The organism is Pseudoalteromonas sp. A22, from assembly GCF_018141345.1.
Taxonomy (GTDB): domain Bacteria; phylum Pseudomonadota; class Gammaproteobacteria; order Enterobacterales; family Alteromonadaceae; genus Pseudoalteromonas; species Pseudoalteromonas maricaloris.
The window spans coordinates 3,397,501-3,628,186 of sequence record NZ_CP047238.1; the positions used below are offsets into that span (position 1 = coordinate 3,397,501).

General features: G+C 43.3%; 209 protein-coding genes, 2 tRNA genes and 1 riboswitch. Of the genes, 82 read left to right on the top strand and 129 right to left on the bottom strand.

Going from position 1 to position 230,686, the window contains the following annotated elements:
- Positions 1-351: 351 nt before the first annotated feature.
- Positions 352-1,281, bottom strand: coding sequence for a porin (locus GSF04_RS20195; protein WP_010607243.1), 930 nt, complete (start codon positions 1,279-1,281; stop codon positions 352-354).
- A 148-nt stretch (positions 1,282-1,429) separates the two neighbouring features.
- On the bottom strand, positions 1,430-2,275 hold the full coding sequence (locus GSF04_RS20200) for a LysR family transcriptional regulator (RefSeq protein ID WP_010607242.1): 846 nt from the start codon (positions 2,273-2,275) through the stop codon (positions 1,430-1,432).
- An 87-nt stretch (positions 2,276-2,362) separates the two neighbouring features.
- Between GSF04_RS20200 and maoP the strand changes: the two genes are divergently transcribed.
- On the top strand, positions 2,363-2,734 hold the full coding sequence (gene maoP / locus GSF04_RS20205; protein ID WP_010607241.1) for a DUF413 domain-containing protein: 372 nt from the start codon (positions 2,363-2,365) through the stop codon (positions 2,732-2,734).
- 229 nt (positions 2,735-2,963) lie between these two features.
- Positions 2,964-4,199 (top strand): response regulator, encoded by a 1,236-nt coding sequence (locus GSF04_RS20210; protein ID WP_211858615.1) that lies wholly within the window; start codon positions 2,964-2,966, stop codon positions 4,197-4,199.
- Here the strand turns inward: GSF04_RS20210 and rarD are convergent.
- Positions 4,188-5,027 carry an EamA family transporter RarD gene (gene rarD / locus GSF04_RS20215; protein WP_211200999.1) on the bottom strand — a complete coding sequence of 280 codons (840 nt, stop codon included), beginning with the start codon at positions 5,025-5,027 and terminating at the stop codon, positions 4,188-4,190. The genes GSF04_RS20210 and rarD overlap by 12 nt on opposite strands.
- A 244-nt stretch (positions 5,028-5,271) precedes the next feature.
- Between rarD and recQ the strand changes: the two genes are divergently transcribed.
- From recQ to GSF04_RS20235, 4 genes are all read left to right on the top strand, one after another.
- The gene (gene recQ, locus GSF04_RS20220; protein ID WP_045988914.1) at positions 5,272-7,086 is read left to right on the top strand and encodes a DNA helicase RecQ; all 1,815 of its coding nucleotides are present in this window, start codon (positions 5,272-5,274) and stop codon (positions 7,084-7,086) included.
- Positions 7,086-7,373, top strand: a complete 288-nt coding sequence (locus tag GSF04_RS20225) for a DUF3630 family protein (RefSeq protein ID WP_039493070.1) — start codon at positions 7,086-7,088, stop codon at positions 7,371-7,373. The genes recQ and GSF04_RS20225 overlap by 1 nt, the downstream gene beginning before the upstream one ends.
- Positions 7,374-7,524: 151 nt before the next feature.
- Entirely contained in the window at positions 7,525-9,192 is a 1,668-nt protein-coding gene (locus GSF04_RS20230; RefSeq protein WP_130127004.1) for a POTRA domain-containing protein, read from the top strand.
- 58 nt (positions 9,193-9,250) lie between these two features.
- A complete protein-coding gene (locus tag GSF04_RS20235) occupies positions 9,251-9,814 on the top strand; it encodes a mechanosensitive ion channel domain-containing protein (protein WP_010378993.1) in 564 nt (187 codons plus the stop codon).
- On the opposite strand, the gene GSF04_RS20240 is transcribed toward GSF04_RS20235, so the two are convergent.
- From GSF04_RS20240 to GSF04_RS20250, 3 genes are read right to left on the bottom strand one after another with little or no spacing between them, the layout of a single operon-like run.
- Entirely contained in the window at positions 9,804-10,832 is a 1,029-nt protein-coding gene (locus GSF04_RS20240) for a succinylglutamate desuccinylase/aspartoacylase family protein (protein WP_010378992.1), read from the bottom strand. The genes GSF04_RS20235 and GSF04_RS20240 overlap by 11 nt on opposite strands.
- Positions 10,819-11,724 carry a 30S ribosomal protein S6--L-glutamate ligase gene (rimK, locus tag GSF04_RS20245; protein WP_010378991.1) on the bottom strand — a complete coding sequence of 302 codons (906 nt, stop codon included), beginning with the start codon at positions 11,722-11,724 and terminating at the stop codon, positions 10,819-10,821. The genes GSF04_RS20240 and rimK overlap by 14 nt, the downstream gene beginning before the upstream one ends.
- Positions 11,721-12,155 (bottom strand): ATP-dependent zinc protease, encoded by a 435-nt coding sequence (locus GSF04_RS20250; RefSeq protein ID WP_010378990.1) that lies wholly within the window; start codon positions 12,153-12,155, stop codon positions 11,721-11,723. Before GSF04_RS20250 ends, rimK begins: the two co-directional genes overlap by 4 nt.
- A gap of 541 nt (positions 12,156-12,696) precedes the next feature.
- Here GSF04_RS20250 and GSF04_RS20255 point away from each other — a divergent pair.
- A complete protein-coding gene (locus GSF04_RS20255; protein WP_010607232.1) occupies positions 12,697-13,662 on the top strand; it encodes a zinc transporter ZntB in 966 nt (321 codons plus the stop codon).
- Between the two features lie 14 nt (positions 13,663-13,676).
- On the opposite strand, the gene GSF04_RS20260 is transcribed toward GSF04_RS20255, so the two are convergent.
- Positions 13,677-13,751, bottom strand: a tRNA-Arg gene (locus GSF04_RS20260).
- 197 nt (positions 13,752-13,948) lie between these two features.
- Between GSF04_RS20260 and GSF04_RS20265 the strand changes: the two genes are divergently transcribed.
- Complete coding sequence (locus GSF04_RS20265; protein ID WP_010607231.1) at positions 13,949-14,131, top strand: helix-turn-helix domain-containing protein; 183 nt, start codon at positions 13,949-13,951, stop codon at positions 14,129-14,131.
- A gap of 66 nt (positions 14,132-14,197) precedes the next feature.
- Here the strand turns inward: GSF04_RS20265 and GSF04_RS20270 are convergent, their stop codons facing one another.
- The 16 genes from GSF04_RS20270 to trmJ form a co-directional block, all read right to left on the bottom strand.
- Positions 14,198-15,010 (bottom strand): phosphotransferase, encoded by an 813-nt coding sequence (locus tag GSF04_RS20270; RefSeq protein ID WP_249122421.1) that lies wholly within the window; start codon positions 15,008-15,010, stop codon positions 14,198-14,200.
- A complete protein-coding gene (gene pnuC / locus GSF04_RS20275) occupies positions 14,973-15,593 on the bottom strand; it encodes a nicotinamide riboside transporter PnuC (RefSeq protein WP_039493061.1) in 621 nt (206 codons plus the stop codon). The genes GSF04_RS20270 and pnuC overlap by 38 nt, the downstream gene beginning before the upstream one ends.
- Positions 15,593-15,859 carry a YkoF family thiamine/hydroxymethylpyrimidine-binding protein gene (locus GSF04_RS20280; RefSeq protein ID WP_010607228.1) on the bottom strand — a complete coding sequence of 89 codons (267 nt, stop codon included), beginning with the start codon at positions 15,857-15,859 and terminating at the stop codon, positions 15,593-15,595. Before GSF04_RS20280 ends, pnuC begins: the two co-directional genes overlap by 1 nt.
- Before the next feature lie 29 nt (positions 15,860-15,888).
- A complete protein-coding gene (locus GSF04_RS20285) occupies positions 15,889-16,389 on the bottom strand; it encodes a nuclear transport factor 2 family protein (RefSeq protein ID WP_249122422.1) in 501 nt (166 codons plus the stop codon).
- 80 nt (positions 16,390-16,469) lie between these two features.
- Positions 16,470-17,846: a Gfo/Idh/MocA family oxidoreductase gene (locus tag GSF04_RS20290; protein ID WP_211858617.1), complete on the bottom strand. Its 1,377-nt coding sequence runs from the start codon at positions 17,844-17,846 to the stop codon at positions 16,470-16,472.
- Positions 17,847-17,987: 141 nt separating this feature from the next.
- The gene (locus tag GSF04_RS20295; RefSeq protein WP_045988907.1) at positions 17,988-19,061 is read right to left on the bottom strand and encodes an aminoglycoside phosphotransferase family protein; all 1,074 of its coding nucleotides are present in this window, start codon (positions 19,059-19,061) and stop codon (positions 17,988-17,990) included.
- A 46-nt stretch (positions 19,062-19,107) separates the two neighbouring features.
- Positions 19,108-19,989, bottom strand: a complete 882-nt coding sequence (locus tag GSF04_RS20300; protein WP_069022632.1) for an NTP transferase domain-containing protein — start codon at positions 19,987-19,989, stop codon at positions 19,108-19,110.
- A 99-nt stretch (positions 19,990-20,088) separates the two neighbouring features.
- Positions 20,089-21,522 (bottom strand): NAD-dependent succinate-semialdehyde dehydrogenase, encoded by a 1,434-nt coding sequence (locus GSF04_RS20305; RefSeq protein WP_211858619.1) that lies wholly within the window; start codon positions 21,520-21,522, stop codon positions 20,089-20,091.
- An 89-nt stretch (positions 21,523-21,611) separates the two neighbouring features.
- Positions 21,612-21,950 carry an ISC system 2Fe-2S type ferredoxin gene (fdx, locus tag GSF04_RS20310; protein ID WP_010607222.1) on the bottom strand — a complete coding sequence of 113 codons (339 nt, stop codon included), beginning with the start codon at positions 21,948-21,950 and terminating at the stop codon, positions 21,612-21,614.
- Position 21,951: 1 nt separating this feature from the next.
- On the bottom strand, positions 21,952-23,814 hold the full coding sequence (hscA, locus tag GSF04_RS20315; protein ID WP_211858620.1) for a Fe-S protein assembly chaperone HscA: 1,863 nt from the start codon (positions 23,812-23,814) through the stop codon (positions 21,952-21,954).
- A 41-nt stretch (positions 23,815-23,855) separates the two neighbouring features.
- Positions 23,856-24,380, bottom strand: a complete 525-nt coding sequence (gene hscB, locus GSF04_RS20320; RefSeq protein WP_211858621.1) for a co-chaperone HscB — start codon at positions 24,378-24,380, stop codon at positions 23,856-23,858.
- 60 nt (positions 24,381-24,440) lie between these two features.
- Positions 24,441-24,764, bottom strand: coding sequence for an iron-sulfur cluster assembly protein IscA (gene iscA / locus GSF04_RS20325; RefSeq protein ID WP_010378967.1), 324 nt, complete (start codon positions 24,762-24,764; stop codon positions 24,441-24,443).
- A gap of 9 nt (positions 24,765-24,773) precedes the next feature.
- Positions 24,774-25,157, bottom strand: coding sequence for a Fe-S cluster assembly scaffold IscU (gene iscU / locus GSF04_RS20330; RefSeq protein WP_010607219.1), 384 nt, complete (start codon positions 25,155-25,157; stop codon positions 24,774-24,776).
- Positions 25,158-25,217: 60 nt separating this feature from the next.
- Positions 25,218-26,432 carry an IscS subfamily cysteine desulfurase gene (locus tag GSF04_RS20335; RefSeq protein WP_010378962.1) on the bottom strand — a complete coding sequence of 405 codons (1,215 nt, stop codon included), beginning with the start codon at positions 26,430-26,432 and terminating at the stop codon, positions 25,218-25,220.
- A 23-nt stretch (positions 26,433-26,455) separates the two neighbouring features.
- The gene (gene iscR / locus GSF04_RS20340) at positions 26,456-26,947 is read right to left on the bottom strand and encodes a Fe-S cluster assembly transcriptional regulator IscR (protein WP_010378960.1); all 492 of its coding nucleotides are present in this window, start codon (positions 26,945-26,947) and stop codon (positions 26,456-26,458) included.
- A gap of 291 nt (positions 26,948-27,238) precedes the next feature.
- Positions 27,239-27,967, bottom strand: coding sequence for a tRNA (cytosine(32)/uridine(32)-2'-O)-methyltransferase TrmJ (trmJ, locus tag GSF04_RS20345; RefSeq protein WP_039493041.1), 729 nt, complete (start codon positions 27,965-27,967; stop codon positions 27,239-27,241).
- Between the two features lie 215 nt (positions 27,968-28,182).
- Here trmJ and suhB point away from each other — a divergent pair, with 215 nt between their 5' ends.
- Entirely contained in the window at positions 28,183-28,986 is an 804-nt protein-coding gene (gene suhB / locus GSF04_RS20350; RefSeq protein ID WP_045988903.1) for an inositol-1-monophosphatase, read from the top strand.
- Positions 28,987-29,115: 129 nt separating this feature from the next.
- Here the strand turns inward: suhB and GSF04_RS20355 are convergent, their stop codons facing one another.
- The 4 genes from GSF04_RS20355 to GSF04_RS20370 form a co-directional block, all read right to left on the bottom strand.
- A complete protein-coding gene (locus GSF04_RS20355; protein ID WP_039493039.1) occupies positions 29,116-30,291 on the bottom strand; it encodes a mandelate racemase/muconate lactonizing enzyme family protein in 1,176 nt (391 codons plus the stop codon).
- 8 nt (positions 30,292-30,299) lie between these two features.
- On the bottom strand, positions 30,300-31,067 hold the full coding sequence (locus GSF04_RS20360) for a class II aldolase/adducin family protein (protein ID WP_211858622.1): 768 nt from the start codon (positions 31,065-31,067) through the stop codon (positions 30,300-30,302).
- A gap of 121 nt (positions 31,068-31,188) precedes the next feature.
- Positions 31,189-31,512 carry a c-type cytochrome gene (locus GSF04_RS20365; protein ID WP_039493034.1) on the bottom strand — a complete coding sequence of 108 codons (324 nt, stop codon included), beginning with the start codon at positions 31,510-31,512 and terminating at the stop codon, positions 31,189-31,191.
- Between the two features lie 72 nt (positions 31,513-31,584).
- A complete protein-coding gene (locus tag GSF04_RS20370) occupies positions 31,585-32,121 on the bottom strand; it encodes a DUF2058 domain-containing protein (RefSeq protein ID WP_010378951.1) in 537 nt (178 codons plus the stop codon).
- 188 nt (positions 32,122-32,309) lie between these two features.
- On the opposite strand from GSF04_RS20370, the gene GSF04_RS20375 reads away from it, so the two are divergent.
- A complete protein-coding gene (locus GSF04_RS20375) occupies positions 32,310-33,443 on the top strand; it encodes an MFS transporter (protein ID WP_211858624.1) in 1,134 nt (377 codons plus the stop codon).
- On the opposite strand, the gene GSF04_RS20380 is transcribed toward GSF04_RS20375, so the two are convergent.
- Both GSF04_RS20380 and GSF04_RS20385 read right to left on the bottom strand, forming a co-directional pair.
- On the bottom strand, positions 33,402-33,914 hold the full coding sequence (locus GSF04_RS20380) for a prolyl-tRNA synthetase associated domain-containing protein (protein WP_083229911.1): 513 nt from the start codon (positions 33,912-33,914) through the stop codon (positions 33,402-33,404). The genes GSF04_RS20375 and GSF04_RS20380 overlap by 42 nt on opposite strands.
- Positions 33,911-34,306, bottom strand: a complete 396-nt coding sequence (locus GSF04_RS20385; protein WP_017218483.1) for a hypothetical protein — start codon at positions 34,304-34,306, stop codon at positions 33,911-33,913. The genes GSF04_RS20380 and GSF04_RS20385 overlap by 4 nt, the downstream gene beginning before the upstream one ends.
- Before the next feature lie 129 nt (positions 34,307-34,435).
- On the opposite strand from GSF04_RS20385, the gene GSF04_RS20390 reads away from it, so the two are divergent.
- Positions 34,436-34,511, top strand: a tRNA-Ala gene (locus GSF04_RS20390).
- Positions 34,512-34,690: 179 nt separating this feature from the next.
- On the opposite strand, the gene GSF04_RS20395 is transcribed toward GSF04_RS20390, so the two are convergent.
- Positions 34,691-35,938: a glutamate-5-semialdehyde dehydrogenase gene (locus GSF04_RS20395; protein WP_211858626.1), complete on the bottom strand. Its 1,248-nt coding sequence runs from the start codon at positions 35,936-35,938 to the stop codon at positions 34,691-34,693.
- Positions 35,939-35,941: 3 nt separating this feature from the next.
- Positions 35,942-37,042: a glutamate 5-kinase gene (proB, locus tag GSF04_RS20400; protein ID WP_017218481.1), complete on the bottom strand. Its 1,101-nt coding sequence runs from the start codon at positions 37,040-37,042 to the stop codon at positions 35,942-35,944.
- A 571-nt stretch (positions 37,043-37,613) separates the two neighbouring features.
- Here proB and GSF04_RS20405 point away from each other — a divergent pair.
- Complete coding sequence (locus tag GSF04_RS20405; protein ID WP_211858627.1) at positions 37,614-39,485, top strand: sodium:proton antiporter; 1,872 nt, start codon at positions 37,614-37,616, stop codon at positions 39,483-39,485.
- Positions 39,486-39,631: 146 nt separating this feature from the next.
- Here GSF04_RS20405 and GSF04_RS20410 read toward each other — a convergent pair whose 3' ends face one another.
- The 4 genes from GSF04_RS20410 to GSF04_RS20425 all read right to left on the bottom strand — a co-directional run bounded on the left by GSF04_RS20410 (position 39,632) and on the right by GSF04_RS20425 (position 43,781).
- Positions 39,632-40,270, bottom strand: coding sequence for an SEL1-like repeat protein (locus tag GSF04_RS20410; protein ID WP_010378945.1), 639 nt, complete (start codon positions 40,268-40,270; stop codon positions 39,632-39,634).
- A 241-nt stretch (positions 40,271-40,511) separates the two neighbouring features.
- Complete coding sequence (locus GSF04_RS20415; RefSeq protein WP_211858629.1) at positions 40,512-41,828, bottom strand: adenylosuccinate synthase; 1,317 nt, start codon at positions 41,826-41,828, stop codon at positions 40,512-40,514.
- Between the two features lie 339 nt (positions 41,829-42,167).
- Positions 42,168-43,223, bottom strand: a complete 1,056-nt coding sequence (gene recA / locus GSF04_RS20420) for a recombinase RecA (protein ID WP_017218478.1) — start codon at positions 43,221-43,223, stop codon at positions 42,168-42,170.
- A gap of 66 nt (positions 43,224-43,289) precedes the next feature.
- Positions 43,290-43,781 (bottom strand): nicotinamide-nucleotide amidohydrolase family protein, encoded by a 492-nt coding sequence (locus tag GSF04_RS20425; protein ID WP_211858635.1) that lies wholly within the window; start codon positions 43,779-43,781, stop codon positions 43,290-43,292.
- A gap of 24 nt (positions 43,782-43,805) precedes the next feature.
- Here GSF04_RS20425 and mutS point away from each other — a divergent pair, with 24 nt between their 5' ends.
- Complete coding sequence (mutS, locus tag GSF04_RS20430) at positions 43,806-46,397, top strand: DNA mismatch repair protein MutS (protein ID WP_211858636.1); 2,592 nt, start codon at positions 43,806-43,808, stop codon at positions 46,395-46,397.
- A 46-nt stretch (positions 46,398-46,443) separates the two neighbouring features.
- On the opposite strand, the gene GSF04_RS20435 is transcribed toward mutS, so the two are convergent.
- On the bottom strand, positions 46,444-47,700 hold the full coding sequence (locus tag GSF04_RS20435) for an outer membrane protein transport protein (protein ID WP_211858637.1): 1,257 nt from the start codon (positions 47,698-47,700) through the stop codon (positions 46,444-46,446).
- Between the two features lie 373 nt (positions 47,701-48,073).
- Here GSF04_RS20435 and GSF04_RS20440 point away from each other — a divergent pair, with 373 nt between their 5' ends.
- Entirely contained in the window at positions 48,074-48,391 is a 318-nt protein-coding gene (locus tag GSF04_RS20440; RefSeq protein WP_211858638.1) for a hypothetical protein, read from the top strand.
- Here the strand turns inward: GSF04_RS20440 and GSF04_RS20445 are convergent.
- The 7 genes from GSF04_RS20445 to ftsY form a co-directional block, all read right to left on the bottom strand.
- A complete protein-coding gene (locus GSF04_RS20445; RefSeq protein ID WP_130164977.1) occupies positions 48,388-49,662 on the bottom strand; it encodes an HD domain-containing phosphohydrolase in 1,275 nt (424 codons plus the stop codon). The genes GSF04_RS20440 and GSF04_RS20445 overlap by 4 nt on opposite strands.
- 225 nt (positions 49,663-49,887) lie before the next feature.
- Complete coding sequence (gene rraB / locus GSF04_RS20450; protein WP_010374098.1) at positions 49,888-50,223, bottom strand: ribonuclease E inhibitor RraB; 336 nt, start codon at positions 50,221-50,223, stop codon at positions 49,888-49,890.
- The gene (locus tag GSF04_RS20455) at positions 50,223-50,936 is read right to left on the bottom strand and encodes a 1-acylglycerol-3-phosphate O-acyltransferase (protein ID WP_010374100.1); all 714 of its coding nucleotides are present in this window, start codon (positions 50,934-50,936) and stop codon (positions 50,223-50,225) included. Before GSF04_RS20455 ends, rraB begins: the two co-directional genes overlap by 1 nt.
- A gap of 194 nt (positions 50,937-51,130) precedes the next feature.
- Complete coding sequence (gene rpoH / locus GSF04_RS20460) at positions 51,131-51,988, bottom strand: RNA polymerase sigma factor RpoH (protein ID WP_039493011.1); 858 nt, start codon at positions 51,986-51,988, stop codon at positions 51,131-51,133.
- 298 nt (positions 51,989-52,286) lie between these two features.
- Complete coding sequence (ftsX, locus tag GSF04_RS20465) at positions 52,287-53,273, bottom strand: permease-like cell division protein FtsX (RefSeq protein ID WP_211858639.1); 987 nt, start codon at positions 53,271-53,273, stop codon at positions 52,287-52,289.
- Positions 53,270-53,947, bottom strand: coding sequence for a cell division ATP-binding protein FtsE (gene ftsE / locus GSF04_RS20470; protein ID WP_017218471.1), 678 nt, complete (start codon positions 53,945-53,947; stop codon positions 53,270-53,272). The genes ftsX and ftsE overlap by 4 nt, the downstream gene beginning before the upstream one ends.
- A 113-nt stretch (positions 53,948-54,060) precedes the next feature.
- The gene (ftsY, locus tag GSF04_RS20475; RefSeq protein WP_211858640.1) at positions 54,061-56,244 is read right to left on the bottom strand and encodes a signal recognition particle-docking protein FtsY; all 2,184 of its coding nucleotides are present in this window, start codon (positions 56,242-56,244) and stop codon (positions 54,061-54,063) included.
- Between the two features lie 262 nt (positions 56,245-56,506).
- On the opposite strand from ftsY, the gene rsmD reads away from it, so the two are divergent.
- From rsmD to GSF04_RS20535, 12 genes are all read left to right on the top strand, one after another.
- Complete coding sequence (gene rsmD, locus GSF04_RS20480) at positions 56,507-57,091, top strand: 16S rRNA (guanine(966)-N(2))-methyltransferase RsmD (protein WP_010607193.1); 585 nt, start codon at positions 56,507-56,509, stop codon at positions 57,089-57,091.
- Positions 57,092-57,277: 186 nt separating this feature from the next.
- A complete protein-coding gene (gene rpsU / locus GSF04_RS20485) occupies positions 57,278-57,493 on the top strand; it encodes a 30S ribosomal protein S21 (protein ID WP_010362466.1) in 216 nt (71 codons plus the stop codon).
- Between the two features lie 20 nt (positions 57,494-57,513).
- On the top strand, positions 57,514-57,960 hold the full coding sequence (locus GSF04_RS20490; RefSeq protein ID WP_010374111.1) for a GatB/YqeY domain-containing protein: 447 nt from the start codon (positions 57,514-57,516) through the stop codon (positions 57,958-57,960).
- A 177-nt stretch (positions 57,961-58,137) separates the two neighbouring features.
- Complete coding sequence (gene dnaG, locus GSF04_RS20495) at positions 58,138-59,877, top strand: DNA primase (protein ID WP_211858641.1); 1,740 nt, start codon at positions 58,138-58,140, stop codon at positions 59,875-59,877.
- Between the two features lie 121 nt (positions 59,878-59,998).
- Positions 59,999-61,849: an RNA polymerase sigma factor RpoD gene (gene rpoD, locus GSF04_RS20500; protein WP_211858642.1), complete on the top strand. Its 1,851-nt coding sequence runs from the start codon at positions 59,999-60,001 to the stop codon at positions 61,847-61,849.
- Between the two features lie 74 nt (positions 61,850-61,923).
- Entirely contained in the window at positions 61,924-62,796 is an 873-nt protein-coding gene (prmA, locus tag GSF04_RS20505; RefSeq protein WP_211858643.1) for a 50S ribosomal protein L11 methyltransferase, read from the top strand.
- A gap of 303 nt (positions 62,797-63,099) precedes the next feature.
- Entirely contained in the window at positions 63,100-64,065 is a 966-nt protein-coding gene (gene dusB / locus GSF04_RS20510) for a tRNA dihydrouridine synthase DusB (RefSeq protein WP_211858644.1), read from the top strand.
- Between the two features lie 45 nt (positions 64,066-64,110).
- Complete coding sequence (fis, locus tag GSF04_RS20515; protein ID WP_010374122.1) at positions 64,111-64,401, top strand: DNA-binding transcriptional regulator Fis; 291 nt, start codon at positions 64,111-64,113, stop codon at positions 64,399-64,401.
- Between the two features lie 211 nt (positions 64,402-64,612).
- Complete coding sequence (gene purH / locus GSF04_RS20520) at positions 64,613-66,199, top strand: bifunctional phosphoribosylaminoimidazolecarboxamide formyltransferase/IMP cyclohydrolase (RefSeq protein WP_211858645.1); 1,587 nt, start codon at positions 64,613-64,615, stop codon at positions 66,197-66,199.
- Positions 66,200-66,299: 100 nt separating this feature from the next.
- Positions 66,300-67,136, top strand: a complete 837-nt coding sequence (locus GSF04_RS20525) for a class I SAM-dependent methyltransferase (protein ID WP_211858646.1) — start codon at positions 66,300-66,302, stop codon at positions 67,134-67,136.
- 15 nt (positions 67,137-67,151) lie between these two features.
- Positions 67,152-68,435, top strand: a complete 1,284-nt coding sequence (gene purD / locus GSF04_RS20530) for a phosphoribosylamine--glycine ligase (RefSeq protein ID WP_211858647.1) — start codon at positions 67,152-67,154, stop codon at positions 68,433-68,435.
- Positions 68,436-68,549: 114 nt separating this feature from the next.
- Positions 68,550-69,371: a DUF2797 domain-containing protein gene (locus tag GSF04_RS20535; protein WP_130127015.1), complete on the top strand. Its 822-nt coding sequence runs from the start codon at positions 68,550-68,552 to the stop codon at positions 69,369-69,371.
- On the opposite strand, the gene GSF04_RS20540 is transcribed toward GSF04_RS20535, so the two are convergent.
- Entirely contained in the window at positions 69,344-71,860 is a 2,517-nt protein-coding gene (locus GSF04_RS20540) for an EAL domain-containing protein (protein WP_211858648.1), read from the bottom strand. The two genes, GSF04_RS20535 and GSF04_RS20540, sit on opposite strands and share 28 nt — an antisense overlap.
- A gap of 76 nt (positions 71,861-71,936) precedes the next feature.
- On the opposite strand from GSF04_RS20540, the gene GSF04_RS20545 reads away from it, so the two are divergent.
- Complete coding sequence (locus tag GSF04_RS20545; RefSeq protein ID WP_211858649.1) at positions 71,937-72,236, top strand: DUF4144 family protein; 300 nt, start codon at positions 71,937-71,939, stop codon at positions 72,234-72,236.
- On the opposite strand, the gene GSF04_RS20550 is transcribed toward GSF04_RS20545, so the two are convergent.
- The 5 genes from GSF04_RS20550 to GSF04_RS20570 form a co-directional block, all read right to left on the bottom strand.
- A complete protein-coding gene (locus tag GSF04_RS20550; protein ID WP_211858650.1) occupies positions 72,233-73,153 on the bottom strand; it encodes a histone deacetylase family protein in 921 nt (306 codons plus the stop codon). The two genes, GSF04_RS20545 and GSF04_RS20550, sit on opposite strands and share 4 nt — an antisense overlap.
- A gap of 104 nt (positions 73,154-73,257) precedes the next feature.
- Positions 73,258-74,820 (bottom strand): serine hydrolase, encoded by a 1,563-nt coding sequence (locus GSF04_RS20555; RefSeq protein ID WP_211858651.1) that lies wholly within the window; start codon positions 74,818-74,820, stop codon positions 73,258-73,260.
- Between the two features lie 45 nt (positions 74,821-74,865).
- Positions 74,866-75,396, bottom strand: a complete 531-nt coding sequence (locus GSF04_RS20560) for a gamma-glutamylcyclotransferase family protein (RefSeq protein ID WP_211858652.1) — start codon at positions 75,394-75,396, stop codon at positions 74,866-74,868.
- Positions 75,396-76,019, bottom strand: a complete 624-nt coding sequence (locus tag GSF04_RS20565) for a LysE family transporter (protein ID WP_211858653.1) — start codon at positions 76,017-76,019, stop codon at positions 75,396-75,398. The genes GSF04_RS20560 and GSF04_RS20565 overlap by 1 nt, the downstream gene beginning before the upstream one ends.
- Positions 76,003-76,794: a hypothetical protein gene (locus tag GSF04_RS20570; protein ID WP_211858654.1), complete on the bottom strand. Its 792-nt coding sequence runs from the start codon at positions 76,792-76,794 to the stop codon at positions 76,003-76,005. The genes GSF04_RS20565 and GSF04_RS20570 overlap by 17 nt, the downstream gene beginning before the upstream one ends.
- Before the next feature lie 81 nt (positions 76,795-76,875).
- Here GSF04_RS20570 and GSF04_RS20575 point away from each other — a divergent pair, with 81 nt between their 5' ends.
- From GSF04_RS20575 to GSF04_RS20590, 4 genes are all read left to right on the top strand, one after another.
- Positions 76,876-77,205: a 5-carboxymethyl-2-hydroxymuconate Delta-isomerase gene (locus GSF04_RS20575; protein WP_211858655.1), complete on the top strand. Its 330-nt coding sequence runs from the start codon at positions 76,876-76,878 to the stop codon at positions 77,203-77,205.
- Positions 77,206-77,228: 23 nt separating this feature from the next.
- Positions 77,229-77,939, top strand: coding sequence for a 16S rRNA pseudouridine(516) synthase RsuA (gene rsuA, locus GSF04_RS20580; RefSeq protein ID WP_039492725.1), 711 nt, complete (start codon positions 77,229-77,231; stop codon positions 77,937-77,939).
- A gap of 126 nt (positions 77,940-78,065) precedes the next feature.
- Complete coding sequence (locus GSF04_RS20585; RefSeq protein ID WP_211858656.1) at positions 78,066-79,697, top strand: methyl-accepting chemotaxis protein; 1,632 nt, start codon at positions 78,066-78,068, stop codon at positions 79,695-79,697.
- A gap of 371 nt (positions 79,698-80,068) precedes the next feature.
- On the top strand, positions 80,069-80,689 hold the full coding sequence (locus GSF04_RS20590) for a hypothetical protein (RefSeq protein WP_223193778.1): 621 nt from the start codon (positions 80,069-80,071) through the stop codon (positions 80,687-80,689).
- Here the strand turns inward: GSF04_RS20590 and GSF04_RS20595 are convergent.
- The 8 genes from GSF04_RS20595 to queA all read right to left on the bottom strand — a co-directional run bounded on the left by GSF04_RS20595 (position 80,686) and on the right by queA (position 89,715).
- Positions 80,686-81,486 carry a transporter substrate-binding domain-containing protein gene (locus GSF04_RS20595; RefSeq protein WP_211858657.1) on the bottom strand — a complete coding sequence of 267 codons (801 nt, stop codon included), beginning with the start codon at positions 81,484-81,486 and terminating at the stop codon, positions 80,686-80,688. The genes GSF04_RS20590 and GSF04_RS20595 overlap by 4 nt on opposite strands.
- A gap of 86 nt (positions 81,487-81,572) precedes the next feature.
- Positions 81,573-83,354 (bottom strand): bifunctional diguanylate cyclase/phosphodiesterase, encoded by a 1,782-nt coding sequence (locus GSF04_RS20600; protein WP_039492731.1) that lies wholly within the window; start codon positions 83,352-83,354, stop codon positions 81,573-81,575.
- 112 nt (positions 83,355-83,466) lie between these two features.
- On the bottom strand, positions 83,467-83,994 hold the full coding sequence (locus GSF04_RS20605; RefSeq protein ID WP_010374160.1) for a hypothetical protein: 528 nt from the start codon (positions 83,992-83,994) through the stop codon (positions 83,467-83,469).
- Between the two features lie 132 nt (positions 83,995-84,126).
- Complete coding sequence (gene secF, locus GSF04_RS20610) at positions 84,127-85,071, bottom strand: protein translocase subunit SecF (protein WP_095728065.1); 945 nt, start codon at positions 85,069-85,071, stop codon at positions 84,127-84,129.
- 9 nt (positions 85,072-85,080) lie between these two features.
- Positions 85,081-86,940 (bottom strand): protein translocase subunit SecD, encoded by a 1,860-nt coding sequence (secD, locus tag GSF04_RS20615; RefSeq protein ID WP_039492735.1) that lies wholly within the window; start codon positions 86,938-86,940, stop codon positions 85,081-85,083.
- Positions 86,941-86,964: 24 nt separating this feature from the next.
- A complete protein-coding gene (yajC, locus tag GSF04_RS20620) occupies positions 86,965-87,303 on the bottom strand; it encodes a preprotein translocase subunit YajC (RefSeq protein WP_010374166.1) in 339 nt (112 codons plus the stop codon).
- A 20-nt stretch (positions 87,304-87,323) separates the two neighbouring features.
- Positions 87,324-88,463 carry a tRNA guanosine(34) transglycosylase Tgt gene (gene tgt, locus GSF04_RS20625; protein WP_010374167.1) on the bottom strand — a complete coding sequence of 380 codons (1,140 nt, stop codon included), beginning with the start codon at positions 88,461-88,463 and terminating at the stop codon, positions 87,324-87,326.
- A 214-nt stretch (positions 88,464-88,677) separates the two neighbouring features.
- On the bottom strand, positions 88,678-89,715 hold the full coding sequence (gene queA, locus GSF04_RS20630; protein WP_211858658.1) for a tRNA preQ1(34) S-adenosylmethionine ribosyltransferase-isomerase QueA: 1,038 nt from the start codon (positions 89,713-89,715) through the stop codon (positions 88,678-88,680).
- 320 nt (positions 89,716-90,035) lie between these two features.
- Here queA and GSF04_RS20635 point away from each other — a divergent pair, with 320 nt between their 5' ends.
- Positions 90,036-92,543, top strand: coding sequence for an EAL domain-containing protein (locus tag GSF04_RS20635; protein WP_211858659.1), 2,508 nt, complete (start codon positions 90,036-90,038; stop codon positions 92,541-92,543).
- Between the two features lie 158 nt (positions 92,544-92,701).
- Positions 92,702-92,899, top strand: coding sequence for a hypothetical protein (locus tag GSF04_RS20640; protein WP_010607165.1), 198 nt, complete (start codon positions 92,702-92,704; stop codon positions 92,897-92,899).
- Positions 92,900-93,032: 133 nt separating this feature from the next.
- Here the strand turns inward: GSF04_RS20640 and GSF04_RS20645 are convergent, their stop codons facing one another.
- The 10 genes from GSF04_RS20645 to GSF04_RS20690 form a co-directional block, all read right to left on the bottom strand.
- Positions 93,033-93,923 carry a hypothetical protein gene (locus GSF04_RS20645; protein WP_211858660.1) on the bottom strand — a complete coding sequence of 297 codons (891 nt, stop codon included), beginning with the start codon at positions 93,921-93,923 and terminating at the stop codon, positions 93,033-93,035.
- The gene (locus GSF04_RS20650; protein ID WP_211858661.1) at positions 93,920-94,492 is read right to left on the bottom strand and encodes a hypothetical protein; all 573 of its coding nucleotides are present in this window, start codon (positions 94,490-94,492) and stop codon (positions 93,920-93,922) included. Before GSF04_RS20650 ends, GSF04_RS20645 begins: the two co-directional genes overlap by 4 nt.
- Positions 94,485-95,024: an RNA polymerase sigma factor gene (locus GSF04_RS20655; protein WP_211858662.1), complete on the bottom strand. Its 540-nt coding sequence runs from the start codon at positions 95,022-95,024 to the stop codon at positions 94,485-94,487. Before GSF04_RS20655 ends, GSF04_RS20650 begins: the two co-directional genes overlap by 8 nt.
- 115 nt (positions 95,025-95,139) lie before the next feature.
- Positions 95,140-96,054: a hydrogen peroxide-inducible genes activator gene (locus tag GSF04_RS20660; protein WP_211858663.1), complete on the bottom strand. Its 915-nt coding sequence runs from the start codon at positions 96,052-96,054 to the stop codon at positions 95,140-95,142.
- Between the two features lie 108 nt (positions 96,055-96,162).
- Positions 96,163-97,431 carry an inorganic phosphate transporter gene (locus GSF04_RS20665; protein WP_017218447.1) on the bottom strand — a complete coding sequence of 423 codons (1,269 nt, stop codon included), beginning with the start codon at positions 97,429-97,431 and terminating at the stop codon, positions 96,163-96,165.
- 36 nt (positions 97,432-97,467) lie between these two features.
- Positions 97,468-98,145 (bottom strand): TIGR00153 family protein, encoded by a 678-nt coding sequence (locus GSF04_RS20670; RefSeq protein ID WP_010607159.1) that lies wholly within the window; start codon positions 98,143-98,145, stop codon positions 97,468-97,470.
- A 142-nt stretch (positions 98,146-98,287) separates the two neighbouring features.
- Positions 98,288-98,989 carry a phosphate signaling complex protein PhoU gene (gene phoU, locus GSF04_RS20675; RefSeq protein WP_010607158.1) on the bottom strand — a complete coding sequence of 234 codons (702 nt, stop codon included), beginning with the start codon at positions 98,987-98,989 and terminating at the stop codon, positions 98,288-98,290.
- A 23-nt stretch (positions 98,990-99,012) separates the two neighbouring features.
- Positions 99,013-99,840 (bottom strand): phosphate ABC transporter ATP-binding protein PstB, encoded by an 828-nt coding sequence (gene pstB / locus GSF04_RS20680; RefSeq protein WP_010607157.1) that lies wholly within the window; start codon positions 99,838-99,840, stop codon positions 99,013-99,015.
- A 27-nt stretch (positions 99,841-99,867) separates the two neighbouring features.
- Complete coding sequence (gene pstA, locus GSF04_RS20685; RefSeq protein ID WP_039492745.1) at positions 99,868-101,517, bottom strand: phosphate ABC transporter permease PstA; 1,650 nt, start codon at positions 101,515-101,517, stop codon at positions 99,868-99,870.
- A 15-nt stretch (positions 101,518-101,532) separates the two neighbouring features.
- Positions 101,533-103,767 (bottom strand): ABC transporter permease subunit, encoded by a 2,235-nt coding sequence (locus GSF04_RS20690; RefSeq protein WP_211858664.1) that lies wholly within the window; start codon positions 103,765-103,767, stop codon positions 101,533-101,535.
- A 305-nt stretch (positions 103,768-104,072) separates the two neighbouring features.
- Between GSF04_RS20690 and GSF04_RS20695 the strand changes: the two genes are divergently transcribed.
- The 3 genes from GSF04_RS20695 to GSF04_RS20705 all read left to right on the top strand — a co-directional run bounded on the left by GSF04_RS20695 (position 104,073) and on the right by GSF04_RS20705 (position 108,297).
- Positions 104,073-104,579: an ACT domain-containing protein gene (locus tag GSF04_RS20695; RefSeq protein ID WP_069021844.1), complete on the top strand. Its 507-nt coding sequence runs from the start codon at positions 104,073-104,075 to the stop codon at positions 104,577-104,579.
- A gap of 119 nt (positions 104,580-104,698) precedes the next feature.
- Complete coding sequence (gene ppk1 / locus GSF04_RS20700; protein WP_039492751.1) at positions 104,699-106,795, top strand: polyphosphate kinase 1; 2,097 nt, start codon at positions 104,699-104,701, stop codon at positions 106,793-106,795.
- Between the two features lie 17 nt (positions 106,796-106,812).
- A complete protein-coding gene (locus tag GSF04_RS20705) occupies positions 106,813-108,297 on the top strand; it encodes an exopolyphosphatase (RefSeq protein ID WP_211858665.1) in 1,485 nt (494 codons plus the stop codon).
- A gap of 122 nt (positions 108,298-108,419) precedes the next feature.
- Here the strand turns inward: GSF04_RS20705 and GSF04_RS20710 are convergent, their stop codons facing one another.
- Positions 108,420-109,697: an HDOD domain-containing protein gene (locus tag GSF04_RS20710; RefSeq protein WP_211858666.1), complete on the bottom strand. Its 1,278-nt coding sequence runs from the start codon at positions 109,695-109,697 to the stop codon at positions 108,420-108,422.
- 209 nt (positions 109,698-109,906) lie between these two features.
- Here GSF04_RS20710 and GSF04_RS20715 point away from each other — a divergent pair, with 209 nt between their 5' ends.
- Together GSF04_RS20715 and GSF04_RS20720 are read left to right on the top strand one after the other, a co-directional pair.
- The gene (locus GSF04_RS20715; RefSeq protein ID WP_211858667.1) at positions 109,907-110,644 is read left to right on the top strand and encodes a transporter substrate-binding domain-containing protein; all 738 of its coding nucleotides are present in this window, start codon (positions 109,907-109,909) and stop codon (positions 110,642-110,644) included.
- A 107-nt stretch (positions 110,645-110,751) separates the two neighbouring features.
- Complete coding sequence (locus GSF04_RS20720; protein WP_010374208.1) at positions 110,752-111,321, top strand: alkylphosphonate utilization protein; 570 nt, start codon at positions 110,752-110,754, stop codon at positions 111,319-111,321.
- Here GSF04_RS20720 and GSF04_RS23535 read toward each other — a convergent pair.
- Positions 111,311-111,520: a hypothetical protein gene (locus tag GSF04_RS23535; RefSeq protein ID WP_312026955.1), complete on the bottom strand. Its 210-nt coding sequence runs from the start codon at positions 111,518-111,520 to the stop codon at positions 111,311-111,313. The two genes, GSF04_RS20720 and GSF04_RS23535, sit on opposite strands and share 11 nt — an antisense overlap.
- Before the next feature lie 137 nt (positions 111,521-111,657).
- The gene (rlmJ, locus tag GSF04_RS20725) at positions 111,658-112,500 is read right to left on the bottom strand and encodes a 23S rRNA (adenine(2030)-N(6))-methyltransferase RlmJ (RefSeq protein ID WP_211858668.1); all 843 of its coding nucleotides are present in this window, start codon (positions 112,498-112,500) and stop codon (positions 111,658-111,660) included.
- Positions 112,501-112,734: 234 nt separating this feature from the next.
- On the opposite strand from rlmJ, the gene GSF04_RS20730 reads away from it, so the two are divergent.
- From GSF04_RS20730 to GSF04_RS20760, 7 genes are all read left to right on the top strand, one after another.
- A complete protein-coding gene (locus GSF04_RS20730) occupies positions 112,735-112,962 on the top strand; it encodes a hypothetical protein (RefSeq protein ID WP_010374211.1) in 228 nt (75 codons plus the stop codon).
- On the top strand, positions 112,962-113,246 hold the full coding sequence (locus GSF04_RS20735) for a cell division protein ZapA (RefSeq protein ID WP_211858669.1): 285 nt from the start codon (positions 112,962-112,964) through the stop codon (positions 113,244-113,246). Before GSF04_RS20730 ends, GSF04_RS20735 begins: the two co-directional genes overlap by 1 nt.
- Entirely contained in the window at positions 113,246-114,226 is a 981-nt protein-coding gene (locus tag GSF04_RS20740; protein ID WP_211858670.1) for a hypothetical protein, read from the top strand. The genes GSF04_RS20735 and GSF04_RS20740 overlap by 1 nt, the downstream gene beginning before the upstream one ends.
- Positions 114,227-114,334: 108 nt before the next feature.
- Entirely contained in the window at positions 114,335-115,747 is a 1,413-nt protein-coding gene (locus GSF04_RS20745; protein WP_211858671.1) for a LysM peptidoglycan-binding domain-containing protein, read from the top strand.
- A 101-nt stretch (positions 115,748-115,848) separates the two neighbouring features.
- Entirely contained in the window at positions 115,849-116,337 is a 489-nt protein-coding gene (locus tag GSF04_RS20750) for a peptidylprolyl isomerase (protein WP_010607145.1), read from the top strand.
- Positions 116,338-116,339: 2 nt separating this feature from the next.
- Positions 116,340-117,068 (top strand): SDR family NAD(P)-dependent oxidoreductase, encoded by a 729-nt coding sequence (locus tag GSF04_RS20755; protein WP_211860092.1) that lies wholly within the window; start codon positions 116,340-116,342, stop codon positions 117,066-117,068.
- Positions 117,069-117,082: 14 nt separating this feature from the next.
- Positions 117,083-117,916 carry an amidohydrolase family protein gene (locus GSF04_RS20760; RefSeq protein WP_211858672.1) on the top strand — a complete coding sequence of 278 codons (834 nt, stop codon included), beginning with the start codon at positions 117,083-117,085 and terminating at the stop codon, positions 117,914-117,916.
- Here GSF04_RS20760 and GSF04_RS20765 read toward each other — a convergent pair.
- From GSF04_RS20765 to GSF04_RS20785, 5 genes are all read right to left on the bottom strand, one after another.
- Positions 117,911-118,681, bottom strand: coding sequence for a YggN family protein (locus GSF04_RS20765; RefSeq protein WP_211858673.1), 771 nt, complete (start codon positions 118,679-118,681; stop codon positions 117,911-117,913). The two genes, GSF04_RS20760 and GSF04_RS20765, sit on opposite strands and share 6 nt — an antisense overlap.
- A 177-nt stretch (positions 118,682-118,858) precedes the next feature.
- Positions 118,859-119,362, bottom strand: coding sequence for a DUF1566 domain-containing protein (locus tag GSF04_RS20770; RefSeq protein ID WP_211858674.1), 504 nt, complete (start codon positions 119,360-119,362; stop codon positions 118,859-118,861).
- A gap of 10 nt (positions 119,363-119,372) precedes the next feature.
- Positions 119,373-121,058, bottom strand: coding sequence for a DUF1566 domain-containing protein (locus tag GSF04_RS20775; RefSeq protein ID WP_211858675.1), 1,686 nt, complete (start codon positions 121,056-121,058; stop codon positions 119,373-119,375).
- 15 nt (positions 121,059-121,073) lie between these two features.
- Positions 121,074-121,406 carry a hypothetical protein gene (locus GSF04_RS20780; RefSeq protein WP_010607140.1) on the bottom strand — a complete coding sequence of 111 codons (333 nt, stop codon included), beginning with the start codon at positions 121,404-121,406 and terminating at the stop codon, positions 121,074-121,076.
- A gap of 22 nt (positions 121,407-121,428) precedes the next feature.
- The gene (locus GSF04_RS20785) at positions 121,429-122,133 is read right to left on the bottom strand and encodes a DUF2982 domain-containing protein (RefSeq protein ID WP_017218431.1); all 705 of its coding nucleotides are present in this window, start codon (positions 122,131-122,133) and stop codon (positions 121,429-121,431) included.
- A 228-nt stretch (positions 122,134-122,361) separates the two neighbouring features.
- Between GSF04_RS20785 and GSF04_RS20790 the strand changes: the two genes are divergently transcribed.
- From GSF04_RS20790 to msrA, 3 genes are read left to right on the top strand one after another with little or no spacing between them, the layout of a single operon-like run.
- On the top strand, positions 122,362-123,414 hold the full coding sequence (locus GSF04_RS20790; RefSeq protein WP_211858677.1) for an efflux RND transporter periplasmic adaptor subunit: 1,053 nt from the start codon (positions 122,362-122,364) through the stop codon (positions 123,412-123,414).
- 6 nt (positions 123,415-123,420) lie between these two features.
- Positions 123,421-126,519, top strand: a complete 3,099-nt coding sequence (locus tag GSF04_RS20795) for an efflux RND transporter permease subunit (RefSeq protein WP_211858678.1) — start codon at positions 123,421-123,423, stop codon at positions 126,517-126,519.
- Positions 126,516-127,052, top strand: coding sequence for a peptide-methionine (S)-S-oxide reductase MsrA (msrA, locus tag GSF04_RS20800; protein ID WP_211860094.1), 537 nt, complete (start codon positions 126,516-126,518; stop codon positions 127,050-127,052). Before GSF04_RS20795 ends, msrA begins: the two co-directional genes overlap by 4 nt.
- A 41-nt stretch (positions 127,053-127,093) precedes the next feature.
- On the opposite strand, the gene GSF04_RS20805 is transcribed toward msrA, so the two are convergent.
- The 3 genes from GSF04_RS20805 to GSF04_RS20815 form a co-directional block, all read right to left on the bottom strand.
- Positions 127,094-128,071 (bottom strand): hypothetical protein, encoded by a 978-nt coding sequence (locus tag GSF04_RS20805; protein WP_211858679.1) that lies wholly within the window; start codon positions 128,069-128,071, stop codon positions 127,094-127,096.
- A 160-nt stretch (positions 128,072-128,231) separates the two neighbouring features.
- The gene (locus tag GSF04_RS20810; RefSeq protein WP_211858680.1) at positions 128,232-130,094 is read right to left on the bottom strand and encodes a TonB-dependent receptor; all 1,863 of its coding nucleotides are present in this window, start codon (positions 130,092-130,094) and stop codon (positions 128,232-128,234) included.
- A 34-nt stretch (positions 130,095-130,128) separates the two neighbouring features.
- A riboswitch (cobalamin riboswitch) is annotated at positions 130,129-130,375 on the bottom strand.
- A gap of 89 nt (positions 130,376-130,464) precedes the next feature.
- A complete protein-coding gene (locus tag GSF04_RS20815; RefSeq protein ID WP_010374237.1) occupies positions 130,465-130,947 on the bottom strand; it encodes a YajQ family cyclic di-GMP-binding protein in 483 nt (160 codons plus the stop codon).
- A gap of 152 nt (positions 130,948-131,099) precedes the next feature.
- Between GSF04_RS20815 and GSF04_RS20820 the strand changes: the two genes are divergently transcribed.
- From GSF04_RS20820 to GSF04_RS20835, 4 genes are all read left to right on the top strand, one after another.
- Positions 131,100-131,450 (top strand): VanZ family protein, encoded by a 351-nt coding sequence (locus tag GSF04_RS20820; protein ID WP_249122423.1) that lies wholly within the window; start codon positions 131,100-131,102, stop codon positions 131,448-131,450.
- Entirely contained in the window at positions 131,443-132,345 is a 903-nt protein-coding gene (locus GSF04_RS20825; protein WP_211858682.1) for a 2-dehydropantoate 2-reductase, read from the top strand. The genes GSF04_RS20820 and GSF04_RS20825 overlap by 8 nt, the downstream gene beginning before the upstream one ends.
- A gap of 265 nt (positions 132,346-132,610) precedes the next feature.
- A complete protein-coding gene (locus tag GSF04_RS20830) occupies positions 132,611-133,366 on the top strand; it encodes a hypothetical protein (RefSeq protein ID WP_211858683.1) in 756 nt (251 codons plus the stop codon).
- A 51-nt stretch (positions 133,367-133,417) separates the two neighbouring features.
- Entirely contained in the window at positions 133,418-133,759 is a 342-nt protein-coding gene (locus GSF04_RS20835; RefSeq protein WP_211858684.1) for a hypothetical protein, read from the top strand.
- Positions 133,760-134,062: 303 nt separating this feature from the next.
- Here the strand turns inward: GSF04_RS20835 and GSF04_RS20840 are convergent, their stop codons facing one another.
- The 3 genes from GSF04_RS20840 to GSF04_RS20850 form a co-directional block, all read right to left on the bottom strand.
- Complete coding sequence (locus tag GSF04_RS20840; protein WP_211858685.1) at positions 134,063-134,311, bottom strand: type II toxin-antitoxin system Phd/YefM family antitoxin; 249 nt, start codon at positions 134,309-134,311, stop codon at positions 134,063-134,065.
- Between the two features lie 132 nt (positions 134,312-134,443).
- Positions 134,444-135,901 carry a tRNA uracil 4-sulfurtransferase ThiI gene (thiI, locus tag GSF04_RS20845; RefSeq protein WP_010374240.1) on the bottom strand — a complete coding sequence of 486 codons (1,458 nt, stop codon included), beginning with the start codon at positions 135,899-135,901 and terminating at the stop codon, positions 134,444-134,446.
- 218 nt (positions 135,902-136,119) lie between these two features.
- Positions 136,120-136,776 (bottom strand): TetR/AcrR family transcriptional regulator, encoded by a 657-nt coding sequence (locus GSF04_RS20850; protein WP_039492788.1) that lies wholly within the window; start codon positions 136,774-136,776, stop codon positions 136,120-136,122.
- 185 nt (positions 136,777-136,961) lie between these two features.
- On the opposite strand from GSF04_RS20850, the gene coaD reads away from it, so the two are divergent.
- Both coaD and GSF04_RS20860 read left to right on the top strand, forming a co-directional pair.
- Entirely contained in the window at positions 136,962-137,444 is a 483-nt protein-coding gene (gene coaD, locus GSF04_RS20855; protein WP_010374242.1) for a pantetheine-phosphate adenylyltransferase, read from the top strand.
- The gene (locus tag GSF04_RS20860; RefSeq protein WP_211858686.1) at positions 137,441-138,799 is read left to right on the top strand and encodes a capsule assembly Wzi family protein; all 1,359 of its coding nucleotides are present in this window, start codon (positions 137,441-137,443) and stop codon (positions 138,797-138,799) included. Before coaD ends, GSF04_RS20860 begins: the two co-directional genes overlap by 4 nt.
- 712 nt (positions 138,800-139,511) lie before the next feature.
- Here GSF04_RS20860 and GSF04_RS20865 read toward each other — a convergent pair.
- The 6 genes from GSF04_RS20865 to argC form a co-directional block, all read right to left on the bottom strand.
- The gene (locus tag GSF04_RS20865) at positions 139,512-139,670 is read right to left on the bottom strand and encodes a hypothetical protein (protein ID WP_211858687.1); all 159 of its coding nucleotides are present in this window, start codon (positions 139,668-139,670) and stop codon (positions 139,512-139,514) included.
- Between the two features lie 178 nt (positions 139,671-139,848).
- Complete coding sequence (gene argH, locus GSF04_RS20870) at positions 139,849-141,714, bottom strand: argininosuccinate lyase (RefSeq protein WP_211858688.1); 1,866 nt, start codon at positions 141,712-141,714, stop codon at positions 139,849-139,851.
- 14 nt (positions 141,715-141,728) lie between these two features.
- Entirely contained in the window at positions 141,729-142,940 is a 1,212-nt protein-coding gene (locus tag GSF04_RS20875; protein ID WP_211858689.1) for an argininosuccinate synthase, read from the bottom strand.
- An 11-nt stretch (positions 142,941-142,951) separates the two neighbouring features.
- Positions 142,952-143,872 carry an ornithine carbamoyltransferase gene (locus GSF04_RS20880; protein WP_088531881.1) on the bottom strand — a complete coding sequence of 307 codons (921 nt, stop codon included), beginning with the start codon at positions 143,870-143,872 and terminating at the stop codon, positions 142,952-142,954.
- A 9-nt stretch (positions 143,873-143,881) separates the two neighbouring features.
- Positions 143,882-144,661, bottom strand: a complete 780-nt coding sequence (gene argB / locus GSF04_RS20885; RefSeq protein WP_130165017.1) for an acetylglutamate kinase — start codon at positions 144,659-144,661, stop codon at positions 143,882-143,884.
- Positions 144,658-145,668: an N-acetyl-gamma-glutamyl-phosphate reductase gene (gene argC, locus GSF04_RS20890; RefSeq protein ID WP_211860101.1), complete on the bottom strand. Its 1,011-nt coding sequence runs from the start codon at positions 145,666-145,668 to the stop codon at positions 144,658-144,660. Before argC ends, argB begins: the two co-directional genes overlap by 4 nt.
- A 177-nt stretch (positions 145,669-145,845) precedes the next feature.
- Here argC and argE point away from each other — a divergent pair, with 177 nt between their 5' ends.
- Positions 145,846-146,994 carry an acetylornithine deacetylase gene (gene argE, locus GSF04_RS20895; RefSeq protein WP_211858690.1) on the top strand — a complete coding sequence of 383 codons (1,149 nt, stop codon included), beginning with the start codon at positions 145,846-145,848 and terminating at the stop codon, positions 146,992-146,994.
- A 221-nt stretch (positions 146,995-147,215) separates the two neighbouring features.
- Positions 147,216-148,193, top strand: coding sequence for a heme-binding protein (locus GSF04_RS20900; protein WP_010374257.1), 978 nt, complete (start codon positions 147,216-147,218; stop codon positions 148,191-148,193).
- Positions 148,194-148,238: 45 nt separating this feature from the next.
- Here GSF04_RS20900 and GSF04_RS20905 read toward each other — a convergent pair whose 3' ends face one another.
- Entirely contained in the window at positions 148,239-150,662 is a 2,424-nt protein-coding gene (locus tag GSF04_RS20905; protein WP_211858691.1) for a zinc-dependent metalloprotease, read from the bottom strand.
- Between the two features lie 154 nt (positions 150,663-150,816).
- On the opposite strand from GSF04_RS20905, the gene GSF04_RS20910 reads away from it, so the two are divergent.
- The gene (locus GSF04_RS20910) at positions 150,817-151,785 is read left to right on the top strand and encodes a class 1 fructose-bisphosphatase (RefSeq protein WP_010374260.1); all 969 of its coding nucleotides are present in this window, start codon (positions 150,817-150,819) and stop codon (positions 151,783-151,785) included.
- Between the two features lie 67 nt (positions 151,786-151,852).
- Here GSF04_RS20910 and GSF04_RS20915 read toward each other — a convergent pair whose 3' ends face one another.
- From GSF04_RS20915 to GSF04_RS20945, 7 genes are all read right to left on the bottom strand, one after another.
- On the bottom strand, positions 151,853-152,692 hold the full coding sequence (locus GSF04_RS20915; protein ID WP_211858692.1) for a sulfurtransferase: 840 nt from the start codon (positions 152,690-152,692) through the stop codon (positions 151,853-151,855).
- 4 nt (positions 152,693-152,696) lie between these two features.
- Positions 152,697-153,098 carry an adenylyltransferase/cytidyltransferase family protein gene (locus GSF04_RS20920; RefSeq protein ID WP_211858693.1) on the bottom strand — a complete coding sequence of 134 codons (402 nt, stop codon included), beginning with the start codon at positions 153,096-153,098 and terminating at the stop codon, positions 152,697-152,699.
- Positions 153,099-153,346: 248 nt separating this feature from the next.
- Complete coding sequence (locus GSF04_RS20925) at positions 153,347-153,766, bottom strand: group 1 truncated hemoglobin (protein ID WP_211858694.1); 420 nt, start codon at positions 153,764-153,766, stop codon at positions 153,347-153,349.
- Positions 153,767-154,594: a DUF3034 family protein gene (locus GSF04_RS20930; protein WP_211858695.1), complete on the bottom strand. Its 828-nt coding sequence runs from the start codon at positions 154,592-154,594 to the stop codon at positions 153,767-153,769.
- Positions 154,581-156,917 (bottom strand): EAL domain-containing protein, encoded by a 2,337-nt coding sequence (locus GSF04_RS20935; protein WP_211858696.1) that lies wholly within the window; start codon positions 156,915-156,917, stop codon positions 154,581-154,583. Before GSF04_RS20935 ends, GSF04_RS20930 begins: the two co-directional genes overlap by 14 nt.
- Entirely contained in the window at positions 156,914-157,546 is a 633-nt protein-coding gene (locus GSF04_RS20940; RefSeq protein ID WP_211858697.1) for a methylamine utilization protein, read from the bottom strand. Before GSF04_RS20940 ends, GSF04_RS20935 begins: the two co-directional genes overlap by 4 nt.
- A gap of 115 nt (positions 157,547-157,661) precedes the next feature.
- On the bottom strand, positions 157,662-158,762 hold the full coding sequence (locus GSF04_RS20945; protein ID WP_211858698.1) for a phosphoribosylaminoimidazolesuccinocarboxamide synthase: 1,101 nt from the start codon (positions 158,760-158,762) through the stop codon (positions 157,662-157,664).
- A gap of 188 nt (positions 158,763-158,950) precedes the next feature.
- On the opposite strand from GSF04_RS20945, the gene GSF04_RS20950 reads away from it, so the two are divergent.
- Genes GSF04_RS20950 through GSF04_RS20960 form a run of 3 tightly spaced genes read left to right on the top strand, consistent with a single transcriptional unit; the run spans position 158,951 to position 161,503 of the window.
- On the top strand, positions 158,951-159,643 hold the full coding sequence (locus GSF04_RS20950) for an ABC transporter ATP-binding protein (protein WP_211858699.1): 693 nt from the start codon (positions 158,951-158,953) through the stop codon (positions 159,641-159,643).
- The gene (locus GSF04_RS20955) at positions 159,637-160,986 is read left to right on the top strand and encodes an ABC transporter permease (RefSeq protein ID WP_211858700.1); all 1,350 of its coding nucleotides are present in this window, start codon (positions 159,637-159,639) and stop codon (positions 160,984-160,986) included. The genes GSF04_RS20950 and GSF04_RS20955 overlap by 7 nt, the downstream gene beginning before the upstream one ends.
- 10 nt (positions 160,987-160,996) lie before the next feature.
- Complete coding sequence (locus tag GSF04_RS20960; RefSeq protein WP_211858701.1) at positions 160,997-161,503, top strand: DUF3299 domain-containing protein; 507 nt, start codon at positions 160,997-160,999, stop codon at positions 161,501-161,503.
- Positions 161,504-161,602: 99 nt separating this feature from the next.
- On the opposite strand, the gene GSF04_RS20965 is transcribed toward GSF04_RS20960, so the two are convergent.
- Entirely contained in the window at positions 161,603-161,836 is a 234-nt protein-coding gene (locus GSF04_RS20965) for a hypothetical protein (RefSeq protein WP_211858702.1), read from the bottom strand.
- 255 nt (positions 161,837-162,091) lie between these two features.
- Between GSF04_RS20965 and GSF04_RS20970 the strand changes: the two genes are divergently transcribed.
- The 4 genes from GSF04_RS20970 (at position 162,092) to GSF04_RS20985 (ending at position 164,163) form a co-directional block, all read left to right on the top strand.
- On the top strand, positions 162,092-162,409 hold the full coding sequence (locus GSF04_RS20970; RefSeq protein WP_130127052.1) for a helix-turn-helix transcriptional regulator: 318 nt from the start codon (positions 162,092-162,094) through the stop codon (positions 162,407-162,409).
- 46 nt (positions 162,410-162,455) lie between these two features.
- A complete protein-coding gene (locus tag GSF04_RS20975; RefSeq protein ID WP_211858703.1) occupies positions 162,456-162,716 on the top strand; it encodes a hypothetical protein in 261 nt (86 codons plus the stop codon).
- Between the two features lie 494 nt (positions 162,717-163,210).
- Positions 163,211-163,894: a hypothetical protein gene (locus tag GSF04_RS20980; RefSeq protein ID WP_211858704.1), complete on the top strand. Its 684-nt coding sequence runs from the start codon at positions 163,211-163,213 to the stop codon at positions 163,892-163,894.
- Positions 163,895-163,938: 44 nt separating this feature from the next.
- Positions 163,939-164,163: a hypothetical protein gene (locus GSF04_RS20985; RefSeq protein WP_193521847.1), complete on the top strand. Its 225-nt coding sequence runs from the start codon at positions 163,939-163,941 to the stop codon at positions 164,161-164,163.
- A gap of 71 nt (positions 164,164-164,234) precedes the next feature.
- On the opposite strand, the gene GSF04_RS20990 is transcribed toward GSF04_RS20985, so the two are convergent.
- The 6 genes from GSF04_RS20990 to asnA form a co-directional block, all read right to left on the bottom strand.
- Complete coding sequence (locus tag GSF04_RS20990) at positions 164,235-164,825, bottom strand: biliverdin-producing heme oxygenase (protein WP_211858705.1); 591 nt, start codon at positions 164,823-164,825, stop codon at positions 164,235-164,237.
- A 120-nt stretch (positions 164,826-164,945) separates the two neighbouring features.
- Positions 164,946-165,338 carry a RidA family protein gene (locus GSF04_RS20995; protein ID WP_010374286.1) on the bottom strand — a complete coding sequence of 131 codons (393 nt, stop codon included), beginning with the start codon at positions 165,336-165,338 and terminating at the stop codon, positions 164,946-164,948.
- A 10-nt stretch (positions 165,339-165,348) separates the two neighbouring features.
- Positions 165,349-167,451, bottom strand: coding sequence for a bifunctional GTP diphosphokinase/guanosine-3',5'-bis pyrophosphate 3'-pyrophosphohydrolase (gene spoT / locus GSF04_RS21000; RefSeq protein ID WP_010605866.1), 2,103 nt, complete (start codon positions 167,449-167,451; stop codon positions 165,349-165,351).
- A 248-nt stretch (positions 167,452-167,699) separates the two neighbouring features.
- The gene (gene rpoZ / locus GSF04_RS21005) at positions 167,700-167,975 is read right to left on the bottom strand and encodes a DNA-directed RNA polymerase subunit omega (protein ID WP_010374289.1); all 276 of its coding nucleotides are present in this window, start codon (positions 167,973-167,975) and stop codon (positions 167,700-167,702) included.
- A gap of 102 nt (positions 167,976-168,077) precedes the next feature.
- A complete protein-coding gene (gene gmk / locus GSF04_RS21010) occupies positions 168,078-168,701 on the bottom strand; it encodes a guanylate kinase (protein WP_099030438.1) in 624 nt (207 codons plus the stop codon).
- A 490-nt stretch (positions 168,702-169,191) separates the two neighbouring features.
- Positions 169,192-170,187, bottom strand: a complete 996-nt coding sequence (asnA, locus tag GSF04_RS21015) for an aspartate--ammonia ligase (RefSeq protein ID WP_211858706.1) — start codon at positions 170,185-170,187, stop codon at positions 169,192-169,194.
- A 161-nt stretch (positions 170,188-170,348) separates the two neighbouring features.
- On the opposite strand from asnA, the gene asnC reads away from it, so the two are divergent.
- From asnC to GSF04_RS21050, 7 genes are all read left to right on the top strand, one after another.
- Positions 170,349-170,807 carry a transcriptional regulator AsnC gene (gene asnC, locus GSF04_RS21020; RefSeq protein WP_010374296.1) on the top strand — a complete coding sequence of 153 codons (459 nt, stop codon included), beginning with the start codon at positions 170,349-170,351 and terminating at the stop codon, positions 170,805-170,807.
- A 50-nt stretch (positions 170,808-170,857) separates the two neighbouring features.
- Positions 170,858-171,556 carry a tRNA (guanosine(18)-2'-O)-methyltransferase TrmH gene (gene trmH, locus GSF04_RS21025; protein WP_010605868.1) on the top strand — a complete coding sequence of 233 codons (699 nt, stop codon included), beginning with the start codon at positions 170,858-170,860 and terminating at the stop codon, positions 171,554-171,556.
- Between the two features lie 28 nt (positions 171,557-171,584).
- Positions 171,585-173,672 carry an ATP-dependent DNA helicase RecG gene (recG, locus tag GSF04_RS21030; RefSeq protein ID WP_211858707.1) on the top strand — a complete coding sequence of 696 codons (2,088 nt, stop codon included), beginning with the start codon at positions 171,585-171,587 and terminating at the stop codon, positions 173,670-173,672.
- Positions 173,673-174,189: 517 nt separating this feature from the next.
- Positions 174,190-174,852 carry an alpha/beta hydrolase gene (locus GSF04_RS21035; protein ID WP_211858708.1) on the top strand — a complete coding sequence of 221 codons (663 nt, stop codon included), beginning with the start codon at positions 174,190-174,192 and terminating at the stop codon, positions 174,850-174,852.
- Positions 174,853-175,036: 184 nt separating this feature from the next.
- Positions 175,037-175,762, top strand: a complete 726-nt coding sequence (locus GSF04_RS21040) for a TetR/AcrR family transcriptional regulator (RefSeq protein ID WP_211858709.1) — start codon at positions 175,037-175,039, stop codon at positions 175,760-175,762.
- A 15-nt stretch (positions 175,763-175,777) separates the two neighbouring features.
- On the top strand, positions 175,778-176,878 hold the full coding sequence (locus tag GSF04_RS21045) for an efflux RND transporter periplasmic adaptor subunit (protein WP_211858710.1): 1,101 nt from the start codon (positions 175,778-175,780) through the stop codon (positions 176,876-176,878).
- Positions 176,878-179,985 (top strand): efflux RND transporter permease subunit, encoded by a 3,108-nt coding sequence (locus tag GSF04_RS21050; RefSeq protein WP_211858711.1) that lies wholly within the window; start codon positions 176,878-176,880, stop codon positions 179,983-179,985. The genes GSF04_RS21045 and GSF04_RS21050 overlap by 1 nt, the downstream gene beginning before the upstream one ends.
- A gap of 124 nt (positions 179,986-180,109) precedes the next feature.
- Here the strand turns inward: GSF04_RS21050 and GSF04_RS21055 are convergent, their stop codons facing one another.
- On the bottom strand, positions 180,110-181,297 hold the full coding sequence (locus tag GSF04_RS21055) for an NAD(P)/FAD-dependent oxidoreductase (protein WP_211858712.1): 1,188 nt from the start codon (positions 181,295-181,297) through the stop codon (positions 180,110-180,112).
- A 544-nt stretch (positions 181,298-181,841) separates the two neighbouring features.
- On the opposite strand from GSF04_RS21055, the gene GSF04_RS21060 reads away from it, so the two are divergent.
- Positions 181,842-183,992, top strand: a complete 2,151-nt coding sequence (locus GSF04_RS21060; RefSeq protein ID WP_211858713.1) for a S8 family peptidase — start codon at positions 181,842-181,844, stop codon at positions 183,990-183,992.
- 548 nt (positions 183,993-184,540) lie between these two features.
- Here GSF04_RS21060 and GSF04_RS21065 read toward each other — a convergent pair.
- The 4 genes from GSF04_RS21065 to prlC all read right to left on the bottom strand — a co-directional run bounded on the left by GSF04_RS21065 (position 184,541) and on the right by prlC (position 190,773).
- Positions 184,541-186,463, bottom strand: coding sequence for a methyl-accepting chemotaxis protein (locus GSF04_RS21065; protein WP_211858714.1), 1,923 nt, complete (start codon positions 186,461-186,463; stop codon positions 184,541-184,543).
- 162 nt (positions 186,464-186,625) lie between these two features.
- Positions 186,626-187,324 (bottom strand): class I SAM-dependent methyltransferase, encoded by a 699-nt coding sequence (locus GSF04_RS21070; protein WP_249122507.1) that lies wholly within the window; start codon positions 187,322-187,324, stop codon positions 186,626-186,628.
- Between the two features lie 131 nt (positions 187,325-187,455).
- Positions 187,456-188,607, bottom strand: a complete 1,152-nt coding sequence (locus GSF04_RS21075; RefSeq protein ID WP_211858716.1) for a response regulator — start codon at positions 188,605-188,607, stop codon at positions 187,456-187,458.
- Between the two features lie 126 nt (positions 188,608-188,733).
- Positions 188,734-190,773 carry an oligopeptidase A gene (gene prlC / locus GSF04_RS21080; protein WP_211858717.1) on the bottom strand — a complete coding sequence of 680 codons (2,040 nt, stop codon included), beginning with the start codon at positions 190,771-190,773 and terminating at the stop codon, positions 188,734-188,736.
- A 177-nt stretch (positions 190,774-190,950) separates the two neighbouring features.
- On the opposite strand from prlC, the gene gorA reads away from it, so the two are divergent.
- Positions 190,951-192,309: a glutathione-disulfide reductase gene (gene gorA, locus GSF04_RS21085; protein ID WP_010376766.1), complete on the top strand. Its 1,359-nt coding sequence runs from the start codon at positions 190,951-190,953 to the stop codon at positions 192,307-192,309.
- Positions 192,310-192,841: 532 nt separating this feature from the next.
- Complete coding sequence (locus GSF04_RS21090; protein ID WP_211858718.1) at positions 192,842-195,349, top strand: hypothetical protein; 2,508 nt, start codon at positions 192,842-192,844, stop codon at positions 195,347-195,349.
- Between the two features lie 155 nt (positions 195,350-195,504).
- Here the strand turns inward: GSF04_RS21090 and GSF04_RS21095 are convergent, their stop codons facing one another.
- Complete coding sequence (locus GSF04_RS21095; protein WP_211858719.1) at positions 195,505-196,050, bottom strand: Ltp family lipoprotein; 546 nt, start codon at positions 196,048-196,050, stop codon at positions 195,505-195,507.
- 977 nt (positions 196,051-197,027) lie between these two features.
- Between GSF04_RS21095 and GSF04_RS21100 the strand changes: the two genes are divergently transcribed.
- On the top strand, positions 197,028-197,255 hold the full coding sequence (locus GSF04_RS21100) for a hypothetical protein (protein ID WP_211858720.1): 228 nt from the start codon (positions 197,028-197,030) through the stop codon (positions 197,253-197,255).
- A gap of 303 nt (positions 197,256-197,558) precedes the next feature.
- Here the strand turns inward: GSF04_RS21100 and GSF04_RS21105 are convergent, their stop codons facing one another.
- Positions 197,559-199,382 carry an alpha/beta hydrolase gene (locus tag GSF04_RS21105; RefSeq protein ID WP_211858721.1) on the bottom strand — a complete coding sequence of 608 codons (1,824 nt, stop codon included), beginning with the start codon at positions 199,380-199,382 and terminating at the stop codon, positions 197,559-197,561.
- 131 nt (positions 199,383-199,513) lie between these two features.
- Between GSF04_RS21105 and GSF04_RS21110 the strand changes: the two genes are divergently transcribed.
- Positions 199,514-201,487 (top strand): winged helix-turn-helix domain-containing protein, encoded by a 1,974-nt coding sequence (locus GSF04_RS21110; protein WP_211858722.1) that lies wholly within the window; start codon positions 199,514-199,516, stop codon positions 201,485-201,487.
- A 56-nt stretch (positions 201,488-201,543) separates the two neighbouring features.
- Here the strand turns inward: GSF04_RS21110 and rpmG are convergent, their stop codons facing one another.
- The 3 genes from rpmG to radC form a co-directional block, all read right to left on the bottom strand.
- Positions 201,544-201,699 carry a 50S ribosomal protein L33 gene (gene rpmG, locus GSF04_RS21115; RefSeq protein WP_010364212.1) on the bottom strand — a complete coding sequence of 52 codons (156 nt, stop codon included), beginning with the start codon at positions 201,697-201,699 and terminating at the stop codon, positions 201,544-201,546.
- Between the two features lie 11 nt (positions 201,700-201,710).
- Positions 201,711-201,947: a 50S ribosomal protein L28 gene (gene rpmB, locus GSF04_RS21120; protein ID WP_010376746.1), complete on the bottom strand. Its 237-nt coding sequence runs from the start codon at positions 201,945-201,947 to the stop codon at positions 201,711-201,713.
- 459 nt (positions 201,948-202,406) lie between these two features.
- Entirely contained in the window at positions 202,407-203,081 is a 675-nt protein-coding gene (radC, locus tag GSF04_RS21125) for a DNA repair protein RadC (protein WP_211858723.1), read from the bottom strand.
- 126 nt (positions 203,082-203,207) lie between these two features.
- Here radC and coaBC point away from each other — a divergent pair, with 126 nt between their 5' ends.
- From coaBC to GSF04_RS21145, 4 genes are all read left to right on the top strand, one after another.
- Positions 203,208-204,404, top strand: a complete 1,197-nt coding sequence (gene coaBC / locus GSF04_RS21130) for a bifunctional phosphopantothenoylcysteine decarboxylase/phosphopantothenate--cysteine ligase CoaBC (RefSeq protein ID WP_211858724.1) — start codon at positions 203,208-203,210, stop codon at positions 204,402-204,404.
- A 157-nt stretch (positions 204,405-204,561) separates the two neighbouring features.
- Positions 204,562-205,149, top strand: a complete 588-nt coding sequence (gene slmA / locus GSF04_RS21135) for a nucleoid occlusion factor SlmA (RefSeq protein WP_010376740.1) — start codon at positions 204,562-204,564, stop codon at positions 205,147-205,149.
- A 106-nt stretch (positions 205,150-205,255) separates the two neighbouring features.
- A complete protein-coding gene (locus tag GSF04_RS21140) occupies positions 205,256-208,027 on the top strand; it encodes a prolyl oligopeptidase family serine peptidase (protein WP_211858725.1) in 2,772 nt (923 codons plus the stop codon).
- 268 nt (positions 208,028-208,295) lie between these two features.
- A complete protein-coding gene (locus tag GSF04_RS21145) occupies positions 208,296-211,208 on the top strand; it encodes a TonB-dependent receptor (protein WP_211858726.1) in 2,913 nt (970 codons plus the stop codon).
- 737 nt (positions 211,209-211,945) lie between these two features.
- Here the strand turns inward: GSF04_RS21145 and GSF04_RS21150 are convergent.
- Both GSF04_RS21150 and GSF04_RS21155 read right to left on the bottom strand, forming a co-directional pair.
- Positions 211,946-212,206, bottom strand: coding sequence for a hypothetical protein (locus tag GSF04_RS21150; RefSeq protein WP_010376734.1), 261 nt, complete (start codon positions 212,204-212,206; stop codon positions 211,946-211,948).
- Between the two features lie 123 nt (positions 212,207-212,329).
- Entirely contained in the window at positions 212,330-214,519 is a 2,190-nt protein-coding gene (locus tag GSF04_RS21155; protein WP_039492878.1) for an EAL domain-containing protein, read from the bottom strand.
- Between the two features lie 220 nt (positions 214,520-214,739).
- On the opposite strand from GSF04_RS21155, the gene GSF04_RS21160 reads away from it, so the two are divergent.
- Positions 214,740-215,222, top strand: coding sequence for a hypothetical protein (locus tag GSF04_RS21160; RefSeq protein ID WP_211858727.1), 483 nt, complete (start codon positions 214,740-214,742; stop codon positions 215,220-215,222).
- Position 215,223: 1 nt separating this feature from the next.
- Positions 215,224-216,102 carry a TIGR03899 family protein gene (locus GSF04_RS21165; RefSeq protein ID WP_017219066.1) on the top strand — a complete coding sequence of 293 codons (879 nt, stop codon included), beginning with the start codon at positions 215,224-215,226 and terminating at the stop codon, positions 216,100-216,102.
- Positions 216,103-216,182: 80 nt separating this feature from the next.
- Here GSF04_RS21165 and GSF04_RS21170 read toward each other — a convergent pair whose 3' ends face one another.
- The 15 genes from GSF04_RS21170 to GSF04_RS21240 all read right to left on the bottom strand — a co-directional run bounded on the left by GSF04_RS21170 (position 216,183) and on the right by GSF04_RS21240 (position 230,291).
- A complete protein-coding gene (locus tag GSF04_RS21170) occupies positions 216,183-216,944 on the bottom strand; it encodes a TIGR04219 family outer membrane beta-barrel protein (protein ID WP_211858728.1) in 762 nt (253 codons plus the stop codon).
- Positions 216,945-216,948: 4 nt separating this feature from the next.
- On the bottom strand, positions 216,949-217,935 hold the full coding sequence (locus GSF04_RS21175) for a DUF2333 family protein (protein ID WP_211858729.1): 987 nt from the start codon (positions 217,933-217,935) through the stop codon (positions 216,949-216,951).
- A 17-nt stretch (positions 217,936-217,952) separates the two neighbouring features.
- On the bottom strand, positions 217,953-218,477 hold the full coding sequence (locus GSF04_RS21180) for a copper chaperone PCu(A)C (RefSeq protein ID WP_211858730.1): 525 nt from the start codon (positions 218,475-218,477) through the stop codon (positions 217,953-217,955).
- Between the two features lie 95 nt (positions 218,478-218,572).
- Positions 218,573-218,914 carry a hypothetical protein gene (locus GSF04_RS21185; RefSeq protein WP_045987624.1) on the bottom strand — a complete coding sequence of 114 codons (342 nt, stop codon included), beginning with the start codon at positions 218,912-218,914 and terminating at the stop codon, positions 218,573-218,575.
- A gap of 23 nt (positions 218,915-218,937) precedes the next feature.
- Positions 218,938-219,147, bottom strand: a complete 210-nt coding sequence (locus tag GSF04_RS21190) for a PspC domain-containing protein (protein WP_010376716.1) — start codon at positions 219,145-219,147, stop codon at positions 218,938-218,940.
- A 48-nt stretch (positions 219,148-219,195) separates the two neighbouring features.
- Positions 219,196-219,852 carry a PspA/IM30 family protein gene (locus tag GSF04_RS21195; protein ID WP_211858731.1) on the bottom strand — a complete coding sequence of 219 codons (657 nt, stop codon included), beginning with the start codon at positions 219,850-219,852 and terminating at the stop codon, positions 219,196-219,198.
- Positions 219,853-220,031: 179 nt separating this feature from the next.
- Complete coding sequence (gene dusA, locus GSF04_RS21200; RefSeq protein WP_211858732.1) at positions 220,032-221,051, bottom strand: tRNA dihydrouridine(20/20a) synthase DusA; 1,020 nt, start codon at positions 221,049-221,051, stop codon at positions 220,032-220,034.
- A 468-nt stretch (positions 221,052-221,519) separates the two neighbouring features.
- Positions 221,520-222,995 (bottom strand): serine hydrolase, encoded by a 1,476-nt coding sequence (locus GSF04_RS21205; protein ID WP_211858733.1) that lies wholly within the window; start codon positions 222,993-222,995, stop codon positions 221,520-221,522.
- A gap of 304 nt (positions 222,996-223,299) precedes the next feature.
- Entirely contained in the window at positions 223,300-223,482 is a 183-nt protein-coding gene (locus GSF04_RS21210; protein ID WP_211858734.1) for a hypothetical protein, read from the bottom strand.
- 499 nt (positions 223,483-223,981) lie between these two features.
- Positions 223,982-225,385 (bottom strand): MBL fold metallo-hydrolase, encoded by a 1,404-nt coding sequence (locus GSF04_RS21215; RefSeq protein ID WP_211858735.1) that lies wholly within the window; start codon positions 225,383-225,385, stop codon positions 223,982-223,984.
- Between the two features lie 136 nt (positions 225,386-225,521).
- The gene (locus tag GSF04_RS21220; protein ID WP_211858736.1) at positions 225,522-226,724 is read right to left on the bottom strand and encodes a hypothetical protein; all 1,203 of its coding nucleotides are present in this window, start codon (positions 226,722-226,724) and stop codon (positions 225,522-225,524) included.
- 381 nt (positions 226,725-227,105) lie between these two features.
- Positions 227,106-227,750 (bottom strand): restriction endonuclease, encoded by a 645-nt coding sequence (locus GSF04_RS21225; RefSeq protein WP_211858737.1) that lies wholly within the window; start codon positions 227,748-227,750, stop codon positions 227,106-227,108.
- Positions 227,750-229,018: a DNA (cytosine-5-)-methyltransferase gene (dcm, locus tag GSF04_RS21230; RefSeq protein ID WP_211858738.1), complete on the bottom strand. Its 1,269-nt coding sequence runs from the start codon at positions 229,016-229,018 to the stop codon at positions 227,750-227,752. The genes GSF04_RS21225 and dcm overlap by 1 nt, the downstream gene beginning before the upstream one ends.
- 134 nt (positions 229,019-229,152) lie before the next feature.
- Positions 229,153-229,947, bottom strand: coding sequence for an Eco47II family restriction endonuclease (locus GSF04_RS21235; RefSeq protein ID WP_211858739.1), 795 nt, complete (start codon positions 229,945-229,947; stop codon positions 229,153-229,155).
- Complete coding sequence (locus tag GSF04_RS21240; protein WP_211858740.1) at positions 229,944-230,291, bottom strand: hypothetical protein; 348 nt, start codon at positions 230,289-230,291, stop codon at positions 229,944-229,946. Before GSF04_RS21240 ends, GSF04_RS21235 begins: the two co-directional genes overlap by 4 nt.
- Between the last annotated feature and the right edge of the window lie 395 nt (positions 230,292-230,686).

Sequence of the window (230,686 nt, forward strand, 5' to 3'; positions counted from 1 at the left end):
TGCTTCATATTTTTAAAGAACGTTTCGAAACATTTCGTTGTTTCGAGGGATGTGCATTCTAAGCATTCCCGATTTTTTGTCAACACTTAATTTTGAATTTCTTGAGAAGAAGTTTCTAACTTAAGTTTTACTTGACGCTAACTCGTTGCTGCTTTGCTTTTCAGCGTAGCGCCCCGTGTCAGTGGGGTCGCATTATAGGGCGATCCGATTTTAGTGCAACCCTTTTTTTAAAGAAAATTGCGAAAAAACGTTTGTTCGAGCAAAAAGAAAACAATCCGAATATAGAACAAACAAAAACACCCGCATTAGGCGGGTGTTTTACTATATTTAAGCTCGGATAAAGTCTATAAATTAAAACTTATACTCGATACCTAAGCCTAGATAATCCTTTTCTACTTGGTTGTCTGCATCAAATGTTGAGTAGAAACCATAAACCTTCGCGTTTTTAGCAAGCTTGTAATCAACACCGACAGAAACACCATCTACTTTGTCACCGGCATCGAAGTCAATAACTTGATACTGCGCTTTCAATGTCGCATTGCCCAATTTGTACGCTGCATTCAGCAAGTACCCATCGGCCTCTGCACTTCCATCCACCTTTTCTTGTGTCTGGTACATTGCACCAAGTTTGAAGTCAGCTACCTTACCTTGAACAGTGAAACGAACCGTATCATAGCCATTTACTTCGCTATCTGCCGCAATCGCTGCATAGACAGCTGACTCTTTCAATCCAGCATCGCCGTATGTTAGCGCAGTAGAGAAACCGTTTTCACCTTCTTCGCTGTCTTCAGCAATAAAGCTTCCTAGTACTCTAAAGCCATTAAAGCTTGGCGACTTGTAGGAAATTGAATCACCTAAGCGGTTTTCGCCTTTAAAGAGTACCTTAATGTCACCCTCAAGGTCGTTGAACTGGTCTAACTTACCTTGAGACTGTTTTAATGCTGTGTCATTACGGCCGATAACCACTTCACCGAAGTTACCTTTTAAACCCACGTACTGATTACGTGCAGTAATATTGTCTTTATCACCTTTTGAATCAGCGTCAGAGACATCTACTTGGAACTCAAGCTTATAAATAACTTCTAAACCAGAGTCTAATTTCTCAGAACCTTTGAAACCAAAGCGAGAGGCGTTACTTTTAATTTCAGTAACTGAACCTGCACCATCGTCAGAAGATTGTACCGATACATTCGCTTTACCATAAACATCTACTTCAGCGTTTGCTTGAAAAGTGAATGCACTTAGTAATGATAGCGCTAAAGCAGTCTTAGTTAGTTTCATGTGTATTTCCTCAATATCGCAACACGTATTTTCAAAACACGCGCAGTTTGACACTGGTAAATGACAAAAATATTACACATAAAATATTTCTGAAAATAAAATGACACCCAACTTTAAGAAATGCGTCACAAAAGATTCATTATAAGAATTACTTCACCGCCCCCAGTAAATTTACGATGGTTTCTATTTGCTCTAGTTGGTCGTTGTCTTTGTGATATGCCACAAATATCTCTCTTGAGTTACTTTCTACTTCATCAACTTGAGTCAACCTTCCAGCCTCAATGGACTCTAACGCTAACGCTTCTGGCACAAATGCAGAGCCACCACACTGAAGAATAAGATCGAGTGCTATTCTGCCGGTGCTGGTTCTAAAATAAGGAGGGGTTGCGCCAGTGAACTGTTTTGCATGCCATAGAGAAAAAGCAGTTCCCCAATCAACATAAACATACTGGTTGTCAAAAAAGTCTTCCTTTGTTGCGTTATCAAAAGTGCTTACAGGAATAATAGCAAGATCGCTGATCGGCTTAACAACCAGTTCATCCACTTTTGGCGGATCGAATAGTACAGCAAGGTCCAGTGTTCGCTCTAATAATAGTCGCGTGCTTTCTTGCTGTGCTTTCACTTCAGCAACAAGCGATACTCCGGGCATAGCAGATACAATATGGTTAATCCCGAATTGTAAAAATGCGTCCCAAATATTAGCCGTGCCGCTCAATGACAATTGCTTGTGCATATTGTTTGCAAGCGCAACATCGACTTTGGCGCGCTGCATCCCAGTTAAGATCATTTTGGCGTGTGGTAACAACCTTTCACCTGGCGCAGTTAACTGAATATTGTTACGCTGGCGAATAAAAAGATTCACTCCTAAACTTTGCTCAAGCTGACGGATCCTAAAACTTACAGCTGACTGAGTGATGTATAAATTTTCTGCCGCTCGACCGAAGTGACGGGTTTTGACAACTTCGACAAAAGTTTTTAATAGATCTATGTCCATTTTTCTTCCTGACGATAAAAATTACTCGTTTAAAAAATTATAAAACTTGGTCCATACTCCAGCCAGATAATCTTAGAGGACTCAGTTATGGATCATAATTTAGCGACTTTGAAAAATGCATTTGCAAGCCCCAGAGCCTTTTATGATGACGCCAACTTCCCTAGAGGATTCGGACGCAGTGGTCACTTCACGCTACAAGAAGCCGAAATTCTTGAACGCTGTGGTGCCACATTAAGAAGCTTATACAGCAAAGCAGAAGAACCTCAAAACAGTTTCCAATCCCAGTTTGTTCAGGTAATGGAAGGGTTAATTCCTCCAACTAACGCTGTAGAAAAAGCCTGGACCAAATATTTGAAGCATACTACGTGTAAGACAAAGTTTCACACGCTATTTGGACGCTCTAAAGTTCAAAACGATGGTAGCGTGGTGATCCCGGTAGATATTGACGACGAGCTATAAGCGAAATCGTCTAAATCCTATCAAGCTTAGACGCCAACAGAGTAACCTTATTTCTGTCGTTGGTGTCTAAGCACTTCTATTATCAATCCCATTTCAATCTCGATTACCTCATCACCCCCTATCTTTCTCGTATTTTGTTCTTAGTCGTTATCTGTTTATTAGCACAAGCATTGCAATTAAGCGCAGTTAGGTTAAGAATTAGTAAAACAGGAAATGATTGGCGAAGGTTGTGTTACGGAAAATCTTAATCATTGAAGACACCCCCACCATTGCGAAGGTGCAAAAGCATATTGCAACCACTGTGGGATATCATGTAGATATTGCAGAGTCTTTGGCTGAAGCCAAAGCATTATTATCACAGCACGACTATTTTTGTGCCGTGGTAGATTTTGTGTTACCTGATGCGCCACTTGGAGAAGCTATTCCTTGCACGGTTGAAGCTGATATACCTACCATAGTGATGACTGGTAATCTTGAAAGTCAGACTCGCTCAATCGTTGAGCAATACCCCATCATCGACTATATCACCAAGGAAAATAAACAAGCCTATCATTATTTACGTCGCCAATTAGAACGCCTGCCAAGAAATGAAAATGTCAGAGTACTGGTTGTGGACGACTCTATTTCGTCGAGACACTATGTCTCAGCACTCCTCACTCGCCATAAATATCAGGTACTAGAAGCCTGTGATGGCATAGAGGCACTCGCGGTATTAAAAGACAATCCAGATATTTCAGTGATCATTACCGACAATGAAATGCCAAATATGCGAGGCGAAGAGTTATGTATCGAAATTAGGCGACTCTACACTGATGATGATAAAGCGATAATTGGTATATCTGGAGTTGAAACCGAAAATTTATCTACACGATTTTTGAAAAATGGTGCTAATGACTACCTCAGAAAACCCTTTAACGCTGAAGAGTTTTACTGCCGTCTTAGCCAGAACGTCGATATGCTAGAACATATTCAAACGATACGCCGACAAGCAAATACAGACTATCTAACCAGCTTGCCAAATCGACGCTACTTTTTCGATACCGTAAAGAAAAGCCTAAAAGCAAGACATAAAAAGGAGCTCTACGGGCTGATCGCTATGATAGATATAGATCATTTTAAGCAAGTAAATGACAAATATGGCCATGAAGGCGGCGATGCAGTGCTTGAGTCAATTGGCCAAGCGTTTGCTCAATACTTTCCCAATGATTTAGTCGCTCGATTAGGCGGCGAAGAGTTTGCGATATATTTTAAAGATACGGTGGCTGATCATTGCAAAGAAAGACTGGAGTGCTTTAGGGAATATTTAGAGCAAAGTAGTAACGAACTGACTGAACAGCAGATCTCATTTACCGTTTCAATGGGACTTGCCGCTCAGGTGACTACGGACATAGAAAGCCTGATAAAACGAGCCGATGAGCGTTTATATCAGGCGAAAGCTTCGGGAAGAAACCGCTTAGTTCACTAAGCGCTTTCTTTTATCTCGATAAGAATCAAAGCTAAACATCACCAGCGCTCCCCAAATAAAGGCAAACGTTATTGCTCGTTCTGCATCAAAGGCTTCCCCATAAAAGAGTACCGCCAATATGAACATTAAGCTCGGCCCGATATATTGAAAAAAGCCAAGTGTCGTGTAGGGTATCCGTTTTGCTGCTGCGGTAAAGCATAACAAAGGCAAAGTTGTCACCACACCCGCACTTATCAAAAGCGTGTTGGTGTACCAATCATTATTCCAAAGGTTGCTTGTGGCACTCGGCTCAACCCACCACCAATAAGCCAGTGCAATTGGGGTGAGAATAAGGGCTTCCACCAGCAATCCCGGAAGCGATTCAACCGCTAAAGTCTTACGTAACAATCCATATATCGCAAACGATCCCGCCAGTGAAAACGCAATGACAGGGAATGAGCCAAAACTAATTAACTGTAATACCACACCCACTATCGCTAATAGCACAGCAAACTTTTGCGCCGTTCTCAACCTTTCCGATAAGAACAGCATTCCCAATAGCACGTTAAGTAATGGGTTGATGTAATAACCCAAACTCGCGTCTAACATAAAGCCGTTATTCACTGACCAAATAAATAAACCCCAGTTAAAACCCAACAGCAACGCAGTGAGGGTCAACATCGCCAGCAACTTAGGATTAGCCAGTATGGCCTTAATTTTGGGCCATTGCTGTTTTGCCAGTACAATTAGTGCAATAAAAAATACAGACCACACAACGCGATGAATGAGTATCTCAATCGCGTCGACATGGACGAGTTGCTTAAAATAGATGGGTGCAAGTCCCCACATAAAAAAGGCGAGTACAGCGAGTAAGTGGCCTTTCTTTTGTTCTTCAATCACGGGCGTTTAACCTTTGGAGGGATCAACTAAGAGGTCAATCATTATACTCATTTTTACTAATCACGGCGATGAAAGTTCGATGAATTCACAATCACAAAGTTTAAAGCCTACAAGTGCTCAAAACTTATTCAAGTCTCTTAAGATTAGATAAAAAGCAAAGACAAGGTTCAAAAAAAGCTCTAAAATGACGCCGATGGATACCCTCGTAAGCACCCCAATTAACGACCCTCATTCAGTACTGAAAGATGTCTTTGGCTACAGTACGTTTAGAGATGGTCAGCTTGATATTATTCAGTCTAGCTTAGCTGGTCAGGATACGCTTGTACTACTGCCTACCGGCGGCGGTAAATCACTCTGTTACCAAGTCCCAGCAGCATTATTTGCAGGCGTGACAATTGTTATATCGCCACTTATCTCATTAATGCAAGATCAGGTCGCGCAGTTAAAAGCACAAGGCATAGCCGCTGAATATATCAACAACAGCGTCGCTTGGGAGCAGCAAAGAGATATCTATGACGCGCTTTTCCAAGGTCGTTTAAAGCTGCTTTACGTTGCACCAGAAAAGGCCTTACAACGAGACTTTATTGAACGCATATCCAACTGTAACATCAGTTTATTTGCCATTGATGAAGCTCACTGTGTATCCCACTGGGGACATGACTTTAGACCGCACTATTTTCGTTTAAAAGAATTGCGTCAACATTTTCCGTCTGTTCCGATGATGGCATTAACCGCAACGGCTGATTTAGCGACACGAAAAGATATTGTCCAGCAATTAGGTATGCAAGCACCATTTATCTATACCGGTAGCTTTGACAGACCCAATATTCGTTACACCATCGAAGAAAAGTTCAAACCCCTGTCGCAATTGATCCGCTATTTAAAAGAGCAAAAGGGGCAAAGTGGCATAATCTATTGTGGTAGCCGTAAACGTGTTGATGATATTGCCGAGAAGCTGATTGATGCCGGGTTCAATGCAGCTGGTTATCACGCAGGTCTAGATAATGATCAGCGCCAGTTTGTACAAAACCGCTTCGCCCGAGATGACATTCAAATCGTAGTTGCAACCGTTGCTTTTGGGATGGGGATCAATAAACCCAACGTGCGATTTGTGGTTCACTATGATATTCCTAAAAGTGTAGAAGCGTATTATCAAGAAACCGGCCGTGCAGGGCGAGATAGCTTAGCAGCTGAAGCCGTTATGTACTTTGATCCTGCAGATATTCCCCGCGTTAGACGCTTTTTTGAAGATATTCCAGACGAGCAACGTCGTAAGGTCGAAGAGCAGCGCTTTCAGGCGATGTCGAGTTTTGCTGAAGCGCAAACCTGTCGTCGTCAAATTTTGCTCAATTACTTCAGCGAATATCAACGTGAAGCATGCGGTAACTGTGATATTTGCCTTAATCCACCGAAACAATTTGATGGCACATTAGTTGCCCAACAAGCGTTATCGTGCGTATACCGCGCAGAACAACGCTTTGGCATTGGTTACATTGTGGATATTTTGCGTGGGGCAAATACCGCAAGGATCAGAGAACAAAATCACCATACCCTCTCAACCTATGGGATCGGGAAAGAGCACAGCAATGAATTTTGGCTGAGTATCTTACGTCAATTGATCCATCATGGTTTATTGAGTCAAGATATTACTCAAGGCGCAACGCTTAGATTAACAGAAGCCGCCCGCGCCGTACTTCGTGGCGAATATGTGCTACAACTCGCAGAACCAAGACTTGTAGCTAAGCATGTCTATCAAGATAAACTGGCTCAGTTTAATTACGATAAGAAACTATTTGCTAAGCTTCGTGCACTCAGAAAGCAGCTCGCAGATGAAGATGATGTACCGCCGTATGTTGTATTTAACGACCGAACGTTGGCTGAAATGGCACAAAGAACGCCAACAACTGATAGTGAGTTTTTGCAAGTATCTGGTGTCGGTTTTACTAAGCTCAGCAAGTACGGTGCCCCTTTCATGCAGCTCATTCGCAATTATTTGGAAAGAGAATAATGACTACACTCACTTTGGATAATTCACACGAGGTGATTATCGTCAGCTGTGAAATTACACCTCAAGACGATGAATTTGAACTTTGGGGGCAAATATTCTTACATCAAGATGAGATTCAATTAATTGAATTCTCTGCTGGCGCGGATAGACATCAGTGGCGTTTTTCATATAAAAGCTGTAATTTTAATTTAAATTTTGAACATTACAGTGAAAGTGTGTGGATAGCTCCTGATGGCGTTGATGCCTTAGAGCTCCTACCTTTCCTACGCCAACAACTTTCTCGTTAAGTCCACATAAAGCTCTTTAAGTCTATAAATATTATTACTTTTGTTGCAGAACTAAAGCAAGCTGCAACAATATAATCCATACTAAAGGAATATTAGACTTAAAGGCTCTGTGATGAATGTAAAGAGGATTTCGTGTAATAGTATTGTGCTAATGTGTAGCCTAAATGCAGCTGCGCAAGCTGAAAAAGTGCCTGCTGTTGATTTTGCTAATAGCTGTGGTAATAACCGAGTTGAAGCACAAAGCGACCAAAATCTTTCACGCCAGCTAGACAGCAAACAAGCCTATCCTGAGCCTGCAGAAGGTAAAAAGGTCGTCGCTATCACTCTAAAACAACTTAATGTTTTCGATACCGATAAACCTGAAGAAGACAATGCCCTATTCCGATTTGCCAACCGTTATCATATTCAAACCAAGCCCGAAGTATTAAAAAGCGTGCTCCTATTTCAGGAAGGGGATGCTTACAACCCAAGAAAACTCAGTGAATCCGAGCGACTCCTTCGCAATCAATCATACCTATATGATGCTCGTATCTATGCCGTGGAAAACTGTGATGGTGATATTTTAGTTACGGTTGTAACGCGGGATCTTTGGACACTATTGCCCGATTTAAGTTTTAGTCGTAGTGGTGGGGAAAATACTTCTCGAATTGGGTTTAGAGAAAGTAATTTATTTGGCTGGGGAAAGCGCCTTTCTTTTACCCACATACAAGAGGTCGACCGCTCTGGTTATCAGTTTGTCTATGATGACCCTAATATTTTAAACTCAAGATATCGTGGTCGCGTAGAATATTCAGATAATGACGATGGTGAACGCCACTATATTGATGTGAGCTATCCATTTTTTGCAACCGATACTCCATATAGTTATGGTTTTACAAGTTATTCAGACAAACGCGAAGAACCCATATATTCTGAAGGTGAAACAATCTCAGAGTTCAGTCAATCCACGGATGTCACGCAAGTCTACTTCGGACACTCAAAAGCGCTATCGGGCAGTTGGACTCGTCGTCTCATCGCAGGCGTTAGACATGAGCAACATACCTTCCGTGAGATAGCTGATACCACTTTACCCATTGCACAAGATAGAACGCTCACCTACCCTTATGTTCAAGCTCAGTGGTTTGAAGATTCCTATGTAAAGGTACGCAATTTCGACTCGATTTATCGTACAGAGGATCTTAATTTAGGTTGGAATATTAATGCTCTATTTGGCTATTCAGCCGAATCTTGGAGTGACGATACTGAGCGTCTTGTCTATTCATTTTCTGCCAATACAGCGCACTACACCTCAGATCACAGTTTATGGCGTTTTTATTTTGATGTTAGTGGCAACTGGAACAAAGACACAGATAAAACCGAAAACCTAATAGCGAAAACGACCTTTCAATACTATTTAAATACCAGCTTGTATGAGTCTTGGTTTATCAATGCAAGCTATACCTATGGAAATAACCTAACCTTTGATAATCAAATTACGTTAGGGGGGGAAACCGGGCTTCGCGGATACCCAATAAAATATCAACAAGGTAGTCGCAGTATGCTACTCAATATCGAAAAGCGCTATTACTGGGAATATGACTTACTGCGCTTATTCAAAATTGGCGGTGCGGCCTTTTTTGACGTGGGTCGCGCATACCACTCTCACCTACCGATTGAAGCTGATGAATCTGTCCTAAAAAATGTCGGCATTGGTTTACGTTTAGCACCTAGCCGAGCCAATTCAGATATCATGGTTCATATAGATTTGGCCGCGCCAATTAATGGCCCGGATAACGTCGATAGCGTACAGTGGCTATTAACGGTAAAAAATCGCTTTTAACGGTGTCGCACAACAATAAACATGATATAAAGCAGAAAAAATTTCTTAGGATACGACTTTGCATTTGTTAGATTTCGCACTCAGTCAATACAAGCTAATTGTAACTTTGGTGGCGCTATTATCCTTCCCACTATTGATGAAAGCATGTTGCAAACTCTTAGAAAAAGTAACACGCGGAAAAATAGACTCTCATCGTAAACAACGTGCCGACTTACTCGTTCGTGTACTCGTTGCCTTTGTATTCGTCTGTTTTATGCTCGTATTCTGGGGCATAGAACTTCGTGGTTTACTGGTGCTTGGTTCATCGTTATTTGCGATGCTTGGTGTTGCCATGTTTGCCGGTTGGTCATTACTTTCCAATCTGACTTCGTTTTTACTTATGTTTATTCAAAACGATTATCGCGTTGGGAATTGGGTAAGAATTGTCGACGGTGCAAACTTTGTTGAAGGCTGCATTGTAGAGATGGGACTGATGAGTGTAGTACTGCGCCATGTTGACGGCCATAAGGTCGTATATCCTAACAACTTGTTTGTTACTCGACCCGTTATGGTGCTTAGTCAGGAACCAGCTAAACCTAAACAGGTTCCAACACCAAGAAGAACATTAGGCCCTAAGAAATAGGGCCTATATCGTCAATAAAAGTTTCTAGCTGTTGTTCAACAATGCTATTTGCATGTGCAAAGTAAGCCAAATGAAAAACTGCGTCTCCTTCATTCACCAAAGGTAGCATTTGTTGGCCAATCACTATCCCACTACGAGGCGCGATAATCGCTTCTTCGCTTTGACCTAATGGACTGTCTATATAAGCCAAGATTTGACCTTTTGATACGCGTTCCCCCAAGTTAACTTGTGCTCGAACAATACCATCAACGTCTGCACGCACCCAACTTGTTGCAGCCGCGATAACTGCGTCATGACGTTGCTTCCTGCGACGTCCACGCAACATTCTGAGTTTACGCATGACATTTTCAACCCCTTGCAATCCAGCAGCAATGGCCAATGAGTCAAACCGCAACGCTTCTCCCGCCTCATAGGTGATAACAGGAATGTCCAATCCCGCCGCTTCACTTCGCAACGAGCCGTTACGCAGTCGCGCATCTATCGCAACCGGCGTACCAAACGCCATCGCCATTTCTTTGGTCATTTCGCAGGACAAGTCACCACGGATCTGCGGTAAATTAGAGCGATGAATCGCGCCGGTATGTAAATCGATAATATGGGTGCATTTTTTTACCACCAAATCGAAAAACATAGATGCCATTCGAGCCCCTAACGAGCCTTGCTCAGAACCTGGAAAACAGCGGTTTAGGTCTCGTCTATCAGGTAAATAGCGAGACTTATGAATAAAGCCAAAGATATTTACGATAGGCACCGCTATCAAGGTGCCACGTAGCGTTGCCGCATCGACTTTACTTAATAGCTGGCGCACGACCTCGACGCCATTTAATTCATCACCATGAATTGCGGCACAGACCAAAAGTACCGGTCCGGCCTCTGCGCCATTAACGACTTCAATCGGAATAGTCATTGGTGTGTGGGTGTAGAGCTTGGCCACTTCCAACTGGACAGTCTGCCTTTCAGCAACACCCACTCGTGTATCTAATAACGTAAAGGGTTGGTTGATTTTAACCTTTGCCACGTGTAGCAGTCCTTTTCGCCGCTGCATTCTTCTCGATAAAGGAGATGATCAAGCTAGCAATGTCTTTACCTGTTGCCTTTTCAATGCCCTCAAGGCCCGGAGATGAGTTCACTTCCATCACCAAAGGACCACGCTCTGAACGCAATAAATCTACACCGGCAACATTTAGGCCCATGGCTTTTGCTGCAGCAATTGCAGTGCGGCGCTCTTCCGGAGTGATTTTTACCAATGTCGCAGAACCACCTCGATGCAGATTTGAACGGAATTCGCCCTCTTGCGCTTGACGCTTCATCGCGGCAATGACACGGTCGCCGATAACGAAACAGCGAATGTCCGCACCACCAGCTTCTTTAATATACTCTTGCACCATGATGTTGGCTTTTAAGCCCATAAATGCTTCGATAACGCTTTCCGCCGCTTTTCGTGTCTCAGCTAACACCACACCAATACCTTGTGTGCCTTCTAGTAGCTTGATCACAACCGGTGTGCCGCCAACCATTTCCAGTAAGTCTTTAACGTCATCAGGCTTACTGGCAAAGCCTGTGATTGGCATGCCTACGCCTTTTCTTGACAGTAACTGTAATGAACGTAACTTATCTCTTGAGCGAGTGATTGCAACAGACTCATTCAATGGGTAAACCCCCATCATTTCAAACTGTCTGAGTACCGCACAACCATAAAACGTCACAGAGGCACCAATTCGCGGAACAATCGCATCAAAGCCGCTCAACTGCTGACCCTTAAAGTGAATTTCAGGCTCACTACTATTGATATTCATATAACAACGTAGCGCGTCAATAACCTCAACTTCATGCCCACGCTGCTCTGCCGCTTCAATTAAACGACGTGTTGAATACAAAGATTGATTCCTTGAAAGAATGCCAATTTTCATGATTTATCCGTTTTATTACTTAAGTATGACTGTTCTGGATCAACAAGGATGCGGCCTCGCATCGCCGTGCGGCCCAGTAACATTCTAAATTTCATGGTTTCTCTATTGCTTAGCGTGATTTCAATTGGCCAAGCCTGATTGCCGATAGTTAAATTTGTTTCTATTACATAACGTAGTTCTTTATGACCGCCTGAATCGGTAACAACGCGCTCATCTACTACTTTTGCTTCACTACAGACTTCATAGTCGGTATTGTCTTGTTTGGGATGGATCCAAAACCTTACCCAAAGTTCATCTTGTTCTGTTTTGAAAGGCTCAACCTTAAAGGCATGCAGACATGATGTTCTTGCTCCAGTATCTACTTTCGCTTTGATTTTTTCGATACCTAAATCAGGTAAGGAAAGCCACTCTCTCCAACCAACTGTGATCATATTATGCTCTCGTACAAAATGAGTTCGGACTTATACGCTGATTCAAGTCACTTGAAAAACAAAATAAATTTATCCTAAAGATAAAAACGCTCTGTTAAGCCAAGCACCTTAACTTACAGTAACACCACTTACACATTTTTCAAGGTAAAGCCCTATACTGAGCTAAAGTAAAATAGAGTATTCAAACAATTTATTTCATCGCCAAGATTTTAGGACCTGTTGACCTTTCAAGTTTGTTTTTGCAGCAGTTTGATTGCCATTTATACTAGGCAGAGCCTGCGTAGCATAGTTATTCTATGTAAATCAGGCGATAACACAGTAGAAATGCCAATCAAGCGCTGCCCTTTGGGTTCACCTGAGTGCGCTTTGTTCATTGTTGCTCAACTTTTGCCTAGATTACTAGGCGGCAAGTCGAGCGTCGCGATCAAAACACACTCAGGAGAACAAAAATCAAACAGCAAAGATCAACAGGTCCTAAATGAATTTGAAAATTAAATTATCTATGTCAGTCTTGGGACGAACTTTTTAATAGGAATTAGCTATGACTGGATTACTCCATGCGTTTGTGCTCGACGGTCAAGGTGGCGGTCGGCTACTTTGCGATCTGAGTGAAGTAAAATCCGTAATTCACAAGGAGCCACTTTGGCTCCATTTTGACTACAGCTTCGACGAAACGACCGAATGGCTGAAGCAACAAACGTTTTTGGATGACTGGGAAAGAGAAGCGCTAACCGCAGATGAAACTCGTCCGAGAACGGCTAATGGCGATGAAGGTTTGCTAGTGTTCTTACGTGGCGTGAACCTTAACCCCAAGCAAAGCCCTGAAGACATGGTTTCTATTCGCTGTTTTGCAAACGATAAACTACTTATCACCTGTCGTAAGCGCCATATTATGTCCGCCCAAGATATGCTGGCATCGCTTAAAAAGGGTCAAGGCGCAAAAAGTATCGGTGAGTTACTGTCTACATTGGTGATGCGACTTTCTGTGCGAATGCAAGACATCATCTGGCAAATAGAAGAACAGCTTGATGAATTTGAAGACGCGATGGAAAGCAGTGAGCAGCTGCCAAACTATCAGCAACTTTCAACATTAAGAAGGCAAACCATTGGTTTAAAACGCTATCTTAAGCCACAAAAGCTTGCTATTAGCGAACTGCTATTGGCAAAGATTGCTTGGCTAGATGAAGATCATCGACACATGATTGAAGAGGCGAGCAATGCCTTAAGTCGATATATCGAAGAATTAGAGGCAGCGATTGAGCGTGCACAAGTGATCCAAAATGCGATCACCAACCATCAAAATGAACAATTAAACCAAAGAATGTACGTGATGTCCGTCGTTGCAGCGTTATTCTTACCACTTGGATTTTTAACAGGCTTGTTAGGGGTAAATATTGGCGGTATTCCTGGCACTGAATGGGGTGGCGCATTTGCCTTTTTTGTTATTATGTTGGTGGTACTAACTGGCGGTATTGGCGTGTACTTTAAACGCAAAGGCTGGTTGTAAGTAGGAGTAAGCATTGGCGCTCTCGCTAGGGATCGAACCTAGAACTCAGCCTCCGGAGGGCTACGTGATATCCATTTCACCACGAGAGCGTCGCCAACATAATAATGCTAAGTGCAGGCAATTGCCAGACAATGTTTGCTATATGACTAATTAGTAACCTATTTTTTAAAAAAAGCTGTACTTTGGGCAAAAAACCAGTTATTCAACTATGCTTTGAAAATAATAAAATAGACTGATATTGCTGCCCGTTCAGAAATATCGCGATACATCATTGAGGATCCCAAATATGACACCGATGACAACAGAGCAAGTTGCAGAGTTTCTTGACGTAAAGGTTGAGCGCGTAAGACGCCTCGCACGAGAAAACTTGCTAGTCGCCAAAGACACTGATGCCAATGGCGAACCTATCTTTGACAAAGCCGATGTTGAAAAATACAAAGAGCTAGCACAGCGACTGGGTGGGATTTAAACTACCCAATAGTGATGGCCAGTAATGTGATCAAGGAATATCACATACTACTGGCTCAGCTTGTAGCTACAGTATCCACTGCTTCAGTAACTGCCTAAGCTTTTCGGCTTCTATCATTACGCCGCGCTGCTCGTACCATTGGATGCTAACAATCAAATAAATTTGGCAAAATACCGTCAGTTTAGCTTGAGCGTATGAAGGCATTGCTTGCCGCTTTAGAGAAAAGTAAGACTCAACTATCGTAAGTGCTGCTTCAACACCACAGCTAAAACTACACACCAGCGCTGCTAAATCAAAAAAGATGTCACTATGACAAGCATACTCAAAGTCGATTAACCGAATCCCCTCTGGGCTTTGAATAATATTGCTCATGACTAAGTCATTATGGCAAAACGCCTGATCCACAGGTAAAGAAGCTAAGCTTTCGATAAGCCATTCGATATCAACTAAGTGACGCAATTTCTCATCAATAGCCTGAACATAACCGACTAGGTCCAGCACCTCGTATACTTCAAGCTCTAAGCTATGCACCTGAATAACTTGTGCTAACAACGCAGTATTTAACTTTGGCTCAGCACACACTTCTGGCATAAAGGTGAATAGTGCCATACGAGTGCGTAGGTCGTACTGCAGTACTTTAGAAGTAATGCCTTGCTGTGCTAACTCATTCTGTGCCTTTAATGCCTCAGTAGGAATACCATGGCTATAGCATTTTAATAGGTAGCTTTCGCCCTTACTCACCATCAGGTAATTATTGTTACTCACACCCTTAGTTAGCTTTTCTAATCGCTCAGCTGAAACCTTGAATACGGTATCCACCTTTAGTTTTAATTTTTCAAGCTCAGAGTGCTGCAAGCGTCTTTCCTTGCTTAGCTTCATATTCTTCGTACCAACGCTTGTAGCCCCAACACGCCATCAAGGTGTAGAAAATAAATAGTACCAGCGTAGGATAGAAACCTTTAAGGTAATAAAGGTAGATGGAGGCTGCATCAATCACGACCCAATATAACCAGTTTTCAAGAATTTTCTTAGCCACTAAATAGGTCGTCACCACCGCAAAGCACGTGGTAAAGCTATCTAAATAGGCGAGATCTGCTGCCATATAATGCTTGGTGAAATACCCGAGCACAACGGAAACCACTGAAGTGATAACAATGATTGAAAGATGTTTTGATAACGACCAAGAAACAATATCACTGGGCTTGTTTTTGTCACCCTGACGCCACATCCACCAGCCAACAACGGCCATGACCATATAGTAAAAGTGCAGTAGTGATTCCATCACTAGTGCTCCGTTCCAGTACAGCACGGTATAGATGAAGGTGTTAATAAAGGCCACTGGCCAACACCAAATATTCTCTCGAATTGCCAGCAGTAAATAAGCTACAGCCAGCACCACAGCGATATACTCCCAACTCGACATCGCTGTGAACCCTGCAAAGGTTTCAGTAAACCAGTCCATTAATCGTAGGCACTATCAGCTGGAGATAAATCGCCTGAGATAAACTTACAAACAAAAATACATTTTCCGTAAGCTTCAAATGAGTGTTTCATTTCTTGATTCAATACTGAGGTCACTAAATCAAATTCACCAAAGACCTGAGTTGACATCGTATTTGTGATCACTTTGATCCCTTCATGCTCATTCAGCCTATCAATAAAACCTTTAATAAAAGGGATATAGTCTTGGTGCAGTGGGTATTTGCTTATTTCAACAGAAACTTGCATGGGCGCTCCTTACAAATGGCAGCCGATTATTAATGTTGCTGGTTTAGATTTTCCCCACCGGTAAAATCCGATTTTGGGGTATAGTTAATCCAATCTTGCTGATAGATAATTTTACCTTTTTCGTCAAACTTTAGCACTATCAGAAATCGCCAAGGCCCTAACTCGCGTGACGTATAATTAAAGCGATTAAAAACGCCTCTAGCAACCACAGTTCTAGTCGTGCTATCGACTATCTTATCTTCTACCACTAAGACGGGTTGTTCATCCAGCACAGCAAAATTCCCAGCAGACCAATTTAAAAAAGCCGTAATCTGATCTTTACCTTGTGCCTTATGGCCAAAAACCATATCTTCCAGCACGGCATCTTCGGCATAGAACTCGATAAACTGAGTAAAGTTCTGCCTCTGAGCATAGGTATTAAAGTAAGCATCGGCATGGCTGATGAATGTATCTTTCTTACTGATATTAACCGAGTTACTACAACCACTCAGTATTAATATAAAGAATAACAAGAACCGATAGCGCATCATAGCCACTCCAAAAGCCGTATTAATCGAGTATAAAAAAAGCGCCAGTAGCGCTTAATTCGACGATGATAAAATGTGTATTTTTATACTGTCACTATACCCAATGGTTTAGCGGTTTTCCACGCTCCACGGGTAAAGTCTGGAATACTCAATGATTCACTGCGATTAGCCACTGACTGAGCCGATAACGGAGAAATTACCGACCAAGCTGCACCGTCGTATACGTCTTGATCTAGCGCTTCACCATTGCGCAGGCAATAGATCATGCGCCAGAACATTAAAAAGTCCATACCACCATGACCACCATTGCGCTGTGCTTCTTCACCCATTTTCGTCCAAAGCGGATGGTCGTATTGTTTATACCATGAATCCATTTCGTAATCCCATTCATGGAAACTCTTAGCACCGCCTTGCTCTAACGCGATACGGTTAGGGAAACCAGCAAAGACCCCATTAGTTCCTTGAATAAGATTGTGACGAGAATAAGGCCTAGGCGTGGTCGTATCATGTTGTACCATGATACTGCGTCCTTTGATGGTCTTAATCATCGTGGTATTCATATCACCCGCAATATAATGTAGTTGATTGCGTTCATGATCTGCCGGAAATTCGCGTTTTGCATAGGCTGCACGACCTAGGGCGGGAGAACTCATAGAAGTTAAGTAATCAAAACGATCACCTCGGTTAATATTCATGTACTGAGATACTGGCCCTAAACCATGAGTTGGATATAGGTTACCATCTCGCTTAGTATGCCAGTGTGTACGCCATGAGCCGGTCTTGTGCTCAATTTCCTTCATTTGCCAACGTAGCTCATGAATATATGCAGCTTCACCATGCAATAACTCACCGAATACACCTTGGCGAACCATATTCAGTACCATCAACTCATCGCGACCGTAATTGACATTTTCCATCATCATACAGTTCTTTTGCGTGCGCTCTGCGGTGTCGACTATCTGCCACATTTCTTCAACGGTCAACGCTAAAGGCACTTCAACAAACGCGTGCTTACCACTATTCATGGTATCAATTGCCATCGGCGCGTGCCATTTCCAAGGCGTTGAAATGATAACGATGTCAATATCGTCCCGATTTAGCATTTCTTGATAAGCTAAGTCACCACCACGATACAGCGCAGGTTTCGGCAAACCTCGCTCGCGCACAAGATAGTCAGCCGATTTTTCAAGCACTTCATCATGGGTATCACAAATCGCGACAATACGTGCACCATCGATGTGACTCATGCGCTTTACATGACCATAGCCACGTTGGCCAACCCCAATAAAACCTACCCGAACCACGTCCATTTTTGGTGCTACGAGCCCAATGACAGAGCGGCCTTGTTGCTTAGGTACAATGCTATTATTTTGATTCGAGCTTGCGCACCCAGCTACTACACTCGCAGCCGCTGCCGCTCCTGCGGCTTTTAAAAAGTCGCGGCGGTTTATATTTTTCATTCTTACTCCTAAACGATACTTCTTAACAGCACTAATACTGCTCGCTATCAAGCTAACCTATCCCAATCTTAGGTTCAAAACATTGCGATAAAGCCGCAAAAAAAGCGCTTGAAGCGCTTTTTCTTAAAATATACTAAATCGTTAAATTGCTCTGATAATATTATTCAGACAATCCTCTTTTTCTAGCACACTGGAATACAACGCAAACTGGTTCTTCGCACGGTCAAGATTATGATTGGCTCTGTGGGTTGCAAAATAATTATCTCCATCTAAGTGATCTGTTAAAAATCGCAGACCTATCATGAATGGCATCACTTTGGCGCCAAGAATAAAACTGTCTTTTTCTGCTTCAGTCACACTGTCTTGTAACGGTTCAATATACCCTTGTGCCAACGCAGCAAAGATATTTTCTCTTACCTGCACATTACTCAAGTTCGTAGAGTCTTCAGCTTCTGGTGAACAGAAGGTGCGCACCATATCGCCAAAATCAAACAACCAGTTACCCGGCATACAAGTATCTAAGTCGATAACGGCTCGTGCTGCATCACTCTGTGTTGAAAACAGCATGTTGTTGATTTTGGTATCGTTGTGGCAAGCTCTAAGTGGTACTTGTTTTTGTGCCTGCTGCAATTCTTCTGCAAGTGCAAATTGCTGCTGAAAAGCGGCGATAACATCACTGCACTTTTCCGCGCGACCATGCTCATCTTTCGCTAGTACTTGGTTAAATGCGTCAATACGCATCGCCAAGTTATGAAAGTTTGGAATGACATGATGTAACTGCGCCGCATCAAAGTCATTTAGCGCATGTGCAAACTGCCCGAAGGCATTTGCAGCCGTTAATGCTTGTTGTTCGTTTGCCACTACGTCTTCGCTATAACTGCGGCCAATAAATGCAAGCGCACGCCAAACTTCGTCATTAATATCGACTAAATATTGGCCTGAACTCGTCGCTAGATGCTTAATGATAGCGAGACTATATTCACCATTTAAGGCTTTTGCTGTTAAGTGCTGTTCAATCGCTCGCGCATTTTCAACAAGGTGTAAAGGGTTTGGAAACACCGTGGTATTTAGCTTTTGTACTACCATGGTTTTGTGGTTGTCCTGCAACAGCATAGTCGTGTTGATATGACCACTACCGATCGGCTTCATTTTAGCTTCTTCACTAATGAGACCGTACTCATCAGCAAGTTGTTGCGCAACGGCTTGATACTCCATATTCACCTCAAAAGGAGTTAAGTCGGATGTAATTGTGTGGAGATGATTATCTTCCCTGACGTGCTTCATAAATCTTTCTCGCGACAATGTCTAGTTCGCTCTTATAAGTTATACCGTACCAATGTGATTTAGCTTGGTAGACCGACACGGTTTGTAGGCCCTTATTGATACTATGTTGGATACAATCCGGCAGATAATACTCTTTTTTGACACCGTTGTCATAATTCCTTAAAAACGCGTTAAACCCGACTTCTAATGAATCAAAAAGTGACGGTGTCACCCCCCAGCAGGTCATCGAAGCCAGCGCAGAGCTTGCTATCTTACACCGCTTACCTGCAATATCACCTGACAACTCGCCGTTTTCAAAGCGAATATCTAATGCCTCTTCAACCGAGTGTAGTTGTTGCGCTTGTACCTGACAAACGCCACGGTTTACTCCACCTTGATCTGATAAGGTATTTATAATTGGGTATGCGACCATCGCCATATTGCTATGATGCTGAAAATGTTCAACAAGCTGCTCAAATGCATCAGGCCCGTAATAATCATCCGCCGTAATAACTATCGCAGGCTTATCAACGTATGGTTTTGCACACAACAGTGCATGTCCTGTGCCCCATGGTTTTTCTCGCCCTGCCAAACAGTCGATAAATTCATTCGGAATATCGCTAAGCCGCTGCTGCACTAAAGTAATGTTCAGCGCCTTTGGCAATCGTGGCAATATCACATTTTCGATTAGACTTCGCACTTTATCATTGATGATCAAAATAACATCGCGCACACCAGCATGATGCGCATCAATTATGCTCAATTCCATAATGCTTTTATCGATACTTGGCAGCTCAGCAACCTGCTTATTACCACCAAAGCGGCTTCCTAATCCACCTGCCAAAATGATCAGCTTAGGGGGGTGTTCGATTCCTATCATTGAAAAAATATCAAAACTCAAATAAGCGGGTAAGTGTACTGAGCTTTTGCACAGAATAAAAGCAATTGCGAGGAAAGGCGTCCTCGCAATTAGTGTGAACTAGCTAAACTTTTGGCATAAGTATTTTATTTCTTGGTATTCAAGCAGTCCTTCCTGTGCTCCTTCTCGGCCAAGACCTGAAAACTTCACACCACCGAAAGGCGCTACAGGATTGGATATGATCCCTTCATTAATCCCAACCATGCCATACTCAAGCGCATGACTTACTCGCCTTATTTGATTGCCATCATTCGAATAAAAATAAGCAGCAAGCCCTTCTGGCACAGAGTTTGCCATTCTTACCACATCATCTTCACTCTCAAAATCAATAATGCTGACAATCGGTGCAAAAATTTCTTCATGGAAGATCCGCATGGTGCTATTTACACCCGTGATAACTACTGGTGCCATAAATTGGCCGTTTTGTTTATCGCCTTGATAAGCGATGCTCGCACCTTTAGCTAACGCATCTTCCAACAACTGCTGTGCTTTTTGTTTGGCCTCAAGTGAAATGAGTGGACCAATATCAACACCTTGCTCTAAGCCATTTCCCAAGGTGAGCGTGCTTACCTGCTGAGTGAGCGTATTGAGTAGCTCTGCCGCGATACCTTTCGCAACAAACACACGATTTGCGGCCACACAAGTTTGTCCTGCATTTCTAAACTTCGCGGCCATCAAGCCACTTACCGCTTGCTCAACATCAGCGCTGTCGAAAACAATAAATGGTGCATTACCACCAAGCTCCATTGACGTTCTTTTCACCGTATCGGCACATTGCTTCAACAACGCACTCCCCACTTGTGTTGACCCCGTAAACGTGAGTTTTCGCACCTGTGGTGACTCAGTAAGATGTGCTACTAACCCTTTAGAATCGTTAGTCACTAACACCTGAAAAGCGCCAACTTCCATTCCAGCCTGAATAGCCAGCTTTGCAAGGGCGATGGCCGCAAGAGGGGTTTTCTCAGAAGGCTTTAAAATAAAACTACAGCCTGCGGCATAAGCTGGTGCTACTTTTCTGGTGATCATCGCCAGTGGAAAATTCCACGGTGTGATCCCAAGTACAACACCAACCCCTTGCCTAATAGTCGTTAGCTCATGAGATTGAGAATGACTAGGAATAACCTGACCATAGGCGCGCTTGGCTTCTTCGCTATACCACTCAATAAATCCTGCAGCATAATCCGCCTCGGCAAGTGCCTCCTTAAGCGGTTTGCCTTGTTCCTTAGTGACGATTTCAGCCAACACCTGACGATGCTCTATTACTAATTCATACCATTTTCTAAGTACTTGACTACGGGCATGTGCTGTCGTGCTAGCGAGTTTTTCGAAGGTTTCAGCCGCTGCTTGCAGCGCTTTATCAGTTGCCTGATTATCCGCCTCCGAAACCTGAGCAAGGTGCTCTCCAGTTGCAGGATTAACCACATCGACATGCGTTTTACTATGATGTGCTTGGCCATTGATAAGTGAAAATTCGGGATTACTGATGAGTGACATAGCGTTCCTCCTAGAAAAGCAAAAAGCCGTAGTATAAGACTACGGCTTTTATTAAATTTGTCAGTAACAACCTAGGTTGTTAGCAGCTCTTAATGGTCTTCATTAACGATATTGAGATTGTACTTTGGAATTTCAACCACTAAGTCTTCATCACTAATTATCGCTTGGCAACCCAAACGAGACTCAGCTTCAAGACCCCATGCTTTATCTAGCATGTCATCTTCTAACTCATCGCTTTCTTCCAGCGAGTCAAAACCTTCACGAACAACGATATGGCACGTAGTACATGCACATGACTTTTCACAGGCATGTGGAATACTGATTCCGTTTTTCAACGCCACATCGAGTACAGTTTCACCCGTTTTCGCTTCGATTGCAGCACCTTCCGGACATAACTCTTCATGGGGTAAAAAGATAATTTGTGGCATATTACACCTCGTCTACCGACTGCCCTTGCAGTGCCTTTTTAATTGATTCATCCATACGGCGTGAAGCAAAATCACTACTCGCCTGATCGACTTCTTCGATCGCCTTTTTAATCTGCTCTGGATTGTCTGCACTTTCGCGAATTTGTGCAAGTTCAGTCATTGCACCACGCAGTGTATTGAGCTCATCTTCTGCCAACAGATGACCATCCGTTGCAAGCGATGCCTCTAACGCTTCCAACACACGCAGTGCTTCAACCTGCTGCTCTTTAAGCATACGAGCGCTCATGTCTTCTTTGGCATTGCTCATCGAATCTTTTAGCATTTGTGCTACTTGGTCATCGCTCAAACCAAACGACGGTTTTACCTGGATCTCAGCCTGCACACCTGTCGACTTTTCTTCAGCCGAAACACTCAATAGACCATCCGCGTCAACTCTAAAAGTGACTCGAATATGCGCAGCGCCTGCCGCCATTGGTGGAATGCCTTTTAGACTAAATTTAGCCAAGCTACGACAATCATCAACGAGTTCACGCTCACCTTGCAATACATGCAATGACATAGCAGTTTGACCATCTTTAAAGGTGGTAAACTCTTGTGCGCGTGCAACAGGAATAGTGGTATTACGCGGAATGATTTTTTCAACCAATCCACCCATAGTTTCTAAGCCTAAAGACAATGGCAATACATCAAGCAGTAACATGTCAGAGTCAGGCTTGTTACCCACTAAAATATCAGCTTGGATAGCAGCACCTAATGCCACTACACGGTCTGGATCGATTGATGTTAGCGGCTCTTTGGCAAAGAAACGCCCGACTTCTTCACGCACCACCGGCATACGAGTCGAACCACCCACCATTACAACCTGTAAGACTTCTTCTGCTGTGACATCGGCGTCTTTTAACGCGCGGCGACAAGAGCGCAAAGTCTTTTTAATCAATGGCATTGCCATTTCAGCAAATGTTTGACGCGTGATCGAAACTACCAATTTTTGCTCGCGAACTGGTAGCTCTACGTTTACCGTTTCATAGCTTGAAAGCGCTTCTTTACAGGCTCTTGCCTTATTGATAAACAAGCGTAGCTCTTTTGGGTTTAAATCAAATAGCTGCGTTTGCTGTTTGAAGAAATCGACCAACAATGAATCAAAGTCATCACCACCGAGGCTTGAATCACCACCGGTTGATAATACCTCAAACACTCCTTGGTTTAAGCGTAAGATAGAAATATCAAACGTACCACCACCAAGGTCATAAACCGCAATCACACCTTCTTGACCAGAGTCTAGGCCGTAAGCTACTGCAGCTGCAGTCGGCTCATTGAGAAGTCTTAATACTTTTAGACCAGCAAGCTCAGCTGCGTCTTTTGTACTTTGCCTTTGTGCATCATCAAAATACGCAGGTACAGTGATCACTGCGCCCATTACATCTTCACCAGCAAAGCTATCAATAGCACGTTGGTGTAATGTTTTTAAAATTTCAGCGGAGGCTTGCACTGGGCTTACAGCGCCAGCTACGGTTTCAATAGCAAGCGAACCGTTATTATCGACAAAGTTATAAGGCAACTGACCATAGCTTTGTTCTATTTCAGACTGCGTTTTACCTAAAAAACGTTTTACAGAAATAAGCGTATTAGTCGGGTCTTCAGCAGAAGCGGCTTGGGCTTGTTCACCAACGATAACCTCTGAGTCGGTGTACCTTACTACCGACGGCAGCATAGGTTTACCCATTAAATCGCTAAGGGTCTTCGTTTCGCCACTTTGTACTGTTGCCACAAGAGAGTTCGTGGTACCTAAGTCAATACCAATCGCTAATTTATGCTCATGAGGTGCCGCGCTCTGCCCCGGCTCAGCAATTTGCAATAATGCCATAATGCTCTTTTCACTTTAACGTTTGTTGATGCTATACATCATCAATCGAATAATTCATCTTCGATACGTGCTAATTCGTCGCGTAACTTGTAGACAAACTTTAGCTTACGAATATTGTCTGCTGCGGCTTCTAATGTGCTCATGTCATCGCTTTGAAGCTGCTCGGCAAGGGAGGCGCTAAACTCTGTATCTAACGCTTTAATCTGTGTTTCGAACTCTGCAATCGCGCCGTCAGGATCCGCCGCATCAGGCAATTCTTCTAATGCTTCGCGCAGCTCCATCTGTTGCATTAAAAACATCGGATCTTGCAACGTTTGTTGCTCCGCACGTATGTCTACCCCCTTTTCGCTTAGCATATACTCGGCGCGTTTAACTGGGTGTTTAAGTACCGCTAGCGCGTCATTGATCTCTGCGGTTTTCTGTACCGCGAGCAACTTCTCACGCTCACTTCTACCAGCAAATCTATCTGGGTGAACTGCACGCTGTAGCTCTAAATAGCCTTGATTTAGTTTGTTTAAATCAACGTGATAATCAACAGGTAAATCAAATAATTCAAAATAACGCATACGCACCTAATACAGCAAAGCCCCACCAAGGCAGGGCTTTAAGCTATTCACTGTTGCAAACTATACGGTGAAGCTTTCGCCGCAGCCACATTCGTCTTTCTGATTTGGGTTATTGAATTTAAACCCTTCATTCAGACCTTCTTTTGTGTAATCAAGCTCTGTGCCGTCGATATAAACTAAACTTTTTGCATCAACGATGATTTTGACATCTTTGTCTTCAAATACTTCATCGCCTTCATCTAAATCGTCGACAAATTCGAGAACATAAGCAAGACCTGAACAGCCCGTGGTTTTAATACCAACGCGCAGCCCTATGCCTTTTCCACGGTTACTCAAAAAGGCTAATACGCGATTAGCGGCTGCATCTGTTAACGTCACTGCCATAATAGTCTCTTACTTCGCTTGTTTACTCTTATAATCTGCAATCGCAGCTTGAATCGCATCTTCTGCCAAAATTGAGCAGTGGATTTTCACTGGTGGCAACTCAAGCTCAGCGCTGATATCAGTGTTTTTGATAGTGGAAGCTTCTTCTAACGATTTACCTTTCACCCACTCAGTCACAAGGGATGATGATGCAATCGCGCTACCACAACCATATGTCTTGAATTTCGCATCTTCGATGATGCCTTCTTTTGACACTTTAATTTGTAGTTTCATTACGTCGCCACATGCAGGTGCCCCCACCATGCCCGTTGCTACGCTTGGATCGTTCTTGTCTAAAGAACCTACGTTACGTGGATTCTCAACGTGGTCGATAACTTTATCACTGTAAGCCATAACTATTTCCTCACTACCTGCTTGCGGCTGGATAGTATCCAGCCAGCGGCTAAAACTTGCTTAATGGTGTGCCCATTCAACGCTATCTAAATCGATGCCATCTTGGTGCATTTCCCAAAGCGGTGACATCTCACGTAAGCGACCAATAGAATTCTTAAGAAGATTGACGGTGTAATCGATCTCTTCTTCTGTCGTAAAACGACCAATACTGAAACGGATTGAGCTGTGTGCTAATTCATCATTACGACCTAGAGCACGCAGTACATAAGATGGCTCTAAGCTCGCCGATGTACATGCAGAACCTGAAGAAACCGCAATGTCTTTAACTGCCATTAGTAGACTTTCACCTTCAACAAAGTTGAAGCTAATGTTTACAATGCCAGGTACTGATTGGTCGATAGCACCATTAAAATAAACTTCGTCCATATCCATTAGACCGTCCAATAGACGCTGACGAAGCGCACTGATGTGTGCATGGTCTTTTTCAAAGTCTTGCTTAGCAATTCTAAATGCAGTGCCCATACCCACGATTTGGTGAGTAGCAAGAGTACCAGAACGCATACCGCGCTCATGACCACCACCGTGCATTTGTGCTTCTAAACGTGCACGTGGCTTACGGCGCACGTACAGCGCACCGATACCTTTAGGGCCATAAACTTTGTGGCCAGAAAATGACATAAAGTCTACTTTTAATGTTTGTAGGTCGATTAGTACCTTGCCAGCACTTTGCGCCGCATCAACATGGAACATGATCTTGCGCTCACGACACATCTCACCGATAGTCGCGATATCTTGAATAACACCTAGCTCGTTATTAACGTGCATTACGCTCACTAAAACAGTGTCTTCACGCATGGTTGCTTCAAGCTTTTTCAAGTCAAGTAAGCCGTTGTCTTCAACATCCATATACGTCACTTCAAAGCCTTGACGCTCAAGCTCACGACAGGTGTCTAGTACAGCTTTGTGCTCTGTACGAACGGTGATGATGTGCTTACCTTTCTTTTTATAGAACTGTGCAGCACCTTTGATTGCAAGGTTGTTTGACTCAGTTGCACCAGATGTGAAAACGATTTCACGCGGGTCAGCGTTGATTAAATCAGCGATATCATTACGCGCCTGATCAACCAGTTCTTCTGCTTGCCAACCGAAACGGTGTGAACGAGAAGCTGGATTACCAAAGTTACCATCCATTGTCAGGCACTGCATCATCTCGTCTGCAACACGCTGATCAACCGGAGCGGTTGCTGCATAATCTAGATATATCGGTAATTTCATTTATCTCTCCGCTTGACGTCAACCTAGAGTTGACAGCTCACTTGAATATTGTCTAATTGCTCGATAACACGTTTAACGTGCTTATCTTGCCGCGTTGCTACGGATTGAACATCCGCGTCGGCGACTAACTCGGCTAGGGAAATACTGTTTAAAAATTCTTCAATTCGCACACTTAAATCAGACCACAATGAATGAGTCAGACAGCGCATACCGCTTTGGCAACCGCCGCCTTCGCCGTGACAACGTGTTGCGTCAACGGACTCGTCAACGGCATTAATCACATCACCAACGGAAATTGTGTGTGCATCACGGCCTAATAAGTAGCCGCCGCCAGGACCACGTACAGAGCTAACTAAGCCATGTTTACGTAGACGGGCAAATAATTGTTCAAGGTAAGATAGCGAAATCTCTTGTCGTTCAGAGATATCGGCTAGTGGAACAGGGCCAATACTTGCGTGTAACGCAACATCTAACATTGCTGTCACGGCGTATCTGCCTTTTGATGTCAGTTTCATGCATAACCCCCGCTAATTTACCAAGCCGCAAATTTTAATTACTTGACTAAGATAGTCAAGTATTAACCAAGCATAATAACGGCTTTAAATCTGCAACCCTCGTATGCCTACCCGAAATACCTGAGTAATTTAATCAGGTATTATGGATATTGTAATTACCTGAGTATTTTAGTCAAGTATTAGTGATGAAGATTTATGCAAGATTTCACAAAAGGAATGGTTGATATTTAGACAATAGAAGTATAACAGTATTGGCGCGCTGAGTTGGCCAATACTGTTATCGTGTTTGGTTTACTTGTTAGTAGATTTATCTATCGAACTTAGGATCCCACGTAGAATATTAAGCTCTTGATCTTCCGGTCTAGCACGGTTGAACAAACGCTTTAGCTTAGTCATTACCATGCCCGGATGCTGTTTGATGATAAAGCCGGTGTCATTCAGGGTATTTTCAAGATGTTCGTAGAATAACTCCATCTGCTTTGATGATGGGTAAATCGTTTCATCTACTTCTTCTGGCTGCTTTTCTTGCGTGTCTAGATATGTCATACGCGTTTCGTAAGCCAAAGTTTGCACTGCCATCGCAAGATTAAGCGAGCTATACTCAGGATTAGCTGGAATACACACATGATAGTTGCACAATTGCAACTCTTCATTTGTGAGGCCGCTATTCTCACGACCGAATACAAGGGCGACAGGACCATTCACCGACTCAGCAACCAATTTTTGTGCACACTCACGCGGGTCTACCATTGGCCACGACAAAGTGCGTGAGCGCGCACTCGTGCCAATAGTTAAAGCGCAATCAGCAATCGCCTCTTGAAGTGTATCGACTTTAGTCGCTGCACCCAACACGTCGGTTGCGCCAGCCGCCAATGCACTTGCATGGCTGTCCACTTCACATGCAGGGTCAACTAAATAAAGCTTAGATAACCCCATCGTCTTCATCGCTCTCGCAACAGAGCCAATATTGCCAGAGTGTGAGGTGTTCACTAATACAATTCGAATATCTTCTAAAGCCATTTACACGAGTCTCAAACAAAAATAATGGCGCAGTGTAGCATATCTGATTTGCGTTTTTCCAAGCTCCACAACCAGAAATTAAAAATCTTTACGCAGCAACGAAGTACAAAAAACAACCAGAAAAATTCACAATTGGTTATTTACTTTAGAGAAAAAACCGCTAGAATACGCCGGCTCAAAATGATCCTGTTCTTTTACAACCTAAAGGTAATGCTATGCATCCAATGTTGAACATTGCGGTACGCGCTGCGCGTAACGCAGGTAAGATTATCCTACGTGCAAGTGAAGATTTATCGCGCGTTGAAGCCACTCAAAAAGGCACTAATGATTTAGTAACTAACATCGATAAAGATGCGGAATCAATCGTTCGTGACACAATTTTAAAATCTTACCCTGATCACTCTATTGTTGGTGAAGAATTTGGTCATCACGAAGGCAAAGATGCAGACTACCTTTGGGTTATCGATCCTCTAGACGGTACAACTAACTTCGTTAAAGGTATCCCTCATTATGCTGTTTCTATCGCGCTAAGAGTTAAAGGCCGCGTAGAGCAAGCTGTTGTATACGATCCAATCCGCGACGAATTATTTACCGCTTCTCGTGGCCAAGGCGCACAGCTAAACAACAAACGTATTCGTGTATCTAAGTCTATTGAATTACAAGGCACTGTGCTTGCCACAGGTTTCCCTTTCAAGCAAAAGCACCACATGGATGCCTACCTAGAAGCGTTCAAAGCATTATTCATTCATACAGCTGATATCCGCCGCGCGGGCTCTGCAGCTTTAGACATGGCATATGTTGCAGCAGGTCGTATGGATGGCTTCTTTGAAATTGGCCTTAAGCCTTGGGATACAGCGGCCGGTGAGCTGTTGGTAAAAGAAGCAGGCGGTATGGTCACTGATTTTGCTGGCGGTGCTAACTTTAACCGTAGCGGTAACATCATCTGTGGCGCACCTAAGCTTTGCCAAGCGATTGTAAAAGAAATTCGCCCAGTATTAACTGAGTCATTGTTAAAATAATAACTCTGGCTTAGATGAAAAAACCCAAGCACTGCTTGGGTTTTTTTGTGTCTGACTCGGTCTTTTAGTAATAATAGCAAGAGCTAACTGTTACTCCAAAATCAGGTATTTAAGCTGAGCGTCGGATGTCTACTTAATTTCCACACGGGCTGAGCGCATCACGATTTCATCGTTTAACTCAATACCAAGCCCCGGTTCTTCTGACACTCTAAAGATACCGTTCTTAGGCTGCGGGTCTTGCAAGCATAGCTCTCTGTTCCACTTTTTGATTGCGTAAGTATGGTGCTCATGGATCAGGAAGTTTGGGATCGCGGTTTCCAAGTGTAATGAAGCTGCGGTTGCTACCGGGCCGCCACAGACGTGCGCCTGAATACGGATATCAAAGATATCGGCGTAATCACATACCTTCTTAGTTTCCGTAAAGCCACCACAGAGGCCAATATCTGGCTGCAGTACATCAATACTTTGATCTTCAAAATAAGGGCGAACACCCCAGCGATTATACAAACGCTCACCACCAGCGATTGGTACAGAGGTCTTGTTGGCTACCTTTGCGTGTAAAGAGTGGTTAAGATAATTCACTGGCTCTTCATAATACATACAATCAAATTCTTCAGCGATGTCTGCAATTTGAATGGCTGATGTCGCGCCTGGTAAGCTATGGCACTCAAAAATAATGTCCACTTCATCACCTACCGCTTCACGTATTGCTTTCATTCTTGCACGGTATAATTTCATTTCCGCGCGCGAGATAAGCTTAGTTCTATCGTAATAGGTGTTGCCATCTTTGTCGTACTGAATTGGGTCAACTTTAACCGCATCGTACCCTTCAGCAATGGCTTTGTGAGCCGCTTCAGCATATTCGTGTGGTTGAACTAGTGCTTTAAACTCGCTATCCCAATCAAACTGTAATTGCGAGGCATAGGTGCGAAGCTCAGGGTTCACTTTACCACCAAGCAATTGATAAACAGGTAGGTTTAAGGCTTTACCTTTAATATCCCAAAGCGCGGTATCTATTGCTGACATTGCCGCATACACCACAGGTCCACCACCTAAACCCCAAAAGCTTTCTCTCAGCATACGTGACCAGAGCAGCTCGGTTTGAAAAGGGTCATGACCAATTAAAAAAGCTTCAGCCATTTCTTTGATCATACTGGCCGCAGCGCTGTGACCTAGGTCGTATGCAAGCCCTGCTTCACCAACCCCTGAAATGCCTTCATCGGTGTGAATACGAACAAAAACGGGTGTCCAAGCAGGTCTATCTGGACAATGAATATCGAAGACTTCGACGCGATTAACTTTCATGTTGACTCCTATTGAGCAAAGCTTGGGTCTAGGCGGTAAGCTTTACGAAGCATTGCGGGCCATGCTAATTGACCACCGGTGCTACCGCTATGCACGACATTCGCTTGGTTATAAATGTTATCAATAATGGGTTGTGGTACAGGTACCACTTGCTGTCCCGTCGCTTGAATCGCAACTTGAATTTCGCATGCACGCTGTAAGTCATAAAAACGCATAAAGGCATCACCTACCGTTGGTCCAACAGTTAAACCACCGTGGTTCACCAGCAGCATATGATTGGTTGTACCTAAGTCATCTTGCAAGCGCTTTTTCTCATCCATATTCACTGCTAAGCCTTCATAGCCATGATACGATAGTGATGGTAAGGAGAACATACTATGCTGACTCAAAGGCAATAAACCACATTCTACACTCGCGACTGCGATCGTCTCTTTAGTATGAAGGTGGATAACGCAATGCGCATCTTCTCGCACCTCATGGATTGCACTGTGAATGGTGAAACCCGCGGGATTAATCTTAAATGGCGTATCATCAAGAATATTCCCTTCAAGATCGACTTTCACTAAATTAGAAGCGGTGACTTCATCAAAGGTCAGCCCAAAGGCGTTTACTAAATAATGATCCGTACCCGGCAAACGCGCCGACATATGCGTATAAATTAGATCTCCCCAACGAAAGTGCTCAACCAGTCGATAGCAAGCGGCAAGGTCAACACGCAGCTGCCATTCTTCTGCGCTTACTTTGTCTTTTAAATTTAACTGAGGTAATTCGAACATGGGGATCCCTTATTGACTCCACATTTGGATGTATAGAAGTCTAAATTAGCTTAATTATATCTTCAACTAAAAACCACCGCGAACGGTGGTTTTTTATCATCTTTGATATCTAACTTTGATGTTATTCAACTTTAGATAGATACTCTGCAATCGCATCGATTTCAGCGTCAGTGACATTAGCAACCATCGCCTTCATTGCTGCTGTCATACCGTTATTACGTTTACCTGATTTGATATCTTTCATTTGCGCCGCTAAATACTCTTTGCTTTGACCATTTAGCTTAGGATACAGAGGCATGATTGGTGCTTTACCATCTGCACCATGACAGGTTTGACACATCTTTGCTGTATATAATGCTTTACCATCTGCAGCCATTGAACTTGCTGAACCTAGTGCGCAAATTGCCACCGTAGTCCCTACTAGTAGTTTTTTCATCTTGCTCATATCATTACTCTTTTTATTGACGGTTAACGTTGTAAGTCAGTGTAGACTAAAGTTCGACCTAAAGCCTAATCACTACCACATCAAATCATCTGGGACTTCAAAGTCAGCGTAAGGGTCATCCTCATCACCTTGCTGATTGTCCTCAACATGGAAAACGATATATTTCTCGTCTACCTCTGCGATCTTTCTAGCTGGTTCATCTTGTAGTACGTAGAACTGCTCTTCTAACACACAAATCGCTAAACGCCCCTTTGATAGCGCTTTTTGTGTTTCGGAATTAACTTCTAACTCCTTCACCTTATTTTGGTATGTGAAGTTAAAGGTCACATTGCCGCGGATCTCATCTTGGTTATGATGTTCTAAGATCTGCTTCACACGAGCAATTTGTTCTTTATCTTTTAGCGTTTCTTGCTTCGCTTTATTTAGCTCTTCGGCACGCTTTTGCTGCTCAAGCTTCGTTTGCTCAATATGTTTTTGAAGATCTGTTTGGTCGCTCGTTGCGCCTTTTTTCTTTTTCTTCTGCTGTTTACGCTTTTGTGTTTTTGCAACTTTCGCCTTGTGCTCAGTTGTTAGACCTGCTTTTAGCAACTGATCTTGCAGTGAACCCATCATGCAACTCCGTAAAATAGACTTTTCACTATTTTAACTCAGCAATTTCGATTGACCAGAGAGGAATCGGTCAATCTAATGCAAAACTACCAAAATTATTGTTACGCATCGTGATTTAGCGCAAAAAATTGTCATATAGTTTGCTTTAATTTAAGCTAACTCATCGAAATAAAAAGCCTTATTGCTCAATGCCCGTCATTCATCTATTGCTTTGCTCTGTTACCATTTTTTTTGTGCTCTATGCACCGCAGCCGCTGCTGGCTGAGTTTGCAGAGCAATTTAGTGTGTCAGCGTCAGATGCGGGCATGCTGATGTCAGCAACTATGCTACCTTTGGCTATCGCGCCAATCTGCTACGGATTATTGCTGGCAAAGTCCAATCCGCTACGCATTTTAAAATGGACCATGCTGCTGTTGGCACTCAGCAGTTTAGCATTTGCTTCAATGACTTCGTTTTCAGGTCTATTGTTTACCCGGTTAATTCAAGGACTATTATTACCTGCTGCACTTACTGCGATGACAGGTTATATCGGCCAACAGTTTAGTGGCTCACAGTTGAAAAGAAACATGAGCTTGTACATCGGTAGTACCATAGCCGGAGGCTATTTTGGCCGTACGCTTGCAGCCAACTTTACTGTCTGGTTTGAGTGGCAAAGTTTCTATTACCTAAACGCATTGTTATTGATTGTGCTAGCATTTAGCATTCGGGCCAGCAAGAACAAACCACCAATAATTCACGCGACAAGGATCAGGGACTACCTGGCACCACTCAAGCAATCACGCCTAGTGAGATTATACAGCTCTGTATTTTGTATGTTTTTCTGCTTCGCGGGACTACTTAACTTTTTACCTTTTATACTCAAGTACGACTTTAATTTAACCGATCCCAGCAAAGTGGGCTGGGTCTATACAGGCTATTTAGTTGGTGCTTTAGGGTCTATCGTTACACCTTGGCTACAAAGTAAATTTCATTCTACCTGGCGATTTTTAGCTGTGATGTTCTTCATCTATGCTACAACCATTGCGCTATTACCCGTGGCGTCTGTGTTCTTTTTTGTGGTCTTATTTACGCTATTCTGCGCCTGTATGTTTGTGATCCATTCAACCGCTGCGCCATTAGCCAACAGTATTAGTCAGGCACCTGCAACCGTCACTAATGGCGCTTATGTTTCATTTTATTATTCCGGAGGCGTGCTGGGTTCTTATCTTCCGGGTTTGATTTATGAGCAAGCTGGTATCACTTGGTTTTGTGCGTCACTTTTTACCGTCTGTACAGTCGGCTTAGCTCTGAGTTTGAGAAACACAGTCAACCCAGTGAGGTGAGTGCCCAGTGACTTGCCAAAAGCGTTTCAAATCTTCGAGCGTTAACACCCAAGTTTTAGTATTCACTAGAGGGTGACACTGCCATAACTGCGCAGATTGCAGTTCACTATCAAGCCATAATTCGACTTGTTGCTCACTGTCGTTATGCAATGTGAGTGCTGATACACAGCCTTGTTCCACTCCTAAATACTTTGCTAGCCTGTCCGTCGATGCAAAGCCTAAACGCGACATCCCTTGAGATTTAGACAGCGCTTTTAGGTCGACTTGCTTATCTGCAGGAATAATAAAAAGAAAGTGTCGCTTTCCATAGTTATCTCGGAGGAAGAGATTTTTCAGTCGCGTCCCTTTTCTCTCTAACTTCAAGTTGTCAGCATCTAGACAAGTATGTAACGGTGGGTGCTCATAATTGAGATAGTTGATATCTAGCTGAGCGAGCCGCTCTGCAAGTGCACTTGGATTGTTTCTGATCACAAACACTTACCTCGTAACTGAACGCTACGCTGTCGCCAGTATACATCGGTAATTTTATGACCTGAATTACAGTAGTCCGCCTCAATCAAAGCCGGTTTTAACAAGGCGACGGCTTGCTCTTCTAACTTGAGTTTTAGAGAGGGGGAATCTTCAATACGCTCAAACTCGGCAAAACGTTTTAGCTCTCTTCTTGATATTGGCTTACTTGCATCCAGCTCCATTCGAGGTGTTGCTTGTACCGTTACAATGAAAGCAAATTCTTTATCACCAGTTGGCGAAAGACGCTTATGAAGAGATTGTTTTTCGATAATAAGTTCAGGCTCATCAGGCTGTGATGCACAACTCGCTAGCAGCCCAATAATGAGAATAGAAAAGATATGACGCAGAACCATAATTCGCTTAATTCGTTTTATTTTCAGTTCAGTGTAACAAAGACTATAAAAAAATAGCGAAATTTTTTGTCTGGGGTTGACGAGAATATAAAAAATGATTAAATTTCGCTTCGTCTACTGACGGAATGTGGGGCTATAGCTCAGCTGGGAGAGCGCCTGCCTTGCACGCAGGAGGTCAGCAGTTCGATCCTGCTTAGCTCCACCACTTTCCGCTCTTCTTACTTCTTACTTCTTACTTCTTACTTCTTACTTCTTACAAAATTAACCCTCTAAATCGAAAAGAAAAAAGCCCAAGTCTTTCGACCCGAGCTTTGCAGTTACTTATGTCATTCTGTGTATACCACTGAGTATAATTCTTCCACCTACTCAAGCAGCATCAGTTCATTATTCTCTGATTTGGCCTTCACCATTCACTAAAAACTTTTCGGTTGTTAGCGACTCTAAGCCCATAGGTCCGTAAGCGTGCAATTTGGTGGTAGCAATACCAATCTCGGCACCTAAACCTAACGCTGAACCATCACTAAAGCGTGAAGAGGCATTAACCATCACAACAGAAGCATCTACACCACGTTGAAACAAATCAGCAGCTGCTTTGTCTTCCGTACAGATAACTTCGGTATGGTGACTACCAAAGCGATCAATATGTGCAAGCGCTGCATTAAAATCAGCAACCTGACGAACCGCTATTTCAAGGCTCAAGTATTCTTCGCCAAATTCGTCATCACTTAATTCAACTGCATTATCAAAATAAGTTACGGTTTGCTTACACGCATTAATTTTCACACCCCTTTCTGCTAGTGCTGCAGCAACTTTCGGTAAAAAAGTCGGAGCGATATCTTGATGAACGATTAACCCTTCAAGCGCATTACACACACCAGTACGCTGCGTTTTACCGTTTAACAGAAGCGCCATTGCTTTATCGAGATCGGCCGCTTTGTCTATATATAAGTGACACACGCCTTTAAAATGCTGGATCACTGGCACCGTACTATTCTCAGTAACGAAATTGATTAGACCCTCACCGCCACGTGGGATGATAAGGTCAATATATTCTTTTTGCTGCATCAGCTCCATTAACAACGCGCGGTCTGGATCCGGAATAACAGAAACCAACGCGGCAGGTAGATTATGTTTTTCGAGCGCCTTATGCATCGCTTTTGCGATCTCCAAAGAACTTGCTAACGCTTCTTTACCACCACGCAAAATAACACCATTACCTGATTTAAAACACAGCGCACCGGCGTCAGCGGTGACATTGGGGCGCGCCTCATAAATCATGCAAACAACACCAAGTGGCACTCGCATCTTGCTGATTTTAATGCCATTTGGTCTTACACCCATGTCTCTACGTGCACCCACTGGATCGTCCAGTTGAATGATGGTCTCAATGCCCTCAGCCATGCTTTCAATCCGCGCTTGGTTAAGCGTTAATCTATCTATCATGGCGTCGCTAAGCTGGTTATCACGAGCAGCAGCTAAGTCAGCTTCATTGGCTTTAATAATGGCATCGCTGTTATCACGGATCCCTTTTGCCATATCTGCTAACACTGCATTTTTTTGCTCTGTAGATAATAGTGCTAACTGTTTCGCTGCTTTTGCAGCCTGTGATGAAATATCTGTGATTAAGCTCATGTCTTATGACTTCTCCAATAATGCAATATCTTGTTCTGAAATAACGGGTCCGATGCTATCTTGAATTCTTTCGCTGATCGGATTCTCTTCATGTTCAGTTAAAAAGTTCAGCAGGCAGCTACTGTAATTGGTGGTTGCTTTGGCTAAGCGCTTACCATCTTTACTCCTCACGAGTACGGTATCTCCAACAGAAAACTCACCTTTTACTTCAGTAATTTCATCGCCACTTAACTGACCCACCACTTGATTTTCGCCTGAGCCATAATCGCTATCTACGACCAGCTCACCTTGCTCTGATGCTGTGTGAGTCATCCAATGCACTGCTTCTTGCATCGGTTTATCATAGGCTGTAAATACCGTGCCTGGATTTTTTCCCGCTAACAATAATTCAAAGGTTGTTTCTTCGAAGCCGTTAACAATATAAGTATCTATACCGTGAGACGTCGCCTTTTCAGCAGCTTCAATTTTAGTCTTCATACCACCGGTGCCAACCTTACTCGTTGGACAGCCTGCCATATCGTAGATTTCTTCAGTGATCTCTGTCACTTCTGAAATCAGCTCTGCATCAGCATGTAAATTCGGGTTTTTGTTATATAAACCACTGACATCGGAGCAAATAATTAGCCCGTCGGCATCTGCAGCCCCCGCTACCATGGCAGACAAATTATCGTTATCACCCACCTTCAAATCGTCTGTGGTCACAGTGTCATTTTCATTGATAATAGGCAGTATTCCATGATCGAGTAAAGTGAATATTGTTTCACGAATACTGGTATATCGCTCCCTGTCACGTAGGTCACCGTGAGTCAGCAATATCTGCGCCGACGGGAAGTCGAAGAAACGGTCCCACGTAGCCATCATCTCGGTTTGGCCAGCTGCCGCCATCGCTTTTTTCACCGCAATGCTAGGCTGCTCTGAGTTTGGAAATAAGTGCGACCCTGCTGCGACTGAACCTGAAGAGACAAGGATCACTTCGATACCTCGGGCTCGACAACGCACGATGAATTGCGCGATGCTGAGTAAATAGCGGGATCGACACCCATCTTGCTCTGGCGCGATCAACGCACTCCCGATCTTGATTACTATACGTTTTGACTGTTTCATCGACATAAATTCCTGCATTAAATTAACCACCCACTCACGAGTTGGTACTCCAAATATCTCCTATTAGAAGACAACAGAAAGCGCAATGCATCGACCAAAAAGTCGGCAAATAGATAAAACAAACAGACGTGCGACGGCGAAGACCTTAGTCCCATCATGTCGCCACACATGCTAAACCCAGACGCAGTAACAATCGTTAACTGGCTGACATTTCACTAATAGAAGATTGATTGTGACATCAAGTACTTAACCTTTGATGTCGAGCCGTTTCCAACAGGGCCACCATGGTTTGGTGCGGCCGGAAAGGCTGTACCGCAATGAATAATTGCGTAATGAGTAGATTGTGAATGACGGCGCGATTTACCCCACGCCTTGAACGCTTATTACCTTAACGTAAGCAAGGGTAAGATTGCAACCCTATCCCATGTTAATTATTTATGACCACCATAAATCAATTTTATAATACCTTATTTTCAGTAATTTATTCACTTTACCCTCATTCGCGCTGTGTTATAACAGGATGCTAGCTATACTGATAAAAATGTTGGGATAATCCAACCGGGGAGAATCTATGTCAGCAATCTACATTGCAGGTATTGCAGTATGTTCTGTAATAGCACAATGGCTTGCTTGGGCCTTTAAGGTTCCTGCAATTTTGTTTTTACTTCTTATTGGTCTTGCTTTGGGGCCATTTAGTGGCACGCTGGATCCAGATGCCTTACTCGGGGATTTACTCTTTCCCGTCGTCTCACTTTCCGTTGCCGTTATCCTTTTTGAAGGTTCACTAACCCTGCATTTTAAAGAACTCAAAGGAATTGGTAAGGTCGTACGAAACCTTTGTTCTATCGGGATGTTAGCAACCTTTGCGGTGATAGCAACGACCGCAATTTTCGTGCTGGAGCTTAACTGGCAAGTTGCCGCCGTTTTGGGCGCAGTACTTGTCGTGACCGGTCCAACAGTTATTGCCCCGATGCTGAACGCCATGCGCCCAGACAAAGACATAGACCGTATTTTACGTTGGGAAGGTATAGTCATAGACCCTATTGGTGCACTCTTTGCGGTACTCGTATTTGAAGCCGTATCTTTAGTTGGTGGCGAAGGTATCTTCAGTCACACCTTGTGGGCGCTCGTATCAACGCTTGGTGTTGGGATAAGTATTGGTGTCGCATCAGGTTACCTAACCACATACCTAATAAGAAAAGAGTGGCTTCCCTTTGAGCTTCACAAATTCGCCATTTTAGCGCTGGTGTTGTTTAGCTTTACGCTATCTAATCATCTGAGCCATGAGTCGGGTTTACTGGCCGTGACTATCTTTGGTATTTGGCTCGCTAACCAAGATGACTTGGAAATAGACTCAGTGTTAGAGTTTAAAGAAGATCTCTCAATGATCCTGATTTCGAGCTTATTTATATTACTCGCGGCACGACTCAAGTTAGAAGATTTAATGCTGTTAGACACCGACGTCTTTATCTTTCTAGCTGTAGTATTATTTATTGCTCGACCACTGTCGATATTCTTATCGACGTTCAATACAGACTTACCGATAAAGTCTCGCATTCTGTTAAGTTGGATAGCTCCTCGAGGTATTGTTGCTGCAGCTGTAGGCTCAGTTTTTGCGTTGAGTATGACAAAATCACAAATAGCAGATGCGGATAAAATGGTGCCGCTTATTTTCACCGTCATCATTGTCACCGTGGTACTACAAAGCCTAACGGCAACGCCTTTCGCACGTCTTTTAGGAGTACGTCAACCAAAGCCCAATACCTTACTTATCATTGGTGCAAACCATGTAGCTAGAGCGGTGGCTAAAGGCTTAAAAGACCAAAATATTGATGTTTATCTCTCCGATCCCGCATGGGAAAACTGCAAGATGGCGAGAATGGACGGACTGCCTTGTTACTATGGTAACCCACAGTCGGAGCATGCAGAGCGTTACCTCCCGTTGACCAGCTTAAAGTCAGTGCTAGCGCTTTCACCTAACCGTCACCACAACGCTTTGGGTGTACAGTACTTTTCTCACTTACTTGGCGATCAATGTGTTTATTCGCTCAAATCATCCACTAACCACGCTAAGGCGAACAAAGATAGCGCCACTTTCCTTTCTCGCCAAATCTTGTTTGGCGACGAAGGTAATTACGCCAAGCTAAGTAGCATGATGGCTAAGGGCGGTAAAGTGAGCGTAACTCGGATCTCAGAAGAATTTAAATGGGAACAGTATAAAGAGGTTAACAGTGAAGCAATCCCGCTGTTTGTACTCACAGAGCAGACCAAAGATGAGGAACCCATCTTGATCCGCCCGTTTACCTCTGATATGAAGAAGCTTCCTGAAGAAGGCGACCGCGTATTGGCATTGCAGCCGCCTAAGTTAACGGTGCTTAAAGATCCAAATGCAAATAAAGAAGGCCAAATTGGTGCAAAGCTTAGCAGCCAGCAAATTACTTAACCTGAGATTTGGATAAGAAATAAGCTAGCTTTACCGGCTTTATTTAGGAACAAGCAAAGCGGCGTCACTTACGCCGCTTTTACTTTCCACTCATAATCTGCTGAAAGTAAAACCTATTGATCCAACGGAGTTAACCTAAACTTAGGTCATATAGGCAATCTCGCGCGCTTGACCACGCTATCAGGCATTTTGTTTGCCAATTGCCCTAGTGCTACCTGAATCCGCTTATGTAGCTTTTTATCTGCAACTGCGGAATGGAACAGCCATCGATAGGCGTCTTCATAATCTCTAGGACTACCATGACCTTGATTAAACACATCTACGAGCCTTAATTGAGCGTTTAAGTTGCCAAGTGCTGCGGCTTCTCTCAGATAGGTTACCGCCATCGCTTTATCTTCTTGCACTAACTGGCCAACATCATAGTAGCGACCTAATTGTTCAAGCGCCGCGGCAAGGCCCTGCTCTGCAGCCCTTTTCATATAATAAAGGCCGAGCTCAACATCTCTGTCTACACACACGGCATAAGCTAACATGTCACCATAAAGAAACTGATACGAAGGCAGCGCCATGATTTCAGCACGCGCTTCAATATCTTTAACCAGCTGGCACTCATCCGCTTTAACCCGAGCAAGGTGTTGATTTTTTTCAATGAGTGCTAGTAGCTCTTGCTGCGTATACAAAGGCACAGCTTCGATAGCCTCTTCGGCAGATACTTTGCTCTGTATACTGAGACTTAAGGAGACACTCAATGCTGAAGCTGCAAAATAACGAAGTAAGTAATTCATCGAAGACCCATCAAAGTAAAGCTGATTGTTTAACTATAGCAGGCTGCAAAGGCAAATTACTTGCTCTGCAGCAACATCGACACTCAAATTTGATTAAGCATTATTTACGCCAAAGCGAAGTCTAATTTCATCATCTGAGCAAACATTCGCTTAGTTATCGGCAGAAAGACAAAAACTTGTAGGGTAATAGACACAAAAAAAGCTGCCGTAGCAGCTTTTTCTTTATTAATCGACAGCAGAATTATTCAGCAAAAGGGTTGCGAACAATCATTGTCTCAACGCGGTCTGGGCCTGTTGAAATGATATCAATTGGCACGCCAGTGATTTCTTCTAGGCGCTTGATATAGTTGATAGCGGCTTCTGGAAGCTGCTCAACAGAAGTTGCACCAAAGGTGTTTTCGCTCCAACCAGGCATTTCTTCGTATACTGGAGTCACTTTCTCATAGCCTTCAGCAGCAAGAGGAGTCACATTAGTCACAGTGCCGTCTTCTAATTGGTAACCAGTACAGATTTTCACTTTTTCTAGACCATCAAGTACGTCTAGTTTAGTTAAGCAGAAACCACTGATGCTGTTGATTTGAACTGCACGGCGCATTGCCACTGCATCAAACCAACCGGTACGACGTAAACGACCAGTCGTTGCACCAAACTCGTTGCCTTTCTCACCTAAGTGTCTGCCAACTGGGTCTTGCTTATCTTGACCATCGTAAAGCTCTGTAGGGAAAGGACCTGAACCAACACGAGTTGTGTAAGCTTTAACAATACCTAAAACGTAATCTAAGTGAAGCGGACCAAAACCTGCACCAGTCGCAACACCACCAGCCGTCGTGTTTGATGAGGTTACGTACGGGTAAGTACCGTGGTCAATATCAAGTAATGTACCTTGCGCACCTTCAAATAGAATATGGTCGCCAGCATTACGCGCTTGATCAAGTAGTTCAGTAACGTCAACAATCATTGACTTAAGTACTTTTGCTACTTCCATTGCATCATCGTATGTCTTCTGGAAGTCTACTGGCTCTACTTTGTAGTAGTTAACCAAGGCGAAGTTGTGGAACTCTAATACTTCTTTAAGCTTCGCAGCAAATTGCTCTGGGTTGAAAAGATCGCCAACACGTAAACCACGACGTGCAACCTTATCTTCGTATGCAGGACCAATACCACGGCCAGTTGTACCAATGGCTTTTTCACCACGCGCTAGTTCACGCGCTTGGTCTAGTGCAACGTGGTAAGGCAAGATCAAAGGACATGCTTCGCTGATCAATAGACGCTCACGTACAGGAACGCCACGCGCTTCAAGCATGTGGATTTCTTTCATTAGTGCATCTGGTGCAAGTACTACACCATTACCAATTACACATTTAACGTCTTCGCGTAGTACACCTGATGGGATCAAGTGTAGTACCGTTTTCTCACCGTTAATTACTAGTGTATGGCCAGCATTGTGTCCGCCTTGATAGCGAACAACTAAAGAAGCCTTATCTGTAAGTAGGTCAACTACTTTACCTTTACCTTCGTCACCCCATTGGGTGCCTAATACAACGACGTTTTTACCCATTGCAAATTCACTTAGAAAAAATTAGGCGCAGATTTTACCAGAAAACCATAGTCGAAATCACCCCAATTTGCCTAATTTTTCTGCTTTCAATAAGATTGACGATGTAAAGCATCAAGGCAAGGTACATAACTTGTTGAAAAGGTGGATTAATAGCTGAAAATCAAACAACGCATTTTATTTTTATATCAAAATAGCTGTATTGTTCGGATTAATCGATAACTATCTCTTTGTTATCAAAAGTAAACTTTTATAAAACGTAAAAAGCCCAAAGGTTAACCTTTGGGCTTTTTAAAATATAGCTCAAGCTTGCTCGCGAGCAGTTAAGCTTGAGTGACTAGCCTATAGCTCTAAATCGTCTTCAACTTCAGCAAGACCTTTATCTTCTCCCTCTTCAGGCATAATAACCGCTTGCGCTAGGAGCATTTCTCTCAACTTGCCTTCAATTTCGTTGGCAATCTCAACATTTTCTTTTAAGAACTTAATCGAGTTTGCTTTACCCTGGCCAATCTTATTGCCGTTGTAGCTAAACCAAGCACCCGCTTTATCAACCAGTTTGTGTTTCACACCTAAATCTATCAACTCACCTTGTTTCGACGTACCTTCACCGTACATGATGATGAACTCAGCTTGCTTAAATGGTGGTGCTACTTTGTTTTTCACAACCTTAACGCGAGTTTCGTTACCAACAACCTCATCACCTTCTTTCACTGAACCGATACGACGAATATCAAGACGTACGGATGCATAGAATTTAAGTGCGTTACCACCAGTTGTGGTTTCAGGGTTGCCAAACATCACACCAATCTTCATACGAATTTGGTTGATGAAAATACATAATGTGTTCGAACGTTTGATATTAGCAGTAAGCTTACGCAATGCTTGTGACATGAGTCGAGCTTGCAAACCAACATGTGAGTCACCCATATCGCCTTCGATTTCAGCTTTAGGGGTAAGTGCTGCTACCGAGTCAATAACAACCAAATCAACCGCACCAGAACGAACTAACATGTCACAAATTTCGAGTGCTTGTTCACCGGTGTCTGGCTGTGATACTAATAGCTCATCAACATTAACGCCTAGCTTTTCAGCATAGATTGGGTCGAGTGCGTGTTCAGCATCAACGAACGCACATGTTTTACCAAGCTTCTGCGCTTCTGCAATCGCTTGTAATGTTAGCGTTGTTTTACCTGATGATTCTGGACCATAGATTTCAACAATACGACCAGTTGGTAAGCCGCCGATACCAAGTGCAATATCCAGACCTAGTGAACCAGTTGAGATGGCTTCAATATCTAGCGCCTTGTTCTCACCTAGTTTCATGATTGAGCCTTTACCAAACTGACGCTCAATTTGTGATAGTGCTGCGTCTAATGCCTTTTGCTTGTTATCGTTCATTTGCTTCTCCAATTCAGCGTAATGACACCTAGTATACTGTATGAAATTACAGTATCAAGTAGAATTTTATGATTTTACCATCGCTATAGTATTTTTTAATGCAAATTCAATAGCTTGAACTCTTATTTCAGCCCTATTTCCAGTAAATGCTTGGTGAAATGCCTGAACTTTGTCACTATTTGCAATAGCAAACCATACAGTACCTACTGGCTTATCAGCACTGCCCCCTGTTGGTCCTGCGATACCAGACACAGCAATGGCAACTTCGGCATGGGCTGCCCGCTGAGCGCCTTTGGCCATCTCCAAAACCGTTTGCTCGCTCACTGCACCAAATTGCGTTAGCGTTTGTTGTGATACTCCCAATAATTCATGCTTAGCTTGATTACTGTATGTCACAAAACAACGTTCTATATATGCAGAGCTCCCCGGCGTATCTGTTAACGCATAACTCACCCCACCACCCGTACATGACTCTGCGGTAGTGATTGTTACGCCGTTATTCGTTAGAATAGCGCCCAATTGTGCCGCATATTCGGCTATCTCTTTGTAGTGCTCCATAGGAAAACCTTTTAGGTATCAACAATGTCGTCAGATCTATATTCAGAACACACTATAAACCAACAAACCCCAATGATGCAGCAATACCTGCGAATTAAAGCTCAGCATCAAGAAATCTTGCTGTTCTATCGCATGGGCGACTTTTATGAACTCTTCTTTGACGATGCCATCAGAGCTGCGCAGCTTCTTGATATTTCTCAAACCTATCGGGGCAAAGCCGGTGGCAATCCGATTCCAATGGCAGGTGTTCCCTATCATGCAGTTGAAAACTACCTAGCTCGCTTGGTACAACTGGGTGAATCTGTTGCTATTTGTGAGCAAGTTGGCGACCCTGCGACCAGTAAAGGTCCTGTAGAACGTAAAGTTGTGCGTATTGTTACTCCAGGTACCGTCACCGACGAAGCACTATTGCAAGAACGCCAAGATAATTTACTTGCGGCGGTCTACCAACATCCAAAAAACTTAGGTTATGGCGTTGCCTATCTTGATATTAACTCGGGCCGATTTAATATCGTAGAGCTACAGACTGACGAAGCACTTAACTCTACGCTACAGCGCTTGCAACCCGCAGAATTGTTATATCCAGAATCATTTCAGAACCTTTTAGTGCTAGAAAGTATTAAGGGCAGTCGCCGCCGCCCGGACTGGGAGTTCGATTTAGACACAGCAAAGCATTTACTTTGTCAGCAGTTTGAAACCCGCGATTTAGTCGGTTTTGGTGTCGACAATGCCAATATGGGTTTAATCGCTGCGGGTTGTGTCATGCAATACGTGAAAGACACACAGCGCACGGCATTACCTCATATTCGTGCGATCACGCTCGAAAAGAATGAGCACGCGGTGATCTTAGATGCCGCGACGCGCAAAAACTTAGAGCTAACACTGAACCTCTCTGGCGGTGTTGAAAACACCTTAGCGCAGATTTTAGATAAGTCTTCAACGGCCATGGGTTCGCGCTTACTAAAACGCCGTATTCATACGCCCGTGCGCGAACGCAAAGAGCTCAATGCTCGACTCAATGCGATTGCGAGCCTTATCGAACAACAACTATGCATGGAAGTTTACGATGCACTAAAACACATTGGCGATATTGAACGAGTTGTAGCACGGTTAGCGTTGTTTACCGCTCGTCCGCGTGATCTAACGCGTTTAAGAAGTGCATTACAAGCGTTACCGCCATTGCATGATATTTTACAAGATGCGACGGATGCGAGACTTCAGTCTATCATTAGCCACTCACCGGCATTACCTAAGTTACAAGATTTGTTAGAACGAGCGGTTATCGACAATCCCCCTGTTCTCATTCGTGATGGTGGAGTGATAGCACAGGGTTACAATGCAGAGCTTGACCAGCTACGCGCATTAAGCGCAGGTGCCACGGATGTTTTAGAAAAACTTGAAGAAAGAGAGCGCGAACGCACAGGGATCTCGACATTAAAAATTGGCTATAACCGCGTTCACGGATTTTATATTGAGATCAGCCGCGCCAATTCGCACTTAGTGCCTGCAGAATACATTCGCAGACAAACACTGAAAAATAACGAACGCTATATTATTCCTGAGCTAAAAGAGCATGAAGACAAAGTGCTTGGAAGCCAATCGAAAGCACTAGCACTTGAAAAGCGCCTATATGAAGAGCTCTTTGAACTCATCGCTCCTTATATTGAACAATTGCAAGTCATGGCAGCGGCGCTTGCCGATTTGGACGTACTAAACACCTTAGCTGAACGTGCTCAGACACTAGACTATTGCAAGCCCACGCTTACCGAGGGCACTGAAATTGATTTAGTGGATGGTCGCCACCCAGTCGTAGAACAAGTAAGTAAAGAACCATTCATTGCCAACCCAGTAAAACTCAACGATGAACGTAAAATGCTCATTATTACTGGACCAAATATGGGTGGTAAATCGACCTATATGCGTCAAACCGCGTTAATCGTGTTGATGGCGCATATTGGCAGCTATGTACCGGCAAGCGCAGCTACCATCGGAATTGTCGATCGTATTTTTACTCGCATTGGTGCCAGTGATGATCTTGCCTCTGGGCGCTCAACCTTTATGGTTGAAATGACCGAAACTGCAACCATTTTAAACAATGCAACCGCCCAGTCGTTAGTGCTGATGGACGAAATTGGTCGCGGGACAAGCACCTATGACGGTTTATCACTCGCTTATGCGACAGCGGATTATCTCGCCAGCAAAATTGCAGCAAAAACACTGTTTGCAACTCATTATTTTGAGTTAACCGAATTGGCTGAGCAGCAAGCCGGCCTTGTTAATGTGCATTTGGATGCCGTTGAACATAACGATACCATTGCCTTCAAACACACCGTGATGGAAGGGGCTGCAAGTAAGAGTTTTGGTTTACAGGTAGCAAGTCTTGCCGGCGTGCCAAAAGCGGTGATTAAGTTGGCGAAACAGAAACTTGCTTTGTTAGAGCAACATCAGAGCGTCGTTGGCGATAAGCCTGTTCATGTTACAGCGCCTGTACAGCAGAGCTTAATGCTTGCCAATGAGCCTTCTGAGGTTGAAACGCTACTTGCAGATATGGATCCCGATGATTTGACACCAAAGCAAGCTCATGCTTTGCTATATCAACTTAAATCTATGCTATAGAAAGTAAAAAGCGGCTAAAAGCCGCTTTTTTAATGTTCTCTCACAATTAGAACTTGTGGTTATACTGAAGACCAAAGATCATCGCATGGCCTTTAGAGCGATAGCCCCACTCACTGAATCTGTCAGCTTCAGTGAAAGTTTGTGTTTTACCTCTTAAAACACTGATCCCGAAATCTACAGTTGCTTGGTTAGCAAGTGTATACTCCGCACCAAATGAGTACCAAGTACGGTCTGTATCAGGAATTGAGATAGACAAATGGTTTTCATCCGCTGGTGATTCATCATACGCCATACCTGCACGTAGCTTCACCGCATTACTAAGCTGATAGTCAGCACCAACTGCAAAACGTAATGAATTAGAGAAATTCTCTTCTTTAGTGAATACTGAACCTGCGTTACCAACTACAGCTTCAAGTTCATCAAAACTATTCCAGCCAGTCCAAAGTACGCTGTAGTGTAGTGAGGTTTCTTGGTTTAGTTTATGAGAACCTGAGATCTCAGCAATCGCAGGTAACGTTACATCTACTGAACCTGGTAGTGACGCGCCATTCAAGCCGCCAACCGCTGCTGGTAAGTCGTTGCTAAAGTGACCATCAAATGTGATATCTGTTTCACTACGGTAATGGAAGCCGATTAGGTTGTTTTCATCAATTTGATAAGCAACGCCTAGGTTCCAACCAAAGCCATAATCGTCACCTTCTAAATGTACTGCTTGAGTACTTGCTGGCAAACCTGTCGTTGTCGCGCCAAGGTTACGGACGATTTTAGCATCGGCATAAACTTCATTAATACCAAATGCTACGCTCCATTGCTCATCAATTTGGTAAGCAGCAGAGATACCTAAGTTAACGGTCTTAATTTCAGTTTCACCCGCGATTTGGCCAGCAACATAATCCTTATCGAATTCTGTAGATAGGCCAAACTGTGAATAGATACCTGCACCAATCGACCATTGGTCATTATATTTGTGTGTTGCATATATAGCAGGAATAATAGCACTTGGTGCGATGCTGTTGTCATTTAACGCAGATGCAGGGATACCATTGCTAGTACCTGTTCCCGTCAGGCTTACGTCCGGTTGAACATACATAGCTGCTACTGATAATTGCGTGCCTGATAGCTTACCCATCAATGCTGGGTTACGTGCAACCACTGACGCATCGTCGGCTGCAGATGCTTCACCCGCATAAGCACGACCAAGGCCAGATACGTTTTGTTCCGCAAGTTGGAAGGCGGCAGCTAGTGCTTGTGATGACGATAAAATCGCACCTGATGCGATAAGACCTAATAATACTTTGTTCATACTCTAATCCCCTGTGAACTAACCATTTCCTGAGTAATGGTTAAAAAAACCAATTCGAGTAACACTGCGTAGCCTCACTTTGACCTTGCTCACCTAGCCAATATCCAGCTATGCCACACACCCACCAAATTGGCAGAATAATAAATTCATGACACCCTACCTAAAAGTGGAGTAGAAATCTCCTTTTTTGCGACTTTTCGTTGATTAAGTGAACATATAACGAACAAATTACGCACTTTATAAACTCATCGGATGAGATAAATTATCAAATGATAATAATTACCAATATCATTGACGTACCTTCATCCCTTATATACACTCTTCAATCTGAGTATGAGTCATTCTGTGTGCTAATCGTGCCAAGGAGAACAACATGTCGATAGCATTAATCGTTTGCGCATTGGTATTTTGCGGTCTCAGCGTATATTGCCTGTGCAAAGCAAACTACTGTGCCTGTCGCCACGCAGGAGAGTGTGATAATCCGGTCAGTCAATACTGGCTAGGTGCAATTGTCGCAGCGCTGCTATCACTGCTGCTAAGCTGTGCGGCGTTACATTCGGAAAAGGGAACATTACTGTGGATATTAATGATGGCAAGCTGTATGACTGGCGCAATGCTCTCTGCTAGATGGCAAAATCTCAAAAGACGCTGTAAAAACGCTTTCTTCCCAGTCGCGCAATCCAAGCTTTAAATCAATAATTGATCTCTTAGCAATCGTGAGAGGTTAATTTGATAATCAAGCGGCCTGACACTTGCGATCACTTTGATGTCTGACTCGCTTAAATCCAAATCTTTTGCCGTAACATGGTGGAGATGTTTGGTATTGTAAAACACTCGTACAAGAGGCGCCGTGGGTGCATGTTTATTGCCTTCGAGTACCAATCCTAATCGCTCGTTGGTCAGTTTAACAATAGTTCCTACGGGGTGAACCCCCATACACTTAATAAAACGTTGCACTAAAATAGGGTCAAATTGCTTTTTACTCGACAGCAAAAAGCGTAACGCATTAATAGGCTCATCAGCCTCTTTGTGGTGCTGATCTGAGGTTATGGCGTCGTATACATCCACAATCGCCATCATTCTTGCCGCGGTGCTGAGTGCGTCGTCTTTAATCCCTCTGGGATAGCCTGTACCATCTAAGCGTTCATGATGGTTGATGATCATGTCCAGCATGATTGGCGTGATCCCAGACTCTCCTTTGCTCAACCCTAAAGACTGTGCCACATGTTTTTTGACCGCACGATACTCAAGATCGGTAAAATTGCCCGGCTTATTGATCAGCCCCTGCGGTAACTTAGCGTGACCAATGTCATGCAACATCGCCCCCATGGCTAACTGTTCAATAATGTGATGTTGCAAGCCAAGGTGTTTGGCAAATACGGTGATCAGAATGGCGCAGTTGGTCATATGACGCCAATTGTAGGCATCTTTGTCTTTGATCCGAGTTAAAATCGCCATCGCATTTGAATTACGCAGTACCGAATCGACGATGTCTTTACTCACCTCATTGATGAGGCTCATATCAACCTTCAAACCCGATGTTACATCTCCATATAGGCTTTGGATCTGACGGTTATTCTTTTCAAACTTTTGCATCGCAACCGCAAATTCTTGCTGCAAAGTTTGCTCTTTACTCACCGTTTTGGCTTTGGATTTTGGCTTGCTGCGAGCGGTGGAAAGACTGCCATCCATGCCATTTTTGGCGGCTGGTTCTTCAGGGGCTTGTGGTGCTTCAGTGACCGGTTCTGCTGGCTGCTGATATTTCTGTGGTACAGGAATATCGCTCTGCGTAAAGTCGATGGTGAGCTCCAGTACCCCTTTATCAATCAGTTTTTGAATGATAGCTTCATCTCTGACCATTCCCCGAGATTTGATCTTAATGCCCGCGTCAGACTTATGCTTGTGAACATTATCCACAAACATTCCTGGTCTAAGATCTTCAATGGGGAGGACAATCTGCATGAATCGCTTACACTACGTAGTTAGCCAATGAATATTAATACCATTGAATGAGATGAAACACCATCTATTCAGATTAAATTCACACAAAGGTATGGTGAAATTACAACCACTCAAAAACGCTTGTTATACCAATTTGCTTAATTAAGTGATCTAATTTGAGGTGTTTGTGAGGTGTTGCTGGAGGGGAAACCCAACACCGTATACATGCTGGGTTTTATACAGTTGCTATTCTTGGAAATAAGTTCCCCAGCCGTCGTATTCAACGCCAGCGTCTAGTGCAACCTTTTCTAACTTGTCTACGTCTTCCATGATAACGTCGGTATCCAGTTCGGCTTCTACTACAACATCAAAGCCCCAAATTTTACCGCCGTCTTCGAGCTCAAGCTCTGCTGGTTCTTCAACATCATAGCCCAATTTAAATGCCGCTAATGCCGCTGCTTCCAGCTTGTCAAAATCCTCGCTTACAAAGTGATGTTCTACTTCATAAAGTGTTTCAGGGTTTGAACCGTCTTCTAGCAATGAAGAAACGATGTCTTCACTTATCTCACGCCAGTTTTCCATTATTTTAATCTCGCTTTTGCATCTAGTTCAGCTATTCTTTGAGCCATTTTAGCATGGATCTGAGCAGCGTGATCCCTTGCTGGCACTTCTGGGTCTAAATATTCTGGCTCTAGTATATCGATATAGACCTTACCATTATTCCAACGATTGAGCTTTATCTGCTCATGTGTTGAACTCATACATACTGGGATAATAGGCACATTGGCGCTCATTGCAGTATGAAATGCCCCGGTTTTAAATGGCAACAAACCGCGACCATAGCTTCTGGTTCCTTCAGGGAACATCCAAACCGATAGTTTTGACTCGGTGATTTTTTTTGCTGATTTGGTCAGTGTACCTAAAGCTTTAGAGCGATTAGCTCTATCAATCAAAATGTTGCCAGATAGCCAATACATTTGCCCAAAGAACGGGATCCACTTTAAGCTTTTTTTCCCCATGCTGACGGTGTTTTTTGGCACCACGGCCGGCAGCGTAAAGAGATCATAATTATTTTGATGATTTGCAACATACATCGCAGGAACAACATGCTTGGCATTTTCATGCTGCGTGATCACCAACTCAACGCCTATCAACTTTGACATATAGCCATACCATTTGGCTATCGTGTGCACATTGTTGGCATGAAAAGGACGCACAATGCACAATAACAATCCGCAAATACCACTAACAATGATAAACACTGCTAATAAGAGAATTCGTATAATGGCAATCAATTTAACCACTCCAGAATTAAAATCTCGCGCATTATAGTAAAATAAGCGAACACTTGTAAGCTCAAAATGATGATAGTTTTGAGATTGCCAGAGGAGTCTGTAGGTATGATAGTTAAGATACTGATCTGTTTATAGAAAATAAAAATGCCGCTGAGTAGCGGCATTTGACACACGATTTATCATTTTTGCTAAATTTAGCTCATTGCGTTTTGCAGCTTTTTCATTGCTGACTTTTCTAGCTGGCGTACACGCTCTGCCGACACGCTATATTTCTCAGCTAAATCTTGTAGCGTTGCCTTTTCGTCAGCAAGCCAACGTGCACTTACGATATCTTGAGAACGCTCATCAAGCGTTTTCAGTGCTGCAAATAGGCGATTATGTGACTGCTCTTGCCACTGCTCTTGCTCAACTTCTTCAGCAAGGTCACTACTTGTGTCTGTTAAATACTGTACTGGAGAGAAGTTACCCGCTTGGCTTTCGTCATCATCAGCAGATAGGTCAAAGCCCATATCTTGGCCTGCCATACGCGATTCCATCTCGCGAACTTCTTTCTCACTTACACCAAGCTCGTTTGCAACCGTTGTCACTTCGTCTTGGTTAAACCAACCTAAACGCTTTTTATTTTTGCGCAGATTGAAGAATAATTTACGCTGCGCTTTTGTCGTCGCAACTTTAACAATACGCCAGTTCTTTAATACATATTCATGGATTTCTGCTTTAATCCAATGTACCGCAAAAGAAACAAGGCGCACACCCACGCTTGGATCAAAACGCTTTACTGCCTTCATCAATCCAATATTACCTTCTTGGATTAAGTCAGCCTGAGGTAGGCCATAGCCCGAATAACTTTTTGCGATGTGAGCAACAAATCTCAAATGAGACATAATGAGCTGCTTAGCCGCGTTAAGATCCCCTTCTTCCTGAAGACGTGTCGCAAGTTTTCTCTCTTCCTCAGCGCCAAGCATAGGTATTGTGCTTACAGATTGAAGGTAACCTTCAACACTTGCGCTCTGCTGCCCAGTTAGTGCTAATGCGTATAAATCTTTAGTCATGTTTCACCTCAGTGATAAACCGTTTCGTGTATATTTAGCACTCTAACATCTAGAGTGCTAAATGCAATCTACTTTATCTGATTTTTAAAATCAACCTTTTTAGAAGAACTTCAAAAATAAAATATAACCTACTGAATAATATTAAAAATATTGAATTAACTAGGCTTCTTTTTACGATATTATTTTTTTATGACAGTGCTAAATTTAATTAGTTCTGATTGTTTGAGTGCTAAAATTTGATAGTAATTGGCAATCGACTGCTACACTTTAGCAGTCGATTGGTGTTTGTAGCGTTAAATCATACCTTTTCAGGTTCAATCTCTTTGATATAACGGTGTACAGAAAGAAAAGAGCCTACAAACCCTAAAGTAATCGCAGTGCCAAGTAGTACTAAAAGTTCATTCCCTGCCATTCCCTGAAGCACAAAGTTGCTTTGATATACCCCAACAACTGTAGATACAGCTGACTCCAGCCACCACAACATAAGGCCAACACAGATAAAGGCAACCAAACCACCGACTATGCCATACCATACACCAGTCCAAAGAAACGGAGCCTGAATAAAGGTATTGGTCGCTCCCACCAGTTTTAGCACTTGGATTTCTTCTTTCTTGTCCATGATAGATAAGCGTATGGTATTTCCAATAATCAAGATAACGGCACTAAGCAATAGAAACCCCACGGTGATCACACTCTCTTTTAGTAACCCCAGTAGTGCATTTAGACGCTCTAGCCATTCAATATCCAGCTTACCAAACTCAACCTCTCGTTCTTTTTCGAGTTTAGTGAGAAGCTCTGTTGCGGCTTGTGGTTTTCTAAAACGACTAACAGGCGTTACCAACACAACATTAGGCAGCGGGTTTTCTTCTAAATAGTTAAGCGCCTGACCAAAGCCAGACATAGACTTAAATTCATCCAAAGCTTGGCTTTTATTAATCAGTACTACTTTTTCTATTTCTGGATAGAGTGCAAGTCGCTTCACCAGAGTTTGTGTCTGTGCCTCTGTCATTTCGTCTTTAACAAACAATGATATTTCAGATGCCTCTTTAAACCCGCTACTTACCTGCTGTACATTTTTCACTACCACATAAAGCGTCGCTGGCAATGTCAGGCTGAGTCCCAAAACTAGAATAGTCATTAAAGAGGCCATTGGCGTACGCCACATTTCCCCAAGGCTCTGTACACCTTGACGAATAATCATCAAACAAAAAAAGTAAAAATGATGAAATACCGACTTTTTACTCTGTTCAGCCTGATTTCCTCGTCCTTTAAACAGCAAACTCATAGCGTGTCCTCCGCCAGCGGATCTTGTAGCATGCGTCCTTGATTAAGCGTGAAGCTACGGTATTTCATACGTGCTATTAACCCCAAATCATGAGTAGCGATAAGAACGGATGTACCACGGCGATTAAATTCTTCAAATAGGTTCAGAATTTCCATCGATAGTTCTGGGTCTAAGTTCCCCGTAGGTTCGTCTGCAAGCAGCAAAGGCGGCGAGTTAACAATCGCTCTTGCTATGCCAACACGTTGCTGTTCACCTCCAGATAACACACTCGGATGGCACTTTGCTTTATCAAGCAAACCCACCTTGTCCAGAGCGGCATGTACTCTTTTGGTGATCTGTTTATGGTGAGTACCTTCAATAACTAAAGGTAGTGCGACGTTATCAAATACGCTGTAACGTTCGAGTAGGCGGTGGTTTTGAAAAATAATCCCAATATCTCGGCGAACGAAAGGAACCTGCCGGTTAGATACCGTATTGAGATCGACACCATTAATGTAGACACGGCCTGCTGATGGCCTTTCCATCACGCTAACCAACTTTAATAATGTACTTTTACCAGCGCCACTGTGGCCGGTTAAAAATGCGAGTTCTCCATTTGCAAGTTCAAAGCTCACTTTTTCCAGCGCTTTGTGCCCACCAGGATAAGTTTTGCTCACTTGCTCAAATTTAATCATGTTGGCCTCTTATACTTATTTTAACCATGACACTCAGTCCGTGGCATTGTAGCAATTCGGCAATCGAATAAAGCGGGCAAATTTGCCCGCTTTATTGCAACTGATGTCTCTATTTATTCTTGACTGAACAATGCCTCGATAAAGTCATCACTCTTAAAGGTGCGTAAGTCATCAATGCCTTCACCTACACCTATATATCGAATTGGTACCTTAAACTGATCCGCCACAGCAAAGATAACCCCACCTTTGGCTGTACCATCAAGCTTAGTTAACGTGATACCAGTTAAGCCAACCGCTTGATTAAACAGTTTTACCTGACTAATCGCATTCTGACCAGTTCCGGCATCAATCGTCAACATCACTTCATGTGGCGCATCAGGGTCTAACTTTTTCATTACTCGAGCTATCTTCTCAAGCTCTTGCATTAGGTTATCTTTATTTTGTAATCGACCCGCTGTATCCGCTATTAATACATCGATATTTCTCGCTTTAGCGGCTTGGAAGGCATCAAATACCACCGACGCAGAATCAGCTCCGGTGTGCTGGGCAACAACAGGGATACTGTTTCTTTCACCCCATACCTGCAACTGCTCTACCGCAGCCGCGCGGAAAGTATCGCCAGCCGCCAACATGACAGATTTACCTTCGCTTTGAAACTGTTTGGCAAGCTTACCGATTGTTGTCGTTTTACCAACGCCATTTACGCCAACCATTAAGATAACAAAAGGTTTCTTATCGGCAGGGAACTCAAGCGGTTGCTCTGCCGTATTTAAGATCTCTGACATTTCTTTTTTCATTAGATCATATAAAGCTTCACCGTCTTTTAACTGCTTTCTATCAGCAGCATCAGTCAGGTTATCTATCAGCTTCATCGTAGTTTCAACACCAATATCAGCTGTTAGCAATTGCGTTTCTAGATCTTCGAACAACTCATCATCGATTTTCTTGCCTTTGAATACCGAAGCAAAGCCTGAGCCGATATTAGCCTTGGTTTTCAACAAGCCTTTTTTAAGACGGGAGAAGAAACCTTCTTTTTTCGGCTTTTCTTGTTCTTGAGCTAATTGTGCCTGACGCTCTGCTTCTTCACGCTCGGCTTGCTCTTTAGCCAATTGTGCCTGACGTTCTGCTTCCTCACGCTCGGCTTGTTCTTGAGCTATTTTTGCTTGGCGTTCCGCTTCTTCACGCTCAGCTTGCTCTTTGGCTAACTGTTCTTGGCGTTCTGCTTCTTCACGCTCGGCTTGCTCTTTAGCCAATTGCGCCTGACGTTCCGCTTCCTCACGTTCAGCTTGTTCTTTCGCTAATTGTGCCTGACGCTCTGCCTCCTCACGCTCAGCTTGTTCTTTCGCAAGTTGTGCCTGACGTTCTGCTTCTTCACGCTCGGCTTGTTCTTTCGCTAATTGTGCCTGACGCTCTGCTTCTTCACGCTCAGCTTGTTCTTTCGCTAATTGCGCCTGACGTTCTGCTTCTTCACGCTCAGCTTGTTCTTTCGCTAGTTGTGCCTGACGTTCTGCTTCTTCACGCTCAGCTTGTTCTTTCGCAAGTTGTGCCTGATGTTCCGCTTCTTCACGCTCAGCTTGTTCTTTCGCTAATTGTGCCTGACGTTCTGCTTCTTCACGCTCAGCCTGTTCTTTCGCAAGTTGTGCCTGACGCTCAGCCTCTTCACGCTCAGCTTGTTCTTTCGCTAATTGTGCCTGACGTTCTACTTCCTCACGCTCGGCTTGTTCTTTTGCAAGTTGCGCCTGACGTTCTGCTTCCTCACGCTCGGCTTGTTCTTTCGCTAACTGTTCTTGGCGTTCTGCCTCTTCACGCTCAGCTTCTTCTTGAGCTAATTTTGCTTGGCGTTCTGCCTCTTCACGCTCAGCTTGTTCTTTCGCTAACTGTTCTTGGCGTGCTGCTTCTTCACGCTCAACTTGTTCTTTCGCTAATTGCGCCTGACGTTCTGCTTCCTCACGCTCAGCTTGTTCTTTTGCTTGTTGCGCCTGACGCTCAGCCTCTTCACGCTCAGCCTGTTCTTTAGCCAATTGTGCCTGACGTTCTGCTTCTTCACGCTCAGCTTGTTCTTTCGCTAGTTGTGCCTGACGTTCCGCTTCTTCACGCTCAGCTTGTTCTTGAGCTAATTTTTCTTGGCGTTCTGCTTCTTCACGCTCAGCTTGTTCTTTTGCAAGTTGTGCTTGACGTTCGGCTTCTTCACGCTCGGCTTGTTCTTTTGCTAACTGTTCTTGGCGTTCAGCTTCTTGTTGCTCTTTATCGGATTTACCAAAGCCCAACCAAGATAAAAATTTGTTTTTCTTTCCCATATTCACTTATGACCGTGTTAGATAAATTGCATAAACCCAAAGCAAAATGTTGATGATCTTGCTACCATACTCGAAAACGCCAATCCGCATCAGCTTATTGCTTTTACTTGGATTGATATCACACTTAATTTTGGGCTCGAAAGGCAAGCCGAGGATGGCAACCTTAGTGCTTAGACAAAATTGCGTGCAAGTGTACCATGTTCCGTAAGGATGAAAAATCCTGACACCAAGAACCTTTAATAAAGAAGCAAATTACGTCGCTATGAGAAAATCTAAGCCCAAGTCAAATACCAAACAATCTGGTTTCATCCGCCTGATCAGTGGTAAGCATAAAGGTCGCAAGTTACCTGTTCATGATGTTGTGGGATTAAGACCAACAACAGATAGAATGAAAGAAACCGTTTTTAATTGGCTCATGCAGGACGTAAGAGACGCAAAAGTACTCGATTGCTTTGCTGGTGCTGGCAGTCTAGGATTTGAGGCTATTTCGCGCTTCGCTGCAAGCGGGACCTTTATCGAACTGGATAAAACCGCGGCGACGCAGCTTAGCAATAATGCAACTTTACTCAAACTGGATAACGTTGAAATCATTAATACCGACGCGTTAACCATGCTGGCAAATAACCTTAAGCAACAGCAATATGACTTGGTTTTTATTGACCCCCCCTTTCGCAAAGGACTTGTGACTCCTTGTTGTGACTTACTTGAGTCACAATCTTGGCTCAGCGAAGACGCACTCATCTATGTTGAATTTGAACAAGAAGCACAACCTGAAACACCAGAAAATTGGCAAGTGATTAAAGAAAAGCATGCAGGACAAGTGATCTGCCGCCTTTATCAGCGCTGAAATTCCCTCACAAAGAATGAAAAAACAGCCGCTAGCGTATAACATGACAGGGCTGGTGTTTTTAGCTATAATTTAGGCTTTACATGCGGTCTTGCTTCAGATTACAATACCGCACCATTTTTGAACCAATTGGCTAGTTTTTAGCCAGATAGAGCTAAGCTCATTAATTAGGTAGGTGAATTTTTAATGCCAGTAATTAAAGTAAGAGAAAACGAGCCGTTTGACGTTGCACTACGTCGTTTCAAACGTTCATGTGAAAAAGCAGGTATCCTTTCTGAAGTTCGTCGTCGCGAGCACTACGAGAAGCCAACTGCTGAGCGTAAGCGCAAAAAAGCTGCAGCGGTTAAGCGTCACATGAAGAAGCTTTCTCGCGAAAACGCACGTCGCGTTAAATTATACTAATCAGTATTGGTCTTGTATCAATGAGCTTATTAGTTACGCTAAAAGACGCGCAAAAAGAAGCGATGAAAGCCAAAGAGAAACTTCGTCTTGGCGCGATTCGTGCGGTACTTGCTGAAATTAAACAGCGAGAAATCGACAACCAAACTACACTAGACGACGCAGGTATTACTGCGGTTTTAGTTAAGTTGGTTAAGCAGCGTCGCGATTCTTATACCCAGTATAAAGATGCAGGGCGTGAAGACTTAGCTGATATCGAAGCTAACGAAATTAGCGTACTTGAGACATTCCTTCCTAAGCCACTTAGCGAAGATGAAATTGTCGAGCTAATTGATGCCGTGATTGCACAAACTGGTGCGTCAGGCATGCAAGACATGGGCAAAGTAATGGGTGCGATTAAAGCAGAAGCTGAAGGTCGTGCTGATATGGGTAAAGTCTCTGGTTTAATTAAGCAAAGACTTACCGCTTAAGCCCACATACAATTGTATGATTGATAAGTGAACCGAGCCTAGTGCTCGGTTTCTTCGTTTTAGGCGTCATGCGCATCAATGCAGCGCTAATAAGATACCTTAATTGAATTAAGTTGATTTTTTCTCGTTGCTACTTGATATAATGCGCTCACTCACTAATACAACTTCGGAACATAAATGAAAGGCAAAATCCCTAGACAGTTTATTGATGACTTGCTCGCAAGAGCGGACATTGTCGAGCTCATAGACGGTCGTGTGGGATTAAAAAAAGCAGGAAAAGACTATCAAGCCTGCTGTCCATTTCACAATGAAAAAACGCCTTCATTTACCGTGTCACGTGATAAACAGTTTTATCATTGCTTCGGATGTGGTGCTAATGGCAACGCAATTTCCTTTTTAATGGAATACGACAAGCTTGAGTTTGTTGATGCCATTGAGGAACTAGCCGCCCTATTAAACTTAGAAGTACCACGCGAAAACGCCCCACAAGGGCCGCAGCGTTCAATGGAAGAAAAAAAGTCTGACTATGACTTAATGCTCCAAGCCGCTAAGTTTTACCAGCATCAGTTAAAACACCATAGCAATGCCACTCAAGTAATTGACTACGTAAAAGGCCGCGGCCTAAGTGGCGAAACTGTACAAAAGTTTATGATTGGTTATGCACCACCTGAGTGGGAGTCATTGTGTAATCAAATAGCCCGCAAGCCTGAGCACAAACAACAGCTACTTGATTTGAAATTAGCATCAGAAAAGTCAGCTGGCCGCCAATTTGACTTCTTCCGCGATCGCTTGATGTTCCCTATTCGTGATAAACGTGGTCGTGTCATCGCATTTGGCGGAAGGATAATGGGTGCAGATCAAGGCCCTAAATATCTAAACTCGCCTGAAACACGCATTTTCCATAAAAGTTTCGAACTTTATGGTTTTTATGAAGCTAAACAAGCACATAAGCAATTAGATAAAGTGTTGATTGTGGAAGGTTATATGGACGTCGTTGCCCTAGCAGAAAAAGGCATTGATTACGCCGTTGCCGCATTAGGCACTGCAACCACCGCTGAACACATGCAAACTTTGTTTCGTAATACCGACAGAGTGATCTGCTGCTACGACGGTGACAGAGCTGGCCGCGATGCTGCTTGGCGTGCGCTTGACCACGCTTTACCTAACTTAAAAGACGGTAAGTCTCTACAGTTTGTCTTTTTACCTGATGGTGAAGATCCAGACTCATTGGTACAGCAAGAAGGCAAAGATGCCTTTGAAGCACGGCTAGATACAGCAAGCGATTATACGCAAGTATTGTTTACCAAATTACGTGAGCAATGCGACCTTACAAATGATGCAGGCAAATCCAAGCTGCTTACCGATGCCATTCCACTGATCAGCAAAATACCCAGTGACTACTACCAAGAGAGTTTATTAACGACCTTGGCCAGGTTAATTGGTCGTACTCGTGAGCAACTTAGTGCTAAATTGGCAAGTAACAAACAGCAGAATAAAATTGAGCGCCAATTTAAAGTCACGCCGATGCGTCGAGCGATCGGTTTACTGCTCCAACATCCACAGCTTGCGCAAACGGTTGAGTATATGCCTGAACTCCGTGAAATGGCGATCCCAGGTATTCAACTGCTGCTGAGCTTACAAATGTTATGTCACGATAATCCGCAAATAAACACAGCACAGTTACTTGAACATTATCGCGATCAGGCTGAATTCGACGCCTTGAAAAAGCTTGCGGTGTGGCAACATGGCGTTGCTGAAGATAGGCTAGAAGACGAATTTAAAAATACTTTTCAATTTATTGAAGATCAGTGTTTAAATTATCGCCTAGAGACCCTATTAATAAAGGAGAAAACCGAAGGCCTAACAAATGATGAGCGGCTAGAATGCGCACTCCTTACCCAAGCGCTTAAACAGTAGAAGTTCTAGTCAATAGCAATTTTCGGTGCTATAATGTTCTATTCACTGCGTCATCAAAATTTAGCTGTTAAATAGCTGGCGCCTGTTGTATCAACTTTTCAGAGTGGAAGCAAATTTCTCTATGGATCAATCTCCTCAGTCACAACTCAAACTTCTGATTCAGAAAGGTAAAGAGCAAGGTTATTTAACTTTTGCAGAAGTTAACGATCATCTTCCACAAGACATCATAGACTCAGATCAGGTAGAAGATATCATCAGCATGATCAACGATATGGGTATTCAGGTCTCTGAAAATGCGCCTGATGCTGATGAGTTGATGATGCAAGAAACAACAACAGATGAGGATGCTGCGGAAGCAGCGGCTGCGGCTTTAGCAACAGTAGAAAAAGAAATTGGCCGCACAACTGACCCTGTTCGTATGTACATGCGTGAAATGGGTACGGTTGAACTTCTAACTCGTGAAGGCGAAATCCAAATCGCTAAGCGTATTGAAGAAGGGATCAACCAAGTACAGATTTCTGTTGCAGAATACCCTGAAGCTATTACTTACCTGCTAGAGCAATGGGACAAGTACGAAGCAGAAGAAATGCGCCTAAGCGACATTGTTTCTGGTTTCTTTGATCCTAATGCTATCGAGGAAGACGAAGCACCAATTTCAGCAACACACATCGGTTCTGAGCTAAGTGATGAAGACTTGGATGACGAAGATGATGATGAAGATGATGAAGATGATGACTCAGAAGAAGGCGATTCAGGTCCAGATCCTGAAGAAGCTCGTGAGCATTTTGAACAACTTCGTACGCTGTACAATAAAGCGCGAGAAATTTTTGAAAGTAAAGGTCGCTCGCACCCAGATGCGAAAGCTGCAATTCAGGAAATTGGCGATCACTTCCGTACTTTCAAGTTAGTTCCTAAGCAATTCGACCGCATGGTAAATAACATGCGCGACATGATGGATAAAGTGCGTGTTCAAGAACGCATCATCATGAAGCAAGCAGTTCAGATTGCTAAGGTTCCAAAAAAGGTTTTCGTTAAGCACTTTGCTAACAATGAAACCGATACCGCATGGATCGATGCTGAAATTGCATCAGGTGAAAAACACTCAGCAAAACTTGCTGAAGTAAAACCTGAAATCGAGCGTTGTGTTAACAAGCTTAAAGCGTTTGAAGATAGCACAGGTCTTAGCATTGAGCGTATTAAAGACATCAACCGTCGCATGAGTATTGGTGAAGCAAAAGCTCGCCGTGCGAAGAAAGAAATGGTTGAAGCGAACTTACGTCTTGTAATTTCAATCGCTAAAAAGTATACCAACCGTGGTCTGCAGTTCTTGGATCTGATCCAAGAAGGTAACATCGGTCTGATGAAAGCGGTTGATAAATTTGAATACCGTCGTGGTTATAAGTTTTCAACATACGCAACGTGGTGGATCCGTCAGGCGATCACGCGCTCAATTGCGGATCAGGCAAGAACTATCCGTATTCCAGTGCATATGATTGAAACAATCAATAAGCTGAATCGTATCTCTCGTCAAATGCTACAGGAAATGGGCCGTGAGCCAAGTCCTGAAGAATTGGCAGAACGTATGATGATGCCTGAAGATAAGATCCGCAAAGTGTTAAAAATCGCTAAAGAGCCAATCTCAATGGAGACGCCAATTGGTGATGATGAAGATTCACATCTTGGTGACTTTATCGAAGACACTACTATCGAGTCGCCGATTGATTCAGCAACGATGGAAAGTCTTCGTGGCGCAACCAACGAGGTACTTGCAGGTCTTACCGCTCGTGAAGCTAAAGTACTACGTATGCGTTTTGGTATCGATATGAATACAGACCACACGTTAGAAGAAGTGGGTAAACAGTTTGATGTAACACGTGAGCGTATTCGTCAGATTGAAGCTAAAGCGCTACGTAAGCTGCGCCACCCTTCTCGCTCAGATCTATTAAAGAGCTTTTTAGACGTTAAGGGCTAAAAAGTAGCAAATAAGATTAAGGCCGCTATTCAGCGGCCTTTTTTATAGTAATTGGATTAAATAGGTATACACACATGGCTTGGATCCAAATCCGAATTTATTCAGATAAAGCCGATGCCGATGCGTTAAGCGATATGCTTATGGATGTCGGTTGTCCGTCTGTCACATTCATGGATAGTAAAAACAATCCCGTTTACGAACCAAAACCTGGCGAAGTCATCTTATGGCCTGAGACAACGGTGATCGGTTTATTTGAAGCGAACCATGATATGCAAGCAGTCGTTGACTTTGTCCAGTCACAATATGACAAGCCGTTAAACTACAAGCTTGAACAGCTAGAAGACAAAGACTGGGAACGCGAGTGGATGGATAATTTCCACCCAATTAAGTTTGGCGAGAGATTATGGATTTGCCCAAGCTGGCGTGATGTGCCAGATCCCAATGCCGTCAATGTGCTACTGGATCCTGGTCTTGCATTTGGTACTGGTACTCATGCCACAACCGCACTTTGCCTGCAATGGTTAGAACAACAAGACCTCAGTGGCAAAACGGTCGTTGATTTTGGTTGTGGCTCTGGGATTTTAGGGATCGCAGCAATCAAATTAGGCGCTGAGCGTGTGATTGGTATTGATATCGATCCACAAGCGCTTATCGCAAGCCGCGATAATGCCGAGCGTAATGGCGTTGCAGATAAGCTAGAAGTGTATTTACCTGAAAATCAGCCGCAATTCAGTGCTGATATCGTTGTTGCTAATATTCTTGCACAGCCGCTGAGAGAGCTACACGAAATCATTCTCGGCTTCTTGGGCGACAAAGGTGCCATCGCCATGTCTGGTATTTTAGAAGAGCAAGCACAATCTGTTGCGGATGTTTATACACCATTTTTAAAGCTAGACAACATTGCTAAACAGGGTGAATGGACGCGCGTCAGCGGTGTGAAAAAATAAGGCTGCTAACGTAACGCTGACAAAAGTATCAGCGAGTCAATGAAAGTTAGTAAGTTTTAACTGGTAAAGCCTGTAATTAACAGGCTTTACGCATTTTTCACAGCTTAAATTTTCGGCTCAAATTGTACCTTTAAAATTGTTTTTGCATAAATTTCGTGCAAATTATCTGAGCTCTCAGGTTGTTATCAAATGTCAACCCATAAAGTTCAAAAAAAAAGCAATTATGTTCAATTTATAACCTTTGATTTTTGCGAAAAAAACCGTAAACTTAGCGCCCCTTGAGGTAAGGCGGATTAAACTGTAGTGCGTATTGGTCCATACCAACTTGAAAACAATCTTATCGTAGCACCAATGGCTGGGATCACCGACAGACCGTTTCGACAACTGTGTCGACGTCTAGGTGCTGGGCTTGCGGTATCAGAAATGTTGTCTTCAAATCCAAAAGTGTGGAAAACCGATAAGTCGCAAAATCGCATGGATCACAGCGGTGAATCGGGCATTCGCTCGGTACAAATCGCAGGAGCAGATCCTGAGTTGATGGCGCAAGCAGCACAATTTAATGTCGCAAACGGTGCGCAGATCATAGATATCAATATGGGCTGCCCCGCTAAGAAAGTGAACAAGAAGCTTGCAGGCTCAGCATTGTTGCAATATCCAGAGTTGGTTGACGAAATCGTAACCGCTGTGGTTGCTGCCGTTGACGTACCTGTGTCGTTAAAAATCCGTACAGGATGGGACACAGACAATCGTAATGGTGTTGAGATTGCTCGCATAGCTGAACGTCGAGGCATTGCTTCGCTAGCCGTGCATGGCCGTACAAGAGCATGTATGTATAAGGGCGAAGCTGAATACGCCACGATCAGAGAAATTAAACGTTCAGTATCTATTCCTGTGATAGCAAACGGTGACATTACGTCTCCTGAAAAAGCGAAACAGGTGCTGGAATACACGGGCGCAGATGCCATTATGATTGGTCGAGCCGCCCAAGGTCGTCCTTGGATTTTCCGAGAAATAGACCATTATTTGCAAACCGGTGAACATTTGCCAGAACCTGAAATAGCAGAGGTTCGAGCAATATTGATGGAGCACTTAGTAAATCTTCATCAATTCTATGGTGAGCCAATGGGAGCGCGCATCGCACGCAAGCATGTATCTTGGTATTTGCAGGCCCATGACCAAGAAGGTCAATTTAGGCGAGTATTCAATGCCTTGGAGACGCCAGAAGCGCAAATCGAGGCATTAGAAGACTATTTTGAAACATTAGGGTGAATGAATTTATTCATCCTTCAGGCTAACTAAGAAAGAGACATAACGATGTTCGAACAAAATGTGACTTCTCCATTTATTACTAACGCTCATGTTCAGTCACAAGAGAAACCGCAACCTTTGCGCGATGCAGTTAAAAAAGCTGTACATCACTACCTAAAGCAGCTTAATGGTCAAGACGTACAAGACGTTTATGAGTTAGTTCTTTCTGAGCTTGAAGCACCTCTACTTGAAGAGGTTATGACTTATACTCGTGGTAACCAAACTCGTGCAGCGATCCTTTTAGGCATTAACCGTGGCACACTTCGCAAGAAGCTAAAAAAATACGGCATGAACTAAGCACTGCTAGTAAAATTTAGTTGATAAAAAAGCACCTTCGGGTGCTTTTTTATTGTTTAAAATTCAGCATCTAGCGGACATTTATCCTTTTCATATCGCACTTTTCTCATGTTTATCTCGCCTTTTAACATCGTCATCTTAACAATAATGCGCTAAAATACCGGCTTTCTAAGCTAGCCCTTAACTAATCATTGAGGAAACCTGAACCATCATGGATATACATCGTCCAATTCGTCGCGCCCTACTAAGCGTGTCAGATAAAACCGGTATCGTTGAATTCGCCACAGCACTTGCAGCTCAAGGCGTAGAAATTTTATCAACTGGCGGTACTTGCAAACTACTTGCAGACAACGGCATTAAAGTAACAGAAGTATCTGATTACACTGGCCACCCAGAAATCATGGATGGTCGCGTTAAAACGCTTCACCCAAAAGTGCACGGCGGTATCTTAGGACGTCGCGGTCAAGACGAAGACGTCATGACTGAAAACAATATTTCTGCAATCGATATGGTAGTAGTCAACTTATACCCCTTTGCACAAACTGTTGCGAAAGCTGACTGTAGCCTAGAAGATGCAATCGAAAATATCGATATTGGTGGTCCAACTATGGTTCGTGCTGCGGCTAAGAACCACAAAGACGTGACCATTGTTGTAAATGCGAATGACTACAGCCGCGTCATTGAAGAAATGAAGTCGAACTCTGGCTCTACAACATACAAGACACGTTTCGACCTTGCTATTGCGGCCTACGAGCATACCGCTCAGTATGACGGCATGATTGCCAACTACTTCGGTAAAATGGTTCCGGATTATACGGAAGAAGCAGCAGAGGAAACCAAATTCCCTCGCACTATCAATATGCAATTCACCAAGAAGCAAGATATGCGCTACGGTGAAAACTCGCATCAAGACGCTGCTTTCTATATTGAGAACAACATTGAAGAAGCATCCGTCGCGACAGCTAAACAACTTCAAGGTAAGGCGCTGTCTTATAACAATATCGCTGATACCGATGCCGCACTTGAGTGTGTTAAAGAGTTTGATAAGCCGGCTTGTGTTATCGTAAAACACGCAAACCCTTGTGGTGTTGCGGTAGATGAAAACATTCTTGCCGCCTATGACCGCGCATTTAAGACCGACCCAACTTCTGCCTTCGGTGGTATCATCGCCTTTAACCGAGAGCTAGACGGCGACACGGCGGAAGCCATCGTAGCGCGTCAGTTTGTTGAAGTTATCATCGCACCTAGCGTATCAGAAGAAGCCGCACAAATCGTTGCTGCGAAGCAAAATGTACGTTTACTAGAATGTGGTCAGTGGTCAAACAAAACCACAGGTACTGATATTAAACGTGTTAATGGCGGTATCTTAGTACAAGATCGTGATCAAGGTATGGTTGGTTTGGACGACCTTAAGGTGGTTTCAAAACGTCAACCTACAGAGCAAGAACTAAAAGATCTACTGTTCTGCTGGAAAGTCGCTAAATTTGTTAAGTCCAACGCGATTGTTTACGCCCGTGATGGTATGACTATTGGTGTGGGCGCAGGCCAAATGAGCCGCGTATACTCTGCAAAAATCGCAGGGATCAAAGCCGCAGACGAGAACCTAGAAGTTCCGGGTTCTGTGATGGCTTCTGATGCGTTCTTCCCATTCCGTGATGGTATTGACGCCGCTGCAGCTGCGGGTATCACTGCGGTTATCCAGCCGGGTGGTTCAATGCGTGATGAAGAGGTGATTGCCGCCGCTGATGAAGCGGGAATGGCAATGGTGTTTACCGGCATGCGCCACTTCCGCCATTAATCAATAAAGCGCGAAACTTATGAGTTTCGCGCTTTTTGTTTCAGCTAATTTCCAGTATTCTGGCTACAGCATAATCATAACAGAATGAAGGAAGCTAACGATGAATCTAGGTATGAAATCTCTTATCGCTGCTGCAGTATTTACTACTTTAGTAGGCTGTAACGCGACAGAATCCAACTCCAGCCAAGCAGTACCAAGCGCGATTGCAAAAGCCGTTGCTAGCGACAATCGAGCCGAAAAAAATAGAGCCCGAGACCAATATCGCCACCCAAGTGAAACGCTTGCTTTTTTTGGCATTGAACCATCAATGACCGTGGTAGAAATTGCACCTGGTGGTGGTTGGTATAGCGAGATTTTAGCGCCGCTGGTTAAGGGTCAAGGCACCTATTATGCAGCGCACTTCCCTGCTGATTCAGATGTTGGCTACTATCAACGCTCATTAAAAGGCTACAAAGAAAAAGTAGCAACCAACCCAGACTATAGTGAAGTAAAGATCACGGAATTTGCACCAGTGACGCACAGTAATATTGCGCCACAAGGCAGTGCTGACGTGGTACTTACCTTCCGTAATGTGCATAACTGGTACATGGGTAAAGGGGATGAAGGTGTACTTAGCGCGTTCAACGCGTTTAATAAGGCACTGAAACCTGGTGGCATTTTAGGTGTGGTTGAACACCGTCTGCCTGAGCACCGCCAACTTGAGGATCAAAAGTCGTCAGGTTATATGAAGCAAAGTTATGTTATTGATATCGCTAAGCAAGCTGGGTTTGAATTAGTTGCAAGCAGCGACATTAACGCCAACCCGCTAGACAGCGCCAATCATCCAAAAGGCGTCTGGACTCTGCCACCTCGCTTAGCGCTAGGTGATGAAAAAGCAGCGCAATATAAAGCGATTGGGGAAAGCGACCGCATGACCTTAAAATTCAAAAAGCTTTAATAGGAAAATTTCGCCATGAATGTACTAGTCATTGGCAGCGGTGGACGTGAGCATGCGCTTGCGTTCAAAGCCGCACAAAACCCATCTGTAAAAACAGTTTTTGTAGCACCTGGTAACGCAGGTACTGCGCTTGAGCCTAAACTCGAAAACGTGGCTATCAGCGTTGAAGATATCGATGCCTTAGTCGTCTTTGCTAAAGAAAACAATGTGCAATTAACCATTGTTGGCCCTGAAGCGCCACTGGTTATCGGTGTAGTTGATCGTTTCCGTGAAGAAGGCTTAGCTATTTTTGGACCTACTCAAGCGGCTGCGCAGTTGGAAGGTTCAAAGTCGTTTACTAAAGACTTTTTAGCACGTCACGATATTCCAACAGCAGCTTATCAAACGTTTGAAGAGATTGAGCCTGCGCTTGCCTACTTGAAAGCACAAGGAGCACCTATCGTCGTTAAGGCTGATGGTCTTGCTGCTGGTAAAGGGGTTATCGTGGCAATGACCGAAGCGGAAGCGGAAGAAGCTATCCGCGATATGCTTGCGGGGAATGCTTTTGGCGAAGCGGGCAGCCGCGTGGTTATTGAAGAATTTTTAGAAGGTGAAGAAGCCTCTTTTATCGTCATGGTTGACGGCAAAAATGTACTTCCTTTTGCCACCAGCCAAGATCACAAACGTGCATACGATGGTGACAAAGGCCCAAATACAGGTGGTATGGGTGCATACTCTCCAGCTCCTGTAGTCACGCCAGATATTCATGACCGCATCATGGCCGAAGTGATCAATCCAACGGTTGAAGGTATGGCGAAAGAAGGTCACCCTTATACAGGTTTCCTATACGCTGGTTTGATGATCACAGCAGACGGCACACCAAAAGTTATCGAGTATAACTGCCGCTTTGGTGACCCAGAAACACAACCTATCATGTTACGCCTTCAGTCTGATTTAGTTGAGCTAATTGAAGCGGCAAACCGAGAAGAGCTTGATCAAACATCGATTGAATTCGATCCGCGAGCTGCTGTTGGTGTTGTGCTTGCAGCTAGTGGCTACCCAGGTAACTACCCTAAGGGTGATGCTATTTCAGGTCTTCAAGTGAACTACCCTGAAGGTGAAAAAGTGTTCCATGCTGGTACTAAGCAAGATGGCGAGCATGTAGTCACCGCTGGTGGTCGAGTATTATGTGCAACGGCCCTTGGCCACACGGTAACCGAAGCGCAAAAACGCGCCTACTCTCTAGTGAAAGACATTCACTGGGATGGTGTAGAGTACCGCACAGATATCGCATATCGTGCAATCGCACGCGAAAGCTAATTCACATTAAGCTTTGCAAGGCCAGCCCGACGCTGGCCTTTTTCATTTTTACACACTGCGTTTCTAAGTTTGTAATGGTATCCTACCCTTTTATGAGCATTTTTAGGGGCAAAGATGCAAGTACAAGGTACACTCAGCAAGTTAAAGTCAGCGCTTGTTGAACCTATTCAATATCAATTACCCGTGGGTGATAACTTAGTATCACTCAATGACTACTTTGGTAAATCTGTCACCCTTACCTTCACTGGCAATATATTTTGCAGTAGCTGTGGTAAAAAAACCAAAAAGAGCTATTCGCAAGGCCACTGTTTCGTGTGCATGAGAAAACTCGCGAGCTGCGACATGTGCATTATGAAGCCAGAGACCTGCCACTATGATCAAGGCACCTGTCGTGAACCCCAATGGGGCGAAGAGAACTGTATGATCCCGCACTATGTGTATTTGGCCAATACCTCAGGCCTTAAAGTTGGGATCACTCGTCATACGCAGATCCCAACACGTTGGATAGATCAAGGCGCAACGCAAGCACTGCCGATTTTTAAGGTGCAGACCCGTCACCAGTCAGGATTAGTGGAAGTGGCACTGGCTCAGTTTATTGCCGATAAGACTAACTGGCGCAATATGCTCAAAGGCATCAATCCTGAAATAGACCTCAAAGCAGAAGCTGCTAAGCTTATTCCCGAGATCCAAGCAAAGCTCGACGAACTTGCTGAACTCTTTGGTGCAACCGCCATTGAAGTGCTGGACGAAGAAGTGGTTGATCTCACTTTCCCTGTAGAGCAGCACCCGAGTAAAATCAGCTCGTTTAACTTTGATAAAGACCCTGTAGTATCAGGCGTGCTTGAAGGGATCAAAGGCCAATATCTTATTTTTGATAATGGCGTGATCAATATCCGTAAGTTTACTTCTTACGAAATTACCTTCTCTGACGAATAAAATGCATGCCAATCGTCTTCTGTAAGTGGCTTACAGAAGACGTAACCTTGGATTGTATGACAACCAAGCTTGCGCAGGTAACGTTTCTGTACAGGCTTTTCTACGCCCTCAGCTACAACTTGCAGGTTGAGCGCCTTAGCCATCGCCACAATTGCTGAAACAATTTCGCTGTTGCCATATTCATCGGGCACCTTAGCAATAAAACTAGCATCTATTTTTAGGATATCGATGGGCAGTTTAGCCAAGTAACTGAGCGCAGAATACCCTGTACCAAAGTCATCAATCGCCAGTTTTACACCCAGCTCCTTGAGTTTTTTCAAGGTGTACTTAGCCTCAAGCAGATTACCGATAAAGCTATTTTCAGTAAGCTCAAGCTCAAGATACTTGCCGTCGACGTTGTGCTTCTTTAATGCCTGCGCAACACATTGATACAGGTCACCTTGAGTGACATGTGACGCCGAGATATTAATCGCCAAGCGCCTAATCTCAACACCTGCGCGTTGCCATTTAGCCAAGTGCTGACAGGCTTTATCTATTACCCACTGATCTAAGCGAATAATAAGCCCAAGCTCCTCAGCAAGTGGAATAAATTGAGCCGGTGAGATCATCCCAAGATTTGGGTCACGCCAGCGCAGTAAACACTCAACACTGGAAATACGACTGCTGGTTAAGCACTGCAAGGGTTGAAAATGCAGTTCAAACTCATCATTTTCTAAGGCATTCTGAAAACGACTTAGCATGGATAAACGCTCAAATGAGCGTGCATTCATCGAAGCTTCGAATAACTGAAAGGAGTTGCGCCCTACTTCTTTGGAGCGATACATAGCAACATCGGCGTGTTTAAGCAATGTTTCCGTGTCATGACCATCTTCGGGATAAATAGCAGCCCCCATTGAGGCCGTTGCAGCCACCTGCATATCACCAAGTTGAAAGGGGCTCGATAGTGCCATCAACATTTGGTCAGCAAACTCAATGACCTCCGACATGCCATTCACTTCGCTCAGTAGCACAACAAATTCGTCGCCACCAAGTCGCGCTAAGGTGTCACCTTCGTTCAGAATAGACTTTATCCGCTCGCTAACCTGTACCAATAACTCATCTCCGGCGCTGTGGCCAAGAGAGTCATTCACTTCCTTAAAGCGGTCTAAATCTATAAACATCACACTGAGTTTTTGCTTGTAGCGGTGCGCTGATGCCAATGCCATAGAGAGTCTGTCGTAAAATAAGCGGCGATTAGGCAGCCCAGTCAATTCATCAAAATAGGCTAAGCGAGCAATTTTTTCTTCAGCATTTTTACGCTCCGTAATGTCACTAAAAATGGCTGCGTAGAGCATGTCGTCACTGTACGGCTCTCTGATCTCAATAATCGTAAGCCATTCAACATAAATCTCACCGCTCTTTTTACGATTGCAGATCTCGCCCTGCCACACACCTGTTTCTCTGAGCGTTTGCCACATGCTCTGATAATAGCATTCATCATGTAGCCCAGAGCTCAATATGCTTGGGTTTTTCCCTAGTACTTCGTAATCTTTGTAGCCGGTAAGCGCACTAAACGCTGGGTTGATCTGGATTATTTCACCTGAACTTTTGGTGATCATAATGCCATCGAGAGAAGCATCAATGATGCGGTTAGCTAGATAAAGATTCTTCTCCGATTTTTGCAGTGCAATATCACGTTGTACTAGGACTTTTTCCAGTTCGCTACAATACGCAGTTTCAATTTCAGTCAGAACATTTTTGAGCGCCAATAACCCTATCACTTGTTGCGAGTCTGGGGAAGTCACTACCAAATGACGAATGGAGTTTACCGTCATCAGCCGATAAGCATCGAATAGGCTGTCTTTTGGCGTCATGGAGAGCATCGGATAGCTGGCTAATTGCCAGCAAGGCTGACGCCAATCAGGATTGAGAATAATATACGCAATATCACGCTGAGTAATAATGCCATACTCATTTAATTCACGGTTATACACCAGCACAGCGGTAAGCTTAAGCTCACGCATATTATTGATAACATCAGAGACGCAGTCTTCACTGTCTAAAATCACAATGCTCGAGTCAAAGTGTTGCTCAATTGGTCTAAAATGCAAATAATGGTCGAGCCCTTGACTGCGCACAATATCGGATAAAGAGACCACACCACAAGGTAGATTATCCGAGTCCACCACGAGTAAGTGACGGATCCCTAGTTGGTGGAACTTGACCGTCGCCTCACTCAAGGTTTTATCAATTTGAATTTTTTGCACCGGTGTAGTCATCACTTCCCGGATCGACACCTGGGCAAAGTCAGGATCGTTAAAGTTGAGTTTAACGCAATCCGACTCAGTCCAGATACCAATAATGTCATCGGCACGGGTAATAAAGATCGAGCTCACTCTGCTCGCTCGCATTTGCGCAACCGCATCATATAGACTGGTTTGCTCATCGCAACATAACAAGCTATTGGTAAATACTTCTTTGATCTGTAACTGACGTGAATCACCAACCATAAGCACACTCTCGCAATATTATTCCAATTTGAAGTATACTGGGCGACACTTTTGATAACTTGACCAAGAACAAATTATGGCGATAAAAACCTATCCTTTATTGCTGGTATTAGACCAAAGTATAGAGTTTATCGAAGATGAAAAAGCACTTAGAGATGCAACACATCTGCTCGATGATGCGTCACTCAAGCGGTTAATTCTAGTATACCCAAACGATTGCTGCAGCAACGTACACGGTGCGCCCGTGCAGTGTATTGATTTGAAATATTTAACCGAATTAGTGCAACAATATCTCGTTGACGAAGGCCAGTGTTGCGTGAGCAAAATCCAACTGAGCACTACTCAGCAGGCTTTTGATTTATTAAGTCTAAGCTAACCGGCTTCAACCAACGCTTTGATATGTGTCACGGCGCTGCGGCCTAAAGAAGAAAGATCATAGCCCCCTTCTAAGTAGGAAATAATCCCCAAACAGTCCGATGAGTTTGCAAACTCAACCACTTGCTCAGTAAACCACTGGTAATCTTGTTCAACAAACTTGAGCCCACCCATATCATCCTCTAAATGACCATCAAACCCTGCACTGATAAAAATGAGCTGAGGTTTAAATGATTGCAGCTTAGGTAACCATTGCTGCTCCACCAAGGCTTTTAAGTCTGTACCGTCCGCTCCCGCACTCAAAGGGGAATTGATAAGTGTTTGATGATTCTCAATCGCGGTATTTGGATAAAAAGGGTGTTGGAATAAAGAGCAAAGTAACACGCTATGATCGTCTTTGAAAATATCTTGTGTGCCATTACCATGATGTACATCGATGTCCAATATAGCCACCCGCTCTACGCCCTTTGTCTTGGCATAAGCGGCGGCAATGGCAACATTATTAAAGACACAAAATCCCGATGAAGTACTTTGATTGGCGTGGTGCCCAGGAGGTCTAACAGAACAAAATGCAGCATCAAGTTTACCTGCAACCACTTCGTCCACCGCAAGTATTCCTGCGCCGACAGCGCGTTCAATCGCTTTCATAGAATCAGGACAAAGCCAAGTGTCGCCGTCTAACTCGGTTAACCCTTTATTAGGGATTTTATCCATTACTTCTTTGATCATGGCTTGATCATGAACCAATGCATAGTGTGAGGTATCGGCTTTCAGCGCCGTTTTGTGCTCAATGGCGATATCAAGTCCAGACGCTAGCAACCTGTCTGATATCGCATCTAACCTCGCAGGACACTCAGGATGTTCCTCGGTCATTTTATGCTTGCGGCAATATGGATGAGTAATAATTGCAGTACGCATAACGAATATACATCCTATGTTAGTTTGCGACGTGGTTGATTTAAGTAGCTATCCTTTCACTATATCAAAGCCACATAGTTGTGGCTTTGATACTTTGGTATATCCTAATGCTGGATTTCTTTCGCCTTTAAATCCAAGTTATGAAAATCGAAACTAAAGTCGGTTATTTCCGGATTAACAAATTCCATTGCAGCAGACTCAACCCGTTGTGATTTATCCATCACAAAATTGATGTAAGCATCTGCTTCAAGTAATGGCTCATCCCACCGTACCACAAAGGTGTTACCGGTTAGGTGCTCAAGCTTCCCTTTTAAGCGCTTCGTGTGCGTAAAATCAATGCGCAGTTCCTTATCGAGCTTTTCCACTACCACATCGCCATACCAAGCGCTATTTAGTGTTCCCGTGTAGTTGTTTAATGGTAAAGCGGGCTGTGGTTTTGCAACTTCGATTATCCCAGCTTTGGCATATTTTTCTTGTTGCGCCTTGAAGTAATCATCGGCGATGATCTGCACCCAGTCTTTATCTTCTAGGCCAAGCGCATCTTCAAACACTTCATTAATAATCGCGGAAAGTGCGGGGTATTTTTGTTGGTTTGATAAGACCACCACCCCCAATTTTTTCTCTGGGATCATCGCCACTTGCGACACCATACCTAAAATCCCACCGCCGTGACCTACCTTTTTATAACCAAAGTAGTCTTCTACCGCCCAGCCAAGGCCGTACCCTCTAAACTGCTGGTGGTATACTTCTGCGGCTTTTGCTGCGGGAATACGCGTAATGTGTGGATGCCACATTTGCACTTGTTGCTCTTGGCTAAATAGCTGCTCGCCAGAAGGTAAGCGACCACCTGCAAGCTGAGTTTGTAACCACTTGGTCATGTCATCCACGTTAGACGCAATAGCGCCAGCACCACGGAAATCTTCTAGGTAGTTAACAAAGAACGGTGTAAGTTTGCCATCCATCGGAATATGGCCAGTCGCCCAATTACTATTGTTAGCCGGGATCCGAGAGAATCCAGCCTTTGAGTCATCCATATCCAACTTGGTAAACATTTCCTGCTCAACAAAATCGCGCCAATCTTTACCACTAACTCGGCTTACGACTTCTCCTGCAACAACAAACATCAAATTGTTATAGGCGTAATGACTACGGAAACTTGAATCCGGTTTGAGATGTGAAATACCTGCCAGCAATTCAGTCATGGTTTTATCAGTATCAGGCCAGATCATAAGGTCACCCGCCCCAAGACCCAATCCGCTTCGATGACTTAATAAATCGCGGATCGTCATCTCTTGAGTAACATAACTATCGTAAAGCTTAAATTCTGGAATGTATTTGGTGACTTTGTCATCCCAACTCAGTTTGCCTTGATCTATCAACATCGCCAGCGCTGCTGCCGTAAATGCTTTGGTGTTAGATGCAATACCAAACAAGGTATCCGCATTGACCTTGGCTGGCTTATTTAAATGCGTCACTCCGAAGCCCTTGATCATCACAACCTTACCATCTTCTACGATACCAATTGCCAAACCTGGAATATTAAACTTTGTCATTGCACTTTTTACCGCAGCTTCAACATCCTGTTGATTTACTGCCGCGCTTGCCTGTGCACTAAGAAAACTCGCAGCAACTAGGCCTGAGGTTAATAGCCATTGTTTTATTTTCATTATTTTTCCTTGGTTTTTTGCCACAACCAATCATGATGTTACCAGTCAAGCTTTGAGATTTAACTTCGTAATATCACATTGATAGATGGCTAATTCTTGTTGTTGTCTGTCACTATTATTATCTGTAACGTGTGATTGCGCCGAAATTGCCTGTAAATAGCTGGTCGGAAACTGATGCTCCTTTGCCCCGGCCAACACATGATGTACGTACCAATCGAAAGGTAATTGATGTTCCACAAAGGTGTTAGCAATATAGCACCAGGCGTCCACCATACCGCCATCTAGCCTTTCAACTGGCAAGCAATGACAGCTGTAACGCTCCCCTTCAATGTCATCCAAACGCGCTTTTTCTTGCTCATCCAACGCATACAAAACGCCATAAACATGGCTATTTGCCTTAATGCTCGGCGTAATACTGCACTTGGCTGAACCATCGGTGCTCAACATATCAAAAGTCAGCCGATAGCCATGCAATTTTCCCACTCCAAGTAGCTTCGCTTGTGGTAAGCGAGCGAGCAGGCGTGCGGTCGACATATTTGAACCAAAACTAAAGTTAATAATGTTTTTGTCACACATTAGATCACCAATCTTACTGCAAGCAGTAACATGATCACACCGATCCCGCGATCAAACCAATGTCCTGCACGACGAAAAAATTGTCTTACCGTTGTTTTTGATAAAACTAAAGATAAAAACGAAAACCAAGCCCAGGTAGCCAACGCCATATAAACACCGTAAAACAACTGCACACTGCTTGGTGTGGTTGGCTCAATCACTAAGGTAAAAAGCGATAAGAAGAACAGCGTTGCTTTAGGATTTAAGGCATTGACCAAAAAACCTCGTTTTAATGCAGTCCAATTAGACTCAGTAACAGCGTGTTCAGTGATATTTTCTTGCTCTGAATTGGGTTTTGCATACCGCAACGCTTGGACACCAAGGTAAGTGAGGTAAAGCGCGGCTAAGTATTTTACTGCTGTGAACAAGGTTTCAGATTGAGATAGCAGTAACGCAACTCCCAATAAGCAATAACTGACATGTACTAAAATACCAAGGCCAACCCCAAAACTTGTCCAAAGGGCGTTTGCTCTACCCTGCTGTACACTTTGTTTAAGCACTATCGCAAAATCGGGACCGGGACTTGCGACAGCAAAAAAATGTGCCAGCGCAATTAAAATAAACTCATCAAGATAAACGAGCATGTGCATGCTCCTGTAAGGCCAGTAAATCACCACGCTCTGAGTTATCCATTAGAGTATTAATTTGCTTTTTCGCCTTTTTATACTGACTTACAAGATGTGACTTAAGATGCTTATGACCATCTTTCACCCCTTTAAAATGACATACTAGGGCATGCACAAAAACACTCTGCTGCTCCGTCAGTGCAGCTTTTCGGTTGGCATATTGGTTGTAGCAAGAACCACATCCTCCCCTAAAGTGATATACGGTATTAGACACCATGACCCCAAAACCAAAAAAGCTCGCCAGCACATCACAAGCCGCGTCTAATTGCGCTTCCCCACCTGGAGGTAACACGCCACGCTGTAAAATTAAAATTTTTGCCATAACACCTGCGTAACTGGCGATCAGATCTTGAGGCTGATTTATTTGATTGGGATTATAAGAAATCAAAATAGGCGCAGCCGCTTCAGCGATGACCGCTTGCTCACCGCGCCAACGCCCTGCAATGTTTAACTTAGTCATGCTGGTCGACGCGAGCATGCGTTCAGGCGCAACCAAAGTGATTGGCCACTGTTGTAATCCCGCATAGGACTTTACTCGGGAGAAAACCACTGCCGCCATCTCTTCAATACTGGATACCGGCTCAGGAAAACAACTGGGAGTCGGAGTAATGATCTGCGTTTCATTTAAAAAGTACTCGCCATCAAAATGCTCAAATGCCCAGACAAAGGTATCAATTAACCATTGGGTTTCTTCATCGCTAAGCAAAGGTGAGACTTTAAATAAGGACAGCATGCTAATAATTCACTCTTTTCTGGAATAACCCCTGATAAATAGCATAAACTCTGAGCCTAATGCAAAAACATGGAGTTTCACATGCCACACTTTATTCTCGAACACTCAGCTAATTTGCCAATTGACACCGAGGCATTAGTATCACAGGTGCAGCAATTTGCCTGTGCAAGTGGCTTGTTTGATCCAACTTCCGTCAAAACCCGTGCTGTTGCTTTTGAGCATTTTCAGTTAGGTGATGGCAAACAAGGATTTATTCACCTACAGATCCATATGATGGCTGGTAGAACATTAGAGCAAAAACAAATACTCACGGAAGGTGCTCTAAAGCTTTTGCTCGCAAAGGTCGGGGAGCATTTTGCTCTCAGTGTCCATTGCTATGATTTATTATCCGATATTTACCGCAAAAACTAATTTATTATTCGAGTTATTTAGCTATGAAATTTCCATGTAGATTGGAGAAATTTTTGAGCCACGTTGCAGAGATGCCGCGCAGCAAGGTCAAAATTAATATTAAAAAAGGTCTAGTTACCGTTAATGGCAATGTCGTCAAAAAAGGCGATATCCAAGTCACCCCAGCAGACCACATTACTTTCGATGGCAATCGCCTAGAGTATTTGGGTTTACGCTACTATATGCTAAACAAACCGCAAGGTTATGTATGTGCAAATAGTGATGAATTGCACCCTACAGTATTCGATTTAATCGAAGAACCTAACTTAAAAGATTTTCATGTTGCAGGTAGACTGGACATCGATACGACGGGTTTGGTTCTGCTCACTAACGATGGTGATTGGTCTCATCAAATCACCTCGCCGAAAAAACAAAAGTTTAAAACTTATGTACTAGAAAGTCGCGATGAACTCACTGAAGAAGCGCTAACACAGCTTGAGCAAGGCGTTGAGTTACACGGTGAAAGACAAGCAACCTTGCCAGCAAAAGCGGAGCTTATTGATAAATTTGCACTACGCTTATCTATTTGCGAGGGAAAATATCACCAAGTCAAGCGCATGCTTGCCGCAGTTGGCAACCAAGTAGTTGAACTCCATAGAGAAAACATTGCAGGAATCGAACTTGATCCAACCCTTGCTGAGGGGGAATATCGCCCGTTAACTGATGAAGAAATAAGCATAATTAATGCAAATTAGTCGTCACCCTTAGGTAGTATGAGTAAATATCATCTCAAAATAACCCGCATAGGGCATTAACCTACTTACAAACTCCCCCTAAACATGCTAAATCATGTAATGAGAGTATTTTTAGGGGGCGATCCTGTGTTTTCTAGTTTCACATTAAAAGCAAAAATAATTACCTTTGCCGCCGCAATATTTGTTTCATTACTTGCCGTTGCCTTTGTAGGTCTTCAAGCTCTACGCCATGCCAGTGAAAGCGATAATATTGCGCGTATCAACCAATTAATGAAAAGCACCGTTAATATTGTTAAACAGTTTGAGCACTTTGCAGAGCAAGGAAAACTGACTGAGCAACAAGCAAAAGAGATGGCAATTCAAGTTTTAAGAGAAAATAAATATCATGACTCTGAGTATGTGTATGTTGTTAATGATAAAATGGACTTCGTAGCAACACCTCATGACCCCCAACTACATAACACCAGCTTTAATGACTTTGAAGATGCTGACGGCAAAAGCATAGGCAGCATGGTAAAGCGTTTAGTCGGTAACCAATTTGATCGGATCATTACCTACAATTGGACCTCATTACGAAATGGAGAAGTTGTCGACCTGACCTCAGTGGTTCAAAAAACCCCAGGGTTTGGCTGGTATGTCGGCACTGGTATTAGTTATAAAGAAGTGAACGAGCGCTATTGGGACACCGCAATCTGGTTAGTTGCACTTTCTTTAGTGGTTGCCGTTGCATTAACCACCGCACTTGCGCGGTTTGGCCTGTCTTTGAATAACAAACTTGGTGCGGAAATCAATGATGTGCTCGAAATAGTAAAGCATGTTTCAAGAGGAAACCTGACTACACCAATCAATACTGCTGACTGTCAAGATTATAGTATTCTCGCAGCTATGGCCTATATGCAAGGCGGACTAAGAGGTGTAGTTGAAGGACTTAAGGAAGCAACCAAGGCGCTACAAAACCAAACATCAGACAGCGAGGTACGATCAGTAGAACTTGAGAATCTAACTCGTAGTTTAAATGCAGAAACTCAAATGGTGGCTTCAGCAATTACCGAGCTCACAGCATCAGCACAAACCGTAGTCGAACATGCCGAGCAAGCTGCAGATTCAGTTCAAGAGGCTGAAAAGCAAGGTAATGCAGCCGACAAACTGACAGCTCAAGCAGCGACTGAAATTGCATTATTAGAGCAACAAATTGACAGCGCTGGTAATAACATTCAAGTGCTAGATGAAGAAGTATCTAATATCGCCAATGTACTTACCGTAATCCAATCTATCGCCGAGCAAACCAATTTACTGGCTCTCAATGCTGCGATAGAGGCAGCACGAGCTGGAGAGCAAGGACGAGGCTTTGCTGTCGTAGCGGACGAGGTCAGACAGCTTGCTCAGCGCACTCAAAGCAGTACAGAAGAGATCCGTACCATGATCACTAAACTGCAAAGTGCGACTCAAGATGCGAAGGCTTCGGTAAGCTTGAGTATTGCAACAAGTGAAAAGACAGTAAGTATGTCGTCTAAAGCATCCCAAGCGCTTGTGCAAGTCGCCGATTCTTTAAAATCTATATCGCAAATGAGTCATCAAATAGCTCAAGCAGCCAAAGAACAGTTGGATGCAGGAGAAGATACAGCTAAACGCGTCGTTATTATTTCTGATACCGCTTCGCAAACGGCTAGCGTCTCAGAAAAAGCACATAAAGCAACCGATACGATTAAATCATTATCCGGAAATCTAGAGCTTGAGATGGCTAAATTCAAGGTGTGAAAAATTAATTTTATCTTTACTTTTCAGACCATTAGAATAGTGTAAATATATCTAAACTATTATTTTAAAATTTTCTTTAATTTTTCATTCACCTTGTGTTTATTTGGTGTTAAGTTTGTACCTGTCGGGAGTGTCGGTTGAGTAGTCTGGCACGGCTCTCCTGAAGTTGTGAGAATCACAATAAAAGATAAATCCAATACAATTTGATCACTTGGTATTCAAGTGTGTTCAATAAGGACTATGATAATGCAAAAGCTAAATTTGAAAGAATGCAAAAAAGTTTCTGGTGGCGGTATTTTTGAACCTGAATTTCCACAACAAAAAAGCCAAGAGTCTCAAAAGAAAGACTAAGTTTTAGATTGTCAAAAAAAATGAAAAAGAACTTTTCAATAAGAGATCTACTTCTTCCTTACGCTGTTATCGGAGTAGGTCTTTTTGTACTATATGATATTAGGTATCACTTCTTTTTAATTTACATTATGACGATCTCTGCAATTTTGGTGGTGGGGATTCGGCTGAAAGACATTAACATTTCCACTTTAGCTATTCTGGTTGCAATTCCTTTTTCTCTCGAAGTCATTGTTTTTTCATCCGGATTAATTAGCTTATCTTCAACCGAAAGCAGTCGCTTACTCCAAAATAGCATTATTTTTGGCGTACATTTTTTAATAAATTTATCAGTTGTCTTCCCTTTAACGCATCGAGTTGAATTAACTAAAAAGCTTTTTCCTAAGGCAAAAGTGAGATTTACCTTCGCAGATTCCATCTTACCTTGGTTGGCAATTTTAGGGGTATTTATGAGTTTTGCAGGACTTGTTGAAAACTATTTAAGACATGCTAAAGGTGTAAACAGTACTATCTTCTTCTACAGTTTTGACGTTAGTGGCTACATTATTTACGCTTCCAATTGTGGCGTCCTACTTGTTTTAACTGCCTTAACGTATAAAGAGGAATACGACTATGCGCTGCCAAGCTTACGCAAAAAGCGTTAATCTTCTGTAAAATACGGATTCACCAAGTTTATAGTTGCGCTTGTAAACTGTTTATCTAAACCATACTTTTGTTTTAAAGTTTGTAACTCTCCAGACTCTTGAAGTTTGGCAAGCCCTTCTTCCAAAGCCTTTGCCAGCGCTTGCTTGTCTTTATTTACAAAGAAGTAAAAGGCGGTTGAATACGATAGATGAAAATCAGGTACGATCATGAGGTTCTCGTTATTTTGTGCGATTAACTCTGAATTTGCCTCAATCACCGAGCGTGGAAAATAATCCGCTTTCTTATCCGCAATCAAATTAAACATAGTTTGATAATCAGAAATCGGTCTGACCTTAAGGCCGTTATAGCTTAGAATTTTGGTATCAGGCCAATCGTGCCCCTGAACTGCGGTAAAACGCTTTAATTCGTTAAGTGACCGAACTGCTTTTATGGCTGGATAAATATCTTTATGAACAATCAGCACACGTTTACCAATAAGTCCATCATACAAGGGGACCTTAATAGGAATAGCAATTTGCTCACGAGCAGGACTGGTCATCGACCAATGTAAATCAACCTTACCTCGGCTTAGTGCCATTAGCGTGCGCTGTTGATGAGGATGGATTTTGATGTGTTCAATTTGAGCTGAGTACTTAGCAGCCGCCAGCGCCTTTTCTAGTAATTCGTAAAGATAAAGATCGCGATCGTACAAGGTTCGCGCTTCTTTCGCGACATAGATTAAATCGGGGGTTTGCGCCGCTATGCAAGCACTTTGAAACACCAGAGCAGAGATAATTACACTCAACTTTAACTTCATCGCACAACCCTCTTTTAGGGGAAACAATACTACAATCAAGAGTATTTTTACGGATTGCTATTACTATTGCGTAATTAAAAATATAGTCAACCTGCATTTTCCAATCGTACAGTCGATACCGTAGGCTTGCGACGGTTACATACAAATAAATAGCTATTACGATAGCGCTTTGCTTCTTTCTTAGCATCCGTTGCTAAAGCTGCAACTTGGTGCGAATTGATACAGTGTTGTAAATCTGGTCTCACTAAACCAATCGATAAAGTGAGTAAAGGTACAAATTGCTTTTGCCCTTCACGATTTGTTGCCCAGTAACCGCCAGCACTAACATGCTCGGGAGTAAAAAAGGCTTTTGATTTAAGCTCAAACTGAGTGATGATCTCATGACACAACACTTCTGCATCATTATTATCGAACACCACCATAAAGTCGTCGCCCCCGATATGCCCAACAAAACTTGAGCTCTGTGCACATACATCAACTGTCACCTCGGCAAGTAGCTTAATCACGCTATCGCCACTGGCATATCCATATAAATCATTAAACTGCTTAAAATGATTAAGGTCGATATATGCAAGAGAAAAGTCATGATGTGAACGTAACCTTTGCTCTATTGCCTCATTTATCGCGACATTGCCCGGCAACATGGTTAATGGATTGGCATGTTGAGCATGACGAATTTTTTCTTCTGTGATGTGCTTGAGTATGTCTCTCAAGGGCGCTAAGCCAAGATAACGACCATCTCTAGTAATAATGATATGACGTCGAATATCAAATTCATGGTCGGTTATTTGCTTACTCACCGTATCAAGCTCTTGCTGCTCATCCACCACTAACGGCTGTTTATCCATCAACTTAATCACTGATTTCTTATCGAAGAGCGCATGGCCATATGGTGCCGCAAACACCTCAGTCAGTTGATCTCTGTGTAGCAGCCCAACAGGCTCTCTAGCATCATTAACCACTGCAAGGCTGGTTAGCTTGCGATCTTGTTCAAACAGCCTATGAGCATCGATACATTGCGTACATTCATGGATAGCATTGGCCTCTTTGGCAAGCCAACCGATTGCCATCGACTGCTCAAATTGATTGACACTGGAACGAACTTCCGAATGAAGGGATTTTAACAACGCCAGCTCTGTCGGTGGCTTTCGAGTTGGCTTCGCGAGCAGAAAGCCTTGAGCGTTTACAATACCGAGCTGCTCTATCAGCTTTAGCTCCTCCATCCGCTCAATTCCCTCGGCAATTACTTGAGTGCTAGTGGCTTTAGCAAGCTCGATAATAGACTTTAAAAACTCACGTTTCACCACACTTTGGTCACAATGGTCGATAAAATATCTGTCGACTTTAACGTAGTCAGGGCATAACTCCGACCACTTTCTGAGACCAGAATAACCCGCTCCCAAATCATCAATCGCAATTTGAAACCCAAGTTCTCGATAATGAGTAATTGTAGTTAGTAGCAGATTCGCGTCATCTACTTTGTCTTGCTCAGTCACTTCAATGACGACACGCTTGGGATCGAGCCCATACACTTCTGTAAGATGTCTGGTTTCGCCCTTTGGGTGGCTCGGATCAAGTAACGCTTTTGGACTAACGTTTAAAAATAACTTACCAGGAAGGTTGAGTGAGACGAACTGCTTAATAGCGGCTTCACGACAGATAATCTCGAGTTCTGACAAACGCTCCTGCTTACTCGCGATCGCAAAAAGCTTGTCTGGAGATTCCAACAATGAGCCGGACATGCCACGACTTAATGCTTCAAACCCTAAGATTTGCCGTTTCGCAAGATCGTAGATAGGCTGAAACAGAGTAAATACAGCTTTTTCTTTTATTATTGTATTAAGTACTAACGTGCGCGAAGGATCCACAGCATTAAACTCACTGTAAAAGTATAATCGCGCACGGTAGCAACAGAGTATGACAGATATATGTCAATCGGGTGAAATGTACCCAATTTGCAATTGAATGATTTTCAACCGCTTACTTCAGCGCTCGTTCTACCTGATCAAAGTGTGCAATCACTTCCACAATTTCCATCTCTGCGCTCTTATAGTCTTCAGCGCCACTAAACCCTTTCATCGCAATCGCTTGAACCGTTGCTGGATGCACTAATAAATCTTTTGCATGGTAGCAAACAGGGTCATCAAACTTGGGTAATTTGCCATCTGCGTGATAGCCAGTTTCGATCTCTTCAAGTGGTAAAGTAGGAATGATATCAGCGGCCTTATCCAAGGCATCTAGATAAGTCTGACACTGAGGATACTTGGCCACAAACTCATTAAGCAAAGTTCTAGAAAGCGTCACAAGATCGGCGGATTGTGCTTCAAGTGCAGCAGCATCTTTCTCGATACGAATATCCGCAAGTAAAGTCTCGGCTTGTGCTTTATATTGCGCCAAAGATGAGGTTGCTTCCGTGGGAGCGGACTCTGTGCGTTGTTCTAATTCAGGTTGCTTAGAACATGCGGTCATTAATGTTAATGCGCCAACCGCCATCACAAGTTTGTACATAAGTATCTCCTTTATTGATAACGATTATCATTATATACTACTGTCATTTTTTAGAAACAATAAAATGACGTTTTACAAACAACAAAAAAGCGGCCAAAAAGCCGCTTTCGATTATCACAACAACTTCTGTGATTAAGGCATAGCGTCTAGGTCTGCACCTTCTTTTTCAACTTCTACTGGGATCAAATCTTCTTTGCTAACGCCCATTGCTACTGCAACTGAACTCGCTACATAAACAGAAGAATAGGTACCGATAAATACACCGAACAGTAAGGCCGTCGCAAAACCATGAATGGTTTGACCACCCCATACAAATAGCGCGATCAACACAAGGATAGTCGTGATTGAGGTCACTAATGTACGATTAAGCGTTTGTGTCAGTGAAATGTTGATGATCTCTAAGGTGTCATCAATGCGTACTTTACGGAAATTTTCACGAATACGGTCAGACACAACGATAGTATCGTTAAGTGAGTAACCAATTACCGCCAATATTGCCGCCAAAATCGTTAAGTCAAATTCCAGACCTAAGATAGAGAACAGACCCATTGTCAGTACAACATCGTGGAAGAGTGCAAATACAGCACCTACCGCAAAGCGCCATTCAAAACGAAAAGCAACATAAATCAAGATACAGATAAGCGCGGTTAGCATCGCCAAGCCACCCTGCTCTTTGAGATCTTCACCAACACTTGGACCTACGAATTCAATGCGGCGCATCACCACACTTTCGTCTGCTTGCTTAAGTGCTGCAATAAGCTGGTTACCTAATACCTCAGCTTTCACGTCGTCCCCACGAGGGGCGAGTCGCACTAATACCTCTTGGCTTGAACCAAAAAGTTGCACAGACGCATCGGCAAAACCATTTTCGGCTAATACACTACGTACCTTTGCTAAGTCTGCTGGCTGTGAAAATCCAACTTCAACTGCCGTACCACCGGTAAAGTCCAAACCAAAGTTTAGTCCTTTCACCATAAACGAGCCGATTGAAGCCAAGATCAACAAAGCAGAGAAAGCCATGGAAAGCTTTCTTGCCGACATAAAACGGATAGTGCCTTTTAAGTTTAATAATTGCATGTCCGTCTCCTAGATTGATAGCTTAGTGATACGTCTGCCACCGATGATGGCATTAATAACTGCACGCGTACCAACGATCGCTGTAAACATCGAGGTTATGATACCGATAGCTAAGGTTACCGCGAAGCCTGCAATTGGACCTGTACCAACAGAGAATAGGATCACCGCAGCAATTAAAGTCGTGATGTTGGCATCAAAAATCGTACTAAATGCACTATCGTAACCATGGTGAACGGCTTGCTGCGGACTGCGGCCTTCCGCAATTTCTTCACGAATACGTTCAAAGATAAGTACGTTAGCGTCAACGGCCATACCGACGGTCAATACGATACCGGCAATACCTGGCAACGTCAGCGTCGCGCCTGGGATCATCGACATCACACCCACAATCATGATGAGGTTAGCCGCAAGCGCTAAGTTTGCTACCAGACCAAAGCCTTTGTAGTACAGCAGCATAAAGGCAAGAACAAAAGCAAAACCAAGGACAACCGCAGTCATACCCGCTTCGATATTCTCCTGACCAAGGCTTGGACCTACAGTACGCTCTTCAACGATTTGAATTGGCGCAACCAGTGCTCCTGCACGTAGTAGCAAGCTTAAGTTATGTGCTTCTGCTGGGCTATCAATACCAGTAATACGGAAAGAGCTATTTAAACGCGCTTGAATCGTAGCAACGTTAATCACTTCTTCCACTTTGATTGGTGGTAACGCTTTGCCGTTTTCATCTTTCTTGCCAGATGGTTTGTACTCGATAAAAACCGTCGCCATACGTTTGCCGATAGCACGTTTAGTAAAGGCATTCATTTTTGCCCCACCTTTGCTATCAAGCTTGATATTCACCTGAGGGCGCTGATATTCATCCATACCAGATTGCGCACCTGTGATATGCGTACCTTCAAGAATAACGCGTTTTTTAAGCACAACAGGATAGCCATCTTTATGTGGGATCACTTCAGTGCCAGGAGGAATGCGACCTTGTGCTGCTGCACGCACGTCGGCATTTTCGTCTACTTCACGGAACTCAAGCGTTGCAGTAGCACCGAGGATCTCTTTCGCACGAGCCGTGTCCTGAACACCTGGAAGTTGAACAATTATGCGCTCACCACCTTGACGTTGAACATTTGGTTCAGCAACACCCAGTTGGTTAATACGATTACGAATAATAGTTTCGTTTTGCTTGATAGCGTATTCACGCAGCTCTTTATATTTAAGGTCGCTAAGGCTTGAGAAGAAAGCAAGGCTATCGCTGCTATCATTGATAAAGTCGTTACCCGGGTAACGTTTTCTCAAGAAGCTCATTGCCGCGTCTTTATCTTCTTCCGAACGCATCGTTACTTGTACACGTTCACTATTAGAAACACGACGCACCGAGCGATAACGCAATTTCTCTTCACGTAAATCACTCTTGAAATCTTGCTCCATTTGCTCAAGTGCATTGTCCATCGCCGTGACCATATCCACTTCCATAGTGAAGTGAACACCACCACTTAAATCTAGACCGAGCTTCATTGGGTTTGCACCTAAGTCTTTTAACCACTCAGGTTGTGCCGGAGACATATTGATTGCTGAAATGTAATCGTCGCTTAAGCTATTACGCAAAATATCTTGTGCTTTAAGCTGATCTTCAACATTTTTGAAGCGAACAAGGATTTGACCGTCTTCTAACACAGAAGATTTTACGGCAAGGTTGTTCTTTTGTAGGGTTTCGTTAACTTGATCTAATACACTGAGCGTCGCATCAGCACCTTTTGTGCCAGACACTTGTATAGCCGGATCGCGACCATACAAGTTAGGTGTGGCATAAAGAATACCGATAGCCAACACAGCGAGAACAAGTAAGTACTTCCACATTGGATACTTGTTTAACACTGGGCTATCCCTTTATTGTTATTCTTATAGTGATTTCATTGTACCTTTAGGTAACACAGCTGAAACCGCTGACTTTTGCACTGTCACTTCAGTTTGGTCGTTTAGTGCGATTACAACAAAGTCTTTGTCATCAGCAACTTTTGTGATTTTACCCACTAGTCCACCTTGAGTTAGTACTTCATCACCCTTGCCTAATGCACCCATTAGGTCTTTGTGTTCTTTAACACGCTTGGCTTGTGGACGGTAAATTAAAAAATAAAATACCAAACCAAAAATACCTAACATGATTAGCATTTCCATGCCACCACCAGCAGGTGCTGCCGCAGCAGTGCTAGCATGCGCGTTTGAGATAAAAAAGCTCATTTCACTTCCTCGTTTATAAATTAATTATTTTCTGTCAAACCAACGTCAGCCAACTCTGGCACCGCAATGCCACGGCGCGCATAAAAGTCTTCGACAAATTCATCAAATGTGCCTTCAGATAAGGCATTTCTCATTCCTTCCATCAAACGTTGATAATAACGTAAGTTATGGATGGTATTGAGTCGAGCGCCTAGAATTTCATTACACTTATCTAGGTGATGCAAGTACGCTCGAGAGTAATTCTTACAAGTGTGGCAATCACACTCCGCATCTAGTGGACTGGTATCTGTTTTGTGTGCTGCATTACGGATTTTCACCACGCCACCGGTTACAAATAAGTGACCATTACGAGCGTTACGCGTTGGCATTACACAGTCAAACATGTCGATACCACGACGCACCGCTTCAACCAAATCTTCTGGTTTACCAACACCCATTAAATAGCGTGGCTTGTTTTCTGGCATTTTATAGGCACATTGGTCAAGAATATTGATCATGTCTTCTTTAGGCTCACCAACTGATAAACCACCAAGTGCATAACCGTCAAAGCCGATTTCTTCTAAACCCTTTTGTGACTCGGCACGAAGCTCTGGGTACATCCCCCCCTGAATAATACCGAATAGTGCAGAAGGATTGTCAGCATGTGCATCTTTGGAGCGCTTAGCCCAACGTAAGCTTAGCTCCATCGAGTCTTTTGCTTCTTTTTCTGTCGCTGGATACGGCGTACATTCGTCAAAAATCATGACGATATCTGACCCTAAGTCGCGCTGTACTTCCATCGCTTTTTCTGGAGACAACATGATTTTCTCACCATTAACTGGTGACTTGAACAACACACCTTCTTCCGAAATTTTACGCATTGCACCAAGACTAAATACTTGGAAGCCGCCTGAATCGGTCAAAATCGGTTTATCCCAGTTCATAAAGTCATGCAGATCACCGTGCTGCTTGATGATCTCAGTGCCAGGTCTTAGCATCAAGTGGAAGGTATTTCCTAGACAGATATGTGCGCCCGTTTCTTTGAGCTCATCAGGGGTCATGCCTTTTACTGTGCCGTAAGTACCAACAGGCATAAATGCAGGCGTTTCTACCACACCACGGTCAAAAATCAAGCGACCTCGGCGAGCCTTACCCTGTTTGCTATCTAATTCAAATTTCATTGTTACCTCGTTGTCGGAAAAACAGTCCAACTTTGACTAAAAAACGTGCTAAGCCAATGCTTAGGGCAGTGATCTTTCGATTCTACCAAGATTACTAGCGCAATTCTAATATTGGGATAAAAAACACAAAGTCCATATCGAGCTTGCAACTTTACAGCTATAAAACGCAAAATGCCCAGTAACACTGGGCATTTAAATAGTTGTATGGCGTGAGTTACTTATCTTGCTTTTGCAAGAACATCGCATCACCGTAACTAAAGAAGCGGTATTTCTGTTCAATGGCGGTTTGGTAGGCCTTCATAATATGTTGTTGCCCTGCAAACGCACTCACTAACATGATGAGCGTTGATTCTGGTAAGTGAAAGTTAGTCACCATTGCATCTACCACGTTAAAACGGTAGCCCGGATAAATAAAAATATCGGTATCGCCGTAAAGTGGAGCAATTTCACCGCCGTTTGCTTTAGCCGCAGACTCAAGTGAGCGCACCGACGTAGTACCTACCGCGATGACGCGTCCTCCTCTGGCTTTTGCCGCTTTGATTGCCTCCACGACTTCTGCTGAGACCTCGATATATTCTGAGTGCATAACATGCTCTTCCACCGAATCGACTCTCACTGGCTGGAACGTACCTGCGCCCACGTGCAAAGTAACAAAGGCCATCTCAACACCTTTGTCTTTTAGCTTGGCCATCAATTCATCATCAAAGTGCAGTCCAGCGGTAGGTGCGGCAACTGCGCCTGGTTTCTCACCATACACAGTCTGATAACGCTCTTTATCTTCTTCATCATCCGGTCTGTCGATATAAGGAGGCAAAGGCATATGGCCAATTTTATCTAAAATAGCCAATACACTTTCTTCGCCCTCAAATCTCAACTCAAATAATTCACCATGGCGCTGAACCATCTCTGCGTTTGCTTGGCCTTCAAGCTCAATCTTAGTACCAGGTTTTGGCGACTTGCTCGCCCTTACGTGAGCAAGCACAGTACGCTCATCTACAACGCGCTCAACCAGTACTTCGAGTTTTCCACCACTGGCTTTTTGACCAAACATACGAGCAGGAATAACTTTAGTGTTATTAAAGATGATTAAGTCTTCTGGATTAATAAGTGCCAAAATATCTCTAAATACTTTGTGTTCTATTTCACCACTATTGCCATTTAAGGTAAGAAGACGACTGCTAGAGCGTTCCTTCATTGGGTGTCTGGCAATCAACTCATCAGGAAGATCAAAACTAAAGTCTGCTACGCGCATGGAAAGGCCTCATTTCTAAAAGTGCGCCAAGTCTAGTGCGGTGTTTTGGCGAAATCAAGTGCTTGTAACCTTGCGTAAATACCTTTAACCTAGCGAGTCTAAAACGGTAATCACCATGTAAAGTTTTGTACGGTGTGCACCTTTGTTTAGTACGTTCTTTATTCTTTACGTTTAAACAATAACTTATCGCTATCGGCTATAATTTCCGAGCAAAGTTCGCGTCACTGTTTGATTATTATCAAGCGGCGGTTAAGTACGATTTGCTAACTTTAAGACAAGCCCAATGATTGTGTCGCAGTATCTGGTGAGGTTTTTTTATTGTGTCTAGACAACTAACGTTGCTCATTGTTAACGCCAGTGCTCACGAGCGTCAAACCTTGACTAAAACTCTTAGTGCATTAGATGTCTTTACTATCATTGCCAAGTCCGACTCTCAAGATGCCCTAAGCTTATTGAAGACGCAAGCTGTCGATTTAGTGATCACCGGCTTGGATGTTGGCAAAATTGACGGCTGGCGATTCTCTCGCATGATCCGCTCAGGTCTGCTGGCAACGCCCAAAAATACCCCCATTGTACTTATTCCGCCAACTTATTGTGAACGAATAGCCGAAACCACCGCCCGTAGCTACAGTATTGATGCCGTGCTGCCATTTGAGCGTCAAGACATGTTGCCGCAAATTCTGGCCAATGTGTTGTCAACGCATTTAGATAAAAGCAGCCGCCTCAACTTGCTGTTGTTAGAGCCCAACCAACAACGTGCGCAAAAAATATGTGAGCACTTATCGCACAATTTCGTTTGCACACATGTAAGCTCGGCGGCCAGCGCTTTATCACTATTTCTACAAGATCACTACGCCATTGTTTTAATGGACACTACGTCTAACTTGTCAGGTTCCGCAGAAAGCTTAGTCGAAAGTATTCTCAAACATCGTCCAAGCCAAGCCATTGTAACCATTATTGACAAACGCGATGCCGACCATGCTGAACAACTACTATTATTAGGTGTTACCGACTTTGTTCGAGCGCCATACGACATGCCCTTTTTAAGCAAGGTATGCGACCATGCGGCGCGGCGAGAAGATTTTATGGTGAGCTATGCTGAGTTTGCTAATAAAGTTGAGCAACTCAGTCGCAGTGAAAGTCGCTACAAAGATTTATTTTCTGCGCACCAAAGGATCTTACTGCACCTCAGAACTGTAGTCGTCGAGTTGGATTTGGAAGGCGCGATCCGCTTTATAAATCCAGCATGGGAATACCTCTCGGGCTTTGGTATTAAGTCGAGCCTCAATACCCAACTCAGCAACTACATTGCCAAAGATGAACTTGCAAGTTTCAACAAAGTCATTCGAGAAATTCAAAGTGGGGTAAGGCAACATGCCCAAGTCGAGCTGCAGCTCTGCCATAAAGCTGGACATCTAGTGTGGGTCGAGTGCCGCCTGCAACTTATCAAGAATACCTCAAGTTCGGTCGCAATAACTGCAACTCTCGATAACATTCACGAGCGCAAGCAAGCTGAACTACAACTCAGACACTTAGCACTGCATGATACGCTTACCGGCTTACACAACCGCTATTATTTTGACCAGCAATTAAATCAGCTGTGCAATGAAGTAAAGTCTGCAGAAGAGATAGAACACGCGCTAATTTACATCGACTTAGATCACTTTAAGATCATCAACGACAGTAAAGGCCATCAGCAAGGAGATATCGTACTCAAAGAAGTATCTGAGTTGTTTGGCGACAAAATAGGTGAAGAGCATCTCACTTTCCGTATTGGGGGAGACGAATTTGCTGTACTGCTTAAACACACCAATTTACTCGATGCTCATATGTGCGCTGAAAGCATTTGCATGGCTATCGAAGAACATAAATTTCACTTTGAAGACAATGCATACTCTCTCAGTTGTTCTATCGGATTAACGCAAATTACCAATGAAAATGCGGATCCCAGTGAGTGTTTGAAACAAGCTGACATAGCCCTTTATATTGCCAAGAATCTCGGCCGCAACTTAGTTCATTGTTATAACAAAGAAGATGAACAAAACCAGACACTGCAAACCGGTTTAGAATGGGGCCATAGTGTTAGGCAAGCGCTTCAGAACGACAGCATAGAACTCCACTATCAACCGATCTGGGATTTCAAAAAACAACAAATAGCCTATTACGAAGCACTGCTTAGATTAAAGATCAACGGTGAGACAATATACCCAAATCAGTTTATTCCTGCATTAGAGCTACTTAATGATACATTTTTGATGGATCAATGCGTGATCAGAACAGCCATTAAAGCACTGGCTGAACATGAGATCCTGAGCCAAGTGGCAATTAACTTATCCGCTCATTCATTTTTAGATGAACGACTGCAGCCACACATTCAAGCCTGCTTAAAAGAGCATCAAGTTTCAGCTAATCGCGTTATTTTTGAGATCACTGAATCTGCCAGTATTAACAATCTTAACGCAACCCAGACGATGATCAAAAACCTGAACGATCTTGGCTGCCATTTCGCTATTGATGATTTCGGGACAGGCTTCAGCACTTTTAGCTACCTAAAACAGCTACCCGCGCAGCATGTTAAGATAGATGGCTCCTTTGTTCGAGACATGCTCAACGACCCAATTGACCTGGCGCTGGTCAAAGCTGTAAACGATATTAGTCACTCATTAGATAAGTGTTCAGTTGCCGAATATGTCGAAAACAAAGAAATATTTCAACAACTTAAGGAAATAGGTGTGGACTATGGACAGGGTTACTTTATCTCAAGGCCACTCCCTATTGAACAACTAGCGAGCAGTGCAAAAACTATTTTATCTCTAAAAACAGCGTAGTAACATTTTTATACTAAAGGTTACTTTTACTTCTTGCAAAGTTCACTATAATTAAAGATACCAGTTTAAAATGTCACCAAATTTTAAGGTAACACCTTAATTTTATAGACATTCAAAGGATTGAGTTACATCTTGCTATGGACTTCAAGGGGTAAATTATGCTGTCATTATCACTATTTTTACTACTCGCAAACTTGCTCATTGCGTATCAATGTTACCGCTATGCCAACACTAAAGGATATCCGGTAAAATTGTTCACAGGGCTCGGTTTGCTACCCTACTTTAATCTAGTGGTTTGGGTTTACTTACTCTTTTTACCAAATTTAACTACTGCAAAAAATATAGAGCAGGCTTAATACAAGCAAGTGTAGTTCCTTTACAAGTGTAAGTTCCTTTATAAATAAAACAGCATGTAATCATGCTGTTTTTTGTGTCATCACTTTGCGCCCCTAACCTCAAAGAAACACTTTCACCCCAAGCTTAGATTAACTAAAAGCGATAGCTAGTTACTGTCTCGGCTAGCTCTTTAGCCGTTTTCTCACCTTTAACACATTGCTGCACTAAGGATTTTGGATAAACAAATACCTGTTTATTGTTTGGATTACTAAGCTCACTGTAAATAAAGCTTACATGCTCATTTTTAGGCAAACTTCTTAAACCCGCACCATAGTCGCATAAACTTCGGGCTAAGCTGGTTACTAGCATTTTTTCAAGCGCCTGCTGCTTTTCCGCTTTCTCTTTCGCGCGTTTGACCCGAGAGGCCTCAAGGCTCGCTTTCAGCTTATCTTTCAGGTCTTTTAATTCCGAATCCTTAAGTGAAAGCTTTTCTATGCGCTTCTCAACTTCTCTCAATGACTCCGTAAATTCTTTTACTTGATCATCACTTTCGTGCCTTTTCGCAAACTCCAGCTCCGCTTTTTGGCGTTCAAGCTCCCTCAATTGAATTCTATTCTCTCTTTCTTGCTCTACGGCTTCGCGGACCTTCTCGGCTCCTGCTCTCACTTTCTCAGCAGCATCCGAATAAGCTTGAGAGAAAGCCTCAGCTATCGGCTGTGAAATCTCGATCTCCGCGATGTCCATATCAAATTCCGGCAGTTCAAACTCCCCTATTGCAGCCACATCATCGAGATTGTCGATATGAGAGATCCACTCTAAACGGTGCCGACGTTTTAATGCCAGTTCAAATACAACTCCCTGATCTTTTAAATAATAGCCAGAAACACTACGAACTTGATCTTGTGTGTCATGCTGTAATGCACTCATTAATACCCGCTCAAAAATAGCAACCTCACGCTTTAGCGCTTCATCAACAACTTGGGCCTGAGCAAAGCTTGTAGTAATGGCTGCAACAGCGCCAAAACAAAGTGGAATTAACTTCATGGTTTACCTCGATACTGTGCTAAATTTTGTGTCGGTGTTTGCTCTACTTGCTCTGCCAATTCATTCAATTGCAGCCTAAGTAGGGCTTGATCTTGCGCTCTTTGTGCTTGGATCAGATCAACGAGATTATTCATTGCCAAACTGCGCTCTTTACGATTTTGTTCAACCACTTGCGTTGCTAACTTGGCAAGCGTCGCTTGATCTATTGGCTTAGTCTCATCAAGTTTTGCAAGCATGGCCTGCATAGCGCTTTGCTGCTGTGCCAGTTGTGTTTGTTGAACACTCAACTGCTGATGTAAGCCTAAGTTCTGTAGCCAAAGTCCTGACACACCGAGCCCAACAACCAGCCAAGCAGCAACGGCAGCCACTGGCCAAGCGCGAGTGTGGTGCTGCAAAGTGAGCGGTGAGGGTGGCGCTTGCTCTTCGAAGCTAGCAGCACGCTGTTGCCAAGTAGTGGCAGCACTCATCATTTCTCGATATTCACTATCTGCCTGAAGTTCGGCCAACTCTGCCTCAGACAGCACTTTGCCATCTAACCACTGCTCAAATAAGTGGGCTAATTTAGCCATGATTTTGCACCTCTAGTTGCCCTTTCATCTTACCTAACGCACTGTATAACCTAGCCTTCACCGTATTACTTGATAACTCAAGCTGCAGCGCAATTTCATCAAAGGTGTAATGCTGGAAAAACTTTAGCTCCACGACAATGCGCTGCTCAAATGGTAGTTGTTTCAGCGCGATATATATCTCTTCATTACTTTGTTGTTGCGCTATTTTGCTGTCAGGTCCGTGTTGCGGCGTCTCAGGTTCTTTACCTTCAATCGATTCAAACTTATGTTTTCGCATGTGATCCACTATCCTTGCATGGGTGATTTTAAATACCCAAGTCGAGAACTTAGCATCACCATTAAAGGTATGCAGATTTCGATACATACTTAAAAATACATCTTGAGCAATATCTAGCGCGTCGTGCGGATTACCAACCAGCCTCAAACATTGGTTATACACACGGCTATGATGCTGGGCGCAAAGCTTTGACCATGCTCCTTGATTACCTTGCAGTGCTCTTTTTATTAATTGTTTTTCGCTATTAAAAAACACGCAGTTCACTCATCCAATCTACTCACTAACTATTAATCGTAGCGGGCGCAAAAAAAGTTGTTCAGACAGGAAAATTTTTTGAAAAAAAAGCACCGTTAAGGTGCTTCTTTCATCATCAGTACTGCGACTGACACTGGCCACTGATGTAGCCACCAACAAAGTCGCTAAACAGTCTAAAATCTCTGATCCGCCCGGTAGTACGACGCCAGATCAAGCCAATCTCACGATATGCATGATCTTGTGGTGGCATAGCCACTAAAGGCTTACCTTCTAAAATCCCTGCATTGATCGCCATTTGAGGTAAAAAGGTTACGCCATTTTTATATTCCACCATACTTAATAGAGTATGTAGGTTTGCCGCCTCGAATGGATTGATGCACGTGCTACGGTTCAGGTGACAAGCACTAAGAGCATGCCCCGTCATACAATGCTCTTTTTCGAGTAAAAATACACTTTGCTCAGGTAACAGGTTAAAGTCCTCTATCGGCTCTGGTACGCTGTACTCCGTATGGCGAACCAAACTAAAATGATCTTTTGCAAGTACCTGTGTATGAAACTTATCGGTTCTATATGGCAGCGCTAGCATGGCCATATCAATATGCCCATGCTCTAACTTATCCAGTAAGTTATCACTGGTATCCTCAACCAGTACCAAATTAAGCGCTGCAAATTCTTTTTTGCACGCCTGATAAAGTGGCGCAGCAATAAAACTCGCAATAGTGGGAATGATCCCTAACGTCAACTTGCCAGATAATGGATTTTTATAGCTTTTAGTCAGCTCTTTAACGCTCATGGTGTCGTCGATAATTTTCCGCGCTCGTTCAACCACTTCCTCACCAATATCGGTAAACATTAGGCTGCGATTTTCGCGTTCAATTAGCTGACATCCTAATGTCTCTTCAAGGTTTTGTATCGCGCTACTTAGCGTCGATTGACCAATAAAGCATGCTTCCGCTGCACGACCAAAATGTTGGTGCTGATGCACCGCAAGCAGGTATTGTAGTTGTTTGATACTAGGTAAATTCGTCACAAGCTTTACTCTTAATTTTCAACAGCACAAATAAAAAGACCCCAACACCAAAGGTGTTGAGATCTTTTCAAGCTAAAAGTCTGTCTTTTTGAAAAGTGCGGTTTATTTTTATACGCCGAACACTAATCTCAAAATATAGAATATAACAATAGCAAGGGCAGCACCAACTGGCAATGTAATTACCCAAGAAACTACGATGTTACGAATAACACCCATGTTTAATGCCGCAATACCACGTGCCATACCCACACCCAATACCGCACCAACTAAGGTTTGAGTTGTAGAGATTGGTAGGCCTGTGCCTGATGCGATTACTACTGTTGAAGCAGCAGCAAGTTCAGCTGCGAAACCACGGCTAGGAGTAAGATGCGTGATGCCTTCACCGATAGTCTTGATAACTTTCTTACCAAGGATCGCAAGACCCGCAACAATACCTAAACCACCTAGTGGTAAGATCCACCAAGCTAGAGCCGCTTTCTTAGCAATTTCACCGTCGTTTTCAACAATGTTTACCACAGCAGCTAATGGACCAATTGCGTTAGCAACGTCATTCGAACCATGCGCGAATGCCATACAACATGCCGTTAGTACCATAAGGATAGCGAATACTTTTTCAACATTGTTGAACTGCATTTGCTTGTCTGCGTTGGGATCCATTTTCAGCTTAGAAATCGCAATCTTACCGATAATAGCTATGATAATAGCGATACCGATAGCTAGCGCAAAACCTTCGAATGTGCCGAGCTTGATGCCAATATGCTTAAGACCTTTTTTGATCGTAACCAAAGACATAACAAAGCCCGCTAGACCCATGTAAATAGGCACAAAGCGTTTGGCATTTTCTAATGGCTTGTTGGTATCAAATATGAGCTTCTGGGCGCTCATAAAGATGAGATAAGCAATAAAGCCAGAGATGGCCGGGGTGACAATCCAGCTACCAACTATGCCTGCAACTTTACCCCATTGGATTGCTTCGCTGCCTACAGCAACTAGCGCAAAACCTATGATTGCACCAATGATTGAGTGCGTCGTAGATACAGGCCAACCTAACATTGAGGCCATCAATAACCAGCTACCTGCAGCAAAAAGTGCAGAGATCATTCCCAGTATCATCAGTTCAGGAATATCGATGAAAGGAGTAGAATCTATAATCCCTTTTCGGATCGTTGATGTTACCTCACCACCAGCAAGATAAGCACCAGCGAATTCGAAGATCATAGCAATGATAATTGCTTGTTTGATGGTAAGTGCTTTTGAACCTACCGAAGTACCCATAGCATTCGCAACATCGTTTGCGCCAATACCATAAGCCATAAAGAAACCAACTGCTGCGGCAATTAAAACCAATACTGTGCCGTAGGATGCAATGATATCCATAAGAAACCTTACTTTATTTTAAAAGATCGATTTTTATTAACGAGCTAACATCAGCTCAAGACGTGAACCAACGCGCTCTGCGATATCTGCAAGCCCACCGACCCATTCGATGATCTTGTATAAGAACATCGCATCAATTGGGTTAAGCTCGCTTTCAACAGCGCGTAACTCTCGACGAATTTTAATTTGCATATCGTCGGTATCTTGCTCGATGGCATCAAGCTCAACTAGCATTTTTTCAACTAAAGTGACTTCACGGCCTCTAAAGCCGGTCTCAAGCAGTTCATCAAACTCATTAATCGCTTCTGATGCTTGTTTAGTTGCGTCCACACAACGAGTGACGTAAGCAAGAAAGTCTTTTTGAATGGATTCAGGGATGACCATTTCACGACCGATAACGCGACCTGCGATATCTTTCGCTTTGTTGGCTATCTTATCTTGGTGGGTGATAAGTTCCAGTAAGTCAGTCCGTTCTACTGGCATGAATAAACCACGAGGCAAATGTAAGCGCACTTCACGCTTTAGTTCATCTGCTTCACGCTCTAGGTTGCGGATTTCAATGCGAATTGCATCCGCTTCTGTCCACTCCCCTTTGAAGACATGGTTAAAAAATGGGATCAAAGCCGCACTGGCTTGATGGACTATTTTTATATGCTCTTCAATTGGCTTAATAGGAGATTTAGCAAATACTCCTAAAAACGCGTTACTAGGCATAACTGACCCTTAAATCATATTTGTATGCATGTGCAAAGTGTAATTTTACAGCATTGAGCGCTGTTGTGAACGGTTTAATTGCAAGTTTAGATGAACTTACTATGAAATTGCGCGCCGAAAGCGCGCAACTAATTGATAAGCATCACAAGGTTTTTGCGATATCTTCTTGAGATGTATGACGAATATCTTTGCCATTTACGAAATAAATCACATATTCCGCAATATTTTGACAACGATCGCCGATACGTTCTAATGAGCGCACAGACCAAATTAAATCCATAATTTTTGGAATCGAGCGTGGGTCTTCCATCATATAGGTCATAATTTGACGTGTTACTGCTTCGTATTCACGGTCCACTTTGGCATCAGCTTTATGCACTTCAAAGGCCTTTTGCGCGTCCATCCGGGCAAACGCATCGAGCACATCATGTAGCATTTGTGACACTTGGCGACCCATATTGTCAATATTCACCAATAGATCTTGCTGATCTTTGGTAAACGAATCCAAGGCAACTTTAGCAATACGCTCTGCTTCGTCTCCGATACGTTCAAGATCTGCAATCGTTTTTGCGATAGCAACCACCAAACGTAAGTCACTGGCTGCAGGCTGTCTTTTGGCGATGATACGTGTACATTCTTCGTCAATATTCACTTCCATCGCATTGACTTTGTAATCGTTCTGACTGACCTTTTTCGCTTTTTCAGCATCATTGTGGTTAACCGCATCAAGCGCAGTGTTTAGTTGCTGCTCTACCAGTCCACCCATACTGAGTACGTGATTTCTCACGTTTTCTAGCTCTTCATTAAAGCGGCCAGAAATGTGCTTATTAATATTGTGTTCCATTATATTCTCCTCGCAAGCTCGCCTTAACCGTAACGACCTGTAATATAGTCTTCTGTTTTCTTCTTAGACGGCGTGGTGAATAAGGTATTGGTATCTGCATACTCAATTAACTCACCCATATACATAAACGCAGTTTGATCAGATACACGCGCAGCTTGTTGCATGTTATGTGTAACGATAACCACAGTATACTTGTTTTTCAGGTCATTAATGAGCTCTTCGATAACCAATGTTGAAATCGGATCGAGTGCTGATGTTGGTTCATCAAGTAACAACACTTCTGGTTCAATCGCGATAGAGCGAGCAATCACCAAACGCTGCTGCTGACCACCAGATAAACCAAATGCACTGTCGTGAAGTCGGTCTTTTACTTCATCCCAAAGTGCGGCGCCGCGGAGTGACTTTTCAACCACTTCATCTAACTTGCGCTTATCCTTGATACCTTGCAGACGCAGACCATAAACCACATTCTCATAAATAGATTTAGGGAAAGGGTTTGGTCTTTGGAATACCATGCCTACGTTACGGCGCAGTGCCGCAACATCTACGCTCTTGTCATAAATGTTCTGTCCTTGAAGGTTGATTTCTCCTTCAATACGACAGCTATCAACCAAGTCGTTCATGCGGTTAATACAACGTAGTAACGTTGATTTACCACAACCTGATGGACCGATAAACGCGGTTACCTGCCCTTTTGGGATCAACATATTGACGTTACTAAGGGCTTGTTTATCACCATAGTAAAGATCTAGGTTTTTGATCTCTAGTGCGGTGAGTTCTGGACTTAAGTTTGCTAAATCAAGCTTGTTATTGCCGTTTGCTTGATTGACTTCTGGCGCTACTGTAATCATGTTTTTACCTATTAAAAATCTTTACTATTAATGCTCTAACGATCTGAATTTTTCGCGTAAGTGGTTACGAATACCAATCGCTGTGATATTCAGTGCAATAATCACCGTAACCAGTAGGAACGCGGTTGCATAGACCAAAGGTCTAGCAGCTTCAACATTCGGGCTTTGGAAGCCAACATCATAAATATGGAATCCTAAGTGCATAAACTTACGATCCAAGTGAATATAGGGGAAGTTTCCGTCTAGCGGTAGGGTTGGTGCCATTTTTACTACACCAACCAGCATCAGAGGAGCTACCTCACCCGCGGCACGCGCAACAGCAAGAATAAGACCCGTCATAATTGCCGGACTTGCCATTGGTACAATGATCCGCCATAGGGTTTCTGCTTGAGTCGCACCGAGCGCAAGTGAACCATGACGCACTGAGCTTGGGATCCGAGACAGACCTTCTTCAGTGGATACGATAACCACAGGCAAAGTAAGGATAGCAAGTGTAAGTGCAGACCAAATCACACCTGGTGTACCAAATACAGGACTTGGCGCAGCCTCAGGGTAGAAAAGTTCGTCAATTGACCCACCTAGCATATAAACGAAGAACCCTAAACCAAACACCCCATATACAATGGATGGAACACCTGCAAGGTTGATCACCGCGATACGGATCATCTTAGTCACAGCGTTCTTTGCTGCATATTCATGGAGATAAATCGCGGCAATAACACCGAATGGTGTCACGATCACCGCCATCAGCATAACCATAAATACCGTACCAAAGATTGCAGGGAATACCCCACCTTCGGTGTTTGCTTCACGCGGGTCATCACTCACAAACTTGCTGATTTGCACTAAGTAGTGACCTACTTTGGCAAAAAAGCCCATGTCATTTGGAAACCAAACGTCCAACACTTGGTACAGAGGCAAAGTCACTTCTTCACCACGCATATCACGCACCACAACTTGGTCACGCTTCGCCTGCTTCCTTAGCTCAAATAAACGCTTTTCGAAGACTTTGTAATCTTCACGTAACTCAGCACGGCGTGCATTTAACTCTGCTAACTTTTCCTCTGTCAGGTCATTATCAAGTTGATACGACTTTTCTTTTAAACGTAGACGTTCAAGCTCATAGTTAATGTGCCCGATTTCGCTATTTTGTAGATCAAGCGCTTCGTCATTAAGGTCAACGGCGCGTTCAACAAGCTCATGTAGCCTTTCAATCGGCTGATCAGTTACTACTTTACCGTCTTCTAAAACGCGGGCAACATAGCCATAGAAATTACCATTTTTACTACGCTCAAATACCGCTAATTCCGCTGGTGTAGACTGGCTTTTGATATCTGTTGATAATACCCAACGGAAATCAAGTTCTACATATTCACGGTTACCCGTTTTAACGAGCAAACGCTCGATTTGCTCGCTGTTGTAACCTGAAAGGTCGAATCCAGCCGCTTCAAGGCGAGATTTTGGTACCATCTCGCGGTCGTATATTTCACCAATAACGGTCTGCTTGGCAACTGAACCGTCGAGATGCATCTCAACAACTTGAGATGGCCAAAAGAAGCTCAGTCCTTTCCACGCTATCATCGCAAGTAGTCCAATTACTGAAATCAAACTAATACTGACCGCGCCACCTGTCATCCAGATCCACGGAGAACCTGACTTAAACCACTGTTTTACCATGTCATGTCACTCCAATTACATTGAGCTGTACTTTTCACGCAGCTGCTGGCGAACAAACTCAGCAACGGTGTTAAATACAAAAGTAAAAATAAACAATACAAAGGCAGCTAGGAACAGGATGCGATAGTGAGAGCTGCCAACTTCAGATTCCGGCATTTCCACCGCAATGTTTGCAGCAAGCGTACGCATACCCTGGAAGATACTCCAGTCCATGATTGGCGTGTTACCAGTTGCCATTAATACAATCATGGTTTCCCCTACGGCGCGGCCAAGACCCATCATTACCGCAGAGAAGATACCTGGACTTGCTGTTAGTAATACTACACGAACCAAAGTCTGCCACTGCGTGGCACCGAGTGCTAATGAGCCATTAGAAAGGTGCTTAGGTACGCTAAATACCGCATCTTCGGCAATAGAGAAGATAGTAGGAATAACCGCAAAGCCCATCGCGATGCCCACTACTAGTGAGTTACGCTGGTCGAATGTTAGACCTAACTCATTAGTTAGATACTGACGCACATTACCGCCAAACAGCCAAGACTCAATTCCAGCGCTCATGGCAAATGAAATCCAGCCTACGATAAGCACAACAGGGATCAGTAAGATTGAATGCCAGCCTTCAGGCACAACGTGTCTCACTTTTGCAGGTAGCTTAGTCCAGCCAAATGCCGTTGCTATCATCGCAATTGGTAATAGCACCAATAAAGCAACCACAGCGGGTAGATGCGTTTCAATTAAAGGAGCTAGCCAAAGACCCGCCAAGAAGCCCAAGATAACCGTTGGTAGTGCTTCCATTATCTCGACCGTTGGTTTCACCACGCGTCGTAATTCACTCGACATAAAATAGGCAGTGTAGATTGCTGACGCTAATGCAATAGGAACAGCAAACAACATAGCGTAAAGCGCCGCTTTAATGGTACCAAATGAAATAGGCACTAATGAAAATTTCGACTCAAAGTCATCACTCGCAGAGGTTGACTGCCAAGTATAAGCAGGCTCTGGATACCCTTCGTACCACACCTCTTGCCACAAAGCAGACCAAGTTACTTCAGGGTGCTCATTGTGAAGCTCTACTACCGTTAACGTATCATCGGCAAGTAACAAGGCGGCATTAGCACGCGGCGCTACCGCAAACTTCTGAACTGCCTTATCTGTAATTTTACCTTGCCATAAGTGCGCTTCACTGGTGGTGTAATATAGGCCTAATTGACCATTTTCGTTGGTCGTGAAGAAAGTACGACGATAATATTCACTAAATAGTTTGACCTGTTTGCTCTTTGGCGTCTCAAAAGAGCGGATTTTAGCAAACTGGCGTCCATCATCGGTATTGACTTCAAACCACTGTGAAACCTCACCATTGTCGTTAGCAAGCATTAATGAGTTGGCGCCCGCTAGCAGATTCATGTCGACCAAGTTGGCATTCTCTTCGTTTGCAGCAAGCAATTGGAATAACTCAACTTCAGAAGCATAGCGAGAATCAAAGACGTAAACTTGATTTGCTGAGCGAACAAATGTGCGCGATGTGTCTGGAGAAATAAGTAACTCATCAACACGACCATCAATATCTAGCTCGGTACGCTCAACCGCCCATTCAATCTCTCCAGTAAACATGTTTTCTTCTGCAACAAAAGAGGCAAAAATCACACGTTTATCCGCAGTCTGTGCAACAACAGCGGTTTTGTCTTCGAAGTGACTAAAGGCGAATTTACGAATTGCTTGCCCTTGTTCATCAACAATCAGTTGCTTCGCATTAAGTGGATAACTTAAGCGAGGGGTTAAAACACGTTGATTTCCCGGAAAGCTTACCGTGAACATCGGCTTCACGAGTTGTACCTGACCATTATCCAGACCAAATGCATATTGCCCTAAGAAAGGCGCACTTTCTGCAAATGCTGTGACATTACCGTCAAGTTCAACATCCAATGTATCTAGTAATTTACCGGCGCTTTCACCTTTGATCTGGTAATAATCTACCGAACCTCTGCTGCCGAGTAAGTACGCAATTTCCGTTTGTTCTTCTACCCCTACACCTAAATATGCTTTGTCTTGTGTAAGCTGAATATCCATACGCTTTTCAACCTTTGCTGATTCAAAGATTGGTTGAACGACATATAGTAAGTAGAAGAAGATAAGTAAAAGCGCGACTAATACCATTACTCCACCAGAAGTAATGCCAAATTGTGCAAACCTGTCTTTAAAGAGACGGCTTCTATCCGTTTTAAAGGATGGCTTTTGCGGATTTGAAGTCATCAATATACCCTTTGGTTTAAAAATTGGGGGCATTATATTTCATCAAGATGACAGTTGTGTTACACCTGAGACACAATTGAACTTTCTTCAATTGGCATTTACCCTCAAATTCATTATAAAAATAATGGAACTAATCGGCTCAAAAAACGCTCTGATTGTTAGCCTAGAGTAAATACATAAATTTCGTTGCATTTCTTTACATTAAGTGTATATGGGCACTGGACAAAGTAAGTTTTTAGACTAGTCTAAATCATGCGCCGAATTCGTTTTTTCGCCTACGGGCGCCACAAAAAAAGAGACATGATATGAAGCAGTTAATATTAACACTTATAGGTAAGGACCGACCGGGTCTCGTTGAGGAAATCTCTTCCACTATTCTTTCCCACCATGGCAATTGGTTAACCAGTAATTTAAGCCACCTTGCTGGACAATTCGCAGGCATAGTGCAGGTTGAGGTTGCTGAAGAACATTTGCAAGAAATACAAGATGCATTGCATAAATTGCCAGGTTTAGACGTGAGAGTTGAATCAGGCGAAAACTTGCAAGCGCAAGAAGAGCCGGACACATTAAATTTAATCATTACAGGCAACGATAGACCGGGAATTGTGCAAGAACTTGCTACGGTTATTCGCCACAAAGGCGCAAACATCACGCACCTAACTTCAAAACAACGTAGTGCTCCAAACTGGGGACTGCCTATTTTCAGCGCTTTCGCAACCGTGACTCTACCTGCTGGCACGGTCAAAGAAAACGTGATTGATGCACTCGAGTCAATCACCAGTGATTTGATCGTGGACATAGAAGAAAGCTAAAACCTACACTATACTCATGATGGTTGAATGACAAACACGACAGGCGCGTTGTGTTTGTCATAATTATGTCACACACCCTGCTTAAGCTGTAAAAATAAGCTGTACCTATGGAAAGCACCATGCAGGCCGTATCTCCAGAGCATAAAACTATCACGTACTTTGCCAAAGAATTAAGCTGGCTCTCTTTTAACGAACGCGTTTTACAAGAAGCCAAAGACCCAACCAACCCGATCATCGAGCGGATCCGCTTTCTTGGTATATTTTCCAATAATTTAGACGAGTTTTTCCAAGTTCGTGTTGCGGATGTAAAGCGCCGTATCTTATTAAATAATTTGCCTGATACCAATTTCGATGAAGATGAAGTGCTACTCGCCGACATTCAAAAGAAAGTATTGGAACTAGGTAAAAAATTTAGTGTTATTTATGACCAGATCCTCATCGATTTAAATGAGCATCATATCCATATTAAGCAACCTGATGCGCTGTCGGACTTCCACAAGAATTGGTTGGCTAACTACTTTAAAGACCAAGTGCTGCCTCACCTATTACCAATGATGATTAACGAAAGTAAGGACTATTCGGACAACATCAACGACACTATGACTCACCTATTTGTGGAGTTAAATGGCGAAAAACAGCATCATGCCTTTTTGGAAGTCCCGACTGATCGTCTAAACCGCTTTGTCCAGCTGCCACCAGAAAAAACCCGAAGGCATAAAACGATTGTATTGCTCGATGACGTTATTCGATTTTTTATTGCCGATGTGTTTAAAAGTTTCTTCAAATTTGAGCGCATTGAAGCCTATTCGATGAAGCTCACTCGAGACGCTGAGTACAACTTAGATGATGAGCTAGAAGAAGGCGTGTTAGATACCATGTCTAAAGGCCTCAAACAGCGTTTATATGCCGAGCCTGTACGTTTAGTCTACGAAGAATCTATGCCTGAAGAAATGCTCAAGTTGATGAAAAAGCGTTTAGGGGTGACAGGTCAAGATGCCATGATCCCAGGCGGGAGATATCGCAATTTCAGAGATTTTATTTCTTTTCCAAATGTTGGTCGCGGCTATCTAGAAAACAAACCATTGCCGCCGCTTAAAAGTGCGGCCTTTTCAAAGTATAGCAGCGTCTTTCGCGCGATTTCAGTTCAAGATATCTTGCTATATTACCCCTACCACACCTTTAATCACATGCTGGAATATATCCGCCAAGCGGCGTTTGATCCCAGAGTGACACAAATAAAGGTCAACATTTATCGCGTGGCAAAGCAATCTAGATTGATCGCTTCATTGATTAATGCTGCAAAGAATGGCAAAAAAGTCACCGTGATGGTTGAATTGAAAGCCCGTTTCGATGAGCAAAACAATATTGAGTGGGCAAAACTCATGAGTGAATACGGTATTAAGGTCATGATTGGCATACCAGCCCTTAAGGTCCATAGTAAGCTTTGTGTGGTTCATCGTAGAGAAAAAGGCAAAATCGTCAAATATGCACACATAGGTACGGGTAACTTTCACGAAAAAACGGCTAGGATTTATACTGATTTCAGTTTGTTTACCAAACACCCCGATATTACGGAAGAATGCGATAGCGTGTTTCGCTTTATCGAGAGTAGTTACCTGCCGTTTAAATTCGAACACCTGATGATTTCTCCCATCAATGCACGTAGTCGAATTGTAGAGTTGATCGATGAAGAGATAACTCATGCAGAGCAAGGGAGAACAGGAAAAGTAACAATTAAGATCAACAACTTAGTTGATAAGCAGCTCGTTGACAAGCTTTACGAAGCATCGCGAAAAGGCGTCAAGATCCGCCTCATTGTGCGAGGTATGTGTGCCCTTGTCCCGGGCCTTGCACAGTTTAGCGATAATATAAAAATCATTAGTATCGTCGATCGTTTCTTAGAACACCCGCGAGTGATGATTTTCGACAACAACGGCGACCCCAAGGTCTATATTTCTTCAGCTGACTGGATGACCCGTAACCTTGACCACCGTGTTGAAGTCGGCACACCTATTTATGCAGAGCATTTGAAGAAACTAATTATCGATATCATTGAACTGCAGTTTAAAGATCGCACCAAAGCCAGAGTTATTGACGCCGAACAGAAGAATCTGTACGTTCGCCGAGGTAACCGTAAAAAAATTCGCTCTCAGATCGCGATTTATGACCATTTAAAGAAATGGGAGTTACACCAATTAAATGAAGCGAAAGAATAACCGTTGAGGAAGAATATATGCGCGACTACCCTTCTATTGCCGCAGTGGACTTAGGTTCAAACAGTTTTCACCTTGTTGTAGCAAGAGAAGTAGATGGTCGCCTTCAACTCCTCCATAAAGAAAAGCAGCGTGTGTACTTGGCCGCGGGCCTTGATGATGATTTTAATTTAAGTGACGACGCGATCGCCCGAGCATTAGATACCCTCTCGCAATTTGCGACGACACTACATGATTTTCCGAGAGAGTCCGTGCAAGTAGTAGCAACCTATACGCTGCGAAACTGCAAAAACCTTAATTATTTTCTCGCGAAGGCAAAACAAGTTTTTCCATATCCAATCAATGTGATTTCAGGCCAAGAAGAAGCTCGTCTTATTTACCAAGGTGTCGCCAACCATGAACATGATAGTCATAACCGTTTGGTTATCGACATCGGTGGAGGCAGCACAGAGTTGGTTATTGGTCAGCACCTTACACACAAGCTGTTAAGTAGTCGCAATGTGGGCTGCGTGACCATGCAAAAAGCCTACTTTGCTGATGGTAAGCTATCTGCAAAGCGATTCAAAAAAGCCGAAATAAAAGCAGAACAACAAATTGAGAGTATTACCGCGAGCTACTTAAGGCTCGGCTGGAATACCGTTATCGGTACTTCTGGTACTATTAAGGCGATTGCGGCTATGGCTCACGAACTCACTCAAGCCGATGAAATTACCCTGCCTATTTTGGAGCAAATTAAGCAGTTATTTATTGATGCTGGACACATAGACAACGTCTCCTTAAAAGCACTACCTGAGGAGCGAAAAACCAGTATTGCTGGCGGCCTTGCTGTATTGATAGCACTGTTTAGACAATTAGGACTTGAGCGCATGCGCCTTAGTGAATATGCATTGCGAGAAGGCTTATTGTTTGAAATGCATCAAACCGACGAGTTTGATATTCGTACCCGCACAATTAACACGTTCAGCGATCACTATAATATTGATAAGCAACACGCCGACAATATTTGTGAAACCATTAAGCTTTTTACCACTCAACTAAAAGAGCAATGGCAACTATCCTCTTATGATGTCGAAATGTTATGTTGGGCAGCAAAACTCCACGAAGTTGGGCTCGCCATTAATTCTTCCGGCATGCATAAACACGGTGCTTATATTGTCAGGCATAGTCAACTTCCAGGCTTTACTCAAGCCCAGCAATTAAGGCTAAGTGCACTTGTACGCTTCTATCGAAAAAAGATAAAAGTGCCAGAGTTAACAGAGTTAATTGACGAAGAGCTAACCCACTTTAACCGTGTTTTGGCTGTGTTTCGTCTCAGCGTTTTAGTGAACCAAAAACGCCAACAAGACCAACTTCCCGAATTAAGTATTACAGCCGTTGATAACGCTTTGATACTTCACATTGCAACTGAGTGGCTCGAATCACACTCGCTATTTCAAGCAGATTTAGAGCAAGAACAAAACTATTTAAAAACCATAGGTATTCAATTTAACCTGAGCTTTGGGTAAGTAATACCAATAGTTGGCTATTGGACGGGAATTCAACGTCGTTAGCGCTTAAATGAGCTGTAAGAAACGCGCTAACTATCCGCAACTCCGATTACTTACCGTTTCATGTTGTCAGATGAGAACTACTGTTCATCACCTGCAACAATAGAGAGGATTTCATCGGCGTAGGCTCGACTAGAAAGCGCCATATCATAAAGATAATTGGTCGGTGTTGCCGGTCGAATGGCTTGTAAAATGAGCTCTGCTTCGCGCCAATCATTGCGCTCAATTTCAAATGCTAAACGTAGCGCTCCACCAAGCAATCCTTGATAACTTAGTAGCGCACTAGAAAGCGAATCATCGAGAGAAAATTCTGCTGCAATTACAGCAAGATCGACATCAAGGATCACGTCAAGGATAGACATGAGACCAAGCAAATAGCCAGTTTCTGCCATTTCTTCGCCTCCAGGCATCAAAAATGTTTCCACAAACTTGGCACGGGTTAACCCCATTCTCGTCAGCTCACTGGGTTTATCTGAACCCAATTCGCTCAATGCGAGTACTTTAACAAACTGCCTAATTGCGTCTTCACCTAAATACACAACGGCCTGAGAGATAGACTTAATTTCTAACCTGTCTTCACCAGCTTTCGCGTTCGCCAGTTTTAGCAATCGTGCGGTTAAACTCAGATCTTTGCTTACTCTAGTTTGTATTTCTTTGAAGCATAAAGACTTTCTGGCAGTGGCTTGTAGCAGCTGAAAGACCACCATTTTCGATGGTTCCACGTTGCCATGATTGAGCATTTCAGGTTTGGCGAAAAAGAAACCTTGGAAAAAATCAGCTCCAGAGGATTTGATGATCTCGAATTCTTCTTTTGTTTCGATACGCTCAACAATAACCTTAATATCTGGATACTGACGCTTGAGCTTTTTTACCGTCATATTGGTTTTTATAATTGGCTGCTCAACCTCAATTTTGACGAATTCCATGAGTGGTAACAACGGATCCCACTTTGACGTGCCGTCGTAGTCATCTAGCGCAAATCGATAGCCTTTCTCTGTTAACTTAGTCACTGTATTCACCAGTGAAGGGATATTTTTAGAGCGCTCAACGATTTCCACCACAATTTTCTGTGGTGCTAATAAGCTAGGTAATTCCTGCAGCAAGGATTCGTCGGATAGGTTGATAAAGGCAAGCTGTCCCGCAGCCAAACGGTCTACACCGATAAACATTAAGGAGTTAAAAAACATTCGCCCAGTCGCTTGCCCATCGCTCACCCCAATTGGGAAAGCATTGTTGTCTGAGTCTCTGTAAAGCAACTCATAGGCAAAGACTTCTTGATCTGGCCGCAAAATGGCCTGTCGTGCAATATACTGCACTGCTGATTTACGTACTTCAGTCACCGGACCACTCATTAACATTCGTATCCTTTATTAGGTAAAAGGAAACCACGTATCTCGGAGCGTATAATATGGTAACGCCCCGAGCAATAAAAAAGTTTCGCTATTTTACAACACTTATAACTAAAAGTTACCAACTTATTAAACTAAGTCCTTATAAAGAGTAGGCTTTTAATTCACAGAACGCCAGTGGCTTGCCTGTCTAAGAAAAGTTAAGCTAAGATGAGTGCATGAAGCAAGTTTTGATCGTCTGGTTATTCGCCTTTGCCGGTTTGACTAAGGCAGAACAAGTCCCCTACTTAAAGTACAGTTTAAGTGGCTCGGGAAGTTTTTACCCTTATTTTACTCACAGCGAAGATGCGCCCGGGATCCTGCCCGAAATGGTAGAAGCCATTTTGGTTAAGGCAAAGATCAGAGGCGAAAATCTGCTTCTCCCAGCGAAACGCACAAACTTTTATCTAGAAAAGCAGCACATTGATTTTGATATCATCAGTCCAGATTGGCTGAACGAACAGCAAAAGCAAGACGATAGATTTATCTATTCAGATCCTATCCTTCCAATCAAAGAGTACGTTGTTACTCTTCAGTCTCAACCACCAATACTAACCCTAGCGGGTATCGAAGTTGGCACAGTGAGAGGCTACTACTACCATGATGACCAACTATTCGAGCGGGTTGATTTCGCGTCTGAAAAGGAGCTACTGCAAGCCCTAAACTTACGTCGAATTGAGCATATTATCATTGGTGATTTACCCGCATTATATTGGTCAGAACAACTTGGTATTGCATTTAGCTTCAACCAACTACATTCAGAAGGGATGTTGCAGCTACGCCTGTTAGCAAAGCATCAAGGATTACTTAAGCGGATAAATCAAGCTATCGCACAACTTAAACTCTCTGGTGAAATCGAAAAAATAGAACAGCAGTATATTTCCCAACTACCTATACACGCAAAAGGCGGCAGATAACCTCTGCTCTGGACATAGATCAAGTTATACGCATAAATTCTTCCCATAAATTGAGCATCAATTGACGCATTTGGTATAATGGCGCTTTTACAGCTTGGGAAATCATTATGACTATCGCTGCCGCGCTTGCTGAGCGCAGTAACAATCAATGTGAGCTATGTACCTCAACGGATGGTCTCGAAGTATACGAAGTACCACCAGTCGCCGAGGCGCATTCTGACAAATGTGTTTATCTTTGTAGCCAGTGCAAACCACAGGTTGAAGGTCAACAGGATTTAGAAGCCAACCATTGGCACTGTTTAAACGATAGTATGTGGAGCCAAGTTCCTGCCGTTCAGGTTGTTGCCTACCGTATGCTTAAACGCCTCGCGCCAGATAATGGTTGGGCTCAAGATGCATTAGACATGCTGTATCTAGAAGATGAGACTCGAGCATGGGCAGATCAAGCACTTGCAGAGGATGACGACCTTGTTCACCTAGACAGTAACGGGGTGAAACTGAGCGCTGGTGACACAGTAACTTTGATTAAAGACTTGGATGTTAAAGGTAGTAGCCTAGTTGCAAAACGCGGCACTGCGGTACGTAACATTCGCCTCTCGCCTTCAAACCCAGAGCATATTGAAGGTCGTGTAGAAGGTCAAAACATCGTTATTTTAACGAAGTTTGTTAAGAAATAACTAGGCCCCAAGATAAACTGCTAAGTATCTTCAATACCTTATCGACTAGGGCCTGTTGATCTTTGCTGTTTGATTTTTGTTCTCCTGAGTGTGTTTTGGTCGCGACGCTCGACTTGCCGCCTAGTAATCTAGGCAAAAGTTGAGCAACAATGAACAAAGCGCACTCAGGTGAACCCAAAGGGCAGCACTTGATTAGCATTTCTACTGTGTTCTCGCCTGACTCACATAGAATAACTATGCTACGCAGGCTCTGCCTTGTACAAATACCAATCAAACTGCTGCAAAAACAAACTTGAAAGGTAAACAGGCCCTAGATAGCTTAGCAGTTTATTTTTACTATTCTTCTACTAATTGAATGCTGCGATAAAACGCACCATCATCTTCTGCCAATAACGAAACCAGCTCAGGCAACACTTGATCCATGGTTTTCTTTAAGGTCCAAGGCGGATTGATCACCATCATACCAGAAGCCGTCATGCCTCGTTCTTGGGTATCTGCTTGGGTGGCAAGTTCAAACACTTGGATATTACGCACTCCAGATTCAATCAGGCTCGACTCCATGGCATCAATGCGTTCACGGTCAACGACGGGATACCAGATCATATACACGCCAGAATCAAACTTCTTGTGCGCTTTTATGATGCTTTTAACCGCAACATCATAATCGGATTTGATCTCATATGGAGGATCCATCAGCACGCAGGCTCTACGTGAAGCTGGTGGTACCAATCCTAACAGCCCTTTAAAACCATCACTCCCAGTGACTCGTAGTGACTTTTTATGTGCCGTATTTTGCTTTAACAGCTCTAGATCTTTTGGATGTAGCTCAAAAAACCAGCCGTTATCCTGACGACGTAAGAAATGCTCCGCCACCTTAGGAGAGCCGGGATAATGACTTAATTTATCGCCTTCGTTAAAAGACTTGATCAGTGCCACATAATCGCTAATTGCCGACACGGATCCTGAATAATTCCACAGCTTAGCGATGCCTTGCAGATACTCCTGAGTTTTTTGTGCATCACTGCTCGCCAGCTCAAAAAATCCGGCGCCAGAGTGCGTATCCACGTAATCGTACGGCTTATCTTTTTTAGCCATGTATGACAGAGCTTCTGCCAATACTAAATGTTTGATCACATCGGCAGGGTTTCCTGCATGAAAAGAATGTCGGTAACTGAGCATAACCCCGCCTTGATAAAAATAATAACAACACAGGTGAAATAAACCTGAGCTAAATTTGAGCAATGATTCATCAATTTTTAACTTTAGACTGAATCACTTCTGAACAAAATATTCCAATATCGGCATTATCTCTTAAAAGTTGAGAAAAATCAGCAGAAAGTCGCGTAAACACTAGCATCCTTAGCCGCTTTGTTTTACATTTGCATGACAAATCACAGTCATATGAGCGCATTTATGAATAACCAAGATCTCCAAAAACTCGACCAGTTGATTGACCAACTTTTGAGCCAAAATAACCAGTTAAAATCGGAAGTTTCGGCACTAAAAGAACAAAATCAAAAACTCATCGATGAAAATGAAACCCTACAGCTTGAAATGCTAGAAAGCGAAGAAAAGCAAAAAGAATTTAGTTCATCTTTATCTGGCCTACTTGATAAGTTGCAAACTCAACAGGCTAGCTAATGTCTGAGCAGAATAACCAAGTAACAGTGACGTTACTTGGCAAGTCACATCAATTTGCATGTGCGCCAGATCAAGAAGAAGCGCTGCGTAACGCCGTAGCGCTTTTAGACCGACGTGTAGAAGAAATGCGTAAACGCTCAACCGTTCGCAATGATCACAATGCGTTATTACTCGCAGCCCTACACCTTTGTCATGATTTACAAGCATTGGAAGCAAAACAACAGCAAGACGCAGAGTTCGTTTCCACGCTCATCGACAAGTTAGTGCTGCCAGCAGGCGAATAATGCCGACATACTGGAGCAACCCTATCTTACGTAGCATCTCTCTAATTTGGGCTATCATTCTATTGGCGGCGAGTTTTAAAAGTACCGCCGCCAATGCTAATCAGTTCCATAAAGTCAATGACGCGGTTTATTTTATCCAAGGAAAAGATAGCGCTTTACAGCCCAATCAAGCTTTAGTTATCGGCAAACAGTGTGCACTGTTGGCATCCATACATGGCGATCTTGTCACCACAGAGGCCTTGATCCACGAATTAGAAAAACGCCTCACCGTTCCGCTTTGTTACGTAATCTCTTTGCATGCCGATATCAAACAAGACACCAGCATAGTGCTACTCAAGCATGCTTATCCAAATTTACAATGGCTAAGTCCAACGGCAATATCAGCCAACGCATTGACGAGGGCCTTTCACGCACAGCTTGAGCTTTTTAACCAAAGCGTCATGCTTAGTGAAAATCGTATCGCGTCTCTTGAACCGAGTGAACGGCCGAAATGGCAAGCCAAACTTGCACTGGCAAAAAGTAGAATTGCAACGTGGTCCAAGCTCGCCACACAAGCGCCATCGAGTAAAGCCATTGATCACGCGCCTAAAACCGTGGAGCTAGGAGGTATAGTGGTTGAGCTTACTCAAGTCACGGGCTTTAGCGGTCATGACATCAGTGTTTATCTGCCAAAATATCAAGGCTTGATAGCAGGTTATAGCGTCGATCAGATCCCACTTGCGCATTTACCGCATACTACACAGTGGCAACAAGCGATTATTCACTTTAATCGCTATGCACTCGATTGGATATTACCAGCAACAGGAAAACCCTACCGTCCTGAAATGCTGACCACTCCAGCACAATTTTTGGCTTTATTAGCGTTACAAGATACTCAGCAAGTGGTTGATAAAATAAGTGTTTTATATCCAGATAAACACATGCAGCAACGCGCGTTATTGCAGTGGCAGCACTTTCAGCAGCAAAGAAATTTTGAATAAAACTTAACCTCTCGGTATAGTTAAAGGATGAACAGAGTATTAATACAGCTGAGCGGGTTAATAATATTAACCATGCTTTCTGGGTGTAAAAGCAGTAGCAGTCCACAGGTGAGCAGGCAAGCCATTTTGTCGGCTCTCACTCAAGTGCCCGTAGAAAAGCCAGTCACGTCTCCTGCTATCGTTGAAGAACCTCCCAAAATCACTACCGTTAAAGCCCCCCTCAGAGACGATGATTTATGGCAACACATACGCCAAAAGCTCAGTTTTAATACTGCATCTCACCCAAGGCTTGATAAGCGCATAAAATGGTATTTATCACAGCCTAATTATCTCAATGTGGTAAATAAGCGCGCCGCCCCCTACTTTTATCACGTAGTAAAAAAGGTAGAGCGCAAAGGTCTTCCTATTGAAATCGCATTACTCCCTTTTGTCGAAAGTGACTTTAGACCAAAGGCCAAATCGCAACAAAATGCTGTTGGAGTTTGGCAACTAGTGGATGCCACTGCCTACCATTTCGGCATCAAGAAAGACGAATGGTATGACGGTCGACAGGATGTGTTAGCATCGACTGACGCCGCGCTTGATTATTTGCTGTATTTGCATGAACGCTTTGATGGCGACTGGCTACACGCGCTTGCAGCCTACAATAGTGGTGAAGGGCGCGTCAAAAAGGCCATCGCAAAAAATAGAAAAGCAGGAAAGTCGACCCACTTTTGGCACTTAACATTACCAAAAGAAACCGCAGACTACGTGCCCAAACTCTTAGCGCTCAGCCACTTACTAAAAACCTCACCCAAGGGTTTTAAGATACCAAGTTTGCCCAACAAGGCCACTACGTCGATACTTGATATTGGACAGCAATTTGACGTCAATCAACTGGCTAAACTCAGCGGTATCAAAAAGCGTCAACTATACGCACTCAATCAAGGGATCTTAAAACATAGAAGCTCTCCAAACGGTCCGCACAAAGTGTTATTACCATTATCCGAGCAAGCATTATTGAAAAGTGCATTTTTCAGGGAAAACTTCAGCCAAGGCTACACTGTCAAAGCCAACGACACACTCTACCGCATCGCATTAAATGCGGGGATGAGTGTTAGTGCACTAAAAGCGCTAAACAATAAGCGCTCTGATTTGATCCGAGTTGGCGAAAAGCTATTAGTTTCCGAGAGTAATGAGCAGTTAGACTTACTCATCGACTATGACGTAAGCCCTTATATTAAAGAAATAAAAGCCAAGCCCATACCTCAAGTGGAACATCACCACACCATAAAATCAGGCGAGTCTTTGTGGACTATCAGCCGCCACTACAAGGTCGCGGTAAAAGATCTATTAAATTGGAATTCACTCACGGCACAGAGTCTATTAAAACCTGGCAAAGTGTTAATGGTGTTTTTACCAGCTCCTGCTGCACCAAAAAGCAATAAGACTCAACCAGCTAGCTCCTCAATCTCTAGCATTGAAGCGCTCCAATCAATACTGCGCCATGGCAAGCCAAAGCAAAGTGAGAGCCCAAATTAAAGGGATAGACTTGCGTCCAAGAAGCGCACTCACGTAAACTACACGCTTTACAGGTGGATGCTAAATGGCGTCACCGAACACTATTTATTTAAGGTTTACTTATGCAAATTGCAAAGAACACAGTGGTAGAGTTTCACTACACACTTCACGAAGGTGACAGCCAAATCGAATCAAGCAAAGAAGGCGAGCCACTAAACTACCTGCACGGTACTGAAGGCATGCTACCTGGTCTTGAAAGTGAACTTGAAGGTAAAACCGGTGGCGATAGCTTTACGGTAACCTTAACGCCAGAGCAAGCTTATGGCGAATATCAAGAAGGTCTAGTGCAGCGCATTCCTATTAAGCACCTTCAAGGTCTTGGTGACAGCAAAGTTTGGAAGCCAGGCATGACTGCTATTGTCGATTCAAACCAAGGTCGTCATCAGGTTAAGGTAGTAAAAGTAGGACGCTTTAATGCGGATTGCGACTTAAACCACCCATTCGCAGGCAAAACACTAACGTTTGATGTTGAGATCCTATCTGTACGCGAAGCAACTGCAGAAGAAATTTCACATGGTCACGTACACGCTGCTGGCGGCTGCGGACACTAATGATGAACCAAGTTGCCATCGTTACCGGTGGCAGCTTTGGCATTGGCGCCGCCATTGTCAACAAGCTGCTATCGCAACAATACACCGTTTATAACCTCGATATTCAGCCCAGTGAACAAGGGATTTTTCGCCATTGTGACGTCAGTAAAGTCGCCGATGTAAAAGCAACAATTGCAGATATAGTCGCAGAAACAGGGAAAATAGATGCACTCGTTTCAAACGCGGGGAAACATCTGAGTGCTACAATCGAAGATACCGACGAAGCCACACTTGACGCCCTTTTTGCATTGAATGTGAAAGGCGCTTACGCTGCCATTCAAGCCGTATTACCAAGCATGAAATCACAAGGTAGCGGTAGCATCGTATTGATGTCTTCGGATCAGGCAGTTATTGGTAAACCTAACTCCTTCGCTTACAACCTGTCTAAATGTGCGCTTGCTTCGATGGCGAAAACCACAGCATTGGATTACGCCAAATTTAACATTCGCGCGAATGCAGTGTGCCCTGGCACAATTGAAACTCCGTTATTCCATCATGCCATTGATAGTTACTGCGCGCGCAGCGGCGCTGATAAAGCAGAAATCGTTGCAGAAGAAGCCCAGTTGCAACCATTGGGTAGATTAGGGCAACCGCAAGAGGTTGCTGCGCTGGTCGCTTTCTTGCTAAGTGAGGATGCGAGTTTTATCACAGGTAGCCTACAAAGCATTGATGGCGGTTATACCACACAGTAAAAAAGGAATGCGTGATGAGTCTGAGAATTATTGATAGCCACCTACACTTTTTCGATTTAGCGTTGGGACAATATTCTTGGCTCAAACACAACCCGCCCGCTTGGCCTAATCTGGAAAAAATAAGGCAGAACCATACCCTGACAAGTCTCCCCCACCATCCACAGTTTACACTCGAAGCCTTAGTGCATGTGGAAGCCGGTTTTGATAATCACAATCCCATCAACGAATTACATTGGTTAACTCAAGAACTAGGCAGCTTTCCTTTTAAAGCCGTCGGTTACGCACCTATAAACGCGACGCCTGAGCAATTTAGCGCAGCTATAGCGCATTTAGCACATCCTCACCTCGTGGCGATAAGAGACATCACCGAAGGCAGTGACAGCCAACGTTTATCTGCGCCTTTCGTGCTCGAAAACCTCACCTGTCTTGCCGAGCATGGACTACATTTTGAAGCGCAATTAGAATTTAAACAAAGCGAAAAAGTAGACCTTTTATTACAACTTGCAGAACAAAAAGCTGATCTTAAAATCGTATTTAACCATGCTGGTTTTATTGACGCCACCAGCCCTTGTACAGATATATTAAGGCGCATTGGAGCGCTTAATAATGTCATGATCAAGTGCTCTGGCCACGAAATGTTAGTAAACCCACTCACACTCTCTGAGTGGCTTACTCACTTAATCACACATGCAGGAGAAGAGAGCCTAATGCTAGGTTCGAATTATCCGGTTTCTCTTATGCAAAAAAGCTATTGGCAAATATGGCAGGATTATTTAGACGTGATAGGCATATCGTCAACTTGGCATAAACTCAGCCGAGACAATGCCAAAAGTTGCTATGGATTATGAGCGGATCTGGACGAGATCGTAAGCAACCAGTTCAGGTACTATACGCTGTAGTTTTTCTTCCGTTTGATCTAAGGTGTTTAAGCACTCGCAATATTCTGCCGCTTTTTCTTCTAATTGATGGGCCTTTTTCTGCAGCGATTTATCTATCTCTTTCGAAATAATCTCCATGCGTTGTCCCATATCGTTAATGCGATCTTCGATATTCCCTTCGCGAGATTTAAACGCATCTCCCAAAGAGACTAAAATAGAGCCCAACGAACCATGAACAGCAGAGTGAATTTTTTGGCTGATCTCTTTAGTAAAGAAATCATCAATTTTAGAAAGTGACTGTGGTGCGATAAAAAAGAAATCATCTCCACGCTTAAACTTATCCATCAGCGCACGTTCAACGTATTGCAACTGCGTTTTGAGCACTTCAGGTTCTTTGTCGGACATCCCCTCAACCACCTGCTCAATCGCACTCAATCCGAGGTTGACGCCATCGGTCGCCAGATTAACCAGCTCAGGAACGGTATCCCGTATTCCTAGAGAGTACTCGCGCACAACTTTCTCCCCTTCCTGATCTAACTCAATCCAGCGGCCTAGAATAAAAAGCTGACTATCATTGTTGATTTGAATTCGGGTCTGACCATCATCAACGATACGAATTTCGTTGTCAGTGATGATAAGACCATGCCCAAGTTCAACATCGCACTTATTGTTAGCATGGGCAGAAGACGTCAATACGGCACAAGACAAGGCTATCGCGTTGAGTAATCGATTCATATGGCCTCCTGTGTGCAGAATGTAAGACGGGAAAGGGGTGCTTCAGGAGAGTACCAAAAGATCAAACAATCCCAAAGCCATTTTAGACGGATGAAAGTAACAAGCTATGTCTGACTGGCAATATTAGAGATCCATATCCGTTAGCATCAAAGGCAGTAGCAATACCACTAATAAGGGCTATTGATAGTATCTTACTAACCTGACAAAGGCATCCGCAGTTTTAATGGTTGGATTATTTTTACCATCAGCAAACTGATACACCCAAGCAAACTGAGGTTGGTTCGTTTGGGTCGTTGCCGACCAATAATTATTACTTTTGGTCGTTGGAAATACCGTTATGTTTATTGCTGGAGTCACACACTCGTGATACACAATACTGGCTAGTTCTTTAACGTTAGGCACTTGCCAATCTGTAAACCCTGCAAACTTGTCTTCGTCGGCAACCACCAATGCTTGCTGCCAAGTAAGTTGCTGAGCATTGTCTTCACAGCTTTGAGCAGTTGCGTTGTAGCTTTGCCCAAAGTTGCAGCGCTGCCACATTAATCCCGTTTGGCTATCAAGCACAGTACCATTGCTGTTTATCGTATAGCGACTGGTATTGGAGCCGGTACCAACGCAAGTTTGCGCTTGGCAAACAGCCGTTAATGACAAAGTAAATAGTATAGTTGCAATAATTTTCATACCACGCTCCCTAAGGATTCCTTACCAACCTAACAAATGCGCTGCTAGACTTTTCTACTGCAAAATCATTGCCCGTATCCATGTCGACAACATAAGCTCTTCTCAGCGTGCCACCGGTACCATCTAAACTCGACTGCAAGGTCCAGTAATAGCGATGACCAAGCGTGGTTGTACTAGGTAAATTAGGGAAAAGCGCTTCATCTATCACCGCAGTACTTGTACTGCCGTAATCTAGTAGTCCAAGTAGTTCCATATAAGTTGGTAAGCGCCAATTGTTACCACCACAGTAACTTTGCTCTCCAACGGCTGGATTATTCACTTCATCAATCAAAGCTTGAATACCACAATGACTATCCTGCGGGCAGGTTGTATTTGCTGCAGCCTGAACACTTCCCTCGGCAATTGCTCCGTCTACCTCAACATACCAGGTATAACTATTTTGTGCGTTGCGAGAAGAAGTGTTTGGTAATGTACCCGAACTTGCTTCTTTCACTTCCCAAATCAGTCCTGTGACGTTATCACGAACGCAAGCAAAGTCCGTAGCGTCATCAGGCAATTCATCCGCAAAGCGATTTAATTTGGTAAAATCAAAACCTGCTCGACCACTGCCTTCTTTCGCCACCTGAGAGGCAAAATTATCACGCCCACGCTGCGCATCTTGAGCCGTAAACTGCGTCATACTACAAGTGATCGCATCCGTATTGTTATAACACGCGGTTTGGCCACTATCGTTTAGTTTACCTAATGGCTTTTTCTCGATATCAATGCGCACGGTGTCGGTAGCAGAGCGGTTTTGCGAGTCAGTAACGGTCAGCTCAAATTCCACTTGCGACAAAATATTTTGATCTGGTGCGTTAAAAGTTGTTGAACACCCGGTAACAGAACTTAATGCTATCTGAGTGCCAGACGTCACTTGCCGCCATACACACTGTTTCTGACCAGATACAGTATCACTGTTTGAGCCATCAAGCGTGACCTCATCAAACTCTTGCACTTGCTGGTCGCTCCCAGCATCTGCCACTACCACATCCGAATTCGCAAGTAGCCCGAGGGTAAACTGGGTACTGGCTTGTCCGCCTTCATCATCGGTAACCGTCAACTGCCAGATTGACGCCTGAGAGCTCGCCAATAATGGATGGACAAAAGATAAAGTAGCTGTATTCAAGCCCGTTGCCTGTATTGTTGTGGGACCACTTACTTGCTGCCACTGATAAGCAACCACTTGGCCATTTTCATCTGGATCGGAAGAGCCTGCGCCACTTAGGACAATAGTATCTTTATATTTGGCTGGTAATGTTTCCGGTGCTGTTTGGCTGATACTAGGTATAGGTAATTGATTGTTAGATTTGATAGCAACCGTCACTTGGTCGCTTGCAAGACTGCCATCAGGCGCAACATAATCAACCTGAATAAGTAAATTAACATCGGCTTTGATATCCGGCGCAACAAAAGCGGCTTGTTGCTCCGTGATTGGAAATTCACTGACGTTTGCACCAGAGATTACTTGCCAGTTAAAAGTACCACCTGCAGGTGATGCTTGTGCATTCAAGGTGACTTCTGTTTTTTCAGTTACTTGGACATCAGCACCCGCGTTAACCGATGCGCTGACTTGACTCGGTTCATCACTTCCAGAACCTCCGCCACAACCCGTTAATATTAGCGCAAGTACAACCCAACTTCCCTTGAATGCATTCATATTATTCCTTATGAATTATAGATAACTCTCTTGATGTATTCGCACGAACAACTTAGTGCCAACTTTACTGTAATCTATTTTGTATTCTCGGCCGTCTAAAGCCTGAATAAACAACAACCGCTTTACTTCACCAAATACATCAATACTTGAAACGTGGACGACCTCTAAATAACGCTCTTTAGCTTCTCTTCGGTTTCTAGGTAAGTCTTCCTTAAAAGGCACCAAACCATTTGCAGTCACCTTGATTTTTGGGTGTGCTTCACCATTCACAATCACAAGATCTAACTTCTTCTCTTTGTGAATAATGGTATTACGCCCACTTTTAATATAGGCCGTTTCTAAGCTCATATTGGTGTATCCTGTTACATCTTCAGTAGGTGGTTTGTTCTTCTAACAATGCTTTTACCACCTCTTTAGGGTTAAGTTTCCAGCGGTTTAACATGACTGAAAATTGCCAAATATCCCTGTCTAAGGCAGTCGCGGGGATCAATAAATCATATCCCGTCACTGTCTTTAAATTATCCATCCGGTTTGCAAACATTGCCATTAAACCAGTATATTCTTTTCCCGCCTTGGAGCGAAAAACGGTTTCTTCTATCAACCATTCAGATGGGCAGTTGCCATTTTCGCAATGCATTTTAACAGCTTGTAAAAAAATATGCCGCTGCTCGATCAATAATTTACCCGCAAGTCGAGGTGTTAAATTTAATAAAAACGCATCAATATCATTAAGTTTAATACCAACTGCATTTAACTCAAGTGTTTCAACACCTTGTTGAACTTTGGGAATGCCGCTGGAGTGGAAGTTTACAATGGATAGCGGCCAAGCTCCATATTTATGCACATATCTAAACTCTTGTTCTGTAAAGTATAAACTAAAATATGGTTGCTGACTTTTAAGAAAGCCAACAAAAATAGCCACTAACATGGCGCTGGCAAGAAATATTTCTACAATAGTAATAGCTGTACCACGCAAGTTGACAAAAAGCATGATAACAACCAATCCAATTGCACCAACCAGCATAAATTCAACGCCATTGCGGTCAGCGGTTGCACGTAGTTTTGCTTCAAGCATGGATATACCAGACATAAAAGATATACATGATGATCGCCCATGCGACTAATTTACGTATTGTGATGCATCGTTTACATGAATGACTGTGTTTCATAATATTTAATTTAGGTACAAACACTTAAATTGAATTACATTTTCGTTTAATGCACAAATTTACAGGATATGCCGTAGACTTTGTTAGCCTTTAATTTTGTAAACTAGAGACAAATTATAATCTGGGTCACTTTTATGCGTCATCAATCAGGAAAAGCACTGTTTCCTTTTATCATTGTAGTGCTAGTCGTTATCAGCGGCTATTTATATTTACCAGCCTCGGAAGGCAAAATGAGTGGCAACTCGGCACCCGTAACCTCCGTTCAAGCTCATACTGTAGCCAAAGAAGAACGTATTATTGCTGTTCACTCTATTGGTTCCGCTAGAGCAAATCAAGCAATCAACGTGAGTAGCGCCCAAAGCGACTACGTGGCAGCCCTATATTTCGATGACGGAGACGTAGTAAAACAAGGCGATAAGCTAGTCCAGTTGCGTGATGCCGAAGAGAAACTCGATATCGAAGCGCTGAAAGTGACGCTAAAAGAAGAAATTAGACAACTAAACCGCCTTAAAGACCTCGCGAAAACTCAATCGGCGGCTCGCTCTCAACTAGAAGCACAATCAGCAAAGGTAGACACCTTAACGGCACAATTGGAAGCCACTAAAACAAAACTCGCCGAGATGACCATTTATGCGCCATTCGATGGATTATTGGGTACTCGAAATGTCTCTATCGGTAGCTTCGTAAACAACAATACTGTGATCACCACACTCGATGACATTAGCATCATCAAAGTGGATTTTCAGGTACCTGAAAAATACCTAGCGCAACTGCAGCTTGGTATGCAAGTGAATGCACAAAGTGAAGCTTACCCAGAGCAACTATTTACCGGTAAGGTTTCCCATATTGACCCGCGCATTAATGAACAAACGCGCTCGGTACGAGTGACAGCGAGCTTCACCAACCTAGACCATAAACTTCGCCCAGGTATGCTGCTACATATGGGGCTTGAACTGGCTCGATTACAAGCCCTTGTAGTGCCAGAAAAAAGCATCATTCCAAGACAAGATAAGCATTTTGTATTTGTCATTGACGACCAAGGTAAAGCGCAACAACGCGAAGTACACCTGCAAACTCGCTTTAGCGGCTGGGTGGCTATCGACGAAGGGCTTAAAGAGGGGCAACAAGTGATCACGGAAGGCACCTTGAAGATCCGCTCAGGCTCAAAAGTTGAAGTAAAGGGGTAAGGCGACGTGAGAATCACTGATACGGCGGTAAAGCGCCCGATCTTCGCGATCGTCATTAACTTACTGCTGCTGACCTTTGGCTTAGTGGCATTTACTATGTTACCGCTGCGCGAATACCCTGATATTGAAACTCCAATAGTCAGTGTAAGCACTAACTACACAGGCGCATCAGCAGAAGTTGTAGAAACCAAGATCACCCAAGTACTAGAAAACCGGATTTCGGGGATCGAAGGGATCAAAAGCATAAATTCTAGTAGCCGCAACGGTAGCTCCAATATCACTATCGAATTTAATATCGATCGTGATATCGACGCTGCTGCAAATGATGTGCGTGAGCGCGTTTCTCGAGCGCTGGATAGGTTGCCAGAGCAAGTGAGGCCGCCTGAAGTATCGAAATCAAACAGCGATGAAAGCCCTATCGCTTGGTTTGTACTCAATAGCGAAACCATGGATACCTTGCAGCTTTCAGACTACGCCCAGCGCTTTATCGTTGACCGTCTGGCGGTTGTTGATGGCGTATCGAATGTACGCATTGGCGGTGAGCGTCAATACGCCATGAAGATTTGGCTAGACCGAAAGGCGATGGCTGCTCGTGGAGTCACAAGCAGTGATATTGAACAAGTGCTACGCAGAGAAAACGTAGAATTACCCGCTGGTGAAATTGAATCCGTTGACCGTGATTTTTCTGTTCGTATTGCCAGAAGCTATAAGACTCAAGAAGACTTTGACAATCTGGTGATTAAGCGTGGTGAACAAGGCTATTTGGTGCGACTTGGTGAAGTCGCGCAGGTGGTACTTGAAGCCGCTGACGACGAAAGTACCTTCCGTGGTAATGGTAAAAATATGATTGGCCTTGGCGTTGTCAAGCAAGCCAAAGCCAATACGCTAGAAGTGGTCGACAACGCCCGTAAAGAGCTTGAAAAAATAAAACGCAACCTGCCTCAAGGCACCACCATAGAAGACAGCTACGATTCTTCTATTTTTATCCGTGAGTCCATTGCTGAAGTATACAGCACACTTGCGATTGCCATGGCGTTGGTAGTACTCGTTATCTACATCTTCCTTGGCAATATCCGCGCTACGCTGATCCCTGCTGTTACCGTGCCGGTAGCCTTAGTTGCAACCTTTATGTTCTTACTGACCATGGGGTATTCTATCAACTTGCTGACGCTGCTTGCACTTGTGCTTGCCATCGGCCTTGTGGTCGATGACGCCATTGTAATGCTAGAAAATATCTACCGCCGCATCGAGCTTGGCGAACCCAAGTTACTGGCGGCATACCGTGGCGCGCGAGAAGTAGGCTTCGCCATCATTGCAACAACGCTGGTTTTGGTTGCCGTGTTTATTCCCTTAGTCTTTATGGATGGTCGTATTGGTGCCCTATTTACCGAGTTTGCCTTTGCAGTAAGTGCTGCGGTGCTGTTTTCCAGTATTACTGCGTTGACCTTGTCTCCTGCCCTTTGCTCCAAAGTATTAAAGCCCAGCAATAAAGAAAACCGCTTTAGTCAGTGGATGGACCGTCAATTTACTCGACTAGAACAAGGATATCGCCGTGTTTTACAAGACAACTTATCGCGCAAATACAGCCTGATTGTGATGTTGGCACTAGCGGGTTTTACCAGCTACAGCCTGTTTAAACAGATCCCGTCTGAACTGACACCAAAAGAAGACCGTGGTACTTTCTTCGTTATGATGAATGGCCCAGAAGGGGCAAGCTACGAAAACAACTCGCAAAATATGGCAAAAATTGAAGAGCGCCTACTTCCTTATGTAGACTCAGAGGAACTTAGCCGCGTGCTTATTCGGGTGCCTGGTTGGGGTGGTCAAGGCGGTGTTGCTATTATCGGCATGCCAGACTGGGATGAGCGAAAACGCTCTACTTGGGAAGTCATGGATGAGATCAGCGGTAAAATGCAAGACGTTACAGATATTCGCGCCTTTGCTATTATGCGCCGTGGTATTGGCGGCGGCGGTAACTCACGTCCCATTGAGTTTGTACTGCAAGGTAACGACTACGATGAGTTAGCTGCATGGCGCGATCGCATTCTAGAACGCGCACGAGAAAATAAAGGACTGGTTCGTCTCGATCACGATTACAAAGAAACCTTCCCACAGTTTTTAATAAGCATTGATAAAACCAAAGCCGCAGATTTAGGCGTGTCGGTAAGTGCCATCGGCCAAACGCTAGAAACCATGCTGGGACAACGTCGTGTTACCACCTTTATTGACCGCGGTGAAGAATACGATGTGATCTTAAAAGGCACCAAAGCCGACTTCTCTGCCCCAGATAATATTTCTGATATTTATGTGAAATCTCGTAGCGATGAGCTCGTGCCATTAGACAGTTTGATCACCATAAAAGAAGAAGCCACAGCTTCTCGATTAAACCGCTACAACCGTATGCGCGCAATCACTATCACGGCAAACCTCGCTGGCGACTATACACTGGAGCAAGCCCTCGACTTTTTAAATAAAGTTGCCGCCGAAGAGAATGATATCGACGGCGCCATCGACTACAAAGGCGAATCACAGCTGTTTTATGAAGGTGCATCAGCAATGACCTATGTGTTTATTCTGGCGCTCACCGTTACGTTCTTGGTATTAGCCGCACAGTTTGAAAGCTTTGTCCATCCACTGGTTATCATGCTCACCGTACCACTGGGCTTAGTCGGTGCGATGTATGGATTATTTATCACCGACAGCACGCTCAATATTTATAGCCAAATTGGTATTGTCATGTTGATTGGCCTTAGCGCCAAAAACGGTATCTTAATCGTGGAATTTGCTAACCAATTGCGTGACAAAGGCATTGCCTTCGAACAAGCCATTGTTGATGCTGCAGCGCAGCGATTAAGACCGATTATCATGACCTCGCTAACAACCGTGATGAGCTCTATCCCGCTTGTGTTTGCAACAGGCCCTGGGTTCGAAAGCCGCATGGTGATCGGTGTCGTGATTTTTGCCGGTGTCAGTGTTGCCACCATTTTAACCTTGTTTGTTATCCCAACCGCCTATACTTTACTAGCTAAGAAGACGCAATCTCCAGAAGAGACGGCAAAACGTCTTGAGGAGCAGTCGCAACAACATCCTGAGCAGGAGGTATAATGGCAAATTTACAAACCGCAACTTTTGGTGGTGGTTGTTTTTGGTGTATTGATGCGGCATTTCGCCGCGTCAATGGCGTTGAGTCAGTGCAGTCAGGTTACGCAGGTGGCCACACAGATAATCCCACCTATCAAATGATATGTCGGGGAGACAGTGGCCACGCTGAGGTAGTCCAACTGCAATTTGATGCCGATATTGTCAGCTTTGATACTTTGCTTACTATGTTTTTTACCCTGCATGACCCAGCACAGTTGAATCGCCAAGGTAACGACATTGGTACTCAGTACCGCAGTGTGGTGTTTTATCATGACCAGCAGCAACAGCAGCAAACTCAAGATTGTATTGCGCAGCTTCAAAGCCAATTGAGTGAAAAAATAGTGACAGAGGTTAGCCCAGCGCCCGAATTTTATCCTGCTGAGCACTATCACCAAGATTATTACACTGAAAACCCAAACCAAGGCTATTGCAGTGTGATGATTGCCCCTAAACTTGCAAAGTTTGAAAGTCATTTTGCGGCAAATTTAAAGCACTAAACTTGTGTGCCGAACGCAATAGATTGCGTTCGGCTTACGCCTTACGGCAACATAGGTATAGCAAATATATAAAAGCTAGTGCGGCCATCTTTAATCCGCAAATGCCCACGCGTTACTTCCATTTCTAAATTCGCAGTATCACCAGGTCTTAAGGTATCTAAGCCTTTAAGCGGAACGACACCTGAATTGATTAACTGGGCGTTGTGTTTAATGACCTGCGGAATATCTTCGCTCATATCCACACCCAAGAATTCAAACACATCAATCACAATACGGCTAAATTCTGTATAAAGCTTGTCAAAAATCCCCGGAGTCAAGGTATCTATCAAATCGAGGATCCACGGCAGCTCTACTTTTGTCGTCACCACAGGCTTAAAGCTAGAAATTAAAGGGTCTAACTCAAGCTGCTGGGTACGTACATCATACTTACCTTTGATGGTGACATTTTCGTTGTTAATATAGACATGGATATAAATATTCATTCCAAGCTGCTTCTTACGAAACTTAGCGTGAGACTTCAAATCGAAGCCATCGATCAACACCGGTACTTTATTTTGCGCATCGACTCTACCTGCGATTTTCATATGCATCGTGCCGTAGAGACTAGTCGTGTGGCTCACTTTATTTGAACTAGATTGCGCGGCAATATTGTTGACGATATCGGTCGTCAACTCTTTGTAGTTATGTTCCACATTCGAAAATTGCTGATGAATGATATCTGAAACCTGCGTATACATTTCCTTTGGACCTTGGCTAGATGTTGTCCTGCCAGTAGACCAACACTCTCCACCGGTATAAATCACAGGCACAGATATAGGCGTTAGGTGATCGTTGCCAGGATGACGATAGTACATCATGCTTCGGATCCGACTACAGGTTTGCGATGGCGCGTTAAACCAAGCGAAATCGCCCGTCATTGATTGTGTTGAAAATTGAGGTTCAAGCTGGCTTTCAGGCTGTGAGGCTTGTGCTGATGTGACAATCCCAAGCGTGAGTAACCCAAATAATAGTGACTTCATGTTCTTTTCCTTAAGGTAGTAATAATACAAATCAAAGCTATTATCAACCACACATAAAGCAGAACACCAGTTACAAATGTAATGCAACTAAATGATAAATAAGAAAAGTGATCCATTACTCATGATGGATCACTCTGGGTATAGAAAAGCAGTTAACGCATTAGAAGCTGTAGCTCACACCAACGTAGGCTTGTCTACCTAGTGGCTTATAGCCCAGTAAAGAACCATCTTTTGCTTCGCCCGCTGTGGCATTGAAATAACGCTTATCGGTTAAGTTTTCAATTCGGCCATTTAACTTGAATCCGTCGAAAAACGTATAGTTAGCAGCTAAGTTAAACAGCGTATATGACGGTAAAGTTACTGTATATGCACCTTCAGCTCCCCATACTTTATCGTCGCGATTACCTCTATGGACTAAGGTCAGTGTTGCGTCGACATTTTCCCACTCTTTACTGACTGAATAAGTTAAGGTGCGTCTCGCTCTGCGCTGTAATTGCTTATCGGTATCAGCGTCTTTAGCACTCACATAGCTCGCATTTACCGTATGCTCGATACCAAAGTTGTCTTCAATTTCGATAGAAAGATCAGCACCTTCAAAGTCAGCGCGCTGAACATTGTAAGGGACGTATTTCCATTTATCATTTTGCTGATAAACGATTTTATCGGTAATACGGTTATCGTATACCGCAGCTTCCACACGGAAGTTCTCGCCGCTCCATGTGACAATAATTTCATTATTAGTGGCTTCTTCCGGCTTAATATTTGGGTTAGGCAGATAGTAAGGACTATCAATCACAAACGCCTGTGATAAAGAAGGTGCTCTAAAGGCAGTACCATGATTCAACTTAACACTCAGGCCATCCATGAGTTGCTTGCCTACAGCAACTGTGTAGGTGTTTGCACGACCATGAAAATCATAATCATCCGTTCTCAGTACAACCTCTGCCAGCCAATTTTCATCGTTGTAAAACCCACCTAGTGCTAAAGATAAGTTATCACGCTCAGGCTCTGAAAAAGAGGCAGTAGAATCACCAACATCTTCATTTAGAAAGGTAAAGTTACCCGTGAAGATCAAAGCTTCAGTTAAACTATATTGCGACTGATATTCAAATTGGCTGCGTTTGGTGACATAAGCGTTATCGTCAGCACTATTACCGATTTGAACGTTTTGTTCCTTACCTAAGCTGTATGACGCACTTTGGCTAAACTTGTCAGTACGTCTTTTCCACGCCAACTTATTGGTGTAGTTATGGAAACGGTAAGCATCACTACCAAAAGAGTCATACTCCCCCTCACCTTCACTGTACTGTGAACGTAAGCTAAAAATGCCACTTTCTTCATCACCATACTGCACATTTAAACCGGCATTACCGTTATAATATCCATCACGGTCATGGTTTTTTGTGATTGCAGCTTCAGGGTCTTTCTCTATCACATCATAGCCATCGGTATGAGTGTAACCCGCATTAGCTGCAATACTAAACTTGTCTTTTTTGTAATTTACCGTTGCTTCGGTCTTGGAGTAATTGTTACTCCCAGTCGTAAGCGCGATAGTATTGTTATTCCCTTCGCGACTAATAATATTAATCACGCCAGCAATGGCATCTGAACCATAAATCGCAGCTTTGGCACCACGAATGATCTCAATCCTTTCGATGCTATTAAGTGGTAAATTAGTGAGCGAATTGTCACCGGAGTTTGCATCCGTCACTCGAACCCCATCGATTAACACTAGCGTATGCTTAGCATCATTACCGCGTAGGAATAAACTCACACTTTGGCCGAAGCCACCGTTTCTAACCGCTTGAATACCTGCGACATTATCGAGTAGCAATACGACATCTTGAACATTGCTTTTTTCAATATCAGCACGACCTATAACCGTAATGGCAGACAGTGCGCTTTCTAGAGATTGTTCAAATTTATTGGCAGTAACAGTGATATGTTCAACATTTTGATCAGCAAACGCTGAAAAAGAGAGCGCCGTCGCTATCGCCGCGCTTAGAGCAGTTTTATTTAACATGGTTTCCCCTAACTTGTACCCACCGTACAAGAACACAAAGTGACTGTTTCAAGGCCGGTCTCCGGGCTCAGTAAACCTGCAAATTAGCAGTTCACTCTACCGTTGCGGGGGCAGCGCTGGCATAGAACCGATCCAAGCTAATCACGTGCAATAAACTGTCTTATTCAATTTATTGTTGATTAACGCAATTAGATGTTCCCTTGTGTTCGCACCAGTTTCCCGATTATCTATACACTTAGCAACCACACTAGGTTGTGTACAGCACCTTGAAAATGCGAGGCTATTGTCTTGGGTTTCGGAATGATTGTCAATGGACGTCTAGAAATCCAAAAGTGCAATCTATGCACTTTTGGAATGAAGTAAAGCGTAATTAGTCGCGGAAGTTTTTGAATTGAAATGGTTGGCCAAGCTCACCGGTACGAACCAGTTGCATCGTTTCTTGCAAATCGTCACGTTTTTTACCCGTTACACGTACCGTATCGCCTTGAATTGATGCTTGAACTTTAACTTTTGAGTCTTTAATAAGCTTAACCAGTTTTTTCGCCATCTCTTTGTCGATGCCTTGCTTTAACGCCACCTTACGTGAAACGTATTTGCCAGAGCGCTCAATGTCTTTTAACTCGAAGCTTGCCACATCAAGGCCACGCTTTGCCGCTTTACCCACTAACATATCGAACAATTGCATAACTTGCTGTTCTGCTTCCGCTTTGAGGTTAATCATTTCACCGCTTAGCTCGATTGACGCATCTACGCCACGAAAATCAAAACGTGTATCAAGCTCACGAACCGCGTTGTCTACGGTATTTTTTGCTTCTGTCATATCAATTTCAGATACAATATCAAATGAAGGCATGCTTCTCTCCTAAAGTCATTTTGGCTCGATTATAGCAGTTTATGCCTAATTTGAGTTACTTTAAGTTTTTAAACAGCGTATTAGGATGTTCACCCAATGGACAGTTTTCGATGGTATACTGCTCGCTTAGTCATACAGAAGTAGGATGTATTGTGACACGGCGCGTTTATAAAGCTCTTTTGATTATCTCTTTAATTATATGTACGGTGCTATTCGCAAAGGAAATTAGCTTGTCTCCAAAGCTGTTCCCAAATATCGATAAAGTGGCACATTTTGGTGTATTTTTTGTTCTTGCGTTTATCTCTCACCATGCTTTTAAAGTAAAGGTATGGACACACATAGTGCTACTGTCCTTGTACGGTGCAGGAATTGAGTGGATGCAACATTCATTACCGTATCGCCAAGCATCTACCGCTGATTTTTTAGCTGATTTAGCCGGTGCGGTCAGTTATTTTGCTCTATTTTATATTTGGGCAAGTTGGCGCAACAGAAAACATGGCTAACATACATATTTTAGGTGAAGGGGCGATAGGATTATTGCTCGCCCAGCACCTTAGTCAATCTCATCAAATTACGCTGATCACTCGAAATAAACGCGCGGCGACTTATCGCTATCAAACAGCAAGTATTCAACAAACCATCCCATGCAGCACCAAAACACTTGCAGAACTCCCTGCCAACAGTATAGATACGCTAATCATTCCCGTTAAAGCATATCAGGTCATCGAAGCACTCCAAGCGCTTCGCCCTGCACTTTCAAAAAATGGCACGCTAATACTTAGTCATAATGGCATGGTGGATTGGTCTTGTGAGTTAGCAATGCTTGATAAAACACAATCTGCCTACTTCTTAAGCACATCCATTGCGGGCTATAAAGTCGCTGACACTGTGCACCATACAGGACAAGGTGCAACTTGGTTTGGGCCGTTAAATTCGCCAGCAGAATACCACTACCAGCGCGTATTCTCGCAACTGTTTAGCACATTTGAAAATGCCCAAACCACGTTTGATATCATGCCAACACTTTGGAAAAAGCTGGCGGTTAATATTGCCATTAACCCGTTAAGTGCATTGGAACAAGTCGCAAATGGTCGGCTAAGACAGCCCAAATATGCAGCCCAAATTCTTAATTTAATGAATGAAGTACAGCTTGTGGCCACGAGTACAGGTGTAACCTTAGTGCTTAGCGAGCTAGTCACACTTGCTTACACCGTAATGGCGCAAACCGCAAACAATCGCTCTTCAATGAATCAGGATATCGCAAATAACAGGCGCACAGAAATTGACGCTATGTGCGGCTATATTTGCGAGCTAGCAGCAAAACAAAATATTGATGTACCGTTTAATCAACAGTTACTTGAGGAAGTGAATAAGCGCTGGCAGCTAGCGCGACAATAGCGCGAATATTATTCTTTGTTCTGAACATGAGTGCGCTTTGATATAGACATGGAGGGTAAACCAGACATTCTTCCCAGAAAGCGCCTTGAGTGTCCACAAGACACACACTTCAACAACTTAAGCTAAGATCGACAAATCGAAAATCTGGTGCTAGCTTTATGACTTTATTGGTAATGTATATATGTAGATCTAGCTAATTAGTGATTGACTCTTTAACTTCTTTCTATATGTCCGCTAAAAATACTACTACGTTTCGAGTTAGTATATGATGTTAAATGAATTTCAGAATAAAGTTTTAGATGTATCCTCCAAAACCAAGGGGCATGCAGGCTATTCCGCTAAGTCGAGTATTCAACATCTTAATCGAGCCTTTGTATTGGCTAAAACAATGCCAGAGGTGTCTGCGTTTTTAGCTATTACAGCCGAAGAGGAGGCTTCTACAGCTCTCTTTCTAGCCCTAAAAAGCAAAAGGTACTCGTCATCTAAAAAACTAAAGCAACGTGACCATAAACACAAAGGGGGAGTGTATCCGTTCCTTTCTTTAATGGGCGAAACTCTCAATATCCTAAAGCATGAGCTGCCTATCGAGGTCACATTTAGGATCCCTCACGACGCAGACAATGAATTATTGAAAACTTGTATGCTTATTTCCAAGTCAGATGGAAACAATACTTACCTTTATCCAGATCCACCATTGAACTTAGTATGTGTAGACCCGTCAGGTAAAGCTAAAAATTATCTAAGAGGTGTTAAGGACGTAGCGCAGGAAAAAGGAATAACATCAATTTTTGAACACATTAAAGAAGTTGCTAACATTAGAAATCGAATGCTTTATGCTTCTGACAATGCAATTCCTCGTGTTGAGAATATCGATGAACTATTACATAGGCACGTAGGAGCCGCCTTATTGATACACATGATATATTTGTTTGTTATTCAGAATCCTAAGCAAAACCTCGTTCAAGAATGTTTAAATGTATATATGAAAATCCAAGATAAGCTTGAACATATAGAAACATAACAATCGTTTCAAACAATGCGTTTATTGCAAAGTTGGCTAAGGAACAACTTTATGAAATTAAATATTATTTTAGGGGTCATTTTACTTCTCATAGGTTGCGGTAAATCAGAGCCTGCAAAGCCAGATAAATACGGTGCTTATTTTACGTGTCAAGATGGCGTAAAACGCAAGCTAAAAACTCCTTCCACTGCAAGTTTTTCATCTATTAGTGAATCGAACGTCACTCAATTACGGATCGGCAGACGCGGTGGTAAAGATGAAATTCAATTTTTAGTTGTTGGTTATGTTGACGCTCAAAATAGTTTTGGAGCAAAACTCAGAAATAACTTTACATGTAAAGCTACAGGCCAAACAGGTGACCTTTGGCGCATCGATAGTCTTTATATCCAGTAAATATCAACTAAACGAGAAAGAAAAAGGTTTACTCATTAACCTGAGCTTCGGATAATTAATGCCTTTCTAGCAGCCAGTTTTAGCGCTACCTGCGTTGAATTCACTTCCAATAGCCAGCTATTGGTGCGTAAATTCGCCTAGCTATCCCCAAAACTCTCTGGCTAGATAAGGAAATAATTTAATATGATTTTAAAAATAATGAGTTAGCTCATTTCTTATCCAAACCGCAGGTTCATTAAAAAGTGCTACCAGTAAATCATGGCTAATGAATTTAAAGGAATATTACTGCTTTTAAAATCGAGTTTATAGGTCATTAATATTTAATGAGATACTTTCTTCAGATTCACGCTCTTTAGTAATAGCGAGTAGCTCAAGATCCTCGAGTCTGTCCATCATCATCTCGTATGCTTCTGCAGGCACACAATAAAAAGCAGGTTCATTTCGATTAAGCACAGCGACAGGCTCTCCGTCAGCACTTGTTGCAACTTCCATAGGATTTGCTTTTAGTTCGGTAATACTCGCAGCAACATCTGCTAATATTCTAGTGGTCATAAAGTAAGTCTCTTAACTGGTCTTTATGTCGACTATATTTAGTCGTATAAATAAGCGATATAACCTCCCCACAAAAAACGTACGTTGGGTAAACCCTAAAGTCTCACCCAACGCTTGTTAACATGCTTTATTCTAAGGGCGGTACACCTTGACGTTAGCATAGCCATTTTCATGCAGAATAAGTGCTTGTAACTGGCTCATTACGCCTTTCGAACAGTACAAGTAATATTCTTTGTCCTGTGGTAAGTCGCCAAACTTAGTGGCTAATCTAAAGAAAGGTAAGTGGATAACTTGTGCACCATCTAGCTCTAGAGGGTTGGCATCTTCCTCTTCTGGAGAACGAATATCTAGTACCACCGCGTTGTCTGGTAATTCACTTACCGATTCCGCTTCTTTCACTTCTTCTTTTGCTTCAGCTTCAATGTCACGAATATCTTTTACCGTCGCGTTAGCTACAACAGTATTCAATACATCAAAGTCAAACTTTTCTTCTTCAGCTAATATCTTGTGAAGCTGTGCTTTTACCGTTGGTTTTTGAGAGATCACACCACAATATTCAGGCATTGCTTCTGCCATTTCATTGGTGCCAATCGCTCTGGCAATACGAATGATCTCTTCTTTATCGTGTTGAATAAGCGGTCGTAAGATCAGCATCTCTGTAACACGGTCAATCACGTTAAGGTTAGCCAAGGTTTGGCTTGATACCTGACCAATACTTTCACCAGTTACCAGTGCTGGGATCCCCAAACGCTCTGCGACCACAGCACCTGCACGCATCATCATGCGTTTTAGTACCACGCCCATTTGTCCGCTTTCGATATTCTCAAGAATTTCAGCGACAACTGGCTCAAAGTCAATCGTAATAAATTTAACTTTGTGGGTAGAGCTAAATTGTTTCCACAAGTAGTGGCTCACTTGCTTAACGCCAATTTCGTGGGCTGCACCACCTAAGTTAAAGAACAAAAAGTGCGTACGCGCCCCTTTTCTCATCATTTGATAAGTCGCAACACCCGAGTCGAATCCGCCAGAAACCAAAGACAGCACGTCTTCTTGCGTTGGTAGTGGGAAGCCACCTAGACCAAAGTGCTGGTGACGAACGATGTAGGCTTTATTGTCTTTGACTTCGATTTTAACCGTCACATCAGGTTTTTTCAGCCTTACACTGGCACCCTCTACATTTTGGTTTAAACCGCCACCAACATAACGCTCCACGTCGCTTGAAGTAAACTCATGCTTACCTTGGCGCTTTACGCGTACACAAAACGTTTTGCCCTTGATCAATGGCTCAACCAAAGCAATCGTTTGTTGGTAGATATCATCAAGCGTATCGAACTGTGTTTCTTGCACCTCAATAAACTGCACAATACCTGGCGTGCGTTTAAGGTGGTCAATTAGACCAAGGCGGGTTTTCTCGTCACTTAGCTCGCTCGTTACTGAGATATTGTCCCAGTTATTTTTAACTTTTACGTTTTCGTCAACGCGAACCAACAGCATTTTGATGTTTTTCTCTAATACTTTGGTAAAACGCTTACGGACGGATTTGCTCTTAATAGCAATTTCGGGATGTAATTTGACGATAAATTTAAGCATAAAAGTCACTCTACTACAGATCGATTATCGGTTGCGATGACGCACTGATTTGACCTAAGCGGACTTTATCGTGGCGCACACTGACCGAGGACAGTTCGGGCGCGCGAGTATATCAAACTCAGAGCCGATTAGGAAATAAACAAACCTTTTCCCTTTGTGCTCTACAAAGCCTTTTGCCCGTGCTCACCCTGGCAGAAGGCCCGCTTAATTATTTAAGGCTAAGCAATACTCGGTAAGCTCGCCTCTGCTAGTGCTTGATAATGCTGCTGAAGTTGTGCCACTTTCGGTACGCTCATGGGCGTCGCGTAAGGTTTAAAAATCATCAGTACTTTAACAATGCCATTGTATATATCTTGTTGCTCAAGGACGCCTGTCATTCTTCTGGCTTTAACATAAGGAGTCCAGAAGCTAACGGTCATTTTCAACATATGCGCGAGCTCTTTAGCATCGTCATCATCTATGGTGATCACACCCGTATCTCTTAGGCCAATTACTACCGCTTTTACTTGCTCAAGTAAGCGTGACTGAAAAGCAATGTAGTTTTTTTTCAATTCATCATCACGAGCCAAGATGTCTGTCAGGTTGTCGTAGAAAAAGTGATAACGCCACATCAGGTCGAACAAGGAGTCTAAATATTGAGTTAGCTGCTCAAGTGGTTCGTTGTGCTGCTCCAGTGGCTTAAAATGCGTATTTAAATGCTCGCTATAAAGGGCGAATATCTGCCGAATGATGTCTTCTTTATTTTTAAAATGATAGTACAAATTGCCAGGACTAATCCCCAAACTGGATGCTATATGGTTTGTCGTAATCGCGCGCTCTCCATGCAAATTAAATAACGCGATGCTGGTACGTATTATTTTTTCCTTGGTATTCATTACGATTCTCTATCTTTGTTGATAACGTGGTCGCGCTATTGCTAGGGTTACTAGGCTATTGCGCGCTCCATGTGAAAAAATAGCACTAATTTTACCTCTAGATAAGCTTAGATCCGACAAAGCTGACCAGTGTTTTTTCAAAAAAACCTTGTTACCATACAAAAAAATTCAACATAGTTACGCTTATGAAAGTCATCGCCCTCTACCCTGGCACATTTGATCCCCTCACTAATGGACATGAAGACTTAATCAAACGTGCAGCAAAAATGTTTGATACCGTGATCTTGGCAATTGCCCATAACCCAAATAAACAGCCTTGTTTCTCACTAGAGCAACGTGTTGCTTTGGCTGAAGAAATTTTAAAGTCACATAAAAATGTAAAGGTAATTGGGTTTTCAGGATTACTCGTTGATTTAGCGAAAGAGCAAAAAGCCAACGTGCTGATCCGCGGTATTCGCGCAGTGTCTGACTTTGACTATGAGTTCCAGCTGGCCAATATGAATCGCCGTTTACATCCCGATTTGGAAAGCGTATTTTTAACGCCATCTGAAAAGAATTCATTTATCTCGTCAACTTTAGTAAAAGAAGTTGCGCTTCATAAAGGCAATGTCAGTGAATTTGTTCACCCGCTGGTTGCCAAAGCTTTAGAGGAAAAACTACACGGATGAAAAAGTGCCTATTATCCCTAGCCGTATTGGTTGGTACTTATGCGCACGCTTCACCTTGGATAGAGGTGTCGCAAAGTGAGCTTAAACACAGCATAGATTTACTGGTTGCAGAAGGCGTGATAAATCGTCCGGTTAATCAATATCCTCTGCTATGGAGCGGCATTGTTAATGACCTCGCCGCTATTGATGACAGAAATCTCTCTGAAACCGCAGGCTTTGCATTGGCACATTTACGCCATGCGCTAAAACAAGCAAAAAGAGAAAGATACAGTAGTGTAAAAGCACATTTTAACGGTGCTGAAGAGCGCTCCACTGGCTTTGGTGAACGTCAAAATGAACGTTCAGGCTTGCGTACTTATGGCGTTATTACAGGTGGTGCTGTTAGCGCTAAAGTTGCGGTTAACTACGCAGATGAAGGCCAAGATGGAAAATATGTTAATCACCACGGCAGCCATCTTGCAGTGCTGTTTGGTAATTGGTCTCTCAGCGCTGAGCGACTCAGTTACTGGTGGGGACCGAGCAACGAAAATGCGCTGATGCTTTCAAACAACGCAGCCCCAATGAAAGCGGTTCGCTTGAGTCGTGCCAATAATAACTATATTGGACCGAGCTTTTTCTCTTTCGTTGGTCCTTGGCAAGTGACGGCCATTATGGCAAAACAACGCCCGAATATAGCCAGTAAAAAGGATGGCGATTTTTGGGGGTTTAGAGCGGCCGCTTTTCCAATTCAAGGGCTAGAGCTTGGCTTTAGTACAACATCCAGCGACTTTGTTTATCAACAACAAAACCTTGAAAGCGAAAAACAAACGCAGCGCCTCACCAGCGTTGACTTCAAATACTCCACTCGGATAGCAAGTCAACCACTCGCTTTATACGGTGAGCTTGCAGGCAATAACGACAGTGGTGCATTACCAAGCAATCCAATGTACACCCTAGGTATTGAAAGTTATTGGGGTGGTAAAGACTATCGCCTTAAAAGCTTTATTGAATATTCAGATACAAGCATTGATTGTAAAGACGAGCTAAAGCTCGCGCTTTGCCCAAGAGACAATACCGTGGATTCAGCGAACTACCGTGAACGCGACCTCTGGCTTGGAGCAAGCTCGGGATTGGACGCTCAAAACCTCACTTTCGCGTTAGATTACTTCAGCACGGACGGCATTGGTGCTTATGCCAAACTGAAACGAGTTGAATTTGACACACTAGACGTTGAGCGAAACCAGCTGGAACTCGGTTACCAACAAGGTGTGTTTGGCGCGCTTGCTAAAATAGGCGTAAAAGCATGGCAAGATAAGTCTCAGGAAGAAGACGAAAGCCACGCAGCACTTACGTTGAGCGTGGAATATCAGTTTTAACGAGCGGCCATCGCCGCTCTTTTATTGTGGCGTATAATCCAAAGAAATCTTTAGGAATACGCAAAACGACAATTAAAAACCAATCGGTTATATACATTTCGACAATGTATAACCAGCAAGCACGAAAAAGTGGTACAAACACAAAACTCTGATAAATAAGTAAAAATTACAATTTAAATCGACTAAAGTTTCAAGCTACCTTAGCTCTCACTCTACTCATAGCCCATTTAATACCTAACCAATCTTTATTAACTAATAGAGAAGTAACCATAATAAAGTCTACAAAAAACACTGTATATGAGTATAAATACCATAAGAACCAGCGCGTTATGTTCTCATAAATATATGTATCAATATACATAGAGAAGAACATAACCGTATTAATAGCCAAACCTATCATAGTATATAAAACGCCAACTTCGAGCTTTTCATCTTTAAAAAAAGTATACGCGACTAGAAAAAGAACTAATAAGGTAAAGAGATCAAACAAGGCGAATATTCCGTGAATAGCCGTATTGTAGCTATCAGAAGCAATGATAAAATCGCTTACAAAGTAGGAGATAAATAACAGAGTAGAAGCAAGGAGTAGCTGTAAATTTTTCTGGACTTTTAGTATATAAAAAAATAGATGTAGCAGTGAGGCCATCAAGAAGCCCCATATTACAAGGGCTCCTATACTCATACCAAAAAAGTCATAAATTAACATTAATCATTAGTACGGTTCTTTAGACCCAGGCGGAGTAATTGAGCTTCCACGTGCGCCAGATACCATCTCAAGTTTACTTCCAGATTGAATTACCTTATCAGAAAGTGGCTTTGCTTGACCAGTTGTTTTAGCTTGATTTTTTCTCGCTAGGATTGTTTTTATCATGAAATTTCCCTCAAAATTTACACTTGGAACCAGGTTCCCAAAAATGAACCACCTAAAAATTATCGGGATTAATTAAGCACAGGGTATGCCAATATTTATTAAGATAAATTCAATCGGTTGATTTACATACAGAAAGAGCGCTTGTTAGCGCTCTTTTTGATTCTATAAAAGCTTGGTGTTAAGCCACAAATTTACATGGAATACTTAAGCTAGATGTTTGTTTTATAATGAAATCCATCGCAATTTCATCACAGTTATCTTTGCGTAAACACAACTCGCAATCTTTCATCACTTTTTCAGGCAAGCTATCTTTGGTACAGTTGTTAAAACCTTGTTTCATAAAGAAGCCAGGCACTCTAGTTAGCACAATAATACGATTGAGTGCCAATTTTTTGGCTTTCACTAGCAAATGCTCGACTAAAAGTTGCCCCTGCCCCTTTATTTCGCTTTCGGGATTTACGCCCAAAGAGCGAATTTCCGCAAGCCCAGTGTCGTAAATATACAAAGATGCACATCCGGTCACTTTGCCATCGACCTCTGTCACCGCAAACTCATTGATACTATGGATCATGTCACTTTTCGCTCGCGGTAGGTTCTCACCTACTTTAGCCCAGTATTGGATCAGTCCAGCAATGGCTTCAACATCATCTAAATTGGCATCACGTACTAGGATTTTTTGCTTTTTTTTTGCCGTTTTAATGGCACTGGTTACTTGTGGCAATGAGGTGCCGCCTAATGCTTTACGAGCGGCAATACAAGCGTCAATTTCGAGTACCGGGTAGACATCCTCTGCAATTACTGCGCTGACTTGCTGGAATTCTTCTAAGCTCAGATCCTCGAGGTTTTGCCCCTTACTAATTGCTAACTGCACTAATTCACCGACAATGTGATGGCCTTCCCTAAACGGTATTCCCTTAGCAACAAGGTAATCAGCAAGCTCTGTCGCATTAGCGTGACCACCTTTTGCCGCCGCTAACGTCTTATCACCATTAACCTTAATGCCTTTAACGCATGCTTCAGCCATATGAATACACGCAAGCCAAGTTGGCATGGCATCAAATAGGCCTTCTTTGTCTTCCTGCATGTCTTTGTTGTAGGCCAAAGGCAAAGCTTTAAGCGTCATCATCATACCGCTAAAGGCGCCAAAAACTCGACCTGTTTTGCCACGGATCAACTCTAAGGCGTCAGGGTTCTTTTTCTGTGGCATTAAGGATGAGCCGGACGTCACGCTGTCGGCCAAATCAATAAATCCAGATTCACCAGAATTATAAAAGATCAAATCTTCAGCAAAACGAGATAAATGCATCATAGAAATAGACGCACAACTGAGTAGCTCAACCACAAAGTCACGATCAGAGACCGCATCTAAACTATTACGAGAGGCCTCTCTAAAGCCAAGGTTAACGGCCAACACTTCACGGTCGATAGGATAAGCAGTCCCCGCTAGCGCACCTGAGCCAAGTGGACATACATTTAACCTTTCAAGCGCATCATTTAAGCGCGACTCATCACGCTCAATCATCTCAACGTAAGCCATACACCAATGACTAAAGAGTACTGGCTGAGCACGCTGTAAATGGGTGTAGCCTGGTAAAATAGTACCAAGCTCCTGCTCTGCAAGTGTCACTAGAGCTTGCTTTAGTGAGCTCAGTGCCACAAGCAGTTGCTGCGCCGTTTTCCGACTCCACAGTCTAAAATCAGTGGCTACTTGGTCGTTACGGCTTCGACCTGTGTGCAGCTTTTTACCTAAGTCACCCACTTTGTCGATAAGTTTAGCTTCAACATAAGAGTGAATATCCTCATGTCCCGCGGTTGCTACACTACGCGGATCTGCAATCACTTCATCCAAAAGCTGTTTCAGCGCTGAAATGATCTGCTGATGTTCGCTTTCAGTTAATACATCTACTTGCTTTAGCGCACCCGCCCAAGCGATAGAGCCAACAATATCTTGCTCTGCCAATTGATAATCAAATGGCAGAGAATCATTAAATTGCTTAAATGCCTCATCAGGACCTGATGAAAAACGGCCGCCCCATAATGCCATCTCGCTCTCCTACCTTAAGACTGCTTTTGCTTGTTTAACGCCGCTATCCGGCTAGATAGTGAGAATAGACGAATGAATCCCTCCGCATGAGATTGGTCATATACGTCATCTTCACCAAATGTGGCAAAATCTTCGCTATATAAGCTATTGATTGATTGCTTTTGCACTGCATGTACATAGCCTTTATAAAGCTTAAGTACCACCTCACCAGTTGCCTGCTGTGCGAAAGACTCTGCGGCAGCTAGAATTGAATCTTTCAGTGGGGTAAACCAGCGACCGTCATAAACTAAGTGTGCAAACTCTTCGCTAAGCGCGGTTTTCCATTTACGACAAGATTTGTCTAAGATCAGCTCATCAATCGCTTGTAACGCAGCCATCATCACAGTACCTCCCGGTGTTTCATAACAGCCACGAGATTTCATGCCGACTAGACGGTTTTCAACGATATCCACACGACCAACACCGTGCGGTGCTGCAATCTCGTTTAACTTAACTAGACACTGATAAGGACTGTAACGCTCACCGTTAACACCAGTGATTTCACCCTTTTCGATTAATACCGACACATATTCAGGCTGGTCCGGTGCGGCTTCTGGAGAATTAGTCATGGTCCAAACCTGATCGCTTGGCTCATTCCATGGATCTTCCAATTCACCACCTTCGTGAGAAATATGCCAAGCATTGGCATCACGACTGTAAATTTTGGTAGCAGAGGCTGCACAAGGGATATTACGCTCGGCCAAATAGTCAAGCAGCGATTCACGACTTGATAACGACCATTCACGCCATGGTGCAATCACTTTAAGATCAGGCGCAAGCGCTGAGAAGCAAGATTCAAAACGAACCTGATCGTTCCCCTTGCCAGTACAACCATGAGAAAGTGCATCCGCGCCAACTTTACGAGCGATTTCAACTTGTGCTTTGGCGATAATGGGACGCGCCATTGAAGTACCCAGTAAATATGTCCCTTCATAGATAGCGCCAGTTTTTAGGGTTGGATAAATATAGTCGCTAACCATTTCTTCTTTTAAGTCGACGATATAGCACTCAGAGGCACCCGATGCGATTGCCTTTTCTTCAACCCCAACCAGTTCTTCTTCACCCTGACCTACATCGGCAACAAAGGCGACAACTTCACAACCGTAGTTCTCTTTTAACCATGGCACAATCGCTGATGTGTCTAATCCACCAGAGTAAGCCAGTACCACTTTTTTAATCTTGCTCATGTTCTTTAACCTCAAACGTAATCTTTGTTTAACAGCGATACCAGCAATGCGTTTTGGGCATGCATGCGGTTTTCAGCTTGTTGAATAATTTTTGACTTTGGCCCGTCCATCACTTCGGAAGTAATTTCAAACTCACGATGTGCTGGCTGGCAATGCAAAATGGTTTGTGCGCCACACGCTTCAACCAATTGTTGGTTGATTTGATATGGCATAAAGGTGTCTTTCACCTGTTCAAGTGGCGTTTTATTCCCCATCGAAACCCAAGTATCAGCGTAGAGCACATTAGCGCCAGCCGCCGCTTCCACCCGATCACTGACCAAAACCGAGGCACCATTTACCGCCGCAATTTGTTCAGCCTGCTTTACAATTTGTGCATCTGGAGAATGGCCTTTAGGACAAACCGCCACAAAATCAGTGCCTAATGTTGCCGCAAGCAACATTAATGAATGTGTTACGTTATTGCCTTCACCGAGGTAAGCGATTTTGATCTGGCTGACATCGTCGTAAGTTTCAAATAAGGTGAGAAAATCAGCCAACGCTTGGCAAGGGTGATATAAATCACATAGGCTATTCACAACAGGCACCGACGAAAACTCAGCGAGCGTCTCAAGCGTGCTATGGTGATTTACGCGAGCCACAAGGCCATCGGCCCAAGTCGAAATATTAAGTGCGAAATCTTTGACGGATTCACGCGCACCCATTGCGCCATTTTGCTGATCTAAATACACAGCATGACCGCCCAGTTTATGAATACCGATATCGAACGACAGCCGCGTTCTCAAGCTCGGCTTTTCAAATAGCGTGACTATCGACTTGCCAGCTAAGGCTTGGTTATATTCTTGCGGTTGATTTTTAATATTTTTTGCAAGCTTTAATAAGTTCAAAACGTTAGTTTGGTCTAATTCCAAACCTGTTAAAAAATGCTTAGTCATGATGTTTTCCTACGGCAGAATTTGTGTACCTACGTGCTCACCATTGAGCAACGCAATTAAATTTTCTGGCTTTTGCCAGCTAGAGATGTACACCCCTCGTCGTAAGTGTTGGGCAGCGTGAAGACTGGTCTTAACTTTGACCTCCATCCCGCCCACAATGACCTTTTGCGCGATTAACGTTGAAATCTGTTCCGCGTTAAGTTGATTTAATGGCTGTTTATCGCCATCAAGTACCGCCTCAACGTCAGTCATAAAAATAAGTTCTGCACCAAGTTTACTGGCGATAGCAGCTGCTGCTTCATCCGCATTCACATTGTATAAATGGCCGTCAGCGCCAATACCAACTGAACTAACAACAGGCAACCTATCAAACTCCAACACTGCTTCAAGCATGCCACCTTCACTCGCTTCACAGCTACCTACACGGCCAAGCGCTTTAAGCTTTTGAGTTGTGGAAAATCCAGCATCATATAAGCACAATCCAACGGGCTTGAGCGTGGCGGTAATGGCGTCCGCCATCAGTTGCTTGTTAGCACAGCCTGCAAGTGCACCAACAATATAGGGCATTTGCTCTTGTGGACTGATCCGCAGTCCTTGATGTTTTGCAGTAGCAAAACCGGCATCGGTCAGCCACTTATCAACCAGCGCCCCGCCACCATGAACAATCACAAACTGCTTGTGTGGTGCATCCTGTTGAATTTGCTTGATAGCTGAAAACAATGCTTGCGCTGCCCCCTCTTGATTCAACACCGCACCACCTAGTTTTATCACCCAAGTTTGTTTGCTCATGCTGATACTCCTAAACCTTGATAATGCTCAAGTCCCGCCGCCAAGTTCATACACTGTAATGCTTGGCCTGCAGCCCCTTTAAGCAAGTTATCAATCGCGACCACTACAATCAGTTGATTGCCCTTTTGCTGCCAACCAATATCCACAAAAGGCTGATTTTCAACGGCTTTGATTGATGGAAGTTGACTCCCCTTTAATCTGATCAGCGGCTCATCGGCAAGCACCTGGTAAGCGGCATCAACTTGATTTGGTGTGATATTTTCTTTCAGAGTGACGTAGATCGTTTCCAAGATACCACGCTTAAAATTCCCTAAATGCGGCGTAAACAACACTGGGTGTTCGAGGTATTTTTCTATTTCTGGACTATGTCTGTGCGTAAACAAACCGTATGGTGCAAGAGATACTTCGCAAAAGTGTGTGGTGACATTCGCTTTTCTACCCGCGCCAGTAACACCAGAAACAGCATTAATGATAACTGGCTGCTCTGTTATCAGATCAGCTTGTTGTAATGGCTTAAGTGCATTGAGTGCCGCAGTCGGATAGCAACCCGCGACCGCCACTAACTTTGCCGTTTTAATAGCATCGCCGTACCATTCAGCTAGTCCGTATTGTGCTTGCGCTAACCAGTCTTGATGTGGGTGAGAAAAACCGTAGTAAGTTTCGTAGTCTTCATTGCTAGATAAACGGTAACCTCCAGATAGGTCAAAAACCCGTTTGCCCATCTGTAAAAATACCGGTGCAAGTTCTACGCTAACCTTGTGATCCGTGCATAAACACACATAGTCCGATGATTGCTCTATCAACGAAAAAGCTTGCTCATTTAAGGGTTGCAGCTCAATATCTAGCAAGCCCGAATATTCTGGATATAAATCGCTGATGAATTTATTTTTGTCTAAGCTTTGCTCAGATACAAAGCAATGCGCAAGTGTGAAGGCAGGATGCTTGGCAACCAGCTTAGCAAGCTCAGCGCCACTGTAGCCGCTCGCTCCGATTATAGATACTTTCAACATAGTGTTCTCAAGATTAAAAAAGTTTGATTAGGATTGGTTCTGCTAATTGTTGAAGTCAAATCGTCGCATTGCTGCCCCAAAAATATATTTATGCTAAAAAAGTGAATTGATATTCACTCTAAACATCTTTATATTTTTATGCAAGAACTTTGAATAAGTATTTTAGGAATTTTTATGAAATTGCCCGCTTTTATGGAAATGTATCAGCAACTGATCGCCGCGCCATCTATCAGTGCATTAGAAGACAGTCTCAACATGAGTAATCAGAATGTGATCCACCTACTCGCACAGTGGTGCGAAACGTTAGGATTTACTGTCGAAGTAACAGAGCTTGAACATGCAAAAGGAAAATATAATCTAATTGCAAGACGAGGTAATGGCGATGGTGGATTAATGTTGGCCGGCCACACGGATACCGTGCCGTTCGACGATAGCCGCTGGCAATTTGATCCTTTTAAATTAAGCGAGCAAGATAATAAATTATATGGTCTTGGAAGTATTGATATGAAAGGTTTTTTTGCTTTCGTATTGAATGCAATCTCAGAGCTTGATGAATTACAGCAAAATGCACCTATCATGATTTTAGCCACCGCCGATGAAGAAACCACTATGGCTGGTGCTCAGGAAATCGCAAAACATCCAAGCTTGAAGCCGGCGCGCTGCATTATTGGTGAACCCACTGATATGGTGCCGGTATTTACCCACAAAGGCCATATGACGACCGCCATCCGCATCGTTGGTCGTTCAGGCCATAGCTCAGATCCAGAGCGCGGCTTAAATGCCATTGAAATCATGCATCAGGTGATTGCAAATTTATTAAAGTTAAGAGAAGAATTAAAGAATAAATATTCAACTCCACATTTTGCTATTCCTTACCCAACTCTAAACCTTGGACACATTCATGGCGGCGACAACGCCAACCGTATTTGTGGCTGTTGTGAACTGCATATTGATATGCGCCCTTTGCCTGGTTTGAGCATCAAAGAACTACAAGCCATGCTCACGGCAGCAATGGCACCCATCAATACACAGTATCCGAATAGTGTCTCGGTTATAGATATGCACGAACCCATTCCGGCTTTTACCGGCTCGACAGATTCTGCTTTGGTGAAAATGGCTGAGCGCCTGTCAGGACAACAAGCAATTGCTGTAAACTATTGTACCGAAGCACCCTTTCTACAACAGCTAGGCTGCGAAACTATCGTTATGGGACCGGGTTCAATTAATCAAGCACACCAACCCAACGAGTTTTTAGCAATGGAAAAAATCCAGCCAAGTCAGGATATTATTAAGCAGCTAATAAGAGAAAGTTGCTTTGCCTAGCGGATTGGCGAGTTCATCACTTCACACTCAGGTAATGAAATCTCTGTAATGATATGTAATTGCCATATCCACAGTCTGCACTATACCTAACTGCATTGCAGTGATGGTTGAAGATCCCGTCATCGCTGAGCGGTCATGACAGGGATCATAGTGCGGGCGCCAAATCAAAAGTATCTAGAATTAGTCGAGGTGCTCGCAAGCAATTTAGCGAGGATATAACCGTGACTGAAACAACACCACCAGACCTATCGCAACCATTACTTATTGATCCAGTCCAGAGTAGCCCAGCCGCTCCAACCACCAGCTTAGGTCCACTGCAACACTTGGTCGGCACTTGGACTAACCAACCCTTGGCCAACTCAGGATTAGGTGGCCCCGACAAACCATTTTCTTACTGCTTAATGCCACTACCTCAAGAAGCCAGCTATATTCTTAAAAATTTCTCCTATTATGAAGAGCTTACTTTCTCAGCCATCCATGGCACCGCACCAAATCGAGGAGGATTTGGTACACAGGTCGCTAATACCTTATTTTACGAACAAAGAGTTTATTTTGCAGAAGGTCCAGCGAAAGATCAGCTAGTCCATGCGGAAAATGGTTCGTTGTTGTATTTATCAGATGCAAAGCAATTACTTGGTCCGTATGGCAATGGTGAAAATCCAGGGCTTGGCAATGAAACCGTACCAAACAGTGTGGCGCCAACTCAAACTTATGACTTTATAAAACAAATGTCAGTTCCCCATGGTAATTCCATTTTAGCCAGTGGGCATTTTCAATCAGGTACTGGTGTCCCGACGATCCCAATGCTGAGCCAAAGTGATATTTTACCTATGGGATTACCCCATGGGATCAGTACGGCTCAATACACCACCAAAAGTGTTGGTAACTTAAATCCTGACTTTACACTCAATCCAAATCAGCCTTTAAATAATGCCTTAGAAGTTTCTCCTCCCAAGAAGTTTATTCTACTTGAGGTCGATACCGCGCATTCAGGGATCCCTGTCACGAATATTGGCTTTGAACAACAACATGCAAAAGTTAGCCGCTACGCGATTAGCTATTGGCTTGAGTCACTTGACGGTAGTGATAACTTCACGCAACTGCAGTATTCGCAAAATATCACAATGGAAATTCCGATCGCTGGTCAACTCGTAACTTTCCCTCACATTACGACCAATACTATGGTCAAGAAGGCATAAAAATAGGGGCGCTGCTGAGCCCCTATTTCCGAAGTGCACGTTTGATTAAATTGGTGAGCCTGGCGGCATTTCAAGCGCTTTAAAGCTTTCAGGCCACTCTCCTGAATCTAGATAGTGATTAATTTGCTGCGCGAGCATATGTTTAAATGCTTGCTCAAAAGCAACATCACTAAATACCGACGACTGATTAAAGTCTTTCGCAACTTTTGCTAAATAAAACTTTAACTGCGCCTGCACTTCAGGTGCGACTTTATCGTTGTTACTCAGTTTTACAAGCTGAGTTGCACTTAGGTATTGCACTCGTTGCTGTAGCTTTTGAGCCATGCCGTTGCTACCTGACTGGGCAAATACCTGCTGATATAAAGCCTCTAAAAGTGCCTGTGTACCAAAATATTGAGTATCACGTGCGTGCTGCTGTGCAAGACGATTTAATCGCTGTGGATTAAGCAGCAAGTCAAGGCTATGCTGTGCGGCGACTTCTGGTAATGCCATCGCATCTAGGGTTAGCCCAGTTCGCCCTTTAATACTTTCGCGAGTTTTGTACTCACCGTAAGCCTTAGGAGGTATTAACGCCAAAATAGAGTCAGGAATAGTCAACACCGCAGGTGAGAGCGTACTCAAAAGCGCATTGGCCGCATTTTGCTGCGCCTCTTTAGCCACAACTTTCGCCCCTTTTATTACCTCGTCACCGCGAACTTCATAGTCGTAATCCACGCCGCCAATCAATTTTACTGCGGCTTCAACCTGATAACGATGGAAAAGATACAGCGGTACTAGTTTCTCCTCTAGCTGCGACAGAGCAACTCCTTTTTGAATGCTGTGAATACCAAAGGTATTCAACGCCTGCTTGCGAACATCCAGCACTCGTAGTAATTCGGCAGCAGGATCTGCACCGTTATCCCAAAGGTGCGCCGTTGGATGTGCTCCGCCCTGCGCTCTGGCGTCAGAGTCAGAGATAAATTCAAGCCCTTGCGCCTTATTTTCAGCAAGAATAGCCGCAAGCTCAGTGGCTTCATCAGCGCCAGCGAAATCACTATAACCATATTTAATCACTTGTGTATCCCACGTGCCCATACCTTTTGCGTAGCCCTTAGTGATATCCAGTTGGCCATTTTCAAATCCCACCAGCGGATGAGGATAGTCCATGACTGACCCGCGATCCTTTACCGACGCTGAGAAGTTGTGTGCAATGCCCAACGTGTGGCCAATTTCATGTGCACTCAACTGACGAATACGGTCTAGCGCCATAGCATGAAGTCGCTCAGTCACCTCATTCCCCTCAACAAATGGCGCAGAAAGTGCTTCGGCGATAAGAATATCTTGACGGACACGCAGCGAGCCTAGCGTAACGTGACCTTTTAAAATTTCACCGGTACGTGGGTCTATCACCGACGCGCCGTATGACCACCCACGAGTAGCTCGATGCACCCACTGGATCACGTTATAGCGAATATCCATAGGATCGGCATTTTCAGGAAGTACTTTGACTTGAAATGCATTTTTGTAGCCAGCAGCTTCAAATGCTTGATCCCACCATTTAGCACCATCAAGTAATGCAGTTTTGACCGGCTCAGGCACGCCAGGATCAAGATAGTAAATGATTGGCTCTACGGCCTCCGAAATTTGTGCAGTTGGGTCTTTTTTCTGTAAACGGTGGCGTGGGATATAACGCACAAACATTGACTGTCCAAGCGGTGCTGAATAATCCTTATGCTCGATACTCCAATAACCCGATTGCGGATGAAATGCACGTGGCTGGTAGTTATCATCAGGCAGCTCAATTAAAGAATGGTGCTGATGTACCGTAAGCGCATAAGGATCTGCACTCACCTGGCGTACATATTCACCAGGCTTTGTCCCTTTGAAAGTCAATACGGCTTCAAGTTCTGTGTTTTTAACAAATGCCTTTGAACGCGACATAAACACAGCGCTGCGGCTTGAGTCTAAGCTAAAACTACCTTGATTACGATTTGCTAACGTGCGAGAAACACCATGCACATCGCTGAGTAGATAAGGCGTGTAGTCAACCAAAACACTGTCTTTATCTTCTGCAACCACGTTGAACCCGTGTAGAATGCTTGAAGCAAAAGCCTCTTTAACGCTTTGCTTTTCGGCCATATTATTCGCACTTGCACGATAATACGTGTTGATAGCACGCAGCATTACCTTATCACCAAAACGTTCAAACTGAACTAAGTGCGTCCCACCTAACTGCCCGCGGTCTAAACCTATATCATTCGAACCTACACCATAAGGTAAACTATGCTGTAACAAGAAAGGGGCGTCTAGTTTGTCGATGTCTAAGTACAGTTTGCCGCTCGAATCATCGCTATAGAAGGCGTAAAAACCGGGATGATGATTAAAACTGGCAGTAAATTCATCAATAGACTTAATTGCTGCGTGTGCTTGGGTTATCATACACAGTAGCAAAGCGGATACAGTTTGAGTGAAGCACGTTATTTTTCTCATGGCTGCTCTTTGTTATTTATGGTTTTGAGGCTTAACCCCAGTTGTATATGAAATCGTATACAATTTACAGTCTTTCAAGACGAATTACAGCGCTGTTTATGGCACCTCTCACACTATTTATTGCCATAAACACAAGGTGATCAGGATTTAAAAAATGCGTAGACTCCCTCCGGTGTTAATTGAAGATGGTTGTTCTCGTGAGTTGGTTTCTCTAATCCGAACCATTCTCGCGGCATGTAAAGAAATATCGTTCCGTGTTGGCCAAGGTGCACTTTCAGGTGTATTAGGTTCAACCTTAGATGAGAACATTCAAGGTGAAACGCAAAAGAAGCTCGATGTACTTTCAAACCAGCTATTGAAAGATATTTTGCTTGAATCTGGCTATGTCAAAGCCATCGCTTCTGAAGAAGAAGATTACACCGTCGCCGGCAATCCAAAAGCGAACTATATTGTCGCTTTCGATCCGTTGGATGGTTCATCCAATACCGACATTAATTCACTCGTTGGTACTATTTTCTCTATTATGGAAGCCCCTGAAGGTTCAGATCCTAGCGATCCTGCGATCTTTATGCAGCCAGGTCATAAACAAGTAGCAGCGGGCTATGTGTTATATGGCCCATCAACCATGTTAGCGCTATCAACAGGCAAGGGAACTCGGTTGTTTACCCTGGACAAAACACACGGTAGCTTCCTACTCACGCAAGACTTTGCAGCCATTCCTGAAGACACCAAAGAGTTTGCCATCAACGCTTCAAACCAACGCCACTGGACCCCAGCAATGCAAAATTACATTGCCGATTTACTTGAAGGTGAAACCGGGCCGCGTGGTAAAAACTTCAATATGCGCTGGATTGCGGCAATGGTTGGCGATGTTCACCGCGTATTATGCCGTGGCGGACTATTCACTTATCCAGAAGATCGTAAAGATCCAAACAAGCCATTTAAACTTCGCCTACTTTACGAAGCCAATCCAATGGCGATGCTTATCGAGCAAGCAGGCGGTATTGCCCACACTGGTCGTGAACGCATTTTGGATATTCAACCTGAGGAAATACATCAACGCGTTGGTGTTATCTTAGGCTCAAAGCACGAAGTTGAAGCGTGCCTTGCTTATCATAAGTGATCTATTTTGAAGCGAGAAAATAGCTCGCTTCACACATGAAAAAGGTGCCATTGGCACCTTTTTCACATTAAATAGTGGTATAACTCGTCTCAACGGGCACATCGGGATCAGCGCCCCATTCACTCCACGAGCCGTCATATACCGTCAACTGTTCATAACCTAGCTCGTCAGCCACCAGCGCTAAAATACAAGCTGTAACACCTGAGCCACAAGAGAATATCAGAGGCTTAGTTTTGTCCTTTGATAAGTCGCTATACAGCACTTCAAGCTCAGTGAGTGGTTTAAAGCAGCCATCGGCGTTTAACAAACTCATATATGGAAGGTTTTTACTTTTAGGCACATGGCCGCTGCGCATATCTGCACGAGGCTCTTGCTCTTCACCAGTAAAGCGCTTTGCACCTCTCGCATCAAATAGATAACTCAGTTCAGCGCCAATATTACTAAGCACAGCTGCTTTATCGACAAATGCTGTTTCGTCATATGCAGCGACAAAGTTTCCTGCTTGTTGGACTTGCGCGTATGCTTGACTCAAAGGATATTGTTTTTCACACCAAGCAGGTAATCCGCCATCCAGTACATACACTTGTTTATGACCCATCCTTTTGAGCATATACCAAGCTCTGGCAGCGCTAAACATGCCCTTATCATCGTAAGCGACTAACACATCATTTTGGTTGATACCAAGCTGTCGCATTTCTGCTTGAAATTGAACTGGACTGCAGCACATATTGGGTGATGTAGCACGGGGATTAGCTAGCGCACCACTAATATCAAAACGCAGCGCGCCTTGAATGATTGCTGGGGCGTTATAAGGGCCTGACTGCCCCGGTTTCACAATGCCAGCATCCAATACTTTCACTTTGCCAAGATTTGCAAAAAGCCAATCCCTATCGACCACATGCTTCATGCTATTATTTTCCTTCGGGTCTGCGTACGACCTCTATTATTTCCGTTGTTGAAATTGATGGGGTGCGCTCTAAATAAACCACATCACAGATATCTTTATATATATCGAACTTGTCTTTCCAATCATCACCCATCACCAAAATATCGGCATCAAAGCCTTTGATATATTGCGCTTTTAGCTCCAGAGATTCTTCCACAAACACCTCATCTACAAATCGCAATGAACTAATGATTTTTAGGCGATCTGCTATTGAGTATATTGGATTTCTACCTTTTTTCGAAAAGTTAAGTTCATCCGATGAGATCCCCACAATGAGATAATCACCCAGTGCTTTCGCTCGCTCTAAAATATTGACATGACCAACGTGGAATACATCAAAGGTTCCAAATGTGATAACTTTTTTCAACTTGGCTCTCTTTCTAATCAGCACGGTTTGAGCTGTAACCCACTATGGCATTTGTTTGTTGCTAAAACCGTGACGAACTTTACGACAATTTGGCTATTAGATTACAGAATTAAGCATCAAAATTCAGCTTATACTTTACTCTTTTGGATTAAGAACAGTAATTCCAATAAACAACACAATTTATCTGCAAGGACAAGTTTACTAACAAAATACAAACAAACCTCTGTGCAACCTTTTTGCTATCGAGTCTACAACTTGATAACTTCACTTCGCATCGGTGCTAGGCGGGCCAGAACTTGATTTTGTACAGAGTGAGCAATCCCAACCTCATTCATTGCGTTGATCAAGAGATCAACCACCCGATTAAAGTCAGACTCACTAATAGCCATGCCGGTGTGGATCTGCACCATGCTATCACCTTCATAATCACAAGGGCCATCTAAGGTATTGCACAGATGAGTGATAAACCCTTCACGAAAGTGCCTAACATTGGACTCTCTAAAATACGGTAAAATAACGTCATCATTGCCAATCTGTTTAATAAACGCGTCTACTAGCTTTTCTGCGCCGGCGTTACCCCCTATTTGCTCATATAGGGAGGTGTGTGGAGTTGAAGCACTACACGCCACGAGGAAAAGCAAGATTGCCGTTAGTGATAGCCATTTCATTTAAAAGTACCCCGTAACAGATAGATACCAACCCGTTTGAGAAGGCTGCCCTGCGATTTTTCCAAGGTCTAGCCATGCCGCCGTCACACTCACTGACTTATTCGGGATCCAAGCGACAAAAACATCTTTCCAATCTGATTCACCAAGTCCAAGGTTGTTGGATTTTTGGCGGTATTCTGCACCGACAGCCCAATGCCTCGATAAAAATACTGCGCTGCTGGCTTCTAGTTGCCAAGGCGCACTATCGTTAGCACCACCATAACCTAGTATGCCAAGTTGATTAGCTCTAGAGTGTCTCATCGTAATATTCCAGAACCAGTTATAACCGCCTACAGCACCCAAATGCAGTTTGCTTGCAGCTAAGTAATAATCCGTTCCTGAGTCATCTTCAGCGCCGAGCAAATTGGCAACCGTAGCATCATCCAAGGACTTATGCTGAATACCAAAGCTCAATTGTGGATATTTACTATAGACGATATCGCCATATAGCCGCACCTTGGCACCGACAATATCTTGCTCAATATCAAGATTAAGCGCATCCACATCGAAGTTTTGTCGAGCGAAACTTAACTCTACGCGATTGAATAAGTTGGCTTGAACGCCACACACATCGAGCTGGTAGTCTTTCAGGCTAGCTCGGCTACAAAACCCGCTGGCGGACCATTCATCTTCCGATGCATATCCAGCAAGCTGCGCCCACGGCACAATGCCACCACCTGCACTTCCCTCAACCTGTGACACCCCGGGAGTCGCTAGTAACTTTCCTGTTGCGGCGTAAGTTGGTCCGCACACTATTAAGCACACAGCAAAAACATTAGCCCACTTCATTATATCTCCCCAGCCACAGGTCAAAGTCTGCGGCTTTGAGCGGCTTACTTAGATAGTAACCTTGTGCATAATCACACTGCATTGACTCAAGTAGTTCAAGCGATGCTTTGTCTTCAACCCCTTCCGCGACCACGCTAAAACCAAGTTGGTGACCAAGCGTGATGGTGGAGCGCACAATAAACTGGTCTTTTTCCGATTGTGCGAGCTTTAAAATAAATACCTTGTCGAGTTTCAGCTCATCAATAGGCAACATTTTTAATCGACCAAGGGAGGTTTGACCCACACCATAATCATCAAGCGAGACCTGCACGCCAAGCTGTTTGAGCGCTTGGAGAACCGCAATGCCTTTTTCCTCATTCTCAATCATGTCTCGCTCAGTAAGCTCTATGGTGATCAACTCAGGTTTGACGTTATATGTGTCTAGTAGCGTCTTAAGATGAGACAAGAAGTTTTTATCTGCGATGTCTTGTGCCGATACATTAATAGCCGCCTTGATGCGTTCACCTTGACGTACCCAATTAGCAACTTGAGACACCACAGTTTTTACTACCCACTGAGTTAACTCAACAATCAAACCTGATTGCTCGGCAAGATCGATAAATAGTTCGGGCGACACCCATTCGCCATTTTTACGTTGCCAACGAATAAGAGACTCAACCTTATCAATACGATTGGTTTTCATATTTAGCTTTGGTTGGTAGGTCATAAAAAGCTGACCATCGTCGTTGGCAATAGCGTGTTTTAGTTCATCAATAATTTGCAGGCGCTCTAGGTGGGCTTCATCTTCACCAGATTGGTAGTAGTAAACATCATGACCATCGTGCGCTGCAGTATCAACTGCGATCAAAGCCCGGCGAACAACATCCTCGGGAGTATGCGCTTGTTTGGGGTAATGCACTACGCCGATACTAAAGTGAAGCGAAATATCTAACCCCTGCACAGTGTAGGGCTTGCTCAGACCTTGATTTAGCATCTCAGCGCATTCAACAATACCAAGCACAGCACTTTGCGGATCGGCACACGCACTCGCTGGATGTGCAACTAAAAACTCATCACCACCAAGCCTAACATTCAATCCGCCTTCTGCCGTATTGATCTCCGCTATCCGTTTCGCCACTGCTTTAATGCAATCATCTCCTACCCGAGGGCCTAGCTTGTCATTGATATGGCGCAATCCCTTTATGTCTATGGCAATAAAGTAATACTCTGCACCACTGCTGAGCATACTATGTAGTTTATCCAAAGCCGCATTACGATTAAAAAAACCAGTTAAATGGTCATGACTGGCTTGAAAGCGGATCTGCTCTTCACGCTCTTGAATGTCTTCGCCCATATCATTAAAAGCGTCAACGAGTTGGCAAATTTCTTGGGTCGGTCGAGCCTCTTCCAGCTTGGCTGAGTAATCCCCTTTAGCAAAGCGTTTTGCCAACTCAGTAAGCTTACTGAGCGGTGTCGTAAGATTCTTGGCAACAATACCACTGGTGATAAAACCAATAAGGATAGTACCGAGGGAGAGTAAAATAATGGTCAACACCATTTTATCGAATTCTTGATACTGAGTAGTTAAATCCGCACTGAGTACCAAACTCACCGGGTTACTTGCAAGAGAAGGTAAGCTCACCTCTGCACTTTCATATACCGGATACTGACTAAGCCACCGTGTCGTTTTTTGCGCCGCTAGGAAAGTAAATAAATCACCACCAAGTGCAAGAGTAGTCAGCGAACTTGCTTTTAGGTTATCAGCGGCACCAACAAAGCTCGTTTCCATTCCTGTCAGCTCTTTGAGCTCTAGCGCCACAGCAGATCCAACCTCAAAGCCAATAATTGAGTATGCAATCGTCCTAGGTGCTCGCACAGGCAAAATAATCACTTGATACAACTGCTCACTAAGCACCACAAAAGCTGAGTGGTCGGTGTGGCTTTGCAACGCTTGCATCCAAGTTCTGGTGTCGCTCGGGAAGTCGAGTCCTTCCCTGTTAGCGGAGATCAGGTCGCCTTTCACATCCAGCAACAGCATTAAGTCGGCATCAATACGGCGGGAGTGATTAAGCAACACACTACTGATGGTTTGTGCGTCTCTCGTCGCGACTGCCTGTTTAAAGCCAAAGTCAGCGGTAAGTACAGTCGCCGCGGTAACCAATAGCTGCTCTCGCGCTTTTAAATATTGTTGATAAACATTTTGTGCCACTTGAATTTTTCTTTGCACTTGCGCTTCATTGAATTTACTTGTGGACCACCAAAAACTTGCCAAGCTCATCCCCGCCGTGACAAGGATAAGCAAAATACAGAGACTAATGATTTTATTTTTAAAGCTGTTATTCATTCATGTTGTCCAAAGCGCTCGCCAAAGGTATTACGCGGCGCTGGATAAGTTGTTTTTATTGTTACGGACATCGGCGCCGTTGTGTTCACTATTTGCACGGTTTGCCGACTATCTATGTCATTAGCTTGATAAGGATGCCATACCGTTACTTGTTTCGTAGAATTCGGCAAAGTTACTAATCCATTCGCATCAGATACCAATACTTGCTTGTCATCTGCAATGTAAATATAGCCCACCATAGAGTCGTGAATGTTACAACCTAACACCACTACACCAGCGTTTTCAAACTTAAGCGGTTGATTTGGCGTGCCAGCGTATAGCTTTAGCTCAAAAGGTTTTACCGCAGAAAACGAATAAACGTGATGACGGATATCATCGCTATTGGGAAAATCAACCAATTGTCCTTTTTGGATGGTAAGGATGAAAGGAACAAACTGTTTATTGATTTGATCCATAACCGCCACTGCTTTTGCTGCTGACTCGACAGGCTCGTCCGTCAATTCAACAACGGCGTGCTGCAAGGGCTTGCCGCTGCCATCTAGCACTGTTAATTGCCCAGCATTTGCGCAGCTTGAATCTAAAAGGAATAAAAAACAAAAACTTAGTAGGAGTAGAACAGACGTTCGCATATCTGACTCTATTTTTTGCAACAATTACGTTAAGTAAAAGAGACCTTGCAATGAAAAGCAAGTGAATTGAGGAAATTGCCCTAATAAACTTGTCTATCAGGGCAACTGAAAAGAATTAATCTATTAAACCGTACTGCTTATCAAGAATATCAATAACTTCTTGGCGAGGATCCGCAGGGATCGTTAGTTCACGACCAACGATTTTACTTGCGATCCCAACGTAAGTTTCGCTTACCGACATCATCACAGCTTCTGGCAAAAGATAATCGCGAGCAAGCGCTTCTCGCTCAGGCATGCGGTCTTTATTCAGCAGCACATCGCTATCTGGTACGTTGTTTATCAATAGCTGACGGAAGCCTTCTTTTGAGTTTTCAACGATCTTACCATCGCGATAAGCAGGGCCATCCCAAATACGTGACGAGTCAGGCGTACCCACTTCATCAATGTAAATTAGGCGCTCTTGGCCATCTTTATCTTCAACGTAACCAAACTCAAATTTAGTATCAACAAAGATCTGATCAAGCTTCTCAAGCTCTTTACTGATCAGGGCAAAGCCCTCGGTTAGCAACTGCTCGTACTTATCCACATCTGCCGCAGATTTAAAGTTGAACGCTGCAAGGTTATCTTCGATGTTTTTACGAGAGATGTTTACGTCATCCACTTCTGGTATGTCTGCTAAACCTTTGATGATCCCTTTGGTTGATGGCGTGATTAAGACATTATCTAGCTTTTGATTGGCCTCTAAACCTGCTGGTAATTGCAAGCCACAAAACTCCCTTACGCCCTTTGCGTAATCGCGCCACATGCTGCCGGTAATATATTGACGCGCAATCGCTTCAACTCTTACCGTACTGGCTTTACGCACAATCCAAACATAAGGATGTGGAATATCAACAATGTGATTACCTGCAAGACCAGCTGTATCAAAAAGTGAAAACCAATGGGAAGCAACGCTGTTAAGCGCAATACCCTTACCCGGTACACCGTTAAGACCATTTTCACCTTGCCAAATACAATCAAACGCTGAAATACGGTCTGAAATGACCATAATTGCCAGTTCTGTACCAACCGGGACTTGATAGCCTTTTTCTTCAATTAAACGTGCACTGTCGGCGTCGGTTAACCAATAAACTGAACGTACTTTACCACTGTGAACCGCACCTTTAGTGCGAATTGGAAGATCGTCATTAACGTCTAAAACTTTGTAGCTACTCATTGTTACTCCAATGACAGGATGCGCCTTGCTAAAGGGCACAAAATAATGAGGGGGTTAGGGTCGCTATAATAGTCGAGCTGAACAAAAATCACAATTTAACTTACACGCTTGTTGTTGAGCTTAACTTGGTTTTGCTTTAGTCATTCTTGTTATACCATCACAACATTATTTGCCAGCGTTGAGGCGTTATGCTTACGATATCTCAATTACAGTTTACATGGCCTAAGTCGAGCATCCCGGTGCTAACCATACCTAAGCTACATATCGCCCGAGGTGAACACGTGTTTTTACATGGTCCAAGCGGCAGCGGTAAATCGACTTTGCTAGGACTTATTGCCGGCACCTTGGATTGCCAGCAGGGAGAAATTGAAATTGCAGGCACAAACGCGAGCGCACTGAGCCGTGGCCAACGAGATAAGTTTAGAGCCGACCATATAGGTACTATTTTTCAGAACTTTAATTTATTGCCCTATTTGTCGCCTATTGAAAACGTTACCCTTGGCTGCGAATTTTCCAAAAAGCGCAGACAAAACATCTCCTCACAGAATAAATCTCTTGAGCAGGAAGCCAAACTTCTGCTCTCTGATCTTGGTATAGACGAGCACACTCAGCAGCGCAGTGTCGCGGAGTTAAGTATTGGCCAACAGCAGCGCGTAGCCGCCGCTCGCGCATTTATTGGCAGGCCCGAAATCATTATTGCCGATGAGCCAACCTCAGCCCTCGATGCCGACAGCCGTGATGGTTTTATTAAATTACTATTTAGCCAAGCCGCGGTTTACAGTGCATCTATTCTCTTTGTCAGTCACGATAAAAGCTTAGCGCCGTTATTTGATAGGCAAGTAAGCTTGCCTGATTTACAACAAGGAGCGCCGCTATGCTAATCAAACTTGCGTGGAAAAGTACGCTAAACCGAAAAGCCAGCGTCGCCCTAACTCTAGTGACCATTGCAATTAGTGTCATGTTGCTGCTGTCGGTTGAGCGTGTACGCCAAGACGCAAAATCCAGCTTCGCGAACACTATTTCTGGCACAGACCTGATTGTCGGCGCACGTACTGGTGATATTCAGCTTTTGCTTTCAAGCGTATTTAGAATTGGTCACGCCAATAATGCCGTACAATGGCAAAGTTACGAGTACATCAAGGCACAACGCGGTGTTGCGTGGAGTATTCCCATTAGCTTAGGCGATAGCCATAAAGGCTTTGCTGTGCTGGGTACAGATGCAAGTTACTTCAGTCATTATCAATACGCTAAAAAACAACACCTCACCTTTGCCACTGGTCGACCATTTCACAATGGCCAAGAAGTCGTGCTTGGGGCTATGGTCGCAAAAAAGCTGGGTTATCAGCTGGGACAAAAAATCGTCATTTCTCACGGTATGGGCAATACCAGTTTCCATCATCATGATGATAATCCGCTGGTTATTTCTGGTATTTTGGCAGCCACGGGAACGCCGGTGGATAAAACACTACATGTGCCGTTAAGTGCCATAGAGAGCATGCATAGCACAGAGCACAACAAGCCATCTCGAATGGTTGCACGAGAACAAGATGCAACGCAGCATGAACATGAACATGAACATGAACATGAACATGAGCATGAACATGACAGTAAAAACAATAGTGCCCTACTTCACAACCTCGACGCTAAGCCCGGTGATTTAATCGGTTCAACAACACAAATCACTGCATTTTTACTTGGTTTTGAGTCACCACTTTATACCCTACAGGTGCGCAGAAATATTAATCAGTATAAAGGTGAACCTTTACTGGCAATTATGCCGGGGGTGACATTGAGGGAATTGTGGGAAATGCTAGATATTGTCGAAAAAATCTTGCTTCTCATTACCCTTGCTGTGGTGTTGATAAGCTTGCTTGGCATGCTAACCTCATTGCTCGCCACGTTGAATCAAAGGCGCCGAGAACTTGCTATCCTACGCTCAGTTGGCGCGCGGCCTTGGCATATTTTTACACTTCTCATTAGCGAAGCAATTTTTATCACCGTGTTAGGGTGTGCTTTCGGTGTAGCGCTTTTTTATGCCTTGCTCATTGCTGCCCAATCCGGCCTACAAAGTCAATTTGGCGTAGTCCTAAGTATCTCAGCGCTCTCAACCTATGAACTCACGCTACTAAGCGTTATTATAGGCGCAGGTACTTTGATCGGCGCCATTCCTGCCGCCCGTGCTTATTTTTACTCGCTTGCCGATGGCATGCAAATTAAAACCTAAGAGGATCAAGATGCAGTTAACCGCACGAACTCACGTTTTTTACTTCATTGCATTCATCACTGCGATGGTATTCAGTGGTATCGCAAACGCGGCACCACCTAAAGAGATATTCTGGGAAGATTTAATTCCAAAAGGGCATGTCCAGATCAGCAATCAAGACGCAGCAAGCCATGATGGCGCCGAGCAAACTTGGGTGCAACCTGATTTAGACGCCCCAGTCGTCAAAGAGTTAGACGGCCAATTAGTCAGCTTACCCGGCTTTGTTGTACCACTTGAAGGTGACAGTGAAGTGATCACCGAATTTTTGTTGGTTCCCTACTTTGGCGCTTGTATTCACGTGCCGCCGCCGCCACCGAACCAAATTGTTCATGTCAAAATCAAAGGCGGTGTTCCGATTGAGAGCCTGTATGATGCAATCACAGTCAGTGGCACGATTAAGGTTTCTACTTGGAAGGGCGACATCGCGCAAACAGGTTATATGATGGAAGCCAAAGGCGTCGCGCCATTTGAGCTCTAAAAGCCATGTAAATCAATAAAAAAGAGTGCCAATACTTAATCGAGCTTGATTGGCACTCTTACCACTGCAAAACATACAATTTTATTTCTGCTATTTGCCCTACTCAGTGGTAGGAACACTGGCATACACCAGTTCGATGAGATTATTCATGGTTCGCGACTTTTGCATATACGCCTTTTCCATATACGCCAGCTCCTGGAGCTCAAATAAGGTACTCTCTACAAGAGAAAACCACTTAGCAGTCGTCTCAGCTATCTCAACCTCTCCACAACTCGATTTTTTATGTGCTTCATAGAGAATATTTAAGTCGTTATATTGACGTAGATAATCCATATCACCCTCAGTAAGTTGTTACCCTTATTTTCATTTCACACTACAGTAACAAAAGCCTCGCTAAAAAATCTTGTCGAACCCATTTTTCTATTAAAATGATGAAAATAAAGTGAAAAGTACACGTAGGTTCTGAAGCGATATATCCATAATTGACTAATTTAATTTCCTCTTGCAGAAACATTTTTATTGATTACAATTACAAGTTAACAAAGATTACACATAAAAATAACTTAGATAGAGTGAACATACTCTCCCATACAAGAAAGGATTAAATTGGTGGGCAATCCCAATTTTAAATATAACGGTGATGACCTTAGAAGAATGCGCCTTGCAGCCCAAAAAACCACGCAGCAAATGGCCGACCTTGTTGGTATTACTCGCCAAACATACGAAAACTATGAAAATGGTGTAAGCCGTATACCTTGGGATCACTTTCAAGTTTGGTGTAACTACTGTGATATTGACCTTTCTCCCATCATTAAACAGTTTCAAGCGCTACGGAGCTTAATTAGTGATACCCAATTAAGACGCAAAAGCCCGACCTCTCCTGATGCAAAGAAAGTGGAAGAGTAAGTATCCTAATTTGTAGATGAAACTGTTACTAAAAGGAAAAATACTGATGACGACAAGCCAAAGAAATATGAAAAAAGCAGGGATAACAAATATAACAACAATCACTAATAATATTGCTCACAAATATTTGCACCACAGCGAAGTAAAACGAGCAGAAGGTGAAAGTCGTGGCAAAGCATTAAAATGCCACAGACTAGAACTTAACACTCAACCAGCGCAGCCCTCGCAAATATTTAACCTTCAGCAGTTACGCGCTATAGCTGGAGGAAGTGATGGTCTTCTAAAAAAAGATCCTAAAACCAAATAATTACAGTTACTTTCAATGATTGATTTTACAGGTACCGTATTAATAATTTAGCCATCGAAAAAGCTTATGAAGGATATGGATATGATGTTATCTATAACACCGAAAAGAATAGATTTTAAGAAATTTGGTTACCTTAAATCAAAACATGGAGTAAGGGGCAGTCACATTTTAGGCAATTTGGTATTTTACTAATAAAAATAAATCCGAAACCAAGTGGGTAGACCACATTTGGCTTTACAAGTTGTTCTCAATATGTGCTTTCCAGAGTACAGTATTAACAACTTTAACCACTGCAAAGCCTATAAGGAATAAGAATGACAACCCGGAATAAAATCCAATTAAAAGCAATAACTGTTAACTTATCACTGCCCATTTATCAACTAAATAGGGTGAAAGGAGGGAGTGGTGGTTTAACAAAAGATGACCCTAGAGGAACGGGAAGTAGCGCTATAAGCTCCACCCCTACAGTACTCCAATATCGAAAAGGCGAGTAAATGAATAAATCATTTAGCTTTCTGCTACTTTTAACTTTCATAGCAACAGGCCTAGCTTATATACTTACAGTACTAAATCAGGAAATCTATCTGCCAATGCTTGTTAGTGTTCTGTTAATCGCATTGTGTGTGAAAAACCAGTTGAATATCATCCACCTCTCGACTCTTCTATCTATTTTAATTTTTTTAGAAATTATTACGATATTTTTCTTGGATCTTTACGCGTCGGACTTCCCTGCATATAAAGCTAATGCGTACATTTATACAGTACATTTTTCCTTTGATTTAGCGTCATTTTACGCAATAAAACATAGAGTAAAAATCTCCTTATTAATAGTAAAACGCTTTCAACCGAGTAAAAGGGAATATGTCTATATGACCCATGCAGATATCCTTCTAGTCGGTATATTCTTCCTTTTCATGATCGTAGATATTAGCGCATTCATTGAAAACTTAATTCGCAATATGGACTATATATTTGGTATTGCAGAGGAAACTGCTAAGCCATTTTGGAGTTGGAATTGGGTATATCAAAGTTATCCGTACGCTAAAGCAATTTTGCTTGCAGCAGTTGTTACAGTACTCCTAGCAACAGTTTACGTTGAACGTTTTCGTCCTGCGCCAATTAATGAAAGTGAAGAAGACTCAACGCTTAAAAAATCCGAGCCACAGCATAGGTCATAGTGATCTGTGCTGCTTTTACCCTAAATCAATTGAAGGAATAAACGATGGATTTAAAACTGAACAAAAAGCAATTGAAGTCATTAGCTGGTAGTAAGCTAATTTTGGATAACAACAAGACCCGTGAAATTGGCGGTGGTTGTTCCTACTATTGTAGTCGCGACTTAAACTGTGACACCGATGGCCCAACGATGGTCTGCCCATCTAAGGCGTTAGCGTGTGTTCCTGAGCCAAATACATTACATTGTGATTGCCCAACTAATATGTGCTAGTCACTAACCTGTCGCGACGCTATGTCGCGACAACAACCCTGTAATTCTCCGTTCAACTTATACCAATCGTATTAAGCATAGACCTCTGCTTGATACTGCTGAAAACGCATAAAGGCCTGACGAGCGCCGGTGATCAATGCATCTTCTTGCGTACTAGTTAACTCAACCGTATCGATAAATTGAATTAAGTGACGCCACGCACTGCCGCGCCCGGCACCTGGGCCTGCTAAGTAACGCGCGCCATATTCACCTGTGACGGGCAAACGCGCCTGCACTTGACGCCCAAGCATCGCGGCCCCGACCTTAGAGCCTTCAACGACATAAAGCGCTCCCAAAGCAGTTGTAAACTCAGTTGAAGTTGTGATAAACGGCGACAAAGACGGCACAGGTAATGTGTGCTGTAAGTCAGCAAAGTCCTGCTCCAACAACCCAAGTCGTCGACGCGATTTGAGATCGTCAATATGCATAGAGAGTTCACGGTGATCATATAATGCAGCGACATCTTTAAGAAACAGGTACTGAAGAGTCAAAAACTGGAGATAACGCTCAATGCTGGCGAACGGGTCTTTTGCCATAATGCTGCTATCTATACTGTCATGAAGATCAGCAGTACTTGCTTTTAATTTCAATGCACGGCTAGTAAGTGCGCTGGCTGCGGTCATGGGACTTCCTGTAATGTAAAGCGAGGGGGAAATGAGTGGACTGTGTTGGCTTTTTGAAAAGCCGCTCCAGCGATTGACACTGGAGCGAAGAAATATATCTAACTATTAGTTAACCTGAGGTTAGTTAGTTGAAGGTAACTCCATAATGCCATCAATCTCAACTTGTGCGCCTTTTGGTAGTTCTTTTACACCAATTGCAGCACGAGCTGGATATGGCTTTCTAAAATACTGAGCCATGATCTCGTTGACCGTTGCAAAGTTACTCAAATCAGTTAGGAAGATATTAACCTTAACCATATCTTGTAACTCGCCACCAGCCTCTTCACATACTGCGATAAGGTTTTTGAACACTTGGTGCGTTTGCTCTGCAAAATCTTCAGAAATAAATTCCATTGTCTCTGGTACCAATGGAATTTGGCCAGATAAATAGACCGCAGTACCAACTTTTACCGCTTGGTTGTAAGTGCCAATTGCTGCTGGCGCTTTATCTGTTGAAATAATAGCTTTGTTCATTAATGTTCCTTTATTTTTTACGATACACGCGTTGTACATCTGGCATCACTCGAATTCGGCGCATAATATCAGCGACATGAATTCGGTTTTTCACGGTAATACCTAAATCAATCACGTATAAATTACTTTCTTTTTCGTCCGTTGCGATTTCGACAATGTTAGCTTGAGTCGTCGCAACCACATTGGTTAATTTAGCCAATGCACCTTGGTGGTTAATAATTTCCACACGCAGCGCTGCTATATATTCTTTCTCAGGGTTGTCTTCCCACTTCACGACAAAGTACTTCGAACGCTCGTTGCGCCAACCCTTAATATTTTTACACTCTTGGCGGTGAACCATTAGGCCTTTGCCTTGGCTCATATATGCTGTGATAGCATCACCCGGCACAGGACGACAACATTTAGCATAGGTTACCAACATGCCTTCTGTTCCGATTATCGCGGCTTTAGCACGTTTAGCAATATCTTCTACCGCATTATCATCTTGCAGTAAACGCTTCGCTATCAATACGCTCATAATATTGCCACAGCCAATCTCAACCAGCAGCTCCAACAAGGTATTGAGGTTATGCTCTTCAAGTACGTTGTCGATTTGCTCTTGAGCAATATCATCTAGCTTATACTCACCCAGTGCCGAGTCGAGCAAACGACGGCCTAGCTGGATCGCCTCTTCTTCTTGTTGGCTCTTGAGGTAATTGCGGATCCCAAGGCGTGCTTTACCCGTTACCACAAAGTTCAGCCAAGTAGCGTTAGGGTGCGCACCTGAGCTGGTAATAACCTCGACCGTTTGGCCGGTATCCAGTGCTTTACTCAAAGGATAAGGCTTACGGTTTACACGAGCACCCACACAGGTATTACCCACATCGGTATGCACGGCATAAGCAAAATCTACCGCAGTTGCGCCCATTGGTAACTCAACAATGCGGCCATCTGGCGTAAAGACGTAAATTTCTTCTGGGAATAATTCGGTTTTAACGTTTTCCACAAATTCAAAAGACGAGCCTGCACTTTGCTGTAGCTCAAGCAAGCTTTGCATCCACTGACGCGCACGCTGCTGCGCGGTATGGCCGGCATTATCACCTGACTTTTTATACATCCAGTGCGCTGCTACCCCTTTATCCGCCATATGATCCATATCATGAGTACGAATTTGGATTTCTACCGGAATACCGTGCGGGCCGACCAGCGACGTATGAAGCGACTGGTAACCGTTGGTTTTCGGTACGGCAATATAGTCTTTAAAGCGAGTTTCAATTGGCTTATATAAATTATGTGCAACGCCTAGCACACGGTAGCAAGTATCCAGGTTGTCGACATTGATCCTAAAGGCGTAAATGTCCATTACCTCGTTAAACATTAACTCTTTATTCAACATCTTGCGGTAAATACTGTATAAGTGCTTTTCACGGCCTTTTACAGAGCCTTGAATACCCGCTTCTTCCAGTCTAGATTCAATTTCAGACTGAATATTGCTGATCACTTCTTTACGATTACCACGTGCTTTGGCGACTTCTGAACGTAACGCACGATAGCGCATTGGATATAACGCCTGAAACCCGAGATCTTCTAACTCATTTTTAATATCATGAATACCAAGACGGTTTGCAATTGGCGCATAAATCTCTAATGTTTCGCGGGCAATTCGACGGCGCTTGTCTGGACGCAAAGCGCCTAGCGTTCGCATATTGTGCGTTCTGTCTGCAAGCTTAATAAGGATGACACGAATATCCTGCGTCATCGCCATGATCATCTTACGATAGTTTTCAGCTTGGAACTCTTTTTTATCTTTGAAGCTCAGTTTATCGAGCTTTGACACCCCTTCCACCAACTCAGCGACCGTATCACCAAAGATCTCCGCTAAGTCGTCTTGGCTAAAGTCAGTGTCTTCAATAACATCGTGCATAAGCGCAGCCATGAGTGTTTCATGATCAAGCCTCATGCTCGCAAGGATCTGGGTTACTTCTACTGGGTGAGTGATATAGGGCTCACCGCTAGAGCGCGTCTGTCCCTCGTGTGCCTCACGGGCCACGACATAGGCTTTTTGCACCAAATCGACGTCTTCTGGTGACAAATATTCTGAGATTTTCTTTTTGAGGCCTTCAAACAGATACATTCACACTCCAATGTTTCAGAGAAGCTATACTCGGCGAGTATAAAACGGGTTACAAGCTAGTTACTTAAGAATATACGATGAAACACCAGCAATGCCAATGAACAATTTATGCTACTTGTTAGGAAATTAAAGGCGTTACGCGTTGTTTAATGTGCTGGCGATTTATACCAATTTGCTTAATTTCAATTGCTATAAAACAATAATGCCAGCAAAAAAGCTGGCATTATTGAATCTAGACAGTGGTTGGATTAGCGATTGCCACCAACGATTGCAGCTACTGCAGCAAGCTCTGCAGCTTCTTGGTGTTGCTGCTCTTCACGGTCGATAATATCAAGCGAGTCAGTGGTTACAAAACCTTGCTCAATTTCACGTAGCGCGATTACGGTTGGCTTGTCGTTTTCAGCATCAACCATAGGATCTTTACCGCCTACAGAAATTTGGCGAGCGCGACGCGCTGCTACTAAAATCAAGTCAAAGCGGTTACCAATTTTATCTACTGCATCTTCTACAGTTACGCGAGCCATCGAAGCACTCCAAATTCAGTTCATTATGCAAAAGGCTAGTTTACTGTATGTCTAGCCTTTCGCCAAGTATTGATGGTTAAAAAACCTCAGGTTTAAAAGTAATTATTTTAGCAAGTCGGCAATAAGTGCTTGATGACGGATAGACTGTGCTTTTTGCTCAAGTCTTGCGGCAATAACAATATGTTCAAGTTCACCGCGTGTTTGCTCAAAGTCATCATTGACAAGAATATAGTCAAACTCGTTATAGTGTGAGCTTTCTGATTTCGCTTCAGCCATGCGACCTGCAATTACTTCTTGAGAGTCTTGGCCACGACCATTTAAGCGCTTTTCTAGCTCCGCAGTTGAAGGAGGTAAAATAAAGATGGTCTTTACTTCAGGCATCAACTCACGCACCTGACGCGCACCCTGCCAGTCGATATCTAAAAACACATCAATACCAGCGGCAAGCTGATCTTCTATCGCTTGTTTTGAAGTGCCGTAGTAATTTTCGAATACTTGTGCCCACTCAAAGAAATCGCCTTTATCGATCAGCTGCTTAAATTCATCAACCGAGACAAAATGGTAATGTACGCCGTTTTCTTCGCCTGGACGAGGAGCACGCGTAGTGTGAGACACCGACACTTTAATATCGTCGTGCTTTTCCAATAACGCTTTGATTAAACTTGATTTACCCGCACCAGAAGGCGCAGAAAGGATAAACAGATTACCGCGTGTAGGTGATGTCATAGTCATTCTCAACAATAAGTACCGGCCGAGTGGTATTGGTTTACTCAAGTCTGCCGCAGAGCTAAAAGCGGGCATTATACCGAGTAACGTATAAGAATACACTAGGGATGAGAATAAGGAAAAGTCGAGGAATAAATTCAGCGTTGTGAGTAACCCAGAAACCTATCACTGTGCTAAATTTATTCCTCTAAAACAGAATGTTATTTTGCCGTGTACAGCGACGCCTACCAAAGTATTCACCTCGTAGGAACGAATTCACCTCGCGCTCTCTTAATAGCTCGCCGCGTAAAGCATCTCCTACCAAAGTATTCACCCAGTAGGAACGAGTTCACCTCGCGCTCTCTTAATAGCTCGCCGCGTAAAGCATCTCCTACCAAAGTATTCACCCAGTAGGAGCGAGTTCATCTCGCGATCTTTTAACTGCTCGCCGCGTGAAGCATCTCCTACCAAAGTATTCACCACGTAGGAACGAGTTCACCTCGTGATCTGTTTAAAGCAAATCAGCTACGCTGCTACGTACTTCTTCAGGCCATACCCCAACTTGTACCTGACCAATGTGCAGCTTTTGCAACAGCAACATCACTAAACGCGATTGGCCAATACCACCTCCTATGGTTTGTGGTAATTCACCCGCTACTAACTGTTGGTGCCAATCTAAGCTCAAGCGTGCTTCGTCATCGGTTAATTTAAGCTGTCTTGCAAGTGAATCAGGACAAACACGAATGCCCATTGACGAGATCTCAAATGCGTCTTCTAGCACCGGGTTCCACACCAAAATATCACCGTTAAGCCCTTGGTATTTGTCACATGTTGGCGTTGACCAATCGTCATAATCCGGCGCACGAACATCGTGAATTTTACCATCACCAAGCTCACCACCAATGCCAATTAAAAATACCGCGCCATATTCTTGGGCAATCGCTTTTTCACGTTGCTTGGCAGTAAAATCTGGATACATAGTGCGTAATTCTTCGCTGTGCACAAAGGTAATTTTCTCAGGAAGGAATGCCGCAATGCCAAACTCATCCTCAACCACTTTTTCCGTTGCTTTAATTGAGCGATAAAGGGTTTCAACCGTTTCTTTTAGTTTTGCCAGCGAACGCTCACTGTTTTCGCAAATCACCTTTTCCCAATCCCACTGATCCACATAGACAGAATGGATTGGCGATAGCTTATCTTCGTCAGGGCGTAGCGCTTTCATGTGCGTATAGAGGCCTTCACCTTTAGCAAAACCATAATCGCCTAGTGTTTTGCGCTTCCACTTAGCAAGTGAATGCACTACCTCAAACTGCGCATCTGGTAGCGTTTTCACTTTTACCTGTACCGCCTGCTCGTGGCCACTTAGGTTGTCTTGAATACCGTCGCCCAAACGCGCCAAAATAGGCGCTTGTACTTCAACTAAACCCAATTGCTCGGTTAGCTGTGCTGAAAATACTTGTTTTACTCGTGCTATCTGTTTTTGTGTCTCTTGATACTTGCTCAACATGGTTAGGTCCTCATTCCCGAATTTGTCGTTTTGTTGAGTCTATATTTAAAGAAACCGACACAAACATCAATAACCCGCAACAAAAACACCTTTACATAATTATTTTCATCAAAAATATGCTATAAATTTTATATAAACGACAATTACTAATGGATATTTACATGGAAAATTATGAGATCGACAATCTGGATAGATCCATCCTTCACGCTTTAAAAGAAAATGCACGAACGCCCTACGCGGAATTAGCAAAAAGATTTGCTGTTAGCGCCGGTACCATCCATGTTCGGGTCGAAAAAATGAAGCAAGCGGGGATCATTGAGGGGACTCAAGTAAGCATTAATGCTAAACGGCTTGGTTATGATGTCTGCTGTTTTATCGGAATAAACTTAAAACACGCCGGCGACTACCCGGGAGCCATTGCACGTTTAAAAGAATTTGAAGAAGTTGTTGAAGCTTACTACACCACGGGCAATTACAGCATTTTTATCAAAGTGATGGCGCGCTCCATCGACCACCTTCAGGATGTGCTTATTAATAAAGTGCAAACCATTGAGTCGATCCAGTCAACCGAAACGCTGATCTCACTGCAAAACCCAATTCAGCGCACCGTTATGCCCTAGCTTCTTTTTTGTTATAATCGCGGGAATTTTTTGATTAGAGTAGTAAGTAGATGGCTGAGAATAGATTCCATCGTGTAAAAAGCGTATTAGATAGACGCCAAACCGACCTCACAGTGTGCCTAGATGAAGTGCATAAGCACCATAATCTGTCAGCGATTGTGCGCACTGCAGACGCGGTTGGCTGTCACCACGTACACGCAGTATGGCCACAAGATCAAAGACGGTTAACAAATAATACCTCAGGCGGCAGCAAAAATTGGGTTGAAACCCATATGCATGAGGATATCGACCAAGCTGTTGCGACAATTCGTGAACAAAACCCAGGTGTACAATTATTAGCTACAAATCTTAGCGATAGCGCCGTTGATTTTCGTGAAATTGATTACACCAAACCTACCGCTATTATTGTCGGTCAAGAGCGTTTAGGGATCTCAGAACGCGCACTTGAGCATGCGGATCAGCACATCGTGATCCCAATGCAAGGTATGGTGCAATCACTCAATGTGTCTGTTGCTGCAGCGCTTATTTTATACGAAGCGCAGCGCCAAAGAGATGCAGCAGGACTGTACAAACGTACAGATATGATGGATCCTGTGGTAAAACATAAGTTACTATTTGAAGGATGTCATCCAATCATTGCAACCCGCTGTCGCGAAAAAGGGCTACCTTACCCGGCACTTGATGAGCATGGTGAAATCGTTGCTGACGACGCTTTTTGGGACATTCTTAAGTTTACGCAGAAGAAATAAATAACGCGGATCGCGCTAGAGGATTAGCATGTCGACACCAAATTTGGCCACTTATCCAATCACCGAATTAAAAGGCGTAGGCCCAAAAGCGGCCGAGCGTTTGGCCAAACTTGGCATTCAATCGGTGCAAGACATGTTATTTCACCTTCCGCTGCGCTATGAAGACCGTGCGCGCACCTATCCTATCTGCGAGCTGCAAGCGCATAGCCATGTCAGTATTGAAGCCGAGATTGAACGCAGCGAAATCACGCAAGGTAAACGCCGCATGTTGGTGTGTTATGTTAATGATGGAACGGGGCGGATCGCGCTGCGCTTTTTCAACTTTAATGCGGCACAAAAAAATGCCATGCAAGCGGGCAAAATAATCCGCTGCTTTGGTGAGGTTCGTCGTGGTCATTATGGCTTTGAAATGGCACACCCAGAATACAGCATCAAAGAGACACGCTCAGCACCGAGCGATCCGAGTCTTGCGACGCTTACCCCAGTTTATCCTACCACCGAAGGATTAAAGCAACTGAGCATTCGAGCAATTGCCGATCAAGCCGTTGAGTTACTACGCAAATATGATGTACCAGACTATTTACCAGCTCAATATCGACCATCGCAGCAAAGCCTAAAAGAAGCGCTGTTATTACTGCACCGTCCACCACAGGAAGTGGATTTAGCACAATTAGAGCTCGGGCAACACCCCGCGCAAGCACGCTTAGCGTTTGAAGAGTTATTGGCGCAAAACCTCAGCTTGCTTAAGCTAAGACAAAAAGGTCAAGCGGTAAAAGCGGTTGCACTACCGCCCACCAACCCACTTGAAGCTCAGTTTTTGTCATCCTTGCCATTTGCCCCCACCAATGCCCAAAGTCGAGTAGTGGCAGAGATCAAAGGCGACTTACAACATCCCTACCCCATGATGCGATTGGTGCAAGGGGATGTTGGCTCAGGAAAAACCCTTGTGGCAGCGCTTAGTGCGTTAACGGCTATCGCGCAGGGTTACCAAGTAGCACTGATGGCACCCACTGAGATCCTATCCGAGCAACACGGCATCAACTTCCTTAATTGGTTTGAACCTATGGGTATAGAAACCGTATGGCTGGGTGGTAAAACCAAAGGTAAGGAACGCACTCATGCGCTTGAGCGTATTGCTTCAGGACAAGCACAGGTGGTGGTCGGCACTCATGCGTTATTCCAAGAGCAAGTACAGTTTTCTAACCTTGCGCTTATCATCATCGACGAGCAACATCGTTTTGGTGTGCATCAGCGCCTAGCGCTGAGAGAAAAGGGTAAGTTTGGCGATTGCTATCCGCATCAGTTAGTCATGACCGCAACCCCAATCCCGAGAACCTTGGCAATGACGGCCTATGCAGATCTTGAAACCTCAATTATTGATGAGCTACCACCGGGCAGAACACCAATCACGACCGTCGCCGTGCCAGACACCAGACGCAATGAAGTGATAAAAAAAGTACAAAAGGCCTGTGTTGAAGATAAACGTCAAGTTTACTGGGTATGTACGCTGATAGATGAGTCGGAGGCGTTACAATGCCAAGCCGCAGAAGACACCGCCAAAGCACTTGCCGAAGCCTTGCCTGAACTTAATATTGCGCTGGTACATGGCCGTATGAAAGCCCAAGAAAAACAGGCCATCATGGACGAGTTTAAACAAGGTCATACCCATGTGCTGGTTGCCACAACCGTGATTGAAGTTGGCGTGGATGTACCCAATGCTAGCCTTATCATCATTGAAAACCCTGAGCGTTTGGGTCTGGCGCAGCTTCACCAATTACGCGGCCGTGTTGGTCGCGGACAAATCGCATCACATTGTTTACTGCTTTACCATGCGCCACTGTCGGTCACTGCGCAAAAGCGTTTGGGGGTGCTTAGAGAAAGTAACGACGGATTTGTCATCGCTGAGCGCGACCTTGAGATCCGCGGCCCGGGTGAAGTGCTTGGTACAAAACAAACTGGATTGGCAGAGTTAAAAATTGCCGATCTTAGTCGTGATAAACATTTATTACCACAAGTGAGAAGCCTCGCTTTTACCGTGCTTAAAAACCACAGCGATATTGTTGACCCGATTATCTGGCGCTGGATGGGTGATAAGAGCGAACTGGCAATGGCGTAAGCCTGAAACGTCAAATGATATAGAGATCGCGGATAAACTCGCTCCCACTAGTGTGTTTTGTAGGTCGAGATTTATCTCGACAGCATAAGCTGAAACGTCGGAGCCGCTTTATGCGGCGAGCAGTTAAGAGATCGCGAGGTGAACTCGCTCCCACTAGCGCGTTTTGTAGGTCGAGATTTATCTCGACAGCATAAGCTGAAACGTCGGAGCCGCTTTATGCGGCGAGCAGTTAAGAGATCGCGAGGTGAACTCGCTCCCACTAGCGCGTTTTGTAGGTCGAGATTTATCTCGACAGCATAAGCTGAAACGTCGGAGCCGCTTCATGCGGCGAGCTGTAAAAAGATCGCGAGGTGAACTCACTCCCACAACATGAGCCAGCTCCCACAAAATGAGTCGGATCTCACAAAATAAACTCGTTCTCACAACTCTCTCATACAAAATAACCCGTCGCGCTACGCTTGCTTCTTTTATCAAAGCTTGGCTACCATCTCTCTACATCAACTAAAAAGACTCAAAAATGAATCCTTTACTACGCGCTGTATGCGCCTCCTTTGCCGCTTGCGTGGCATCAATCGCCTCTGCAAAAGCAGTTTACCCAGATGTACCAGAGCAGATTAATCCATCTGCCAAATACGTTTTTTACTCTCATGGCTATATCGTTGAAGGTGATAATGAAACGCCCATTCATAAGCGCTGGGGTAAATATGACTTTCCAGCCATCAAACAAGCATTAAGCGACGATACTTATACGCTAATTGCTGAGCACCGCCCTAAAGGCGTCGCACCAGAAGCGTATACAAAAACCTTGGTTAGCAAGGTTCACAACTTACTGGACGCAGGCGTCAGCGCCAGCAACATTACACTCGTGGGGTTTTCTCGCGGTGGCGCATTAACGATAATGGCAAGTGATGCATTAAAAAATGATGCCATTCACTACGTGGTACTAGCTGGCTGCGCTGGGCTTATCAAAAGTAAAACCGAAATTCAGCTCTACGGCAAGGTGTTGTCCGTTTACGAAACCTCAGATCAAGTAGGTTCTTGCGACTTTGTGAAAGCACGCTCTGCAAACCTCAAAAGCTTTACTGAGCTTTCGATTTCAACCGGTAAGGAACACGGCGCTTTTTATCTCCCGAGAGACGAGTGGTTAAAGCCCGTTAAAAGCTGGATTTTAAACCACTAAACCATTAGCACGTCGCTATAACAATGACGCGCCGTGCTGAGCTTTCCTTCAGAACCTATCTACACATAAAATTCCTATTTTGAAAACAAAACTCTGTTTACTTATTGCACTTTTAAAAATGCTCTCTATAATTGAACCTTATTCGAATAACATTCGAATAAGGTTCAAACCCTAAGGAGAAACGATGGCACCGGCACCTAAATATGATAAAGAAACTCAGCAACGCATGATTTTAAACGCTGCGGAACAATGCATTAATGAGTCTTCAGTCACTGACTTTACAATGGCAAAAGTCTCTTTGCTTGCAGGATTGTCTATGGGCTCAATCTATAAATTTGTGCAGACCAAAGAAGACCTAGTAATGGCGCTGGCCTACGAGTCTTTTACCCATACATCCAGTGTTTTTAAGCAAGTGTTGTCCTTACCACTTAGCACGCCAGAACGCATGCTCGCGGTGTGTCTTATCTCGCCACAAAAGCTTAAACGCTTCTCTTTTGATTATGAATTACAGTCCTACTCCACCAATGAGGCGGTGATCAAAAGGGCTTCTGAGTTTTGGACCAATAAAATTATCGAATCCTGTGGTGGTTGTGAAAACGTGTTTAAACAGGCGCTGATTGATGGCATTGAAGCAGGTGAGTTGCAAGCTACACCAGATCTACACGACATGGTGGAAGAAATTATCATCACCGGATGGGCGCTTACCGTAGGATATGAACAAGTATTGCGCGTACAACAAACTAAACAAATTGTAGAGGGCACGGCTTCATTGCTCACACCACTTGAGCTTAATGATCCTGTTATTCGCAGCACGGTAAGGCTACTTAACAGTTATCCATGGCAACAGCCTATCACTCAAGATTCTCTGGTACGCATAGAGAAAGAATTGCAAGCGCTCGAGCTTCGTTAACTTAAGGAAATCACAATGAACATCAAACGTTGGCTTATGGCCGTTGTCCTCATTCTCATCGTTATTACCAGCCTTGGTTTTGTGAAGTTTACACAAATCCAAGCGGCAATCGCCTTTGGGGAATCTTTCCCAGAACCCTCGGCTTCGGTCAAAAGCACGTATGTATCAACCACTGAGCATATTAAATCGGTTAAGGTTGTAGGTCAGCTCCATGCCAAGCGCACCGTGACCATTAGTAATGAGTATCCCGGTCTTATCACTTACGTCGGTTTTAAGCCCGGTGAGCAAGTAGCAGCGAACCAAGTATTATTGCGCTTAGATAGCAGCATTGATGAGGCAAATCTATTAGCGGCTAAAGCTCGAGTAAAGCTCGCTAAATCAACCTATCAACGGGTTGCCAAATTACTAGAACAAAAGCGGATCAGCCCAGATGAGGTAGACAAAGCCGAAGCCGAGGTGGCAATTAATCAGGCAGACGTAAAACGACTAACCACATTAATCGAGAAAAAAACCATTCGTGCACCTTACCCGGGTCAAACGGGGTTAGAACAATATCAGGTTGGTCAATTACTTGATGCCAATAGCGAAATCACTTTCTTGGTTGGGTTAGACGACAGCATTTGGGTAGATTTCAAAATTCCACAAACCTTACCACAACCTAATATAGGCGAAGACGTTAGCGTGGCAATTTCTAATGCTAGCAGCCAAATGCCTGCTCGCGTATCAGCCAAAATGCCAATGGTCGATGTCGCATCGCGTCAACAAAGTTATCGTGCTGAGCTACAAAACAGCGATGGCACACTCAGCCACAACCAAATGGTGTTAGTCAATGTACCAACCGAGGTCGTGAGCGCGGCAGTTGTGCCAACCAATGCGATTACTCGTAATCACTTTGGTGAATTTGTTTATGTACTTGAAAAGGACGACAGCCAAAATTGGCGGGCAAAACCGGTAAAAATCACATTAGGTGATAAGGTCAACGATCAGCAACTTGTGCTATCTGGCCTGCGTGGTGGTGAATTTATTGCTGCTGAAGGCGCATTTAAGCTACAAGAAAACTTACTGGTTTATACCGATCAAGTTGCCGCTGTTGATGGCAATAACGGAGGCCAGTAATGAGCGCATTACACGAAAATAAGCCGTCTATCATGGATATTTTTGTTAACCGGCCGGTACTAGCGATCGTGGTGTCATTGCTTATTGTACTAGCGGGTTTTAATGCCGCCCGAGATATATCGGTGCAGCAATATCCAAAAATAGAAAGTGCCTCACTGGTGATCAACACTGTTTATACGGGCGCTGCGGCGGACGTTGTAAAAGGCTATGTTACCGAGCCCATTGAGCGAGTGGCCTCTACCGTTCCGGGTGTCGACTATGTAGACTCAATAACTACCTCTGGACTTAGCAAAGTCACCGCTTGGCTTGAACTTAATCACAGTACCACCGACGCCTTGGCTGAGCTGACTACCCGATTAAACCAGATTAAGTTTGAGTTACCCAGCGGAGCGGAAGATCCAGCCATTCAAATCGTGCGTGCCGACAGCCCATATGCGGTATTCTATCTCGATGTAGAATCTCAAGGTCTGCCACGTAATAACGTTAGCGATTATTTGATCCGAAATGTTGTCCCTTCTATGTCTGATATTCCCGGTGTACAAAAAGTGACACTGGAAGGTGGCCGCGATCCAGCAATGCGAATTTGGCTCGATACCGAAAAGCTCGCTATTTATGGCGTAAGTGCTAGCGATGTATTTGCCGCGCTACAAACAAACAATACCATTGCCACCTTAGGTTACAGTGAAAATAACAGACAGCGCATCGATCTGATGGCCAATACCTCGTTAAAAACGGTAGCAGATTTTAACAACCTAGTGGTAAAAGAAATCGATGGCACACAACTCAAGCTTGGTAACATCGCCACGGTAGAACTTGGTGAGGCCGAAGGCATGGTAACCGCACGCCTTGATGACCACGATACGGTATTCTTAGCGGTGTGGGCATTACCAGGTGCCAATGAAATCGATATTGGTGATGCCCTGTATAAAAAGATTGATGAGATAAATACCATCTTACCCGACGGCATGCATTTAAGAATTGGCTACGATGGTACGCTTTATATGCGTGATTCCATAAAAGAAATCTTCACCACGCTGGGAGAAACCGTCCTACTCGTAGGGATTGTTGTACTCGCCATGATGGGCTCGTTTAGAACCGCCATGGTGCCGCTGGTTACCATACCTATCTCGATTTTAGGCGCAATCGCGGTGATCTCAGCAATGGGCTTTTCACTCAACCTACTGACTATTTTGGCTATCGTGCTTTCTGTTGGATTAGTGGTGGATGATGCCATCGTGGTAGTTGAAAACGTTGCGCGCCATATGCGCGAAGGCAAACCCAGATTACAAGCGGCGCTTATCAGTTCACGTCAATTACTCGTCCCAATAATTGCCATGACGCTGACCCTTGCAGCGGTCTACGCGCCAATCGGATTTTTAACAGGTTTAACGGGTTTCTTATTCAGAGAGTTCGCGTTCACCCTAGCCATTGCGGTATTAATTTCTGGACTGGTTGCTATTACCTTATCACCCATTATGAGTGCTTACGTTAATCCCGAAGGCGGTAAAGAAGGTAAATTAACGCAAAAGGTCAATGGCTATTTTGATCGATTACAAGCGTTCTACTTTCGAGCGCTAGATACCTTGTTTAAGTGGCGCCCACAGGTCTTTTTTGTCGCTATCGTGTTCTCTTTATTGTCGGTGCCGTTTTACCTGTTATCACAAAAAGAGCTAGCCCCTATCGAAGATCAAAGCAGTATCCAAGTCGTAGTGGAAGCACCACCTGAGTCTTCTCAAGCTTATACGTCAGCGAAAATGAATGACACTGCCGAGGTCATGAATGCCACTGAAGGCGCTGAGTTTACTTGGCAGATTATTACGGCGGCAGCAGGTTTTGGTGGTGTAGAGCTTGCACCATTTGATGAGCGAGAAAACTCAGTACACGACTTACTATACGATCTATACGGCCGGTTAGGCAGCGTGACTGGGCTAAGTTTATTCCCTATTTTACCGGCATCGCTTCCTACCGCAGGGCAGTTTGACGTTGAAGTAGTATTCCGTGCCAGTGACGATCCAACCGCGATGAAGCAGTACGCCGATGAGATTATTCAACGGGCAACCGCCAGTGGCAACTTTATGTTCGTCAATACCGACCTAAAAATCGACCTGCCGCAAGCCGAGCTCGAAATCGACCGAGAGCTAGTTGCAGACTTAGGTCTCAGTTTGTCGTCGGTAAACGAGCAACTTAGTATTTATATGTCGAATAATTTTGCCAACTACTTCAACAAAGAAGGTAAAGCCTACCGCGTCATTCCCATTGTGGGCGATGGCGAAAGGTACAATCCTGAGAACATTCTTAATATGCAAGTAAGAACGGATGCTGGCGATCTTATTCCTATTTCAGCGTTTGCTACCTTGCGCACCTTTACAAGCCCTAGAGTGCTTGGCTCATTCAACCAGCAAAACTCGTTTAGAATATTGGCAGGCACACTACCACACATAACCAAAGAGCAAGCGCTCACACAGGTAGAGGAAATTGCAGCAGACGTCTTACCTAGTCACTACTCAATTGACTACGCTGGCGAATCAAGACAGTTAAGAAAAGAAGGCAACACCATGGTTGGCGTACTTTTGTTTGCCATGATAGTGGTGTTTTTCTTACTGACGATCCAGTTCAACAGCTTTAGAGATCCGCTCGTGGTACTACTCGGCTGCGCACCACTGGCACTTGCAGGCGCATTGATGCTACCGTTTTTATCACTCACGACAGTCAACATTTACAGCCAAATCGGCCTAATCACGCTTATCGGCTTAATAGCCAAAAATGGCATCTTGATTGTTGAATTTGCGAATCATTTACAGCTTGAAGGTAAATCGAAATTTGAGGCGGTAAAAGGGGCTGCGGCCACACGTCTAAGACCTATACTGATGACTACAGGTGCAACCGTGCTTGGTCACTTCCCGTTGGTCTTGGTAACCGGCGCAGGCGCAGAAGCGCGCAACAGCATAGGTATTATCTTAGTCGCAGGCATGCTCATCGGTACTTTCTTCACTTTGATTGTCTTACCGCTGCTTTATGAAAAGCTAGCCAGCGATCACCGTGGCGAAGCCGAAACTATTGAAACCTATCCTGAAGCACCGTTAGTAGGCAAAGTCAGTATGACGTGATAACTGGCTAACAACCAAAAGGACACTAAGGGCCATGCTTAGTGTCGTTTTTAATTGGTAAAACCTTTCTTTTGATAAGCTACAATGAATATCAATTTATCGCCGCTTTTGAGTGTGATTTGGGCTAACAAGCCTGTCCGCATGCCCAGCCGGAGCTCCATGCATATTGGAAGTTATAGCCCCCGAGCCATCCGGTAACATCGGTGACTTCGCCGATAAAGTACAGGCCTTTTTGTTTTTTAGCTTCGAAGGTTTTTGAGCTTAATTCGTCGGTATCTACACCACCTAACGTAACCTCTGCGGTACGATAACCCTCTGTGCCATTTGGTTTTATTTTCCAGCTGGTGAGGGTTTCTGTCAGTTTTTCAATCTCAGTGTGGCTGAGTTGGTTGGCGTTTTTATCTGGAATGCTGCCGTCGCTGATTAGGGCTTCAATAAAACGCTTTGGTAAGGTGGTCGAAAGCAAGTTCTTCAGGCTCTTTTGCCCTTGCTCACTGCGCCAATCATGGAGTTGTGCTTGCACATCTAAGTCAGGTAGTAAATTGATGCTAACAAACTCGCCTGCTTTCCAAAATGAGCTGATCTGCAAAATTGCAGGGCCAGATAAGCCCCTGTGCGTAAAGAGAATATTTTCTCTAAATTGGATACCGCTTTCGCTAGTCACTAGGCTATCTACGCTAATACCAGACAAACCATCAAAGCGTGCTTTGTCGTGATCATGAAGTGTAAATGGCACAAGCGCTGCCGTGGTTGGTAACACCGTTAAACCGAATTGCTCCGCTATTTTGTAGCCGATTGGCGTAGCGCCAAGTTTTGGCATAGTTAGGCCACCAGCGGCGATCACCACTGACTCGCAGTTAAAGGTTTGAGTTGTGGTTTTGACTAAGTAGCGACCATCCGCTTGGTTTTCAACCGCAAGGACTTCTTGACGTAAGTGAAGTGACACGCCCGCCCAGTCACATTCTGTAAGAAGAATATCTACAATGTCTTGCGCGCTATTGTCACAAAACAACTGCCCAAGTGTTTTGTGGTGGTATGCAAGACCGTGGCGGTCTACCAGTTCAATAAAATCATGTTGGGTATAGCGGCTCAAGCACGACTTTACAAAGTGTGGGTTTTTACATAGATAGTTAGCAGGTGAAGCATTTTCGTTGGTAAAATTACAGCGGCCACCGCCACTGATCAAAATTTTACGACCAGGCTTTTTTCCCATATCAACCACTGCAACTTGTCGCCCTCGGTATCCAGCCTGTGCAGCACACATCAACCCTGCAGCACCTGCGCCGATAACGACTACCTCTATTTGTTGCATAAACTCACTCAACTTTTTATCTAAGATTTCTACACTTACCGTTTTGCCAACAGTTTAGCTTTAAGCGGCAAAATCGCGACCAAGCGAAAATTATACCTAGATTCTTTATCTAATCACAGCTGCGAATATCAATAGCCACTCGCATACCTTTTAAACACTTGTAAACATTATGTCAGCGCTATCATTTCTCACACCTTCAAAAACAAGAAAATACAACTAGCACACCCCAACAAACCCACCCTTTAATACTAAAAAAGTATCCACTCTATTGGCTACAAAAGCTTCACAAAGTTAAAAACACTATTTTGTTTACAGTCATTTACAATGTAACTGAAATTTATTCGCTCTCTCACAAAAGTGAAAAATATCGATTAAAAACAATACAGTAAGAATTTTTTATAGCCATTTATCCATCCACATATAACTAAAAAATTAGTGCAAATAACAAAACAGCGCTTTCTTTTTTTTAACTAGGAGTTTACTTTCACTGACCATCAGCTTTTTATTAACAGCTGAACAACAAGTTAGAAACTAGGGAAACATTATGACAATCAATAAAAACTTTAAGCGCGCTGCACTAAGCGTCGCAGTGAGCGCATTATTCACTGCAACGGCAGTTACAGCCGCACCAGCACAATCAATCGGCCAAGATGCAGCGCTTGCAGCAACGGCACAAAAACTATCATCACAAAGCACGCTTGGTACACAGTTCATCATCAAGTACAAAGATGCTGGTTCGCAAATGATGGGCCTTTCAGCTGCGGATCTTGCTCCTGCTAAAATGCAACAACGTGCAGAAAACTTTGTACAAGGCTTTAAAAGCAGCAAAGCGAGTGCTCGCGCTCAATACGTACGCCCAATGGCACTTAGCAATCACCACGTTATGCGTGCTGACAAAAAACTTTCAGCAAAAGAAGCACAAGCATTCATGAATGAAGTGATGGCTTCTGGTAATGTTGAGTACATCGAAATTGACCAAATGCTAAAGCCATTCGCAACGCCTAACGATCCTCGTTATAACGATCAATGGCATTACTACGAAGCTGCAGCTGGTATTAATGCCCCAGCTGCGTGGGATAAAGCGACAGGTCAAGGTGTGGTAGTTGCGGTACTAGATACAGGTTATCGCCCACATTTAGACTTAGATGCCAACATTCTGCCTGGCTATGACATGATCTCTAATACCTTTGTTGCTAACGATGGTGGCGCACGTGACAACGATGCTCGTGACCCTGGTGATGCAGTCACTCGCGGTGAATGTGGAACTGACTCTTCAGGTCAACCTGTACCACGCGCGGATCAAGACTCAAGCTGGCATGGTACACACGTAGCGGGAACAGTTGCTGCGGTAACAAATAATGGTGAAGGTGTAGCTGGTGTTGCTTACGACGCTAAGGTAGTGCCTGTACGTGTTCTTGGTAAATGTGGTGGTTTAACGTCTGACATCGCTGACGGCATCATTTGGGCATCTGGCGGCTCTGTATCTGGTGTGCCTGCAAATGCTAACCCTGCTGATGTTATCAACATGAGTTTAGGTGGCGGCGGTGCATGTAGCGCAACCACACAAAATGCAATCAACCAAGCACGTAACAACGGTACAGTCATTGTTATTGCGGCAGGTAACGATAACGATAACTCAGCAAACTACAACCCAGGTAACTGTAATGGCGTAGTAAACGTAGCATCTGTAGGTCGTGATGGTAGCCGTGCTTACTACTCAAACTATGGTGCCAACATCGACGTTGCCGCTCCGGGTGGCGCGCAAAGTTTTGCGAATGATCCAGAAGGTATCTTGTCTACGCATAACTCAGGCTCTGGTGCACCTTCAAATGATAGCTACCATTACTCACAAGGTACGTCTATGGCGGCACCTCACGTTGCGGGTGTTGCTGCGCTAATCAAGCAAGCTAAACCATCTGCTACGCCTGACGAAGTAGAAACTATCTTGAAAAACACTACACGTAGCTTCGCTGGTAGCTGTTCAAACTGTGGTACGGGTGTTGTTGATGCAGCCGCTGCGGTAAATGAAGCTTTAGGCGATGTTGTCACGCCACCTACAGGTAATACGCTTGAAGATGGTGTAGCGAAAACAGGCTTAAGTGGTGCAGCTGGTAGTGATCAGTTCTTCACTTTTGATGTACCTGCAGGTAAAACCAATGTTACCTTCACCATGAGCGGTGGTACTGGTGATGCTGACCTTTATGTAAAACTTGGCAGTCAACCAACTTCAAGCAGCTATGATTGTCGTCCTTATGAAGGCGGTAATGCCGAAGTTTGTAGCTTTGACGCACCTCAAGCTGGTACATACCATGTAATGATTAACGGTTATAAAGCTTATTCAGGCGTAAGCTTAGTTGCTGCAACTTCGGGCTCTAGCACAGGTGGTCCACAAGCAGGTGGCGGTACAATTGAAGATATTTCAGCTTCAAGCGGTCAGTGGGTTCACTACACAATCGAAGTGCCAGAGGGTATGAGCGACTTCACCGTGAAAACATTTGGTGGCTCAGGTGACGCTGACTTATTCGTTAAGTTTGGCTCTCAACCTACGGCAAGCAGCTATGACTGTCGTCCATATGAAAATGGTAATACCGAGACTTGTGTAATCACTAATCCGCAAGCGGGTACATGGCACCTAAGCGTTAATGCTTACCGTACGTTCTCGGGTCTAACGTTAGACGCGCAGTACAAGCCATAAGCAAAATTTAGTAGGCTCAGATTGAGTCTTCTTTCCCCAACGAGAGGCCGCATTTGCGGCCTTTTTTAATTATTTTTTAGAGCGGTTCAGCTTACAGTAGTCGAGATAAATCTCGACCTACAATACGCGTTGGTGGGAACGAGTTTACCTCGTGATCTTTTAACAGCTCGCCGCGTGAAGCGGCTCCGACGTTTTAGCTTATGCTGTCGAGATAAATCTCGACCTACAGGTGGGAACGAGTTTACCTCGCGAGCTTTTAACTGCTCTCCGCGTGAAGCGGCTCCGACGTTTTAGCTTATGCTGTCGAGATAAATCTCGACCTACAACACTCACTGGTGGGAACGAGTTTACCTCGCGAGATTTTAACTGCTCGCCACGTGAAGCGGCTCCGACGTTTCAGCTTATGCTGTCGAGATAAATCTCGATCTACAATACTCACAGGTAGAACAAGTTTACCTCGCGAGCTTTTAGCTGCTCGCCGCGTGAAGCGGCTCCTGCGTTTTGGCTTATGCTGTCGAGATAAATCTCGACCTACGGTACAATCCTGATTACCGCAGGCCTAACGTGCTTCTAATCTCCCGCATTTTCTCTTTAAGGCTTTGCTGGATTTGTTGCACTTGCTCATGTGAGCTATTAACCTGACCTTTCATACTATCCATAGCATGGCCAAAGGTGTCTAGTAGGTCTGATTGCTGATTGGCAAGATCCATTGCATGGGCGGCAACTTGGTTGGCGCTCTGTGCGCTCTCTGCCACACCTTCTGAGTTGCGTTTCAACTCTTGTGCATGGCCTGTTTGCTGCTGTGCCTCGTCTGCCAAAGCCGAGATTTGTGTCGATACTTTGTTTGAATTATCACTCAAAACATTTAATTGCTGGTGGATATCTGTCAGTGAGGCTTGTGTTTGCTGTGCAAGCTTTCGTACTTCGTCCGCAACGACCGCAAACCCGCGACCATGTTCACCTGCGCGCGCCGACTCAATCGCAGCGTTGAGCGCGAGTAGGTTCGTTTGTTCTGCGATGGAGCTGATCATATCAATCACTTTACTTACATCTGAAACACCATTAAGTAATTCATTTAAGCTCTCTAATCCCTGCTCTACCCGCTTTTGCGTGGTAGATGAAGCGCTCAACATAGCATCCGCATAGGACACACTTTGTGTCATTGCTTCAAAGGTGTTATTTGCATTGTCGGCAACTTGCGCGTTGATTTGATTGGCATCCGCCCCAAGCGCCCTAAGTGAGTCAAGCTGTGCTTGGTTTTGCTCCACCTGCTCAAACGTGCCTCCAGCTTGTGCAGAGATCTGCGCCAAGTTAGTGTTCATCTCCTCCATAAAGGTGTTGATCACACTCAGCATTTCTGAGCGTTCGTCCGCTTCTGCTCGCTGCCTATCGATTAACTGGTTAAAGTAACTCGCAATTTCGCCAATTTCAGTGTCTTGGTTTTTACTTTCAATATTGCGTAACTCATTGCTTTCGATAAGCTGAGCAAAGCCATCGCGTAGTTGTCTTAGCGGAGTTAATACTTGATTGAACTGTACAAAATACACACCACCCGCAAGCAGTACGAGTAACCCAATCGCCACACCAAACAGCATAAATACATTAGTTTTTACGTCAGCCTGCTCTGTTTTTAAGTTGGTTTCTGCTTGTAGGATATTCTCTGAGATTGCTTTAATGTCACCTCGCAGTGCCAGCATGCCAGCTTGACGTTGTTTGGACTGCTGCAAGGTGTTTTCTAAGTCGCGGGCATAACGTTTAGGCCAGCTCACAAGCTCTGCTTTTATTTCTAACGCTAAGTCTTCGGCTTCGGCACCTAAAAATAGCTCGTCTTCGTCTACCTCACTCATTACCCCTAAGTTTTCGAGTCGGTCTATTCTCGCGGCAATATCCTGCAAACGGCTTAAGCTCGACATCAAACTCTGCTCGGTTTGCTGTTCGTAAGCCATAACTAATTGGTAGGTATATAAGCTCAAATTCGAGACTTCGCTAAAGTAGTCTGAAGCGAGATTAAAGTAGGATTCTTTGGCGGCACTATCTTGTGCTTTAATTGCGTACTTAACGAGGCTCGATGCTGAACCTGACATTTGCCTAAGTGCATTATCCAACAGCGCAAGTTCATTACCTGAGAGCTTGCCAAGTGCTCGATATTTACCTGCAATATCCTGTTGTAGTTGTGTGAGTTTAGTTTTAAGTTGCTCAGCAAGCGCTGGTGGCAACTGTTCCACACTTTGCTGTAATGCTTTGATTTGTTCATCAGCCTTACTTAAATACTGACTGTCGCCCGCACTCAAGTAATCTTCTACTGTACCCTCAAGCTCGATGATCACCGCATTTTTAACTTGATTGTAAGCGGCGTCTTGCACATCAAGCTCTGTTAATACTTGGCTCGCCCAAAACAGACTCGCCCCAAGTAGAATACTCGCAGTGGTCAATAATATTGCCAATAGCCGAGTAAATGTAGACACGCGCATAGAATCACAACCCCTTTATCAAAATGCTCCGCAAGAGTATTAAGGATTTATGACAACTTGATTAAATCTGGTTACCTTTTCTGTGCAATAGTACAAAATCATACTTTTTACGTATATCCATCTAGATATCTACTGCACAAAATTAAATCAGGTAGTGGTGTGCTATTTCATTGCGGCATTAACATAAACGTCAAAGCGGTTTTTCTTGGTTTTTATTTGCATACTTGGCGTTTTATCATTTAAGAAACCAGCGTAGTCTGGACGTTTTACCACCACCCTTTTAGCGGCTAACTGCAAAGCAAAAGGTAATAGTGCGTCCGCATCCAAATCATTGCCAACTAAGTCTTGGAATACACGCATTTCTTTTTTCACTTGCGCCGATTTTTCACGATGTGGAAACATAGGATCAAGATACACTACGTCTGGACGCCAACCCGCTTGCCCTAGCAAGTCATGGCTGGAGCCAAACTCCAGCCGCATAGTTGACTGCACCCATTCGCCAATTTCAGCATCTTGATAGGCGCGTTGCAAGCCGTCATATAGCAGCGCTGCGACTACCGGGTTACGCTCGTGTAGCACAACTTTGCAACCCATAGACGCAAGCACAAAGGCATCGCGTCCAAGTCCTGCAGTTGCATCCAATACTGTAGGCACAGCACCTTTATTTAGGCCAACCGCTTTTGCAATTGCTTGCCCTTTACCACCACCAAATTTGCGTCGATGAGCAACTGCGCCAGTCACAAAGTCAACTCGGATAGCACCGAGTTTTGGCTCATCTTTTTTGAATAATTGTAAGCCTAGCTCATCATAAACCAATTGAAACTCCGCCTCGTTAATATTAAGCGCGGATAAATTAAACAGCTTAGTTAGCGTATCTAGGTAGGATCTGTTTTCTTCAAAAGGGGTGTGAATGTACAAGCTAAGCTCCCAAGGGTTACCAACCGTGGCAGTATACCCCTTTCCCTTTCTAGTGTCTTTGATTATCCAATGGCTTAAAACAGTTCAATATCTGCTTGCGACGCCACTTCATCCTCACCCCAAGGTTTCGCTATTTTGTTTAAACTCTCTATAAGCTGCTGGCGTACCTCGGTCACTTCCCCTAACTTATATTTAATTATGGTTAGCTCATCGCTTAAATAAGTGAAATGCTCATAGAGTTCTTGCAACCGTTCTCTTTCACTTGACTCTAAGACTGCAAGCTTGTCGCTTTCTAGCACCGTTTGAAACTCAGCAACTTTGCCACTGTAATGATCGCCAACGCCGCTTAAATGATCGCTCAGCTCAGCAAATACCTGTCCGATATGTTCCACTTTATTGAGCGCATCTTCACTGACTTCCATGTCTCTGATTTTGGCATCAGTGGCTTCCAGTATGTGCGGAAACAAATCTTTATAGCGACCATAAACCGCAACATCGTCCACTGGCATGTTTTTAATCAGTAAAGAGACTTTAGGATAGTTAATGATAGTTCTGCGACCAAAATCAACAAAGCGACTGCCATCTTTGTTTTTCTCAAATAACTCTTGCTCTATCGGTTGAATAGCTCCCTCGCTGGAGTAAAACATCGCGTCTTGGTGGTACCAAAAAGCCACCGCAACATCGAGCTCCATCGGCATAAAAAACTCTAAAAAATGAGCGCTCAAAGTATTGAGATCATGCGCGTGATACGATTGCCCAACGTAGCGCATTATACGACCCATATCACCAGAGTCGGTCATGGCTATTTCCGCTGTGGTTTGGGCGCGCTGTATGTCTTGTTTGAGCTGCGACGAGGTTTTTCTATAGTCATCAAGAACATTAATACGCGCTAACAACTCTTCGGCGTTAAAGGGTTTGACTATGTAGTCCGCAGCGCCGGCATTATAGCCCCGCATCCGCTCTGAAATATCGGCACGAGAAGACAAAAACATAACTGGGATCTCAGTGGTGTCCTCTAGTTTTTTGAGTTGCTCACATACCTCAAAGCCCGACAGTCCAGGCATCTCGACATCAAGCAAAATAATATCCGGACGATATTTTTTAGCTAACCGTAAGCCTTCCTCACCATTTTTCGCATGTAATATTTTGCAAGTGCGCGATAGCGCCTCGTCAACAATGTGATGGACGAGTTTGTCATCATCAATGGCAAGAACCAGTTTCGTCATGTGGCTTTCCCTATTAATTCATATCTTTATAGAATAGTCAGAGATATTGAATTTGCTAACAAAAAGCCACACTTTCTAAGACAAAAAAAACGCCTTCAGAAGAAGGCGCTTGGAGTGGAAATATAACTAGGCGGCAATCCCGCTGTGGCGCAGCAACGCATCCACTTTTGGCTCTCGACCACGGAAGCGAGTAAACAGCACCATTGGCGCTTCTGAACCACCCTTTTCAAGAATGTGATGCATAAATTCACGTCCGGTTTGCGGATTGAATATCCCTTCTTCTTCAAACTTAGAAAACGCATCCGCAGACAGCACTTCTGCCCACTTATAAGAGTAATAGCCTGCACTATAGCCACCAGCAAAAATATGGCTAAAGCTATGCTGGAAGCGATTAAATTCGGGAGCTTTAACAACCGCTGTGCGTTCACGCACCGCATTGAGCATAGCTTGAATTTGGCAATCTGTGTTTGGCTCAAAGTCAGCGTGAATATGAAAATCAAACAACGAAAACTCCAACTGACGTAGCATTTGCATGGCTGATTGGAAGTTCTTTGCTGCCAGTAACTTGTCTAACATTTCTTTTGGTAACGGCTCGCCCGTTTCATAGTGCCCTGAAATAAAGTTCAGCGCTTCTTCTTCATAGCACCAGTTCTCTAAAAACTGACTTGGCAGCTCAACCGCATCCCATGCCACACCATTAATACCAGCAACTGGCGCTGCATCCACTTGCGTTAGCATGTGATGAATACCGTGACCAAACTCATGGAATAAAGTAGTTACTTCATTATGGGTAAATAGCGCAGGCTTATTGCCAACGGCTTTATTAAAGTTACACACTAAATAAGCGACAGGAGTCTGCAACTCACCATTTGCGCGTACTTTTCGGCCCATGCAGTCATCCATCCAAGCACCACCACGCTTATGTTCACGGGCATATAGGTCGAGATAGAAATGACCACGCAACTCACCTTTATCATCGTGAATAGCAAAAAAGCGTACGTCTGGATGATAAGTATCAACGTCTTTAACTTCACTCACACGGATCCCAAACAGGCGATTTACGGTTTCAAACAAACCGGCAAGTACCTTATGCTCAGGGAAGTAAGGGCGTAGCGCTTCGTCAGAAATCGCATACTTAGCTTGTTTTAACTTTTCGCCATAATATGCGTAATCCCAAGGTTTTAACTCACTTACACCGTGTTCTTTATTCGCAAAGTCTCGTAGTTCAGCCACTTCTTGCTCGGCTTGTGGTTTTGACTTAGCGGCAAGGTCGTTTAAAAACTTAAACACTTGCTCTGGTGTCTCAGCCATTTTAGTTGCCAGTGATTTCTCTGCAAAACTAGAAAAGCCAAGCAGCTGAGCCAGTTCGTGTCTAAGCGTAAGTGCTTCATGCATAATCGCTGAGTTATCAAACTCGCCAGCATTAGGCCCTTGATCAGAAGCACGGGTTACAAACGCACGATAAGCCTCTTCACGGAGCGTTTGGCTATCTGCGTAGGTCATTACAGGAAGGTAAGAAGGAATATCTAGCGTAAATACCCAGCCTTCTAATCCTTTGGATTCGGCAGTATGAGCGGCAAGTGCCAAGGCAGATTCCGGTAGCCCAGTTAAATCAGACTCATCAGTAATATGTTTTTGCCATGCCTGAGTGGCATCCATTACGTTGTTGCCAAACTTTGATGCCAGCTCCGACAGTCGTGCCACAATTTCGCCATAGCGCTTTTGCTTCGCAGCTTCCAGCGCAATACCAGAAAGTTGAAAATCACGCAGTGCATTATCCACCGACGTTTGCTGAGCAATCGTTAAGTTACCAAACTCAGCTGACTCTTTTACTGCTTTATAGGCTTCATATAGTCCTTGATGTTGGCCACAATAAGTCGAATATTCAGAGATTAATGGCAAACACTCATCATACGCTTTGCGCAGCGCCTCTGAATTGACCACTGAGTGCATATGCGATACCGGCGACCACATGCGGCTAAGTTTATCGTCCGCTTCTTCTAGCGGTAGTACAAAGTTGTCCCAGGTATAATTCGATTGCGCTAAAACAGTGTCGATAGTTTCACGACAGTGCGCGATGGCAGATTTTAATGCTTCAACAATATGTTCAGGCTTAATTTTCGAAAAAGGAGGCAATCCTTCTAGCCCGATTAATGGGTTACTCATGGGCACGCTCTTTATTTTCTAATCTAATATTGAGGTTGAAATAAGGGTGAATGACCGCATTTACAAGTATCTGAACAGATTTTTGCTTAATATCGGTCTTCGGTTGTGCACTTTTGCTATTTACTTAATATAAAGTAGTAGGGTTTAAGCAAAACAAATAATTGGCGAGGAATTTTTATGGCTCAACATTTTGACTATATCGCAATCGGTGGCGGTAGCGGCGGGATCGCATCTGCAAACCGAGCGGCGATGCGAGGTGCCAAGGTGGCATTAATAGAAGCAAAGCACTTAGGCGGTACTTGTGTAAACGTGGGCTGCGTTCCAAAAAAAGCCATGTGGCACGGCGCTCAAGTTGCTGAAGCCATTAAACTATACGCACCAGATTATGGTTTTGATGTTGAACTAAAGAACTTCGATTGGGGTAAGCTGGTAGAAAGCCGCGAAGCCTACATTGGCCGTATTCACCAAGGTTACAACGGCTACCTAGCAAAAAATGGCGTCACCGTGATCAACGGCTTTGCTAAGTTTGTTGATAACAACACCATTGAGGTCAACGGCGAGCACTACACTGCCGATCATATCAATATTACCGTAGGTGGTCGCCCAACGATCCCTAATATTCCAGGCGCTGAGCATGGTATCGATTCAAACGGTTTCTTTGAGCTTAAAGAACAACCTCGCCGCGTAGCGGTTGTAGGCGCGGGTTATATCGCGGTAGAACTTGCGGGTGTATTGCACAGCTTGGGCACAGAAACCCACCTATTTGTTCGTAAGCACGCTCCACTTCGTAATTTTGATCCTATCTTGGTTGAAACCTTAACTGAGGTAATGGAAAAAGAAGGCCCAACGCTGCACACTCACGCAGTACCACAGTCAGTGACCAAAGAAGAGGATGGCTCAGTCACCTTACATCTTGAAAATGGCGAGTCGTACACCGTAGACAAACTGATCTGGGCAATTGGCCGTGAACCTATGACAGATCTTATCAACCTCGCTGCGACAGATGTAGAAACCACGCCTAGCGGCCATATTAAAGTCGACGAGTGGCAAAACACCACAGCCAAAGGTATCTACGCGCTCGGTGATATTATGGATGGTGGCATAGAGCTTACTCCTGTTGCCGTGAAAGCAGGTCGAATGCTAGCCGAGCGCCTATTCAATCCGGAATTGCCAAACGCAAAAATGGATTACGACTTAGTCCCTACCGTCGTCTTTAGCCACCCACCAATTGGCACCATTGGTCTAACAGAGCCGGAAGCGGAAGAAAAGTACGGTAAAGACAACATCAAGGTCTATACCTCTACCTTTGCTGCAATGTACACCGCGGTCACTCAGCACCGCCAACCATGTCGTATGAAACTTGTATGCGCAGGCCCAGAAGAAACCGTAGTGGGCCTACACGGCATCGGCTTTGCAGTAGATGAGATGATCCAAGGCTTCGCCGTCGCAATGAAGATGGGCGCAACCAAAGCAGACTTTGACTCGGTAGTCGCGATACACCCAACCGGCTCCGAGGAGTTTGTTACTATGAGGTAATAGACTGATTTAATTCATTAGGTTTTAAAAATAAAAAACGCGAGTCGCACCCAAGCTCGCGTTTTTTATTCTCTATCTTACATGAGTTCAGGCATTCACTCAGTAGGTTAGATAGGATGCGAAGCAGCGCCATCCAACACTTTCTAAAAGACACGATATCAATAGGATTAGCAAAGATTAGAAATCAATATGACACAACCTAATCTATCTAGTATCGAGACTACTAGTACCTGTAATACTGAAATAATGCGATATGATTGTGCGCACGTCACTTTTAAACAATCGATTTGTATACAAGACTGATCCGTGGAAAGCTAGGAAAATACCGCGATGAAGTAGCTAACTTCAAAGAACAGATGTCACTAATGGCAGCTACTCACAACGCTCTTGCACTATCGAGCCATCAGTTTCTTAAAAGAATTCCTGATTTAGAGTGTGAACTAGATTTGTTGAAGAAATAAACCTAGATGAAATAACTTCGAATTTGATAATATGAAAAATCAAAGGGATATTTCATGACTAAGGCTTTGACTTGTTGTACTTAATACGGTTTGCATCTGAATTTCATTCTATAATTGGCCATACTTATACAATAATTGCTGGCTTTGTAGCTATTGGTATCCCACTTTCAATTCAGTTTTCAGCCCAATATTCAGATAAACATGACAATGCTTTACTATCCACTCGATTGACAAGAGGGAAATATGTAAATCCAAAATCTATACTAAGTCTATCTTTTCTATACATGGTTTTAAGCTTATATTACTTAACTTTCGCATCTAGCAAGCACTCTTTTTTATCACTCAGCGCCACGCATCTAGATATTCTAAAGTTCAGCTTACCAATGCTATTCGCTGTACTAATTTTATGCACATTTTATTTCTACTGGCGACTTTTTAAAAAAATAACTGTCAAATCGAGCCTACAGATTCAAGACTACTTACAACTAGATGTTAAGAAAAACTCGAAGACTAACCTTTTTATAAAGTTTTCCAAATCTCAGTTAGCGCATTTAAACCGCCGTTTCCCTTGGTTAACCAAATGCCTCGAAAGCCTCATAACAGAAGCGCCGATTCAAAAACAACCTTCAGCTGATATAGATAGCATCAATGCTGGGCTAGAATTACTGATATATAACATTGAAAAACGAAGCTGGAGTTTTGAATTTGAAGAAACCCTAAATCAATTTCATAAAGCTATTCACTTACGCTACTTTAGTCATGACTCTGAAAAAAAACATAAGCTTTCTGAAACAGGTTTAGTTGTAGTAAAAAGTTACTGGAATACACTCTTAAGATTAGTAAAACACGCAAGAAAAAATGAAGATATTCCAATGTCTTTCCAAACACAGCGTTTAATTGCAAGCCTCATGTATAACATTGTTTATCATCCAATGAGAAGTTCAATCATAGCTGAGTCATTCTTAGAGCAGAGTAATTCCAAAATAAGTTTGGTTCAAGATATTTATGAGTTAGCTCGATGGCAAGACTATCAGTTAAATAAGGGTATAGATCTTATTTTAGAATGTGAATGGTTTGATGGAATATTCTACGCCCCAGATAATATAGAGCTTAAAAATATTAAAAGTAGCCTAGAAGGTTTAAGCTATCTCCATAACTTAGCTGTAGATGTATTTGATATAATCGCAAAACATCAGCCAAATACAGCAATAAAATTTGTAAAAAACATCTCGAGAGCAGCCAGCCATGGACAAGAACAGCAATTCATTTCCTACTATCTAGGTGCTCAGGAAACAGAGTGGCTGGCAGATTACTGGAGTGATTTTAATAAGATAACGTTCTGTGTCGAAAATATAGATAAATTAGTTGAAAAAATTGAGTCTTTATATAATGGCGAAGCATTTGAACAGTATAGAAATGGCATTTCCTCTAAGCCTCTGAGTAAACACTCACTAAAGTGCGCTTTATCCGTGATAAAACTTGATGAAATTTTTGAATGTATTCATCTAAAATTAGTAAAACGCATGGGTTGGAGCATTTCGGCCAGACTAGCTTATTATGAGAGATGGGTTGAATTTTACGAATGCCTTTATTGGAAGCAACCAAAAGAAGCCAATGCACACCACCTAGGCGAGACGCTTTTGGCCCACAGTACAAAAGAATTAGCTGACCTTATTTACTATGACCACCAACAAATAGAGCGCTACTGGAGGTTTCATGAAAGGCATGCAATCAAAGTTTATGTCTTCAGAGCATTTTTGTTTCAACTATGCTTTTTCGCTGAGCAAGGTGAGGAACCTAGCCTAATCTATACCTCTGGTGGCTTCGATGATATCCAAACTCAAATGAGTATTATCGAGTCACTGTTGGAGCAAGAACGGTACGTTAGAAATGTAAGACAGTGGAATGCAGTTGTCACGAAAGCATGTAAAAACCTTAGACACTCTATTGAGGCTTTAAATGATCGAAAAGTAAAGCTCATAAAAACTCAAAAAATAAACGAAATAAATTGGCAATCAGCACAGAAGTTGTTGGAAAATAACTGGGCTACAACGTTTGAATTAAAAGATGTAATGGACGTTAGTTATGTTAACACCGTTAACAGAAACAAATGCAAGTTACTGAAGTATAAAGTCCCAAGATCTGAACTCATCACAGAAAAAAGCAGCAATTCTGATATTTCTAGTATGATAAGACAAATGGAACGCAATTTCTTAAGCCAACTTTATAATAAATGTATTGATAGCGCGGAGCAGTGCGCATTTGAACTTCAAGAACAAGACCATGCATTATATTTCGCCCCTTTAAAAACCTTGCAGAAACTCAGGTTTAAGCGCTCAGGCTCTATGTACTGGAAAAGCTCAAGCTATAAAAGTGTACTAGCCATTCGTTCTGAGCATACCCAGGTACTAATCGACTGCACTAAAACCAAGATATCAATCACCAAGAACCTCTGCTCTAACAATAACTCCCCTTTGTTCATTTCTCTCGAGGATAAAAATGAGGATAAAGTACAAGTTAATGCAGAGATATACTTTGAGCTAGAGTTGTTGGAAGAGGGAGCGATTACTTTTTGTTGAATCACATAGTTGTGCTTGTGGACAAAGTGAGTGACTTAAATTTACTTAGAAACAACCCGACCTCCAGCGTTGACAGTCATGAGTGGACCTTAATAACATCAAACTCAACTGTGCGGCGCACTTCCCAAATTTACCTTTTTAGGGTACATTTTAACCTATTGGCAAGCATCTGTTTGCTGTGCCCCAAAAGCTGCTTGAGCTTTTGTGTAAGCATCTCCAGCGCTAGAAGAAAGCTGTTCAATCAGACCCGCGCATGAGAAGCCTGAAAAGCTGAGGTAATCCATGGCAGATCTCACCGCTTGCTTGTTCCAATCAATGTCTAGGCTATCCACAGCTACAGTAGCATCAGCAACTTTGTAACCATCTCCAGCATCCGAAGAGAGTTGGCGGATAAGCCCCTTCCGTGAGAAGCCAGAAAAGCTGAGGTAATGTTTTGCAGACCTCACCGCCTGCTTGTTCCAATCAATGTCTAGGCTATCTACAGCTATAGTAGCATCATCAATTTTATAACCATCACCAGCATCCGATGATAGTTGGTGGATAAGCCCCTTCCGTGAGAAGCCCGAAAAGCTGAGATACTGCTTCGCAGACCTAACGGCGTTCTTTTGAGGCCCTGTTAGACTTTTCGCCCATGTGGGCTCGGCGATGGAGACAATAGAACCAATTAGCACAATGTAGATCCAGCTCAATACTTTCTTCATATATTACCCCTTTGGTACGTAGTCTTCGACAGGGTTGTGTAGCCTGACAATTTCTTAGTTCGGTCTTTCCGATAATTTCCAGTATTTACAGTCGAAGGTATCATGTGACCAGACCTTACGTCGTGCATCTTAGACACAAGTAGCAATATTCACAGTTCACCCGTTTCTGATTGCCATACTTACAGTTCCTAAACTAATAGAAGTATACTACGCACACACGAAATCACACATCTTGGAATAAGGACAAACTAATCGGTCAACGTAAGTCACTTAATGTTTCTCATATATTTGGGGGATTAGAGTTCGTCTTGAATTACAAGGAAAGACCAGAGAATTAGCGCTTTTTAATTTGGCTTTATTTAGATAGTAAGTTACGCGTACGCGGTTGTGATCTAGTTTAACTCAAAGTTTCTGATGTTGCCTACGGTATAAATGTAATATCCTGAGCACATATAGTGCAACAGAAGACAAATACGCCTGTGCAGTTCAAGAGTACCAAAAGCACTAGAAAGTCTATTCAAGAATGGATTACTGAAGCAAAGTTAAAGCCTAATAACTTTTTCTTTAAATCAAGAATTCATGTTTCAGAGCACATCTCTACTAGTCAGTACAGTAGGGTTTTTCGTGGTTGAATTGAATATCCCTTGCACTCAATGAGAAGAACTAAAGCCTATTTAACTTATCAGAAAACCAAGAACTTGAGAGTAGTACAGTTACTTCTGGGACATCAAAGCACTGTTAGGTATCTTGGGGTTGAAGTGGATAATGCACTGGAAGTTTCCGAGTCAATCGAACTATGACGTAAGTATTAGAGGCTGCTATTCTGCCTCACGCCATGAGCTTGAGCAGACATTAAGACATAACTTTATGATTAATAAGTTCACATAATACGCCAACTGGTTCTCGATTAATTCAAGTCTGTGTTCTAAATTAAGCTGTGATGCATCCCGTTAACTCAACAACCATAAGGAAATATTTTGAACAATTATCAACTTACCACAGAACAACTATTAAATCTTTTGAATCTACACTTGAAACAACATCCAGATTTTGTAGAAGGTATGTCTTTTGACGATCTAAGTGTATTATCAAATGGCACTTATGATGTCAGAGCGAATTTTAATTTTGGAGGTAAAACAATTGCTGAAAATTACAACTCTCATGGGTACATTTACAATGAAGTTTTTAACGACTTTTTAGTTTAATAAGTAAAAGAAGATATTTACCCTATAATGGCTTATTTTTACTTTAAACTTTTGTAGAGATAGGGTTCATTAACCCAGAAAAATATAGCCTCTTTTTCTGGAAAAGTCTTCTAGACTAGATGACGCGAAGGTTTCCAGAGAGTTCCAGATTTGGATGTACATAGTAAACAAATGCTATGAGGTAACAGACTGATTTAAATATCAAATTATCTATTAAAAATAAAACGCGAGCGGCAGAAAAGCTCGCGTTTTTTATATGTTAACTCAACGCTTCAAGCGTTCATCGAGCAAATTGGATAGACGTCATTGGTTCGCAAGCTCAGTCAATGCCTGCTTGATAAGCTCAGGATGGGTAAATGGGATCAGATGCTCAGTTGATGATATTGGTAAATACTGCCCACCACTGGTTTCAGCAACTTCTTGCGACCATTTTCTCCCCTCTGCCTCCCATTTAATGAGATTGGCTTTCGCTTCTTCAGAGTCTGCATTGGCGATATCTAGTTTTTCAAACTCACTGTCTATCACTGAAATTGGAATGCTGCTGTCTGGCTGCCAATTTTTTACCAGCTCTAAGTCATCGTGGTAATTCATCATCTCGCGCACCCGAGTAAGTTGAGCTTCAACACTATGGCGGGTTTGCATAATAAGATTAAAATATTGCCAATCCATATAAGCTGAAAACTCGCTTCCTTCAAGTAGTGTTTCAATATGCGCCTGTTCTTCAGCTATTTTTCCATCCATTTTTTCTTGCCAATTACCTGCAGCAACATGATCAATCAAATCTTGTCCGTATTGACGATAAACATCAACTGGGTAACCTTGATACTGAGCAATAGAATGTGGCAGTAAAATATCAGGGTCTAACCACAACATGCTTGCTATCTTTTGTTGAAACTCCTGTGATTTTTGCATCGCAATTAGCGGCACCGAGTTACTATTTGCGTAACTCAACAAATGCACATCATTGAGATTGAGCTTTTCAAATAGTACAGGGAGGTCGTGTGCAAATTTATTCATGGAAGGCGCGTCATCAACACTACTTAATCCCTGCCCTAGCCTATCAATGACGTAAACATTAAAACTCTCTGCCAAGTAAGGCTGTAGTAACGCGAACCAAGCACTGTCACTATGAAAATGCATATTCGCGCCCGAGAGCATGACCACAGTTGGTTTATCAGCGTGCTGTTTTAATTGTCGAACATGGTAATAATCGTTGTTTACTGCGATAAGATCAGAACCTTGGGGCAGTGCATAACGACTTGTCGATTCAAAAAATGTCATTATCGATTCGGTGGTTTGGACAGGTGGTAAATTCCAGCTATGATGAGCCCCGCCTACACTAATTAGCTGCGTTTGAATATTGCGATTAGGATAGTGAGTTAACGTCACGCCTTCCGCTATTTCTTCATCAACAGATAAAGCAGCCTCATAGTTTAGATTAGCAATAATTTTAATCGCTTGAGGTGACGAGAGTAGCCCAAAATTTGCGTGACTTTTGCCATTATAAGGCAATACTGAGTCTGCTTTACCGTGCATAATTCGGTAGTTTGTAGGTGTCGAAAAATTACAGCTATCACCTAATTGGTAGGACATAGGTGCGGCAACCGTTACTATCGCATTAAACGTCTCCGAACGGTTACATAATAGGTTTTGTACAAATAACCCGCCTTGAGAAAAGCCAGTCGCGTAAATTTCACCGTCAATGACATCATATTTGGCTTTTATTTCTGCAATCATCTTATCAACAAAGCCTAAGTCATCTACACCTAAACGATGTGCCTTGTTACAACCACAGCCTTCATTCCATTCTTCGTTTTTTGATTTGGGATAAACAACAATATAATCATCGCTTTGCTCATGTAGCTTGGTTAAACCTGCCATACCGTAAGCAGTCCCTCCAGAACCATGAAAGGCCAACATCAACTTGTACGCTTTATGTGGCTTTTCAATCGGCTTCATATAATAGTAACGTTCATTGAGTTGATGAACCTCAAAACCGTTTACGGGTTTTAACACTCCATCGTCATTGCTTAACGCCTTTTTGCTGTCGCTACTGCTGCCACAACCCGCGACTAAAGCTGCGAGTGTTAAACCTAACGCCTGTTTTAAAAACATTCGACTTGTCATGTTGGCCATTCCTATTTTATTGTTTTCATGTACTCTAAACACTTTGAAAAAGGGCGCGACGAATTTACATGAAATCGTTGTGAGGAATTCCTTACCAATAAATATAAACAATATAATCAAAGGAATAATAAATGCGCTATGAGATTGCAGCCATTCGGTTTGATACGGTTAATCGAACGCTGACGAGTAGCACAGACTCCATCAGACTTGAGCCTAAGCCTTACTTATTGCTACAAACCTTAATTGCAGCAAATGGTAATGTTGTTTCGCGCGATAAGCTCATTGCAGAAGTGTGGCAAGGTCGCGTAGTCACAGAAAGCGCAATCAATAAAGCCGTGTCGACGTTGCGCCAGTATATGAATAAATTAGATGGTAAAACTGAGTATATAGAGACTATCCCTACCCTTGGATACCGACTGATTCCAGCAGTCACAAGTCATACTCCGGCAACAATAAATAAGACCAGCTCCCGGATCGTGCCACTTTTAGGTGCTTCACTACTTATTACCAGCGTATGTGCATTTGTTGCCTATCAGCTCATGCAGCCTGCGCAAAATAACAAACCTCTCGCGCCCCAAAAATTAACGAGCCAGAGCGGTATCGAGCTGCAGTTAAGTAGCGCACCTCAATATAAAAGCTTTAGCTACCTGCATCCTACGAACACTCAGCAATCGGAGCTATGGCTCAATCACAGCAAGCAACATAGAAAGCTGTTTTCTGGCAACATCAGCGCACAAGCCTTAAGCTCAGACGCCAAACACATTGCCTATATCGACGATGATAATGGCTGTACCGTAAAACAGTTTGATATCACGCAGGTACAGCACATGACGCTATTTCCTTGCCAGCCTATCGAAAACATTAAACTAATATGGGGCGCAAATCCGCACGACATCATTTATCGAAAACGCACAAATATACATAGTGGATACGGCCTTTACCGTTTCGACTTGAATACAAAACAACATATCCAGCTAACGCTTCCTCCAACCTCAGGAAACCTCAGAGGCGATCATCTATTTAGTTTATCCACAACTAAAGACCAGCTCGCCGCCGCACGCTACCTTGGAGAAGATAAACACGAACTGACGGTGTACGATTACCCAAGCATGTCAGTAAAGAGCACCGTTAAGTTACCTTATAATCTCACGGCACTAACTTGGTCTGCTAGCGGGCAATCTATTTACTTTAGCGCAGGCAGCAGCATTTATCGCGCCGATATAAAATCGAGCAAAGCAGAATTGCTTCACAAGCTCACTGCACCAATCGAAAGCTTAGTATTACAAGATAGCAATGAAACCCTGCTCTTTAACCAATATAAGTTAACTAGCCTAATTCACCTTTTCGACGTATCGGAGCAAACCTTTGTACCACTTGTTGATAATCAGGCATTGAATCGCTTACCTCGCGCAAATCAAATGCCGCGAGTTTGGTATATTTCGGATCACGGCGCGCATTCCGCTTTATGGTCTATGGACACTGAAACACAACAACACACTCAAGTTGACTTGCCTCACATTTTTAACTTTCAACGTTATCAACTCAACAATGACGCTTCTAAAATACTTTTTGAATATCAAGACGCCATTTACCAGTTTGCTATCAACAGCCAAAAAACAATACAACTTATAGGCTCTGAGCTTAAGCCTTACGTTGCCAATTACAGCCAAGATAACAATGAAATCATTTACAGCAGTGAACGCTCTGGTAGTTGGCAGTTATGGTCTCTAAATCTAATAACAAACCAACATCAGCAACTTACAACACAAGGTGGCTACAGCGGCTACAAGCTTAATAATGTGTTGTATTTTACCAAGTTTACACAGCCCGGAATTTGGCAACTGGAAGACGGGCTAGAGTCTGTAGTTGTGACGGATGTGCCGGTGAGAAATTGGCTGAATTGGCGGCTCAGAGATAATGCGCTTTACTATGAAAAAGACAAAAGTATCTGGCGATTTGACCTGAAGACTAAACAAGAAAAGCTGTATTTCACCCCGCCACAACGATTTATTGGACAGTTTGATATATTGCAAAATGGCGATGTGGTTTTCAGTGAGCTGAAGCAATCAAGTGGTGAGCTTTGGCAATTAACCGTAAAAAATTAAAGTACAAAAACAAAAAACCCAGCCGAGGCTGGGTTTTTATTGATTCTTGAAACGAATTACTTGATTTTCGCTTCTTTGAAGATCACGTGTTTACGAACCTTAGGGTCGAACTTTTTGATCTCCATTTTTTCAGGCATGTTACGCTTGTTCTTGTCGGTAGTGTAGAAATAACCAGTACCAGCAGTTGAAACTAAACGGATCTTATCACGCATGATTCAGCTCCTTAAACTTTTTCGCCGCGAGCACGGATATCTACTAATACCGCGTCGATGCCTTTTTTATCGATAATACGCATACCTTTAGTAGTAGTGCGTAGAGAAACGAAACGCTTTTCGCTTTCAACCCAAAAACGGTGTGTTTGTAGGTTAGGTAGGAAGCGACGCTTAGTAGCGTTGCGCGCGTGCGAACGGTGGTTACCAACCACTGGGCGCTTACCTGTAACTTGACAGACTTTAGACATGTCTATGTATCTCCAATAACTTCGCTCGAGCTTAATTTTCCCTTAAAGGCCTTTTAACTGCGTGCCCTAGGTAAAATCAAAGGGCGCTCTTTATACAGTATCTACAGGCAGAGATCAAGGATCTGATCCTACTGAAATCAGCTCATGGGTAAATTTGATAGCGGCCAATTATAATGATCCGAAGCCCACTAGGAAAGTAAAAACTGCATTTAAATTGAACTAATTTATAAAATTTATACAAATATGCTGATTTAACGAGCAAATTTCTTTTTTGGCCCTTTCTACATCGTAATTTTCACTGTTTAATTTTCGTGCTTATACGTATATTTGGGCAGCAACACTCCACCAGCTACCTCACACTTCGAGTAAAAGCTGAGTGATCAAGCTCCATTCTATTTTGCTCAGTTCAAAAGGACAGCTTGAGAAAGCGAAACCCACCCGATAAAACAGCAACTCAGCTTAAATCAGTCCTCGTTCGGCAAACGAAATACAATGACTTCCGGCGACGATTAAATGGTCAAGTACATTAATATCAACCAGTGCCAAACCTTGCTGCAATTTTTTCGTGATGAGTTTATCCGCTTCGCTGGGCTCTGCCACACCCGATGGGTGGTTATGGGCAAAAATCACGGCTGCACAGTGGTATTTTAGTGCCGCCTTTACTACTTCTCTTGGATAAACCGAAGCCGCGTTAATTGTACCGTGAAACAACACTTCATCTTTTATCAGGCGATTTTGGTTGTCTAGATACAGCACCATAAACACTTCATGCCCAAGCCCCCGTAGTTGAGCACTCAAATAGTCACGTACCGCTGTCGGGTTTTGAAATACCGTTTCTCTTAAGCACTCTTCTTTTAGATAACGCCGACTTAGCTCCAAAACGGCCTGTAACTGCGTGTATTTGGCAACGCCTAAGCCTTTTAACGCTGAAAACTCTTCTAACGAGGCATTGAATAAACGCTGTAACGTTTGTTGTTCTTGTAACAAGGATTCGGCAAGCTCTATGGCATTGAACCCTTTGATCCCAGTGCGTAAAAAGATAGCCAATAATTCGGCATTGGATAACGCCTCAGGGCCTTGCTCAATTAACTTTTCTCTTGGTCGTGCGGATTTGGGTAAGGCTGATATTTGCATAATTTTTCCTTTTATGTGTTTGCCTCCATGGCATCCAAAGTGTAGCTACCAAAAAGTGAGAATTCAAAAATTATCACCGACTGTGATATCTTTAGTTTATTGATACTGTGATCGTATAAAACAAACATGCAAAGAAATAAACGCCTCTTACTTGGGATCAGCGGTGGTATCGCTGCTTACAAATGCGCAGAACTCGTTCGCCGCCTAAAAGAACAGCAAATAGATGTCAAAGTGGTGATGACTGAGTCTGCTAAGCACTTTATCACGCCACTGACAATGCAGGCGGTCTCTGGTGAAATCGTTTCTGACTCTTTGCTTGACCCACAAGCAGAAGCATCAATGGGCCATATCGAATTTGCAAAATGGGCAGACCTAGTGCTGGTTGCTCCAGCGACCTCGAATATCCTCGCCAAAATGGCGGCGGGTATTGCGGATGATTTACTGACCACATTACTGCTCGCGACGCCCGCGCCTGTTGCCATAGCGCCGGCAATGAATCAACAGATGTATGCGCACCTATCGACTCAAGCAAACCTCAATACCTTAGCTTCACGCCATGTCCAAATCTGGGGACCCGGTAAAGGCGAGCAAGCCTGCGGAGATGTAGGCGCAGGACGCATGCTTGAACCCCATGAGTTGGTGCAACTGTGTTTAGCTGCACTTCGCCCTACTGAGCAAGTATTAGCAGGAAAAACGGTAACTATCACTGCAGGACCGACGCGCGAAGCATTAGATCCGGTGCGGTTTATTACCAATCACAGTTCAGGAAAAATGGGCTTTAGCCTTGCTGAGGCGGCAAAGGCTTTGGGTGCAAGCGTAAATCTGATAGCAGGGCCGGTTTCACTGAATACCCCCACTGGAATTACTCGAATTGATGTAGAAAGTGCTGAGCAGATGCAACAAGCCGCACTCGAGTATGCCGTACAATCGGATATCTTTATCGGCTGCGCGGCGGTCGCTGATTACCGTGCAGCCACCGTTGCCGAGCAAAAAATTAAAAAGCAAGGCGATGAAATCACACTTACACTGGTCAAAAACCCCGATATTATCGCCACTGTCGCAGCACTAAAACAGTCTCGTCCTTATACCGTTGGCTTTGCCGCTGAGACACAGAATGTCGCCGAATATGCGCAAGGAAAATTGGTCAATAAAGGGTTGGATATGATCTGTGCGAATGATGTGTCGGATAGCACAGGTGGTTTTAATTCTGATAACAACACATTGACCCTATATTGGAAAAAAGACCGACTTGAACTCCCTCACTCTAGCAAAAAAGAGTTAGCACTTACTGTCATGCAAGCTATTGCCGAAAAGATAAAATAACCTTCATGTAAAAGACTGGAAAGAAACTGAATAAAACATTAACATGATACCCCGATAACGTGTAAACGAGTCGGGGTTTGCACTTCTGCGCATCACTCTCTGTGCTTAATAAACCCGGCAAAAACAATATAACAATTAGAAAAATAAGGGAAATTTCATGCCAGCGACAAAACGTAGTAATCGCAAAGAGCAAATTCTTCAATCACTCGCACAAATGCTGGAAACCAGCCCGGGACAGCGTATTACCACAGCTAAACTCGCTGCTGAAGTCGGGGTTTCAGAAGCTGCGCTTTATCGCCACTTTCCAAGTAAAGCGAGAATGTTTGAGGGGCTTATTGAGTTCATCGAAGATACGTTACTGTCACGCATTAATTTAATCCTAGAAAACGAAAAAGAAACCCGTAACCGGATCTACAACATTCTTACTCTACTCCTAGCCTTTGCAGAGAAAAACCCTGGGATCACACGTATTTTAACGGGTGATGCACTACAAGGTGAGCAAGAACGCTTACGTGAACGAGTACAAAGCTTATTTGAAAAGCTTGAGACACAATTCAAACAAGTATTAAGAGAGCGTAAACTACGAGAAGGTAAGGCATTCACGAGCGAAGAAAGTGTACTAGCTAACCTATTCTTAGCTTTTGTTGAGGGTAAGATGAATCAGTTTGTCAGAAGTGACTTTAAAGCAAAACCAACCGCGCAATTCGATAAACAGTGGGTTGAGCTTGAGAAAATCTGGCTTTAAGCACCTGCGGCTAGCCGCTTAAATACATCCGCACACCGCAGAGCATTTTAGTTTCACCGTTAAAAGTGATAAAAACATCATAAATACATACTAAAATGCTCTAAATATGACTCTAAAACTCTCTCTCTTAAGCGCAGCACTTTTTAGTGTAAGCAGCTTAGCAGCTAAACCCAGCCTTGAATTTAAAGATGTTTTTGATTTTCGTTACCCTCAGGGTACGGTGATCTCCGAACAAGGCACATTCCTCGGCCTAAGTGCCAAGCCTTACCGTGGTGACAGCGAAGGCCAAGTGTATTCTCTCAATAATAAAGCACTGATTGCATCGGTTCCCCGTGGCACGAATCCAGTTATCAATAAAGGCGGTCAATGGGTTGGCTTTACCCAGCGCCCTACCCTACTTGAAAAAGAAACGGCAGATAAAAAGAAGAAAAAAACACTAAAAAACAACTTAGTGTTGGTGAATACCACAACTAAGGCCCAGCAAACCTTTAGCTCGGTTAAAGATTATCAACTTTCAGATGATGGCCTATGGCTGGTGTATCGTGAGGATGCAAAAAAAGGCGACAACAAATCAGACGCAAAAGCGAATACAGACGAGCAAACTAATGAACTCAAAATCAGTGCAGATAAAGGCGACGAAACCTTAACGCTTGTAGTGCTGAATCTTTCTAACAATGAGAGCACTCGCTATGACGACATCGCAGCATACAAAGTAGCACCAAATAGTAACGCGATACTGGTCAATCAGCGCAGTGAATACGGCAGTAAAAACCGTGTGGCCGTTATTGACTTAGCAAGCAATCAAATCACAAGTCTTATTGATGAGCCCGGTGTGACTTTAGGAGACATTGCTTGGCAACCCAATTCTCAACATGTCGCTTTTTATTTAGGTAATTATGTCAACGATGACAAGCGCCGCCGCGACTACCAACTCAAATTATGGTCTCCAACAAGCAATAAAATAACCGACATCCACAACCCAAGCGGTTGGTTTTCAGGTAAGACAGCATCAATCAAATGGTCTGAAGATGGCTCACGACTGTTTTTTGAAAATCGTCCACAGCTTGAAGAAAAAGCCAAAGTGCTTAAATACACAGATGAAAGCTCACTTTTTGATTACGATACCATTCGCCAGCAAAAAGGCTTAAAGGTTTGGCACAATGCCGATCCTGAAATCAAAACTCGAGAAATAAAAACATGGAATGAAAGCCGTCGAGATCAACATTATCAAGCGGTTTATCATATTAATGGCGAGCGTGTAGTACAGCTTGAAAACCTTCAAGTGCCTGCTATTTCACTGCGCACAAACGCAAATTTTGTGCTGGGCAGCGACGATACTCCCTACCTAAAGCAGATTATGTACAAAGGCTTTTATCGCGACTACTACAGCGTTGATATCAGCAGTGGTGATAAACAACTCATTGTTAGAGAAAGTTCAAATCGCCCTACCGTCGCACCTGACGGTAAACATGCGGCCTATTTCGACGGTGAACAAGTCTGGTTGAAATCGCTATCCACACAGCAGCTTACCCCGGTCAGCAAAGCGGTTAAAAACGCACTGTTTGCTGATGATAAACATGATAAACCAGAACCAAACGAAGGGTTTGGATTTGCTGGTTGGCAGCTCGATGGTTCGACGCTCTACGCCTACAGTAAATATGATATTTGGGCATTTGATACCAAAACGGCAAAAGCAACTCGACTAACTGACGGCTATAAGACCCAAACACAATACCGCATTGAGTATAAAGATAAGGACAAACTAGGCTTTAACCCAGACGATACCTTACTGTTAAGTGCGTACAATCTTGAAAATAAACAAACGCATATTGCAACGCTTTCCCTACAAGATAATAAGTTGCAAACTGTTTTGTCTGGCGAAGCTAAATACGGTGTAGTGAGAAAAGCCAAAGAGGCGGACACTTATATTTTCACAAGACAGTCTTATCAAGAATTTCCTGATTATTGGGTCTCAGATAGCGGCTTTAATAACCCGACAAAACTCACAGATTTAAATCCACAGCAGCAGACATTTGCTTGGGGCCAAAAACCTGAACTTGTGAAGTACAAAGGCTACGATGGCGAAGATCTTCAAGGCGTGTTAATCAAACCTGCTAATTATAAAGCCGGTGATAAAGTGCCAGTGGTGATTTACTTCTACCGCTATATGAGTCAGCGCATGTATGACTTCCCGAAAATGGAGTTAAATCACAGACCAAACCTGCCAATGTATACCTCAAACGGTTATGCGATATTCTTGCCTGATATTCGTTTTGAAATCGGCCACCCAGGGCGCTCTTCAACACAAACCATGATCAATGCAGCACAAGCGCTGATTGATACAGGTGTTGCGGATCCGGATAAAATTGGCTTACAAGGCCACTCTTGGGCTGGTTACCAAAGTGCATTTATGATCACACAGACAGATATGTTTAAAGCGGTTGTGTCTGGCGCGCCAGTATCTAATATGACCTCTGCGTTCAGTGGGATCCGTTTAGAATCGGGTCTTGCAAGACAGTTCCAGTACGAAACAGGCCAAAGCCGTATCGGTAAACCGCTAACAGAAGCGCCTGAATTATATATAGAAAACTCTCCAGTGTTTTACGCAGATAAAGTAAACACGCCAATTTTGATCATGTTTGGTGATAACGACGGCGCAGTGCCTTGGCAAGAAGGAATTCAATACTATTTAGCCTTAAGAAGACATGATAAAGACGCTATTTTCTTGCAATACGAAGGTGAACCGCACCATCTGAAAAAGCTGCCAAATCAGCTAGATTATTCAATTCGTATGAAAGAATACTTTGATTATCACCTGAAAGGATTGCCACCAGCAGAGTGGATTCAATCCGGTGAAGCATTTATCACTGAAGAGTAAGCAACTCCACAGGTATTCATCGTCAAGGACACCATCACGGTGTCCTTTTTTTTTGGCAACAAGTTACTCATTCCTTTGTTTTACTTTTATCTAGAAATGTTTTGTTTCAACTTTCATCCGTATAATTTCGTTATAAAAAAGCTCATATCTCCATTACATTTGACGGTTTTACAAACGAACCATTGAACTTTCAGTAGATGCGTTGTAAGTTCTATGTTGCAGGAACATTTTCCTACTCTGCTAATAAATAAATAAATAAGGAAATAAGATGAAACTTTCTAACCTATCAGCAACGATCAGGCTATCTCTACTGGCTTGTTCAACGCTGACTGCAGGCGTATCAGGTATCGCCCACGCTGAAGAAACAGATGCCAACGCTACTAATAGCGTAGAACGAATTGAGGTTACTGGTACTCGTATCAAGCGAGCTGCCATGACCGGTGCGAGCCCTGTAACAAGTGTTACGGCCGAAGACATTAAAGTTGCAGGTATTACTAGGGTAGAAGATCTACTCAACGATATGCCTGCAATCTTTGCTGACCAAACTTCAGGCCAAGCAAATGGAGCTACAGGTACCGCAACAGTAAACCTTCGTAACTTAGGCACAGAACGTACATTGGTACTCGTTAATGGACGTCGCTTGCCTTCTGGTTCTCCTGTTGCTGGTGGTATCGGTGCTGACCTTAACCAAATCCCAGCAGCTTTAGTTGATCGTGTCGATGTGTTAACTGGTGGTTCGTCAGCAACATACGGCTCAGACGCTGTTGCTGGTGTTGTAAACTTTATCATGAAAGACGACTTTGAAGGCTTCCAAGTTGAGTATCAAGGTAGTGTTTATCAACATGATAACGACCACAAAGACATGCAACGAGCACTAAAAGATAGAGGCTTCCCGGTACCTGACGGAAGTCAATGGGATGGCGACACCCATGATATCTCTCTGACTTTTGGTGCAAACTCTGCAGATGGCCGTGCTAACATCACAGGTTACGCGACTTGGCGTGATATCGAAGAGGTGACACAGGATAACCGTGACTACAGTGCCTGTGCTATGAATATAAACGCGACAGGTACACGTATTTGTGGTGGTTCAGGAACAATTCCAGATGGCCGTATTACCGATTTCGATACCTATGACTACAAAGTATCTGGTACCGATCTCGTTCCTACAGCTGGCACAGTGTACAACTACGGCCCACTAAACTATTTCCAACGTCCAGACAAACGTAAAACATTTGGTTTACTAGGTCACTATGATTTTAACGACAGCCATACGTTTTATGCTGAGTTTAACTACATGGACAACCGCACAGTGGCTCAGATCGCACCTTCTGGTTCATTCCTGAATCAAGTTGATATTAGCTGTGATAACCCACTACTTTCAGCTTCACAAAGAAATACGCTTTGCGGACCTGATGGTGTTGCAACAGATGGTGTTGTTAAGGGTGCTTTCATCGGTAAACGTAATGTTGAAGGTGGCCCTCGTCAAGACGATATTCGCCATACCTCAACTCGTTTTGTACTAGGTGTTCGCGGTGAAATCGATGACAACTGGAGTTATGATGCGTATATGAACTTTGGTAACGTATCATATGCTCAGACTTACCAAAACGACATGTCTACAACCAGAATCATTCGTTCATTACAAGCAACAACAGATGATGACGGTAACGTGGTATGTAAGTCAGTTGTAGATGGTAGCGATCCAACCTGTATTCCTTGGAATATTTTCGATCCAGCGAACATCACTCAAGAGCAAATTGACTATCTAACTATGCCTCTATTTGCTCGTGGTGACACGAGAACAAAACAAATTAGTGGTTATGTTACTGGTGACCTTACTGAGTACGGTGTTGTAGTACCTGGGACTTCCACTGGTGTGGGCGTGGTATTTGGTCTTGAGCACAGAAAAGAGTCGCTAGACTTCAATCCGGATCAAGGCTTCCAGTCGGGTGACGGTGCAGGTCAAGGTGGTCCAGTTCTTGGCGTAAGTGGTGAATTTGACGTCAATGAATTCTTTACTGAATTCAACGTACCTTTAGTTGAAGACTCTGAATTTGCTGATTATATTACTTTAGAGTTAGCTTACCGCTACTCTGATTATTCAACGGATAAAACAACTAACACCTATAAAGGTGCGTTTGATATCCGCGTTAATGACCAACTTGGTTTGAGAACAAGCTTCCAACGCGCAGTGCGTGCAGGTAACGTACGTGACCTATTCAGATCTGCTGGTTTAGGTTTGTTTAACTGGGAAGATCCATGTGGTGGCGCGAATCCAACTTTAACTGTTGAGCAGTGTGCCAGAACAGGTCTTGATCCATCTAAATATGGTTCTAACGCACTAATCAACCCAGCAGGTCAATACAATAGTATCACTGGTGGTAACCCAGACCTAGAGCCTGAGAAATCAGATACTATCTCGTTTGGTATTCTATTATCTCCTGAAGCCATTGAAGGTTTAGACATTGCGATTGACTACTTCGACATTACTGTTGAAGACGCAATTCAAGAAATCCCTGAAGCAACAATCTTCAATCAGTGTGCGATTAATGGTAACGACGAGTTCTGTGGACTTATTAACCGTGGTCCAACAGGCTCATTGTGGCTAGGCCAGGATGCGATCACTGCGATTGATACCAACATTGGTAGCGTAGAAACAAGCGGTATCGATTTTGATGCATCTTACCGTTATAACCTACCTGATGATATGGGTCTTTTACGCTTCAAGCTAATCGGTACATGGCTAGATAAGTTTGCAACGCAAAACTTACCAGGTGGTGATATTGACGATTGTGCTGGTCGTTGGGATAGAGCGGTATGTGAATACCCAGTTCCTGACTTTAAGTCAAACTTCTCAACAACTTGGGTAACACCTTGGGATGCAAACGTTACAGCAACCTACCGTTATGTAAGTGAAGTGAAGGAATTCGCACGAAATGACGACGGTCAAGTAATCGATGGACCAGTTCCAATGACTGCGCGTGACTACGTTGATATTGCAGTAACATGGAATGCTTCGGATAACCTGCAATTCCGCGGTGGTGTAAATAATATCTTTGATAATACTGCTCCACTAGTACCAAATGGTCCTGCAGGCCCAGCAAATGGTAACACTTACCCTGGTTTCTATGATTCTTTGGGTCGCTATATCTTCGCAGGTTTCACATTTAGACTGTAGTCTAAAGCCCGCAAGATTTAGTCGTAACTATGAGCCCCCGCAAGTTTAAAGCTGCGGGGGCTTTTTTTAGTTTAACGTCACTCTCACACCACTGCTTAATCATGATGCCTAGAGGGCAAATATCTATTAACTACTCATCTGACATCAAAGCTTTTTAATAAGGTGAGCTATTTTTGAGGTTAGAAAGTCTTGTCGCTTGCTCCGCATCCAGCTAGCAGCAAGGCACCTAGTTGTTCTAAAAAAGAAGTTTTTAACGCAGTTAGCGTCAGATTTTTCTCTCACATCGAGTGGGTATTAAGACTATTTGGTATTAAAACATGAGATACCATGCACACAATAATATCTATCACCACTAACGTTCATACATCGTAATCACAATTAAATAACCTGAGCTTCGGATAATTAATGCCTTTCTAGCAGCCAGTTTTAGCGCTAACTGCGTTGAATTCACTTCCAATAGCCAGCTATTGGTACATAAATTCGCCTTGTTATCCCTAAAACTGTCTGGCTAGATAAGGGGATAATTTAATGTGTTATTAAAAACAATGAGTTAGCTCATTCCTTATCCAAACCTCAGGTTAAATAAGTGGAGATAGTCAGGAAAGATAAAGCGTAATTTAAATTTGAGAGAAAGAAAGGTAATTGCTCTAAAAGAGGAGTTTTCAGCGCAATTCGCAACCGTTTCCTCAATTAGAGCAAATAATTAGACTGCTCGTGCTAGCCTAACAAAGCGAAATTTACTGACCGCCCTGAACGCCAACAGTACTCTGCTGTCGGTTAAGCATGTCTTTCGCCGCACGTCGATCATGCTCGATCTGGTCTTTAGTACGACATCTTCGTTTTGTAAACTTACTACCAGTGATGATATCTTGCTTACAGTATAAATCATCTTGATTCTTAGCTATCGTGCTCTCATTATTGTTTTTTGCCGACTCGGTCGTTGAATTACAACCCGTCAGAAGCACCAATAGGACAACACAAACTCCTGCGATTTTCATAGCAAATCCTTTATTATTGATAATACAAAGTACCTAAGTACATTTAAGAACGGAGTGTTCAAACTTTAGTCTAATCAACATTACAAAGAAAAGCAATTGCACCGATTTTCACAACACAATTGACTAATTTGATTCTAAAAATTCAAGTAAGTCTTGCTCAGGCATTGGCTTTGCTAATAAAAATCCCTGTACCTCATCGCAGCCAAGCTTTTGTAGCACAGTCATTTGCTCTTCTGTCTCAACACCTTCCGCAATGGTTTTTAGGCCAAGGTGCTGACCTAAAGAGATGACAAGATCGGCAATTGCACCGCTGTCATCATGCGGGATGTCTTTGACAAAAGCACGGTCAATTTTAAGCCGTGCTAAAGGAAGCTTTTGCAAATAACTCAAAGAAGAAAATCCAGTACCAAAGTCATCAATGGCCACCTCAACACCAAATTCTTGTAACTCTTGGAGTGTATTGATCACCGAGTTTACCTCATCCATGACTACACTTTCTGTCACTTCAAGCTCAATATGCTTAGGCTCCACATTAAACGACAAGATAGTGTCCTTAACCTGCTGTGCATAGTTTGGCACCTTAAACTGCGGCACAGAGACGTTAACAGCAATGCTAAGCTCACCGAATCCCTGTTGCTGCAACGTTGCCTGCAACTGACAGGCTTGTTCTAATACCCATTGGCCAATTTCGACAATAAGCCCTGCATTTTCTGCAAGCGGAACAAAAATCGCAGGGGAAATATAATTCCCGTTTCCAGAAGGCCAACGCAACAAAGCCTCACAGCCAATCACCTTGCGATCAGCAATAGAAAACTGAGGCTGATACCAGACCTCGAGTTTTTTCATCTCAAAATCTTGCCTGAGCTGTCTTATTAACCCCAGCTTCCAAGCCATTTTTTCTTCTAAATCTGGGGTATACCAATCCAGTGGAATACTCGACTGTTTTGCTTGGTTAAGCGCAATATACGCAAGTTTTAAGGTCTCTATTCCTTGCGGTTGAAAGTCTTCTTGACGGCACACTCCAATATGAAAGTGCATAGTCAACAAATGCTCCCCGACATGGTAGGGCACGCACAAGTTATCAATAAAAGACTCTTCATCAAACTGCGACTCTGGCATTAAAAAGCCAAACACATCCGCACCTATACGTGAAATTAACTGGGCCTCAGGAAACTCAATACTAATTCGCTCAGCAACTCCTAATAACAACAAGTTCCCAACTTCTTGGCCTAAACCGTTATTGATGTCAGAAAATTGAGCAATATCAACAAGAATAAAAACGAGCGACTGTTGTTGGTTAAAGTAAGACTCTATTTTCTCGATAAAATTAGCGCGATTAGGCAGTTTGGTGAGATTATCTTTGTAAGCAACCTCACGTAATTCGTTGAATAGCTTAATATTATCAAGACCAACACCAACGTTAGTCAGGAATATCTCAGCAAACTTCAATTGCGCTTCCGATGGCTCAGCCTCTAGTTCTAAATAAATGGCTGCTTTTTTGTTTTTGCTTTCAAGTAAGAAGGTAATGTCATGTGCGGTAGATTGGTGGGATTCGGTATCAATACAGTTTTGTACTTGCATGATGACACGACCATTATCAAGCTGTTCTATACCATGACCAAAGAATTCACGGTACTGCTCACTACCGCCAAACACCCTTAAATGCATATCATCATCTAGGTAGCCACTCACTAAGCCTTCGCCTGACGCATCTAAAATATTTGCCAATTGGGCAACGACCGCTGCTGCAAAGGAGCCCATATCGGTATGGCCGAGTATGGCGCGAGAAGCTGAAAGGATCTGCTCTAGTGCGTGGCTTTGCGCTTCGAGCTCACAAATTTGTTGATAAGAACGGATAGCAGTAAGTAAAGAAGTAACCAGTTTGCTGCGGGTGAGTTCTGTCTTCATTTTATAATCGTTAATGTCGAACTCACGAATGATCTTTTCTTCCGGTGCATAACCCGGTTGACCTGTACGCATAATAATACGTACTGCCATATTTTTGATCTCTTCGCGCACTCGACGCACAACATTAAGACCTGCGTCGTCGGTTTCCATCACCACATCGAGTAAAAGGATACTGATATTATTTTGTTCTTTTAAAATCTCAATGGCTTCTTTGCCAGAATAGGCGTGAAAAAACCTGAGCTTTTTGCCCCAAAACTCTAAATTAGACAGCGCAAGTTTAGTAACAGAATGGATCTCTGGGTCATCATCAACGACTAACACATCCCAAAAAGCACTTGTCGTTTCTTCTTCTTGAGTAACTTCTTCGTGCTCTGCAAACAAATAATCTTCTTGCTCAGGTGCCATGTTTTACCCTTTAAATCCGCACTACTCTTTAATTATAGGCACTGATTCACTCCAGTGTTTACCATCTTACAAAATATGGTACATTTTTACTATTACAGTTCTGTTTGATTAACATACATGAAATATTATAGTCGAGCATAGAACAAAATAGATGATTTAGCATACTTTTTACCAAAGAGGATTCTGTATCAAACGTTTATCTACTCCTATTAGAATGCTGATGATTTTGGCACTTATCATTGTGATTGCTGGTTTAGCGATGCCACACCATTATAAAGTGGCAAAAAGCACCGATATTTCTGCAAATAACACAACACTCTCTCCATTGGTATTACCCCATTGGCCAGCATTATTTAATTGGCAAGCAACCGAAGACATCCACTTTCGTATTTTGCCAAAAAAGCAACGAGTGGGTGGTTCAGCAGTGTTAGTGCATCCTTGGGGAGAAGCAGAAATGACCATCACCAAAATCAACGAACAGAGTTTAGAGCTGTCATTACATTTGGACGATGAACATTTAGCCAAAATCAGCCTTAATTTGTTGACCGTTCAGGCCGATAAAAAACTGACCATCACGATTGAAGGAAGAGCTAATACGCCGTTTATTGGCAGTTTTATCGCACTTTTTATGCAGCAGTATTTACAGCAACTAACTAACTCTGCAGTGAACCATATGCACACACTGTATAAACTACGAGCTTGATATGGCAGTCAAAAATGCACAAGTAAAGTCAGCTTTAGCGCTTTCGATTGAAGAAAAGCTCGGCTACCCTATGGTGAAACGGATCACACCGCTTGTCACTCAAAATGACCGTTATCAGTCTGATAAAAATAAAGATAACCAATACACGGTGCGAACTGAGCACGGCACGCTAAAACGTGCTCTAAAGCGCCAACAATTAATCAAAATCCAGCGCCAGCAAAATCTTGAGGCCATTATGGGCATGGCACTGACTTTATGCCCCGAGGTTACCGCCCGAGGTCGCCCCGACCCCGATTGGTTGGAGCACTTCATCACCCTTGCAGAAGACATTGCCAATCACTCTATGCAAAAGTTGTGGGCAAAGATATTAGTGGGTGAAAGTATTACACCCGGCACTTTTTCAATTAAAAGTCTGCAAACCCTAAAGATGATGACCCAGCGTGAAGCAACCGCGTTACAAAGATGTGCACCATTGTGTGGCTACTTAGAAAAAGAAGACAGCTACCTTATTCTTCATGGCTACTATAAAAAGCCGTCTATTTTTGATTTGCTACGCAAAGGCAGCACCGAATCCATCAACTTAAGTCAAGCTGGGCTGAACTTCCCAAATATACTTACGCTGATGGATATTAATATCCTTTACCGGCAAGAAATTGAGTCCGCATCGCTACAAAAAGGACAGTCAATGCAGCTGGTTTATTTACGTAAAAAAATGACCTTAACGGCCAAATCCAATGACTTGGTACTGAGCTATTACAAGCTGACGCAAACCGGGGACGAGCTAAAAAAACTACTCCAAAGCCCAATCAATAAACAATACAAGCAACTTGTAGAAAAGGCCTTTGAAAGCGAATTTTCTCTCGAGTGGGAAGATAGATAAGGAAGTTGTTCTATTTACCAAACAAAAGCGGCTTGGTCGAACACTCGTACCAAGCCGCTAAAGGAGTAAACTACACTATCTTAGAAGTGTAGTTGGATCCCTGCAAATGGACCTGAGACATCTAAGTCAGTATAAATATCGTCAATATCATCTAGCTCAAGTACCATAGAGCGGTAACCCACTTTTACCGCAACATCAACAGCCATATTGTCGATAAACTCATAAGCGATACCAATTTGATAATCTTGGATTTTGCTGTCATCAATTGCAAGCATGCTGCCTTCGGCAAAAACACTTAGCCCTGTAAGTGGTAAACCCACTTCACCGCGCAAATAACCTAGAGGAACAAAGCCTGAGAATTCAACTTCTTCTGTGCGAGTTTGACCATTTGCAGTACCAGTTACCATGATAGAACCGTCAAACTGCTTAAAGTTCACACCAAAGTCTAACGTCAACAAGTCATTGTCTAGCACTTCGTAATACAATGTGTAGTCGATGTGGTTTAGATCTGCGTTTGTTGTCGCATCAGTACCTACCGTATAAACTTGGCCACCAAAGTCAAAAGACTCTGTTAACGTCGTTTGACCATTTAGCTCAAGCTCGGTATAGCGTAACTTGATATTTGGTACCAGCGGTACTGGGTGCTCAAGTGCAGCATAGAAACTCGTAAAAGTTTCATCGTCAAAGTTAAAGGTTTGCATATTGCCTTTTTCAGCAAAGCTACCTTCGGTTTCGGTATCCCACCCTTCTGCACCGACATAAAGCCCGAGTACCGTGTCTGCGTGTGCAACAGGTGCTAAGCAAGCGAGAGATAATGCCGCTGCTAAAAAGTGTTTTTTCATGATGTTATCCTTGCGCTAAAAGTTCACTAAGTTCGATGAGAGCCGCATTAGCTCGCGAAATATAATTTGCCATGACCAGAGAATGGTTCGCTACCAAGCCAAAGCCACTGCCGTTTAACACCATAGGGCTCCACACCGTCTCTTGAGTCGCCTCTAACTCTCTGATGATCTGCTGTAGACTGACAAGTGCATTTTTCTTTTCAAGCACAGGTCTAAAGTCATGCTCTACCGCTTTCATATAGTGTAGTAACGCCCACGTGGCGCCTCTGGCTTCATAAAATACATCATCAATCAGCCACCAAGAGGTTTTCACCATATTATGGCTTGGCGTCATGGTTGCTTGATCGGCTGCCGAATCTCCAGCTAAATCGGTATTTAATCTGTCTTGACCTACGCTTGCACTTAATCTTTGACTTAGGCTGCCCATGCGCTTTTCAGCTTCTTTTAGCCAAGCTCTCAAGTTATCAGCACGCGCATAAAACTGGCTGTCGCGGTTACTGTTATCAGAAATTTGAGTCAAATACTGACGCAGTAAGTCATTGCCTTTTTGATATTCACCTTCAGCACTTGGCCACATCCACGCTGTTGAACTGATATTAAACTGTGGTTGTGCTAGCTTTAAACTTGGGTGTTCAGTCGATTGAGATTGTGAACGACTAAAATCTTTACGCATCGAAAGTGTAAGATCTCGTGTCATCTCAAGCACGCCGTATTCCCAAGCAGGCATGTTATCCATCATTACGCTTGGTGGCATCATGTCATTCGACAAGTAACCACCTGGCTTATTTAAAAGCGTATCCGTCACTTTAATCAAGGTATGTGTCGTTACATATCCAGTGACTAATGTATTGCCATTTGTCTGCGCATCCGCTTTTGCTGCCGCGACGACGTCAAATTGCTCTGGTTCCACACTCCAATACACAGCTATAACATAACCCAGAAGTATGACAGCGATAATGCCAGAGATGATTTTTCCCGTATGATTTCCCATTTAATACCTCACTGTTTTTAGTGATGAGAGTGATGTCCGGCGTTTGATTTTTCTTTGCCACCAAACATGTCTGCAAGTGCGACGACTTCCGCCATGGTGAAGATCCTATCGCCATCAGCAAAATATAGCGTAAGCTTACGCTTCTCACCGACTTTTAATGTTTCTACTGGTTCAAACACCATTAAGTGATAACCACCTGGCTGGAATGTCACTGATTTACCCGCAGGAATAGCGAGCTCGTCGACACGTTGCATTTTCATCATGTCTTCTTTATGAACATGCTCGTGAATTTCAACACGCTTAACGCCTTCAAGCGAAGCCTTAATCAACGTTTTATTTTGCTGCGTTGGGTTTTCAATAACGAGATAACCCGCAGTAGATGGCGCTGCCGGTAAAAATGCACGCACGGTTGCATTGTGAACAGAAAGTTGCTCCGAACCATGATGATGTTCACCATGTTCATGCCCTTGATGAGCTGAAGCGTTAAAGCCGATAAAAGTTGATAAAGCAAAAATTAAGGTTTTGATTACACTTGATTTCATGTTGGCTTTCCTTGGATTTATAACTGCAAATAACTATATCACAGATCCCAAATTAGCGTGTTTTTTATCTCCTATCGCCAACAAAAACCCACTGCTCAAACTTTTGCTTGAGCAGATTTGTCTACCACTAACCACACAATTGCAATAATACAGATGAGTGGAAATAGCACTATCAGCGAATTAAATAGCAATGTCATTACTAGCCCAATGAACACAATAAGGAGCAACCCTAAAACACCTGCGCTCAAGAGTGCTCCTAGCACCACCAGCGCTACAATTGCAAATAGCAACGTGAGTATTTCAAAGCCAAACCAACCTAGGTCAAATCCCATATCGAGTTGCAGATCGCTGATGTCTAACCATATTAGTGGCAGCGACACCCAAGATAGCGCCAATAAAAATACCAGCGCTAATAATATACCGGCCACGACTTTCATAGTGCCTACCTCGTCGCCGTTACTTAGTTTTCGTATTGCGCTTTTGGCATTGCAAACCAAGCGACGCCATACGCCAATAACACTAACATTGGAAACTTAAAAAACAGCAATACCGTTAGTAAACGCGTTAACCAAATTGGCATATCAAAACGTTGTGCTAGTTGCGCACATACGCCACCAATTTTCTTTGAACTATTCATTTGAGACAGTGTTGATTGATATCTATTTTTCATCTTTATCTCCTTTCGCTTTGATTGCTCAGTTCGTTGCAGTGGGCGAGCCTAGCTCGCCATTTTTTGCTTCAGTTGGGCTAATTCATCGTCAATTTGTTGTTGCTTTTGCTCATCTTCAAAGCGCTGCCATACATCAGGCTGCCCTAAGTCATAGGATTCGACTTCAGCTTCAAGGCGCGCCACCTTACGTTCTAACTCGTCGAACTTGCGCGTTGCAGAGTGCATATCGTCACTATTCAGCGTTTGTTTGATGGTTAACGTTGCCTTACCAGCTTCCAAGCGGCGCAACATGGCCTTTTCTTTTGCCTTTAATTGCTGAATTTTGCTTTGCAACTTGTCCGCATCTGCGCTGAGCTTTTCAAGGGCAGGCGTTAGGTCATCAATTTTTTGCTGTGCTTCTTGTACTTTTTCGGTTTCTCGCTGCTTTTGTTCAAGGGCTGAGCGGGCAAGATCTTCACGACCTTTTTCAAGAGCATGTTCGGCTTTGCTTTGCCACGTTGCCGCAGCTTTATTTGCTTGCTCAGCTTGACGCTGCGCTACTTTTTGTTGGCAAATAAGCTCAGCTGCCGTTGCACGACAATCGGATAGCGCTTCTTCTAAATCACGCACTAACTGAGTTGCCATTTTTTGTGGGTCTTCTGCTTTGTCTAGTAACGCGTTAAGTTCTGCTTTGATAAGATCTTCAATTCTGTTGATGATGGTCATTGTTCGGCTCCTTTTATAATATAGTTAGACTATTCCAAGAGCCGTGCCAAAAATAAAAACAAAATTAAATCATTGAGTTAAAGTTTTTTGAAAAGAAAAATAGATTTATTGAGATACATTAAATAGTGAAAAAGACGATAAAATCGTCTTTTTCACACACAGGATTGGAGCAATATATTTTACGCTTCAGGTACAAAAGACAGCGCCTTTTCCATCACCTCAATGCCAGCCTCTTTTTTGTGACCGTTTTCTGATAAGTGACGACGGAAACCACGGGCACCTGGCTGATTTTGAAAAATTCCCAACATATGACGCGCAATATGCCAAAAGTTTGCGCCATTCGACATTTCGCTTTCGAAATAGTCATACATGCTTCTTACCACCTGGTGGCGAGTTTGCGTAAACGCAGCTTCACCATAGAGCAGTTCATCAACCTGCGACAACATAAACGGATTGCTGTAGGCTTCACGGCCAACCATTACGCCGTCAAGGTGAGCCAAATGATGCTGACATTCCTCAAGGGTTTTTACCCCACCGTTAATACTAATATGTAGATCGGGATAATCTTTTTTCAATTGATATACACGAGGATAATCAAGCGGTGGAACCTCACGGTTTTCCTTCGGGCTTAAACCTTGCAGCCACGCTTTACGAGCATGAATGATAAAGTCATCACAGCCCACCGCCTGCGAGGCTTCAATCAACGCCGTAAGAAACTCATAAGAATCTTGTTCATCAATACCAATACGCGTTTTTACCGTTACCGGAATATTCACTTCTGCCTTCATCGCCGCCACACAATCAGCAACGAGCTGAGGCTCAGCCATTAAACATGCACCAAAGCGACCATTTTGTACACGGTCTGACGGACAGCCCACATTCAGGTTTACCTCACTGTAGCCATATTCCTCAGCGCGCTTAGCACACTCAGCCAACGCTTTAGGATCAGAACCACCCAATTGCAACGCCACCGGCAACTCATGCGCACCAAACGCCAAATAGTCCCCTTTGCCAAAAATAATCGCACCTGTAGTGATCATTTCAGTATAAAGCACCGCATGTTTAGTCAGCTTGCGGTGAAAGGTTCTACAATGGCGATCCGTCCAATCCAGCATGGGTGCAACGCTAAAGCGGCGAAAGGCATCAACGCAGTGGTTCGGTGTTTGTGGCTCTAAGGGTGGAGTAGGTTGTTGGCTCATGGTATGACTTTCTCAATCAGGTTTACTATCAATGACCTGTACTAGTTATGTCCATAGCAGTACATAGCTCAAATAGGTGATTGCGTAGTATACCGCAGCTTCTAATACTTCGTTAAGTATAGACAGCAATTTATTGCCAATAGTAAATAACCTGAGCTTCGGATAATCAGTGCCTTTCTAGCAGCCAGTTTTTGCGCTAACTGCGTTGAATTCACTTCCAATAGCTAGCTATTGGTGCGTAAATTCGCCTTGCCTACAAGGATGTAGGTACCTAGGCGGTAGCAGAACGCGAGAGCGGAGTTATCCCCAAAACTTTCTGGCTAGACAAGGAGGTAATTTAATGTAATTTTAAAAACAATAAGTTAGCTCATTCCTTATCCAAACCTCAGATTAAATACCAAAAAGCCGCAAGTAATTGAACTTGCGGCTTTCAATTTGTTTAGGCTGCCGTCACAGTCTTATGGTGAGTTAAAGATATTCCTTCACTTCCGCTACTTTATTTTTTGCGAACTGACTGTTTGGGTTTATCGCAAGTAACTGCTGATAATGCTCAAGTGCTTGTGCATACTGCTTATTTAACTCATACGCTTGCGCGATGCTGTTATGGTAATATGGCTGCTCGTTATTTTGTGTCAGCGCAAATTTAAAGATTTCGATACCATTATTAACTTGGCCATCTTCAACAAGCTTATTGCCCCACTCCACCAAGATCTCTAAATCATACATTACACCGGTATCTTGCTGCGCTTTTGCAAACGTAGTCGCGAAGTCGGCAAAGCCATGTTTATCTGTAAGCTGCTTTAAGTATGCCATTGGCTGATAAGCCTTTTGCTTACTAGCGTCGTTAAAGTTGGGAATATAGTAAGCGGCAATATCATCAACAAACTCAATGGGTAATCCACCCAGCAGGTTAGTAAGCACAATCACCGAAACCTTGTCTTCAGGGTAGGTGATCACTGTAGTCGCATTTCCACCGCTTGCGCTGATTGCAGGGTGATATTTACGCTGAATCACTTGCCAGCCCATTGCATAGCCGTTTTCTTTGGTGTTAAAGGCTTCTGTACGCCCGTTGTTCAGCTTAACTGGCGTCCATAGCATATCTAACTCTTTAACCAGCTCGCCTTGTTGTAGTGATACAACATAGTTAGCCAGCTCCGTTGCGGTTGAACTCATTCCCGCTGCGGTTCTCAACATATAAGGGAATTCACCGTAAAAGTTTTTGTAATTTCCCTCACCTAAATGAATATATTGGCGAGCCTGATTTGGCACCATAAGTTCAAGATAATCAAAACCTGCCTGCGCGGTTTGCGGCATATTGGCACGTGCTAACTGCATCTTGGTGATAAAAGCAGGAAACCCTTCAGGTGCATATTTATCAATGACTTTACCCAAAATCACATAGCCGGTTTGGTTATAACTAAAACGCGAGTTAGGTGTAAATTGAAGAGGCTGCTTTTGCACAGCTTGCCATGAGGCTTCCGCATCATTCGGTACAATGGTTTCTAGGGCATAATTTGATGCTAGGATCGGTGGCAAGCCTGTGGTGTGACCCATTAATTGGTTAATTTTAAGTTGCTGCCAAGCCTTTGGTAAATCGGGTAAGTGCTTACCAATTTCATCGTCAATGTTTAGATAACCTTGTTCAGCAAGCTGTACAATCGCAACACCGGTAAACGCCTTTGTCATCGAATTAATCGGAAATACCGTCTGCTCAGTCACAGGCACTTGATGCTGTAAGTCTGCAAAACCATAACTTCCTTGCTTAATGATTTTATCGTCTTTAACCACGGCTAACTGTAATCCGGGAATATGCCTTTCTTTCATGAGGGTTTTGATCAGCTTGTCTACCGACTCAGCCTTCACCAAGGATGAAAATAATGCCGACCATAAAAGCGTGCCAAACCATAACACGGTTGATAGTAAAACTTTGTTGTTCTTGTACATGATTGTTCCATCGTTCATTTACATTATGAGATGGTTAGTTAGTTTCAAGTCTTATGCCAAAACTAAATTTGTTTTATTTTCAATAGTTTAATTAAAAATCATTGCTTCCAGTTAAGCCTACATAAAAACAAAATAGTGAAAAAGATAAAGAAATAGTGAATTTGACGAACACATCAGGGGATTTCGGTGAACAGTTGAATAATGAGGCATACAGCACGATCATTCTCTTTCAACGGCAAGGTATTGTTGCTGTATTTGTTTAAACGCTGCTGTTTGTTTAAAAGAGAGCATCGCGGCATCAAACTCATTTGCTCGTTCGGCCAAACGCCCAAACTTGGGTAACGTGATATAGGGCTTTTAACTCCATAATTGCAGTTAAATCATTTTCAAATACAGCATCAACCCGCCCTAATAGCAACATTTGCAAACTACTTTGGGACGTATTGGTTAATTGGATATGCTTCGCTAAGTGTTGACGCAAAAACATGGCTTTGTTTCCGTCAAATGTGATGGTGCTATCTTTTCTGACTATGATCACGTTTTTTTTGATTTAGGATGGGCTGATTTTGAAAAACCATATAACTTGCGTAATCTTGCCGCATAAGTACCGTCAAGACAATATTACACAGCCCTTTTTGCGCCATATATGACACTCTGGGCCACAGAAAATATTCAATCTTTATCGGCCAATCAAGTCGCTGAAGTTATGTTTGCAACACCTTTACCGCATAGCCATCCGGCTCACCGTCAGTATTAAGCATTGTTTTAGGGGCCAGTGTTAGACTCCTGATAAGGTGCTAATGGCTTATCTGACGCGCGCGCTTTTGCACTACCAAGAGTACAAGCTAAAACACTGAATAAATATAAGATAAAGCAAAGTCTCAAACTCAAAATCTCATTAGTTGGCACTGCAATGACACATACTACTATTTGCTATCACTTATTATTGTGTCGTTAGTTATATAACTATTTTTAGCAGATAGTCGCTAAAACTCTATTGTTTCCCCCAATACGGGAATTTCAGCCTGAATGTTATGTTGCAGCTTAAGCGCTTCTGCTAGTCCTTCCAATGCGTCGGGTTCACCGTGAACAAGTATCACTTTAGGACAACTTTTAAAATGGCTAACCCATTCAATCAATGCCGCTTGCCCGGCATGTGCTGAAAAGCCGTTTAGTGTTTCGATATTTGCTTTCACTATAATATCATCGCCAAATAATTTGATGTGTTGGGCGCCGTCAACCAATATCCTTCCTAAGGTGCCTTTAGCCTGATATCCGACAAAGATGATGGTATTGCGACTATCCCAAATGCGATGTTTAAAATGATGCGTGATCCGCCCACCTGTGCACATTCCACTACCCGCGATGATTAATGCCCCGCCGCTTATTTTGTTGATTGCCATTGAGTCTTCGGCATCTACCATCAAATGCAATGTAGATAAGAAATTCTTGAGTAAGCTTTGCTCTCCGGTATGAAGTTTTTTAACGCCTTCACAATCCAAAGTCGGGAGCCACTGGTCGTATACTTCAGTGACCTCAATAGCCATTGGACTATCGAGAAAAACTTGCCAATTATCAAGCTCACCGGCGTGCTGTAACTTACCTAGATAAAGCAATAGTTCCTGCGCTCTGCCCACTGCAAACGCGGGGATCATCACATTACCACCGCGTGCAAACGCATCGTCCAAAATGCCTTTTAGTTGGGTTTGTGTATCACCTAAAGACTTATGTTCACGGTCCCCATAGGTACCTTCCATTAATACAATATCAGCTTGTTCTAGCAACGTAGGATCATTCATCAACAGTGTATCTTTATTACCAAGATCACCCGAAAAAACCACCTTTTTCTGTTTCCCTTGCTCATCAAAGGTTAGCTCTGTGATTGCCGAGCCAAGAATGTGCCCAGCATCGTGAAAGCGCACACTCGCGACTTTTGCAATTTTTACTTCTTGATGATAAGCAATAGGCTTGAGACAGTCCAATACATCCAGTACATCTTCTTTCGTGTACTGTGCGGGAATATCATCGAGCCCCTTACGTGCACGCTTTCTGTTTTCTCTACGCAAATCATTTTCGTATAAACTTAACGCATCAAATAGCATAATGGGCAACAATTGCGACGTCGCCTCTGTGCAATAGATTGGGCCTGTAAAGCCATCATGTAATAAGCAAGGCAGCCTACCCGAATGGTCCAAGTGCGCATGGGAGAGAATAACCATATCAATACTATTTGGATTAAATTCAAATTGCTCACGCGAGATAAGATGCTTTGCTCTCATCCCTTGATGCATACCGCAATCAAGTAGTACATCACCTAATGAAGGCGAGCTAATAAGGTGGCAAGACCCTGTAACTTCTTGCGCAGCCCCATGGAAGGTAATTGTTGCCATCGCTTTTACTCATTTCTTCGCTCGGGGTAGTTCCCCTTGGGTTTATGTAAGTTTAGTTACAAAAATCCGAGTTGCTTATGTGCTGCATCAAAAGAGTTACAGATGTGAGTTTTATAGTTTTAGCTGGTATAACCAATTAAAGTAGATACTCAATGTCATTGTCATTAGCTATCACGGTTAGCTTTGGCATTTTCCCTTCTAAAGCCTGTAGACGAGATATGTTTTGCTGAGGGTGACCATAACTATTGTCGCCAACAGATATAGGGCACTCAATATTTGGAAAAGCAGTTTGCCACCTAGAGACACTTAAATAACCCGCTTCACCACCATGGTGAGGGGTCACTAGGATCACTCCCCTATCACTAAATGAGGAGGTGCTTACCGCGTCCAATATCTTCGGATAATGATGATCCCCTGTAAGCAGAGCCACTTTATTTTTACCTTTAATCGCTAACATGATACCAGTTTGATTTCTTGAGCTGCCGGCGCTAGCTCTGTAGACATCTATCGTTGCTGAAGAGTAAATCGAGCTGAGCGTGATTTCTCTTCCTTTTCGCGAAATTGTTGAACGTAAACATACAATAGCAACATTATTACTCTCTAAGTGCTCTATGGTATCTCTGTAAACTAAAGTATCGGGAATATTATCTGGACCAAATACAGCGTCACAATCAGCGAGCTGTGTGGGGCTGCAAAACTTTAACGCTTGAAAATGATCCATATCCCAGTGACTGATGATAACGGTATAGCGACGACCATTCATTGCACGCATTCTTCTAGAAATGAGATCTTTCACTTGCCTGTCACTATATCGTTGAGATGCTCCAAAATCATAAACTAAGACATACTCGGAGCTGTGCACTTCATTCCAATTACCTTGGCCACAATTAACAACGGTCAAACTATTCCACTGATGCCCTAACTTAATAAACGGGAGAGTAGGAGTAGAGGGAGAAATAAATTGCGTATCGGTGAGATACTGACTGAATGAAAAATGAGAGCGTGTGCGTAGTGAGTATGCGACAAAAGCACTTCCCTCACCGTCTTCTAATTCAAACTCCTCATTTTCTAATTCAAACTCCTCAAAAAAGGTATACGGCATGCTATAGAAAGAACCAGCAGCTAGACGGCTATGTCTCATATGTGGAGTAGTCAGCCGGTAAAACCTTGCCACTTCAGGTATCAACTCTTGCCCAAACAACCGAGCTACCGCCTGAGCATCTTGATAGCAACAAAAGTCGATAATATACTCTACTTTGTCACCTTCACCCGGCCTGCTATAGCTCTCTATATAAATCACAATATTTCGGGCTGATTGTTTAGTTTGGTTGCTGCTCACAACTTCTCTCTTATTCCATTTTATTGAGCAAGCCTACTTTATAAAATTGAGCTAACTTACTCGACTCAATAGCCTATGCAAAATCTAACGCTGCTATTACTATGATTACATACTAGCAAAATAGTGCATTGACGCAAAAATCAAAAAGTTAGATGAAAGTGATTAAGTTTAAAGATACAAAGTCAGTTAGGAAGTTAATACTAAAAGTTGGTAGTTTGAGAGAACCGCTCGATTTACTTCAGCAAATCAAGCGGTTCTCTTGAATAGGGTGAGTCAGCCTATAAGTTAACTGAAGCGTTCAATATTTGCACGGAATAAGTCCAAGTGCAGAAGTCTTGAATTAATAAGTTAATGTGTGCCAACATAGAATATGTTGCTACTTTAAAAGTTCTGCGAGATCGCTTTACTTAATTCACAACAGTTTTCGCTAGAACTATTCAGAAGACCACACGAGTCACAGTATACTGCTTTAGTTCCACATTTAAGGCAAGTCCCAAGAGAAAATAGATACAGCTTGCCAACATATTTAATGGCTAATCCATGTTCCCAACAAAGCAATCCAGGAACTTCTCTTCCGCTCCTTCGACCGCTAAAACATGAACTGCAAATATCAGATATTCGACCATAAGATATTTCCTCAAATGAGTTAATAAATGCCGATTCCCAATCCAAATGCTCTAAAGTAACACGATGACCAAATTCTCTAATTCTTTTTGTAGCTGATTTGGTAAAGCCACTCGAAGAAACCATGACTCCATATTGCGCTTTAACATCAGAATACATACTTAAAAATGATTCAACCTCTTTGAGATCTACTGGTCTAGAATAGTGCTTACATTCAACAAGCGTAAGCTCATTTTCTGCTTTCACTAAAATATCTATTTCCCTAGAACGCTCTGAGTACTCACCGATTAGTCTAGTATTCTTTAAAACGGTTGTTTCAATTGACGAATATTTGTCATGATAAATTTTTGAAATTAACCATTCATATTGCCTCCATTCAGGAACTTCCTTGCTTTGACCCATTAAGCGTACACTCTAGACTCATACTTATAAGTTTGCTCCTCAATGGAGTTCATCAATCGTATAACAGATCTTCCGAGTGAATAAGCCAAGTTTACGGGTACCGCATTTCCAATTTGTTTATACTTGGCCGTTATCGGTCCAGAAAATTCCCATGTGTCTGGAAAGGTTTGAATTCTTGCATATTCACGTACGGTGAGAGGCCTTGTTTCTTCAGGATGGCATCGCTCAGTTTGTTTTTGTGCAGGTGAACATGTCAAGGTTAGACTAGGTTCATCCCATGCTAATCTGCGAGCCATTCCTGTTTTACCGCCCCCAAGGAAATAGCTCTTTTTCATGTATTCCCGTTGAAGGTCGTCGGGTAAGTCTCTCCAATAACCACCTTCAGGTACTTTAGATAAAATCTCAGCTTTCCTAGCTGGGTAACTTTGTCCTTCAGAAACCGGAACATCAGTTTCAAAAAGCTCACCAGATTTTAACGCATCCCTCATTGTCATAATGCGCGAATAAGGAGAAGGCCAGTTAAACTCGACACCGTCAGCTAAATCCTTTCTTATACCAATTAAAAAAAGACGCTCTCTTTTTTGAGGTACTTGATAAAAAATAGCTTTCAAGACTCTTGGCTCAACCAATTCATAACCAAGTTCTTCTGTAATAATGTCTTTGATAGTATTTAAAGTTTTACCATCCTCATGGTTTAGAAGTCCTCGAACATTTTCAGCAACTATAACTTTTGGGTTTACTTCTTTAACAGCTCTAGCAAACTCAAAAAACAATGTACCTCTTGTATCTTCAAAGCCGAGTTTTTTACCCGCGTATGAAAATGCCTGACAGGGAAATCCCCCCGTCAATACGTCAACTTTATCTCTGTAGTTAGTAAAATCAATCCCAGATACATCGCCTTCAACTACGTTCCAATTAGGCCTATTCAACCGTAATGTGTTGCAAGCATGTTTATCAAGTTCATTTAAAAGTACAGAACGAAAACCTGCTTTTTCCATTCCAAGAGCTAATCCTCCAGCTCCAGCAAATAACTCAAGCATAGAAAATTGTCGAATTGGGGTTACATTTAGTTCATTCTCCCAATTACTTTTGAACAATAATTGGGCTTGCTCAAACTGCTCTAACTGTGATTTATGATATAGACGGTAGTTATTGCCGTCATCTCTTTGCGGTTTTAACGTGCCATTGTTGTCCCAACGTCTTAAAGTCTCTTTAGAGACGCTGAGTATGTCTGCTACTTGGGAAATAGTATAAAAATCTGGGGACATAATATTAAAGAATTAAAAACCTTGTGCATGGTTACTACTGTATATCTAATCATATGTTTTTGTCAAACATTGATCATGGTTACTATTTACCCAAATAATAAGGGGCATAATGCCCCCTTTTGAAATAATCAAAGCTAAGATATGGATTCTTTGAGCAATCTAAATATAAAATTCATATCATAATCTCTTGGTAATAGCTGATTCTCAACCAATACACTTGCAATCAAAAAAATCCCTTGCAGATAAACCAGCGGTCCACCACACTCAGTTAAGAATTGCTGAAATCCCTGTCTTGTAATGAAATCTGAGTCTGTGGTTTTCATTCCTCTATCAGGATCTGATGGACTGAAAAAGCCTTTAACACCATCAGACTTAGGAATTCGTTCGACCAACCTTGCCTGATAACCTTTGAATACAGAATTATTGTCGAAAACGATTGACTCCATATTCTTTCTCGTTTTAATTGCTGAAGCTGCATTCATCGTATTAAATCTGTTTTTCATTTCAGCAATGATTTCACGATCTGTAACTTGAAGATCTAGCCTTCCACTTTCAGATTTAATTATGTTTGGCAACATACATGCCATCAATTCATTTAGCTTACCAATCTTATTGCCACGCCACTTGTCAGCCAATCGAGAACGTTCAAATAGGTTGTATGCTTCCTCATCTATTGGCTCATTGCCAGTATTTAAGTCAGCATTCATAAGTAAAGCTGCAATTGGATCTGGTTTAGTTTTACTTCTGATACTTCTTGAACCGATGATTATATTCTGGACTTCATCCTTAAACTCATTTACACCGTCAGGATCCAAATTAGTCAATGGACAATTGATGTCTGACAGTCTAATAACAGCATCTTTAGAAACACCACCAGCGGAATCAACTCCATCTATAAAAACAGCTTTTAGATCAATTAACTCGATCATTGCACTTCTCCTTCTATTGAATTCCCATAGTGCTCATACCCTAACTCAAGTAATACGTCTTCTGAATCCACAATAGCCATTTGATTTAAGTTTAATCTGCCTTCTGTATCAGCAAAAGCCACGACCCAACATGATGTATCATGTTCAATAAATACATCTAAAAGTATCCAATTATCAGGTGTAAAGTCACTTGAAGGAAGGTACTGGCTAAGAGATTGATCATACTCAAGATCAAATGGAAATGGATGTGAGGAAGTAAGTACAACTCTTACAAATTTTACGGACTGCGCCATAAAACCAAGATTGCAGTCAAAACCACAATCAATTCTATTTTCAATAATCATATTGTCACCGTTAAATTGTCTTGGGACAAAGTTGTCCAAGTTCTTTTAAGCAATGGTATTGGTGCTTCCGAGAAGAACCTTATAACCACTACCTATATTGGTGTTGATTAAAGAAAATTTCAAGCCATACCTATAAACTTTTCAATTATCAGGTACCGTAAAAGAGTGTGTATTACTTATACACTAGAAAACTAGGTGGTTATCTATTATCAGCCTGAGTGTAAACAGTCAGTATAAAATCATTGTCAGTTTTCAAAATGGATCGAGATATGTTTACTGGAAATATTAGCGGTGCTCATTTTAAGTACACTCGAAAATCACGGCTTCAGCTAATCCGCTAGCAATCAGCGCATTATTGTTTTCAGTGTTTAAAAATGGATAGTGAAATGCTGCTG

What these genes read in the sequence shown, in the direction of transcription:
- argB (WP_130165017.1), bottom strand. Translation starts at nt 144,661, where the DNA reads ATGAGCAAACAAACTTGGGTGATAAAACTAGGTGGTGCGGTGTTGAAT.
- GSF04_RS20715 (WP_211858667.1), top strand. Translation starts at nt 109,907, where the DNA reads ATGAAGCAAGTTTTGATCGTCTGGTTATTCGCCTTTGCCGGTTTGACT.
- GSF04_RS20285 (WP_249122422.1), bottom strand. Translation starts at nt 16,389, where the DNA reads ATGATGCGCTATCGGTTCTTGTTATTCTTTATATTAATACTGAGTGGT.
- GSF04_RS20865 (WP_211858687.1), bottom strand. Translation starts at nt 139,670, where the DNA reads ATGATAAAAACAATCCTAGCGAGAAAAAATCAAGCTAAAACAACTGGT.
- GSF04_RS21195 (WP_211858731.1), bottom strand. Translation starts at nt 219,852, where the DNA reads ATGACCATCATCAACAGAATTGAAGATCTTATCAAAGCAGAACTTAAC.
- thiI (WP_010374240.1), bottom strand. Translation starts at nt 135,901, where the DNA reads ATGCTTAAATTTATCGTCAAATTACATCCCGAAATTGCTATTAAGAGC.
- rsuA (WP_039492725.1), top strand. Translation starts at nt 77,229, where the DNA reads ATGAAATTTCCATGTAGATTGGAGAAATTTTTGAGCCACGTTGCAGAG.
- GSF04_RS20525 (WP_211858646.1), top strand. Translation starts at nt 66,300, where the DNA reads ATGAATCTAGGTATGAAATCTCTTATCGCTGCTGCAGTATTTACTACT.
- hscB (WP_211858621.1), bottom strand. Translation starts at nt 24,380, where the DNA reads ATGCGTTATTTTGAATTATTTGATTTACCTGTTGATTATCACGTTGAT.
- GSF04_RS20805 (WP_211858679.1), bottom strand. Translation starts at nt 128,071, where the DNA reads ATGAAGTCACTATTATTTGGGTTACTCACGCTTGGGATTGTCACATCA.
- GSF04_RS20810 (WP_211858680.1), bottom strand. Translation starts at nt 130,094, where the DNA reads ATGTTAAATAAAACTGCTCTAAGCGCGGCGATAGCGACGGCGCTCTCT.
- yajC (WP_010374166.1), bottom strand. Translation starts at nt 87,303, where the DNA reads ATGAGCTTTTTTATCTCAAACGCGCATGCTAGCACTGCTGCGGCAGCA.
- argH (WP_211858688.1), bottom strand. Translation starts at nt 141,714, where the DNA reads ATGGCATTATGGGGCGGCCGTTTTTCATCAGGTCCTGATGAGGCATTT.
- ftsX (WP_211858639.1), bottom strand. Translation starts at nt 53,273, where the DNA reads ATGAGTTTGCTGTTTAAAGGACGAGGAAATCAGGCTGAACAGAGTAAA.
- GSF04_RS20265 (WP_010607231.1), top strand. Translation starts at nt 13,949, where the DNA reads ATGACACCGATGACAACAGAGCAAGTTGCAGAGTTTCTTGACGTAAAG.
- rpsU (WP_010362466.1), top strand. Translation starts at nt 57,278, where the DNA reads ATGCCAGTAATTAAAGTAAGAGAAAACGAGCCGTTTGACGTTGCACTA.
- GSF04_RS21145 (WP_211858726.1), top strand. Translation starts at nt 208,296, where the DNA reads ATGAAACTTTCTAACCTATCAGCAACGATCAGGCTATCTCTACTGGCT.
- GSF04_RS21060 (WP_211858713.1), top strand. Translation starts at nt 181,842, where the DNA reads ATGACAATCAATAAAAACTTTAAGCGCGCTGCACTAAGCGTCGCAGTG.
- iscU (WP_010607219.1), bottom strand. Translation starts at nt 25,157, where the DNA reads ATGGCTTACAGTGATAAAGTTATCGACCACGTTGAGAATCCACGTAAC.
- dnaG (WP_211858641.1), top strand. Translation starts at nt 58,138, where the DNA reads ATGAAAGGCAAAATCCCTAGACAGTTTATTGATGACTTGCTCGCAAGA.
- GSF04_RS20230 (WP_130127004.1), top strand. Translation starts at nt 7,525, where the DNA reads ATGTGTAGCCTAAATGCAGCTGCGCAAGCTGAAAAAGTGCCTGCTGTT.
- suhB (WP_045988903.1), top strand. Translation starts at nt 28,183, where the DNA reads ATGCATCCAATGTTGAACATTGCGGTACGCGCTGCGCGTAACGCAGGT.
- GSF04_RS20840 (WP_211858685.1), bottom strand. Translation starts at nt 134,311, where the DNA reads ATGACCACTAGAATATTAGCAGATGTTGCTGCGAGTATTACCGAACTA.
- iscA (WP_010378967.1), bottom strand. Translation starts at nt 24,764, where the DNA reads ATGGCAGTGACGTTAACAGATGCAGCCGCTAATCGCGTATTAGCCTTT.
- phoU (WP_010607158.1), bottom strand. Translation starts at nt 98,989, where the DNA reads ATGGAACACAATATTAATAAGCACATTTCTGGCCGCTTTAATGAAGAG.
- GSF04_RS23535 (WP_312026955.1), bottom strand. Translation starts at nt 111,520, where the DNA reads ATGCTAATCAAGTGCTGCCCTTTGGGTTCACCTGAGTGCGCTTTGTTC.
- GSF04_RS21065 (WP_211858714.1), bottom strand. Translation starts at nt 186,463, where the DNA reads ATGCGCGTGTCTACATTTACTCGGCTATTGGCAATATTATTGACCACT.
- recG (WP_211858707.1), top strand. Translation starts at nt 171,585, where the DNA reads ATGTCGACACCAAATTTGGCCACTTATCCAATCACCGAATTAAAAGGC.
- GSF04_RS20425 (WP_211858635.1), bottom strand. Translation starts at nt 43,781, where the DNA reads ATGGAGCACTACAAAGAGATAGCCGAATATGCGGCACAATTGGGCGCT.
- rpoZ (WP_010374289.1), bottom strand. Translation starts at nt 167,975, where the DNA reads ATGGCTCGCGTAACTGTAGAAGATGCAGTAGATAAAATTGGTAACCGC.
- GSF04_RS21095 (WP_211858719.1), bottom strand. Translation starts at nt 196,050, where the DNA reads ATGAAGAAAGTATTGAGCTGGATCTACATTGTGCTAATTGGTTCTATT.
- GSF04_RS20445 (WP_130164977.1), bottom strand. Translation starts at nt 49,662, where the DNA reads ATGCAGATTGTCCTCCCCATTGAAGATCTTAGACCAGGAATGTTTGTG.
- rarD (WP_211200999.1), bottom strand. Translation starts at nt 5,027, where the DNA reads ATGTGGGGACTTGCACCCATCTATTTTAAGCAACTCGTCCATGTCGAC.
- GSF04_RS21170 (WP_211858728.1), bottom strand. Translation starts at nt 216,944, where the DNA reads ATGAAAAAACACTTTTTAGCAGCGGCATTATCTCTCGCTTGCTTAGCA.
- GSF04_RS20255 (WP_010607232.1), top strand. Translation starts at nt 12,697, where the DNA reads ATGACTGGATTACTCCATGCGTTTGTGCTCGACGGTCAAGGTGGCGGT.
- GSF04_RS20910 (WP_010374260.1), top strand. Translation starts at nt 150,817, where the DNA reads ATGCGTAGACTCCCTCCGGTGTTAATTGAAGATGGTTGTTCTCGTGAG.
- pstA (WP_039492745.1), bottom strand. Translation starts at nt 101,517, where the DNA reads ATGGTAAAACAGTGGTTTAAGTCAGGTTCTCCGTGGATCTGGATGACA.
- GSF04_RS20410 (WP_010378945.1), bottom strand. Translation starts at nt 40,270, where the DNA reads ATGAATTACTTACTTCGTTATTTTGCAGCTTCAGCATTGAGTGTCTCC.
- proB (WP_017218481.1), bottom strand. Translation starts at nt 37,042, where the DNA reads ATGAAACAGTCAAAACGTATAGTAATCAAGATCGGGAGTGCGTTGATC.
- GSF04_RS20825 (WP_211858682.1), top strand. Translation starts at nt 131,443, where the DNA reads ATGGCTAACATACATATTTTAGGTGAAGGGGCGATAGGATTATTGCTC.
- purH (WP_211858645.1), top strand. Translation starts at nt 64,613, where the DNA reads ATGGATATACATCGTCCAATTCGTCGCGCCCTACTAAGCGTGTCAGAT.
- GSF04_RS21235 (WP_211858739.1), bottom strand. Translation starts at nt 229,947, where the DNA reads ATGATCGAGTTAATTGATCTAAAAGCTGTTTTTATAGATGGAGTTGAT.
- GSF04_RS20930 (WP_211858695.1), bottom strand. Translation starts at nt 154,594, where the DNA reads ATGAAGTGGGCTAATGTTTTTGCTGTGTGCTTAATAGTGTGCGGACCA.
- GSF04_RS21050 (WP_211858711.1), top strand. Translation starts at nt 176,878, where the DNA reads ATGAGCGCATTACACGAAAATAAGCCGTCTATCATGGATATTTTTGTT.
- GSF04_RS21140 (WP_211858725.1), top strand. Translation starts at nt 205,256, where the DNA reads ATGACTCTAAAACTCTCTCTCTTAAGCGCAGCACTTTTTAGTGTAAGC.
- rsmD (WP_010607193.1), top strand. Translation starts at nt 56,507, where the DNA reads ATGAGAAAATCTAAGCCCAAGTCAAATACCAAACAATCTGGTTTCATC.
- GSF04_RS20355 (WP_039493039.1), bottom strand. Translation starts at nt 30,291, where the DNA reads ATGAAAGTTAATCGCGTCGAAGTCTTCGATATTCATTGTCCAGATAGA.
- recA (WP_017218478.1), bottom strand. Translation starts at nt 43,223, where the DNA reads ATGAACGATAACAAGCAAAAGGCATTAGACGCAGCACTATCACAAATT.
- GSF04_RS20415 (WP_211858629.1), bottom strand. Translation starts at nt 41,828, where the DNA reads ATGGGTAAAAACGTCGTTGTATTAGGCACCCAATGGGGTGACGAAGGT.
- coaBC (WP_211858724.1), top strand. Translation starts at nt 203,208, where the DNA reads ATGCAAAGAAATAAACGCCTCTTACTTGGGATCAGCGGTGGTATCGCT.
- GSF04_RS20565 (WP_211858653.1), bottom strand. Translation starts at nt 76,019, where the DNA reads ATGCTCGTTTATCTTGATGAGTTTATTTTAATTGCGCTGGCACATTTT.
- GSF04_RS20735 (WP_211858669.1), top strand. Translation starts at nt 112,962, where the DNA reads ATGTCTGAGCAGAATAACCAAGTAACAGTGACGTTACTTGGCAAGTCA.
- GSF04_RS20270 (WP_249122421.1), bottom strand. Translation starts at nt 15,010, where the DNA reads ATGAAGCTAAGCAAGGAAAGACGCTTGCAGCACTCTGAGCTTGAAAAA.
- iscR (WP_010378960.1), bottom strand. Translation starts at nt 26,947, where the DNA reads ATGAAACTGACATCAAAAGGCAGATACGCCGTGACAGCAATGTTAGAT.
- GSF04_RS20785 (WP_017218431.1), bottom strand. Translation starts at nt 122,133, where the DNA reads ATGCTTGAAGCAAAACTACGTGCAACCGCTGACCGCAATGGCGTTGAA.
- GSF04_RS20650 (WP_211858661.1), bottom strand. Translation starts at nt 94,492, where the DNA reads ATGGCTAAATTAGCCCACTTATTTGAGCAGTGGTTAGATGGCAAAGTG.
- rpoD (WP_211858642.1), top strand. Translation starts at nt 59,999, where the DNA reads ATGGATCAATCTCCTCAGTCACAACTCAAACTTCTGATTCAGAAAGGT.
- GSF04_RS20560 (WP_211858652.1), bottom strand. Translation starts at nt 75,396, where the DNA reads ATGTGTGACAAAAACATTATTAACTTTAGTTTTGGTTCAAATATGTCG.
- GSF04_RS20225 (WP_039493070.1), top strand. Translation starts at nt 7,086, where the DNA reads ATGACTACACTCACTTTGGATAATTCACACGAGGTGATTATCGTCAGC.
- pstB (WP_010607157.1), bottom strand. Translation starts at nt 99,840, where the DNA reads ATGATTACAGTAGCGCCAGAAGTCAATCAAGCAAACGGCAATAACAAG.
- argE (WP_211858690.1), top strand. Translation starts at nt 145,846, where the DNA reads ATGAAATTGCCCGCTTTTATGGAAATGTATCAGCAACTGATCGCCGCG.
- rraB (WP_010374098.1), bottom strand. Translation starts at nt 50,223, where the DNA reads ATGGAAAACTGGCGTGAGATAAGTGAAGACATCGTTTCTTCATTGCTA.
- GSF04_RS20490 (WP_010374111.1), top strand. Translation starts at nt 57,514, where the DNA reads ATGAGCTTATTAGTTACGCTAAAAGACGCGCAAAAAGAAGCGATGAAA.
- fdx (WP_010607222.1), bottom strand. Translation starts at nt 21,950, where the DNA reads ATGCCACAAATTATCTTTTTACCCCATGAAGAGTTATGTCCGGAAGGT.
- GSF04_RS20595 (WP_211858657.1), bottom strand. Translation starts at nt 81,486, where the DNA reads ATGAAGTTAAAGTTGAGTGTAATTATCTCTGCTCTGGTGTTTCAAAGT.
- GSF04_RS20555 (WP_211858651.1), bottom strand. Translation starts at nt 74,820, where the DNA reads ATGAAAATAAAACAATGGCTATTAACCTCAGGCCTAGTTGCTGCGAGT.
- recQ (WP_045988914.1), top strand. Translation starts at nt 5,272, where the DNA reads ATGGATACCCTCGTAAGCACCCCAATTAACGACCCTCATTCAGTACTG.
- GSF04_RS20665 (WP_017218447.1), bottom strand. Translation starts at nt 97,431, where the DNA reads ATGGATATCATTGCATCCTACGGCACAGTATTGGTTTTAATTGCCGCA.
- GSF04_RS21110 (WP_211858722.1), top strand. Translation starts at nt 199,514, where the DNA reads ATGCGCTATGAGATTGCAGCCATTCGGTTTGATACGGTTAATCGAACG.
- GSF04_RS20830 (WP_211858683.1), top strand. Translation starts at nt 132,611, where the DNA reads ATGATGTTAAATGAATTTCAGAATAAAGTTTTAGATGTATCCTCCAAA.
- GSF04_RS21165 (WP_017219066.1), top strand. Translation starts at nt 215,224, where the DNA reads ATGGCAGTCAAAAATGCACAAGTAAAGTCAGCTTTAGCGCTTTCGATT.
- GSF04_RS20195 (WP_010607243.1), bottom strand. Translation starts at nt 1,281, where the DNA reads ATGAAACTAACTAAGACTGCTTTAGCGCTATCATTACTAAGTGCATTC.
- GSF04_RS20945 (WP_211858698.1), bottom strand. Translation starts at nt 158,762, where the DNA reads ATGAGTAGCTACAAAGTTTTAGACGTTAATGACGATCTTCCAATTCGC.
- GSF04_RS20740 (WP_211858670.1), top strand. Translation starts at nt 113,246, where the DNA reads ATGCCGACATACTGGAGCAACCCTATCTTACGTAGCATCTCTCTAATT.
- GSF04_RS21190 (WP_010376716.1), bottom strand. Translation starts at nt 219,147, where the DNA reads ATGAAAAATAGATATCAATCAACACTGTCTCAAATGAATAGTTCAAAG.
- rimK (WP_010378991.1), bottom strand. Translation starts at nt 11,724, where the DNA reads ATGAAAATTGGCATTCTTTCAAGGAATCAATCTTTGTATTCAACACGT.
- GSF04_RS20335 (WP_010378962.1), bottom strand. Translation starts at nt 26,432, where the DNA reads ATGAAATTACCGATATATCTAGATTATGCAGCAACCGCTCCGGTTGAT.
- GSF04_RS20755 (WP_211860092.1), top strand. Translation starts at nt 116,340, where the DNA reads ATGAACCAAGTTGCCATCGTTACCGGTGGCAGCTTTGGCATTGGCGCC.
- GSF04_RS21175 (WP_211858729.1), bottom strand. Translation starts at nt 217,935, where the DNA reads ATGGGAAATCATACGGGAAAAATCATCTCTGGCATTATCGCTGTCATA.
- GSF04_RS20935 (WP_211858696.1), bottom strand. Translation starts at nt 156,917, where the DNA reads ATGAATAACAGCTTTAAAAATAAAATCATTAGTCTCTGTATTTTGCTT.
- dusA (WP_211858732.1), bottom strand. Translation starts at nt 221,051, where the DNA reads ATGAGCCAACAACCTACTCCACCCTTAGAGCCACAAACACCGAACCAC.
- GSF04_RS20540 (WP_211858648.1), bottom strand. Translation starts at nt 71,860, where the DNA reads ATGGTTGGTGATTCACGTCAGTTACAGATCAAAGAAGTATTTACCAAT.
- GSF04_RS21225 (WP_211858737.1), bottom strand. Translation starts at nt 227,750, where the DNA reads ATGGGTCAAAGCAAGGAAGTTCCTGAATGGAGGCAATATGAATGGTTA.
- GSF04_RS20370 (WP_010378951.1), bottom strand. Translation starts at nt 32,121, where the DNA reads ATGGGTTCACTGCAAGATCAGTTGCTAAAAGCAGGTCTAACAACTGAG.
- GSF04_RS20300 (WP_069022632.1), bottom strand. Translation starts at nt 19,989, where the DNA reads ATGATAGGAATCGAACACCCCCCTAAGCTGATCATTTTGGCAGGTGGA.
- ftsY (WP_211858640.1), bottom strand. Translation starts at nt 56,244, where the DNA reads ATGGGAAAGAAAAACAAATTTTTATCTTGGTTGGGCTTTGGTAAATCC.
- GSF04_RS21055 (WP_211858712.1), bottom strand. Translation starts at nt 181,297, where the DNA reads ATGCAACAAATAGAGGTAGTCGTTATCGGCGCAGGTGCTGCAGGGTTG.
- hscA (WP_211858620.1), bottom strand. Translation starts at nt 23,814, where the DNA reads ATGGCATTATTGCAAATTGCTGAGCCGGGGCAGAGCGCGGCACCTCAT.
- ftsE (WP_017218471.1), bottom strand. Translation starts at nt 53,947, where the DNA reads ATGATTAAATTTGAGCAAGTGAGCAAAACTTATCCTGGTGGGCACAAA.
- GSF04_RS20710 (WP_211858666.1), bottom strand. Translation starts at nt 109,697, where the DNA reads ATGTTAATGAGTGGTCCGGTGACTGAAGTACGTAAATCAGCAGTGCAG.
- GSF04_RS20720 (WP_010374208.1), top strand. Translation starts at nt 110,752, where the DNA reads ATGACTATCGCTGCCGCGCTTGCTGAGCGCAGTAACAATCAATGTGAG.
- GSF04_RS20695 (WP_069021844.1), top strand. Translation starts at nt 104,073, where the DNA reads ATGAAGCAGTTAATATTAACACTTATAGGTAAGGACCGACCGGGTCTC.
- GSF04_RS20815 (WP_010374237.1), bottom strand. Translation starts at nt 130,947, where the DNA reads ATGCCTTCATTTGATATTGTATCTGAAATTGATATGACAGAAGCAAAA.
- GSF04_RS20570 (WP_211858654.1), bottom strand. Translation starts at nt 76,794, where the DNA reads ATGCTGTCCTTATTTAAAGTCTCACCTTTGCTTAGCGATGAAGAAACC.
- GSF04_RS20535 (WP_130127015.1), top strand. Translation starts at nt 68,550, where the DNA reads ATGCAAGTACAAGGTACACTCAGCAAGTTAAAGTCAGCGCTTGTTGAA.
- GSF04_RS20995 (WP_010374286.1), bottom strand. Translation starts at nt 165,338, where the DNA reads ATGAACAAAGCTATTATTTCAACAGATAAAGCGCCAGCAGCAATTGGC.
- gorA (WP_010376766.1), top strand. Translation starts at nt 190,951, where the DNA reads ATGGCTCAACATTTTGACTATATCGCAATCGGTGGCGGTAGCGGCGGG.
- prmA (WP_211858643.1), top strand. Translation starts at nt 61,924, where the DNA reads ATGGCTTGGATCCAAATCCGAATTTATTCAGATAAAGCCGATGCCGAT.
- GSF04_RS20590 (WP_223193778.1), top strand. Translation starts at nt 80,069, where the DNA reads ATGAAAAAGAACTTTTCAATAAGAGATCTACTTCTTCCTTACGCTGTT.
- slmA (WP_010376740.1), top strand. Translation starts at nt 204,562, where the DNA reads ATGCCAGCGACAAAACGTAGTAATCGCAAAGAGCAAATTCTTCAATCA.
- GSF04_RS20545 (WP_211858649.1), top strand. Translation starts at nt 71,937, where the DNA reads ATGGCGATAAAAACCTATCCTTTATTGCTGGTATTAGACCAAAGTATA.
- GSF04_RS21240 (WP_211858740.1), bottom strand. Translation starts at nt 230,291, where the DNA reads ATGATTATTGAAAATAGAATTGATTGTGGTTTTGACTGCAATCTTGGT.
- GSF04_RS20605 (WP_010374160.1), bottom strand. Translation starts at nt 83,994, where the DNA reads ATGTACAAACTTGTGATGGCGGTTGGCGCATTAACATTAATGACCGCA.
- GSF04_RS20905 (WP_211858691.1), bottom strand. Translation starts at nt 150,662, where the DNA reads ATGAGAAAAATAACGTGCTTCACTCAAACTGTATCCGCTTTGCTACTG.
- GSF04_RS20405 (WP_211858627.1), top strand. Translation starts at nt 37,614, where the DNA reads ATGTCAGCAATCTACATTGCAGGTATTGCAGTATGTTCTGTAATAGCA.
- GSF04_RS20690 (WP_211858664.1), bottom strand. Translation starts at nt 103,767, where the DNA reads ATGACTTCAAATCCGCAAAAGCCATCCTTTAAAACGGATAGAAGCCGT.
- GSF04_RS20915 (WP_211858692.1), bottom strand. Translation starts at nt 152,692, where the DNA reads ATGAAGCATGTGGTCGATAGGGATTGGCTTTTTGCAAATCTTGGCAAA.
- GSF04_RS20835 (WP_211858684.1), top strand. Translation starts at nt 133,418, where the DNA reads ATGAAATTAAATATTATTTTAGGGGTCATTTTACTTCTCATAGGTTGC.
- asnA (WP_211858706.1), bottom strand. Translation starts at nt 170,187, where the DNA reads ATGTTGAGCAAGTATCAAGAGACACAAAAACAGATAGCACGAGTAAAA.
- GSF04_RS20295 (WP_045988907.1), bottom strand. Translation starts at nt 19,061, where the DNA reads ATGGAGTATCAAGCCGTTGCGCAACAACTTGCTGATGAGTACGGTCTC.
- GSF04_RS20280 (WP_010607228.1), bottom strand. Translation starts at nt 15,859, where the DNA reads ATGCAAGTTTCTGTTGAAATAAGCAAATACCCACTGCACCAAGACTAT.
- asnC (WP_010374296.1), top strand. Translation starts at nt 170,349, where the DNA reads ATGGAAAATTATGAGATCGACAATCTGGATAGATCCATCCTTCACGCT.
- GSF04_RS20960 (WP_211858701.1), top strand. Translation starts at nt 160,997, where the DNA reads ATGCAGTTAACCGCACGAACTCACGTTTTTTACTTCATTGCATTCATC.
- GSF04_RS20990 (WP_211858705.1), bottom strand. Translation starts at nt 164,825, where the DNA reads ATGACCGCAGCCAGCGCACTTACTAGCCGTGCATTGAAATTAAAAGCA.
- GSF04_RS20360 (WP_211858622.1), bottom strand. Translation starts at nt 31,067, where the DNA reads ATGTTCGAATTACCTCAGTTAAATTTAAAAGACAAAGTAAGCGCAGAA.
- GSF04_RS20440 (WP_211858638.1), top strand. Translation starts at nt 48,074, where the DNA reads ATGTCGATAGCATTAATCGTTTGCGCATTGGTATTTTGCGGTCTCAGC.
- GSF04_RS20925 (WP_211858694.1), bottom strand. Translation starts at nt 153,766, where the DNA reads ATGAAATGGCTATCACTAACGGCAATCTTGCTTTTCCTCGTGGCGTGT.
- GSF04_RS20780 (WP_010607140.1), bottom strand. Translation starts at nt 121,406, where the DNA reads ATGAGCTTAGAAACGGCCTATATTAAAAGTGGGCGTAATACCATTATT.
- coaD (WP_010374242.1), top strand. Translation starts at nt 136,962, where the DNA reads ATGAAAGTCATCGCCCTCTACCCTGGCACATTTGATCCCCTCACTAAT.
- GSF04_RS20385 (WP_017218483.1), bottom strand. Translation starts at nt 34,306, where the DNA reads ATGGTTCTGCGTCATATCTTTTCTATTCTCATTATTGGGCTGCTAGCG.
- GSF04_RS21160 (WP_211858727.1), top strand. Translation starts at nt 214,740, where the DNA reads ATGATTTTGGCACTTATCATTGTGATTGCTGGTTTAGCGATGCCACAC.
- queA (WP_211858658.1), bottom strand. Translation starts at nt 89,715, where the DNA reads ATGCGCGTAGCAGACTTTAGTTTTGATCTTCCTGATGAGTTGATTGCC.
- GSF04_RS21180 (WP_211858730.1), bottom strand. Translation starts at nt 218,477, where the DNA reads ATGAAATCAAGTGTAATCAAAACCTTAATTTTTGCTTTATCAACTTTT.
- maoP (WP_010607241.1), top strand. Translation starts at nt 2,363, where the DNA reads ATGGATCATAATTTAGCGACTTTGAAAAATGCATTTGCAAGCCCCAGA.
- purD (WP_211858647.1), top strand. Translation starts at nt 67,152, where the DNA reads ATGAATGTACTAGTCATTGGCAGCGGTGGACGTGAGCATGCGCTTGCG.
- GSF04_RS20375 (WP_211858624.1), top strand. Translation starts at nt 32,310, where the DNA reads ATGCCCGTCATTCATCTATTGCTTTGCTCTGTTACCATTTTTTTTGTG.
- GSF04_RS20770 (WP_211858674.1), bottom strand. Translation starts at nt 119,362, where the DNA reads ATGAAAATTATTGCAACTATACTATTTACTTTGTCATTAACGGCTGTT.
- rlmJ (WP_211858668.1), bottom strand. Translation starts at nt 112,500, where the DNA reads ATGCTCAGTTACCGACATTCTTTTCATGCAGGAAACCCTGCCGATGTG.
- trmH (WP_010605868.1), top strand. Translation starts at nt 170,858, where the DNA reads ATGGCTGAGAATAGATTCCATCGTGTAAAAAGCGTATTAGATAGACGC.
- GSF04_RS20950 (WP_211858699.1), top strand. Translation starts at nt 158,951, where the DNA reads ATGCTTACGATATCTCAATTACAGTTTACATGGCCTAAGTCGAGCATC.
- prlC (WP_211858717.1), bottom strand. Translation starts at nt 190,773, where the DNA reads ATGAGTAACCCATTAATCGGGCTAGAAGGATTGCCTCCTTTTTCGAAA.
- GSF04_RS20980 (WP_211858704.1), top strand. Translation starts at nt 163,211, where the DNA reads ATGAATAAATCATTTAGCTTTCTGCTACTTTTAACTTTCATAGCAACA.
- GSF04_RS20290 (WP_211858617.1), bottom strand. Translation starts at nt 17,846, where the DNA reads ATGAAAAATATAAACCGCCGCGACTTTTTAAAAGCCGCAGGAGCGGCA.
- mutS (WP_211858636.1), top strand. Translation starts at nt 43,806, where the DNA reads ATGTCGTCAGATCTATATTCAGAACACACTATAAACCAACAAACCCCA.
- GSF04_RS20640 (WP_010607165.1), top strand. Translation starts at nt 92,702, where the DNA reads ATGCTGTCATTATCACTATTTTTACTACTCGCAAACTTGCTCATTGCG.
- GSF04_RS20730 (WP_010374211.1), top strand. Translation starts at nt 112,735, where the DNA reads ATGAATAACCAAGATCTCCAAAAACTCGACCAGTTGATTGACCAACTT.
- GSF04_RS20775 (WP_211858675.1), bottom strand. Translation starts at nt 121,058, where the DNA reads ATGAATGCATTCAAGGGAAGTTGGGTTGTACTTGCGCTAATATTAACG.
- trmJ (WP_039493041.1), bottom strand. Translation starts at nt 27,967, where the DNA reads ATGGCTTTAGAAGATATTCGAATTGTATTAGTGAACACCTCACACTCT.
- GSF04_RS20250 (WP_010378990.1), bottom strand. Translation starts at nt 12,155, where the DNA reads ATGATCACAGTTGGTTGGAGAGAGTGGCTTTCCTTACCTGATTTAGGT.
- GSF04_RS20750 (WP_010607145.1), top strand. Translation starts at nt 115,849, where the DNA reads ATGCAAATTGCAAAGAACACAGTGGTAGAGTTTCACTACACACTTCAC.
- GSF04_RS20200 (WP_010607242.1), bottom strand. Translation starts at nt 2,275, where the DNA reads ATGGACATAGATCTATTAAAAACTTTTGTCGAAGTTGTCAAAACCCGT.
- GSF04_RS20575 (WP_211858655.1), top strand. Translation starts at nt 76,876, where the DNA reads ATGCCACACTTTATTCTCGAACACTCAGCTAATTTGCCAATTGACACC.
- fis (WP_010374122.1), top strand. Translation starts at nt 64,111, where the DNA reads ATGTTCGAACAAAATGTGACTTCTCCATTTATTACTAACGCTCATGTT.
- GSF04_RS20875 (WP_211858689.1), bottom strand. Translation starts at nt 142,940, where the DNA reads ATGAGCAAGATTAAAAAAGTGGTACTGGCTTACTCTGGTGGATTAGAC.
- GSF04_RS20550 (WP_211858650.1), bottom strand. Translation starts at nt 73,153, where the DNA reads ATGCGTACTGCAATTATTACTCATCCATATTGCCGCAAGCATAAAATG.
- GSF04_RS21210 (WP_211858734.1), bottom strand. Translation starts at nt 223,482, where the DNA reads ATGTTTTTGCGTCAACACTTAGCGAAGCATATCCAATTAACCAATACG.
- GSF04_RS21185 (WP_045987624.1), bottom strand. Translation starts at nt 218,914, where the DNA reads ATGAAAGTCGTGGCCGGTATATTATTAGCGCTGGTATTTTTATTGGCG.
- GSF04_RS20670 (WP_010607159.1), bottom strand. Translation starts at nt 98,145, where the DNA reads ATGCCTAGTAACGCGTTTTTAGGAGTATTTGCTAAATCTCCTATTAAG.
- GSF04_RS21045 (WP_211858710.1), top strand. Translation starts at nt 175,778, where the DNA reads ATGAACATCAAACGTTGGCTTATGGCCGTTGTCCTCATTCTCATCGTT.
- rpmG (WP_010364212.1), bottom strand. Translation starts at nt 201,699, where the DNA reads ATGCGTGATAAGATCCGTTTAGTTTCAACTGCTGGTACTGGTTATTTC.
- secF (WP_095728065.1), bottom strand. Translation starts at nt 85,071, where the DNA reads ATGCAATTATTAAACTTAAAAGGCACTATCCGTTTTATGTCGGCAAGA.
- GSF04_RS21075 (WP_211858716.1), bottom strand. Translation starts at nt 188,607, where the DNA reads ATGACGAAACTGGTTCTTGCCATTGATGATGACAAACTCGTCCATCAC.
- GSF04_RS20705 (WP_211858665.1), top strand. Translation starts at nt 106,813, where the DNA reads ATGCGCGACTACCCTTCTATTGCCGCAGTGGACTTAGGTTCAAACAGT.
- GSF04_RS20860 (WP_211858686.1), top strand. Translation starts at nt 137,441, where the DNA reads ATGAAAAAGTGCCTATTATCCCTAGCCGTATTGGTTGGTACTTATGCG.
- GSF04_RS20940 (WP_211858697.1), bottom strand. Translation starts at nt 157,546, where the DNA reads ATGCGAACGTCTGTTCTACTCCTACTAAGTTTTTGTTTTTTATTCCTT.
- GSF04_RS21155 (WP_039492878.1), bottom strand. Translation starts at nt 214,519, where the DNA reads ATGGCACCTGAGCAAGAAGATTATTTGTTTGCAGAGCACGAAGAAGTT.
- GSF04_RS21040 (WP_211858709.1), top strand. Translation starts at nt 175,037, where the DNA reads ATGGCACCGGCACCTAAATATGATAAAGAAACTCAGCAACGCATGATT.
- dcm (WP_211858738.1), bottom strand. Translation starts at nt 229,018, where the DNA reads ATGTCCCCAGATTTTTATACTATTTCCCAAGTAGCAGACATACTCAGC.
- GSF04_RS21105 (WP_211858721.1), bottom strand. Translation starts at nt 199,382, where the DNA reads ATGACAAGTCGAATGTTTTTAAAACAGGCGTTAGGTTTAACACTCGCA.
- GSF04_RS20765 (WP_211858673.1), bottom strand. Translation starts at nt 118,681, where the DNA reads ATGAATCGATTACTCAACGCGATAGCCTTGTCTTGTGCCGTATTGACG.
- GSF04_RS20305 (WP_211858619.1), bottom strand. Translation starts at nt 21,522, where the DNA reads ATGTCACTCATCAGTAATCCCGAATTTTCACTTATCAATGGCCAAGCA.
- GSF04_RS20645 (WP_211858660.1), bottom strand. Translation starts at nt 93,923, where the DNA reads ATGAAGTTAATTCCACTTTGTTTTGGCGCTGTTGCAGCCATTACTACA.
- GSF04_RS21215 (WP_211858735.1), bottom strand. Translation starts at nt 225,385, where the DNA reads ATGGCAACAATTACCTTCCATGGGGCTGCGCAAGAAGTTACAGGGTCT.
- GSF04_RS20965 (WP_211858702.1), bottom strand. Translation starts at nt 161,836, where the DNA reads ATGGATTATCTACGTCAATATAACGACTTAAATATTCTCTATGAAGCA.
- GSF04_RS21035 (WP_211858708.1), top strand. Translation starts at nt 174,190, where the DNA reads ATGAATCCTTTACTACGCGCTGTATGCGCCTCCTTTGCCGCTTGCGTG.
- GSF04_RS20975 (WP_211858703.1), top strand. Translation starts at nt 162,456, where the DNA reads ATGACGACAAGCCAAAGAAATATGAAAAAAGCAGGGATAACAAATATA.
- gmk (WP_099030438.1), bottom strand. Translation starts at nt 168,701, where the DNA reads ATGACATCACCTACACGCGGTAATCTGTTTATCCTTTCTGCGCCTTCT.
- GSF04_RS21205 (WP_211858733.1), bottom strand. Translation starts at nt 222,995, where the DNA reads ATGTACAAGAACAACAAAGTTTTACTATCAACCGTGTTATGGTTTGGC.
- GSF04_RS20850 (WP_039492788.1), bottom strand. Translation starts at nt 136,776, where the DNA reads ATGAATACCAAGGAAAAAATAATACGTACCAGCATCGCGTTATTTAAT.
- ppk1 (WP_039492751.1), top strand. Translation starts at nt 104,699, where the DNA reads ATGCAGGCCGTATCTCCAGAGCATAAAACTATCACGTACTTTGCCAAA.
- rpoH (WP_039493011.1), bottom strand. Translation starts at nt 51,988, where the DNA reads ATGACTAAAGATTTATACGCATTAGCACTAACTGGGCAGCAGAGCGCA.
- GSF04_RS20985 (WP_193521847.1), top strand. Translation starts at nt 163,939, where the DNA reads ATGGATTTAAAACTGAACAAAAAGCAATTGAAGTCATTAGCTGGTAGT.
- GSF04_RS20790 (WP_211858677.1), top strand. Translation starts at nt 122,362, where the DNA reads ATGCGTCATCAATCAGGAAAAGCACTGTTTCCTTTTATCATTGTAGTG.
- GSF04_RS20760 (WP_211858672.1), top strand. Translation starts at nt 117,083, where the DNA reads ATGAGTCTGAGAATTATTGATAGCCACCTACACTTTTTCGATTTAGCG.
- GSF04_RS20955 (WP_211858700.1), top strand. Translation starts at nt 159,637, where the DNA reads ATGCTAATCAAACTTGCGTGGAAAAGTACGCTAAACCGAAAAGCCAGC.
- GSF04_RS20395 (WP_211858626.1), bottom strand. Translation starts at nt 35,938, where the DNA reads ATGAGCTTAATCACAGATATTTCATCACAGGCTGCAAAAGCAGCGAAA.
- spoT (WP_010605866.1), bottom strand. Translation starts at nt 167,451, where the DNA reads ATGTATCTGTTTGAAGGCCTCAAAAAGAAAATCTCAGAATATTTGTCA.
- tgt (WP_010374167.1), bottom strand. Translation starts at nt 88,463, where the DNA reads ATGAAATTTGAATTAGATAGCAAACAGGGTAAGGCTCGCCGAGGTCGC.
- GSF04_RS20435 (WP_211858637.1), bottom strand. Translation starts at nt 47,700, where the DNA reads ATGAACAAAGTATTATTAGGTCTTATCGCATCAGGTGCGATTTTATCG.
- GSF04_RS20365 (WP_039493034.1), bottom strand. Translation starts at nt 31,512, where the DNA reads ATGAGCAAGATGAAAAAACTACTAGTAGGGACTACGGTGGCAATTTGC.
- radC (WP_211858723.1), bottom strand. Translation starts at nt 203,081, where the DNA reads ATGCAAATATCAGCCTTACCCAAATCCGCACGACCAAGAGAAAAGTTA.
- GSF04_RS21150 (WP_010376734.1), bottom strand. Translation starts at nt 212,206, where the DNA reads ATGAAAATCGCAGGAGTTTGTGTTGTCCTATTGGTGCTTCTGACGGGT.
- GSF04_RS20880 (WP_088531881.1), bottom strand. Translation starts at nt 143,872, where the DNA reads ATGACTAAGCATTTTTTAACAGGTTTGGAATTAGACCAAACTAACGTT.
- rpmB (WP_010376746.1), bottom strand. Translation starts at nt 201,947, where the DNA reads ATGTCTAAAGTCTGTCAAGTTACAGGTAAGCGCCCAGTGGTTGGTAAC.
- pnuC (WP_039493061.1), bottom strand. Translation starts at nt 15,593, where the DNA reads ATGGACTGGTTTACTGAAACCTTTGCAGGGTTCACAGCGATGTCGAGT.